We start from the raw sequence: 227,120 nt of genomic DNA, 5'->3' as shown, positions 1-227,120 counted from the left end.
TCGTGAACGCCGTCAATGCGCAGAACCTGATCCTGCCCAGCGGCACTGCGAAAATCGGCACGCGCGAATACAACGTGGAGATGAACGGCAGCACGCAGACCGTGGCCGCGCTCAACGACCTGCCCATCAAGATCGTGAACGGCAGCATGGTCTACGTGCGCGATGTCGCGCATGTGATCGACGGCTATGCGCCGCAGACCAACATCGTGCGCGCGGACGGCAAGCGCGCCGCGCTGCTCACCGTGCAGAAAACCGGCAGCGCCTCCACGCTCTCGATCATTCAGCAGGTCAAAGCAATGCTGCCGAAGATTGCAGCGGGCCTGCCCAGCGCGCTCAAGATCACGCCGCTCTCGGACCAGTCGCTCTTCGTGAAGTCCGCCATTTCCGGCGTGGTGCGCGAGGCGCTGATCGCTGCGTGCCTCACGGCCGCGATGATCCTGCTATTTCTCGGCAGTTGGCGCGCCACGCTCATCATCGCGGTGACGATTCCGCTTTCCGTGCTCACCTCGCTGATCGCACTTTCGGCGCTCGGCCAAACCATCAACATCATGACACTGGGCGGGCTCGCGCTCGCAGTGGGCATTCTCGTGGACGATGCCACCGTCGCGATCGAGAACATCACGCACCATCTCGAACGCGGCGCGGCGCTGCACGACGCGATCCTCGACGGCTCAGGCGAGATTGCCGTGCCGACCTTTGTTTCGACGCTTTCCATCTGCATCGTCTTCGTGCCGATGTTTCTGCTCACGGGCGTCGCGCACTATCTGTTCGTGCCGATGGCCGAAGCCGTGGTGTTCGCGATGTGCGGCTCGTACTTCTTCTCACGCACGCTGATTCCCACGCTGGCGATGTATCTGTTGCGCACGCAATCGAAAAATTCAACGCCCGCGCGGGGTTTTGCTGGCAAGCTGAGCCGCTTCCAGAGCGGATTCGAAAAGCGTTTCGGGGCGGTGCGCAACCGCTACCACGCCGTGCTTGTGGGCGCCGTCGCTCGCCGCCGCCGTTTTGTCGCGATCTGGCTCGCGATCTGTCTGGGCTCGCTCGCGCTCGTGCCGTTCACGGGGCGCGACTTCTTCCCCGCAATCGACTCCGGTGAAATCCGTCTGCATCTGCGCGCGCCCACCGGCACGCGCATCGAGGAAACCGCGCGCATCACCGACGAAGTGGAAGCGAAAATACGCACCGTGATTCCCGCCACCGAACAGGCTTCGGTGCTCGACAACATCGGCCTGCCGGTGAGCGGCATCAATCTCACCTACGACTCGTCCGACCCGATCGGCCCCGAGGACGCCGACATTCTCGTCACGCTCGCGCCGAAGCACCGGCCCACCGCGCAATACGTCGCGAAGCTGCGCAATGTGCTCGACGCGTCGTTTCCCGGCGTGACCTTCTCGTTCCTGCCCGCGGACATCGTGAGCCAGATCCTCAACTTCGGTCTGCCCGCGCCTATCGATGTGCAGATCGTGGGCAACAAGCTGGCCCAGAACCGCATCGTGGCGAACCGCCTGCTCGATCAGATGCGCGGCGTGCGCGGGCTCGTGGACGCGCGCATCCAGCAGCCCGGCGACGAACCCACGCTAAACGTGAACGTCGACCGCACCAAGGCCATGCAGGCCGGCCTCACGCAGCGCGACGTCGCGCAGAATCTGCTGATCGCGCTCTCGGGCAGCTCGCAGACCACGCCTAACTTCTGGCTCGATCCGAAGAACGGCGTGAGCTATCCGCTTACGACGATGGTGCCGCAATACGACATCCATTCGCTGCAAACGCTCGCCAATGTGCCGATCACCACGCAGTCGGTCACGGCGAATCCGCAGAACCAGCTCGGTACGCTCGGCACGGTCTCGCGCAGCGAGCAGGAGGCGGTGGTCTCGCACTACAACGTGCAGCCCGTGCTCGACATTTTCGCCTCCACGCAGGGACGCGATCTCGGCGGCGTGGCCTCCGACGTGGCGAAGCTCGTCGACGCCGCACGCGCCCAACTGCCGCCGGGCTCGTCGATCGTGGTGCGCGGCCAGGTGCAGTCGATGAACGCCTCGTTCAGCGGGCTTGCGCTCGGCCTCGTGTTCGCGATCGCGCTGGTCTATTTGCTGATGGTCGTGAACTTCCAGTCGTGGCTCGATCCGCTCATCATCATCAGCGGCCTGCCCTCGTCGATCGCGGGCATTGCATGGATGCTGTTCGTCACGCAAACGACGCTCTCTGTTCCCGCGCTCACGGGCACGATCCTGTGCATTGGCATTGCCACGGCCAACAGTATCCTCGTGATAAACGCCGCGCGCGAATCGCTCGCAGGCGGCATGGCGCCGCTTGCGGCCGCGCTGGACGCGGGCTTCAACCGCTTTCGCCCTGTGGTGATGACTGCGCTTGCCATGCTGATCGGCATGCTGCCGATGGCGCTAGGCCTCGGCGACGGCGGCGAGCAGAATGCGCCGCTCGGGCGGGCCGTGATCGGCGGACTCGCGATCGGCACGCTGTCGACGCTGGTGTTCGTGCCGGTCGTGTTCGGCATGGTGCACGGGTGGCTTGCAAAGCGCCGCGCCGTGTGCACGGCTGGCGTCGAGACCGACGAGACTACTCACGCTCAATAAGGAATCCATATGACCATGCCAACTCCATCGGAGGATCGTGTCGCCGCTCAGGAACCGGCGGAGCGCGCCGAGGCCGCACAGCCGCGCTCGCCTTCATCTGCCTCACCGTCCGCCTCGGGCGCTCGCAGGCGCCATGCGCTCGTGCTTGGCTTAGGCTGCCTCGCCGTTGCGTTGCTCGCGGCCGGCATCGTCCCCAGGCTCGACGCACGCAAGGCGCAGGCCGCACAGGTGGTCGTGCAGCGCGACCTGGTCGTTGCCACGGTCATGCCCAAGCCCGCGCCAGCGACCCAGGACCTGCTGCTGCCCGGTTCGGTCATGCCGTGGGCCGACGCGTCGATCTATGCGCGCACGAGCGGCTACGTGCAGCAGTGGTACGCGGATATCGGCGCGCACGTGAAAGCAGGCCAGACGCTCGCACGAATCGATACGCCCGAACTCGACGCGCAACTGAAGCAGGCGCGTGCCGACGAAGCCAGCGCGCAGGCGAACTACCGCTTTGCGAGCAGCACCGCGCAGCGCTGGCAGACGATGTTGCAAACGCAATCGGTCGCCCAGCAGGACGCCGACGCCAAAACGAGCGATGCCGCGGCGAAGCTCGCCGCGCTCCAGGGCGCGCAGGCCAATGTCGCGCGCCTCGACGAGCTGGTCGCTTACCAGAGCGTGACGGCGCCGTTCGACGGCGTCATTACCGTGCGCAACGTTCAGGTGGGCGCGCTCGTGACGGCGGGCGGCACGCCCGGCCTGGCGGCAATGCCGGGCGAACTCTTCCATATCGAGCAGACGAACCGGCTGCGCGTCTACGTGGACGTGCCGCAGGACGACGCCAGCAGCGTCACGCCCGGCACTTCCGTCTGGCTCGCGACGCAGCAGTATCCAGGGCGGCGCTTCCCGGCGACGGTCGCGCGCAGCGCCAACGCAATCGATCCGGTGAGCCGCACGCTGCACGTTGAAGTCGACGTCGACAACGCCGACGGCGCGCTGATCCCCGGCGCCTACGCGCAAGTCCATCTTGCGCTCTCGACGGCCACGCCATCGCTCGAAGTGCCGGTGAGCGCCCTGCTGTTCCGCCCCGATGGCGTGACCATCGCGGTGGTGGATGCTCACGACAAGGTGCGGTTGCGCCAGGTGAGCATTGGCCGCGACTTCGGCACCTACATCGAAATTGCCACCGGCCTCGCGCCCACCGATCGCGTCATCAACAATCCCGGCGACGCCATCGCCAATGGCCAAAGCGTGCGCGTGGCCACGGCAGCGCATGGCGGCAAGGCATAGGCGAGGTCCATCATGTTCGACATTTGCATTGCTCCGTTGCGCCGAATCGTCGTGGCCTGCACCGCCGCTTCGCTCGCGGCATGCACGACGCTGCCTCATTACAGCGTGCCAGAAATGGCAGTGTCAGCGCATTACGCGGGCACGCCACAGCCTTCAGCCGGATGGGCCGTAGCGGCGCCCGCCGACGGTCAATCTCGTGGTCCATGGTGGGCAGTCTTTCAGGATGACGAACTGAATCGCCTTGAAGCCCGAGTGGACGTATCGAACCAGACCGTGAAGCAAGCCGTTGCGCAGCTTCAGGCCGCCCGCGCGATGGTCGACTATCAGCACGCGGGCTACTCGCCTACGATTACCGCGGGCACAGCGGTGCAGCGCTACCGCACCTCGCAGAACCTCGCGAACCACTCGCTGGCGGGCAAGACGGTCCCCGACTACTCGGTGGGCATTGGCGCGAGCTGGGAGCCCGACCTGTTCGGGCGCGTAAAAGACGCCACGGTAGAGGCGCGCGACACCGCCCAGGCGAGCCAGGCCGATCTCGAATCAGTGCGCCTCTCGGTGGCAAGCGATCTCGCAGCCGACTACTTCGACCTGCGCTCGCTCGATCGCCAGAAGAAGCTGCTTGACGACACCGTGACTGCTTACGCCGCCGCGCTGCGCATCGTCCAGCAGCAGCTCGCAGACGGCGCCATCGACGCTTCGGCGGTCGCGCAGGCGCAAACGCAGTTCGAAAGCGCGCACACGGCGGATCAGGACATCGATGTGCAGCGCGCTCAGCTAGAGCACGCGATCGCGACGCTGGTCGGCGAACCGGCCTCGACGTTCTCGCTGCCGCCCGTGGTTGAGCCAGCCATGGTGCCTGCGATTCCCGCGAGCGTACCCGCCGCGCTGCTCCAACGGCGGCCCGATATCGCCGCCGCCGAGCGGCGTGTGGCTGCTGCCAACGCGCGCATCGGCGAGGCGCACGCGGCCTTCTATCCCGACCTCACGCTGTCGGCATCGGCGGGGCTCGAAAGCACGTTTTTCGCGCCGTGGCTCACCGCGCCCAGCTTGTTCTGGTCGCTCGGTGCGCAGCTCGCGGGCACGCTGTTCGACGGCGGCCGGCGCGAAGCGACGCTCAAGGGTGCGGATGCGCAATACGACGCTGCGGTTGCCGCCTATCGGCAAACCGTGCTTACGGCGTTCCAGCAGGTCGAGGACAACCTGAGCGCGCTCGACACGCTCGCGAGTGAAGCGGACAGCCAGCAGCGCGCGACAAGCGCTGCCGAACTATCGCTGAAGCTCACGACGGATCGCTATCAAGCGGGTGCCGTGAACTATCTCGACGTGGTCACGGCGCAGACCATCGCATTGCAGAACGAGCGCAACGAGGAGCAGATCGCACAGCGCCGGCTCGATGCGAGCGTGCATCTGCTCGAAGCGCTCGGTGGAGGGTGGGATCGGGGGGTGTTGAAGGGGGCATCCGAGAAAGCGGAAAAATCACAGGTTTGCGACAAGCCATGCGATACGAATGGCACGACATGAAAACGAAGTTCCTGGAGTTCTCGAAAACGGTTCTTTAAACTCTATTCTAGATTGCTCAATATCCCCATGAGTTTCGATAAGGATGGACGCACATCAAGAAGCTACGGGCCAGCGGCGTGCCGCCCAAGGACGTCGCCAGGAACCTCGGTGTATCCATTCCTGCGCTTTACCGTTGGTTGCCCGCCGCAGCGCAAGCTTGATTAATGAGTGTTAACGCCTCAAAGCGGTCAGGCCGACCGCATCCCCTTTAGCTCATCGATACGAAGACGATAGCTTCGTAGCAGACAAGCTTTATCGCCGCACACATTGCGGGAATTTTGAAGCCATGCTCGTTGGTCAGCTCGCAATCGCGCCTTGTTGGACGATGCCTTTAGCTTTTGATTATAGGTTTCAGCCAATGTGCTATCGAGACGGGTCAGCTCCGCATCCCCGCAAATAAGACGCGCTTGAACGGATATCAGCTTGCTGCAATCACGACTTTGCGCTAGTGCCGTCTTCGCCGCGGATTGCGTCTCCAGCAGTCCCGGCCTGCAGAGCCCCTGCAGCAATTTGCAGGCGACATCGCGTCCGACCCACGCCATGTCTTGTGCGCCGTATTGCTTGACGAAACGATTGATCGCGACCTGGCTGACTCCCCTTTGCATGGCGTTTGCCGCGATTATCTCGTTGCAAAGCGAGTCCTTGGCGTAGTTTTTCTTATCGCGCCGGTAGCAACTGTGAAAGCCCAGCCTGCCCATACCTACGACACTTCGGCGTTCCCCTGAAGCAAACAGGATGGAAGCGCAAGCCGATGCGCATTTGGCATTGTCTGGAACCAGCGTATAAACGCGGATCTTGTCCATCGCGTCGACGACCCGGAAAGCAGCCTCGACGTTTCCTCCCGGACTATTTAAAACGAGAACAACGAGCCCTTCGGCATCACGGTCAGCCAATTTGGCGGCCGCCAGAAATTTCTCCGCATCGCCATCCTGAATCTTCCCCTCGCCGATCACCATTTTTAGCTTGCGTTGTGGCTCGGAGGAAATCCTGAAGTCCATCGCCGACGCGACATGTGGAAACATTAGCATAGCGAAACAAAACCAGCATATCAACCGCTGAATCCAGCTTTGCGCCGTCGCGTCTCGGGCTGGTGAATGCTCGGTGTCGTTCATGCGCTTTTCCCCGAAAAGCAGTGGCAAACCATCAGCGCCGCGTAAACGAAAGAATGAAACGCGTGGCGGCGGCGTCGCTCTCGGCGCGCGCCGTGCCGCCATGCAGCGTCATGATCGTGCGCACGATCGCGAGTCCCAGGCCGGCCGAGCCTTCCGCTTGCGGGCCGCTGTGGCGCGAAGCGTCCACACGATAGAAGCGGTCGAAAATGCGCTCCAGCAACGCGGCGTCGATGGGTGGCCCAGGATTGGCCACGATGACGTCGAACGCGGAGGCCTTCGGCTCCGCGCTCAGCGTGATTTCGCCGCCGCGCGGCGTATAGCGCAGCGCATTGGCGAGCAGGTTGCTCACAGCGCGCCGGAACAGTTCGCGATCGGCGCGCAAGCGCCCCTCGCCCGTCACGCGGATGCGCACGCCGGCCTCGTCGGCAAGCCCTTCGAAGTAGTCGGCGATCTGCGTGAGCGTCTCGACGGCGTCGAATTCGGCAAGCGTGGTCATGAACTGCGGATGCTCCGCACGCGCGAGGAAGATCACGCTCTCGATCATACGCGAGAGCCGCGCGCATTCCTCCAGATTCGATTCGAGCAGCGCCTCGTATTCGGGCACCGTGCGCTCGCGCGCGAGCGCTACTTCGGTGGCGCCGCGCAGGTTGCCCAGCGGCGTGCGCATGTCGTGCGCGAGATCGGCCGTGTATTGCGACATGCGCTCGAAGCCGCCATGCAGCCGCACAAGCATCGCATTGAGCGACTTCACGAGGGTTTCGAGTTCGAGCGGCGCGCCATCGACTTCTATCGCGGTATCGAGCCGGTCCACCGTGACTGTTTCCGCGCGCGCGGCCATGGCGCGCAGCGGACGCAGCGCCTCGTGCACGAGCAGCCAGCTCATCGCGAACGCGAGCAGCATGCCGGCAAAGCCGTATGCATAGAGCCGCTCGCGATAATGGTCGAGCACGCGCCAGCGGTCGGTCATGTCGCGCGCGATCACTACGGTCACGGGCGTGCCGTCGGCGAGCGTCGCATCGGCGGCGAGCCCGCGCACCGGCACGTCGCGCAGATTGTGCCATTCGTGCACGTCGCTTTCGGTGATCCGCTGCGCCGCGCCAAGACGCGAGGCCAGTGGCGTGGCGGGAAATTCGCCATCGGCGATGCCCTGCGTGTTGTGCTCGACGAGCAGTGCGCCATCGGCGCCGAGCACTTCCATCGCCAGCGCCGAATTGCCCAGCACCTGGCTCGTGAGGCGCGGGGCGTGCTCGCGCACGTCCGCGGCGCTGTGCAGCTCGGCAGCGAGCCGGCGCATATGGCGCGCGATCAGCACGATGTCGAGGTCGTCCTGCTGGCGGATCTCGCGGCCGAGCGTGAAATAGAGCGTGCTGCCCACCAGCGCGAACACAGCGAGCGTGGTGCCCGCGAAACAGAGCGCGAGGGTGGCGGTAAGCGAGCGCGCGGCCATCAGGCGGGCTCTTTGATTTCGGCCACGTAGCCCACGCCGCGCACGGTATGAATGAGCTTGACGGGAAAGTCGTCGTCGACCTTGGCGCGCAGGCGGCGGATGGCGACCTCGACCACATTGGTGTCGCTATCGAAGTTCATGTCCCACACATACGAAGCGATCTGCGTGCGCGTGAGCACTTCGCCCTGGCGGCGCACGAGCAGTTGCAGCAGCGAGAATTCGCGCGGCGTGAGGTCGATGCGCGCCGCCCCACGGCGCACGCGCCGCCGTGTGACGTCGATCTCCAGATCGCCCAGCGTCATCACGTCGGTTTCGCGCGGGGGACCGCGCCGCGCGAGCGTGCGCACGCGCGCGAGCAGCTCGACGAACGCAAACGGTTTGACGAGATAATCGTCGCCGCCGAGTTCCAGCCCTTTGACGCGGTCGTTCACGTCGTCGCGCGCGGTGAGGAAGAGCACCGGCGTTGTGTGCGTCGTGCGCAGCACCTTGAGCACCGACCAGCCGTCCATGGCCGGCAGCATGACGTCCAGCACGATCACGTCGTACGCTTCTTCGCGCGCGAGGATCAAGCCTTCGGCGCCGTCCGCGGCTACGTCAACCGCGTAACCCGATTCCTCGAAGCCCTTCTTCAGGTATGCGCCGGTTTTGGGTTCGTCTTCGATCACGAGAATGCGCATTGCGGCTGGTCCTTGGGTTGGTCCCTGAGTTTGTTCATCGATGGGGTATGCATGCGCCGCGCGCTGCTCGTCGAGCCGCGTGCGCAGCGCCTCCTTCGATAAGCCCTGCATTTCCTCGACCGCCGCGCGCATGTCCTCCAGCGACAAGCCCAGCCGCTGTGCGAGCCGAATCTGCTTGAGCCGCTCTTCGGCCGCCTCGTCGTAAATGCGGTAGCCGTTCGCGCCACGGTGCGCCGGCGGCAGCAGGCGGCTCTGCTCGCAGAAGCGGATGGCCGAGGCCGCCATGCCCGTGCGCGCCGCCAATTCGCCGATCCGCATGGTGCTTGACCTTCAAGTGAACTTGAAACTTAGCACACGCCCGTCTCCCGTGCTGAAAAGGCCAATCGATGACGACTTCACTGTTCGCTCCGCTCACGCTGCCCAACGGCGGCACCCTGCCCAATCGCATCGCCAAGGCCGCGATGGAAGAAAACCTGGCCGACGCCGGCCAGCTTCCGGGCGCGGCGCTGTGGCGCCTTTACGAGGCCTGGGGTGCGGGCGGGGCGGGCCTGCTGATCACCGGCAACGTGATGATCGACGGCCGCGCGCTGACCGGCCCGGGCGGCGTCGTGCCGGAGCGCGGCACGCCACTGGAGCCTTTCAGGCGCAGCGCGGACGGCCGCACGCTCGCGCGCGAGGCGTATTTCCTGAGCTTCGCACAGGAGATTGCAGCGGTTTCCCGCATGCCGGTCATGACGACAGGCGGCATTCGCCGGCAAGCGGTGGCCGTGGTCGCCATGGCGAGCGCGCTCGCTTGCATGCCTGATCTGCCCAAGCGCTGGCGCGATGGCCAAGCCGTCGATGCGCCGCTGGCCGTTGTCGGATGGCGCGACAAGGCCGTGGCCGGGCTCGCGACCATGGCGCTCGTCAAGCGCCGGCTGCGCGTCATCGCAGCGGGCAGACGGCCAAGGCGCAGCTATTCGCCGCTCTACAGCCTCGTGATCGATCAGCTTCGCACGTGCAAGCTGACCGCGCGATATCGCCAGTGGCGGCAGGCGCGCGGTTGAGTGTCGTTCAGCAAACGCGCAAGGCTCAGGCATGCCCGCGAAAGCTCGCGCACAACCTGAACGCGTCCTCCGAAACGGGAATGGCCTTCGCCTTGCAATAGCGCGTGACGAGCTTCAACAACTCCTTGATATCGCGCCCGCTCGCGTTCGGATACGCATGCGTGAGCGTCTCGATCAAGTCATTGCCGAGCGCCGCTCCGAACTGATCCGAAAGCACTTTCCAGAGGCGGACCGCGTCGGCTTTCGGCGGCGTTTCGTAGTGGATCGTCGCGATGCAGCGCGAGAGAATCGCATCGTCGACATCGTCGATGCGATTGGTGGTCATGAACAGCAGCCCGTTGAAATACTCGAGCGTGCGCAGAAACTCCGCGACGATCGCGTTGTGTTCGAGATCGTTGTCGCGGCGGCGGATATAGACATCGGCTTCGTCGAGCAGCAGGACTGCGTCCCAGCGCATCGCGCGCCGCAAGATGGCCGAGAGCGCCGCGCCCACCGAGGCCGCCGTGGTTCCTAGTTGCCCCGAATGCACGCGATAAAGCGGCTTGCCAACCACTTCCGCATAGACTTCGGCGGTCAGCGTCTTGCCGAGGCCCGGCGCGCCCTGGCAGAGAATCGTCGTGCCGCCCGACTTTCCCGGCACGACGTCCTGCACGAACACGTTCATGTTCGACGTGAGGATGTCGATCAGATCGTGATGATGGGCCGGCAACACCAGCTTGTCGCGCAACTCGGGCTGGTAGCGATACTCTTGCATGTGCTGCACGTGCACCCAGATATCGCGATGCCATTCCAGATGAAACAGGTGCACATAGCCGTGCAGCGGAATTTTTTCGAAGCCTGCTGCGATGCCGGCGCCGCGCCAGAATTCAGGATCGCAAATCATTTCGAAGCGACGCTCGAGCCGCTCCTCGTCGTTCACACACTTGGCGACGACGCCGTCGACGATGCGCGTCAACTCCACCGCACCTTTCTCGCCCATCGTGAACGCGGCCTTCGTCACGACGAACTGCGCGCCAAAGCGGCGCTGAAACTTCAGAAAGCGCTGCGCGTGTTGCTCGTATTCGTTTTTGAACTCCGCGCATTCCTTGAAGAAGCCAAATTCGGCCAGCAACTCGGGAATCGTGCGGTTGACGATATCGTGGCGATTGATCACGAGCGAGGTGGTCATGCCCGAGCGGCGCTTGTGAAAGTCGGTCAGCTCCGAATTGGCCGACAGCATCGTGTTGGCCAGCATGTCGACTGCCACATAAGGCGCGCCCTGCTCCGGCTCCACCGTGCGAATCCGGTGCACGAGCCACGGCAGCAGCGTGCCGTCCTTGTTGCGCTGGTAGAGCCAGCCGTCGATGGCGTCGCGCGACAGGTACGCGACGAGGCCTGGCACCAACTGGTCCAATGCCGGAATGACGCGCGCCTGCGGCGCGTTGTAGATATTGTCGAGCGCCAGCATCTGAAACATCAGCATGCGTTCGTTCTGCGTCTTGCTCAACGCGTAGAGCGTATTGAGCGAGCGCGCGTCGAACAGCTTGCTCGACACGATCATGTTGCCGTGGCACACGCCATGTTCCTTGAGCCGCATGGCGAGCAGCGATTCGGTCTCTATCATTCCGAGCAACGGATGAATCAGCGATTCCGGTATTTCAAAATCCATGGGCAAGACTCCCGTTCGTTGCCGCTGCCATTGCGGCAGCGGACTCGCGCGTCATTTCAGGAAGAATTCGATTGCCATGCTGACAATAGGCGGATGAACCACATGCAAGCCATTGAATTCGATGTACTGAACATCGTATCCGGCTGAGCGCAGTCTCGCCGCATTGGCTCGGCCGCTGGTTTCGATCGGCAACTGCTCGTCGGCGAGACCGTGGGCGATGAACACCTTCGGCGCGCCTTCCTGCATGAAGATCGACATAAAGCCGCCCGAAAATGCGATCACGTGGCTCACGATATCGCCATTCGTCACGCCGATCGAAAGCGCGTAGCTCGCGCCGTCCGAAAACCCCGCGAACGCGAGGTGGCCCGGATCGATGCGGTAGCGCGACGAAACCCGCGTGAGCGCCTCGCGCAGCCGCTCAAGATCAGGGCCGTTGCCGCCAATCACGATGTCCCACGTCGGGTAAATCGAATGTGGCGCGAGCACCAGAAACTTGTGCTGGCACGCATGTTCCTCGATAAAAGGCAGCACCTTCTCCGGAAAGCCGCCCGCGCCATGAAACATCACGAAGAGCGCCACGGGTTCATCGTCGTCGAGGCCCGGCGGCACGAACAACACTGCGTCGCGCTCATCGGCGAGACCGAGGTGATGACGGCCCGGCGGCAACCGGCCCTGGGTAGGCTCAGCGCGGGCAAAGGACAGGCGACCGAACAGCGAGGGATCGAACATGACGGACCTGAAGGTGAAGGCGGATTGCAGCCGATATTGTTGCGGCCACGGTGATATACTATATATCACAACGCGATACGAAAGGAAGGGATTCCACTCGCGCAATCAGTCCTTCTGAGAAACGACCACGGCATACCGGCACATGCGCGCGCTTTCGTTCTTGAAAATGCAATCGCCCGGTGGCCCGAGATCCAGACAATCGCCCGCGCCCAGTTCGTGGCGCTCACCCGCTTCGATAAAAACCAGATTGCCGGCCAGCACCCAGATTAGTTGCCGCGTGTGCAGATAGGCCGAGGCCGGCATCGGAATTTCCGCGCCCGGCGGCAAGTCGATTTCCACGAGATTCAGCGGCGCCGCCGACTTCGGCGACACGTGACGCCGCACATAGCCGCTCTGCGGATCGACCCACAGCGGCTGGTTCGCCGCGCGCAACAGGCGCCCCTCTTCCAGTTCCGCGAGCGCCAGCAGCGCCGACATGCTCATGCCGAACGCCCCGGCCAGCTTCGCGAGCAGCGACGCCGTCGGGCTGCTCTCGCCGCGCTCGATCTTGTGGATCATGGCGCGCGAGACGTCGGACCTGGCCGCGAGTTCGGTGAGCGACCAGCCGCGCCCCTCGCGCTCGCCGCGAATACGCGAGCCGATGCGTTGATCTATGTTGTCTATTATCGTATACACTTTATCCATTATAGTGGATTAAAGGAAGAGGCGGCCATGAACATTCGCGATGCGGGACCTGAGGACATCGACGGTATCACGGCGATCTATAACGACGCCGTGCTGAACACCACCGCAATCTGGAACGACACCGTGGTCGATGCGGCCAACCGCACGGCATGGCTCGCCGACCGGCGCAAGGCCGGCTACCCGGTGCTGGTTGCCGTGGACGAGCAGCAGGCGGTGCTCGGCTATGCATCGTTTGGCGACTGGCGTGCTTTCGACGGCTACCGGCATACGGTCGAGCACTCGGTCTACGTGCGCAACGACCAGCGCGGGCGCGGCATCGGCCTGGCGCTCATGGAAGCGCTAATTGGCCGGGCCCGCGCGATCGGCAAGCATGTGATGGTGGCTGGGATCGAGGCGAATAATGCTGGCTCTATCGCACTGCACGAGAAGCTCGGGTTCGAGCATGTGGGGCATATGAAGGAGGTGGGTACGAAGTTCGGCGCATGGCTCGATCTGGCTTTTATGCAACTCAGGCTCGACTCAGGGAAGGCGCCTGTCGTCGCGTGACAGGTGGTCCTGGCGAGCGGCCAAAAGCAAATCGAGAATGGAGATCATGTCGATGGCGATGAATTCTTTGCGAAGCTCGACAAGCCAGACCATGACGAAAAACCTCGTTGATGCGGGCATTGCTGTTGAAGTGCCGCGCCCCCAGTGGCTCAATTTTCGGTCGGCGTAAACAGCACTGACCAACAAATTGGCGAGGATTGCCTGGGCCATCCTCGCCAAAGGCACGCACTACCAACGCGAACAGGCTGTCATAGCAGCCTGACGCCGCGTCGCTTATATCGTCCGTTGTACCGAGTCACTTCCTGGTTTTGCGACGCGAGATACGTGAAGACATAAACGGCTCAACGGCCGGGCAAGCAACCTGATGCAAACAACAGCGCTTGAACGCTGAGGTTTTTTTGAGGATTGCCCGGCGCGACTCTCATCATGGTGCGGGAACCTGGTCCCATCACGACCCCGGATAGATTTGCGCATGCCCAATTTACGTCAACACCGACTCGCTTGCGAAAGTCAGGCGGACCATAGATTGATTGCCCGCTGCGGGTGCAACGGGCGTAGCTGACTTGATGACGTCTTTGCTGGTCACGCCTTGCGCGGCCGCGACCTGAACCTGTTGAGCGGGACTTTGTTGCGCGTTAGAGTGATTTACTTCGAACTGCGGATCATTGAATCAGGATGCAATCATCGCATCGCGCTGTTTCTCTTCTTCGCTGTCGACGGGTGCATCATGCGGCAGGTCTTCACCGGCGGCAGCCAGTATGCCGAAGTCATCGCCCGTCGTGCCTGCCCGCCAGGGTCGCGGACAAATTGGGGCGAGCGATGCTATTACATAGCATACTTTATAGCGCGTTTGTATGACATCTGATACGGACCGGTCGCGATGTCTTGGCACCCGTGGCGTTCGAACGCCGTTGAGCGCCGATCAGCCTTCGTCCCCCAAAAAATCGGGGAAGAATCAAAAAATTTTGCCCCGATGTCACACACGGTCCAGGCTCGCTCGTCATGTCAGTGGAACCCAACCGAAGGAGATGGAACCATGACTGCCAAGCTCGACCCGTTCGCCACCGCCCCCGCTCAAATGAAGTCCTGGATGGGCGCCTCGCTGGCCATTGCCGGCAGCCTCGACCGCAGCCTCGTCGCGCTCGTGGAGATCCGCGCCTCGCAAATCAACGCCTGCGCCAATTGCATTAACATGCACACGACCCATGCGCGCGAGGCAGGCGAGACCGAGCAACGCATCTACCTGCTCTCGGCCTGGCGCGAAGCGCCGTGCTACAGCGAGCGCGAACGCGCAGCGCTTGCATGGACCGAGGCGCTCACGCGCATCTCCGTAGGCCATGATGCAATCGAGCGCGCCCGCGCCGCGCTCAACGACCACTTTACCCAGGAAGAACAAGTGAAGCTCACGCTGATGATCAACGTGATCAATGGCTGGAACCGCCTCGCGGTTGGCTTCGGCCTGTGGGTCGATCCGGCGGTGGCGAAAGCCATGGCAACGAAGGCCGCCGCATGACGGACGCCGGCATGACCGCCCCTGAAAACGCAGGGGACGCCGGCGACGCTGCAGCGAGCTTCGCCCCGCTGCGGCGCAAGCTGATTCGCGTGGCGTACCGCATGCTCGGCTCCGTGGCCGACGCCGAGGACATCGTGCAGGAGGCGTTCATCCGCTGGATGCAGGTCGATCGCACGGAAGTGCGCGTGCCCGAGGCCTTCCTGCGCCGTATGGTGATGCGCATGTGCCTCGATCAGCTCAAGTCCGCGCGGCATCAGCGCGAAACCTATGTGGGCCCGTGGCTGCCCGAGCCGGTCGTCGAAGACGACGATCAGGAAGACGTCACGCTACCGCTGATGCTCGCGCTGGAGCGGCTCTCGCCGCTCGAGCGCGCGGCGTTCCTGCTGCACGATGTGTTCGGCCTCGACTTCGACGAAGTGGCCACCACGATCCAGCGCGAGGCCGCCGCGTGCCGTCAGCTCGCGGCGCGGGCGCGCACGCATGTGCGCGAGTCGCGCCCGCGTTTTCGCGTGGAGAAAGCGCGCGGCCTGGAATTGGCAGAGGCGTTCTTCGCCGCGTCGCGCAGCGGCGACATGAGCGCGCTGGGCGCCATGCTGGCCACCGACGTGAGCCTGCATGCGGACGGCGGCGGCAAGCGGTCCGCAGCGGGCAAGCCGCTGTTCGGCTTCGAATCGGTGATGAAGGTGCACGCGTATCTGGCGGAGCTGTTCCGCAAGAACGGCTCGACGCTCGTGCGCGCGGGCTTCATCAACGGGCTGCCCGGCTTCGTCACGCTCGAGGCCGATGGGGAGTTGCAGACGACCGCGCTGGAAATCGAAAACGGCAAGATCACCGCCATTTACGTCATGCGCAATCCGGACAAGCTGCGGCACCTGCACTAAAGCCTGGCTAACGGGGTCCGCTCCGAGCCGCCTTAAGCGGACGGCTCCTGCCAATAGCCCTCGCGCGCGTAGAGCCCCGCGAAGAAGTCAAGAAACGCGCGCACCTTCGGCGAGACGGTTTTCCGGGGCGGATAAACGCCCCACACGCCGGGCGTCGCGGTGGAGGTGCGCGCCTCCCAGCCGGGCAGCAGGCGCACGAGCTTGCCCTCGCGCAGCGCCCCTCCCGCGGCCCATTCGGGCAGCAGCGCGACGCCCATGCCGGCTAGCGCGAGCGAGAGCACGGCTTCCGTGTCGTCCACGCGCAAGCGCCCGCCGAGCTTCACCGTGACTTCGCCCGAACTGCTGCGGCCCGAGGGGCTCACGATCACCCACTTGTCCTCGGCGGTCAGCGGAAAGCGGATGGCCTCGTGCGAGGCGAGTTCAGCCGGCGTGGCCGGATGCCCGCGCCGCGACAGGTACTCGGGGCTCGCGCAGACGATGCGCCGGTGCGTGGCGAGTTGCTTCGCCATCAGTTGCGAGTCGGGAAGCACGCCGATGCGCACGGCCACGTCGATGCCGGCCTCGATGATGTTCACGATTTCGTCGGTCAGGATCGCATCGACGCTGATCTTGGGATAACGCGCCATGAACTCGGGCAAATGGCGGATCACGTGCCTGCGCCCGAACGAAGTCGGCATGGTGACGCGCAGCACGCCCTGCGGCGCGCTATTGAGCGACGAAGCGGCCTCGCGCGCCTCGTCGAGGCTTTGCATCACGCGCAGCGCGCGCTCGCGGAAGACGCGTCCGCCCTCGGTCAGCGTGAGGCCGCGCGTCGAGCGATTGAACAGCGAGACGCCAAGATCGGCTTCGAGTTCGGAAATGTAGCGCGAGACCGTGGACGTTTTCACCTCGATCCGCTCGGCCGCCTTGCTGAAGCTGCCCAACTCCGCGGACTGAAGAAATGCCCGAATCGCCAAAAAATAATCGATTACCACCTTGCCGCGCCTCCGCCCTGTTCCTGGCTGTTCCCGCCGTGTTCCCGCCGTGTTCTTTCGACCCGGAGACTAGCCCCGCGCCGTTGATGCGCATTTTACCCGGCGAAGGCCCGTGCCATTGGCGGTGCCGTTGATGCCGGGATTCGGCCGCCATCCATATTTCAGCAAAATATGAAAACTACTGAAATCGGCGCTGGGCCACCGAGCCCGCCCGCGCCGAGAGGGCGCAAGTACTGATGTGAATCAAGCGATGCTCGGGCGACCTGCGCGTGAATGGTGCATGGCGCCACCGTGTTCGCACACGAGGCCCGCATCCCGTCGACAACGACGCGGCCCACGCACGCAGGAGCCGATCGATGGCCATCATCTCTGCATTCATAGCAACTGTCTTTCTGTACAGTCTGTTATCCCGGCGTCTCGAGCGAACGGTCCTCACGGCCCCGATCGTATTTGCCGTTGCTGGCGCGCTCATGCACTTCTCTCGTGAAGCGCTTTACGAGCTCACGATCGACCGCCACGATCTGCTCATGATGGCCGAACTGGGCCTCGTAATGACCTTGTTCACCGACGCTTCGCGGGTTCGTCTTTCGATGCTCAAGGGCGAGGCCAATCTGCCTTCGCGCCTGCTCAGCGTGGGCATGCTGCTCACCATCGCGCTAGGCATGCTTTGCGCCAAGCTCGTCTTTCCGGCGCTGAGCTGGCCGGAGACGGGCATCCTCGCATCGATCCTCGCGCCGACCGATGCAGGCCTCGGTCAGATCATCGTGAACAGTCCGCAGGTTCCCGCGCGAATCCGCCAGGCTTTGAACGTGGAAGCGGGACTCAACGACGGACTCTCCGTGCCATTCCTCATGTTTTTCATCGTGGTGGCCGAGGCGAGCGAAATGGGTCGAAGCGGCACGGTCCTCGCGCGCTTCATGCTCGAGCAGTTGGGTTACGGCGCGTTGATCGGTCTTGGCATCGGGCTCGCCGGCGGCTGGCTGCTCAGTCTCGCGCAGCGCAGGCGCTGGATGGCCGATGCAGCCGCGCAGCTGGGCGTGGTCACCCTGCCCTTCGCATGCGTGGTCGCGGCGGAGAGCACCGGCGCCAGCATGTTCATCGCAGCCTTCGTCGCAGGGCTCGCAACGCAGGTAGCGTTCCGCGAAGTCGGCAAGCATAGCGTCGAATTCACCGAAGAGTGGGGGCAACTATTCAACTACTTCGTCTTTTTCCTGTTCGCCCTGATGGTTACCGGCGTCGTGCCCAAGTTCGGTTTCGCGATCGTGGGCTACGGCGTGCTTAGCCTGACGTTGATTCGCATGGTGCCGGTGGCCATCGCACTGAAAGGCACCCATCTGAGCCGGTCGACCACTTTGTTCATGGGCTGGTTCGGCCCGCGAGGGCTCGCGTCCATCGTTCTCGGGCTCGTCTATCTGGAAGGCGAAACGGGCTTGCCCGGCGAGCCGACGATCAGGCTCACGGTCATGGCCACGGTGCTTCTCAGCATCGTTGCTCACGGGCTCTCGGCGCTTCCATCGATTAGCCGGTATGCGAAATCGGTCGCCACCCTCGGCGATTACGCGCCGGAACACGCAGGCGCCGAAGCAGACCGGGTGAGCGGCAACGGCGAATAACACGGAACACGTCGCTCGCGAACCGTTTTTCGCCATCGGCGAGTCGTTCGTTGACATCGCATGGGGCGTCCAATGCGGCTATTCCCGATGCTTTGCAATCCACTCGCTGAAAATCTTCACGTTCGGCTGCTGCGCGGCGGACTCGGGATAGACGAAATAGTAGCGCGCGCCTGTTTCTATCGCGGCATCGAATGGCAGGACGAGGCGCTTCGTGCTCACATCCTCGCTGACCAGCGTCCGGTCGCCGAGTGCCACGCCAAAGCCCTGCATGGCCGCATTCGTGGCCAGATCGAGCGTTTCGAACTCCGGCCCGGCGTCGGGGCTCACATCGCGCGCGCCGACATGATCGAGCCAGAGCTTCCAGTCGCGATGATCGCGGGTCGGGTGCAGCAGCGTGTGCTGCGCAAGATCTCCCGCGCTCCCGAGCGGCTTGTCTTTCATCAGCGCCGGTGAGCACACGGGTGTCAGCCGTTCCTCGAACAAGGGAACCGCGCAGACTTCGGCGCCGGGCGAGAACCCATAGACGATTGCCGCATCGAATGGCTCGACCAGAAAGTCGACGTCGTGCTGCCAGGTTGTCGTGATCTGCACCTGAAGGTCTGGGTGGTCGACCTGAAAGCGCATGACTCGCGGCAGCATCCAGCGCATGACGCAGGTCGGCACCTTCAGCGCCAGCCCCGTACGCTGCCGGGTCAGGCGCTGCGAAACCTCCTCGATGCGCGCAAAGCTTTCCTTGACGGTGGGCAGCAACCGCTCCCCCTCCGACGTCAGGGTGAGCCCCTTTACGTGGCGGATAAAAAGCGGAAACCCGAAATATTCCTCCAGCGCGAGAATCTGGCGGCTCACCGCCCCTTGCGTGATGCACAGGTTGTCCGCCGCACGCGTAAAACTGCGGCAACGAGCAACCACCTCGAAAATCTGGAGCGCGTTGAGCGGCGGGAGTCGTCGCATGAGAAAGATAGCGGGTGTGACTTGAGGTGATACAAAAACGTTTCGCAAATAAAACGGTCAATGCAGGATCTTCGACAGAAAATCCTTTGCCCGTTCCGATTTCGGATTGGCGAAGAACGCTTCCTTCTGATCGTCCTCGACAATATGGCCGTGGTCCATGAAGATCACCCGATGGGCGACCTTCTTCGCGAAGCCCATCTCGTGCGTAACGCACATCATGGTCATGCCTTCCTGAGCCAGTTCGACCATCACGTCGAGCACCTCGTTGATCATTTCCGGATCGAGCGCCGATGTGGGCTCGTCGAACAACATGGCAACCGGGTCCATCGATAACGCACGCGCAATCGCAACCCGCTGCTGCTGCCCGCCACTCAGTTGCGCGGGATACTTGTCCGCGTGCGCGCGCAGCCCGACACGATGAAGCAGCCGCAAGGCCTTGTCAGTGGCTTCGTCCTTTCGGCGGCCAAGGACTATCGTCTGTGCGAGCGTCAGGTTATCGGCGATCGACATGTGCGGAAAAAGTTCGAAGTGCTGAAAAACCATCCCGACTTTCGAGCGCAGCCTGGGCAGATTCGTTCGCTTGTCGCCGACCGATTCGCCATTGATCGTGATGTCGCCGTTCTGGAACGGCTCGAGTCCATTGACGGTCTTGATCAGCGTCGATTTGCCGGAGCCGGACGGCCCGCAGACGACCACGACTTCGCCCTTCTTCACTTCGGTCGTGCAATCGGTCAGCACCTGAAACTGCCCATACCACTTGGATACATTGCTGATGGAAATCATGTTGAGACCTGCTTCTGAAAATAGGGAACCGAATCAAGCGCCACGCCAGCCGCTTCAGCGGTGCCGGGCGCGCTGATACCGCTGTTCGAGCACACGCGCATACCAGGTGAGCGGAAAGCACATCGCGAAGTAGATCAGCGCCACCATGGCGTAGATCGGGAACGGCCGGAATGCAGCGTTCGTGATCATCGTGCCGGTCTTGGTCAGCTCGGTGAGACCGACGATCGAGGTCAGCGCCGTGCTCTTTACAACCTGCACGAGAAAGCCGACCGTGGGCGGCACGGCGATCTTCCACGCCTGCGGCCAGATCACGTAGCGCAACTGCTGGGTCCAGGTCATGCCGAGACTCGCGGCTGCGCCCCACTGCCCGCGCGGCACGGCCTCGACGCAGCCCCGCCAGATATCGACCAGATAAGCGCTGGTGTACAGCGTGAGCGTCACAGTCGCGGCAAGCCACGGCGACACGTCGATGCCCAGCAGCGGCAAGCCGAAAAAGCCGAGGAACAGTTGCATCAGGAGCGGCGTGCCCTGAAACAGCTCCACATACAAGACCACGACGCGCCGCAGCCACGATACCGGCGATACGCGCATGGCAAGCAGTACGAACCCTGCTACGCCACCCCCGATAAAGGCGATCAGCGAGAGCACGACCGTCCAGCGCGCAGCGAGCAACAGGTTGCGCGCGATATCCCACAGCGAAAATTCGACCATTACGAACGCTCCGTCTGAATGCCGGACACCGCGGCGGCACGGGCCGAAAACCATGCGCGCAGTCCGTTGCGCGATGCGCTGGCGGTGCCCCGCGCCGAGCGTCCCGCGAAAAGTCCTTTGCACAGCCGGTTGATCACGAGGCGCAGCACGATCGACAGCAGCAGATAGATCGCGGTGGCGATGATGTAGCTTTCGAACGACCGGAAGTTGCGCGACTGGATGAAATTGGCAGCGTACGTGAGATCGGGCACCGAGATTTGCGAAACCACGGCCGAGCCCAGCATCACGATCAGGACCTGGCCGAGCAGCGCCGGAAAAACGTTCGCGAGCGCCTGCGGCAACACGATGTGGCGAAATACCTGGCGGCCCTGCAAGCCAAGCGCCATCGCCGCCTGAAGCTGACCGCGCGGAATCGAGTCGATCCCCGCCCTGACGATTTCGAGCGCATAGGCGCCCAGATTGACGGTCATCGCCAGAACGGCAGCCTGCATCTCGTCGATATGCACGCCGAGGCTCGGCAAACCGAAGAACACAAAGAATAGCTGCACCAGAAACGGCGTATTGCGGATCAATTCAACATACGCCGCCACGAGCGCCCGCGCGCCCTTGCCTCCCGCAACGGCAACCATCGCGCCGACAATGCCGACGATGCCGCCCAGCACCGTCGAAATTGCCGTGAGGACGAGCGTCACCGCGACACCGTGCGCGAGCATGCCCACGTACGGGACGAAGTCGCTGAAATCAAACGTGTAAGTCATCGTGACGCCACCCGTTTTTCCGTTAAAGAAAAGCTGCGCTAATCAAAGATCGGCCGGCAGCGGCGCACGCAGCCACTTCTGGGAGATGGCGTTCATCGTGCCGTCCTTCTTCGCCGCCGCAATGGCGTCGTCGACCTTCGCCTTCAGGCGCGCCTCGTTCTTGTTCAGGCCGACGTGGTCCGGCGAGCTGAAAAGCGAGAACTTCTGCTCCGGATTGTTGGCCGGATGGCGTGCCATGATCGTTGCGCCAACATCGTTTCCCACCACCAGCAACTGTGCCTGACCGGACAGGAATGCAGAGATCGCGCCGTTCGGGTCGTCGAAGCGCTTGATGGTCGCCGAGGGCGGCGCGACCTTGCTGACGCTCAGGTCCTCGAGCGTGCCGCGCGCCACCGCAACCGTCTTGCCGGCAAGGTCGTTCGCGTTCTTCACTGCGAGCGACTTTGGCCCGAACACCGCGAGGTAGTACGGCGCATACGGCTGCGAGAAGTCGATCACTTTCGCGCGTTCCGGCGTCTGGCCGACCGAGAGCAGCATGTCCGTCTTGTGGTCCGCGAGGTAGGCCATGCGGTTGTCACCCGTGACCTGAACCAGTTCGACCTTCGCGTTGAGCGTCTTGCCGATCAGATTCGCGACTTCGATGTCGTAGCCTTGCGGCTTCATATCGGGGCCGATCGAGCCGAACGGCGGATAGTCTTCGAACACGCCAATGCGCACCACGCCCGACTTCTGGATGGTGTCCAGCGCGTCCGCATGCGCAAGTGGTGCGAATGCGCAAAGGCCTGCCATGCCAGCGAAGGCAACGGAAGCCGTCACGCGCGCAAAAACGCGCTTCAGGGGATGATAGGTCTGGGTCGCGGTGCTCATGGGGTGTCTCCTGGTACGGCTTTGTGGTGGTAAAAGAATTCAATGTGTCGTGCGCGGTGTCGTGCGCGCCGCAATGAGCTTGCACGCGTGGGCCGGCAATTCGGCCAGCACCGGCATGCCTACCCGAACGTCGGGCGTCTCGCGCGGCGTCGTGGCTGCCGTGAGCGTGAAGCCATCGCATTCGATCGTGGCCTCGATCGACGCCCCAACGTCCCTAACGAATGTCACCTTGCCATGCAAGGCGTTCTGACCTGGCTTCGTGCTCGCAGGCCTGACACACACGTCCTCGGGACGGATCAGCAGCCGGATGTCGTCTGGGGCATCCGCCACGCGCGCGGGAACGTTCATGACGATCGATTGCCCGCCGGGCAGCCCGATCGTCCCGTCATTGAAGGTAATAGGCAGAATGTTTCCCAGTCCTATGAAATCCGCGACGAACTCGTTGACTGGATCGCGATAGATATCGAGCGGTTTGCCGACCTGTGCGATGCGGCCTTTTTCCATCACGACGATCTCGTCGGCCATCGTCATCGCCTCGCGTTGATCGTGTGTGACCATGATCGTCGTGATACCGAGGCGTTGCTGCAGCAAGCGAATTTCGACCTGCATGGCTTCGCGCAGCTTCGCGTCGAGTGCGGAAAGCGGCTCGTCGAGGAGCAGCAGCTTCGGCGAAGACGCGATCGCGCGTGCGATCGCAACGCGCTGCCGCTGCCCGCCGCTCAGTTGCGTAACTTTGCGCTCGGCCATATGCGGCAACTGGATCATCTCGAGCAGTTCGGTGACGCGCTTCGCCTGCGCGCTGCGTTCGACGCGGCGCAGCCGCAGCGGATAGGCGATATTCTCCGCGACCGTCATGTGCGGAAACAGCGCGAGCGACTGGAACACCATGCCAAAGTCGCGGCGGTTGGCCGGCACCTGCGTCAGATCGCGGCCGGCGAACGTCACGCTGCCCGATGTGGGCGTCTCGAGACCTGCAATGATCCGCATCAGCGTGGTCTTGCCGCAACCGGAGGGCCCGAGAAAGCAGACGAGTTTCCCGTCCGGCACGCTCAGGTCGACGTGGTCGACCGCGTACGTGGCGTTGAAGCGCTTGGTGATGGACTGAAGTGTCAGATGGGTCATGAGAGATCCTTGTGCTGTCGAACGCTGTGTCGGCGGCAATTACAGTGCAACACCTTCATCGCCGACCAGCCTTTCGAGCAGCCAGATCAGCGCGAAGTCGATCAGCACGATGAACGCCGCGAACGAGAACACGGTGGGGTCGAGCGACGACACCGTCCGGCTATAGAGCCAGACCGGCAAGGTCATGGTGTCGATGCTGTACAGGAAGAACGTTACGGTGAACTCATTGAACGAGATGATGAACGCGAACAGCATGCCGGCGAGAATGCCTGGCCGCATCAACGGCAGCACGACATCGACCAACGCACGGCGCGGACTCGCGCCCATCAGGCAGGCTGCTTCCTCGAACTCGGGGCCGATCGACGCCACGGAAGCTGCACAGTTCTTCACTGTGAACGGCAGCGCCAGAATCACATGCGCGACGATGAGTCGTACCATGCCGAGCTCCACGGGCAGCACGTTGAATACCAGCAGCAGCGACAGGCCCAGCATCACGAGCGGATAAACGAGCGGCAGCGCAACGAGCTGTTCGACCACGGCCTTGCCCCGGAAGCGGTAGCGCGACAACGCGTAAGCGGCTGGAGCCGACACGGCCGTGGCAATCACCATCGTCGATATCGCGACGACGAGGCTCGTCGTGAGCGCAGTGCCCATCGAAAGCGTGTCGCTGGCATCCGGCGACACGAACGTCTGCCACGCAGCGCGATACCAGTGCAGGCCGAAACTTTGCGGCGGGAATTCGAGCGTGTCCGAATTGCCGAACGACATGGTGATCATGGTCAGAATCGGCAGCGCGGCGATGAACAGCACGATGGTCGCGAGCAGACCCGTCGCGCGGCTCAGGCGGCCCGGCATGGCCGATGGAAGGCGCAGGGTACTCATGGGCGGGACTCCCCGTTGTGTTTTACGCGGCGCACCAGCCGCTGTGAAAGCGCCATCACGGCAAGCGTCGCGACCATCAGCACGACGCCGGATGAAGACGCGGCGGGCCAGTTGAGCAGCGGCGCCACCTGGTCGTGCACCAGCACAGCCAGCATCGGCACGCGCCGGCCACCCAGCAGCAGCGGTACGGCAAATGCGCTCGCGTTGTACGCGAAAACCAGCAGCGCGCCCGACACCAGCCCCGGCATCGCGAGCGGCAACATCACGTGGCGCAGCGTCTGCCAACGGGTTGCGCCGAGCGTCGCCGCCGCTTCTTCATAGGAGCGCGACACTGCGCGCATCGCGCTCGATATCGGCAGGACGGCGAGCGGAAAGGCGGTCTGAATCAGGCCGAGCAGCACCCCGTTCTCGCGATAGAGCCATTGCAGCGGGCGCTGGATCAGGCCGCTGCCCAGCAGAGCGTGATTGAACAGCCCCGCCGGCCCAAGAATCACCAGCCAGCCGTAGCCCTGCAGCAGCAGGTTGACCAGCAGCGGCAAGAGCACGCCTGCGAGCAGCAGCCGGCGCGCGAGCCTCGATTCGGTGCGCGCCATCGCGAGCGCAACAGGAATCGCAAGCAGCACCGCGCAGATCATGCTCTGGAACGCAAGACGCAGCGTCAGCCACAGCGAGTGAAGAAAATACGTATCGAGGAGATCCGCATAGTTCTGGAGCGTGAGCGCACGCCACTCGTTGCCCGAGACGCCGAAGCTCATGCGCAGCACCGCGAGCGACGCCGCCACGAGCACGGCGAGAAAAGCCAGGATGGGCGCGAGGAGCAACAGCGGTGGCACACGCGGCAACGCAGGCGTATCGTTGCGGCCCGCGGCATCGGCTATGCCTGCTGCGGGCTTCTCCCGGCGAAAAGAAAGGGCTGCCATGACCGTCAGGAAGAGAAGATCTCGGTATAGCGCTTGATCCACGCGGCCTGCACGACTGCGAGCGACTTGTCGTCGTGCAGTACGGCCTTTTCCGCGATCTGCTGCGGCGATGGCACGAATGCGCGGCTCTCGGCGGGAATGATCGCTTTCGAGTTCACCGGGCCGTTCAATACGTCGGCGGCCATGCGGCCTTGCACGCCGGCATCGAGCGTATGGTTGATGAACGCGTGGATCAGGTCGATATCGCCGGGATGCGCTTTCGGAATCACCGAGAACATCAGCTGCGTGGCGAAGCCTTCCTTCATGCCGTACGTGACGCCCATCTTGTACTCGGGCTTCCTGATCTGGGCAGGAAAGAAGGCCGGCGAATAGATGCCGCCGATATCGAGAGAACCTGTTCGGAAGAGATCGGCCACCTGATTCGGATTCTCGCCGAGCGTCATCACGCGTTCTTTCAGGATTGCCAATTTCTTGAAACCTGGCTCGATATTCTGTTGCGAACCGCCATTCAACTTCGCGGCGATGATCGCGAGATCGACCGCTTCGGCCCACTCTGGCGGCGGCAGGAACAGACGCCCCGCATACTTCGGATCCCACAGCGCTTCGTATGAAGAAGGCGCCGTCTTCACGGTCGACGTGTTGTAGATCAGGCCGTCCGACCACAGGAGATAACCGATTCCAAATCCGTTCGCGCCAGTGCGATACTGCGGCGCCAAGTCCTTGAGATTTGGCAGCTTGTCCAGATCGGGCTTCGCGAGAAGGCCTGCATCGCCGAGACCTGCCGCACCAACGCCCGCGAGCGTGATTACGTCGTAGGTCGGACGCTCGCCGGCGGCCTTCACCTTTGCCACCATTCCCGACGTGCCGTCCGCGCGGTCGGCGATAACCTGCGCGCCGGTCTTCTGGCTAAACGTATTGGCAATGTTGCGCAGCGCCGCCGCGCCAGTATCGTCGGACCACGTGAGCAGCCGCAGCGTCTTGCCCGCGAAGCTGCGTTGCTGGGCCTTTGCAGTGCTAACGAACGGCATCGGCAATGCCGATGCAGCCAGAGCCGTGCCAATGGTCTTGATTGCCTGCCTCCTGCCCGGCTTGAAGCTTTCCATGGTCTTCTCCTGTGTGTGGTCTATCGATTCGGGTCAATCGGGAACGCCTGTCGACCGGTTCAAAAGTGAATACACTGTATTGGGTTCAATTTCTGCCAACAAACGAAATCTCCGCATGCGGCCCATGACATGAACTCATGGCGTGGGGTTTTCCCGCATCGTTCAGATGTTTCGCGCTGCGCTCAATACCTGTTTGATTTCCTGGAACGCGGCAAGCCCGAATGGCCCCAGTTCGCGGCCGATACTGCTGCGCTTGTAGCCGCCCCACGACGTCTGCGGAAAGATCGCTTGGGGCGCATTGATCCAGACAACGCCCGCTTCCAGCGCCCGCGCAACGCGTTGCGCGCGAGCGGTGTCGCCCGTCACGACCGTTGCAACGAGCCCATACTCGGTATCGTTTGCAACGCCAATCGCCTCATCCTCGGTGTCGAACGCGCGCACGCAGAGCACGGGGCCGAAGATTTCCTCTCGCCACACCGCGCTATGCGCAGGGACATCGACGAAGATCGTCGGCTTGACGAAATATCCTGGACCGGCTGGTACTTCGCCTTCGATCACCTGCGCGGCGTCGGCCTTGCCCTGGGCGATGTAGCGCTGCACGCGCTCGTACTGGGCGCGGTTCGTCAGCGGCCCCATTTGCACGCCAGGCACGAACGGATCGCCAACGGCTAGCTGCCGCGCGCGTTCGGCAAGGCGTGCAATGAGCGCCCGCGCGATGGGGCGTTCGACCAGCACGCGCGAAGTCGCCGAGCACATCTGTCCCGCGTTGAAAAACCCGCCGCCCATCACCAGCTCGACAGCGAAGTCCAGATCCGCATCGGCGAACACGACGATGGACGACTTGCCGCCCAGTTCGAGACTCACGCCCTTGATCGTGGCGGCCGCGGATTTCATCACCTGCTCGCCGACTGCGGTGCTGCCGGTAAACGACACCTTCGCGATCAGCGGATGAGCGGCGAGCGGAGCGCCCACGTCGGCGCCTGTTCCGGTGACGACATTGAAAACGCCGCGCGGCACACCCGCTTCGGCCACGATCGCGGCGAGTTCCAGCTCTGGCAGCGGCGTGACCTCCGACGGTTTCAGAACCACCGTGCACCCTGCCGCGAGCGCCGGCGCAAGCTTCCATGCGGTGGTGACCATCGGGAAGTTCCACGGCACGATCAGGCCTGCCACGCCGGCCGGCTCCCGCCGGATCATCGCGCGATACTCATCGGTGGGCAGCGCCACGGCCGATTCGCCGGTTTCGTCGAGTTGCTCCGCCAGTTGTGCGTAGTAATCGAATGTGGCCGCGACGTCGCTCACGTCGATCAGCGCTTCGGCCAGGGGCTTGCCGTTATTGAGCGACTGGAGTGTTGCTAGACGATCGCGGCGCGTTTCCACACCGCGAGCAATCGCGCGCAACCATGCCGCCCGTTCGGCGCCAGTGGTTTTCTTCCAGGTGCGGAACGCTTCCGCTGCCGCTTTCACGGCAACGTCTACGTCCGCCGCGCTCGCGGCGTCGACCTCGGCGATGAGCGCTTCCGTCGACGGGTTGATGACCGGAAGACGCCGCCCGCCTTCGCCGCTGCACCAGACGCCGTCGATATAAAGCTGTGTGCGCAGCACGCCGTCAACCTGAGAGGAGTGCATCTTCGTCATGCCGGCACCTGTGCAAACCAGTCGGCTTCGAAGATTTCGATCACGGTCGGGACGTCGCGCAAATTCGCCTGCTGCAACTCTGTCGCGAGCGATTCCCGCGTATTGACGCGTCGCGCTTCGCATCCAAAACCGGCCGCGAGCTTCTGGAAATCCGGCGTGTAGATGTCGACGCCGACCGGCGTGATGTCGCGCGACGTCATGTATTTGCGGATCTCGCCATAACCATGGTTGTTCCACAGCAGCACGATCACCGGGACTCTTGCCTCGACCGCGCTCGCAAGTTCCGGCAGCGTGAACTGAATGCCGCCGTCGCCGATCAGGCAGACAACGGGCCGATCGCGCGCGGCGAGCTTTGCGCCCACCGCAGCCGGCAAGCCATAGCCCAGCGTGCCGTAACCTGTAGATGAATTGAACCAGGAGCGCGGCGCCGGAGCATCGTGCACGAAGTTGCCCGAGTAAACCGGGCTCGTCGAGTCGCCGGCGATGATCACGCCGGGCAGCGCGCTGGCGATGGTGTCGATCAGGTGCTTCTGCGACCGTGTAGGCGCGTCGTACGATGCCAGCACGGCGCGCCGCACTTCCGCGACGCGATCCGCACCCCAGTTGGGCTGAGGTGCGGGAACGGGCAGTTCATGCAGCCGCTTCGACAGGCTGCCCAATGCCTGCTGCGCATCGCCGGCAATCGCGACGTCCGCACGGAAGTTGCGCATCAGCTGCTGCGCGTCGATGTCGATGCGGATCAGTTGCCCCTCGATACCAAAACCCCGGTCGAAGACGACGTCATAATCGGTCTCGCCAAGCTCCGTGCCGACCGCGAGCACGACATCGGCCTCGCGCACCATCGCGCGCGTCGGCGGCAATGACTGTGTTGAGCCGATCAGGAGCGGATGACCGCATGGCAACAGTCCTTTTGCGTTGACAGTAAGCGCGACCGGCGCCTGCAGGCGTTCGGCGAGTTCGCGCAATTCCACCGCCGCACGCACCGCCCCGCCGCCTGCGAGAATGAGCGGCCGGCGCGCGGTGGCGAGCAGATCCGCAGCAACGGCGAGCGCGTCCGCGCTGGCCGCCGGCTTAGCCGGCGATACGGAAGGCGCCTTGTTCATGCCACCCGCCGGCGCGACGATCACGTCAAGCGGAATCTCGATGTGCACGGGCCGCGGGCGGGCGCTTTCGAATACGGCAAAGGCCCGGGCCAGCACTCCTGGCAATTCGTCCGCGTCGAGCAGCGTATGCGAAAACGCCGTGAGACCGGCGAAGACATCGCGCTGCGACGGCAATTCGTGCAGACGCCCCTCGCCGCAGCCCAGTTCGCGTCGCGCGTTGACGCTCGAGATCACCAGCATCGGAATCGAATCCGCATAGGCCTGCGCCATTGCCGTCGCAATGTTGGTCATGCCGGGGCCAGTGATGATGAAACACACCCCGGGTCTGCCTGTGACACGGGCATAGCCATCCGCCATGAATCCCGCCCCTTGTTCGTGGCGCGGGGTGACGTGCCCGATCGAGGAGGCGGCCAGCCCCCGGTAGAGCTCGACCGTATGCACGCCCGGAATGCCGAACACGTACTCGACGCCGTAGCTCTCGAGCAAGGACACGAGCGCCTCGCCGCAGGTTGGAATCTGCGTGGCGGGCTGCGTGGTTTTCGTGGCTGGAGCGATGTGGAAGCAGACAGCGGTGTCGGGATGGTTCATGGAGGATCACGTTCCTGGTTGTTTCGAATGCCCTGCTGCGCTGCCGTAAATGCACGGCCGCATTTGGTGAATTCATTCTCGATGTTGGTGAAGAGCCAAACAATCGATATGTTTTCATGCGACCCATGACTTGCTCTCATGACTCGCTGCGGATGCCGGCAGCCGCATTGCTGGATGCTTCGCCGGGATTGCCGCCACCGGCGCCTGGGCGCCTTTTGCATCTGACCCGAAACACGGCGCCGAACCGGTGGATAAAACCGGCAAGGTGGTTTACAAACGCGCTGGAGAGGGACGTTACGACTAGACCGGGCAGACCATTCGCAGTCTGCTGGGAGTTGATGGCAAGCGCGGATGATTCGTCATGCAGAAAGAAAAAAGCACCGTTGACGGTGCCTTTTGTTTTACGTCGCTACGAATAATCTCGGCGGCCCCGCATCACAAATGCGTCACCTGCAAGATGGCTTCGGCGAACGCCTTGGGCGCCTCCTGCGGCAAGTCATGGCCAATGCCGCCGGCAACATCGCGGTGCACATACTTGCCCGTAAACTTCTTCGCATAAGCGGCGGGCTGCGGATGCGGCGCGCCGTTGGCATCGCCTTCCAGGGTAATCGTGGGCACCGAAATCGTCGGCGCGGTGGCCAGCTTCTGCTCGATGCTGTCGTATTTCGATTCGCCCTGTGCAAGGCCGAGACGCCACCGATAATTGTGAATCACGACGGCCACGTGATCCGGATTCTCGAACGCCGCGGCTGAGCGCGCGTAGGTCGCATCGTCGAAATTCCATTTGGGCGACGCCAGTTTCCAGATCAGCTTGTTGAATGCTTCACGGTTTTCCGCGTAACCCTGTGCGCCGCGCTCGGTCGCGAAGTAATACTGATACCACCACTGAAATTCCGCTTCCGGCGGCAGCGGCTTCTTGTTTGCCGCCTGGCTGCCGATCAGGTAGCCGCTCACCGAAACCAGCCCCTTGACCCGTTCGGGCCACAGCGCGGCGATGATGTTGGCCGTGCGCGCCCCCCAGTCGTAGCCGCCAAGCACGGCCTGATCGATCTTCAAGGCATCCATCAGCGCAACGATGTCGACGGCGGTCGCGGCCTGCTGCCCGTTGCGTGGTGTATCCGCCGAGAGAAAGCGCGTCGATCCGTAGCCGCGCAGATACGGCACGATCACGCGATAGCCTGCTCCCGCGAGCAGCGGCGCGACCTCGGCATAGCTATGGATATCGTATGGCCAGCCGTGCAACAGCAGCACCGGAGTGCCGTTAGCCGGCCCCGCCTGCGCGTAGCCCACGTTGAGCACGCCAGCATCGATCTGCTGGATCGGCCCGAATGACGCGCCGCTACCCGTGCGCGCACCCGACGACTGCGCGCGCGCAATGCTGCTCAAACCGAGTTCCGCGAGGCTGACGCTGGCCAGCGCGGTGCCAAGAAGGCGGCGACGGCGGACATTGACGGGATCTGTCATGACTCACTTCTCCTTTTGGGTGGTGATAGAGGGCTACAACGGATTTATAGCCGAGTCATTTGAATGCGTTGTATGCCAATGTATCTGCGTTACCGCTGTACATACAACGAATCAATTACGCCATTTTTAAAGCATGCTGGATTTTATAAATGCGTCGCAGAGGGACGCTCCGACGAAACCGGGCAGACGATGATTTCCGCCGTGGAAGACGGCGCATTCAAGCTGCTTGTCACACGCGCAATCCGGTCTTCGAGTCGAAGAAGTGCAAATACTGCGGCAGCAATGCGACATTGACCCGTTCGCCCGGCTGCGGCCGATGCGCCGCTGGCAGACGCCACACGATTTCCTGATTGCCGAATCGACCGTGCGCGAGGTTGTCGGCGCCCAGCAGCTCGCACGTTTCAACGTCCACGGCGATCGACGGCAGGCCGGCGGCAGGCGTCATGTGCTCGGCGCGTACGCCCAGCGTGTATTCGCCTCCGGGCACGAGCTTCGCGCGCACGGATGCGTCCAGCTGCAACGCGCCTCCATCGGCGCCAATCGGCAGGCGCGGTCCGTTTCCCGCCACTTCGAAGCAACCCAGGTCGTTCGAAAGACGCCCTTTCAGCAGATTCATCGCGGGCGCGCCCATGAAGCCCGCGACGAATTCGCTCGCCGGCGCCTCGTACACTTCACTCGGCACGCCGATCTGCTCGATGTGCCCGCCGTTCATCACCACGATCCGCTGCCCGAGTGTCATTGCCTCGACCTGATCGTGCGTCACGTACAGGCTCGTAGTCTTCAGCCGCTGATGCAGCCGTTGAATCTCGAAACGCATCTGTACGCGCAGCTTCGCGTCGAGGTTCGAGAGCGGCTCGTCGAACAGGAACACCGACGGCTCGCGCACAATCGCCCGCCCCATTGCGACCCGCTGCCGCTGGCCACCGGAAAGGTCACGAGGCCGCCGGTCGAGCAGCTTGTCCAACTCGAGAATCTTCGCGGCGTTTGCAACGCGCGGCTCGATCAGCGCGCGTTCGATACCGCGGATCTTGAGTCCATACGCCATGTTCTGCGCGACACTCATGTGCGGATAGAGCGCGTAATTCTGAAACACCATGGCGATGTCGCGGTCCTTGGGCTCCAGCGTGTTGACGACGCGCTCGCCAATCGAGATCGTGCCGCCAGTCAGGCTCTCAAGCCCGGCGACCATCCGCAGCAGGGTGGACTTGCCGCAACCCGAAGGCCCGACGAGCACCACGAACTCCCCGTCGGCCACATCGAGGCTGACCGAGTGCAGCACCGTATGCTTGCCGTCATAGCTCTTGCGCACGCCGTCGAGTTTCAGGGCCGCCATGCGTCGCCCTCCCGCGTCGATCGAACCACTCGAACCACTCGAACAACCCGAACGCCTGCTGCGAATCCGCTCATGCCCCTCCCTCTTGCACTCATTTTTCTGAATCGACGAGCCCGCGCACGAACCAGCGCTGCATCGTCAGCACGACAACGAGCGGAGGCAGCATCGCGAGCAGCGTTGCTGACATCACGCGATGCCATTCGGTTGCGGCGTCCCCGCTTGCGATCATGCTCTTGATGCCGACGACCGCCGTCGTCATCGACTGCGAATTCGTAATCAGGATGGGCCACAAATACTGGTTCCATCCGTAAATGAAGGTGATGACGAAAAGCGCCGCGATATTCGTCTTCGAGAGCGGCAGCAGCACGTCCCAGAAGAAGCGCATCGGACCTGCGCCGTCGATACGCGCCGCCTCGACCAGTTCGTCGGGCAACGTGAGAAAGAACTGGCGAAACAGGAACGTCGCCGTGGCCGATGCGGTCAGCGGCAGCGTGAGGCCCGCGTAGCCGTTGAACATGTGCAGCGTCGACACGACCTGAACGGTCGGAAAAATCCGCACCTCGACCGGCAGCATGAGCGTCGAAAAGATCACCCAAAACGACACCGCGCGCAACGGAAACCGGAAAAACACGATCGCATACGCGGATATGATCGACACGGTGATCTTGCCAACCGAAATCACGAGCGCCATCACGAGGCTGTTGGCGAGCATCCGGCCAAACGGCGCGGCGGCATTGCCGCTGCCGGACGTCCACACCGAGACGATGTTCTCGACCAGATGCGTGCTCGGCACAAGACGCAGCGGCACGGAGAAGACTTCCGCCTCGTTCATCGTCGCCGCGCAAAAAGCCACGTACACCGGAAACGCAATGACCGCAACGCCGGCGATCAGCATTGCGTGGCAGAACAGATCGAATCCGCGCCGGTTCTCGATCATGAATACTTCACCTTGCGTTCGACGAAGCGGAATTGCACCACCGTCAGCCCGATGACGATCAGCATCATAACCACTGACTGTGCGCCCGAGCTGCCGATATCGAGTCCCTGAAAACCCTCGGTAAAAATCTTGTAGACGAGCGTTTTGGTGGCCTGCCCCGGGCCGCCGCCCGTCGCGGCGTCGATTACCGGAAGCGTGTCGAAGAACGCGTACACCAGATTGACGACCAGCAGAAAGAAGCTGATAGGCGACAACAACGGCAGCGCAATACCGAAGAAGCGCCGCACAGGTCCCGCGCCGTCGATCGCAGCCGCCTCGATCAACGAGCGGGGAATGGCCTGCAGGCCCGCATAGAAGAACAGAAAGTTATAGCTGACCTGTTTCCAGACCGATGCCATCACGACGAGCGCCATCGCCTGGCCGCCGTTGAGCGCGTGATTCCACGTAATGCCTGCTTTTGCAAGCACGAACGTGACGATGCCGATGCTCGGATTGAACAGGAATCCCCATAAAACCGCGGCAATCGCGGGTGCGACCGCATAAGGCCAGATCAGCAGTGTCCGGTAGACGAGCTTGCCGCGCGTGATGCGATCGGCCATCGCCGCGAGAAACAGCGACACCACGAGCCCGATCGCGGTGACGAGCGCACTGAAAACCAGCGTCGTGCGAAACGAAGCGAGGTATAGCGGGTCTGCAAACAGCCCTTTGAAGTTCGCGAGCCCAACGAATACCGTGGAAATGCCGAACGCATCCTGAGACGAAGTGGACTGCCAGAGCGCGACGCCCGCGGGCCACAGGAAAAACACGATCGTAATCGCGAGTTGTGGCGCAATCAGCAGCCAGGGCAGCCACCCCGCCCCGAAATTCGTCCGGCGTTCCATGTATCGAGGTTCCCGCTTACTGGGTTGCCGACTTCTCGAAGCGGCGCAGCAAATCGTTGCCGCGCGAGTTCGCGCTGTCGAGCGCTTCCTGCGGCGTCTTCTTGCCTGCCCAGACCTGCTCCAGTTCCTCGTCGACGACCGTGCGGATCTGCGGCATGTAGCCAAGACGCAGGCCGCGCGTGTACGGCAGCGGCGGCTTGTTCAGCATCTGCCTGGTCGCCGTATCGGCGCCGGGATTCTTCTCGTAGAAGCCCTGCTGGCGCGTGAGGTCGTAGGCCGCCTTCGTGACCGGCAGATAGCCCGTGTCCTGATGCCACTTCGCAGCGACGGGCGCCGACGTCAGGTAGGCCAGAAACTGCGCGACGCCCTTGTAGGTATCGGCATTCTTGCCGCCCAGCACCCACAGGCTTGCGCCGCCGATGATCGCGTTCTGGGGCGCGCCCTTCACGCTCGGGTCGTACGGCATCATGCCGGTGCCGTACTTGAACTTCGCGTACTGCCGGACATTCGCGAGCGCGCCCGACGAGCCCATCATGATGCCGCAGTCGCCGCTATAGAACTTGGCGGTGGCTTCGTCCTTGCGGCCCACGTAGGTGAACGTGCCCTGCTTCGCCATGTTCTGCAGGAAGGCGATGTGCGCGACCTGCAGCGGTTTGTTGATTTCGAGTTCGGCGTCGGTTCCGTCGAAACCGTTGTTGCGCGTTGCGATTGGCGCAGCGTGCCATGTGCTGTAGTTCTCGATCTGGATCCAGCCCTGCCAGCCGGTCGTGAAGCCACAGGCCATGCCCGACGCCTTGAGCTTCGCGGCATCGTCGGCGAGTTCGGCCCAGGTCTTCGGCGGTACGTCCGGATTCAGGCCGGCCTTCTTGAATGCGTCCTTGTTGTAGTAGAGCACCGGCGTCGAGCTGTTGAACGGCATCGACACCAGATGGCCCGTCTTCGCGTCGCTGTAGTAGCTCGCGATGGTCGGCACGAACGCCTTCTCGTCGAACGCTACACCGGCCTTCGTCATCACGTCGTACACCGGCACGACTGCCTTCTTCGCGCTCATCATCGTGGCGGTGCCCACTTCGTACACCTGCAGGATCGCCGGCGCGTCGCCGCTCCGATATGCAGCAATGCCCGCTGCCATTGTCTGGTCGTAGGTGCCCTTGAAGACCGGCACGATCTTGTACTGGCTTTGCGACGCATTGAACTGCTGTGCGATCTCGTTCACACGCTCGCCAAGCTGGCTTTCCATCGCATGCCAAAACTGGATTTCGGTTGCCGCATGAGCGCTCTGCATTAGCCCGGCGAGCATCAGCGCCGCTGACGCTGCTCGCAAACCAACGCCGAACCGGTCATTGCGCTGTTGGGTGGTTTTCATCAGAGTCCTTTTATCCGTTGAGGCTTTATTGAAAAATGACGCGACGCACAACGTAATTCCCCCTGGCGCTCAACGAGCGTTCCGGAGTTCCGGGTACTTCGTTGGCACTTCAAGCACAGGTGTTGCCCCGATCCCACGCATTCGGATAAGTGAACGCGCAGCCTAGCATGAAGCATTATTCCCGGCGCGCTGGCCGCGCGCGCTGCGCCTGCGCGCCGAAGCATACTTCATGCCATTCGAATAATAGGCGGCAGTCATTTCGTATTCGTGACATGCAATGCAGTAGCAATTCACTTGCTGAAGTATTCCAAGGCCAAATGAAGTGATAAGAACAGCATGTGTTCACAATAAAAAATGGCGGCGTGCATTTTCAGCACGCCGCCCTTCTGGAACATTCCGCCCCAATCCTAACTGCCCTTCATTACTTTGCCGCGTTGCAGGACATACTCCACGCGCTCGCCATCGTTGGCCACCACGCCAATATCGGCGAGCGGATTGCCGTCGAGCACGAGCACATCGGCAATCGCCCCCGCTGCGATCACGCCCAACTCGCCCTTCATGTTGACGATATCGGCGGCCACGCTAGTCGCGGAACGCAGCGCTTCCAGATTGCCGAGCACTTCGGCGCGAATCCGGAATTCGCCGCACTGGAACGCATGCATTTCGCCTAGCAGGTCCGAGCCGAAGCCCATCGGCACGCCGGCCTTCGCGTAGATCTCCAGCGATTCGCGGCCCGCGCGCTGTACGCTTGCGACTTTCGCCACGGAATCGGGCGGCAGCCCGAACTGTGCGCCGTGCTGCGCGAGCGCGTCATAGGTGACGAGCGTGGGAACCACGAACGCGCCGTGCTCGTGCATGACGCGTGCCGCCGCCTCATCGACGAGATTGCCGTGCTCGATCGTGCGCACGCCGCACCGCACGGCGCGCGCAATCGCACGTGCCGTGTAGGCGTGCGCCATTACATACGTGTTGGCCGCCTCGGCCTCGGCCACGATCGCACGGATTTCATCTTCGGAGTACTGCGTATTGGAGATCGGATCGACCGGCGAGGCCACGCCGCCCGACGCCATAATCTTGATCTGTGTGGCGCCCTTCTGAATCTCTTCGCGCACCGCCAGACGCACGCCTTCCACGCCGTCCACCACGCGCGCAATCGCACCCGTGCGGAAGCAGCACGAGCAAGGTTCGAGCAGGTCGCCGCGCGGGCGAAAATCGCCGTGGCCGCCCGTTTGCGAAAGCGCCTTGCCGGAGGGAAAAATGCGCGGTCCGGGCACGAGACCCGTCTCCACGGCCTGCATCAACGCCCAGTCGGCGCCGCCGGCGTCGCGCACGCTCGTGAAGCCGCGCGAAAGCATGGCCTGCATGATCGGCAGTGCGCGAATGGCCGCGAGGATATTCGGCTGCCCGGCGTTGGTGCCCAGATTCGCATTGGAGGCCAGCACGTGCACGTGACAGTCGATGAAGCCCGGCATCACAGTCTTGCCGCGCGCGTCAATCACGCGGGCGTTGGGATAATCGACCGGGCGATCCGTGACTTCGACAATGCGCTCGCCTTCGATGACCACATGATGATGTTCGAGCAGCACGCCGCGAACGAGGTCGAGTACATTGCCGCCGTGAATTACCGTTATGGACATATTCGTCATCCTCATTGAATTGCCGATCCCGCACGCCGTTCGCCGTGCCGGGCGTCCTTGATGAAAAACGTGCCGACCAGACTGATCGCCGCAGCGACGATCACGTACAGCGCGGGCGCCATATTGCTGCCCGTGCGGGCGATCAGCCACGTGATCAGGAACGGCGCGAAGCCGCCGAAAATCGTGACCGCGAAATTGTAGGCAACCGAAAGCCCGGTCGAGAGCACCCTGGTGGGAAAGAGTTCGGCGAAGGCTGCGAGAATCGGTCCGGTATAAGCGGCGATAAGCACGCCAAACACGGTCTGGAACACGAGCATCGGCATCAGCCCGGGCGCCTGGTTGATCCACGTGAACATGGGCCACGCGAGCACCAGGATCGCGAACGCAGAACCGCAAAGAAACACGCGGCGGCCCCAGATATCGGCAAGCTTGCCGACCACGGGCGAACAGCACATGATCATGAGGCCGCCCATCATGCCGGCGAAGAAGCCTGTGGATTGCGGCAGGTGCAGCGTGCGCACCGAATAGGTCGGCATATAGAAGAGCAGCACGTAGGTGCACACGGTCCAGAGAATCACCATCGAAAAGCTCGCGAACGTCTCGCGCGGAAAGCGCGCGAGCACTTCCTTGAGCGGCGAATGCTCCTTGCCCTGCTCCTCGATGGCGCTGAACGCGGGCGTTTCGTCCATCTGGCTGCGGATGAAATAGCCCACCGGCCCGACCAGGATGCCAAGCAGGAATGGCACGCGCCAACCCCAGCCATACAGCGCCTGGGTATCGAGGAAGGTGGTGGCGAAGGTGCCCGTGGCCGCGCCCAGTAGCACCGCGAAGCCGATGCTCGACTGGATCCAGCTCGAGTAATACGCGCGCTTTCCGGGCGGCGCGTACTCAGTGAGAAATGCGGTGGCGCCGCCCATTTCGCCGCCGGCGGAAAAGCCCTGCAGCAGCCGCGCAACGACGATCAGCAACGGTGCCGCGATGCCCGCCTGGTCGTACGTGGGCGCGAGGCCGATGATGGCCGTGCCGAGCGCCATCAGCAAGATGGTGAGCGAGAGCGCGGCCTTGCGGCCGACCTTGTCGGCGTAGACGCCCAGCACGATGCCGCCCACCGGGCGCATGACGAAGCCCACGCCGAAGGTCGCCACGGTGAGCAGCACGGAACTCAGCTCGTTGCCAGTGGGGAAGAACAGCTTCGCGATGATGACCGCGAAGAAGCTGTAGACGGTAAAGTCGAACCATTCGAGGCCATTGCCCAGCACGGTCGCAATGATGGCGCGGCGCCGCTGCCGCGCGGCTATGTGGACGGCGGGCACTGCGTTTTGCGAAAGTGTTCCTTGCATCGTCTCCTCCCTTTTCTGATCGGAGCGGGACTTGCCCGCATGAGAGACATGCTAAGGACACTCGCGCTAATTCCTGAAACGAAAGATTCGCATGCATGCATGCGCCAGGCGCATGCGAAGCGCTTTTGGCGTGCTTTTGCGCCGCGCTTTTGGGTTGTGCTTATGCGGATGACTGCGCGAATGACTGCGCCGGCATTTGCGCTTGTGCCTGCTCGAATAGCCAGCGAGTGAACAGGCGCGCCGCCTGGTTCTCCGCGCGATCGTTGGGCGAAAGCACGTAATAGCCGCCGCCGTGGCTGGCCATTGCCGGCAAGACGCGCGTGAGCAAGCCTTCGTTCAGGCATGCGTCGATCATGTAGCGCCACCCGAGCGCGATGCCCTGGCCTAAAATCGCCATCTGCACGATTTGCGGGTAGTGATTGATCGTGATGCTGCGCGGGGCCTTGGGCATGTTCACGCCGTTCAGGCCAAGCCATTCGGGCCACGACATCCACTGGCGCTGCCCGTCTTCGAGCAGCAGCAGCGTCTCGTTCGCAAGGTCGCCCGCATTGAGCGTGCGGCCCGCCAGATACGCGGGCGAGCAGACGGGAAAGACCTCTTCGTGAAAGAGCCGGCGTGCGGTATAGGCTGCGCTCGCCTGCTGGCGCACGTAATAGACGCCCACGTCGAATTCCGCCGGCGACATCGACGCGAGGCTGTCGCGCACGATCAGGCGCAGCTTGACGTTCGGATGGGCTGCAATAAACGCCGGAAGCCGCGGCGTGAGCCAGAGCACCGAGACGCCCGATGAGCACGCAACGGTCAGTTCGAGATCGCCGTAATGCTTCATGACCTCGCGCGTTGCGTCGGCGCATTGTGCGAGCAAGCGCTGGATTTGCGCGGCATATTGCTCGCCCGCGATGGTGAGGCGCAGCGAACGATGCTCGCGCACGAACAGCGAGCGCCCGAGAAATTCCTCGAGCTGCTGAATCTGGCGGCTGATTGCGCTTTGCGTCAGGTGCAATTCGCTGGCCGCCCGCGTAAAGCTTGCGTGCCGCACCGCGGCTTCAAAAGCGACCAGACATGGAAGAGGCGGCAAAGGAGCGATACGCATGGCGGGACACGAGCATGAATGGCAATCCCCGCATGATAGATCGTCGCTTCGGCCGGGAGGCGAAATCGAAGACAATACGCGAATGGACATCGACCGCGCGGCCCGCCCATGAGCCGCTACGAGCTGCTACGGGCCGCTATGTGCCGCGCGCGCAACAGGAGATTGCATCATGTCACCCACACCGGACTACTGGTTTCGGGCCAAACGCTATGGCTGGGGCTGGGGCTTGCCGGCCCGCTGGCAAGGATGGGCGGTCCTGCTCGTCTATTTCGCGCTGATTGGCGCCACCGTGCGCTTTGCACCGCCGGACCAGCATCGCGCGGCCTTCATCTCGCTGGTCGTGCTGTACAGCGTTGTCCTCGTTGTCGTGTGCTGGCTCAAGGGCGAGCCGCCCCGCTGGCGCTGGGGCAAGGACTGAGGCCGCTCGCCGTGACAGCTTCGTTCACATTGATGCGCCAGGCCGTGCTCGTAACAAGCACTGCGCAACAGCGTTGTGTCGATGATGTGAATGCGTCGATTCATGGAGTTTTGCCCCCGTCTCCTCAATCGACCACCGATTGCGCAGGCGCCTTCGCAACAAACTTTCTCAGGCGATGCGCGAGCCGGTGCGACGGCCGCTCGACGGCGCAATAGAACGCGTAGCTCGTTGCAATCGCAACGGCCACAGTTGCAAGCCATGCAAGCGTTTGTCCCTGCGGATAGCCGGTCACGCCAAGAATGGCGAGCGCAAGCTTATGGCACAAATACAGGCTGTACGACCACGCGCCGAGCGCACCCGCGTAGCGCCAGAATGCGCTGCTTCCGTGGGTGGCCGTTTCCGCCGCAATCCAGCCGGCCACGACGAACTGAAACACCGGCAACGTGATATCCGGCCCGATGAACGGCAGAAAAGCCGGTTTGATATGCGAGGTGGACGCAAGCAGGAACGTGAACGATCCAGCGGCCACGATCACCACGCGCGCGGCGGCCAGATGCTTCGCGAGCCATCCCGACACAGCGCCGATGCAGCGCGCAATGCTCGCCGTGAGCGCCGATGCGCGAAAGCTCGCGCGGCCGTCGATGGCAGTGCGGTGCATTTCGGCCACGAGACAGCCAAGCAGCCAGCCTGGCAGATACAGGAACGCAGTGCCGGCCACGCCATAGTTTTCATAGACGCAATGCGCGCACACGAGCTGCGTATGCGTGTGCCGGTACCAGACCATCACCGCAGCGGCAAGCGCCACGCCGACGATCATCTCGCCCACGTAGCGAAAGCGTCTGCGCAGCAACGGGTAGATCGTGTAGTAGACAATCTCGCAGTAAAGGGACCAGAGCACCGATTGCAGCAGATTGGCGGCATTGCCGAGCGGCTGGCAGAGCAGCGCAACGACGGCGAGCGGCAATCCAATGCGCACATAACGCGATGCAAAATAATTAATGGGCCGCAGCGTGGCGTCTCGATGATACGCGTTATGAATGCAATAACCGGAGATGACAAAAAACACGATTACGGCGGCCGGTCCCGCGAATAGCAATACGGAGCCGGACCACAGCGCGCCGCCGACGCCCGCGAGCGAGGCCGGAAAGAACGCCTTGAACGGCGGTGGACCAAAGTGATAGAGCATCACCCAGAGCGCCGCCATGAACCGGATCGCGTCGATTTTCAGCGATTTGGCCGACGGCGCGCGGGACGCAGGCGCTCCGGACATGATTTGCCCCTTTTGCTAGTCAATAGCATGGAGCCTACCTTCGCCGATTGCTAAAAAAAACATAAATAAATCCCCGCAAAAATCACGACATAAATCGCGGCTTAAAAATGCGGCATGAATCGCACAATGCCCAGGCTGATTTTCAATCAGGCGGGAGTCGAACGCGGAAGATCGCGGTGTGCTTCACATGCCGCGCAAAGCGGCAATGGTCAGGCGGGACCGATCCAGCGGTGCGCAGTCGTGGGGCTGGCCGCTTGGATCTGCCGAGCGGCAAGGCGATGCGCTGGCGGCATACCGATCCTGGTCGGGAGCGTCCGTCGAGTAATTTACGGCCGCGACAGTAGCCAGTGCCGCAACGGTAAGCGCGCACACGTTTTTCGTGCGCTTCATGGACCGTCTCCTGGTTCAAACGTGCGGGGCGCCTGTGGCTTCGTGCCCGTAGTGACTCGGCCTCGCATCGAATGCAGACAAGATAGTGGGAGCCCCCTGCCGCGCCATGGTCCATTCGGCCTATGGTCTAACGTGGAGACCAGCAGGGCCGTTAGTTATGAAAATGTAATGTTTCATGCAAAATCCAATGGGAGGAGTCATGCTGAAACTCGACTTCCATCCCACCGGTCGCCATGTACGTTATCTTCGCGCTGAGCGCCGCTTCCACCGGCCGATCGTGATTCCCGGAGTGAAATGAACCCTATCCTGCTCATCAACCCTAATACGTCGCAGGCCACCACGCAGATGATGCTGGAGATCGCGCGCGCGAGTCTCGGTGCGCAAGCGGAAGTCCGTGGCCTGACGATGGCGAGCGGCGTGCCGATGATCGTCGAGGAGCACGACCTGCGCGCGGCCGCGGATGCGGTCGGTGCGCTCGACGTGGGCGATGCCGGCGGTGTCATTGTCGCGGCCTTTGGCGACCCCGGCATCGAGGCGCTGCGGCGCAGATTGACGGTGCCGGTGGTGGGCATAGGCGAAGCGGCCATGCACGAGGCGGCGCAACACGGCCGCTTCGGCATCGCCACCACCACGCCCGCGCTGGCTGCGTCGATCGACAGGAAAGTCCGGCAGCTTGGGCTCGCCGCCGCCTTTACCGGAGCGCACTTCACGCCGGGCGACCCTACGCAGCGCGGGAACGATCCGCAGGCGCTCGAAGCCGCGCTAGCGGAGGCCGTCCGGGCCTGCCTGGAGACCGATGGCGCGCAAGCCGTGGTGATCGGCGGCGGGCCACTAGGCCGTGCGGCGCAGGCGCTCGGGCAACGCTTCGCCATTCCGGTGATCGGCCCCGTGCCCGCGGCGTGCCGAGCGATCGTGCGCGCCCTCGACGAACACTGAACGGCCCATTCCGCCCAATCAACGCACGCCAAGATTATGAATTCAGTCTGCGTCGAGCAGCGCGCCAGCCTTCGCGGTTGGTGAGCGCCTGGATGCGTTATCGACAATCGTTCGGATTACCAGGCTTGTGGCATGGGATCACCGCTCGCGCCACGCGGTTTCCTCATCGAGCGGATAAACGGGGCGCGCGAGCCGCGCGTAATGAAAGAGCCCGTAGTCCGATCCCGTGACGCCACGGCTGTCGCATTCAACGAGCCCGGCCGCGATCGGCACGAACACGGGCCGGCAATACATGCGCGATTTCAGCAGCAGAAATCGCGCGCGGCGCGGATCGATGCCCACGCTCTCGAACACGCCGAGGTCCCACGGTTCGTGCGTGCGCTCGGTCACCACCAGCGTGGCCGCGCCCGTGTCGAGCACCGCCGCGCGTCCCATATAGGCGCGCTGGCCGGTATAAGTCGGGCCGGTGATCACGTAGTCGCCATCGGTGATGGCGCGCACGACGCCGGTGGCCATGAACGGCGCGCGCGGCGCAACGCCCTCGCGCGCGAGCTTGTTGCCGATGCCGAGCGTCACGCGCGCCCCTACGCCTACTTCGATCAGCGCCGCAACGGCCTCGGGATCGCACAGCGGACCGCTCACCATGCCCGTGATCCCCTGTGCGAGCGCTGCTTCGAGCAAATCCATCGTGTCGCACGTTCCGCCCGACATGCAGTTGTCGCCGTGATCGAGCAGGAGCACGGGCTTGCCGGTGCTTTGCGCGTCCTGCGCGAGTTGCGCCGCGCGCGCGACCGACTCGGCGAGCGGCGGGCTGCGATAGACGAACTCGCTGCGCTCGTCCCAGATCTGCCGCGCGATGCGCTCGGCCACCGCCTCTGCCGCTGCGACATCGCCATCGCCCACCACCACCACGCTGATGCACGGCGCGGGAATGTCCGCGAGCGAAAAACCCGCGAGCACCGATACGGCCAGCATGCCCGCGGCCTCGGCGGCGCACGCGGCTTCGATGGCGCGGCGCATCGCGCCATCGGCGCTCGCACTGCGCAGCGTGGAGGTGAGCAGCGGCGGACGCCGCCATGCGAGCACTGGCCGCGCGCGCCCCTTCAAGCGCGCGAACAGCAGGCGCGCGGCGTGCTCGCCCGTCTCGTACATGTCCACATGCGGATAGGTCTTGAAGCTCACGATCACGTCCGCGTTGTCGATCATCTTCTGCGTGACGTTGCCGTGCAGATCGAGCGCGACCGCAATCGGCGCATCGGGCAAGGCCGCGCGCACGCGTTCGAGCAGATCGCCTTCGCCGTCGGGCGTCTGCTCTGCGACCATCGCTCCGTGCAAGTCGAGCAACACCGCGTCGCAACCCGGCGCGGCCGCGACGATCGCCTCGCAGATCGCAGCATAGGCATCGGCGGCCACCGGCCCGCTCGGATTCGCCGATGCCGACACCGGCGTGACGATTTGTGCGCCCTCGCGCTCGGCCGCGTCGATGAACGCCGACATCGCCGTGCGCATGCCCTTGTTCTCGCGATACGCGTCCTCGCCCCATGCGGGGCCGTTGCCGCCGAACGCAGCCAGCGGCGTCGCGACCGGCGAGAATGTGTTGGTCTCGTGATTCATGCGGGCAATGAGGATTTTCATTCGAGCTCCGAAATTATCGGCCGCACATCATTGCGCGGAACATCAATCCCTATCCGGCGCCCCCAGCGGAAACAGCGGACGATAGGGCCTGCCCTCCTCCACCGCGCGCGCAAAGGACGGCCTCGCGAGCAAACGCGCGCGATAGGCGCGCAGTACCGGAAACTTCTCGGCGATGCGATGCGTCCAGTCCGCATAAAACAGCGATGGCGCCGCCGCGCAATCGGCCAGCGTGAAATCCGCGCCCACGGCCCACGCGCTGTCCGCCAACCGCGTTTCGAGCCACGCATAGGCCAACTCAAGCTTTTCCCGTGCAAACGCGAGCCCATCGGCACGCTTCGCGGCGTCGCCCGTCAAGGCGCCTTCCACGGCGCGTTGCACGGGCGTCATCACATGCAGATCGAACAAGCGGTCGAGAAAACGCACTTCGAGCGCGGCCACCGGATCGGCCGGCAGCAGGCGCACCGGGCCCGGATGCGCAAGTTGTAGATACTCGATGATGATGCTCGTCTCCGCCACATTGCGCGCCCCGTCCACCAGCACGGGAAACTTGCGCAGCGGCCAGCGTTGCAGCCAGTCGGCGGTGTGCGGCGAATCGGGCGCGATCACGCGGAATTCGAATGGCGTGCCGTTCTCGTACAACGCAACGAGCACCTTCTGCGTGTATGAAGAAAAAGGATGACCGTAGAGAGCCAGCGACATCGTAGAACCTCCCGAAAGGCTGATGGTGACAAGCCGCCAGACTACCGCAATCACTCTGCCGCAAGACGGCCGCGTGGCGCCATCGCACGCTTGAGGCGCAACGCGGGTGCCTCGATGAGTCGCCAGCTTGCGAACGCTAGCGGAACGCAAATCGCGGTCACGCATGCGAAAGCCAACAGCGGCGCAATCGATGGCAGCCAATGCGCCATCAGTTGCGTGACAGGCCAGCCGTAGAGATACAGGCCATAGGAAAGATCGTCGCGCGTGCGCAGCTTCGCGAGCCACGGAGACTGCAACTGCCCCGCATAGAACAGGAGGTAGGCGCCTGTCGTCGACGTCGCCAGGCGTGTCACGATCTGTGGCGCGAACAGTGCGGCAACGAACACGATGAGCGCGCAGACGGCAAACGGCGCGCACAAGGGGATACGTTCGCGGAACACGTAGAAACACACGCCGGCCAGGTACATCGACGCGAACCAGATCATGAAGCCGGACACGCCGAGCAGAGCCAACCCTTCTTCGCCACGCTGATGCGGTGCGCCGTACATCGCGCCGAAATTGACGACAAGCGCGATCGCCAGCACCGCCCAGCGCCGTTTCATGACGCCGCACAGGCCGAGCACTGTCAGCATCAGATAGCAGCGCAATTCGAACGTGATCGTCCACATCGAGCCATTGACCGATGGAACCGGCGAGCCGGAAAACACCGCAGGCGTGCGCGGCTGGCGCAGCCCGATCAGATCGGCGAAAAACTTGTACGGCGACCATTCGCCGAAGTAATGCAGCGTGCTCGCGCCGAGCGGACCGACGACGAGCACCGACAACGCCGACGCCACCACGAACGCCGGATAAAGGCGCAATGCACGCTTTTTCAGGAACGCGAGCGGACGCGGCTCATGCGACCAGCTCTGCGCCGTGAGATAGCCGCTCAGGATGAAGAAGCCGCAAACGCCAATGGTTCCGGCCGACATGGCCGACGACAGGCGCTCCAGCGGATCCAGAAAGCCGAGCAACTCGAACGAATGAGAAAAAATGACCGCAACTGCGAATAGCAACCGCAGAAGGTTGTAGTGGTTGTTATGCACGCGCTTGTCAATGCCATTTTGGGATAGCGCGGACTATATCACCAACGCTTCAAGCCCCACTTCGCCGCTCTGGCGGCACTAACCCCCCATCTCCACTGTCAACCAAGGGTAAACCCGCATCTCGCCGGATTTTTTTGTTTCCCTATTGCGCAAATTATTTTGCGCATAAATACTCGATGCAAATCCACTTGCTTTTGCAGGTCCATCCACCACCGAAGGGGTTGTCATGAAACTCATAGCAAAGCTCGCCATGGGCGCACTCATCGCCGTGTCCATCATGGGTCAAGCGGCGCGAGCCGAGACCTTGCTGGTCGCCTGCGATACCGCATTCGTGCCGTTCGAATTCAAGCAGGGCGACAAGTACGTCGGCTTCGACATCGACTTGTGGTCAGCCATCGCCAAGGATCTGAAGCTCGACTACAAGCTGCAGCCGATGGATTTCAGCGGCATCCTGCCGGCGCTGCAAACCCATAACGTGGACGTCGCGCTCGCAGGCATCACGATCAAGGACGAGCGCAAGAAGGTCATCGACTTTTCCGACGGCTACTACGACAGCGGCTTCATGCTGATGGTCCCCACGGCCAGCACGATCAAAAGCCCCGACGACCTGAAGGGCAAATCGCTCGCCATCAAGACGGGCACCTCGGCGGCGGACTACGCGAAAGCGCATTTCGGCAGCACCGACCTGCGCCAGTTCCCCAACATCGACAACGCCTATCTGGAACTGCAAACCGGACGCGTCGACGCGGCCATGCACGACACGCCCAACGTCCTCTACTACATTCACACCGCAGGCAACGGACGCGTAAAGGCCGTCGGCCCGCAGATGATGGCGCAGCAATACGGCATCGCATTCCCGAAAGGCAGCGCGCTCGTGCCCAAGGTCAACGCGGCGCTCGCGAAGATCGAGGCCGATGGCCGTTACGCCGCGATCTACAAGAAGTGGTTCGGCGTCGAACCGGCCAAGTCCTGATCCACCGGAACCCGGAGAGCCTCCATGCAGTTCGATCTTTCGGTCGTTGTCGACGCGCTCCCCGCCCTGCTCCAGGGCGCGCGGCTCACGGTGCTGATAGCCGCCGTGGGCCTCGCGGGCGGCCTGCTCGTCGGTTTCCTGTTCGGCCTGATGCGCGCCTACGGCAACGCGCTCACGCAGAAAATCGCCTTCGCCTACGTCGAATTCGTGCGCGGCACGCCGATCGTGGTGCAGGTGATGTTCATTTACTTCGCACTCCCGTTGATGCTGCATGTGCGGGTGGACGCGCTCACTGCCGCGATCGTCTCCATCATCATCAACTCGGGGGCCTACATTGCTGAGATTGTGCGCGGCGCATTTTTGTCCGTGCCGCGCGGCCTCAAGGAAGCGGGACTCGCGCTCGGCATGCCGATGTGGCGCGTGCTCGCATTCGTGGTGGGGCCCGTCGCGGTGCGCCGCATGACGCCGTCGCTCGGCAACCAGTTCATCGTGAGCCTCAAGGACACGTCGCTCTTTATTGTTATCGGCGTGGGTGAACTGACGCGCCAGGGCCAGGAGATCATGGCCTCGAATTTCCGCGCGGTCGAAATCTGGACGGCCGTGGCAATCATCTACCTGTGCATGATCGGCGCGCTGACTTTCTGCCTGCGCACGATGGAAAAGAGGATGCGGATACTATGAGCACCGGCAAAACGATGGTGCAGTTCAAGGGCGTGACCAAGCGCTTCGGCCAGACGACCGTGCTCGACGCGGTAGACCTGACCATTCACGCGGGCGAAGTCGTGGTCCTGATCGGGCCGTCAGGTTCAGGCAAATCCACGCTCCTGCGGTGCATCAACGCGCTCGAGCATATCGACGGCGGCGATCTGGTCGTCGACGGCATCAGCGTGCGCGACGGCTCGCGCCAGGTGCGCGAGATCCGCAAGGAAGCGGGCATGGTGTTCCAGCAGTTCAACCTGTTTCCGCAACTGACGGCGCTCGAGAACGTCGCGTTCGGCCCGCGCCAGGTGCGCGGCATGGGCAAGAACGAGGCCCACGCGCTCGCGCGCGAACTGCTCGCCAAAGTCGGTCTCGCGGAGCGCGTCAACCACTATGCAAGCGAGTTGTCCGGCGGACAGCAGCAACGCGTGGCGATTGCACGCGCGCTCGCCGTGAAGCCCAAGTTGATGCTGTTCGACGAGCCTACCTCCGCGCTCGATCCCGAGTTGCGCCAGGAAGTGCTGCGCGTGATGCAGTCGCTCGCGGAAGAAGGCATGACGATGGTGGTGGTGACGCACGAGATGGCCTTCGCGCGCAAGGTGGGCACGCGGCTGATCTTCATGGAGCACGGCCATATCACCGTCGACGGGCCGCCCACCACGCTGCTCGACGCGCCGCCGAATCAGCGACTGCGCGATTTTCTTCAGCATGTCGAATGAATTTGCAAGCGAATTTTAAAGCGCATTTTTAATGCTATGCCAGTACTCGATTTCATCAAAATTTCTGGCACGCCCTTCGAAGCCGGCCAGGCGCTGGGCCGATTCGGGTCCGGCGCGGTCCATCGCCATTTGCTTCAAACCGATGCGTGGCGCCAGGTAATGCAATGGCGCGGCAGCCAGTTGGCCGCGGCGATGGCGCAGCACATCCAGCAGCGCTTCCCGCGCATCTGGCAGGAATTGCGCGGGCTCGCCGATGGGCTGGGCGTGCCCTTCGAACAGGTCTTGCTGTGGAACTGCCGTGGCGACCTGCGGCTAGATCCGCATGCGGCGGGAACCCACGACGGTTGCACGACTGTACAGCTTGCGCGCGGCGAAAGCCGGCGCATCAGCCACAATGAAGACGGCGACCCCGGCTTTGCAGGACATTGCGCAATTGCAGAGTGCCGCATCGAAGGCAGTCCCAGCTTTGTGTCGTTCGTCTATCCCGGCTCGCTGCCGGGGCACACGTTCGCGGTAACGGAGGCGGGCCTCGCCGTCACCGTCAACAATCTGCGCCCGCTGCACATCGACGCGGGCGTGCCGCGCATGGTGCTCACGCGCGCCGTGCTGGATGCACCCGACCTCGACGCCGCCGTCGCGACGCTGCGCGATACCCCTCGCGCCGGCGCGTTTCACCTCACGCTCGGGCATCGCGCGAGCCCCGAGTTGTTCAGCGTCGAGTTCAACGCGCGCCATTGTTCAGTGCGTGCCGTCATGGAGCCGTCGGTGCACGCCAATCATGCAATCCACCCCGCAATGCGCGACGATCCGCAGGTCGTGACCGATTCCTCGCGCGACCGGCAGCGGCGCGGCGAGCAATTGCTGGCGCAGGCGCGCGGCGCGGTCGACCCGCTCGCGGTGCTCGCCGACACGGACGACACGGACGACTGGAATCCTGCGGCGCTGCCGATCTACCGCACCGACCCCCACGACCCCGATGGCGAGAACACACTCGCTACCGCCGATATCGCGATCAAGACGTCTCACATAGAATGGGACATTTACGAACAGCCCGGGACGCCGCCCCGGTATCGATTGATCGATGGACACAGACAAGCACAAGACGCGCCGCCCGAAGAACAGCCGCGACGCGGCGCCGGCGTCTGACGCCATGCCCGGCGCGCCGCGCACGGTCGACGGCCTGCGCGAACTGATGGTGCGCATCGGGCGCGGGGAGGCGAATCTTTCGCTCGGCGGCAAGGCGCATTCGGTGCTGGCGCACCTGCTCGAACAGCCCGAGGAAGTCGCCGTGCGCACCATCACCGATCTGGCCACGGCGCTGGGCGTCAATGCATCGACGCTCACGCGCCTGACCACGAAGCTCGGCTACACCGGTTTCGCCGATTTTCAGGGCATCTTCCGCGACAGCCTGGCTCAACAGCATCGGCATTTTTATACGCACCAGGCGGAGCGGCTGGTCGCCGGAAAGAAGCCGCGTGCGCAATCGGCGCAAGCCAACCAAACATCGCCCGAGGTCGAGGTGGTCGCCCAGCTTGCGCACGAATCGGTCGCCAACGTAGACGCATTTCTCACGCGGCTCTCGCCCGCCGACCTGCGCGGGGCGGCGGCACTGCTTGCCGGCGCCCCGCGCGTGCGCGTGCACGGTCTGCGCCAGTTCAGCGCGCTCGCGAGCTTTCTCTGCTATGGACTTGGCATGATTCGCGCCGACGTTGCCCTGCTGGATGCGCACGGCCTGGGCGTGGCCGAAGGCCTCGCGCAGTTGCAGCCCGGCGACGTGGTGGTCGTGTCGAGCGTTGCGCCCTACACCCGCAGCGTCGCCGATGCCGCCGTGGCCGCCGCCGCCGCCGGCATGACCGTGATCGCCATCACCGACACACTCGCATCGCCGCTCGTGCCGCCTGCGCGACACACGTTTCTGATTCCGCACGAGAGCAGCTTCTTCAGCAATAGCATGGGCGCGTATCTGATCTTCTGCGAGGGCTTGCTCAACCTCGTCGCGACGCACCTGGGCAAGCAGTCGCTGCAAGCGCTGGCGCGGCGCGAACGGCTCATTACGGCGCTGGGGATCGAAACGGGCTGAGCGGCCGGCGGCTACACCTGCTGCACGCCCGGCCGCTCTGGCTCACTCACGCGCGGCATATCCGGCGCAAGCAGCACGCCCTTGGTAAACACAAAGCAGCCATAGCCGCGCGCTTCGCCCGTGGCGATCACGCAGTACGCCTTGCGCGCGCGCGCGTAGAACGCGTGGCGCTCGATAGGCGCGAACGGCACGGCGCGCCCTTCGGCGGCATCGACTTCGGCCTGCGCTTCGCGCTGCACGGCGGGAATCGTGTCGGGCTCGCCCACCACTTCCATGCGCATCGCGGGCGACTCCACGAACGTATCGAGCGGCAATACAGAGAGGATCGCGCGCACGGCGCGCGGCGAGTCCGCGCCGTCCATGCGCAAGAGTTTGCCCGATACAGTTGCGCGCGCAACCGAATCGGCAGGGAAATTCGCATCGCAGACCACGACCTCGTCGCCGTGGCCCATGGCGCGCAACGCGTGCAGCACGTCGGCGTTCAGCAGCGGGTCCAGATTTTTCAGCATGCGTGTCTCCTCTGTTTACCTTGTCGATGTCGATGAAATGATGGTGCCGGCCACCGTTGCAATCATATCGTGACGGCAGGCAGGAGCCAGATTGCCATGCGCCGTCAGGCGTCGGTTGTGACGAGAACCGGTTGGCTGTTAGTTGCACTTCTACGGCGACTGGTCCTGCAAAAAACTGTGTGCAAGCTGCTTCCACAAATGATCGGCCGCCGGCGACAGACGCCGGCCCACGCGCGTGATCATCTGGCTGGCGAAGCCCGCCGCAATCGGATGATCGATCGGCACCGCCACCAGTTCGCCCAGATCGATGCCGCGCCGCGCGGTGATCGACGACATGAAGGCCACGCCGAGGCCCGCCGCCGCGAGCGTCTGCGCCGTATTGAAGAGGTCAACGCGATACGCGGGCATCACGGTGAGGCGCACGTCGTCGAGCAGCGACTGCACGAAATGCTGCACGCCGAACGCCTCGGTCATGAAGATCAGGCGCTCGTGCACGAGTTCGGCGGGCGGCACCTTGGCCAGGCGCGCGAAGCGGTGCGAAGGCGCGACCACCGCGCATAGCGGCCGCGCCGCGAACGGATGAATGCGCATGACCGGGTCTTCGGCCGAGCGCGCACACAGGCCGATATCGACGACATCGTCGCGCACCAGCGACAACACGGCCGGCGTCGGCCCCGAGCGAATCTCGACGAGGATGTCCGGATAAGTCATCGAAAAGCGCTGCAGCGCCCGCGCGATCAGGTTGCCGATAAAGCCCTCCCCGACGCCGAGCGCCACCCGCCCGCGCTTCAGGTGCCGGTACTCCTCGAGACGCGCGATCAGGTCGCGCTCGCGCCGCTGACCGTCGCGATAGTGATCGATAAGCACCTGGCCGATTTCGGTCACCACCACCTGGCGCCCGCGCCGCTCGATCAACGGGAAGCGCAGCCGCCGCTCCAGCGCCGCCACCTGCCGGCTGATCACCGAGGCATTGACGCCCAGCGCATCGGCCGCCATGCGCACGCCGCCGCTGGCCGCAATCTCGGCCAGGTAGCGCAGCGAGCGCTCCCCGATTTCGTCGATCCATCGGTCCATCGGCCCGCCAGCGCCGTCGCCCGTCTCTTCCATCTCGCCCCCTTTTGCCGCGACAGCCGTCTCGCGGACCACCCAATCGTTGACCTGAAGGCAACATTCTCGATGCGTTTCTGTCATGGGTCGAGTATTTCGTCGGTGCAATACTCGGCGCTGCACGGGTGCACGGCGCCAACCCAGAGCCGGCATGCCCCGAAGCACACACGATTCGACGCCGTGCGCGTCCACGCCAATATCAGGAGCCACCACCCCATGAGCGAAAGCCGTTATTGCGAAGTTGCCGACCTGGCCCAGGCCCGCGAGCAACTGAGCGAGATCCGCCATCACATTCACAAGCACCCCGAACTGTCTTACCAGGAAGCCAATACCGCGGAATTCGTAGCGCAAAAGCTCAAGGCGTGGGGCTATGACGTGACACGCAATGTCGGCGGCCATGGCGTAGTCGGCTCGCTGAAGGTGGGCACGAGCGAGCGCACGGTGGGTGTGCGCGCCGACATGGACGCGCTGCCGATCCACGAGCAGACCGGCCTCGCCTACGCGAGCATTCACGACGGCAAGATGCACGCCTGCGGCCACGACGGCCACACAACGGTCCTGCTCGGCGCGGCGCAGCAGCTCGCGAAGACACGCAATTTCGACGGCACCGTGCACCTGATCTTCCAGCCCGCCGAAGAGGCCGGTTCGGACAGCGGCGCCGTGCGCATGATTGCCGACGGCCTGTTCGAGCGCTTTCCGTGCGAGGCCATCTTCGGGCTGCACAACCACCCGGGCGTGCCCACCGGCACCTTCGGCTTTCGCAGCGGCGCGCTGATGGCCGCCTGCGACACCGTCAAGGTGCGCATCGCCGGGCGCGGCGGCCACGCCGCGCGCCCGCATCTGGCGATCGATCCGGTGCTGGTGGGCAGCAGCATCGTGATGGCGCTGCAATCGATCGTGTCGCGCAACGTCGATCCGAACGAAGCCGCGGTGATCACCGTGGGCTCGTTCCGCTCCGGCTTCGCGCCCAACGTGATTCCCGAGGACGCCGTGCTGGAACTGAGCGTGCGCTCGTTCTCGCCGGCGGTGCGCGAGACGCTCGAAAAACGCATTCGCGCGCTGGTCCAGTCGCAGGCCGAGGCCTATGGCGCGAGCGCGGAAATCGACTACATCAGCGGCTATCCGGTGCTCGTGAACAGCGACGCCGAGACCGAGTTCGCGCGCAAGGTGGCCGAGGAACTGGTCGGGCCGGAGCACATCATCGCGCCGTTCCCGCCCATCGCGGGCAGCGAGGACTTCGCGTACTACCTGCAGGAGCGCCCCGGCTGCTTCGTGCGCCTTGGCAACGGCGAAGGCCGGCCGATGCTGCACAACGCGCGCTACGACTTCAACGACGACAACCTCACCGTGGGCGCGGCGTTCTGGACGCGCCTCGTCGAACGCTTCCTGAGCGAGGCGCGCGCATGAACATCGCCGCCAGACCGCTCGCCCCCGCGCACGCGCAAGCGCCCGAGATGACGCCGGGGCAACAAAGAAAGATCGTGGTTGCGGCCGTGATCGGCAATCTGCTCGAGTTCTTCGACTTCACCGTCTACAGCTACTTCGCGCTCACGATCGGCCAGCAGTTCTTTCCCTCCGACGACCCCGTCACGTCGTCGCTGCTCGCCTTCGCGGTGTTCGCCGTGGGCTTCGTGATGCGCCCGCTCGGCGGCATCGTGCTCGGCCGCTACGCGGACCGCGCCGGCCGCAAGCCCGCGCTCACGCTCACGATTCTGTTGATGGCGCTGGGCTCGGCGGCCATCGGCCTTGCGCCCAACTATGCGCAGATCGGTCTCGCGGCGCCGGTGCTGATCGTGGCCGCGCGGCTCTTGCAGGGCTTCGCGCAGGGCGGCGAATTCGGCGCGGCCACGGCCACGCTGCTGGAGATGGGCACCACGGCGAACCGCGGCTTTCGCGCGAGCTGGCAGCTTGCGAGCCAGGGCGCGGCGGCGCTGCTCGGCTCGGGCCTTGCGGCGAGCCTCGGCTTCCTGCTCTCCGCCGAGACGATGCACAGCTGGGGCTGGCGCATTCCGTTTCTGGTGGGCACGCTGATCGCGCCGGTGGGCATCTATCTGCGCCGGCATATTCGTGAAGAACCGCCCGCCGCAAAAGCCGTGGCCACCCGCGACGACCCGAAGCGCGGCCTCTACGTGCGCAACTGGTTTCTCACGATCTTCGCGATCATGGGCATGTCGGTTTCGACCTACGTGATGATGTATTACATGCCCACCTTCTGCATCCAGTACCTGGGCCTGCCGCCGAAGATGTCGATGCTCGCGGGCGTGGCGTCGAGCACGATCTCGCTCGTGATGTGCCCGATCTACGGCGCGTGGTCCGACCGCATGGGCCGGCGCAAGCCGCTCACGATCGTCGGCCGCATCGCGCTGATCCTGCTGCTATATCCGGCGTTCTGGATCATGACGCACTTTCCGTCGCTGCCGGTGGTGCTCGTCACGCTGATCGTGCTGATGCTCTGCTACACGATGGGCTCCGCGCCCGCCTACGCGCTGATGCCCGAGAACTTCCCCAAGCATCTGCGCGCGGGCTATATGTCGAGCGCGTATGCGATCGCCGTGTCGGTGTTCGGCGGCACCTCGCAACTCGTCGCCGGGTGGCTGATCCGCGAGACGGGCAGCAAGATGGCGCCCGCGTGGTACATGATCGTCTGCGTGCTGATTTCGCTGATTGCGGTGTCGATGTTCGAGGAGACAGGGAACAAGGCGCTCGATTGAGCGCGGCTTGAACGTGGCTGGCGCGCCGGTTCTCCATCGCGCGCCCGCCTTCACTGCCTCTAGTTCGCCCCTTCGCCCTTCGAGCCGGCCGGCTCGCTCGGATATTTCGTCCGGCCGTAGCGAATCAGCAAGACGCCCAGCGCAATCAGCACGATTGCGCCCGCCGACGCCAGCAGATGCAACTCCGTATTCGATCCCGAGCGCAGGATCAGATCCCGGGCGATCGACACCATCGCGATGTAAAGCGGAAAGCGCACCGGCAATTGCCCCGCCTTCAGGTACTGCCCGACCATCGCGAAGACTTCCAGATAGAGGAACATCAGCAGCAAGTCGGTCAGCGTGACGCCATCGGAATTCACCATCCTCCAGATCAGATGGATCATCGCCGCAACCGTACCGATGCCGATAATCCCGAGGCCGAACAGTTCGGCAAGCTCCATCGCGCGCTCGAGCCGTCCCTTGATCGCCTTTTGCAAGGCGTTCTCGTATTTCATGTTCCCTCAATCCATTGAATAACCTGTCGGAACGCGCAATCGTAACGCGAGACCGTGAAATTCAAAAAATCGGGCCAGAAAAGTACGAGCGTGCGATGTCTCGAGCCGCATCCGTCCTTGCTTTCTCAAGGGATATACCTATAATAGGGTTTACCCCTAGGGTATTACCCTGGGCAACCATCTTAAGCACGAGGACATCATGGCCGCACTCATCGGCATCGTTTCGTCTACCGCAGCTCACGCTTTCGAGGCAATCGGCCGCTTCAGTGTCAAGGCGCTCAATCGCCACCTGGAATACTGCGAGCTGCTCGCAGAAGCGCAACGCCGTTACTAAACGCGAAACACCACAGACGCTACCCCCTCGCTGAGACGCTGGCTCCTGCGGCATACACGCGCCCGGAACGGGTCCAGGCGATGAGCGCGCCCACGCCGAGCACGGTGAGGCAAACAATCGGCACGATCATCGGACCGAACGCGGTTCCGGTGGCCTTACCGGCAATCGGCATCAGGTTCTGGCCGAAGAAACCGCCGAGATTGCCGATGGAATTGATGGCCGCGACGCTGGCCGCGGCACGCGCGCCGGTGAAGTAGCGCGGCGGCATCGACCAGAAACACGGGTACAGCAACGGAATGCACGCGCCGCCGAACACGAGTGCGATAAAGCGCAACGGCGTGGTGGGCAGCAGCAGGCTCAGCAGAAAACCCAGCGCGCCCAGTGCGGCAACGATGGAGATCGCGCGCAGGATGCTTTTCGCACGGCGCAGCTTCCCCGGCAAATACAGCAGCAGCAACACCGAGAGCGCCCACGGCAGCATGCTCAGCATGCCGTTGGTGCTGCTCGACACGCCGAACGACTTCACGAGCGTCGGTAGCCAATAAGTCACGCCGTAGAGCGACGTCGACATCAGCATATAGGTCGCGGCAAACAACATCACACGCGGATCGAGCAGCGCCTTCCAGGGCTGCGAATGCTCCGCATGCTCGGGCTTCTCGCGCTCGAGCGCGGCGGCAACGATGTCCTTCTCGTGCGCGCTCAGAAAACCCGCCTCGCGATACGAAGCCGGCAACAGCTTGAACACCGTGACGGCCACCAGCACGGCGGGCAGGCCCGTGGCGATGAACACCCATTGCCAGCCCGCGAGCCCCCACACGCCGTTCAGGCTCAGCAGCCAGCCGCCGACGAGCGAGCCCAGCATGTTCGCAAGCGCGCTGCCGAGCGTGAACACGCCGAGCACGCGGGCGCGATAGCTTTGCGGAAACCACAGCGTGAGGTAATAGATCACGCCCGGATAAAAGCCGGCCTCGGCGATGCCGAGTGCGAGGCGCAACCCGCAGAACACGTTCATCGAAGTCGTGAAGCCCATCAGCACAGTAATGACGCCCCACGTGAACATGATGCGCGCGAGCCACACGCGCGCGCCGAAGCGGTGCAGCGCGAGCGTGCTGGGCACTTCGAACAGCAGATAGCCGATGAAGAACAATGACGACGCAAGGCCGAACGCCGTCTCCGTCATATGCAGGCTGTGCACCATCTGCAGCTTCGCGAAGCCGACGTTCTGCCGGTCGATGAAGGAAATCAGGAACATCACGACGAGGATCGGCAGCAGGCGCCGCGCGATCTTCGACATGACGAGCCGTTCCTCCGCGGGCTGAAGTTCAAGGGTTGATGCAGCGTTCACTATGGGCTCCTTATGGTTTTGTCAGGACGGGCGAAATTCGCCCAGCGCGGGTGCGAACATCTCGTTCCATGCGCGCGGTCTGGACTTGATCGTGCCGACCATGTAAAGAAAATCGACGTACTGCATCAGCTGTTCGGGCCACACGGAAAAGCGCGTTTCGGGCGCGGCGAGCATCTGCATCACGCCGTCGTGCGAAACATCGAGCCCCGAAGCAGCGACATAGATGGCTGCCGCCGCTTGCCGATCCTGCGCGATCAGCCGGTTCGCTTCGTCGAGTGCGCCAAGGAAGGCGCGCACGAGCGCAGGCTCTGCGTCGACGAGACGCTTGGGCGCGTACACCACGTCGAGCGTCAGCGAGCCCAGCACGTCGATAGAATTGACGACGCGATGAATGCCTGGATGCTTCAATTCGAGCGCGGAGAACGGCGGCGACGCGAAATGCGCGGTAATGCCGTTTTCATGCCGGACCAGTGACTGCACCGCCTGCGGATGCGGCACGCTCACGGTGATCGAATCGAGCTGCGCGAAGTGCTTCGGCCCGAGCAGCCTGCTCGCCACCATCTGCAGCACCACCGCCGAGAGCGAAGTGCGAATGCCCGGCACCGCAATGCGGTCGGCGCTCGTGAAGTCGCCCAGCGTGGCGATGCGCGGCTGGTTCGTATTCAGCGAGAGCGACGTGGTGGACAGCCCGCTCACGCCGATCACCTCGACGTTCGGAATGCCGCGCGCCCTTGCCCACAACTCGATGAACCCGGGCGCGCCCACCGCCGCGAAATCGAGCGTGCCGGCCATCATGGCGTCGTCCACCGAGTTGCCGCCGTCGAGCAGCGTCCAGTCCACGCTCACGTCGCCGAAGCCCTGGCGCGCCGCGTACCGCTCGAACAGACGCTGCTTCTCCATCACGAGCAGCGGCAGATAGAGCAGACCGTAGCCCTTCGAAATGCGCACCTTGCGCGGACTCGATAGCACGGAAGCGGACACCAGCGCCGGCGCGAGCGCCGCGCTCAGGCCCGCCGTGACGAGCGCGCGCCGACGCAGCGAAGGCGCCGTGCTTTCGGGCGCCGCGCGCGGGTGCTGCCCCATCTTGTCGTCTCCTCGCGTTTTGTTGATCATCGGGTCGCGGCCTCTTTCATGGAGCGTGAGATTACCGGGCGAGTCTGAGAAAATGCTGAGACAGCCCCCCCGGGAAAACCCGCAAACTCCACCATGAACAAGACGGCAGGAACCGCATCATGCGCATTCTGGTAGTCGAAGACGACGCGCAAATCGGCGCGGCGATGCGCAGCCGGCTAACGAAGCTTGGGCACGCCGTGGATCTCGAAGCGGATGGTGCAATGGCCAACAGCCTGCTCGGCGTCGAGCGTTTCGATCTGGTCGTGCTCGACGTGATGCTGCCTTCGATGGACGGCTTCGCGATCCTGCGCAATCTGCGCGCGGCCGGCTCCGCCACACCGGTGCTTCTCGTGACCGCGCGCTCCGCCATCGACGACCGCGTGAGCGGCCTCGGACTCGGCGCCGACGATTACCTCGTCAAGCCCTTCGACTACCGCGAACTCGAAGCGCGCGTCCAGGCGCTGTTGCGCCGCCATAGCGGCCATGCGAACGACCTCGTCAAGGTCGGCGGACTCACCATCGACCGCAGCAGCCGGCTCGCGGAACTCGACGGCAAACCCCTCTCGCTCTCGCGCCAGGAGTTCGCGCTGCTCGAAATTCTCGCGAGCCGCCCGCAGCGCATTTACTCGAAGGAAGATCTGCTGAACCAGTTGTTCAGCTTCGGCCACGAACCGAGCGCGAACGCCGTCGAGCAATACGTCACGCGCGTGCGCAAGAAACTGCAGGGCAGCTCGGTCGAAATCCGCACGGCGCGCGGCATGGGATATCAAATTGCTGCGCTTTGACTGGTTCCGCAAGACGCTGCTCGGGCGCACGCTGCTCTTCATCGCGCTGGTGGTGGCCTCGGGCGCGCTCGCGCTCGCCGTCATCGCGCGCTACTACGCGGGCGTGGCTTCGGAGCGCGCCTACGACCAGTTGCTCGCCGGCGCCGCCATTCAGGTGGCCGAGAATCTCTATGTGCAGGGCGGCGTGCTCGCGCTCAATCCGCCGGTGGCGGCGCTGTCCTCGCTCTCGCGCTATGACCTCGTCTACTACAAGGTGGTCGATTCGCGCGGCGTCGTGGTGGCGGGCTACGGCAACCTCCCCAGTCCGTCCAGCACGACGACCGGGCGGCAAGGCCCCGAATTCGCGAACGGCACCTACCAGCGCCAGCCCATCCGCACGGCCACCATCGCGCGCTACATGCCCGAGGAACGCGTACCCGGCTGGGCCATCGTGACCGTTGCGCAGACAACGAACGCGCGCGAACAACTGACGAACGACATGAGCTTCAAGGTATGGACGCTCATTCTGATGATGAGCGTGCTCGCGATCGGCGCAAGCTGGCTGGCGATCCGGCGCGGCCTGCGGCCGCTCGCGCGCATCGAGACGATCATCGCCGCGCGCGACCCGGCCGACCTGCGGCCCGTGGAGCACGATACGCCTGGCGAAATCAACGCGATCATCGGCGCCATCAACGGACTCATTGGCCGCCTCGCCGAACGCATGACGGCGATGCAGCGCTTCATTGCCGATGCCGCGCATCAGATGCGCACGCCGATCGCACGGCTCGATGCGCAGATCGAGCTGCTCAGCGGCGAGACCGATCCCGCCCGCTACGCGCAGGGACTCGACGCGTTGCGCACGACCTGCTCCGATGTCGGCCGGCTCACGGGGCAATTTCTCAATCACGCGATGGTGATTCATCGCACCGAAGCGGTGCCGTTGCAGCCCGTGGATCTGGTCGCGCTCGCGCGCGAGGCGATCGGGCGCACGATCCCGCTGGCGGGCGAGCGCGACGTGCAGGTGGCGTTCGAAAGCGATGCGCCGCACGCGTGCATCGACGGCGACCCGATCAGCCTTCAGGAGGCGCTCTCGAACGTGCTGCACAACGCATTGCTACACGGCAATGCAGACGAAATCGTCGTGCGCGTGGCCACCGTCGCCCCCGCGGGCGACACGCTCACGCTGACGGTGACCGACAACGGCCGCGGCATCCCGCGCGAACATTGGGAGGCCGCGCTGCGGCCGTTCGAGCGCTTCGAACCCGATGGCGCACCGCGCCGCAGCGGTTCGGGCCTCGGGCTCGCGATCGTTCAGGAAGTCATGAATGCACACCACGGGCGCGTCGACTTTGCGTTTCCTGAAAACGGCGGATTTGCCGTCACGCTGGTGTTTCCGGCCAGCCACCGGGAATAGCGCGCGGCACCCCGTCGCACACCAGCCGAACGGAGTGTGGCCGCTGCTCATTGCGACCCTGAATCCCCAACCCAAAGACAGCGCTATCTCAAGCTGCCTGCATCAATCCCGCTGGCATCGGCGCGCTCGTGCACCACGCCACCGCGTCAGTGACGATGCTGGCTAGCGAGCGCGTGCCGTCGACGGTCAAGGTCAGAGGCTCGGTCACCGGCGGCTCCAGCGCGGCGAACTGGCTTTCGACTAGCGACGCCGGCATGAAATGGTCTTCGCGCTGCGCCACGCGCTGGAGCGCCTCCGCCTGCGGCAGATCGAGAAACACAAAACCCAGCGAAGCCGTGGCCGCGCGCAGCCGGTCGCGGTAGCGCTCCTTGAGCGCGGAGCACGCCAGCACGGCGCGCTCGCCCCGGCTGGCGGCGCGCTCGAGTTCGGCACCGAGCCGGTCGAGCCAGCCGGCGCGGTCCTCGTCCGTGAGCGGGATGCCGCGCGCCATCTTGTCGACGTTCTCCGGCGGATGGAACGCATCGCCCTCGATCAGCACGCCGCCCACACGTTCGGCCACGGCCCGCGCCACGCTGCTCTTGCCGCAGCCCGCCACGCCCATGACAACGACCGATGAAATTTGCCGGGTCATTCGAATCTCCCTGAATGCTGAGATAGCGCTATCTCTTGACATCGAAAAAATTGCACCGTCGCTTTAGAGCCAAATTCCCGTTCAATAAGGGACATTACCGTTGCGCGAGATGCGAGACAGCGCTATCCTAAATCGATCAAGGCAACCTCGACACTCAGGAAAACCCGCAGCACCCGGTCGGCCCACGCTCGAACGAAGTGCCGTCGCGCGTGGCCATTGGCGGCTTCAACGATCTGGCGGGCGGCTCCGATTGCGTGCCGCGCCTGACCACGGTTCGTACGCCAAGAGTGGAAATGGGACGCGTGGCGGCCAATCTGCTGCTCGCCATGATCGATCGCGAACCGATTGCCAGGCGCGCTGTCGATCTCGGTTTCGAGCTGCTGGTACGGAAAAGCGCGTGGGCAAGATACGGCGAGGTTTGATTCGGGGAGCAAAACCAGGCAAGAAAGCACTTGACTTGGCACCGCGTACCGCGTACTGTCATGCTCCAAAATGTCCAAAATGCTTGATTGCTCATCATTTGCCGCTTATCGGCGGCTCTCGTTGACCTCTCCTTTTTGATTTTTTTATTCGCCCCTTCTTTTTTTGGGGCGGGCAACTTTATTCGTCTGTTTAAGGAATATCTAGTGGAAACTGGTACCGTCAAGTGGTTTAACGACACCAAGGGCTTTGGCTTCATCACCCCGGACAAGGGCGGCGACGACCTGTTCGCACACTTCTCGGAAGTGCGCAGCACGGGCTTCAAGACCCTGGCTGAAGGCCAGAAGGTCAGCTACGAAACCAAGCGCGGCCCGAAGGGTCTCCAGGCTTCGAACATCACCCCGCAGTAACGCTTTCGGGTCGCGTCCGCCCGTTGGGGTGGACGCGATTCTCCCGTCTTGCAGCGGCATTCGCATGCCGCTGCATGTCACTGTTGTCCGTTGTAGTCAGCTGCATTTCTTGCATTTCCGCTTCCGCCGCGCCCGCAAGTCAAAGGTGCGGATGATGTCCATGGCGAGCCCGGTCTTCGCGCACGCTACTCGATATCAGCCAGCTGGCACTCCGTTTCCGACGCATTCGCAACACGCGCCGGACAACGCTCAACATCACCCCGCGTGCAAACGCTGCAATTGCAATGATCGGCGCCCTTCGCCCGTGTTTTGCATCGAAGCGGCATCACGCTTTCTGGAGGCATTGATTTGGCAAAAGAAGAACTGCTGGAACTGGACGGGATCGTCGACGAAGTGCTGCCGGACAGCAAATACCGCGTCACGCTCGAGAACGGCGTGGTGGTGAACGCATATGCATCGGGTCGCATGCGCAAGAACCACATTCGCATTCTTGCCGGTGACCGGGTCACGCTCGAGTTGTCGGTCTACGATCTCACGAAAGGACGGATCAACTTCCGTCACAAGGACGAGCGCGCACCTTCTGGAGCGCAATACGCAGGTATGCGCCGCCGCTAAGCGCGCGAGGGCCCCAAACGCACGCCCGGCTGGCATACGGCGTGGCGCTGCGTTTGAACAGCGGCCCATTCAATGAAATTCACGGAAACGCCCGGATATCAATTGGCCTCGCGCGGCGGCGTTTCATTACGGGCGTGGTTACGTGCATGGCGCGCGAGGAACCGGTCGAGTTCGCCCGCGAACGCCTTGCTGTCGCGCGTGCTGAACGGCGCCGGACCGCCGGTATCGATACCTGCATTGCGCAGCTGGTCCATTACATCGCGCATCGTCAAGCGCTCCTGAATATTTTCGCGCGTGAACCAGTTTCCACGCGGATCGAGCGCATGGCCGCCCCGCTCCAGTACCGCGGCGGCAAGCGGAATGTCCGCGGTAATCACCAGATCCCCCGATGCGACGAGTTCGACAATGCGGGCATCGGCTGCGTCGAAACCCGCCGGCACCTGAATCGATTTGATAAAGGGCGATGGCGGCGTGCGCAAATATTGATTGGCAACCAGCGTCACCACGACTTCGGCGCGGCGCGCGGCCCGAAACAACATGTCCTTGATCACGGCAGGACACGCATCAGCGTCGACCAGCACTTGCATGCGGATAATCCCCTTTCAGAATACGGCGATTATATGTTCAGCGATGTCTTGCATGAACGGCACGCAATTGCCGATGACGCGCTTCGCACCTCATTGTGCAATCAATCGTCTAGCGGCCGCCGGTAGTAATCGGGCCATCGGCTTCCACGCGCCCTGCCGCACTCGCCGGACCACCAACGTTGATCGGGCCCCGCGCCTCGAGATCGCCATGCACGATCAGCGGACCATGCACAGTAAGCGGACCATAAAACGTGTTGGCGCCCTGGCGTCTGTCCACGGCTGGATCGCCGGGCGCGATCCGCTCGACCCGGGCTGCATTGATGGGCCCGACGGCGTGGATGTCGCCAGCCACCGTGAGCGGGCCGTCGACGGTCAATGGCCCTCGCACGACGAGCGACCCGGTGATGCTGAGCGGCCCCGTGGCCACAGGCTCGGCATACGCCGCCGAAGCGATGCACATGGAAGACGCGAGCAGCATCGCGCGTGCCGCTGCGCGCCGCGTGGATCTCGATGCAGTACCCATTTCCCACCTCGCGATGAAGCGTTTCACGTTACCGGTGCGTTGGAGCAACTCGCGCGCCCGACGACGGGCCGGTTACCGGTAAAGAAGAACGCCATCAGTCCCGCCTGCGATAGCTGAGATAATGAGCCCCCTTCTGCCATCCCAGGGAGCCATTGTGAGCCAAACCACAACCTCGACCCCGCCCAACCCAGTGCGCCGCGTCGCGTTTCTGGGCCTCGGCGTGATGGGCTATCCGATGGCCGGTCATCTCGCGAAGGCCGGGCTCGACGTCACCGTCTACAACCGCACCGCGGCAAAGGCCGAGCAATGGGTCGCGGAACATGGCGGGCGCGCGGCCGCGACGCCGCGCGAAGCAGCCCAGGGCGCCGAACTCGTGTTCGCATGCGTCGGCAACGACGACGACCTGCGCAGCATCGTGCTCGGTCCGGACGGCGCATTCGCGGGCATGGCGCGCGACACCGTGTTCGTCGACCATACGACCGCCTCGGCCAACGTGGCGCGCGAACTGTCGGCCAGCGCCGCGCAGTTCGGCCTGCATTTCATCGACGCGCCGGTGTCGGGCGGCCAGTCGGGCGCGCAAAACGGCAAGCTCACGATCATGTGCGGCGGCGATGCCGCGAGCTTTGCGCGCGTGGAGCCCACGCTTGCCCATTACGCGGTGGCCGTCACGCTGATCGGCGCGGCGGGCGCGGGGCAGCTCGCTAAGATGGTCAATCAGATCGCGGTGGCCGGCCTCGTTCAGGCGCTCTCCGAGGCGATCAACTTCGGCGAGCGCGCGGGCCTCGACATGGCGCTCGTGCTCGACGTGATCGGCAAGGGCGCGGCGGCGAGCTGGCAGATGAACAACCGCGGCCAGACGATGATGGCGGGCAAGTTCGACCATGGCTTTGCCGTCGACTGGATGCGCAAGGATCTCGGCGTGTGCCTGGACGAAGCGAAGCGCAACGGCGCGGCGCTGCCGGTCACCGCGCTCGTCGACCAGTTCTACGGCGATGTGCAGCGCCTCGGCGGCAGCCGCTTCGATACGTCCAGCCTGATCTGGCGCCTGCGCAAGCTCGACGGCGGCGCATGATGCACAGGCGCGCGGCTGCTTGCACCGCCGCGCTGACCGCGAAGCTTCGACTTCCGATTGTTTCCTGACGCGAACAATCCCCGTCGATGACAATAAAAAGTGCGCACGCTCGGTGCTATCATCGGCGGCATTTCCCGATCTGGAAGGCAGGATCCGCTTTCATGGATACGCAGAAGGTCGAAGCGCTCTGGATGCATCTGCACTGGCTGAATGTGCTTGCGGCGCAGGGCAGCTACACGGCGGCCGCCGCGCGCCTCGGCGTGAGCAAGGCCGCGATGAGCCAGCGCATTGCCGAACTCGAGCGCGTAGCCGGCGTGGCGCTCGTGCAGCGCACCACGCGCAGCGTGCGCTTCACCGAAGCGGGGCAGCGTCTCGTGGAAGAGACGCGTGAGGAATTCGAGCGCATTGCCACCAGCTTCGCGAGCGTGCGCGAAATGGCCGAGGTGCCGCGCGGCACTGTGCGCGTCACTGCGCCGGTCGCTTTCTCGCGCCAGCAACTCGTCCCGCGCCTCGCGCACTTTTCGCGGGAGAACCCCGAGGTGCGCGTGCAACTGGAACTCTCCGACCGGCTCACTTCGATTGCGAGCGAAGGCTTCGACCTCGCGATCCGCCATAGCGCGCAGGTTCCGGAAACGCATGTGGCGTGGAAGCTGTGCGACATCCGCTCGGTGATTGCCGCAACGCCCACCTATCTGAAGAAGCACGGCATTCCGAAAACGCCCGCAGATCTCGCGACGCACGACTGCCTCTATTACCCGCGCACCGTAGGTTCGGGCGTGTGGTCGTTCGAAAAAACGGGACGCCGCGCCGTGCAGTCGCGCGTGAGCGTGACCGTGAACGGCCCACTCGCGGCCAATAACAGCGAGGCCTTGCGCGATGCCGCGCTGGAGCATCTCGGCATCGTGCTGTTGCCGGATTTCAGCGCGCAATCCGCGTTGCAGGCGCGCAAGCTCGTGGTGCTGCTCCCCGACTGGCGGCCGGTGGGATTCGCCGCGCAGTTGTATGTGGTGCGCCCTTACGGCGTGCACGTGCCGAGAGCCGTCACGCGCTTTATCGAATTTCTTCGGCAATCGTTCGAGGGCGGCTTCCCGCTCGAATGAGCGGGTCGTGCGCGGTCGTACGATATGCGTCGCACGACCGCGTTACCTCGAAACCGCGCTCACTACTTTGCCGATACGCGGCGCGCCGCGCGTTGCGGGATCAGCATGATGCAAACCGTCATGAACGCAAACAGAATGCCCGAGGCGTAGAACCGGCTTACCTCGAAACCACCCTGCGCAATCGGCTTGTCGAGCAAGTCGCCGAGCGTCGCGCCGAGCGGGCGCGTCAGCGCGAATGCCGCCCAGAACAGCGTCGTGCGCGAAACGCGGCGGGACAGCCAGAGCAGTCCAACCACAACGAGCCCCGCACCGAAGATAGCGGCGCCCGTTTCGTAGCCCAGCCCGAGGCCGCCCCGGTCCTCGCCGGCCACCCAATCGCCGAGCGCGGTGCCCAGTGTTTGCGAGAACAGGATCGTGGTCCAGTAGAACCACTCCACGCGCACCGTTGCCACGCTCTCGATCGAGACTGTCCCTTCCACGCGGTACCAGATTGCCAGGCTCGCGGCGAGCAGAATAACGATGATGGTCACGCCGCCGGGGTAGCCGAGACCGAGCGAGCGGTCGCAGAAGTCGGCTAGCGTCGTGCCCAACGTGGTGGTGGCCACGATCGTGGCCCAATACAGTGACGCATGGAATTGTTTCGCGCGCACCTGCGCCGAAACCAGCACCACGAAGGCCGCGAAAAAGATCAGCGTGCCGACGAGATAACCGAGGTTCAGCGACATCGTGACCCAATCACCCCCGGTCTCGCCGAGCGTGGTTGCGGCAATCTTGACAGTCCAGAACCCGAGCGTGAGTTCGGGAACCTTGCTAAGCGCGTGCTCTGCCACGCCCTTGGCGGTGGAATTCATAGGCAGCTCTCCTGAGTGAATAGTGCCCGATTCTATTCAGCCCAGGCTTAACTCCGCCTTAACGACCAGCGGATGCATGCCATCGGCCGTGCAAACGGCGCCATGCTACGCTGCGCACAATGAGGGCTCGACCGAAGCATGGTTGCATCGGGCGAGCGAAGCAATGACATCGCACCGGGCGTGCGATCGCATGTGATCATTGGAGAGCTGAATAGTGACCGGCACAAAAAGCAAGTCGAAAAGCACGTCGAAAAACGTACAATCGCGCACGAAGCATGCCGCGCCCGCATCGCCGCGCATCGAAAACATACTCGCCATCGACATAGGCGGCACCGGCCTGAAGGCGGCGATCGTCGATGCGGACGGCCAGATGCGCACCGAACGCGTGCGCGTGGCGACGCCGCATCCTTGCCCGCCAGCGCTGCTCGTCGACACGCTCGATGCGCTCGTCAAGCCGTTGGTCGAGCAGTATCCGCCCACGCACGTGTCGATAGGCTTTCCCGGTTTCGTGCGCGACAATCGCGTATTCACGGCGCCGCATCTCGGCGTGCAAGGCTGGAGCGACGTGCCGCTCGCGCAAATGCTTGGCGAGCGCCTGGGCAATCCCTCGGTGCGCATGATCAACGATGCGGAAATGCAGGGCCTCGCCGCCATCGAAGGCAACGGCCTCGAATTCGTCCTCACGCTCGGCACGGGCGTGGGCACCGCGATGTTCCGCGACGGTGAATTGATGCCGCATCTCGAACTCGCGCATCATCCGGTCAGCAAAAAACACGCATACGACGAATATATCGGCGATACCGCGCGCCGCAAGGTCGGCAACAAGCGGTGGAACGAGCGCATCGAGAAAGTTATCGGCATTCTCGAATCGCTCGTGCATTACGACAAGCTGTGGATTGGCGGCGGCAATGCGGCGCGGCTCACTTTCGATCTGCCGCCGAACGTGGCAACCGTTCCGAACGAACGCGGCATTGAAGGCGGCGCGCGGTTGTGGCATCCACGCTCCATACGAGAAGCGCGTTGACAAAGCGCATTTGCAATCGGTCGCGATGCTCCTTACAAAGGATGACTGATTATTTTTACATGCGCCCAAAGACAGCGCGAAGAAAAATTTACTGACTATCCAGGCTAGGATCGAATTCCCGTTCGCCCTTTGCGCTTTGCTCGGCCATCGCGCGCGAGAGCAAGCCCCTCGCCTCGCTGCTCGACGCGTCGACGGTCAATGCACGGCCGGCGTTGCGCCAGGCGCATACCCAGTCGGCCTGGCGCGCGCACAGCCGGGCGCTGCCCAGCAGCAAGTCACGATCTTGCTCGCGGGCACGCAGCTCGGATTGCAATTGCAGCGCCTCGCCGTTGCCGGGCTGCTCGGCTAGCACGCTCATGATGGATCTGCGAGCGGGGCCGAGATTGCTCTTATCGAGGCTCGCCCGCGCGCCGGCAAGATTGCGCGAGACGTCGGCGCGCAAGCTCGCATCGCGCTTCATGGCGACGGCGCGCTCGTCGCGAAGACTCCTGAGCGATGCCGCGCCCCGAGGCGCGGGTTCCGTACGTTCGGTATGTGAAGGGACTTCGTGACGAGGCGGCGACACCGGCGCGGCTGGGGGCGGCGGCGGCGCGGTCTGCGCGGACGGCATGGGCACGGCCACTGGAGACGGCATGGGCGCGGGCGATGTGGCAACACTGGGAGATACGTTCGCGGATACATTTGCCGATACGTTCGCGGGCTCATTGGTGGCCACAGTCGCGGATTCCTGCGGCATGCCCGCCACGGTCCCCTGGGCCACCTGAGTCTCGGCGGACCCTTCCCCTCCATTGCGATGCGAGAGTATGTAGCCTGCGAAAACGGACACGAACACAGCCACCGTGGCGAACGCATAGAGATACGATCGCCTGTGGTGGCCCTCGTGGTCCTCATAGGGGCGCTGATCGGCCCGCATCGGCTCGCGAGGCGACGCGCCCTGCTGGCTCGCGCCGCAATGAGGGCAAAAATTTAGCGGCCCGGCAAGCCTGGCCCCACAACTGGAACACTGCCGCGGGCCAGCGTTGCCGGAGCCTGGCTCTTTACGCATAGGAAAGTTGCGCCGTGAATCGGCGCATAGCGGTCGAAAAATTCATATTGAATATGAACTACTTCGCCGCGAAGATCAACCAGCGGTCTGGCGCTAACATCGATGTGTAATGTCCCCCTTTAGATACAGGGGACAGAAATATTCGCCAGCGCCAGGCGCTACCGGCGTCATTCATCATGTTGCGCCAGCAACATTAGGATTCCTTTTAATGAACGACGCCCCGGCTGCTCCCGTTCAGGACGAATGCGTCAATTCTGCGCCATCTTCTCGAACACCTCCGGGTAGCGTCCGCCAGAGATATGCTCGGGTGAGAAGATGGCTTCGAGCCGCGCGCATTCGTCCGCGCTCAATCGAATATCGGCGGCGCTGGCATTCTGCTCCAGATGCGCAATGCGCTTGGCTCCCGGGATTGGCACGATGTCGTCGCCTTGCGCCAGTACCCAGGCAAGCGCAAGCTGGGCCGCCGTCACCCCTTTCTCGAGCGCGATGGCCTCGACAGCCGCAACGAGCTTGCGATTCGCCTCGATATGGCCGGGCTGGAAACGCGGCAGGCTGCGGCGAAAGTCCTGCTCGCCCAGCGCCGCGAGCGACGCTACCGTGCCCGTCAGGAAGCCGCGCCCGAGCGGGCTGAACGGCACAAAGCCAACCTCGAGCTCGCGGCAAGCCGCCAGCACGCCATTGCGCTCGACATCGCGTGTCCAGAGCGAATATTCGCTTTGGAGCGCCGTGATCGGGTGGACCGCATGCGCCCGCCGCAAGGTCTCGGCGGAAACTTCGGACAAGCCGATTGCGCGCACCTTGCCTTGTGCGACCAGGTCCGCCATCGCGCCCACGGTTTCTTCGATGGGCACGGCCGGATCGACACGATGCAGGTAATACAGGTCGATCACATCTGCTTGCAAACGCTTGAGCGATGCCTCCGCCACCGCCCTGGCATTTTCCGGGCGGCCATCGGTACCGGTTATCTCGCCAAAATCGTCACGATCGTGACGATACGTAAAGCCGAATTTCGTCGCGATCACCACTTTGTCGCGATACGGCTTGAGTGCGCGCCCCAGCAGGATTTCGTTGCGATGCGGACCGTACACCTCGGCGGTGTCGAAAAAGCTCACCCCGAGATCGATCGCCCGGTGCAACGTATCGGTCGATGCTGCTTCGTCCTGCACCCCGTAGGCCTGACTGAGCCCCATGCAACCGAGGCCAATGGCGGAAATATCGAATTGTCCAAGTCTGCGCTTCTGCATCTTTCTCTCCTTTCGCGAATGTCCCGGGATGCAGCTATCGTAGTCGCCGATCGATCATTCGATAATATGTGCGGATTCGATTGCCCCAATCTATTTAATAGAACAATGGACCGGACACAGCTTTCGCAACTCACCGTATTCGTGACCGTTTCGCAGCTTGGAAGCTTTCGCGCGGCGGCCGATCACCTTGGCATTGCGCCTTCGGCAGTCAGTCATGCAGTCTCGACGCTGGAAGCCAGCCTGGGCGTCAGGCTGCTGGCGCGCACGACCCGCTCGACGCGCCCCACCGAGGAAGGCCAACGATTGCTCGACCGGGTTGGCGCGCCGCTTTCGGACATCGCAGCGGGATTGGCCGAGGCCGCCGAGCAGCGCGCAACCCCTACCGGGCCACTGCGAATCACGATGCCGCTGCTGGCCGCGGAAGAATTGATCGTGCCCCGCCTGCGCGCCTTCAGCACGCGCTATCCGCAGATCGAACTAGACATTCGCGCCTCCGACCTGTTCGAGGACATCGTGGAAAGCGGTTGTGATGCGGGGTTGAGATTGGGCGAAAGCCTCCAGGCGGACATGATCGCGGTGCGCGCGAGTGGCCCTCGCCGGAGTCTGATCGTTGCGACGCCTTTCTATTTTGAAAGCCATCCGAAACCGACACACCCTCGCGATCTGGCCGATCACCAATGCATCCGCCGACGCTTCGAAAGCGGGCGCATTTACCGCTGGGAACTGGAAAAAGACGGACGCCCGATCAGCGTGGAGGTGAAGGGCAATTTGATCCTGCCTCAACAGACCCTGATGCGGCAGGCCGCGCTCGACGGTTTGGGACTCGCGTTTCTCTTCGAGGAAGCGATTGCCGAGGACCTTCGTGCCGGACGTCTGATTCCGGTCATGCAGGAATGGTGTCCGCAATTCGACGGCTTCTATATCTATTACCCCTCGCGCCGGCAAATGCGCCCGGCGCTGCGAGCCTTCATCGAGTTCTTCCGGTATCGGGAGTGACAGCGCGATTCAAGGAAGCCCGATCTCGAACAGTCACAGAAAATAAAATCGCCCACGCCAGGAAACCATCCTGCCGTGGGCGATTTTATGTTGCTGCTCCGGCTTTATTGGGTCGGCACGCCGTTGCGTGCTGCCGCAACCTTTTCGTCGCGAACCTTGGCGGCCGCCGCCTTCTTCGATTCAAAGACCTTCTTCGCGGCACCGACCTTCTTGTCGTATTCCCTGTTGGCGGCGGCAATCTGCGCACGCATCTGGACAATCGCGTCGGTATTCGCGGGTTGTGCGGCGTTGGCCGCCGGTTGCGCAGTGTTGGCTGCGGGCTCGGTCGTCGTCTGTGCGTAAGCCGTCGACGCGATGGCTGCGGTACCCACCAGCATTGCTGCAATGAATCGTTTCATGCGCTTCTCCAGATTTCCGTTACGGTGAATGTTTCGGCTTTCGGTTCAATAAGTGCGCGTGTTTCGTTTTTCGCAACCCATCATCCGCTGACCTCAACGATTCAAGCATACCGGGATTGAAGCGCCACAGCCCGCTATGTGGACAGACGCCGGAGCCGCCTGGATAAACGCTTGTTCGTGCTCAATTCTCGCCCTCGTACTAATTAATCGTCGTCTTCGACGTCGGGCTCATTCAGATCGATTTCCAGAACCCGGCAGACATCGCGTACGAACTCATTCATGGCAGCGAGGCATTCGGGACTATGCGGCGGAAAGTCCTCGGGATTCTTCTTGCCCTGAGCCCGCCGGATCACGCGAATGCTGGCCTCCAGTGCCCGTGCTTCGGCCCAGATCGAATAATTCTCGGGAGGTTCAGGTGGTTCGCATGCCATGTCTGGATTGTCGGCAACGGCCGCACGAACTTTAGTGCCCAATCCATTAAGGACCGGAATTTAATTCAATTTACTTTCTGAATGCTTTAATAAACCATTCGTCGGCTGATTCAACCCCGGTCTTTACGCCCTGATGTTCAGGATGCAGGGCGGCGGCACGGGTTCGTAACCGGCCCGACCCGCCCCACATTCATTGCGCACACCGTTACTCCAGCGCGCCCACCCCGGCATTGGCGCGCGCGCCCGCTCCGCCCATCGCCGCAAAGTACGCCACGCCCGCCGCCACGAATCCAATCGGCCATGCAAACGCCGCAATCGCGGAGAGTGCGGGCAGCAGCGCAACCGCAACCGCCGCGCACGCCGTCGGCACGAACACGGCCATTGCCTTCGGATTGAAACCGTTGCGATAGAAGTACTCGCCATTTTCGTCCGAGCGATACAGGTCCTCGAGCTTGACCACGCCGCGACGAATCAGGAAATAGTCGGCGGCCATGATGCCGAACAGCGGCCCGAGGAACGCGCCGAGTCCGCCGAGGAAGTAATTCACGACCACCGGGTTCGAATACAGATTCCAGGGCATGACCACGAGCGCCAGCACCGCGCTGATGATGCCGCCGCGACGGAACGTGATGCGCTTGGGCCACACGTTGGCGAGGTCATAGGCGGGCGACACGAAGTTGAGCACGACGTTCACGCCGATAGTCGCCACGATGAACATCAGCGCGCCCACCACCAGCACGAACGTGTTCGGCACGCGGGCGAGTATCAATGCGGGGTCGGTGATGGCTTTGCCGAACACCACCACGGTGCCCACCGTCATGGTGATGCTGATGGCGGCGAACGCCGCGAAATTGATCGGGATTCCCCAGAAATTCCCGACGATCACGGCGCGCTCGGATTTCGCGAAGCGCGTGAAGTCGCAATAGTTGAGCAGCATGGTCGCGTAGGTGGAGACCAGCAGGAACGCGCCGGTCAGAATGCCCTGCACCACGCCGCTGCCCGACAAGGGCTTGACCGAGAGATTCATCGGCAGGTGCCAGTCGGCCATCGCGAAGAGCCACACGGCCATCGTCAGCATCACGACCCACACGATCGGCCCAGCCCAGTCCTGGAAGCGGCGCACCGCTTCCATGCCGCGCGTGATGACGAGCAGTTGCATGACCCAGAGCGACACGAAGCAGATCCAGCCCAGATACGAGAGGCCGAGCAGGCTCTGATCCTCAAGGTGCTGCAAGCCGGGATTGATGCGCAACAGCAGCACGACCACCGCTGTCGAAGCTAGATAGGTCTGAATGCCGTACCAGCAAATGGCAATGATTGCACGAATCAACGCGGGCACGTTGGCGCCCCAGATGCCGAAGCTGAGTCGCGCCATCACAGGAAACGGCACCCCGGTCTGCTGCCCCATGCGTCCTGCCCAGTTCATGCCAAAAAACAGAATGCCAGTGCCGATCAAAATAGAAGCGAGCACTTGCCACCCCGTCATGCCGAGCACAAATAAACCCGCCACGAACGTATAGGTCCCGATGTTGTGAATCGCCGACATCCAGACCGCGAAGAAGCTATAGGACGTCCACTTACGCTCGGTGGCGGGCGCGAGGTCGTCGTTATATAGCCGGCCCGTCGGGTCCAGCGTGGCTAGTTTACTGTTCTGTCCTTCCACAATGTTCTCTCCTCGCATAATTCCGCCGTTCACATTAGTTCAACGAATTGTTTGTGGGTTTTTAGTGAAACGGCGGGCACTCCATGAATGGAATCACCACAACCACAACGCTTTAGTCGCGCACGCCTTGAGGCCCGATCGTAGGCTTCCCGCAACGCAGGAAGCGGCCCCGCCCGCGGCGCGGATGGAACTCGCCATCCCACACCACCGCCCCGCCAATCAGCGTTACGTCGGGCCAGGCGAGCAGCGTCTGCCCTTCATAAGGCGTGTAGTCGACGGCGTGATGCAGGTCCGCATTGCGCAGCACGAATTCGCGCTCGCCCCAAATCACGAGATCGGCGTCGCTGCCTATTGCGATCGTGCCTTTGCGCGGGTGCAGGCCGTAGGTCTTGGCCGGATTGGTAGACGTTAGTTCCACGAAGCGGTTCAGCGTCATGCGTCCCGCCAGCACGCCCTCGGAATAGAGCAGTGGCATGCGCGTCTCCACGCCGGGAATGCCGTTCGGAATGTGGCTGAACGAGACTTCGTCCCCACCGGGCTTTTTGCCTTCGGGCGCGTCGTAGTTGAACGGCGCGTGGTCCGAACTGAAAAGCGTAAAGAGCCCATCGTTCAGGCCATCCCAGATCACTTCCTGGTTGGCCTTGTCGCGCGGCGGCGGGCTGCAGACGCATTTCGCGCCCTGATAGTTGTCGTCGATGCCGAGATCGGCGGCGGTCAGAAACAGGTATTGCGGGCAGGTTTCGGCATAGACCTTGAGGCCGCGCGAGCGCGCCCAGCGAATCTGCTCGACCGCTTCGCGCCCCGAGACGTGCACGATCAGCACCGGCACGTCCACCAGTTCGGCAAGCGAAATGGCCCGATGCGTGGCCTCGCGTTCCACCAGCAGCGGGCGCGCATGAGCATGAAAGCGCGGCGCTTTGCGGCCCGCGGCTTCGAGCCGCTTCGTCAGCCATTCGATGCAATCGGCGTTCTCCGCGTGAACCATGGCCATCGCGCCGTATTCGCGGGCAACGTCCAGCACGTCGAGGATCTGGCCATCGTCGAGCTTCAGATCCTCATAGGTCATGTAGATCTTGAACGAAGTGTAGCCCTCGGCGATCAGCGCCGGCAGCTCTTCTTCCAGCACCTTTGGCGTGGGATCGCTCACGATCAGGTGGAACGCATAGTCGACGTGCGCCTTGCCTTCGGCGCGGCCGTGATAGTCGTCCACGGCGGCGCGCAACGACTGCCCTTTCTCCTGCGCGGCGAACGGAATCACGGTGGTGGTGCCGCCGCACGCCGCTGCGCGTGTGCCGGTGTCGAAGTCGTCGGCCATGCGAAGCGGCGGCGCCATCGGCTGATCGAAATGGCAGTGCGCGTCCACACCGCCCGGCGTCACCACGCGCCCCGCCGCATCGATCTCGCGCGCGCCCGCCGGCAAACCCATGCCCAGCTGAACGATGCGTCCGCCCGCAATGCCGATGTCGGCCATGAAGGTGTCGCTGGCCGTTGCGACACGCGCATTGCGGATAACCAGATCTAGCGCCGAATCTGTCACCTGAAATCTCCCGACTTAAAAATTGTCTTATGAATCAATGACAAGCAGGACGTCTACGTTGTCGACATAATAGTCAACAATCGTGTTTACAAAACTAGTGTTTACATGAATGTCGACAATCCGCCAGTCGGCCGGTATGCTGATTCCGGGCGCTGTGCAGCGTTGCTGGCGCGCCCGCAACACCGCATATGAGAGGCCATTGCCGTGCCTGCAATCGACGAACTTGCCACGCCCCCTGCCGGGAAAGCCGCCCCACGCAAACGCAAATCCGCTGCGCCGGCGCGCGCGCCACTGGAGCTCAGCCAGGACGAGATCTACGAGCGCATTTACGCCGCGATCCTCGAACACCGGCTGCACCCGGGCACCAAACTCGCGGAAGAGCGCCTGGCCGAAATCTTCAACGCAAGCCGCGGACGCATTCGCGAAGTGCTGGCGAGGCTCGCGCATGAGCAGGTGGTCGAACTGATTCCGCAGAAAGGGGCGTTTGTCGCGCGCCCCTCCATCGAGCAGGCGCTGGACGTTTTCGAGGCGCGCCGCCTGATCGAGCCCGCGATCATGCGGCGGCTCGTTGAGACCTTGACGGCCGAAAAGCTCAAGCGCCTGCGCGAGCACGAAGCACTCGAAGCCGATGCGCGCAAGCGCGAGGACAAGCGCGCCGTGATCCGGCTCTCAGGCGAGTTTCATTCCCTCGCGGCGGATCTCGCCGGCAATTCGGCGCTTGCCCGCACCATGCGCGAGCTCTCGGTTCTCACCGTCCTCATGATCTTTCTCTACGACGCGCCCACGGCAACCTGCTGCCGCGCCGACGAGCACTCGCATATCGTCGACGCCATCGCAAAGCGCGACACAGCGCGCGCCGAGCGTTTGATGCTCGAGCACCTGGACCACATTCAGGGCAGCATGAAGCTCGAATCGGCGAGCGAGCAGGTCGATCTCGAAGAGATCTTCAGAAGCTGACGAGCGGGCCGCAAGTCACCGCGCCTGCGGCGGGCCGCGCAACTGGTTGCGTCCGCATCTTGTTTGCGTCGATCGACGCCGCGCTCATGAAGTATCAATAACGCGCACACATTCCGCGCGAACGCGTGCATTTTCTCGCCTGCAACCCCTCCGATTACAACGACCTTAACGCAACCTGCATGCTGTCATGCATGCAGATGGCGCGCATGCTCGTGCCGACCCCGCATTGAAGTGAGCATTTCATACTGCATTTCCAGCGGGTTTACGCTAGTTCGCGAGAACACAAGCGATTGGGGCGCATCGCCCTAGGTCGCGGGAATCTGAAATACCTAATATCAAGTCACCGCGAGACATCAAGTCAAACGGCAAGGCACCGAGCGATTCCCACGAGTCATGGATGGCCACGATCAATGAAGTGGCTGTTCATCAGCATTGCACCTGGCCTTACACCGCTTCACACACGACCGTTCAGCCATGCACGGTCGTTGGACGCGGCTACCCATAAATCAAGGAGACAACCATGCTGCATGATCTGCCCGCCCGTCCCGAGACCGTTCACTGGGGCTATTTCGACGCCTGCAAAGCACCGGCCCTGACCGTGAAAAGCGGCGACATCATTCGCGCCGAAGCGATCACCCACCACGCCGGCGATGCACCGAACCTGATGATGGACGACGCCGTGCGTGAGATCTTTACGAAGATTCCGCACGAAGACCGCAATCCGGGCGTACACATCATGACGGGCCCGATTTACATCGAGGACGCCAAACCCGGAGACGTGCTCGAAGTGCGCTACCTGCAAATGATTCCGCGCTTTCGCTATGGCGCGAATGCCGCCGCGCACTGGGGCCAGTTGTACCGCGAATTCAACAAAGAACGCATCACCATCTACGAACTCGACACCGCGTCGAACACCGCGCACGCCCTGTACGCTTACGACTATCCGGACAAAATGACGGTCCCCGGCAAGATCGTCGATGAACGCGAATGCTGCCGCCAGCCGGCGCTTGCGGGCGTGCGCGTTCCGGTGCGCCCCCATCTGGGCACTGCGGGTGTGGCGCCCGACAAGGCAGGCCGCGTCTCGACTGTGGAGCCGGGCCTGCACGGCGGCAACATCGACAACTGGCGCATTGGCGCGGGCGCAACCATGTATTACCCGGTTGCGGTGGACGGCGCGCTGTTCTCGATCGGCGACCCGCACATCTCGCAGGGCGACGGCGAAATCAGCGGCACCGCGATCGAGGCTTCATTAAATGTGCTTTTCCAGGTAGTCCTGAGAAAAGATTTCCACTTCCCCTCGCCGCTGCTCGAAACGCCGGACTGCTGGGTCGTGCATGGTTTCCATGAAGATCTCGACGAGGCCGGCAAGAACGCGGCGCGCGACATGATCCATCTGCTGACCGAGCAACAAGGCCTCTCGCGCGACGACGCCTATTCGCTCATGAGCGTTACTGCCGACTTCGGCGTCACGCAGGTGGTCGACGGCACCCAGGGCATTCACTGCACGATGCCCCGCGCGATCTTCCCGCCGAAGACCAAGGGCTAATAACCCAAAGCCAAGGTCGGACGCCCAGACAACGCAAGCGAACCGAAGCAAACTAGCGAGAGGAATTCACATGCACTATGTCTACGTGGGGCGCAATGAACTGGTTGCGCTCGTAGTTGGTCTCGTCACCGGCACGCTGTATTCGTGGCTCGATCTGCCCATTCCAGCACCCAACGTCACCGGGGGCATTTGCGCCATTCTCTTCACCTACCTCGGCTACCTGATCGTGAATGCGTGGCGCAAAAGTGTCAGTTTCGGTCGTCCGCCAGCAAGCGGATCGATCGCGGCCGATTCATGATCAAGGGGAATGACATGGTTGAAATCATGCTCGGTCAAACTGAAATTCAGGCCGCAGCCGTTGGCCTGGTGACGGGGGTTGTTTACACTGCGGTACGGGCTCCGATACCTGCGCCCAATGTGCTCGGCGGCATCTTCGCGATCGTCGGCACATTCGCGGGCTTCGTCCTGGTGGCGGCCATGCGAGGGCAGCTGCATTTCGGCTAGCCGCCACAGCGGCTCAACGCATGTGCTGAATCGAAGTCAGGCGGGCCCGGCCGGCGGGTCCGCCGTCACACTGCCGCATGCCAATGCCAGGGAGACAGGCCTTGCGTCAATCGCACTTTTCCACGGAAGCCTGGCCGCAGCCCGGCCGTGCCGCCGCGTGGCGAGCCGAGCTTATGATCGCGCGGCTCTCCTGCCAGAATCTGTGCGCCGACCACACACTGCATGGCACGGTTCAATCGAGAACCACCAGCGCCGGCATCGAACTCGCGTGCATCTCTTCAGTGCCGCAATCGGTTGCCGTGGCCGCGGCCAAGGACCGGGGCCTCGTGCTGCTGATGCTGCTCGAAGGCGAGGCAGGACTCGCCACCACGGGCGCGAGCGACAGCCTGCGCGCGAATGAAATTGTCTGCGTGCCCGCGGGCGCGCACGCAGAGTTGTCGCTCGCCACTGCGTTTCGCCTGCTTACCGTTCACATCGGCCCCGCGCTGCTCGCCGCGCGCGTAGCCGCGCCGCTGCCCACCGAAGCGATCAAGCTCACGGGCGATGCGGGGCTGCTCTTCGCGAGAATGCTGTGCGCTGCCGCCGATACATTCGAAACCGTCGTGTCCGCCGACCCCAAGGCCTTGCAGCCCATCGACAGCACGATCACCGAATTTCTCGCGACCGCCCTGAACGCGAGCCAGCCACCCGATCTCGCGGGGCTCACGCAGTCGCGCACGGCCATCTTCGCACGCATCTGCGAACGCGTGGATGCGCGGCTGGCCGAACCCGGCTTGAGCGTGGCCTCCATCGCGGCGGACGAGCACGTTTCCGCGCGCTACCTGCAAAAACTGTTCGAAAAGTCGGGCACGAATTTTTCGGTCTATCTGCGCACGCGGCGGCTCGAACGTTGCCGGACCGATCTCGCGAATCCGCTCTACAGCAAGCTCACGGTTTCGGACATCTGTTATCGGTGGGGCTTTAACGATCCCTCGTATTTCAGCCACGCGTTCCGGCAGCAGTTCGGCATCTCGCCCAGCTCTTATCGCGACCAGATGATGCCCGCGCCGGCCAAGGTCGTCGCGCAGCGCATCTCGCGCGGCCGGCCTGAACACGTGCGGATCCAGCCCATTGCGCGCGACCAGTTGCCGGCCAACGACGGCACCGCTCCGACGAGCGCGCCGGGCCACCCCGGGCATGTTTCGCGCTGGGGCCATGCCACCGACAGCTTCGGACGCCGCCATCACCGGCTCAACGCCACCGACAAGACGGTCCATTGGGGCTATCTGAGCCGCGACTTGCCGGCGGTGCTCGAAGTCGAGTCGGGCGACAAGGTGACGATCGAAACACTCACACAGCACGCATCGGACGACTGGGAGCGCATGATCGAAGGCGATGCCGGCGCGCAAAGCGTGTTCCATTGGACCGCGGAGAAAAAGAACGTCGACCGCCGCGGCGCAGGCCCGCTCGATGCATCGATCTATGGACGCGGCGCGGGCGAAGGATTCGGCGTCCATATCTGCACGGGGCCGGTGGCCGTGCGCAACGCCATGCCTGGCGACGTGCTCGAAGTGAAGATTCTCGACATCCGCCCGCGCATGAGCGCGAACCCGTGCTTTCACGGCAAGGCCTTCGGCAGCAACGCCGCAACGTGGTGGGGTTTTCATTACCGCGACCTGCTCACGGAACCGCGCGAGCGCGAAGTCGTGACCATCTTCGAGATCGACTGCGAACGCTCCGACGGCAAGGCGCGCGCGCTCTACAACTTCCGCTGGACGCCGCAACGCGACCCGTCTGGCGTGCTGCATCCGACCATCGACTATCCCGGCGTGCCAGTCGACCATTCCACGATCGAGAAAAATTACGATGTCCTGAGCAATATAGAAATCCCGGTGCGCCCGCATTTCGGCGTGATTGCGGTGGCGCCCGCGCAGGACGGATTGATCGACTCGATTCCGCCATCGAGCTTCGCGGGCAATCTGGACAACTGGCGCGTGACGCGCGGCGCCAGCGTGTTTCTGCGCGTGGCCGTGCCGGGTGCGTTGTTCTCGATTGGCGACCCGCACGCGTCCCAGGGCGACTCCGAGCTGTGCGGCACCGCCATCGAATGCTCGCTGACCGGCGACTTTCAACTGGTGCTGCACAAGAACGGCGAGATCGACCCGAACGCGCCCTTCGCCGATTTGACCTACCCGCTCGTTGAAACCGCAAACGAGTGGATCCTTCACGGCTTCAGTTCTCCGAATCATTTAACGGAGTTCGGGCAAAAGGCGCAGAGCCACATCTACATGAAGTCCACGCTCGACGAAGCCATGCGCGACGCGTTTCGCAAAGCGCGCCGCTTTCTCATGTCCGTCAAGAAACTCGGCGAGGACGAGGCCGTCACGCTCATTTCGGTTGCCGTCGACTTTGGCATCACGCAGGTGGTCAACGGCAACTGGGGCGTGCACGCGATTATCAGGAAGTCGTTGTTTGCGGGTGCGTGATTTGTTGCGTTGCCCTGGAACGCAACAAACCGCGCCTTCCGGTACCATTCCGGTTTCCGTCCTGTCCCGCCCCGGAGATAAACCGTGATTACACTTTTTCATGCTCCGCATTCGCGCTCGTCGCGCATGATTTTCCTGCTTGAAGAACTGGGCGCGCCGTATCAAATCAAGTCCGTCGATATTCGACGGGGCAACGGTACAGGCGCCGTTGACGCGGCCAATCCGCATCCTCACGGCAAGGTGCCGGTCATCGAGGACGAGGGCTCGGTGGTGTTCGAAAGCGCCGCTATTGCCTGCTATCTCACGGACAAATTCCCGCACGCGGGCATCGGCCCGGTGGTGGGCTCGCCGTTGCGCGGCGCTTATCTGACCTGGCTGGCCTATTACGCAGGCGTGATGGAACCCGCGTGGGTGGGCAAGTTCATGGGCATCACGCCGCCGCGCGGCACTGCGGGCTGGGTCGAGCCCGACGAAGTCATGGTGCATGTCAATCGCACGCTGCAAAACGGCCCGTATTTGCTGGGCGAATCTTTTTCCGCCGCCGATATTCTGGTCGCCACCACCTTCGCGCTATTCATGGGCAGCCCGCTACTCGAACGCACCGGGCTGCTGGAAAATTACGTCCAGCGCGTCACCAGCCGCCCTGCTTTCGCGCGTGCACAGGCCCGCGAGAATGCGCTGACTTAAACACACAAGCACATGAGCGCTCAAGACAAGGGATCGCCTTGCCTCGAGCGCATTCCCACTACGCCTGCATTCGCAAATCGAACGGCGTCTCGCGCAGGCGCTTGCCCGTCAAACTGAACACCGCATTGGCAATGGCCGGCGCAACCGACGGGCCCGCCAGTTCGCCCACGCCGCCCGGCTTGCTCACGTCGCCCTGCACGATATGAATGTCGATGTCGGGCATATCGCTCATTCTCATCACGCGATACGTGTCGAAGTTGCTTTGCTGCACGCGGCCGTTGCGAATGTCGATGCGATCGCCCGTGGCATGGCCGAGCCCCCACATCAGGCCGCCATAAAGCTGCTCTTCCACGCCGCCCGGTGACACCGCAATCCCGCAATCGGTGACGCAGGTCAGCTTCTCGACCACCACGGCTTCGCCCTTGCGCTTCACGCGCGCGATCACGGCGATGTAACTGCTATAGGCCTCGTTGGTCGAGATGCCGAGGGCCGTCCCGGCCGGCAAGGCCTGTCCCCAACCCGCGCGCTTTGCCGCTTCGCGCAGCACCGCCACGTGCCGCGGCCGCTCGCGCATATGCGCGATGCGAAACTCCAGCGGGTCGCGGCGCGCGGCGTGCGCGGCCTCGTCCATGATCGACTCCACGGCGAACACGTTCGGGATATAGCTCACCGCGCGGTACCAGCCCGTGGGCACGCCCGTCTCATGACGCACCCAGCCGATGTCGCGATGCGGCGCGCTATAGGCAAACTCCCACTTGTTAATGGCCTCGGTCGTGCTGTAGTCCATGCGGTCCGCGCGGTCGAGATAGCCCGGCTCCCACTGTTCAGGCGAAGCCGGTGAGACCGCGCGCAATTCCAGCGAAGCAAGCTGCCCCTTCGAATCGACCACGGCCCGCGCGCGATGATGAGTGGCCGCATGATAGTAGAGCGCGCGCATCTCGTCCTCGCGGCTGTTCATCAGCTTGACGGGCTTGCCGGTCTTGATCGCGAGCCATGTCACTTCAAAGAGCCAGTACTTCGATTCGCGCGCGCCGAAGCTGCCGCCCGAAACCAGTTCATGCAGCGTCACGCAATTCTCAGGAATGCTACCGATAGCCTCGGCTGCCTCCCGCGCCGACGACGGCACCTGCAATCCACCCCAGTATTCGATGCCGCCGTTTCTGGCCCACGCGGTCACGTTGACCGGTTCGAGCGGATTCGCGGCCTTGTACGGCATCGAGTACGACGCTTCGATCATTTTCCCGCCCGCCGCTTTGGCGTCGCCGTTCTGTACGGTCGGCACCACGCGCGCGGCGGGGTCGCTCAGCCAGGCGGCCTGGCGCGCCGCCAGCGTGCTGCTGTCGAACGACTCGAACGGGCTGTCGTCCCATTCGATCTGCAGCGCCGCCTGGCCGCGATGCGCGGCCCAGTAGTCGTCCGCGAGCACGGCCACGCCGGCCTGATTGCCGCCGAGAACATCGGGCCGCGCGGGAATCCGCAGCACGTCGCGCACGCCCGGAATCGCGAGCGCGGCCTTCGCGTCGACACTGCGCACGCGGCCGTCGATCATGGGCGCGCGCGTGAGCACGGCCACGAGCATGCCGGGCAGCGACACGTCGATGCTGTACCCGAAGCTGCCGGTGGTCTTTTGCGCGGCATCGCGCTTCTTGCGCAGCTTGCCCACGTACTTGAACTCACCGGGCGGCTTGAGCGCGACGTCTTTCGGCGCGGGCAGCTTCGCTGCGCGCGCGGCAAGCGAGCCGTAGGTCGCGCGGCGGCCGCTTGCGGCTTCCACCACATTGCCGTTATCGGTCGTGCATGCCGAGGCCGGCACGCGCCACTGCTGCGCCGCAGCCTCGATCAACATCGCGCGCGCCGTCGCGCCCGCGCGGCGCAAGCGCTCGTATTCGAGCGAGACGCTGGTGCTGCCGCCCGTCGAAAACACCTTCCAAAGCGGATGAATGTATTGCGGAAAGAACGGATCCTCGGGCGTGATGACCTCCACGCGGAATGGATCGACGTCGAGTTCCTCGGCCACCACCGCCGCGAGCGCCGTGCGCGTGCCGGTGCCGGAATCGTGCTTGTGGACGACAAGCTTGATCGTGTCGTCGGGCAGCACGCGCACCCATGCGTTGGGCTCGAATTCGCCGTGCTGCGGATGCGGGTCGCCGCTGCTTGCCGACTCCGCTGCCGTAGCGGCATTCGCCTCGGGCAGCACGAAGCCCACCGCGAGGCCGGCGGCCAGCAACGCGGAACCCTGCTTCAGGAAGCGTCGGCGCGAGGCGCCGTGTTGATCGTCGAGGCGCATTCAGGCCTCCTTGCCGGCGTGTTCCGGCACGGGCGTCGCAATCGTGTTCAAGGTGGGATCCCCCGAAGCGGCCCGCTTGATCGCGCGATGAATGCGTCCATACGTGCCGCAGCGGCACACGTTGCCCGACATCGTCGAAACGATGGCGGCGTCGTCGGGCTTGCCGTCTTGCGCGAGCAGCGCCGCCGCCTGCATCAGTTGGCCCGACTGGCAATAGCCGCATTGCGGCACGTCTTCGGCAATCCACGCGAGTTGCAGCGGATGGCGTCCGTCGTGAGACAAGCCTTCGATAGTCGTGATGCGCCGCCCGTCCGCCGCCACCGCGGGCAACATGCACGAGCGCACCGCCGCGCCTTCCAGGTGCACCGTGCAAGCGCCGCATTGGCCCTTGCCGCAACCGAACTTCGTGCCGGTGAGCCTGAGGCGGTCGCGCAGCACCCAAAGCAAAGGCATGTCGTCCGGCACATCATCGATCGTATGCCGGGTATCGTTCACCACTATCGAAATCACGCGCTGCCTCCTACGTTATCCATGTTATTTCCGGGTTTTTTCCTGCTGGATTTTTTCCGCCGGATTTTTCCCGTATCGTTGCGGCTTCGGGACGCTCTCAAATCACTTCACGTTTTCCAGCGCGTGCCCGCAAACACGGCTGCATTATTGAAAGCCGCCGCGCGCGAAGCCAGCGATCATTTCGTCGATCCTCTGTTAGCCGGACTAACACATGCTCAAGCGCTACCCCTCGATCCAGTCGATGCAGGCCTTTCTGCAAGCGGCAAAAGTCGGCAGTTTTTCGAGCGCTGCGCGCCAGCTCTCGCTCACGCACAGCGCGATCAGCCAACAGATTCGCTCGCTCGAAGATTTCATCGGCCAGCCGCTGTTCGCGCGCGTGGGCGGGCGCATCGCGCTCACCGACGCGGGCACGCTGTTCGCCAATCAGCTTTCGGCGGGGCTCGAGCAAATCGACCGCGCGATCTCGACCGTCAAGGGCCGGCCCGCCGGGCCGTCCATCACGCTCGACGTCGACCCCGAGCTGATGCAGGGATGGTTTCCCTCGCGCTTGCCCGCGATCGTGGATGCGCTAGACGGCGTTTCGCTGACCGTGCTGTCCGCATCGCGCTACGACCGCTTCGCGTTCGAGCATGTCGATCTCGCGCTGCGCTACGGGTATGGGGAATGGGAAGGCGTGGACAGCACGCTGGTGTGCCACGACCGGCTCGCGGCCATGGCCTCGCCCGCGCTGCTCGAGCGCCACGGCCTCACGCTGCCGCTCACGCCCGAGCAGGTGCTGACGCTGCCGCTGCTCGGCTACACCAAGCGTTCGTGGATTCCATGGCTGGAAGAGTCCGGCCTGCCGGGCGTGGAACCCGACAGCATCGCGGTGCTGGACAACGCGGCGGGGCTGGTGGCCGCGTTGGGCTCGGGCATGGGCGCGGGGCTCGCGCGCGGCCTGCTCGCCGCCGATGCGCGCCGCGAAGGGCGCATTGTGGCGCTCAACGAGGTGGAGCTGCCCACCCACTACAACCTCTACGCGCTCTGGCCGCGCGAGCGCGCGGCACTCGTGGCGCCGCTGGTGAAGGTGATCGGCGAGCTGGTGGCGCGCACGCTCGCGTGAGTTTCGTCCATCCGCAAGGTTTGCGGATCGCCCCTCAACGCTCCATCGCGGCGGCCACTTCGCGCACCGTGTCGAGAAATGCGTGCAGCACGGGCGAGGTGTCGTCGGCGCGGTAGCGCGCGTGCAGCGAAACGTCGAGATCGCTCTGGGCGAGCTTCACGAACACCACGCCGCCCGTTGAGATCTGCTGGGCCGAGGTCGGCAGCAGCGCCACGCCCAACCCTTCCCTCACGAGCGAAAGCAGCGTATGCACCTCCACCACCTCGTGCACGATCTGGGGCGTGAAACGCGCCTTCACGCAAGCGTCCTGGAGCGCGCGCGCAAGCTGCGACTGGCGCAAGCCAAACGAAATGAAGCGCTCGTGCGCGAGCTCGCCAAGGGCGATCTGCTTGCGCGCGGCCAGCGGATGATCGGCCGGCAGCACGGCCATGGCCGTATCGCGGCCAATCGCTTCGCAGCGAATCGCGGGATCGTCCTGGTACAGACGAAAAAAGCACACGTCGAGCCGCTTCTCCTTGAGCGCCCCAATCTGCTCCACGGGCGTCATTTCGTTGAGCGTCCAGCGCACCTGCGGATGGCGGCTCGCGAACACGCCAAGCGCGCGCGGAATGGGCGCGACCATGGCCGAGCTGATGATGCCCACCGCGAGATTGCCCATTTCGCCGCGGCCCGCGCAGCGCGTGAGATCGATCGCGCGCTCGAACTGCGCGAAGATCAGCGGCACCTGCTTGCTCAGTGTTTTCCCTGCCTCGGTCAGTTCGACGCGATGTTGCGAGCGGATGAACAGCGCCGTGCCCAACTCCTCCTCAAGCAGCCGGATCTGCTGGCTCAGCGGCGGCTGGGAAATGTGCAGGCGCGCGGCCGCGCGGCCGAAATGGAGTTCGTCGGCAAGCGCCGCGAAGTAACGCAAGAGACGCAAATCCATGGGGGTCCATATCGCAAACGTATCAAGGTCGAAGGGAAAAAATATTGTACAGAGCGATTTCGTCTTGTGAAACTTGGTCGCAAGCTGCACCCGTTTCTCTCCTGGAGAAACCGCGGCCCGATCAGTTTATTGCAATCGCAGCATGACTAGAAGTCCGAATTAACTGGCCGGCACGGAATCGGCCGGAAACGAAAATCAGGAGACACGTCATGAACACCGCCGCACATCCCGTCGATAGAATTCTCCCCTGGCGCCAGATGCTCACACTCGGCATGCAGCATATGCTGGTGGCCTATATCGGCGCGATCGCCGTGCCGTTGATCGTCGCTTCGGCGCTCAAAATGTCGCCCGCCGACACCACGGTGCTCATCAGCACCGCGCTGTTCTGTTCCGGCATCTCGACGATCTTTCAAACCGTCGGCGCCTGGAAGCTCGGCGTGAAGCTGCCGATCCTGCAAGGCGTGGCGTTCAGCAGCGTCGGCCCCGTGATCGCGATTGGCCTCACGCCCGGCATCGGCTTCACGGGCGTGTGCGGCGCGGTGATCGGCGCGGGCCTGTTCACGGCGTTCGCCGCGCCGCTGGTCGGCCGGCTGCGGCGCTTCTTCCCGCCTGTGGTGACGGGCTGCATCGTCACCGTGATCGGCTTGCAGCTCTTTCCGGTTGCGTATCAATGGGTGGGCGGCGGCGGCAACGTCGACAAAGACGCATTCGGCTCGCTCCCGTTTCTCGGCGTCACGCTGCTGGTCGCCACGGTGATCCTTCTGATCAACCGCTTCGGCTCGCCGTTCGTGCGCAATCTTTCGGTGCTGATCGGGCTCGTCGTGGGCACCGGGCTCGCCGTCGCGCTCGGCATGGGCCATTACGCCAACGTTGCCGCCACGCCGTGGTTCACGCTGCCCATGCCGTTCTACTTCGGCACGCCCCAATTTTCGATTGTGCCCATCGCCACCATGGCTGTCGTGATGATCGTGCAGATGGTCGAATCGATGGGCCTGTTCGTGGCGATCGGCGACATCGTCGACAAGGAAGTGAGCGAGGAAGACGTCGTGCGCGGCCTGCGCGCCAATGGCGTGGCCAGCGCGATTGCCGGCATGTTCGCCGCGTTCCCGTTCATCGCCTTCATGGAAAACGTGGGCCTTGTGATTCTGACCGGCGTGCGCAGCCGCTGGATCGTGGCGACGAGCGGCGTGCTGATGTGCGCAGTCGCGCTCGTGCCCAAGGTTGGCGCCATCGTGGCGGCCACGCCCTCGGCGGCGCTCGGCGGTGCAGGCATCGCCATGTTCGGCGTGGTGGTGGCCGCGGGCGTGCAAACGCTCGCGAAGGTGGACTTCGAGAACAATCGCTACAACGTGCTGATCGTGGGCTTCACGATTGCCACGGCGCTGATCCCGGTGATGACTCCGCAGGTGTTCGCCCATATGCCCGCATGGACGCAGCCCTTCCTGCACAGCGGCGTCGTGCTTGCCTGCCTCGTTTCTGTCGTGCTCAACGCCGTGCTGAACGGCGTGCGCCCCGCCGAACGCATTCAGGACGAGCACGCCAATGCCGCTTGCGCAACCATGGTGCGTGACTGATTTCGACTAACACTCACCGGCTCGCGCGAGCGCTACCCATGCTCGCGCAGCGCTTCCCAATACACATAATAAGGATGCCTGATCGTGAACCCAACAACGCCGCCGAACCAGTCGATTCTGATCCGCAACCCCGCCGCCGTCATGAGCGGCCGCCCCGGTGAGCAGGCCCGTCTCGGCCAGGTCGATCTGCGGATCGCCAACGGCCGGATCGAATCGATCGCGTCCAATCTCACGCCGCTTGCCGGCGAACGCGTAATCGATGCGCGCGACTGCGTCGTCTACCCGGGCTGGGTCAACACCCATCATCACCTGTTCCAGAACCTGCTCAAGGCCGTGCCTTCGGGCATCAACGCCGATCTTCAGGACTGGCTCGCCGCCGTGCCGTATCCGCGTCTAGCGCGCTTCACGCCCGAACTCGCGCGCACGGCGGCGCGGCTCGGCATGGCCGAGATGCTGCTGTCGGGCGTGACCACCTGCGCCGATCATCACTACCTGTATCACGCGCACGGCACCACGGAAACGGGCGACCTGCTATTCGAGGAAGCCGCCGCATTCGGCCTGCGCTTCGTGCTGTGCCGGGGCGGCGCGCTGCAATCGGCGGGCGATCACCCGGGCTTTTCGAAGACCGTGCTGCACCCGGAAACGCTCGACCAGATGCTCGCCGATATCGAGCGCCTCAAAGCGCGCTATCACGATGGCAGCGCGGCCTCGATGCGCCGTGTGGTGGTCGCGCCCACCACGCCCACTTTCTCGTTGCCGCCCGAACTGCTTCCGGAGCTTGCGCGCGCCGCGCGCGGGCTGGGTCTGCGCATGCATACGCACCTTTCGGAAACCACGCGCTATGTGGACTTCTGCCGCGAGCGCTTCGGCAAGCTGCCGGTCGAGTTCGTGGCCGAACACGACTGGCTCGGTCCCGACGTGTGGTTCGCGCACCTCGTGCATCTCGAAGCCAGCGAGATTGCGATGCTGGCCGAATCCGGCTCGGGGGTCTCGCATTGCCCGGTCAGCAACGCGCGCCTCGGCAGCGGCATCGCCCCAGCGCCGCGCATGGCCGCTGCGGGCATGCCGGTGTCGCTGGCCGTCGACGGCGTGGCGTCCAACGAATCGGGCAGCATGACTCACGAGGCGAACTTCGCGTGGCTCGTGCACCGCGCCGCGCATGGTGCGGCGGCAACCACGGTGGAAGAAGTCGTCCATTGGGGCACAGCCGGCGGCGCGCGCGTGCTCGGGCTCGACGCGGTGGGCACGCTCGCGCCGGGCCAGGCCGCCGACCTCGTGCTCTACGACCTCAACGCGCTGCGCTTCGACGGATTCCACGACCTCGCGGTCGCCCCCGTTGCGGCGGGCGAACCGGTGCGCGTGCATCACAGCATCGTCAATGGCCGCGTGGTGGTGGAGAACGGCGAGATTCCGGGCCTGGATCTCGAGGCGCTGCGCCGCGATGCTGCACAGGGCGTGCGGGAACTGCTGGATTGAGCTGGGGATGGGGCGGGTGCAAGCGTCAGGCGCTTGCGCTCGCCTGTTTCATGGATTCAGGATCCAGGCCGGTAAACGCCTTCCTCGTCCACCACGACCCGCCCATCGGCCACCATCTCGACCAGATGCTGCGAAATCGTCCGCGTCTCGGCGGACACCACCCAGGGCCCCTCATAGCCCAGCGGATAGAGCAGCCGCTGCTCGACCAGTTGCTCCAGCGTCTTCGGCGATTCCTTGAGCCACGCCAGCAGGCGCTGTTCGCGCTCGTCGAGCTTGGCGCCGAACGCCGCGAGATCGCGCAAGAAGTGTTCGCGGTCGGTGTACACGCCACGATGATGCGACGTGACCCACACCTTCGCCGGAATATCGGCGAGCCGCGCAATGCTGCGGCGAAAATCGCGCAGGCTCGAACTGCCGTCTCCGTAGTAAGGCCCAAAACCCGTCAGGTCGATGTCGCCTGTAAAGGCCACGCCCTCGGGTTCGACCAGCAGGACGCAGTGGCCAGCGGTATGGCCAGGCAGATGAAATGCGCGAATGCGCGACTGACCGAGATCCCAGCACGCGCCATCCACATAGCCCTGCGCGTCCGGACGCGGCGCATAGAAGAAGTCGCGCTGGAGCATGGCCAGCAACGCCGGTGCGTCCTTCGCATCAGTGCCATACGCGGCGAACATGCCAGCCGAACTGCGAATCGCCGGCAAATCGGCTTCGTGCACGTGGACAGCGGCGCGGGGAATGCGATGCAGGCCAGCCATGTGGTCTTCGTGAACGTGCCCCATGACCACCAGTTCGGTCGCCTCGAATTCGGCGCCTATGTGGTTGGAGACGAGCGGCGTGTCAAAAGCCGCGCGCGTGTCCGAGCCGCGAATGAGCACCTGATTGCCATCGGGGTACTTGCCGCTCTTCGCGCCAAACAGCACGGAAACGCGGCCGAAGTCGGCGCGCGCGACGGATGCGTGATGAGCTGCGGGTGAAGCGAAACTGCCGGGAGTCTGGTCCATGTCGATCCGCCTCTTGCCCGCCTCTCTTTCAATCAAGCCTTCTTGACGAATTCCGATTTCAGGCTCATTGCGCCAAAACCGTCCACCTTGCAGTCGATGTCGTGATCGCTATCGACGAGGCGAATGTTCTTCACCTTGGTGCCCATCTTGATCACGCCGCCACCGCCCTTCAGTTTCAGGTCCTTGATGACGGTGACGGTATCGCCGTCCTGCAGGATATTGCCCGCCGAATCGCGATACACCTTGCCCGCGGGCTCGGCCGCGGCGGCCTCGGCATGCGCGGCCCATTCGTGGCCGCATTCCGGGCAGATATAGACGGCGCCGTCTTCATAGGTGAATTCGGAATTGCATTGCGGGCACGGCGGTAATGCGGTCATGTTCAACTCTCAAGCCTGTTTAAAGCGGGTTATTACGTAGTCGGCAGGCGACGCCGGCATTCACCGGCGCACGCGTGTGCCGACGGTACTCTGCGTCTTGTAGGTCACGCCATGCTGCGCGAGGTATTCGCGAATCAATTGGCGGACCACTTGCGAGGGCGTCAAATCCTGTGCCGAGCACAGCTCTTCAAATGCCGCCTTCTTTGCGGGGTCGATCAGAATCGTCAGTCGGGCGCTCTTGGTTTCCATCACGCGGGTCTTGGGAGTCCAGATATGTTAATCAAATTATAATCGAATCCGGACACCGTTAGTGGATTGTGGCAGGCTCGGGGGCCTGCTCCCGGGTTGACCGGATCGTAGCGCTCGGGATTTCCGGCCCGGGTTTGCCCCCAGCGCTCACGCGCTATCCGCCAGTACGCCAGCCAGAAACTCACCGAGCCGCGAGTCCCAGTCCGTTTCCCGCGCGTCGATCTCCAGCGTTTCGACGCAGGCCATATGCCGGTCGAAGCGCATGACGCTGTGCCGCTGAGGCGGCAGCGTGTCGCCGAAGAACAGGCCCGCCTCGTCCAACAATAGGCAAGGCTTGTTCCGGTAGCGGGCTGCCATTACCGAAAGCGCGTCCTGGACATGCCGCGCCGATTGCGCCGGATACACGAACACGAGATTCACGCCGGCTGCGTCGAGCCGCTCGCTCAATGCCGCAAAACGATGCAGCAACTGGAACCCGCGACCGCCAGCCCGGCCCACGCCCACGGCAACGAGCCCGTGTTCGCCGCCCGCGTCGCGCAAGCGTACCCGTTTGCTTTCATGGGTCAGCAATGAAACATCCACTTCAAACATGCGCCTGCTCTCCTGCAACGCCCCACCCGATCCATCCGGGTGTAATAGCATGTTAATCATCTTAACATCTCATTTAAACGTGCGTCAGGTCGCACCAAGGGCATCCCGGCACCCTCTGGAAACGCAAAATCGATTCTGATAGCATGTTAATGTTGTTAACATGCGGTGTTAACAACATGCATTCCAGCGTGCGATTGAAGCTGCGACTCAGCCCGGCGCTTCGCCCCGAGAGCCGCATGACGCCCAGCGCCCACCCAAGACTCGCCCAGCCCAGTGGAGACCCGGCTAGATGGAATCTCGTATCGTGATCCAGCTCGCGCTCTGCATCGTGGCGGGCTGGCTGGCGATCGGGTGCGCGGGGCTCGCGTATGCGCGCCGCACGCGCGTGGTCGCGCATGGCCTCTTTCCCGCCGGCGCGCTGCTTGGCGTGCTGCTGTTCGGGCTGGGCGTCTACGCCATGCACGGGCCGGCGCAAACGTTCGTGCTGCCTATTGGACTAGCGGGTTTGCCGTTCCACGAGCGCATCGACGCGCTTTCGGCCTACTTTCTCGCCGTACTCGGCCTCGTGAGCGCTGGCGTGAGCGCGTTCTCGTCGGGTTATTTCCGCAAGGGCGAAGGCACGCCGCCGGGCCTGCTGTGCTTCGAGTACCACGTGTGCCTCGCGAGCCTCGCGCTCGTGCTGCTCGCCAACGACGCGTACGGCTTCCTTGTCGCGTGGGAAATGCTGACGATCTCCGCCACCTTCCTCGTCATGAGCAATCACCGCATCGCCGAGATTCGCGGCGCGGCGTTTCTCTACTTCCTGATCTCGCACGCCGGTGCGCTGGCGTTGCTGATTTCGTTCGGATTGCTACAGGCTGGCACGGGCGACTATACCTTCGACGCCATGCGCGCGCAGCACCTCACGCCGCTGCTGGCGTCGGTGGCCTTCCTGCTCGCGCTGGCCGGATTCGGCGCGAAAGCCGGCATTTTTCCGCTCCACGTCTGGCTACCCGAGGCGCATCCCGCCGCGCCCTCGCCGGTTTCGGCACTCATGAGCGGCTTCGTGCTGAAGGCCGGCCTCTACGGCATGCTGCGCACGGTTTTCGACCTGCTGCATATGCAAATCGCCTGGTGGGGCGTGCTGATGCTCGCGCTCGGCCTCTTCACTGCGCTTTTGGGCGTGGTGTTCAGCGCGATCCAGTCGGACATGAAGCGGCTGCTCGCCTGGTCGTCGATCGAGAATATCGGCCTGATGTTCGTGAGCCTCGGGCTCGCGGTGCTGTTTCGCGCGTTCGGCATGAACGGGCTTGCGGCGCTGGCCATGACGGCGCTGCTCTATCAGATCGCAAGCCATGCGGCGTTCAAGAGCCTCTTGTTCGTCGGCACCGGCGCGGTGCTGCACGCTACGGGCGAGCGCAATCTCGGCCGTCTCGGCGGCCTGATTCACCGCATGCCCTGGACCGCCTGGGCCGCGCTCGTCGGCGCACTCGCGAGCGCCGGCTTGCCGCCGCTTTCCGGCTTCGTATCCGAGTGGCTGCTGCTGCAAAGCTTTCTGTTCACGCCCGGGCTGCCGAACGCGTTCCTCAACATGGCGATACCGCTCATAGCCGCGCTGATCGCGCTGGTCGCCGCGCTCGCGGGCTACACCATGGTCAAGTTCTTCGGCATCGTATTTCTCGGGCAGCCGCGCGAAGCGTCGTTGGCCCGCGCGCGCGACGCCGGCCGCTGGGAGCGCGTGGGCTTCGGCTGGTTCGTCGCGGCCTGCGTACTGCTCGGCCTCATGCCGGTGCAGATGGTGCGCGCGCTCACGCCTGTCGTGCGGCAGCTCGCAGGCGCCGATCTCGGCGCGGCAATGCAGGCGGGCGGCTGGCTGCTGCTCGCGCCCACGGGCGTCGAGCGCGCGAGCTACATGCCCGCCGTTTTCCTCGCGTTTTTCGTGGGCTGTTGCGCGCTCGCTTATCTGCTTGTGCGCCGCTTCTATCACGGGCGACTGCGCCGCGCGGCGCCATGGGCGTGCGGCAACCCGTTCGTGACCGCGCGCATGCAGGACTCGGCCGAAGGCTTCGGCCAGCCGATCCGCGAGATCTTCGCGCCGCTGTTGCGCATCGAGCGCAGCGTGCCGTCTCCGTTCGATGCGCAGCCAACTTACCGCGTCACGGCCTCGGACCGCACGTGGGCCTGGATCTATGCGCCGCTCGCGCGCGGCCTGCACTGGATGGGCGCGCTCGCGGGACGATTGCAGGCGGGCCGCATCGCGGTCTATCTCACGTGCAGCTTTCTCGCGCTCATTACCTTGCTGATTCTGGTGCGCCGATGATCACGCTATCCGGAGCGCTCTCGCAAGGGCTCGAAATTCTCGTGGCGCTGGCCGCCGCGCCGCTGCTCTCGGGCTGGATCGGCATCTGCCGGGCGCGGCTCCAGGGCAAACGCGGGCCGAGCCTGTGGCAGCCGTACCGCACGCTGCACAAACTCTTCAACAAAGAGTCGGTGGTGGCGCTGCACGCGAGCCCGATCACGCGCCTCGCGCCTTATGTCGTGCTTGGCTGCATGACGCTGGCGTGCGCGATCGTGCCCACGCTCTCGACCGATCTGCCGCTTTCGCCGGCGGCCGACGCCATCGCGCTCGTAGGCCTGTTCGCCCTCGCGCGCGTGACGATCTCGCTCGCCGCCATGGACACCGGCACGGCATTCGGCACGCTCGGCGCGCGGCGCGAGATGCTGGTGGGTTTTCTCGCCGAGCCCGCGCTGCTCATGGTGCTGTTTTCCGCCTCGCTGATCACGCAGTCGACCGGCCTCACGCGCATCGTCGCCACGCTGAGCCACGGCCAGCTCGCGATCTATCCGAGCCTCGCGTTCGCGGGCATCGCGTTTGCCATGGTTTCGCTCGCGGAAAATGCGCGCCTGCCCGTCGACAATCCTGCCACGCACCTCGAACTCACGATGATCCACGAGGCGCTGATCCTCGAATACTCGGGCCGCCATCTTGCGCTGATCGAATGGGCCGCGAGCCTGAAGCTGTTCGCCTATTCGTGCATCGGCCTCGCGCTATTCGTGCCGTGGGGCATCGCCGAAACGGGCAACCCGCTCGCGCTGCTGCTGGCCGTGCCCGCGCTGTTCGTCAAGCTGCTGGTAGGCGGCGCGCTGCTCGCGCTCGTGGAAACGCTCAACGCGAAAATGCGGCTCTTTCGCGTGCCCGAGTTTCTCGCCACGGCTTACCTGCTCGCCGTGATCGGCATGCTGGTCCACTTCCTGCTGGGGGCCTGAATGCACGCGCTCGCCACGCAGATCATCAACTTTCTCGCCGCGATCCTGCTGCTCATCTCGTTCGCGATGCTGAGCCAGCGGCGCATTCTCGCGCTGATCCATCTCTACACGCTGCAGGGCGTCACGCTAGTGCTGGCCAATCTCGTGCTCGGCTATGTAACCGCAGACACGCACCTCTATATCTCCGCGGCGCTCACGCTCGTGCTCAAGGTGGGGCTGATTCCATGGCTCCTCTATCGCATGGTGCGGCGCCTGAACATCACGAGCGACGTGGAGCCGCTCATCAACATTCCCGCCACGCTGCTCACGGGCATCGTGCTCGTGGTGGTGGCCTTCAACGTGGCGCTGCCGGTCACGCAGTTCGCCGCGTCGGTGGCGCGCGGCACGCTCGGCATCGCGCTCGCGTGCGTGCTGCTCTCGTTCATGATGATGATCACGCGCGCGAAGGCCGTGCCGCAGGTGATTGCGTTTCTCTCGATGGAGAACGGGCTCTTTTTCGCGGCGGCGGCCGCCACCAACGGCATGCCGATGATCGTCGAACTCGGCGTCGGGCTCGACGTGCTCGTGGGCATGCTGATCCTCGGCGTGTTCATGTTCCAGATTCGCGAGCAGTTCGATAGCCTCGACATTCACCGCCTGGAAGAACGCAAAGATGAGTAGTGCCTGGATCCTCGCGGCGGTGCTCGGCCTGCCGCTCCTCGCCGCTGCGAGCCTCGCGCTCGTGGGCGCGCGCCGTCTCGCGCCGGACCTGAACGCGGCCTTCAGCCTGCTCACGCTCGCCGCCGCCCTCTGGCTCGCGCAGCGCACCCTGACGCAAGGCGCGTCGTTCGCGTTCGGCCATGCGTTTCATGTCGATTCGCTCAACGCGTTTCTCGTCGCGCTCACCGCGCTGGTCGGCTGGACCACGGCGCTCTTTTCGAAGCCGTATATGCGCGTCGAGCGCGACCGCGGCCGCATGAGCGCGAACCGCACGCGGCTTTATCACGCCATGTACCAGCTGTTCGTCTTCGCGATGCTGCTCGCGCTCCTGACCAACAACATGGGCGTCCTGTGGGTCGCGATGGAAGCGGCGACGCTCGCAGCCGTGCTGCTGGTGGCGGTCTATCGCACGGCGGCCAGTCTCGACGCCGCATGGAAGTACTTCATCCTCTGCGGCGTGGGCATTGCGCAGGCGCTGTTCGGCACGATCCTGCTGTACCTCGCTGCGAGCCGCGTGCTGGGCGGCGACGACGCACTGCTGCTCACGAGCCTGAACGCCGCGAAGGCGAGCCTCGACCCCGCCATCGTGTCGCTCGCGTTCGTATTCTTGCTGATCGGCTATGGCACCAAGGTCGGCCTCGTGCCGATGCACAACTGGCTGCCCGACGCGCACGCCGAAGGCCCGACGCCGATCTCCGCCGTGCTCTCGGGCCTGCTGCTCAACGTGGCGCTTTACGCGGTGCTCCGCTGCAAGGTGCTCGCCGACGGCGCGCTCCAGAACGGTTTGCCCGGACACCTGCTCGTGGGCTTCGGCCTCGTTTCCGTGCTGCTCGCCACGTTCTCGCTGTTCAGGCAGACCGACGCCAAGCGCCTGTACTCGTTCTCGTCGATCGAACACATGGGCATGATGACGTTCGCGTTCGGCCTGGGCGGCCCCGTGGCGACGTTCGCGGGCCTGCTGCACATGAGCGCGCACGCGCTGATCAAATCGGCGATTTTTTTCAGCGTCGGCCATGCCGCGCAGAAGACCGGCACCCAGGCCATCGTTGGCATTCGCGGCCTCGTGCGCACGAGCCCCGTGATCGGCTGGGGCATGGTGCTGGGCACGATGGCGATTCTCGGCATGCCGCCGTTCGGCGTATTCGCGAGCGAATTCCTGATTCTCACCACGGCGCTGCAAGCGCTGCCGTGGACCGTGCCCTTGCTGATGCTCGCGCTCGTCGTGGCCTTCGCAGTCATTTTCCGGCGCATGCAGGGCATGGCATTCGGCGAATCGACGGCGCGGCGGCTCGAATACCGCCCGGCGCTGCTGCCGGTGTTCGTTCATCTGGGCATCGGGCTCATGCTCGGGCTCTACATTCCGCCCTGGCTCGCGGCGTGGTATCGCGCAGCGGGGGCAGTACTCGCAGGTTGATCGATGCGCATCGATACACTCCACTCGCGCGGGCTCATGCGCCTCGCCACTTTCGCTGATGCGCCGGCCGCGCTCGTCGCGCAAGTCGATGCCGCCGCATGGCTAAGCATTGCCGCCGAAGTCGCCGCAAGCGGCGCTCGCCTGATCTCGATCTGGGGCGACGAGAGCCGCGACGGCACGCTCTCCGTCAACGCCGCCTATGCCGTCGAAGACGGCCTGTTATGGGTCCGGCTGACCGTCGGCAATGCGTCGTCGGAGGCCGCCGTGTACCCCGACATTTCGGCGCTGTTTCCGTGCGCGGTGCGCATGCAGCGCGCCGTCCACGACCTGACCGGCCTGCGCGCCCACGGCGCCAGCGACGTGCGCCCGTGGCTCAATCACGGCAACTGGCCCGCCGACTATTTCCCGCTGAGCCAATCGGCATCGGGCACGGAGCGCTTCGAATCGAACGAGGCCGACTACGCCTTCACGCGCGTCGAGGGCGAAGGCGTGCACGAGATCGCGGTGGGGCCGATCCACGCGGGCACCATCGAGCCCGGGCACTTCCGCTTCTCCGTGGTCGGCGAAAAAGTGCTGCGGCTCGAAGAGCGGCTCGGCTACGCGCATCGCGGCATCGAGCGCCTGTTCGAGCGCACGCCCGCGCTTGCAGGCCATCGCGTGGCGGCCCGCATTGCCGGTGACAGCAGCGTCGCGTTTGCATGGGCGTATTGCATGGCGCTCGAGCGCGCGCTCGGCACGATGATTCCGGCACGCGCGCAATGGCTGCGCGCGCTGCTGCAGGAGCGCGAGCGCGTCGCCAATCATCTCGGCGACCTGGGCGCGCTCGGCAACGACGCCGGATTCGCACTCGGACTCGCGCAGTTCTCGCGCATGAAAGAGGACTGGCTGCGCCTGAACGAGCGCGCATTCGGCCACCGTTATCTATTCGATGCGATCGCGCCCGGCGGCGTGGCGCGCGATCTCGACGCGCAACAGGCCAGCGCGATCGTCGCGCAGTGCGAGCAGATCGAACGCGAAGTTCACGCGATGCGGCGCATCTATGACGATCACGCCGGATTGCAGGACCGTTTCGCGAGAACCGGCACGCTCACGGCCGCCGTAGCGGCGCGGCTCGGCGTATGCGGCCTCGCCGCGCGGGCGAGCGGATCGACGATGGACTTGCGCGTGGACCACGGCCCCACGCCGTACCGCGAAATCGGCGCCCGCCACGCCAGCGACGAGCGCGGCGACGTGGCCGCCCGCGTGGCGCTGCGCTTTCGCGAGGTGGACGAATCGCTAGGGCAGATTCGCGCGATCGTCGCGGGCCTGCCGTCCGGCGGCGTTGCCGTCCAGCCCCGCGCCAGCCGCACGCCCTCGTTCGGCGCGGGCTGGATCGAAGGCTGGCGCGGCGAGGTGTTCGTCGCGCTGGAAACCGCCGAAGACGGCATGCTGGCCCGCTGCCACTGTCATGACCCGTCGTGGCAGAACTGGCCCGCTATCGAAGTGGCGATCATCGGCAATATCGTGGCCGACTTCCCGCTGATCAACAAATCGTTCAACCTCTGTTACGCGGGGCACGACCTGTGACGTGGCAACTTCTCAAGCGGATCGCCAGCACCCGCGCGCCCGCACTATCGCTGCCGGAAGGCGGCGACGACTGGCGCACGGAGGCCCAGCAACTGCATCAGCAGATTCTCGACGTGCTCGGCCGCGCGCTGTGCATCCGGCAAATCGATGCGGGCTCGTGCAACGGCTGCGAGCTGGAGATTCACGCGCTCGGCAACCCGTACTACAACATCGAGGGGTTGGGGATTCGCTTCGTGGCGAGCCCGCGCCACGCCGACATGCTGCTGGTGACGGGCCCGCTCGCGCTGAACATGCGCGAGGCGGTGCGGCTCGCGTATGAGGCCACGCCCGCGCCCAAGCTGGTTGTGGCAGCCGGCGAGTGCGCCTGCACTGGCGGCATCTTTAAGGATAGCTATGCAGTTTGCGGCGCGCTTTCGCAGCTCATTCCCGTGGATGTGAGCATTCCAGGGTGCCCGCCTTCCCCACTCGATCTCATGAGAGGCATTCTCGCGGCGCTGCGGGCGGCGGGAAAGTGACGATACCGGCAAGACCGAAGGGCGGCGTGGACGCCGCGCACCGCGAACCACCCATGAAGCAACCGATCAGGCCGGCGTCTGGCGAATGGCCCTCGCCACGTCCTGCAACTGCCTGAACGCCGCATATCGGGCGTCATGCAGCGCGGCAATCTCGCCGCTAGCGGGCGCGTGGATCGTGCCGATCCGCGACATGCGCGACATCGCCTGTTGCAGGTCGTCGAACCGGCCGGCCGCCACCGCGCCCAGCATGGCGGCGCCCAGCAGCACGGGCTCCTCCGCCTCGGTCACGAGCACCGGCGTGGCGGTCGCGTCGGCCAGCAACTGGCGCACCAGCCCCAGGCGCCCCGCGCCGCCGCTAATCACGATGCGCTCGACCGGCGCGCCCGCCGCCGCCTGCACGTCGATGATCTGGCGCAGGCCATAACCGATGCTGCAGACGCCCGCCACATAAAGCGCGACGAGACTCTCCAGGTCCGTCTCCATGCCCAGGCCCGCGATGACCGCCCTTGCGTGCGGGTCGGCGAACGGCGCGCGATTGCCGAGGAATTCGGGCACCACATGGAGTTCGCGGGCGAGCTTCACCGCCTCCGAAAGCGAGTCGGACGCCTGCACCGCCAGCCCCGCGAGCATGGCTGGCAGCGACTGGCCGGCCTGCACCGCGCGATCTTGCATCTCATGCGCCAACGGATGCATGCCGATGAGCCGCTCGATGGCCGCGCCGCTGACCGATTGCCCGCCTTCGTTCAGCCACGTCTGCGGCACCATCGCCGAAAAATACGGCCCCCACACGCCGGGCACGAAGACCGGCTCGCGCGTGGTGGTCATCGTGCACGACGAGGTGCCGAACACGTAGCCAAGACAGGCCTCTGGCGCGCCATCGGCGCCCACCGTGCCGATACCGCCCGCGTGCGCGTCGATCACGCCGGCGGCCACCGGCGTCCCCGCCAGCAGACCGAGTTCGGCGGCGGCTTGCGGCGTCAGCCCGCTCCCGAGCGAGGTCCCCGGTTCGACCACACGCTGGCCGATGCGCGCGAATCCCTCGTCGGCGAGCACGCCCAGCCCCACCGTGCGGAAGTAGCTCTCGTCCCAGCGCTGCTCGTGCGCGAGATAGGTCCACTTGCAGGTAACGGTGCAGGTAGAGCGCGCCAGATCGCCGCTCGCGCACCACGTGAGGAAATCGGTCAGGTCGAAGAACTGCCACGCGGCATCGAACACATGCGGGCGATGCTCGAGCAGCCACAGCAGCTTCGGGGTCTCCATTTCCGGCGAGATCGTGCCGCCGACGAAGCGCAGCACCTCATGGCGCGTCGCGTTGATGCGCTGCGCCTGATCGACGGCCCGATGGTCCATCCACACGATGATGTCGCGCTCGGCGTCTTCCGTGGGCCCGACGGGCAACGGCCGCCCGCCCTCGCCCAGCACGACCAGCGAGCAGGTTGCATCGAAGCCGATGCCGGCGATAGCGTCCGGCGCGAGCGCAGCCGCCGCCAGCGCATCACGCACGGCGCGGCAGACGGCGCGCCAGATCTCCGTGCTCGACTGCTCGACGATCGAGCCGCTCGAATGAAACACGGTGATGTCGTGCTTCGCTGACGCGGCCATGACGCCGTTCGCATCGAAAACGCCGGCGCGCGCGCTGCCCGTGCCCACGTCCACGCCGATCACATAGCGCGCGCCACGCGCCGCGCCTGATGCCGCACTCTCGAGGTTCGCTGAGGTCATTGCAGTGAGTCTGTCCGATGAGGTGAGATAGCGCTGAAGCGAGCGAGGCCGCTCAGAGATCCACGCTGTTGGGCAGGATCACGAGATCGCGGATGGTCACATTGCGCGGCCGGGTCAGCATGAAGACGACCGCATCGGCGACTTCCTTCGGCTGCATCAGGCTGCCTGAGGCCAGCGCTTCCTCCATCTTGGCCTTCGGCCAGTCGTCGAGCAGCGCCGTGACGACCGGGCCTGGCGCGACCGCCCCCACCCGCACGCCATATTTGGCGACCTGGCGGCGCGTGGTATGCACGAAGGCCTGCACGGCGAATTTGGACGCCGTATAGATGGGCTCCCACACGACCGGCACGATGCCCGCGATCGAACTCGTGAACAGGATGTCGCCCGAGCGCTGGGCGACCAGGTGCGGCAGCACCGCATGAACGCTGCGAAACGCCGCGTTGATGTTCAGGTTCAGCATACGGTCCCATTCGTCGGGGTTGCCGCTCACCACCTCGCCGCCGATATAGGCGCCCGCGTTCGCGTGAAAGATGTCGAGTCCGCCGCCCAACTGGAGGATCTTCGGCAGCATGCCCGACACCTCGGCACCCTGCAGCAGATCCACCTGCAGCGGCAGCGCGTTCGGCCCCAATTCCGCACAGCAGGCATCGAGCCGGTCCTTCGCGCGGTCGATCAGCACGACCTTCGCGCCCTCCCCGACCAGTGCGCGGGCGCACTCGAAGCCGATACCCGAAGCCGCGCCCGTGATGGCGGCCACTTTCCCCTTCATGGATTCAGACATGAACGACTCTCCAGTTAGGCGTGCGATTACGCGCGGCCGTGCGTGACACGCGAGCGGCGCGCCAGCGAGTCGACGATCACCGCGATGGCGAGCACCGCGCCGGTAATCATGAAACGCAGCGACGAAGACAGATTGAGGAGCGTGAGACCGCTGGCGATCGACTGGATCACGATGATCCCGAGCACCGCGGACCACGCGCTGCCGCGCCCGCCGAACAGGCTCGTGCCGCCGATCACGGCCGCCGCGATGGCGTTGAGGTTGACGTCGCCGGTGCCGGCCTGCTGGCTCGCCGAAGCGAGGCGCGCCGCCGTGAGCACGCCGCCGAGCGCCGCCAGCGACGCGCACAGCACGAAGGCGCTCGTATAGATGCGCCGTACGTTGATGCCGGCGCGCCGCGCGGCCTCGCGATTGCCACCCACGGCGTTCATCGAGCGCCCCCAGCGCGTGCGCGTGAGCGCGTAGTTCATCGCGATGGTGAGCCCGAGAAACACGCCGAACATCAGCGGCACGCCGCGTCCCTGGTCGAGATAGGACACCACGAGTTCGAGAAACAGCGTCATGAGCGCCGCGCGCATGAGCAGGCCGCTCACCGAAGGAGCCGACAGACGGGCCGCGCGGCGGCGTTCGCGCGTGCGCAGTCCGAGCACCACCATCGCGAGCCCCGGCAACAGCGCCAGCGCATGCGAGACAACGGCTGGAATAATCATCAGTTGCCCGAAATTCACCATGGTCGAACCATAGGGCAAGTTGATCGAGCCATCCGAGCCGAGCACGTAGAGTTGCATGCCGAGTATCGCCAGCAGCCCGGCAAGCGTCGAGACGAAGCTTGGCATACCCAGGCGATTCAGCAGCAGCGCGTAGAGCGCGCCGATCACGCCGCCAATGACGATCGCCGCGGCAATGGCCAGCCACACCGGCCAGCCCCCATTGACCCACAGCAGCCCCAGCAGCGCCGAAGCGAAACCGCTCATCGACCCCACCGAAAGGTCGATCTCGCCCACCAGCAGCACACAGACGATGCCAAGCGAAATGACGCCAACCGTCGAGCAATCGAACAGCAGATTCACGAGGTTGTTGGCGGACAGGAAAACCGGGTTCAGGCTCGTGAACACCGTCCAGATGATGATGAGGCCAACGATGACCGGCAGCGACCCGAGGTCGCCCGAGCGGATCCGGTCGACGAAAGCCGAGAGGCTTTCGCCCACGCCGCTCGCGTGCTTCACGCGCACATCGCTGCGGTCGAGCAGCGGGGGAGGCGGCGTAGCGCCCTGCGTTTCCTTGCTCATGATCGTTCCTTTCATTGAGCGTTCTGCTCGGGGTTCTGCTTTGCGTCGTGCCTGGCGTCCTGCTGCGCGGCCCGCCGTCCGGCGCGGCGCGACACCGCGTTTTCGGTTGCGCCCGTAATGGCAGCGACCAGTTCCGCATTCGAGGAGTCAGGATAGAAGACGCCGTTGTTGCGGCCGAGGCGCAACACGACAATGCGATCCGCCACGGCGCGCACATCCTCCATGTTGTGGCTGATCATGATGACCGCGTGGCCGCGCTCGCGTACGCGCTCGATCAGGTTCAGCACCTCGGCCGTCTGGGCCACGCCGAGCGCGGCAGTGGGCTCGTCGAGCATGATCAGCTTCGGATCGAGCAACAGCGAACGCGCGATCGCCACCGTCTGGCGCTGGCCGCCGGAGAGCGAGGCCACCACGTCGCGCACATCGGGAATGCGCGCCGACAGTTCGTTGAGCAGCGTCCACGCGCGCACTTCCATCTGCACTTCATCGAGCCGCATCGGGTTCAACTCGCGGCCCAGAAAAATATTGGCGACGACATCGAGGTTCTCGCACAGCGCGAGGTCCTGAAACACCGTCGCAATGCCGAGGTCGAGCGCCGTGGCCGGGTCGGTCAGCGTGACCGGCTGGCCGCGGAACGTGATCGTGCCCGCGCTCGGTTGATGAACGCCGGCCAGCACCTTCACGAGCGTCGATTTGCCGGCGCCGTTGTCGCCCACGAGGGCCACCACTTCGCCTGCGTGGACGTCGAGTTCGATGTCGGTGAGCGCGGAAACCGCGCCGAAGTGCTTCGAGATGCCGCGCAGACTCAGCACGAGTTCGCCCTGCGCCGCACGGGATGCGGAATTCTCGATCATGGTCTCAGTCATGAACTTGCCTGCTCTCTGTAAATCCCGGGGGCGCGGCGGCCGCCGCGCCCCCATATCGCTAATCAATTCGCGATGCCAAGCTTCCTGCAGCCGTCCGCGTAGCGCCCGGCACACAGGTCCTTCGCGGTCGTGAAGCCCTTGTCGACCACCTCGGCCTTGAGGTTCTTCGCGGTGATGACGGCCGGCTTGAAAAGCTGCGACGGCGTGTTGAAGAGCGTCGTTTCGCCCTTGGGCTTCTCGCCCGAGAGGAAGCCCACGGCAATCTTGGCCGCGGCGGCCGCGACGATCTCGCTCGGCTTGAGAATCGTGTTGTACTGGTCGCCCGCCACGATCAGCTGCAGGCCCGCGAGCGTTGCGTCATTGCCGGTCACGGGCGGCACGGGATTGACGCCGGCCGCCTTGAACGCGGCGATGGTGCCGCCCGCCGTGCCGTCGTTGGCGGCGACAACGCCGACTATTTGCGAGCCAAAGCGCGTGATCTGCCCGCTCACCCACTGCTGGGCCTTGGGCGGCGCCCATTCCGGCGTGTCGTATTCGGACAGCGTCTTGTAGCCGCTGCCTTCCAGCCCTTCGTGAATGCCCTTCTTGATCAGGCCCGCCGCCGCGTCGGTGGGCGAGCCGTTGACTTCGAGCACGCCGCCCTTGCCGCCCGCCACGCCCGCGCCCTTCAGGTGCTGCACGAGCGATTGCGCAATCGACTTGCCGATCTCCTCGTTGTCGAACGAGACGTAATAGTCGGCGGACGTGGACGGCACCGGACGATCGTAGGCAATCACCTTGATGCCCTGGCTTTGCGCCATATGCACCAGCGAAGCCGCCGCCGTCGAGTCGACCGGATCGAGCACGATCACCTTCGCGCCCTGCGCGATCACCGAATTGAACTGTTGCTGCTGGGTCGAGGCATCGGCATTCGCGTTCTGGTACAGCACCTTGCAGCCGGCGCAGAGCTTCGCCATTTCCGCCTTGAAGCCGGGGAAATCGTGCTGCTCATAGCGCGTCGACGCGTGGTCGGGCATCAGGAACGCCACCGTGCCGCTGGGCGCGGCGAAGGACACGGTCGCACTGGCCAGCGCCAGGCCAGACAGTGCGGCGCCAATCAGATGGGTCGAGAGTCGGGTCATTGCTTGTCTCCATGATTTTTGACATAGGCCGGTGCAGCGCCGGTGGACCACCGGTAAAGCTTCCTCACGCCGGGCAGGCCGGCTCGGCGCGACGGTACGGACGAGGCGCGAAAAGTGCGCGAGGACGGCAAAGCGCACGTCCGGTCGGTCATCAGGCGGCGCTGGCAACGTTCAGCCGCTGCCACGAGCGCCAGCGCGACGGCGACATCCCCTTGATCAGCAGGAACTGCCGGTTGAAATTCGAGAGGTTGTTGAAGCCGACCCGATAGCAGATATCGGTGATGCTCAACTCGTCGGACAGCAGCAGCTGGCACGCGAGATCGATACGCAGCTGGTTCACGTACTGCACGAACGGCACGCCCGTGTGCCGGCGGAAATAGCGCGAGAATGCGCTGACACTCTGCCCCGCGAGCGCGGCCAGATCGGTTTCGCGCAGTTCCTGCGAGAGGTTCTTGCCGATGAACGTCAGCACGTGATTGATGCGCGAACCGGCATAGCGCGCCGGGTCGGCGCGATACGCGGCGCTCGCGAGCTTTTGCGGCTCGGCGCTGCGCAGCAGCTGATCGAACAGCGCGATGAACAGCATGACGCGGCGCAGCCCTTGCGCGCCCACCATCTCGCGCAGGATCGGCTCGACTGCCGCGCCGGTCTCCGGTGAAAACAGCAGGCCGCCGCGCGATGCGTCGAGCAGCGGCTCCACGCGCCGGAGTTCCGGAAATGCATCGAAGGTGCGCGCCATGAACGCGGTATCGAACTGCAGGACGAGGCAACGTTCGTCGACGCGCTCGCCTTGCGGCACGCTGCTGACCCAGTTATGCGGCAGGTTCGGACCCACCATCACGAGATTGCCCGGCGCGAAGTTGCCGATGTGATCGCCGACGAAGTACTTGCCCGTCGTGGCCGTGATGAGGTGGATCTCGTACTCGGGATGGAAATGCCAGCGCACCGTGCGATAAGGATAGCCATGGGCCCAAACCTTGAACGACTCGGCGGCCGGAACCGCGACCAGTTCCAGATCGGGCTGGCCCATCCCGGGCTGGCTCATCGCTGGCTGGCCCGCATCCCGGTGTGTCATCGCATCCTGCCTGGATAGCATGTGTCTTCCTCCTGCGACGGTCCGTTCTTTGTTGTTTGGCTAAGGGAATCGATGAACGCCCGCCATGCCTGAAAATTACCCGTCCCCATACCGATCGGCTACTAAAAATAAGACGCCGGACTGATACTTTTTTGCGTAAGGGAAACCCCGTACCGGAGCCGATGTCAATTTTTGTGCAACGCAGCGATATGGGGTCGGGGCCGGGACAGCCGGTTAGAGGACTCTCCGAGGACTCTTTAGCGGACTCTCAAATGAGAGTACCTTGACCTCCGTTCAAGAGAATTCTAAAATGATAGCAATGGCATTCCCATCTGGGAGAATCGCATCATGACTCTGAATCAATCCTCTGGCCGTCCGGCGGCTGCGCGCCCGGCCGCCACGCATGCCCGCAAGTCGCTGGTCGCCTCGGGCCGCTCCAGCGCCCGCCATGACGACATCGAAACGTTCCTCGTCAGATTCGATCCGCTCGAACAGCGCCGGCAGATCCGCGAAGGAATGGAAGCAGCCATCATCGAGCGCGTGGCGAAGAACCTGCTGCACATACCCGTCCAGACGCTGCTCGCGCATCTCAATCTGCCGAGTTCGACCATCTTGCGCAAGATGGCGCGCGAGGAGCGTCTGTCGCCGGCCGAGTCGGATCGCGTCGCACGCGTGCTGTACGTGCGTCAACTCGCTATGGAAGTGTTCGAGGATGCGGCGCTGGCCGCCGAGTGGATGCAGCGATCGAACGCCGAACTGGGCGGGCTCTGCCCGCTAGAAGTGCTCGATTCGCAGCCGGGTTACGACCGCGTGCGCGAAATTCTGCTGCGCGTCATCCACGGCGTATCTGCATGAGGCTTTACCGCCTCGCAAAAGAAAGGCGTGGGTACTACCGCGCCGACGACCTGAGCGGCAATGGCGCGGCGCTCGCCGGCGGCCGCTGGAACCCGCGCGGCATGCGGGTGCTCTACACCTGCTGCCACGCATCGACCGCGCTGCTCGAAGCGCTCGTGCACATGGCGGGCTTGTTGCCGGCCAGCGGCTATTTCCTGGTGACGCTGGAGGTGCCGGACCCGGTCTACGCCAACGCGTTCGTGCCTGAGCTGCCGCAAGGCTGGGCGGACCTGACGCAGGACCCCGCGCAAACAAGAGCGCTCGGCCGGCAATGGCTCGAAGCGGGCGAGCAGCTTGCGATGCGGGTGCCGTCGGTCGTCTGTCCAAGCGATTTCAATCTGCTGCTGAACCCGATGCATCCGGAAATGGAAAGCGTCAAGGTCATCAGCACCGAACCCTTTACGCTGGATCCACGCCTGTTCGGCCGGACGACGCGATGAAGCCGGTGTCGATGGCCGGATCGCCCGATCGCCCGATCGCCGGCTCATCGACGCGCCCGTTCGCTCAAAGCGCCAGCAGCCTGCGCTCCGTCTTCCCGTACTTCACCGACTTTTCATCCGGAATCATCAGCCCGGTACGCTCGTCGCGGCCCTGCAGCAGGAAGCGTGCATCGGGATTGCCGATCTGCTCGGCCGCGAGCTTGCTGTCCGCGCCAATCTCGCCCTTCTTCATCCGGTTCACGATCACGCCAACCGCGGTGTCCTTGAAGTCGCGCAGCATCCACGCGTCGCCGTCGCTGTCGCCGAACACGAGCAGCGGGCCGTAGCCTTTCTTCGACTCCAGCTCGCCACGAATGCCGGCGGTCTTGCCCGGACCGTAGTTGAAGTACCAGCCGCGCCTGTAATCGCTCGTGTACTTGCCGTCCTGCATCTCCAGACGCATGCCGATCACATTTTCCGGCTGCACGCCATAGCCGTAGTTCGGATGGCCGGCGAACACGCGCACGATGTCGTCGAGCGACGCGGTGCTCACATACACGTCGATCCCGTTCGCGCGCAATGTATGCATCACCGCACGAATTTCCTCATGAATACGCAGGCCGTGGAAATGCGTATCCGACACGACACCGGCCTTGCCGGGCAGTGTCTTCGGGCTTTCGTACGCGACCTTGCGCAGCGCGTCGCCAATCCCGTGATCGTTCGACGCAGCCGCCATCGCCTGCACCTCGACAGGCGTCATGTTCCGGTAAAAGTAGATGATCCACTTGTAGCCGACTTCGAGCGGATGCGTATCGCAGATCGCGTCGTACATGAAATACAGCTTCGCGCGGAAATCCTTGAACTGGTCGGTTTCCTGGATCGCTTCGAGGGTCTTGTCGCCGGCAAGCCCCTTGTAGTTCGCATATAGCCAGCGGTAGTCGGATTCGACGTCGGCGGCGAGGTCCTCCATCGTCACCGGCTTGCCGTCCACTGTCGTGTAGTCCTTCGTGAACGGGCCTTTCGGCACGTCCTTCCACATCACCTGAACGAATTCATCCGGCGTCAATTTGTACTGCAGATGATTGATCTGATACATCATCAACGCTTCTTCGCAGTCGTTCATGATGCACGTATTGTCCCAATCGAACACCGCGTATGGGCGACGATTCGGGTTGTATTGCCTGCTTTTCACGCCGTGCTGGTCGAGCACCGACTGCAGCCGCGCCGCGTTCAGCGGCGACCAGCGGGCCGGGTCGATCGCGTCGGCCGTCGGCTTTCCGGCAACGGCTGCGCCCGCCCGCGTGACAAACGCGCCGGCCGCGGTGGCGGCAGCAATCGAGTTCAGAAACTTGCGGCGTTGCATGGTCTCTCTCCGTGAATGTGACGCCCCGCTCGCTGGCAAGGGCGCGTGCACACGAAAATATGACAGCAATATGACAACGCCTTACCGCCGTGCGACGGCAAGCTGTCCCCAAACGACATTATGCGAAAGCGATAAAAGCCGCTATGACGGCCTTCCTGCTGTCACCACCGCTTCATAAGCCCGCTTCATTCGACGCACGCCTTCCCTGATGGCCTCCGCATCGGGCGCGGCAAATGAAAGCCGCAACGAGGCGCTATCCGCTGCATTGGCGAAGAATGCTTTTCCAGGCACGAAAATAACCTTCTGCGCGATCGCCTGCTCCAGCAGGTCCGATGCGTTAATGCCAGGCAATCGGGCCCATACGAACATGCCGCCTTCGGGTTGCGCAAACTCGATGGCGTCGCCGAGTTCCTCGCGCAACGCCGAGCACAATTCGCGGCATTTCACGCCGTATGCGGCCGTTATTTTCGGCAGATGAGATTCGAGCGCCCCAGCCGCGAGGTATTCGGCCGCCACCGCCTGGGTCCAGGGCGAGCTGCAAAGATCGACCGTCTGTTTGGCAATCACGCACCGTCGCACGATTTCGCGCGGACCCACCATCCAGCCCACGCGCAAGCCCGGTGCAACGATCTTGGAGAGGCTCGCGAAATGCACAACCCAGTCGCGCGCGCCGTCGATGTGCTCCGCTTCGGCGAGCAGCGAACGCAGCGGCGCACCGGCAAAGCGTAGATCGCCGTAAGGATCGTCCTCGACCACCACGAAACGATATTTGACCGCCAGCGCGAGCAGCGCGCGCCGCCGTTCGGCGGACAGCGTCGCGCCTGTGGGGTTCGCAAAGGTCGGCACCGTGTAGAGCAGCTTCGGCTTGGCGCATGCGCCCGACTCCAGCAGCGACGCGAGTTTCTCCACCTGAATCCCGTGCGCATCGATTGGAACCGTCACGATCTTCGCGCGCTGCAACCGGAACGCCTGCAAAGTTGCGGGATACGCAGGCTCTTCGGTGAGCACGACGTCGCCGGGTTCGACCAGCACGCGCAGCAGCAAATCGAGCCCCTGTTGCGAGCCCGTGGTCGCCATCAGTTCGTCGGCTTCGCAAGTTGCGCCGCGCCGCTCCATCAGCGCCACGATTTCGCGCTTGAGCGCGGGCAGCCCATCGGTGGGTCCATATTGAAGGCACTGAACAGCCGGGTCATAGGCGCGCTGCGCCGCGAGCCGCAAGCCTTCCACGTCGAACAAATCGCTGGCCGGGTAGCCGCCCGCGAACGAAATCATGCCGGGCTCGCCGAGGTATTTGAATAGCTCGCGAATAGGAGAGCCCGAAGGCTGCTGGAACGGAGAAGTGAACGCGTACATGGTGTCTATGGATCGTGGTTCCGGCGATTAAACGATTTCCTCGGCGCACTCGTGCGCACGCGAGGTCTGGTTCGACTGCCCTTGTTCGAGCGAGCGCAACGCAAGTTCCGCGATATGCAGCGTGTGCCGTCCCGCGCCCTGCTCGATCTGCTCGCGGCAACTAAAACCATTCGTCACGATCAGCGTTTCGCGCGGCGCCTTGCGCACGAGCGGCAAGAGCGTGTCTTCGCCAATCTTCATCGAGAGTTCGTAATGGTTGGCGTTAAAGCCGAACGATCCCGCCATGCCGCAGCAGCCGGTGTCGAGCAGCGTCCAGCGCACGCCGAGCTGGTTGAGCAACGCGGTTTCGCCGTTCATGCCGAACAGCGATTTCTGATGGCAATGCCCATGCACCATCACGTCCGCATCGAGCGCCGGCCAGGCGAACCGCGCTTGCGCGACGAAATCCGAAAAGAGAAAACTCTGCTGCGAAAGCCGCTGCGCGATATCGTTGCCGGGAAGCTGCTTTAACAACTCGTCCTTAAACACCGAAAGGCAGCCGGGCTCAAGGCCAACTACGGGCACGCCGCTGCGCACTTCGTCCGCGAGTTCCTCGACAATGCCCGAGAGCAGCGCGCGCGCCTCATCGAGCAAACCGTAGTCGTAAAGCGGCCGACCGCAGCAGAGCCGCTTGCGCGGCAGCACGACCTGATAGCCGATGCGCTCCAGCACCTCCATTGCCGCCATTGCCACGCGTGGCGAAAAATGGTCGTTGAACGTGTCGACCCAGAGAATCACTTTGGGGCGTGCCGCATTCGCACTCGCTGAGCGCTTTTTGTTACTCAACATCCTGAACGACTTCGGCGCGAACGCAGGGAGATTGCGCTCCGCAGCCACGCCCGCGACCCATTTTCCGATGCGCGCCAGCGGCGGCGTGGACATCGCGAAGTTCGTCAACCGGGGAAACCGGCTCGCCCAGGGCGCCCATTGCCCGATTCGCCCCATGAACAGCGCCTGCCTCGGGCGACGATGCTTTTCATGGTAGTGCGAAAGAAACTCGGCCTTATACGACGCCATGTCGGTATGCGTGGGGCAATCGGACTTGCATCCCTTGCAGGCAAGGCACGCGTCCAGCGCTTCCTTGACTTCCTTGCTGTTCCACCCGTCCGTGATGACCTCGCCTTGCAGCATCTCCCAGAACAGATGCGCGCGGCCCCGCGTGGAGAAGCGTTCTTCCCGCGTCGCGCGAAAGCTCGGGCACATCGTGCCGCCTTCGAGCGAGCGGCACTTGCCCATGCCGATGCAGCGCTCGATCGCGCGCTGCATGCCGTCGCCCTCGGGGCTTGCGAAAGTCAGCCTGGTCGTGAGTTTTACCGGTTTGTACGATGGCCCCATGCGCAGATTCTCGTCGGCGCGATAAGCGTTGACGACCTTGCCCGGGTTCAGGCGATTCGCGGGGTCCCAGATGGCCTTGAATGCTTCCATCGCCTCGATGATCTCGGGGCCGTACATGATCGGCAGGAACTCGGCCTTCGCTTGCCCGTCGCCATGTTCGCCCGAGAGCGAGCCGCCGAAATCCACCACAAGCTGTGCGGCTTCGCGAAGGAATCCTTTCCATTTGAGCACGCCTTCGGCCGTGCGGATGTCGAAGGTGATGCGCGCGTGGACGCAGCCGTCGCCGAAATGGCCGTACAGGCAAGTTTCGTAGCCATAGCGGTCCACCAGCGCCTGGAAGTTGCGCAGATAGTCGCCGAGGCGCTCGGGGTCCACGGCGGCGTCTTCCCAGCCCACCATCGGGTCGGGCCTGGCCGGGTCGATCGAAAGCGAGACCGCCGATGCGCCCGTTTCGCGAATCGACCAGATTTTCTGCTGCTGCGCCTTTTCCGTGACGACATAGCCAGTCACGTCGGGGCCCGCCTCGCCCGCGAGGAAATAGCGCTCCGCCGCCTGGGCCTGGCGCGTTGCGTCTTCCATCGAATCGGCCCCGAACTCGAGCACGACCCACGCGTCGCCTGGCGGCAGCAGCGCGATTTCCTCGCGCTTGAGGCCGCGCGCCTGCAAGCCGCGCACGATGCCGCGATCGAGGCCTTCGATGGCGATGGGATTGAAGCGGGTGAAATGCCGGACCGCGTCCGCCGCAATGTAGATGTCCTTGAAGCCCAGCAAGAGCAGCACGCGGCACGACGGGCTGCGCACGAGCCGCACTTTTGCCTGCAGCGTGATCGCGCAGGTGCCCTCCGTGCCCACGAGCGCGCGGGCCACGTTAAAGCCGTTTTCGGGCAGCAACTGGTCGAGATTGAAGCCGGATACGCGCCGCTTGATTTGCGGAAACTCGCGGCGAATGTGCTCTGCGTAGCGGTCGCGCAATTCGCGCAGGCTGGCGTAAATTTCGCCGCGGCGACCACCTTCGGCAATGATCGCGTCAAGCTCCGTGTCGCTGGTCGGACCGACCCAGAAGCGCGCGCCGTCGTAGGTCAGCACCTCCAGCGCCTCGACGTTCTCGGCGGTCTTGCCCGCCATGACCGAATGCGCGCCGCAAGAGTTATTCGCGATCATGCCGCCAAGCGTGCAGCGGCTGTGCGTGGCCGGATCGGGCGCGAACGTCAAGCCGTGCTGCTCGGCGGCATCGCGAAGCGTGTCGCAGATCACGCCGGGCTCGACTATCGCCGTCTTGCCGTGCGGCTCCACGGATACCACACGGTTCACATATTTGCTGGCGTCCGCCACCACCGCCACATTCACGCACTGGCCGTTTTGCGAGGTGCCGCCACCGCGCGTGAGGAACGGCACATCGTGGCGCCTGCAAGCGGCCAAGGCGGCAACGAGATCGTCCACGTCAGCCGGCACGACCACGCCGAGCGGAATTTGTCGGTAGTTCGAAGCATCCGATGCGTAGAGCGCCTTCGATCCCGCATCGAACCGGACTTCGCCGCGCAGCGAGCGGCGCAGGTCGGCTTGAACGTCCTGCAGCAAGCGCTCGCTGGCCTGAAACGGGGTGGCGGCTCTCACTTCATTTCCCGGCGAGAGCGGTGGCTGCGGCGTCGGCGCCGTGCGCGGCATTGGCCGTCATCTTGAAGATGCCCGTGGCATTGCCTGCGTCGAAACGCAGATCGGTTTCCCACTGGCGCGTGGCCTGATTGAAAATGCGCTTGCGCGTGATGAATTCGTAGAACGAGCCCGGCACTTCTCGCGTCACCTTCGAGCCATCATGCTGGCGCAGCTCGCGCAGCACAATATCGGCGCGATAGGCGGTCTGGAACACGCGGCCCGAACGGGAGCGCTCGACCTCGGGCTTCATCGGGCGGCCCTTGGCCTTTTCGTCGTCGGAGAGCTTGAATACGTCGCTCACGCGATCGGTCGCGTGATTGAACGCATTGCCTTCGGTCGAAATCCAGGCCATCTCGGCGGACTCGCGCAGCAGGGTCTCGTAGTCGTCGATGCTCGGCGCGTCGTGCTGGCGCGCAAACGCTCCGACGATCACGGGCAAGAGTTCATGCGCGGTTTCGAGCGGCAAATGACCGTCGCGCGCGAGTTCGGCAAGCTGCGAGCAGACGAGCGGCGTGAGCGGATCGCGCGAAGTGTGCAGCACGTTGGTCACGGCCTGCTGGAATTCGGCCGAGAAACGCTCGGGGTGCAATTCGCTGACGAAGAACTGCGCAATCTCGTCGGGCGCGTCTTCATGCGCATAGGCCCGCCCCGTCATGCCGAGCTTGTCCAGCGGGTAGCGGCCATTGAGCTTGAAACCGAGCGGCAGCAGAATGCGCGTGAATGCGGCCTCGCCCGGCGGCAGCGCGCCGCAATGCGGCCAGCGCACCGTGCGCAGCGCGCCGTGGTCGAAGTACACCGATCCGCCCTGGGCAATCGCGTCGTTCGTGTAGCTGCGGCCATTGGGCGAGCGTTCGAGCAGATCCTCGAACAGCGCCATATTCATGGCTTGCGCGAGTTCCGCGCGCGTGACCACGCCCTCCTCCCATTCATCCAGCAGCGCCGGAATATTCAGCGTCGCGAAGAGTCGCGCGGTTTTTTCCGCGCCAAGCAATCCGTTCAGCAGGCTTTCAACGTTCGAATTCTTCATTACCGTCGCATCTCTCTCATGGCACGGGGAAATTATTCAAAACGCCAGGCGCGCCGTAAAGTGACTTAAAATTGCCAGTCGATGAGTTTTTGGAACTACCATGCGCAAATTCCGCATCCCCAACATGAGCGCGCTGATCGCCTTCGAAGCCGCCGCGCGGCATGAAAGTTTCACCCAGGCGGCCAAGGAACTGTTCCTCACGGAAAGTGCGGTGTCACGGCAAATCGCCACGCTCGAATCGGGTCTCGGCGTGCGCCTGTTCGTGCGCGCGCGGCAGCGCGTGGTGCTCACGCGCGCGGGCAAGCTTTACGGCATGCAGGTGCGCCGTTCACTCGAGCATCTCGACAAGGACACCCTCTCGATCATCGCGCACGGCGGCGGCGGCGGTTATCTGGAACTTGCGGTCTTGCCGACCTTCGCTTCCGAGTGGTTGATTCCTCGCATGAAGGACTTCAACGACCGCCATGCCGATGTGCGGATCAATATGGGCGTGCGAACCGATACGTTTTCCTTCGACGAATCGCATTTCGAAGCCGCCATTCACTACGGCAAACCCACATGGCCCGGCACGACGTCCGACTATTTATTTGGTGAAGAAGTGGTGCCGATCTGCTCGCCGGCGCTATTGAAGAAGCCGGTGAAGAAAGCGCATGAACTGCTCGCGTACCCGCTGCTGCATTCGACTACGCGGCCGCATGGCTGGTCGCAATGGTTTGCGTCGTTAGGTGTAGAGGACAACGCCACCATGCAAGGCGTTCGATACGAGCTTCACACGATGCTCACCGCGGGCGCGGCCGCGGGGCTGGGCATCGCGCTCGTGCCCCGCTTCCTCGTCGAAGGACAGCTCAAGCACCTGGGCCTCGTGATTCCCTTCGAAGCGCCGGCCGCGCGCGATACGGATTCGGACGCCGCTTACTATCTCGTCTATCCAACGGAATTCAGCCACGGCAAGCCGCTCGAGGCATTTCGCGCGTGGCTGCTGGAACAGGCGGGTGCTTATGCGGGGACTGAGGAATAATGCCGCTCAGTAGCGCTCAGTTACGATACGAAGCGAGCGCATCGCGCGCCTGAAATGCGGTGTACGTAAGCTGCGCAGCCGCCAGCCCCGCAAGGCCGAACGTGCGCGTCAGGCCGAATGCCGCGAAACCGTCCGGCACTGGCTGGCCGAACGCCAACGCGTCGGCAAGCGTTTCGCCGGCCACCGTGGTGGGCGCCATGCCATGTCCGCCGAAGGCGATCGCGTGCCAGACACCGTCGCCGTCGCGGCCGATTTGCGGCATCTTGTGCCGCGCATAACTCATCAACCCACCCCACGCATACTCGACCTTCGCGTCCGCCAGTTGCGGATACACACGCACGAGATCGCGCCTGAGCAGCCGCGCAATGGCCTCCGGGCCCCGATCGAGCACCGAAATGCGGCCGCCCCACAGAATGCGCGTGTCTTTTAGCGGCCGGTAATAGTCGAACGCAAAACGCGTGTCGTAAACCGCATAAGGCGCGTCGATAGCATCGGCCAGACGCGCGCCGAGCGGCTCGGTGGCAATCACATAGGTCGCAATCGGCAGAACGGCGCGCTCGATGCGCGGCGAAACCCCGCGCGCATAGCCGCCGCACGCGAATACCACGTCCTTCGCGCGCACCGCGCCATTGGGCGTGCGCACGACGAAACCCGCGCCCTCGCGCTCGATCGAGCGGGCCGGCGATTGCTCGTGAATGCGCGCGCCGCCTTGCGCCGCCGCATGCGCGACGGCCAGCACGTATTTCAGCGGATGAAAATGAAATGCGTTGGGTTCGAACAGCCCACCGTGATAGCGCCCGGTCTTCAGCCGCGCGCGCAGCGCGTCCTTCTCCACCGGTTCCCACTCGACGCCGAAATCGCGCTTCATCAGCGTGCGCAGTGCGTCGAGTTTGGCGGCATCGTCGAACCAGTTCGCCAGCATCACCCCACGGTCGACGAGGTCGCAATCGATGCCGTAGCGCGCGACGCGCGTGCGAATCAGGTCCACGGCGTCGATGGTGAGCCGGTACAGGTGACGCGCGCTCGCAGCCCCCAACGTGCCGAGCAGGTCGTCATTGTCGAGGCTGTAGCCGCCGAACACGAAGCCGCCGTTGCGGCCCGATGCGCCAAAGCCCACGCGCTCGCCATCGAGCACCACCACGTCGCGCACACCGCGCTCGACGAGCCCGAGCGCAGTATTCAGTCCCGCGAGGCCCCCGCCGATGATACAGACCTGCGTGTCGACCTTACCGCTCAGCGGCGCATAAGGCTGACGAGTGACGGTGGCTTCGTAGTAGTTCTGCATGCAATCGGGCTTCTAAAGAATCAGAACCGTGTCTGAATGCCGGCGCCCGCGGTATACCCGCTCGACAGCTTCGAAACATGGTCGTACATATAGCCGACGTAAACATCGGTCCGTTTGGAGAACGGGTAATCATAGCTCAGCGTTGCGGTTTGCCGCGCCTGATTCAAAGTGCTGTTATCGCGCGACCACGCATATGAGGCCAGTATGCTGCCCACGCCCACTGGCACCGAAAGCCCGCCTTGCAGCATGTTCACGTGAAAGCTGCTGGTGACCAACGCGTTGTTGGCATAGGTGTATTCGCCATACAGTTTCACGAAGTTGAAGTTATACGTCATACCCAGTTGCATCGCCGTCTGGCTCTGGAAGCCGCGCACAAGGTTATTGAGGTCGCCCGGCGTGGTGCCGAAATTCAGGTACTGCCATGTCGCGCCCATCGCGAACGAGCCGCGCGTCCAGGTGGCCTGCGCGGAGACTTTCTTGGCGCTGTCGTCTCCAGCCTGATTGCCGAGCGCGTACATCACATGGGCGCTCAAGCCGCTGAAGTCCGGCGCCGCATACTGAATCGCATTGCTCCACGACGTCCCACCCGGAATGCCCTGATTGATGCGATAAGCCGGGTAAGTGCCCAAAGCGGAATAAAGCTGATTGATGGTGGGCGAAAAAGTGAACGAGGCATAAAACGGATTGAATTGCGCGGACTGCAAATAGAGCAAGCTGCTTTGCCGGCCGAGCGTCAATGCCCCGTATGGCGATCCAATGCCCACGTAGGCATTGCGGGAGAACATCGGGTCGCCATTGAACGAACCGGACTGGCCCGTTTGCGGACGGAAGAAGTCTTCGATCACAAGCATGGCCTTGTAGCCGCCGCCCAGGTCTTCCTGGCCGCGAAAGCCCCAGAACGACCGGCAGATCCGCGATCGCGCCTTCAGCCGGAACGTGCTCTCGCTCGTGCGCCGCGAAAAGCACGGGCGCGGCCTCGCGAACCTGCTGCTCGCCGAGGAAATCATGAACGTGCTGGGCGCGATGAGCGGCTGAAGCGTTGCTGAAATGCCGCCGGCCGATTGAAGAACAGACCCTAGCGCTTGTGTATCACCGAATCGAGCACGAAACAGGTCGTCATGTTCTGCACGCCGTCCATGGCGCTAATTGTCGCCCAGATTTCGGTGACGCGGTCGTGGCTGGTCGCCTCGATTTGCACGAGCAAATCGACCTCGCCGCTGAGCACGGCGCAATCCCGTACCTCGGGAATGCGCTCGAGCGCCGCGAGCACATTCGCGCCGCGCATCCGGTCTTTTCGATAGACGAGCATCACGGCGCGCACCGGCGCCACATCGTCGGGCAACGCAAGCCGCACCGTATATCCCGCGATGATTTTCAAAGCTTCCAGCCGATCGACGCGGTGTCGAACAGCCTGTCTCGACAGGCCTATCCTGTCGGCGAGCACAGCGAGTGGAATCCTGGCATCGGCGCACAACGCATCGATGATCTTCTGGTCGATGCCGTCAATTTTCATCGCCCGCCCCGATGTCTCCGGCTTCGCGCGCCTCTACTGCATCATGCAGCGCCCTGATATGGCTCGGCCCGATCCCGCAACATCCGCCAACGATCTGCGCACCGAGCGCAATCCACTGCTCCGCCCATTTTAGATAGCCGGGAGGGTCGAGATCGCCGCGCAATTCGTCAAGCTCGGCGTTGGCCTCGGCATCGTCGCGCTGCGGCGGAAACGCGTTTGCGTAGATTCCGATCGGCAATCGCGCGCCCGCGCGTTCGACTAGCGAATGGACCGCCGCCACGGCTGCACCCATCACTTCGGGCTGGCTGCAGTTGAACAGCACCGCAGCCGCGCGCGCCGACAACGCAGCATCGACCGCCTCGCCCAACGTTTGTCCGGATCGCAGCACAGGCTGCCCGCTTTCATCGATCTGATCGCGCAACGTGAACGACACCCACAGCGGCTTCGACTGCTCGCCGAGCGCACGCCGCACCGCCTCAATCTCGTTGGTCAGGCTTTGGGTCTCGGCAAGCCACATGTCGACGTAGGGTTCGAGTCCGCGAACCAGTGTCGCGAGGATCGTATCGGCGTGCCGAGCGTCGAACAGGTCCGGCCTGTACGAGCCGCCCGTCGGCGGCAGCGAGCCGGCCACGCGCACGGGCCGCGAGGCTCGCCCTGCCGACTGTCGCGCGAGTTGCCCGGCGAGCGCCGCAAGCGCGGCGCCGTCGCGGCGAAACCGGTCTGCGCCAATATGAAACGGAACGATCGCATAGCTGTTCGCGGTGATGACGTCGGCGCCCGCCGCGATAAATGCGTCATGGGCGAGTCCAACGTAGTGCGGCGCTTCCATCAATGCGAGCGCCGACCATTCCGGCTGCCTGAAGGGGGCACCCATCCGTGCGAGTTCGCGCCCCATGCCGCCGTCAAGTATCGTGATACGGTTCATTGTCCAAGTCCCCTTTTCCCCAGCGCTTGCGCGGGCTGGAAGTTCAGATGCGTTCGAGGGCTTGCGCGACGTCCGCCTTCAGGTCGTCGATGTGCTCGATGCCTACCGCGTAGCGAATGAAGTTCATCGGTATATCCGCAGCGCGCATCTGCTCTGCGGACATCGTGCCGGCCCACATCGCCGCCGTATGGATCGCGAGTGAATCGACGCCGCCGAGATTGCCCGCGTTCAGTGGCACGCGCAGCGCCTCGATAAAGCGTTGCGCGTCGTCGTAACCTCCCCGCACGCCGAACGCGACTACGCCGCCAAAGCCGCGCATCTGCCGGCGTGCGAGCGCATGTTGCGGATGGCTGGGCAAGCCGGGGTAGAACACGCGTTCGATCTTCGGATGGGCCTCGAGGAATTCGGCAAGCGCCAGTGCATTCGCGTTGATCCGCTCGATGCGCAACGGCAATGTGCGCAGGCCGCGCAGCAGCAGCCACGCGTCCATTGGCGACAGGACCGAACCTAGCGTGATGTGCGTATGCCAGATCTGCTCGGCAAGCACGCGGCTTGTGCAGATTACCCCGCCGGTAAGATCGTGATGTCCGCCCAGATACTTGGTGGCGCTGTGCACGACGATGTCGACGCCGAGCCGGTGCGGCTGCTGGTTGACCGGCGATGCGAACGTGTTGTCCGCGAGCGTGAGAATGCCGCGCGCGCGCGCAATCTCGGTCACCGCGCAGATGTCGGTCACGAGCAGCAACGGATTGACCGGGGTCTCGATAACGATCAGCCGGGTGTTCGGACGGATAGCCCGGTCGAACGCAGCCACATCCGTCTGGTCGACAAACGTCACCTCGACGCCGAATTTGCGCAACATGTCGTCGAGCATCTTGGTTGTGCTCATGTAGTGACGGGTCTGACCGATAACGTGGTCGCCCGCCTTCACGACGCTGAGGATCGCCGTCGCAATCGCGCCCATGCCAGAGGCCGTGACAAGCGCGGTCTCGGTGCCCTCGAGTTCGGCCATGACTGCCTTGACGCGCTCGTGAACGGGATTGCCGTAGCGGGTGTAATTGCGCGGATGCTGAGGAATGCTCGACATCTCGGTGAATTCCTCCCCACCTGCCGCTTTGAATACCGCGGAATAGTGGATGGCCGGCGCAACGGTTTTCTCGTCGGTCACGTCGCGGTCAGCCGCGAGCGCCAACGTTTCGAGCTTGTATCCCATGTCTTCCTCGGAATGGTCGATTTGCTTTGTCAATTCGTCGCTGCGCTAGACGCGCACGTTCGTCAGATGCCGGTTCAAGATGCCTTCCGCCCGCTTCAATACGCTCGATAGAATCGCCGTGATGCCGACGTACACGACGCCCGCGAGCATCAGTGCATCGGTCGTGTAGGTTTCCACCGAGATGCGCCGCGCCACACCGGTGAGATCGAGCACCGTAATCGTGCTCGCGAGCGCGGTGGACTTCAGTTGCAGCACGATCTCGTTGCCGAGCGTCGGCGCGACAATGCCGATCGCGCGTGGCACGACAACGAACCAGGTCAACATGAAGCGGCTCATCCCGAACGCAAGCGCCGCCTCCTTCTCGCCGGCCGGGACGCCCGCGATCCCGCCACGGATGTCTTCTGCCATGTAGGCGGAAAGATTCAGCGTCAGCGCGCACAATGCACACGAAAACGAGCCGCCAAAAAACAGCCACAGCGGCGACGCGCGGACAAACGCAAATTGCGCGAGGCCGTAATACATCACGAAGATTTGCACGAGCAGCGGCGTGCCCCGAAACACCGACATGAAGAGCCGGCTGGGCGTGGACAGCCAGCGGCTCTCAGACGTGCGCGCGACCGCAAGCGGCACAGCAAGCGCAAACGCAAGTGCGCACGACAGGACCAGTAGCTGAACCGTAATCCACACACCGCGCACGATGTCCGGGCCCGACTGTGTCATCAGGGAAAGAACTTCATTCATGGCTGAGCCTGTTCAGGTGCGTTTCGCATAGCCCCGGCCCGCGATGCGTTCGAGCCACGCAAATGCGGGATTGGAGACGGCGAGAAAGCCGAAATAGACAACGCCCACCGTCAAGTAAAAGATAAACGGCTGTTTGGTGAACTGGGCCGCGATGTTGGCCTTTCTAAGCATGTCTTCGAGTCCAACGATGGAGACGAGCGACGTGTCCTTGAGAAGGTTCTGCCACATGTTGTTAAGGCTCGGCAAACAGATCCGCCACGCCTGTGGCAACCGTACGAACCACAGCGTCTGCAGCGGCGTCATCCCATACGCGCGCGCCGCCTCGATCTGCCCGGCCGGCACCGCGAGGAAAGCACCACGGAACATCTCCGACGAATACGCGCCAAAGACCACTGCGAGCGCGAGCACGCCCGCGGAGAACGGGCTTATGACAATCGCGCCGTCGAACTGCGTATTGAGAAAATGCGACAACCCGAAATAGCAGATCAGCAGAATCAGAAACTCAGGAATGCCACGCAGGAAGTTTGCGACTGCGTAGCTCGCGCTGCGCAGCCAGCGCACGCTCGACAGCTTCGCCGATGCGCCGGCGATGCCAAGGAGCATGCCGAGCCCCAACGCGGCGAGCGCGAGTTCCAGCGTGACGAGCGCGCCCGCCGCAATCTGGGCGCCGTAATTGAGCAACATGTCCATCGTGGTGGGTTCCGTGAAATGCGCGCTTTTTGCGCGCGCCGCTACTCAGCGGCCGCGCGCCGGATGCGAGCTTATTGCGGTGCGATGCTGAATGGGAAATAGCGTTTGCTTACTGTCGAAAATGTCCCGTCCGCCTGTACCTGCGCGATGCCCTTGTCGAACTGGGCCTTCAGCGGCGCGTCACCCTTGCGCACGGCGATAGCCGTACCATCGCCGAAAATTTCCGCATCGGCTACCGGCTTGCCTACAAAATCGAAGCCCTCTTTTTTGCCGGCTTTCGTGAGCCAGTCATAAGCCACGGTGTTGTCCGCGAGCACCGCGTCAATGCGGCCGGCTTCCAGATCGAGCCAGGCTTCGTCAAGCGTCTGATAGACCTTGGCGTTGATGCCGGACTGACCCGGAGGCAAACGGCGGCGCAGATATGATTCGTGCGTCGAGGCAGTCTGCACGCCGACCGTCTTTCCCTTGAGCGTGGCCGGACTGTCCGTGATGCCCGAACCTTGCTTCGCGACGAACTGCACAGGCGCCGTCGTGAAGATACGGGTGAAGTCGACCGACTGCTCGCGCTCCGGAGTCTTCGACATCTGCGCAAGCACCGCGTCGATCTGCTTCGCCTTGAGTGCCGGTATCAGCGCATCGAAGTCCATCGTTATCCACTGGCATTTGACCTTCATGTCTTCGCACATCTTCTTGCCGATGTCGATCTCCATGCCCTGCAACTTGCCGGACGCGTCCTTGTATTCAAACGGCGCGTAGTCAGCGAGCGTGCCAACGCGCACCACCTGCTCGGCATGCGCGACGGACCCCAGCAATGCCGCGCCCACGCACAGCGATTGAAGCAGCTTCTTCATGATTTCCCCTCCGGTTGGCGATGGTTTTGCATCAGATGATGCTGGACAGAAACTTCTGGAATCGCGGCGATTTCTGCATTGCAAAGACTTCGTCGGGACTTCCGTCCTCTTCGATTCGTCCCTGATGGACGAATACGACGCGATTGGCCACTTCGCGCGCAAAGCCCATCTCGTGCGTGACGACCAGCATGGTGCGGCCCTCATCAGCAAGCGAGCGCATGACCTTCAGCACTTCACCGACAAGTTCTGGATCGAGCGCAGACGTAGGCTCGTCGAAGAGCATGACCTCCGGGTCGGTCGCGAGCGCGCGCGCAATCGCGACACGTTGTTGCTGGCCGCCTGACAACTGGTTAGGGTAATGCTCGCACTTGCCCGCGAGGCCAACGCGTTCGAGCATCGCTATGGCTTTGTCACGCGCTTCACGCTTTGGCACACCCAGCACGCGCACCGGCACGAACATCACGTTTTGCAAAACCGTCATGTGCGCCCACAAGTTGAACTGCTGGAAGACCATCGCGAGCTTGCGGCGTACACGCATTACCTGCCTGGGATCGGTAGCGGCAAGCGCGCCGCTCTTGCCTGCCGGTTTCAGGGCGAGCGTCTCCCCATTCACTGAGATCCGGCCGCGGTCGGGCGTCTCCAGCAGGTTGATGCACCGGAGGAACGTGCTTTTGCCTGATCCGCTGCTGCCAAGGATCGACACGACCTCGTGGTTTCGGGCAGTCAACGAGATGCCCTTCAACACCTCGACGCCACCAAACGACTTATGAATATCCTCGACAACCAGCACGTCGGCCGCTGGTTTGCATGCAGGCATGGCTGCTGGCATTCCCGACTCCCTCTTTGATACGTTGCACATTGCCCAGGGCGTGCGGCGCCGGCGCATGAAGCGCCGGCACCTCGCGTCAACTCGACAGCGCCCGGTTACGCCTGAAGCAGACCACCTTGGGCTGCGTCATTTCCGTCATTGCAAAACGCACACCCTCGCGTCCCAGCGACCCGTACTTGAACCCGCCAAACGGCATGCCGTCGAAGCGGTAATCCGAGGAATCGTTGATCATCACGCCGCCCGCCTGCAGCCGCTCGGCCGCGCCAAGCGCAATCTCGAGCCGGCTTGTGAAGACGCCCGCGTGGAGACTGTTTTCAGGCGCGTTCGCCGCATCGAGCGCTTGCTGCAAGTCGGAGAACTTCGTGATCGACACAACGGGTGCAAATACTTCGTCGGCCCACACGCGGACATCGCACGGGACGTCCACCAGCACAGTGGGCTCGTACATCGCGCCGCGCCGTCGATGGCCAGTCAATACCTTCGCGCCGCTGGAGATCGCGTCGTCGACCCAGCGTTCGATCCTGGCCGCCTGGTCCTCGGCGATCATCGGGCCCATATCCGTCGCTTCGTCGAGCGGATCGCCGACCACCATCTTGCGGGTCAATTCAACGACGTAACGAACGAAAGGCTCATACGCCGCCTCAGCCACGAAGATGCGCTGGGTGCCGACGCAATTCTGGCCGGCGGCCCAGAACGCACCGGACACACACGACTCGGCGGCGTGCTTCAGGTCGCAGTCGGCCATAACGATCACCGGAGCATTACCGCCGAGGTCCATCGCGATTTTCTTGAGGCCAGCCTCACGCGTGATTGCCTCACCGGTCGCCGGGCCACCCGTGAACGTCACCATGCGGATCCGCTTGTCCCGCACCAATGCAGACGCGATTTCTGCGCCGCCGTGCACGATCTGTAGCGCATCCCGCGACGCCCCCGCCTCCCACAGAATCTCGACGAGCGCCTGCGCAGACAGCGGCGCCAGCAACGACGGTTTCAGGATCACGCTATTGCCGGTAGCGATGGCTGGCCCGAGCTTGTGCGCGACAAGGTTCAGCGGGTCGTTGAATGGCGTAATAGCCAGAATCACGCCGAGCGGCTCTAGCGTGTAATAGCCGGTGCGATTCTCCGAGCCCGGATACGAGTCGAACGGAATCGTTTCGCCAACCAGGCGCTTCGCTTCTTCACCTGAAAGTCGCAGCGTATTCACACAACGCGCGACCTCCTTGCGGGCCTGCCGAAGCGGTTTGCCCGCTTCAAGCGAAATCGTGCGGGCAAGCCCTTCTGCACGCGCAACGACCAGCGCGGCCGCGCGGGACAAGATCTCGAACCGTTGGCTTCTCGCAAGCGCACCCGCCACGCTCGCACCCAGCACGGCGCGCTCCACAATGGCCGCTGCCGACTCGACCGGTGAAAGATGGACTGTTCCGACGACGCTTCCGTCGTAGGGCGACCTAACGTTGCTCACGCCACCCGGCTCCAGATCCGTGGTCACTGCGTCGCGCGCGCTCATGCAATCACCTCTTGCGCGGTTGCGTCGATGTGGTCTCGCAGTTCGATAAGGTCCGAGAGGATCGCGAACGCGGTCTCCTCGCGGCCGGCTCCGGGACCGCTGATCGTCACACTGCCGAGCACGTCGGTGTCGAAAGTGATGGCGTTCGTCACACCACTTGCAGCCCGCAGCGGGTGGCCCGCTGGCAGCTTGCACGGCTCGACGGTTGCGGTCACCGTGCCGTCCGGCTGACGAGTCGCCGAACCGATCAACCGCCAGGACAGCCCTTCAGCCGCTGCGGCACGCACCTCATCCCCGGTCAATTCAACGATGCCGCGACAAGTCACGTCGGCGCGCGTCAAGCCCGCGTTCCACAGCGTGTTCGCGAGAATCACGACCTTCAACTGCACGTCCGAGCCGCTCACGTCTGCGGCCGGATTCGCCTCCGCATAACCGCGCTGCTGTGCCTCCTTGATCGCTGTATCGAAGCTCGCCCCGGCCTCGACCTCGCCGAGCACGAAGTTCGACGTGCCGTTCAGAATGCCCGTAAAACCACGCACATCGCAGCCGCGAAGCGTTGTCGAGAGTTGACGCAACACCGGAGTGCCGCTCATTACCGTACCTTCGTATTTAAGGCACGCGCCCGACTTTGCGGCGATCCGTGCCAGATCCCGTTGCGCGAGTGCGATTGGCCCCTTGTTGGTCGTGATGACGTGCTTGCCGCATTCGAGCGCGGTGCGGCAGTGGGTCAGCGCGGGCTCGCCCGTATTCGGGTCCGTGCAGGTTGCCTCGATGACGACATCGACGTGCTCTGACGCAATGGCTTTGAGAACTGCATCGAGATTGATCTCGCGCGACACCAGCGTGCCGGGATCGCGGCGCAACGCTTCGGCGTCGACGCCGCGCCGGGCCGTTTCGTCGAGCACGTCCAGCGCGATGCCTCGCGGATTCGTTGCAATGCCGAACCGCAGGTCCGCGACCATCGTCACGGAAAGATCGAGCCCCTCGGCCAACAACATCGCGCGCTTTTTCTTCAGCAAATCGACGAGTCCTTGACTGACTCCGCCGAAGCCCACCAGTGCCAATTTGAGTTCCATTTCTTTCATCTCCTGTCGGTGAAATCAGGAACTAGTTTAGTTATACGAAGTGTTATTCAAATTAGGCGTTTTGGCCTGGATCGAACATGCTCGTTTGCGGTTCGTTATGGGCGGCGGCCGGTTCGGCCGTCTCTCATGACACGCCGTCGTTAGCTCGCGGGTGGGTCCTCGTCGGACTCCCTCTCAACCGGGACAAACAGCCCGACTTTGAGCGAACTCAGCACGACATTGGTATTGATACGGCGGATCATTGGATTGCCTTGCATGATCCTCGCAGTCAGTCGGTCGTATGCCTCGACGTCGGACGCCGTGATAATTGCGATCAAATCGACGGCGCCTGTCACGTAGTAAATCTGCTGGACTTCATCCTGCGACTTTGCCCATTCGCGGAACTTCGCAACCGTCTCGTAGTTTTCCCGTTCGATTTCCATCGCCGCGATGAAGGTCATCGGGCGACCGACGGCCGCTCGATCGACTACCGCGATTTCCGCGGAAATGATCCGTTCATTGCGCAGCCGCTTCAGACGCTTTTGCACAGCGGAGGTGGATAAGCCGATTCGGTCTGCGATGGCGTCAGCTGTCGCGGTACAGTCCCGCTGGACGATGTTCAGGATCTTGCGGTCAAAGGCGTCGAGTGCGTCGGTCATGGCGTAGCGCGGCAGGCGTGATGCGTAAAATTCAGAGGTAGAACGGGCGGGTCGACTTGAGTCCGACAAGTTGCCGGATGCGGTCGAACGCGGTGATGAGCGCCGTGCGCCACAGCACCGCCGGCCCGCCAATCCGGACCGGGGCGAAATGGATCGTATCCACGCCCGCTGGAATGCGAAATGGGCGTTCGATGCCGTCGTCCGATTCGGTCACGAGTGCAGTGCCGTCGATCGCGGTGAGGCTCATCAGCAGATGCGCCGATCGAGTCTTGTCGTCCAGCCCGAGCAGCGGCGCCACAATCGTGGGGAGTTGCTCGAGCAGCGGCAGTTCGTATGCGCCGGGCCACCATGTGTCGCGCTCGTCCAGCCAAGGGCCCACGCCCGGCATCCCCACCATCTCGAGCGTCCGGTCCACCCCGAGATGAGCGTAGGCCCGGCACCGGCCTGACTCATCGTACGGTGAGGCGGCAAGCCAGCTGCCTTCGTACTCCACGCAATTCGTCAAACAGACGTTCGCGGGCTTCAGCGTGCCGAACGCTGCCTCTACCCGCGTAGACGATATTTCCCCGACATCTTTCTGCGCCTCGCTGGGCACGATCTGACACACCCACTTCGGTCCATCCTGCAACAAGGCTGGCGCATTGCCAAACCGGACCTGTGCGGCCCGCCAGCGGGCGCGTTCAACGATAACGAATGGCGTATCCGGCATTCAACTCTCTCAATGCTTGCGCAATCGCGCTGCAGCAGGCTAGCGCGCTTCGCGGTTCTACCAGAAGGGTGGCGGATGAGAGAAATCATATCGCCCCGCAGCGTCGAAAAAAATCTCAGTTCGGCGAATTCGATATTAAAAACGGACATAATTCATGCCATCGCGACGAATTTCGTCGACATGCGGAGAATCTTAAATCGCTACCAAAATGGTGGTATTGCTAACTCATTACAGTAGCGGTTTAAATCGGACATACCGATTTACACCCCTTACCGAGTTACAGCACCGGAATTTCCCCTATGCAAGCCGTAGCACTCGAACAAGCGCTCAAGCGGCACTACGTGCGCAATCAGCGCTGGGGATTCATCTGGGCCATCTGGATGGCTGTGCTATGGGGCGCGTGGTACGTGCCCGGCACGGCGCTCTGGTTCGAGCACCCGTATGTCGACATTCCGGCCGACGCCACCGCATTGCGCCTGACGGCTACCGCCGTCATGACCTGGGTGCACGCAATCGGCGTATTCGTGTGGTTGCTGCTCTGGAATGGCATGCTCGGCAAGATCAAGGATTACGGGCGCACCATGGTCCGTTTCCGGCGCATTTCAAAATGGTATGCACTCGCTTCGCTGTGCGGCGGGCCGATGGCCATTTTCGGTTCGTACATGGCGATGACTTATGCAGGCCCTGTCTTCGCGGCCATCAGTTCGCTGCTTTTTCCGGTCGTCGGGACCGTGATCGCGGCGCTCTGGTTCAAGGAGCGCATCACGAGGCGAGCCGCGCTCGGCATGGGCATCATCATTCTCGGCGGTCTGGCCGTGTACGGTCCCGGCTTGTTCGGGCAATTGCAATCGACGCAATCGGATGCATGGCTTGGCTACGTCGGCGGCATCATGTCGGCGCTCGGCTGGGGCGCGGAGGGGGCGGTAGCCGCGCGCGCCATGGACGTGAGCGACCCGGATGTCGGCATTCAGTGCCGGTTCTCGTTCGAGGTCTTTTTCTGGGGCCTGCTGATTCTCCCGGCGATCACGCTCTTCACCGATATTCCCGTCGGTAAACTGCTGATCGACACGCTCGCGAACGGCCGCGCGCTGCTCTGGATTTTTCTCGCGGCTTCGACCCATGCCTATTGCTACACGAGCTGGTACAAGGCCACCTCGTTGATCGGGGTGAGCCGCACGGGCGGGATCGGCAATCTCTATGCGGTGCTCGCACTCATTTTCATTGCGTGCTTCACATTGCAGTTGCCGGCCTGGTATTTCCTGATCGGTCTGGCTTTGTCGATTACCGGCAGCTTCGTGATGTTCGGCGAATCCGCCGAATCGGTTGCCTCGTTGCGCGACGTGACGAGCGGCAATCAGGCGATGGTCGAAGCGGAGTGATGCGCATGAAACTTCATCAAAAGGGCTTCCTGCTCGATCAGATCAGCCGCATGGCGCACGCCTGGGACTATGAACTCGTCGAGAAGGCGCTGAGCGAATACGGCGCGTCGGAGCGCTACGCAATCAACACGGTTCGGGTCGCGCTCGACGAACTGGCGGCGGGCGGCCTGCTCCAGCGTCTCGAACAGAAGCTCGACGACGGCACGCACCTGGGTGCCGGCAAGGTACTGTTCCGCTATCGGCTCACCGATTTCGGCCGCGCGCGCATGCGCGATACAGGCTTATTGACGCAATGAGGGCGCCAGACGATGAATGAGTTTTGGGGTTATGCGCACGCGGATACCTTGGCCGTGGTGGTGATCGCCAGCCTCAGCCTGCTGAGCCTCATTTGCGCGATTCGCTTCGTGAAGCATTATTGAGCGATCCATGCTCAGAAGTCTGAACCGCCTGTGTGCCCGTACATGATGATCGTAATGAAACGAATCGGCAGCTTGATCAGGCGCTCGGGTCCATGCGGCACCGATCCGCGAAACGTGAAGGCGTCGCCCGGCTGCAGCAGGTAGCTGCGATTGCCGTGCCGATACTCCATCTTGCCCTGCAGCATGTAGATGAATTCCGTGCCCGGATGCTCGAACGTCGGGAAGATCTCGGACTCGTCGTCCATCGTAATGAGGAACGGCTCGAACAGCTTGGCCGGCCCCTGGTCGTAGGCCAGCAGATGATAGGTGTGCCCTTTGGTCGTGCCGCGCCGGACCACCTCCATGCCCTTGCCCGCCTTCACGTGCTGCGCGGTGCCCTCCTGGCCTTCGAAATTGCGGAACAACGTGGACATCGAGATACCCAGCGCGCGTGCGATGCTCACCATCGACTCGAGGCTCGTCGATACCTGGCCGTTCTCGATCTTCGACACCATGCTGCGTGAGAGCCCGCTCTGCTCCGCAAGCTCGGCAATCGTGAGCCCCTGATTCGTGCGGTTTTCGCGCACGACCTTGCCAATGAAATGTTCGATCGACATCGAGTGATCGGGCGCCTCCCCTGCGGCCGGTGGCGCTTCTCCTTCGGCCCGCTCAACCTGCTCAACCCGCTTCGTCATTTGCCTGTCCCTGTTGGTTTGGCGTGCCCGGCGCACCTGGCGTGTAACCGTTGCCCGTGACCTCGCCCGCCGCGAGCGCCGCATCGATCATGTCGAGCGCATTCGGGAATTCGCTCTGCGCAAGCGCCCAGCCCACCTGCGCCATGACACGGAATTCGTGCCCCTCGACACGCAGCGGCCGGCCCACCAGCGCGCGCAAGCTTTCGGCGACAAGCTCCATGGCCGCCGTGCTGTTTTCCGGCGCGAGCGCCGCCACCTGCCCCGCGCACTCGCACCAGTCGAGCGCGGGCGCCGAGAAGTCGGTGAGCATGATCGCAAAATCCTGCTTGTCGAGCAATGTCGCGCCATTGAGGTCGCTCTGGATCGCCTGCAGGCGCCGGCCCAGTTGCACCAGCACACGGTCCGCGTACTCCGGGCCGAAACGTCCGGTTACCTCGTCGAAGTCGATCACGTGGATGGCAAACACCGCGCACGGCTGCGCGTTGCGGCGCGCACAAGCGAGGGCGAAACTCAGCCGGTCCATGAACATGGCCGAATTTGTGAGGCCCGTCGACCGGTCGAACACCAGGCGGCGGCGCGCGCTCTCTTCGGCAAGCTGGCGCCGCGTCACTTCGATGATGAAGCCTTCGAGACCGAGCAGCTCGTTGCGCGCGGAGAAAATACCGCGCCCCTGGTCCCATACCCACTTGGTCTGGCCCGAACGGTCGATGATACGGTACGTCACCTCATAGGGCTCACCCACCGCCACGCGCGCCTGAATTTCATTCCAGACGAACTCGCGGTCCTCGGGATGAATGAGCGACACGAACTTCATGAGCGATTCGTCGAGCAGCTCGTTGGCTTCATAGCCGGTCAGCTCGAAGCAGCCCTCGCTCACGAACTCCATCGACCACAAGCGATTGTTCTGTCCGCGATAGATCATCGCGCGCACATTCGCGAGCAGCATGCGCAGGCTGCGGCGGCTCGCGTGCAGCGCTTCCTCGTTGCGCCGGCTGTTCGACACGTCGAGCGCGAGACCCACCGCGCCGATCAGCTGTCCTTCCTGATCCGCCACCGCCTGGCAGCGCAGTTCGACATGAAACATGGTTTCGTCGGCGCGGATCATGCGCACGACCGTGATGAGCTCGCTGAGATGGCCGTCGAGCAGCGCGGTGAGCCGCGCGGTCAGCGTCGCGCGGTCTTCGGGATGCACGAAGCCGGCCAGCGGCGGAACATCGCCACCGCCGCCGACGATACGCAGCATGCTGCGCCATGCGGGATTCACGAAGATGAGGTTCTGCTCGCGGTCGATGCGAAAGAGCGCCTGCGGCAGTTGCGCGACCACGTCCTGGCAGTGCTGCTGGATCTGCGCTTCGCTGCGCTGCGCCTCGGCGCTCGCGTAAGGCGCGGGGAACTGCAGGAGCGTCAGGCGCGAACCGCGGCCGCGCAGCACGGTCACGGGATGGCGCCGGAACGTGCCGTCGCCATACGCGAGGCGTAACGAACCCGAGGTGCGCTCGTCATCGACGCCGGTTTGCGTGAGCAGCTTCGTCAACTCGAGCAGCGACTGCGGATGCACCAGATTGCCGAACGGCATGCCGACGATCTCGTCGACATGATGTTCCCAGCGCGCGTGCTTCAGAAAAGCGCCGTTGACGAACACCAGCGCGTCATTGTCGAGCAGTACCGCCGGCGTGGAGAGATTTTCCGCGAAGGCAGTGAGTTCGGGGGCAGCTGAGCTGCGCATGCCGCGCTTGACGGCCCGCTTCGCGCCAAATGTGAAGGCAAGCCCGAGCAGCCCGCTTGCCAGCGCGAGCGCGAAGACGATGGCGATATAAAGCAGCACGTCGACGCCCTGGCCCGGACCGAGCCTCGGCAGCACCAGCCCCACGACAAGCACCAGCAGCGTGGTGGAAAACAGATACACTGTCATCATGCATTGGCCTCGCGAATCCGCAATCCGGGCGCCGCAAAAAACGACGACCGTCAGTTCCTTCTTCGCTACTTGTCTCCAGATGAATGCAGCCGACCGCGCCTGGTTACGCCGTTACCCGCTCTACGCGAAAACCTGCATTGTCCTTGCGTGCCTCGTCGCGCTCATCGCGCTGTTGTTCGTCTGCACGCGCGTCCAGCTCGACAACAAGGCCCTCTACGAACAGGCCGCCGTTTCGCTCGGCGATGCCGCCAGGCTGCGCCGCATCGCCACGAGCATCGCGGCCACCGCACCCGACGCCGCGCTCAAGCTCGATGCACACGCCACGTCGCTCGTACGCAACGATACTTTGTTGACGCACTGGCGGCAACGGGGCGCGCCCACGCCGCTCATCGCCACGCAATTGCAAACGCTCGCGGGCGAGCACGCGGCCCCGGACATGCTCGATGCGCTGCGTATCGAGATCGATCGCCAGGGCGATGCGCTCGAAGCCGTCATCACGCTGCTCGAAGCCTGCACCGCCGCGCTGCTGTTCGCGGGCATCTTCTCGCTGGCATGGGGCGCGCGGCGCGCGCTCGTGCTGCGCCCGGCGCTGCCCCTGCACATGCTCAGCCAGGTCGGCCACGAAGTGCCCGCGGGGCGTGACGAGATCGATCGCCTGATTACGGTGCTCAACGGGCTCGTCGCGCGGCTGCGTAGCGAGCAGGATGAATCGGCCCGGCTCAAGCGCATCGTCGAAGACCATATTGCCTTTGCGGACCAGTCGCTCGATCTGCTGCATTATATCTGCGCCCAGCTCGCCGAAGACGCCCCCACGGGGGGTACGCTCGAAGCGCTGCTGCAGCGTCTGGTCGGCGTCCTGCGCGTGCAACGCATCGCGCTCGTGCTCTCCGAGCCTTCCGCACAACTGCTTGGCACCGATACGATCGTGGCGCCAGCCGACCTCGCACCGCACATCGTGCGCGAGCGCGTCGTGAACGAGCTGATGTCGCTTTCCGGCGTGCGCTCGCTGCCGCACAGCCAGTCGGACGAACTGATGACGATCCTCGCGGCGCCGGTGCGCGTGCCCTCGGGCACGTACGGCGTGCTGATCTGCGAAAGCGACACCGACACGCGCAGCGAGCAGCGCCATTTGCATCTGCTGGAGACCATCGCGAGCGTGCTTGCGCAGGCCATCTCCAACCTGAGCCGCGACGTGCGCGACCGGCGCATGACGCTGCTCGAAGAGCGCAACGCCATCGCGCGCGAACTCCACGACTCGCTCGCGCAATCGCTCTCGTACATGAAAATCCAGCTTGCGCGGCTGCAGGCCGTGCTGCCCGAGGAGCTGTCGCATAGCGACGTCGGCCAGATCGCACGGGCGATCCGCGAAGGGATCGATAGCGCCTATCGGCAGTTGCGCGAGTTGCTCACCACTTTCCGCACCTCGGTGCACGCGCGCGGACTCGCGGCGACGCTCGAGGAAGTCGCGGAGGAACTGTCCTCGCGCAGCGAAGTGCAGATCTCGGTCGACAACCGCATCCGCCGCGTACGCCTCACGGTCAACGAGGAACTGCATATCGGGCAGATCGTGCGCGAAGCGCTCACCAACGTCGTGCGCCACGCGCGTGCATCGAGCGCGCTCGTGACGCTCTCGTCCAACGAGCGCGAAGTCACCGTGACCATCGAGGACGATGGCCGCGGCATCGTCACGGAGTCGGGCGGCGAGCACCATTACGGGCTTTCGATCATGCGCGAGCGCTCGCGCAGCCTGGGCGGGCGGCTGGAGATCCGCTCGAACGAGCCGGGCTCGCGCATCGTGGTGACCTTCGTGCCAGCCTCCTTCGCCCAGCAAACGCGCATCGGCACGGGCAGCACCAGACGCTAGCGCCGCTCGCGGGGCTCAGTTGCCCATTCAGCCGCCCGAAGCGAAGCGCCGCGCGACGTGTTCGCGGTGCCACACGACCGCCTCGAGCCGCGAATGCAGATCGAGCTTGTGCAGCAGATGCTTGACGTGCACCTTGACCGTGCCGACGCTGATGTCGAGCTTGCGCGCAATCGCCTTGTTGCAGAGCCCCTCGACGAGGTAGTCGAGCACTTCCTGCTCGCGCGCCGAGAGCAACGTCTCGCTCGCGCGGAACGACTGGCTGCCCGAGAGCGCCTGGACCAGGTTGCCGGTTGCGGCCTCGCTGAGCACGGCGGTGCCTTTCAACACCTTCTCCAGATTCGCGCACAGCTCCTCGGGCTCCATGTCCTTGAGCAGATAGCCGTGCGCCCCGGCGCGCAATGCGGCCACCACGTCCCGTTCGTTATCGGAGACGGTCAGCATGACCAGGCGTGCCTTCACACCCTGGTCGCGCAGCAAGGCGATGGTCTCGATGCCGCTCATCTCCGGCATGTTCAGATCGACCAGCATCACATCGGGCTGGAGTTCCAGCGCCATCGCCACGCCTTCGCGCCCCGAACCCGCCTCGCCAACGACCCGAAAGGCCGGGTTCATCTCGATGAGCTGCGCCACGCCGCGCCGGAATAGCGCGTGATCGTCGACGAGAAGAACCGTGGTAAGAGGTTCCATACTCTTTCCTCCTGCATGACGGCACAAGGCCGAACGCCTCCAGTATGGCGCGCGCCTGCCATACGGCAATCAGCAAGAGGGGATTCCACTTTGGGGGTAGCGCGGGGAAAGGGATGGAGTACGAACAATGCGAAATAAAAAAGGCTCATGCGGCAGAGCGCATGAGCCTGGGCAAAACGCAATGTCGATGCAGCTACAAATAGGCGTGCTCGATGGCAGGAAGCTCTCCAGGCACCTCGGCGTCGGCCTGCACGCCCATGAACGCCGCCAGCCGCCGCGAGAAGTGATCGCGCACGAACAGCTTGCGGCCGCATCCGCCGCACGGCGTCACGTTGGTTGTCACACCTTCGTTCATCGAGCGGCAGTGAATGCAGTACACGCGTCGCCGGAGGCTGCCGCTGTGCTCCACCCTCACCGCCTCGGGCGCGATACCGGCGTGCTCGGCGATCTGCCGCACCGACCCGATGAAAGGCTCGGTGCCGAGCGCATAGAGCCGGATTCCCACCCGCGCGCCGCGCAGCGCCTCACCCAGCGCGCCCAGCAGCTCGCCCTCTCCATCGAAGCGCCGCGCCACCGCATGAGGCAACTCGCAAACACCACCGGCGCCCGCGTGCGCCAGGTCCTCGTCGACGGACCATACTTCGAGCGGCGCCGTGCCCAGCGTGCTCAAGGCCTTCAGCACGCGCACGCGATCGGCCGCGGCGGCGCCCGCGGTCAGGAGCCAGTGCTGCGTGCCCTGCGGATCGGCTTCGAGCGCCGCGTACACCGGGCGGCTCGTGATCGGCGAAGTCATCATCGAAAGCTCCCTCCGTTGGTATGAGTGTGTGAGTATCAGTAGACCGCGAGCGCATGGGTGATCCAGATCACCGCGATGCCGGCTACGACGGTCACGTAAGGCAGAATCCCGGCGCGCTTTGCGACCTTGCCGTTGCCGAGCAGCTCCATGTCCTCTTTCATCGTGTCCGGGAAATGCCCCTTGTCGGTCACGTAGTGGCGGAACATGAACACCGGCAGGATCAGCGCGGCGAAGACCAGGCCCGACACCAGCGTGCCCGCGCCCCACGTGTCCGCGCCCATGCCGAGCAGCGCGAGATTGACGAACGAGAACAGCGTACCCAGCACGATCAGCCAGTTGGGGGCGCGGAACGGCCGTACCCAGTCCTTGCGGTCGAGCCGGTGAATCCACGCGGAATTCAGGTTCAGGAAGTTGAAGATGATGTAGCCGACGTTGGCAATCGCGAGCACGAACACATAATCCGACATCAGCAGCAGGATCAGGTTGAAGCACAGGTCGGTCCACATGGCGCGCGTGGGTGCGCCGTGTTCGTTCACGTGCGAGAGGTACTTCGGCAGCCAGCCATCCACCGAGGCCTGATACAGCGTGCGCGAGGAGCCTGCCATCGACGTCATGATCGCGAGCACGAGGGCGAGCACCAGCATCACCACGAGCACGCGCTCGACCAGCAAGCCGCCGTGGATCATCGGCGCCATGGCCTTGGCCACGCCCATGCCGCTGTAGATGTCCGGCGAGAGGATGCCGCTATAGACCGCGGGCGTCACCACGTGGCCGGCCGCGTCCTTGATGTCCGGCGTGACCATATGGCCGAGGCCGAGCACGCCCTGGAACGAGAGCGGCACCACGGTGAAAACGAAAATGCACAGGAGACCGGAATACAGGATGGCCTTGAAGGTGTCGCGCTTCGGATCGCGGAATTCACGCGTGTAGCAGACGGCAGTCTCGAACCCGTAGGTCGACCACGCGGCCACGAAGAGCCCGCCTGCCATCAGCGTGATGCCCGCGCGGTCCCACGTGCCGTCGATGATCTGCCCCGCGCTGTCCTTCGCGAGCGGCACGAGCGGAAACAGGTTATGCACGGACACGTCACCGGTAAAGAGCGGCACCATGCCGACAAGAATCAGCGGAATCAGCGCCGCCACGCCCAGGATGGTCTGGATGCGCGCCGCATTCATGATGCCGCGGTGCTGGATCGCGAACGTTACAAGCAGGATCGCCGCGCCCAGTATGAAGGTCGCGTTGATGCGCAGGCTCAGGCCGGAGCGCAGCCAGTCGAGGCTCACGAGCGTGATCTGCCAGGTGTTGATGGCGGAGTCCGCGGGAAAGAGAATCGAGAGCACGTAGCCCGCTGCGAGCCCCGAGCCAATCGCCAGCACCGGCGACCACGCGAACCAGTTGCACCAGACCGAAAGCGGCGCAAACAGCTTCGAGTAGCGCACCCATGCGATGGCGCCGTAGACCGACGCACCGCCCGACTTGTGCGGAAAGAGCCCGGCAATCTCCGCATACGAAAACGACTGGATGAAGCCAAGGCCGATCGAGATGATCCAGACAGCCCATGAAAGCTTGCCCACGGTTGCCGCGATCGAGCCAATCGAGAACAGCACCAGCGCGGGCACTCCGCTAGCCACCCAGAACGCGCCGGTCCAACTGATCTTTCGTTGTAACGAACCTTCCGATTCGACAACAAGGTCTTCGGAAATCGTATTCATGTGTCTCTTCCTTTCGCTGATGAGGGACCGCTGGGTGGCGGCCGGAATACGGGTATGTGGAGATGCGACCGCCGCCGCGCCGCGCATCGCAATCCGGCGCCGCTTGAAGCTCGGCGCCAGCCACGGCACGCGGAACGACCACGAAGGACTCAGGAGCCGGCGAAACTCGGCCGGGTGTGGGATTCGTCAAGAGGCGGGCTCAAGCGCTCGACCTCGGCCAGGGTGCCGGGCGTGGTCGGCGCGCCATCGTCGAACTGCGCGAGCCATTGCCGCGCCGTGTCGCGATAGCGCACGAGCCCCTTGTATTCGGCGAGCTCCTGCGGCAGTGTGGTCAGCACGCGATGCAGGCGCTTGCCCCATTTGGGCACGCGTGCGAGCTCGTCGAGGCTGATCAGATAACAGCGCACGCAGAACAGAATCGCATTGCTGCGCGGCAGCCTGAACAGCGTCTGCAGCTCCACGCGCAAATGCAGCTTGCCGCCGACGTTCTCGGGCGTGATGCTCGCCCGGTCCGGGCCCCACTCGGGGTAATGCTCGGGCGACGTGTCCAGACGCGGATTGACGGTCATCGTCCAGTTCAGGCGGCGCACCGGCGCCCCCGATTGCAGGCGCAACAGGAATTTCAGCGCGCGCTCGAAAATACCGGCCTGATGCGCGAGCGGCACGGGACCATGCCACTCCATAAAGCTCATGCCGAGGTCGAAATCGAGCGACCAGTCGGCCTGGGTCGTCACCATGCCGCCGTCCATGAACAGGTTGTCGTCGCGATGATCGAGCAGGACGAAATCGCCCTGCGCCTGGCGCGTGATGTACTCGAGCGGCGCACACGGCAGCGTGTCGGCGTCGCCGAACACGAACGATTGCGTGAGCCCGAGCGGACGGTTCGTCCACGTCCACTGCGTACCCTCCGCACCATCGCGTTCGAGCTGGAAGTACTCGGGGTAATCGCGCGCCATGCTTTCCATGACGAGTTCGAGCGTGTCCCACTGAGCGGTGTCCATGTGGTCCAGCACCTGGCAGCGCAACGGGTCGGTTTCGAGCGTGAGCGCGCGGTCGCGGCATTCGGCAACGTAGTGCTCGTCGATATCGAACGCGGCCCGAAACACCGTGCCGGGCTCGCCGCTCGTATGCGGCTCGATGTTCACCGAATACATGTAGCGGTCTTCCGGGAACGGAAACGGAAAACGCAGGATCGCTGCTTCGCTGTTGCGATACTGGTAGACGTCGCGAAACGACTCGTCGGGCTTGAAGGCAATGGACATGGCGTTGGGCTCCCTCGTATTCGTCAGATGTTCAGCACGAGACGCGCGCTGCGCGCACGCGACACGCAAGGCAGCACGTTGCAGTTCGTTGCGCGTTCGGCGGCGCTCTGGAAGAAGTCGCGATGCTCGGGCTCGCCTTCCATGACTTCGAGCGAGCAGGTGCCGCACGCGCCGCCCCGGCACATATAGGGGGCGTCGACGCCCGCCGCTTCGAGTGCTTCGAGCAGGCTCTGGTCGGCGCCTACCGACACCTCGCGGCCGCTCTTCGCGAGCACCGCGACGAACGGCTCGCCATGCGACGCGCTGCCAAAGCTCTCCTGGTGGAAGTGGCTTTCGGGCCAGCCGCGTGCGCGCGCCACCTGAGCGAGCCCTTCCATCAAACCAACTGGCCCGCACGTATATAGATGCGTGCCGGGCGGCTGTGCGGCCAGCAAGGAACCAAAGCGCGTTTCGACATCCTGCAAGTCGGTGTAGATGGCAACACCGCCCGCGATGCGCTCGGCGATCAGCGCTTCGAGCGCTTCAGCGTCTTCCGGGCGGCAGCACAGATGCATCTCCACGCGCGCGCCGATTGCGGCCAGCTCCGGCAGCATCGAAAGAAACGGCGTGATGCCGATCCCGCCCGCAACGATCACATGCTTCGTCGCGAGCCGCGCGAGCGGAAAGAAGTTCGACGGCATCGAAATTTCGAGCTCGCTGCCCTCCTTCACCTGCGCATGCATGAACGCCGAGCCGCCGCGCGAGGCGGGCACGCGGCGCACCATGATCTGATACGCGTCGCGCGCACCAGCCGCTCTAGTCAGCGAGTAAGCGTTGCGCCAGGTACGCGCCTCGCCCCGCATGGTCACGACGACATGACTGCCGGCGGAATACGCCGGCAGTGAGCCGCCTTGCGCCGGCACCAGCGTGAAGCGCCGGATGTCGGCCGTGATGTTCTCCACACGTTCGACGCGTACTGGTATCGCCCTGGGTGCGTTTAGTCCGTTCATGCCCGTTGATCCCTCATCGTGGCTGCGAATCTGTACGAACAGAATCGGCGAGCCAAAAAGGGAGAGCAATGATTCATTGGGGGTAGCCCCCGCGCTACGCCCAGGAGGGTGCATCCGGGCCGGCGCAATGTAGCCGAATGTCCGTCTGGCGGGCTTCACAGCCCCATGCGTCTATATGCGCGCTTACACGACAAGGCATGTTGCGGCGCATTTGAAAGCTTCGCGCAGCTGAGCGAAGTAGCGCGCCTACCCACTCGGAGGTAGCGCCACGGGGCGATTGTGACGCCGATTTTAACGAAGGAGACTGATTGCCATCCAGCGGCCCTCGTCAAGGCCTACCGGCCCAGATTCGTCGGCCTTTATTCACGCAAGGTTCAACCTCGGGAAAACGCTATGACAAGGCAATCAATTCTGAATATCCGCCATCGCGAACTGGGCTCCAAGCTGGACGGCGATATGTGGAACGACATGCCGCTGCCCTGGTACTACAACAGCGACCCGAACGACGAAGTGGTCGCCGTGCGCTCGACAGCGGGCCTCTACGATATCAGCGCGCTGAACATTCTGCGCGTGAGCGGCCCCGATGCCTGCGCCGTGATCGACAGCATCTGCGCCATCGATGTCACGAAAATGAAACCCGGCACCGCGCGTCTCGCAGCGGAAGTCGACGAACGCGGCGTCGTGTGCGACGACCTGATGGTGATCTACGACGCGCCGAATCAATACCGCATCTCGCACGGCGGCGGCACGACCCAGGAGCATCTGCGCCGCGCCGCGCAGGGCCGCGACGTTCAATGGCATCAGGACTTCGACGTGCACATGCTTTCGCTGCAAGGCCCGCGCGCCGCAGCCATCCTGCAGCCGCACATCGGCATCGATCTCGCGAAGCTGCCGTATTTCGCGCACGTCGAAACCCAGCTGTTCGACCGCAAGATCATCATCTCGCGCGGCGGCTACTCCGGCGAGCAGGGCTTCGAAGTCTCGTGCAGCGCGAGCGACGCCATTGCGCTGTGGGACGCCATTCTCGAAGCGGGCAAGCCGCTTGGCATCGTGCCGGCCTCGTGGACCTCGCTCGAACTCGCCCGCATCGAAGCCGCGCTGCTCTTCTATCCCTTCGACATGCCCGAGGGCGACGTCACGCCGTGGGAGTTGAACCTCGACTGGATGGTCGACGTCGAGAAGCCCGGCGACTACATCGGCAAGGCGGCGCTGCTCAACGCGCGCGGCAAGGAGCGCTTCAAGCAGGCCGGCGTGCTCGTGAAGCACGACGGTGCGGTGAGCGCGGGCGCGAAGATTTTCATCGGCAAGGAACAGGTTGGCGTCGTCACGAGCGCGACGTTCAGCCGGTATCTGATGCAGTCGCTCGCGATGGTCCATCTGAAGCCCTCGCATACGGCGCTCGGCACCAAGGTGGAGATTCACGACGCCGCAGGCACTTTCAGCGGCACCGTCACCCGCACGCCGTTCTATGACCCGCAACGCGTGCGCACGCGCGTAGCGGCCTGATTTTCGACTCATGTCGACGACGCAAGCAGCCCCACAAGCACACCAAACACATCAGGAGATACGTCCCCATGTCCCGCGATCCCCGCTATGACGTGCTGTTCGAGCCCATCAAAATCGGCCCGAAGACGTTGCGCAACCGCTTCTATCAAGTCCCGCACTGCATTGGCGCGGGCAGCAACCTGCCCGGCTTCCAGGCCGCGCACCGCTCGATGAAAGCCGAAGGCGGCTGGGCGGCCATGAACACCGAATATTGCTCGATCCATCCGGAGTCGGACGACACGCACCGTCTCTCGGCACGCATCTGGGACGAAGGCGATGTGCGCAACCTGCGCGCGATGACCGAGGAAGTCCATAAGTACGGCGCGCTCGCCGGCATCGAAATGTGGTACGGCGGCGCCCACGCGCCCTGCATGGAAAGCCGCGCCACGCCGCGCGGCCCCAGCCAGTACGCTTCGGAGTTCGAAACGCTCACGTACTGCAAGGAGATGGATCTCGACGACATCCGCGACGTGCAGCAATACTATGTCGAAGCGGCCCTGCGCGCACGCGACGCCGGTTTCGACATCGTCTATGTGTACGGCGCGCACTCGTATCTGCCGCTGCAGTTCCTCTCGCCCTACTACAACAAGCGCACCGACGGCTACGGCGGCTCGCTCGAAAACCGCGCGCGTTTCTGGCTCGAAACGCTCGAGAAAGTGCGCCGCGCCGTCGGTAGCGACTGCGCCATCGCCACGCGCTTTGCCGTGGATTCGCTCTATGGCGCGGGCGGCGTGGAAGTCGAGAAGGACGGCATGAAGTTCGTCGAAATGGCCGATTCGCTGGTCGACCTCTGGGACGTGGACGTGGGCGACATCGCCGAATGGGGTGAAGACGCGGGTCCGTCGCGCTTCTATCTGCAGGGCCACCAGGTCCCGTGGACCAAGTTCATCAAGCAGGTTTCCAAGAAGCCGGTGCTCGGCGTGGGCCGCTTCACCGATCCGGAGAAGATGACCGAGATCGTCACGAAGGGCTATGCGGACATCATCGGCGCGGCGCGTCCTTCGATTGCCGACCCGTTCCTGCCGAAGAAGATCGAGGAAGGCCGCGTCGACGATATTCGCGTGTGCATCGGCTGCAACGTCTGCATCTCGCGCTGGGAAATCGGCGGCCCGCCGATGATCTGCACGCAGAACGCCACGGCCGGCGAAGAGTATCGCCGCGGCTGGCACCCGGAAAAGTTCGAAGAGTGCAAGTCGGGGGACTCGGTGCTCGTGGTGGGCGCGGGTCCGTCGGGCTCGGAGTGCGCGCGCGTGCTGATGCAGCGCGGCTACACGGTCCACCTCGTGGATAGCGCGGAGAAGATCGGCGGCCATCTGAACAGCGTGGTCACGCTGCCTGGCCTCGGCGAATGGGGCTATCACCGCGACTATCGCGAAACGCAAATCACCAAGCTGCTGAAGAAGAACAAGCAGAGCCAGCTCGCGCTCGGCGTGAAGCCGCTCACCGCCGACGACGTGCTCGACTACGGCGCGGAGAAAGTGGTGATCGCAACGGGCGCGCATTGGGTCGGCGACGGCACCAACTGCCTCACGCACGATCCGATCCCCGGCGCCGATGCTTCGCAGCCCGATCAATTGACGCCCGAGCAGGTGATGGGCGGCAAGAAGCCGATCGGCAAGCGCGTCGTGATCCTCAATGCGGACACCTACTTCATGGCGCCGAGCCTCGCCGAAAAGCTCGCGTCGGCTGGCCACGAAGTGACGATCGTGAGCGGCGTGCATCTGGCGAACTACATGCACTTCACGCTCGAGTATCCGAACATGATGCGCCGGCTCCATGAGCTGCACGTGACCGAACTGGGCGACCATTTCGCGAGCCGCATCGAGAAAGGCCGCATCGAGATCTACAACATCTGGGGCGACGGCTCGAAGCGCACCTACCGGGGCGCGGGCCAGCTGCCGCGCGATGCGAACAAGACGCACCGCTGGCTCGAGTTCGACTCGCTCGTGCTCGTCACGGGCCGCCGCTCGAACGACACGCTGTATCGCGAGATCAAGGCGAAGCAGGACCAGTGGGAGAGCAAGGGCATCAAGGGCGTGTACCTGATCGGCGACGCCGAAGCCCCGCGCCTGATCGCCGATGCGACCTTCACAGGCCACCGCGTCGCACGCGAGATCGAGGAGTCCAACCCGCAGTTCCCGCTGCCGTACAAGCGCGAAGTGGCGGTCTGGGGCACGCCGCACCTGCCCGAAGGCACTTACCAGATCCACTACAAGAAGTAAGGCGGCACGGTCCCGGCGCACGCTGTGTGAGACCGGGACCCACCCTGCCACCGTGGCCGCCCGCATTGCCGGGCGCCACGGTGCACAGATCCTGGTCAGGCGCGCTCGACGGCCTGACACGGGCGCGCTTTGCCTGAAAAAAGCGCCCCTCCCCATTCAATAAACGGACGAAACGGACGAGCCATGCAGACCCCAGCGACTTTCGACCCCGCGACCGTCACGCGCATCCTGTTCGAGGGCTTCCCGTCGTTTGCGATCGCGCTGTTTTATCTCATCGGCATCACGGCGATAGGCGTATTCGCGTGGGGTGTCTACGTCCAGATCCGCAAATACCGGCGCGGGCAGCGCTTGTCGAAATCGTTCGGCAAGATCGACCTGCAGGCGCGCTTCAAGGACATGGTGCGCGTCGTGCTGAGCCACCGCACCGTCGCGCGCCGCGACCCCGCGGCGGGCCGCGCGCACCGGATGATTTTCTACGGCTTCGCGGTGCTGTTTCTCGGCACCGCCACCGTCACCGTCGATTACGACATCACCGCGCGCTTTCTCGGCTTTCACTTCTGGAACGGCGACTTCTATCTGCTGTTCAAGCTCGCGATGAACGTCGCGGGTGTCTCCATGATCGCCGGGCTCATCTACATGATGGCGCGCCGCGGCTGGATCAAGCCGCCCAAGCTCGACTACAAGCGTCCCGACCGCCAGCCCGGCGACCCGGACTACGACCGCAGCGGCTACCGTCGCGAAGACTGGGCATTCCTCTGGACGCTCGTGCTGATCGGCATCACCGGCTTCGTGCTGAGCGGGCTGCGCCTCGTCTGGCTGCAAGACCGCGCCGTGGTGTGGGACACGCGCTGGTGGTCGCCGGTGGCGGCCCTCTTCGCCGAGATCTTCAAGGGCGTGGGCGTGAGCGCCTCGGCTGCCTACGTGATGCGCACCGGCCTCTGGTGGTTCCACGGCCTGCTCGCACTCACCTTCATCGCGCTGATTCCTTACACGAAGGTCAAGCACATCTTCACGGCCTCGGCCTCGCTGATGATGCGCGATCCGCTCGCCGCGCAGCGCCTGCCGCGCATCGAGGTCGCCGAGGTTGTGGAAGGCGTAGAAGGCGATAAAGGCGGCGCTCAGCCCGGCGGCGAGCGCGTGGGCTACAAGACCATCACCGACTTCACCTGGAAGCACCTGCTCAATCTCGACGCCTGCACGAAGTGCGGCCGCTGCCACGAGGCCTGCCCCGCCAACGCCGTGGGCGCGCCGCTTTCGCCCCGCGACGTGATCCTCTCGCTGCGCGAGTTCGCCAACGAGGCGCTGCAAAAGAACACGCTGCCCGACGAGGTGAAGCTCGACGTGCACGGCAAGGGCATCGGCCAGGTGTTCATGGAAACCGTCTGGTCGTGCCGCACCTGCATGGCCTGCGTGGAGATCTGCCCGGTGGCGGTCGAGCACGTGCCCATCATCGTGCAGATGCGCCGCAAGCTCGTCGAGGAAGGCGAGATGGAACCGCAAGTGCAAAAGACGCTCCAGGCGATCCACAAGAATGGCAACTCGTTTAACGAATCGAAGCGCAAGCGCGCCGCCTGGACCAAGCCGCTGCCCTTCCAGATCAAGGACGCGCGCAAGGAGAGCGTCGATCTGCTGTGGTTCGTAGGCGACTACGCCTCGTTCGATCCGCGCAACCAGCGCGTGACCCAGGCCTTCGCCACGCTGATGCACAACGCGGGAGTGGATTTCGGCCTGCTCTACGAGGGCGAGTCGAACGCGGGCAACGACGTGCGCCGCGTGGGCGAGGAAGGGCTCTACGAACTGCTCGCCGAGAACAACATCGCGCTGCTCGGGCAGTCGAATTTCCGCCGCATCGTCACGACCGACCCGCACTCGTACAACACGATCCGCAACGAGTACCCCGACTTCGGCGGCAAGTTCGAGATCGAGCATTACACGAGCCTCGTCGCGCGCATGTTCAGCGAAGGCGTGCTCAAGCCCAAACGCAAGCTCGGCTATCGCGTGACCTTCCACGACCCGTGCCACCTCGGGCGCTTCAACAAGGGCTATGACGCGCCCCGCCAGATTCTCGCGGCGCTCGGCTGCGATCTCGTGGACATGCCCCGCTCGCGCGACAACTCATTTTGCTGCGGCGCCGGCGGCGGCCGGATCTGGATGAGCGATCCGGTCGGCAAGGAAAAGCCGTCGCAGAACCGCATGCACGAGGCTGCGCGCATCGAAGGACTGGAGGTGTTCGTGGTTTGTTGTCCGAAGGATTTGACGATGTTCGAGGACGCGCTGAAGACGAGCGGCTACGAAGGCAAGTTCGTCGTGCGCGAGCTGATCGAGCTGATCGCCGAAAGCCTCGCGGAACCGGCCAGCGACGATGCGGATCCTGCTGGCAATGTAACCGCCATCGCCGCAGCATGAACGCGGCCTGAACCTAACCGAGCCCTGACTGAGCCCCGGCAAGGATTGCCCGAGATGACGCCCAGCTCCGCCACTTCGCAAGACCGCGCGCACGCAATGCACGGCAGGCACGCGCGGCACGGCACGCACGCGATGCCCGAAAAGCACGAGGTGCCCGAACAGCGCGCCATGCCCGCCATGGCCGAAAAGCGCGCGAGGCAGCGGCGAGCCCGCACGCCGACGATGCGCCGGCACTGGCGCGAGCTGGTCGAGCTCGCGCTGGCCGCCGACGACATCTACGCTGCCGCCGCGCTCTACCCGCACGCGGATGACGCGGACCGCGAGCGCCTCGGCGCGCGGCTCTTCGTGGCGCGGCGCGACTGCCTCGCCCTTGCGGCCTGCGCGTTCGCCCACGGCGCGGTGCTCGCCGAGCTTGCGCGGCTCGCGGCGGCGAACCACGACGAGACGCTGAAAATGCGCCTCGCGAGAAACCCCGCCACACCCGGCGACGCACTCGCGCTTTTCGTCGACGAACACGAAGCGCCGGCCCGGCGCCTCGCCTGCCTGCTCGCCCGGCACGCGAAAGCGCCGCATGCGTTGCTTGCCACGCTCGCCGCGCAAAGCGAGGACATCGAGGTGCTGCGCGCGCTGTGCGAGAACGTCGGCGTGCCCTCGGAACTGCTCACGCTCGTCGAGCAGCGCGGCATCGCCGTGCTGCAGCGCCTGCTCGCGATCCATCTCGCGACCGATCCGCAAACGCTGCTGCAACTCTGGAGGAGCACGCACACGGGCGCGGTGCGCGCCCAGGTGCTGCGCCATCCGTGCTGCCCCGATTCGCTGCTTCACACGCTGCCCTCATCGTCGGCCGAGCGGCGCAGCCTCGCGCTCCAGACCCGCGCGCCCGCCGCGATCCTCGCGCAGCTCGCCCGCGACGAAGATCCCGGCGTGCGCCGCGCCGCTGCGCTCAATGCGAACACGCCCGCTGGCGCGCTGATCGGCCTGTGCTTCGACGCGCAAGCCATCGTGCGCCGCGTGGTGGCCACGCGCCGCGATCTGCCGCTCAAGGTCGTCGAGTGGCTGATCGGCAACGACGATCCCTGGGTGCGCCGCACGCTCGCGCGCAACCCGGCCTGCCCGGCCGAGTGGCTCGAGCGGCTCGTGAACGACGGCGAGCCGGAAGTGCGCCGCGCGGTGGCGCGCCACCCGGACTGCCCCGCGCGCCTCGTCGCGCAGCTTGCCGCCGATCCGGTGGCGTGGGTCCGCGCGGGCGTCGCGCTGCGCGAGGACCTGCCGGGCGCGCTGCTGCGGCGCCTCGCTGCCGACGAAGACGTCGACGTGCTCTCCGGCATCGCACGCCACCACGCGACCCCGCAGGCGCAGCTCGCACGGCTCGCCGCCCATCCGGTGGCGGACGTGCGCCGCGGCGTGATCCTGAATCGCGAGGCCTCGCGGCGCGTGTTGCTGCAACTGCGCCACGAGCCCTACCCGCTGCACCGCGTGCTGGTGTTCGAGCATCCGAACCTCACGGACGCCGACCGCTGGCGCATGCGGTTCGACCCCGACCGCGAGGTCCGGGCGCGCCTGTTCGGCCATTTCGGGCGCGCGCTCGGTCCGCTCGCGTCTAGCGCCGCCGCGCCGCAGCCCGCTGCCGTTTCCCCCCATCCGCTGGATGACGATGCAATGCAACACGAGCAACACGAAAGCGACGTGCAACACGTTTCGCCCTGTCCGACGAACACCATGGAGTCAAGATGAAAATACTAGTCACAATCAAGCAGGTCGCTTCGCTCGATGAAGACTTCGAGCTGAACGACGACGGCCGCGACGTCAGCGCCGATTTTCACGTCTTCGACCTGAACGAGTGGGACCACTACGCACTGGAAGAAGCGATGCGCCTGAAGGAAGGCGCAAACGGCGACATCGAGATCGTGGTGGCCACGGTCGGCCCCGATAGCGCCGATGAAGAACTGCGCAAGTGCCTCGCAAAAGGCGCGGACCGCGCGGTGCGCATCTGGAGCGACGAACTCGAAGACGCCGACCCGGTCGCCATCGCCCGGGTGCTGGCCGCGCTCGCGCGCAAGGAAGCGCCGGACATGATCTTCGCGGGCGTGCAGGCTTCCGATCACGCCTATGGCGTGACCGGCATGGCGCTCGCGGGCCTGATCGACTGGCCTCACGCGGCGGTCGTGGCGGGGCTCGATTACGCGCCCGGCGCGAAGACGGCCACCGCGCGCCGCGAACTCGAAGGCGGCGCATACGCCACCGTCGAAGTGCAGTGCCCCGCCGTGCTGACCATCCAGCTCGGCATCAACACGCCGCGCTATGCCTCGCTGCGCGGCATCAAACAGGCCGCGCAACGGCCCATCGAAACGCTCACGCCGGACGAACTCGGCCTTGCCGCCGGTGAAACCGGCGCGGCGGGCTCGCTCTCGCGGATCCGGCGCGTCTACGTGCCGGCCACGGGCCGCGCGCAAATGATCGAGGGCACGCCCGCCGAGCAGGCAGCGCGCCTTGCGGGTCTGATCAAGGAATTCAGGGGAGAAGCGAAATGAGCGGCATTCTGGTTCTGGTGGAACACCGTCAAGGGCAACTGCGCCCGGTCAGTCTTGAAGTGCTGGGCGCGGCCGCGCAGGCGAAGGAAGCGAGCGGCGAAACCGTCACGGTCGCCGTGCTGGGCGCGCAACCCGATGCCTGGGTGGAAAGCCTCAAGCTCGCGGGCGTCGACGAAATCGTCACCGTGCAGACGAGCAGCGACGCCTTCGATCCGGAGGTCTACGAAAACGTTGCCCGCGCAATCATCGAGGCGCGCAAACCCTCGCTCGTTCTGCTTCCTCATACGATCGACACGCTAGGCTACGCGGCCCCGCTCGCGGCCAAGGGCAACTACGGATTCACGACCGACGCGTTCGGGCTCGCGCGCGACGGCTCGGACTGGCTCGCGACGCGCTCGGGCTACGGGCAGAAGGTCAACATGGAGATCGAGTTTCCGGGCAAGGAAACGGCGCTCGTGACCCTGCGCCCCGGCGCGTTCAAAGCGCCCGACGCCGCCGGCAGCCCGACCGTGAGCACGTTCGCGGCGCCGGCGCTCGCGCCGCGCAGCACGCACCTGGCGTTCGAGGAACCGGCGGCGAGCGGCGACGTCGACATTCCGGGCGCGGAATTCATCCTCTCGGTCGGCCGGGGCATTGGCGAGGAAACCCACGTCGAGCAATTCCGCGAGCTTGCGGAGACCGTGGGCGCCACGCTCGGCTGCTCGCGCCCGATCGCCGACTCGGGCTGGCTGCCCAAAGCGCACCAGGTGGGCCAGTCCGGCAAGACCGCAGCGGCCTGCAAGATGTACATCGCGATGGGCATCTCGGGCTCGGTGCAGCACATGGCCGGCATGAAGCACGTGGACAACATCATTGCCGTGAACACCGATCCCGAAGCCTCGATCTTCACGATCGCGCGCTACGGCATCGTGGGCGACATCTTCGACATCGCTGAGGAATTACGCAGTCACTTTTAGGCGTTACTGAGTTTTGCGGGGTAGTGAGAAGAGATTTGGGCCGGTTCGCCATGACCGGCCCGTTTTTTTTCTTATGGTGAATATTGTCCATCGGGATTCCACGCGTAGACTTGAACCTCTAATCAAGAAAAAATCCGGTTGCTGCGCCCGCTGTGCCTATGCAATGACACAAGCATGCGTGGCAAAACGCGGATCACGCCGTTCCAGTAGAGACAGGCAGTCTGGTTAACGCGCCAAGGAAATGTCATGCCCCCCCATTCCGTTTTGCTGATCGACGACCATGCACTCTTTCGCAAAGGCGTCGCGCAGCTCATCCAGATGAATCCGCTGTTCTCGATCGCAGGCGAAGCCGCCTCGGGCCGCGAAGGCGTAGAGATGGCCGCGCGCCTGAAGCCCGAGATCGTGCTGATCGACCTGAACATGCCGGAAGTGAGCGGCATCGAGACCCTTCAATTGATGCGTGATGCCGGCGTGAACGCGCGCTTCATCATGCTGACCGTCTCGGATCACGAACGCGACGTGGTTGCCGCGCTGCGCGCGGGCGCTCACGGCTATCTGCTCAAGGACATGGACCCCGAGGATCTCTGTGCAACGTTGCAGAAAGCATTGGCGGGCGCGGCCGTGCTCAGCGATGCGGTCACGGGCAGTCTCGTGCAGGCCCTCTCGGGCGGCCAGCGCATGGCGCCCGTGCAGTCGGACCTCACCGCGCGCGAAGTCGAGGTGCTCGACTACCTCGTCGAAGGTATGTGCAACAAGGTCATCGCGCGCAAGCTCGGCATCAGCGTGGGTACCGTGAAGGTCCATGTGAAGCACGTGCTGCGCAAGCTCGACCTGCATTCGCGGCTCGAAGCCGTGGTGTGGCGCCACGAGCAGGGCTCGCGCGAGCGCTGAGACCGCAGCGGAGTCCGTCGCGCGACGGACTCCGGTTCGGCCGGGTGACATGCCCCTACCCACAAGGGGGTAGCCCCATAAGGCGAATTGTCACCGGAAATTTGAGTGCAAATAATTGGACTCAGGCTGGCAGCAGCACCGCCGTTCACGAGCGATGCGCCAGCCGATGCGCCCACTATTGGCAGTCGGAGACTCCGGAGACACGTGTCATGCAGTCAACCCAATATGCCGAGGAATGCATTGAGCGGCCGGCCCGCGCGAGCGGCGTCGACGGCGTATTGCGCCAGCGGCTCGGACACTACGAGCCGGGCGCGGCCATCGTACGCTCGTGGACGCGCTGCCTGAACGACTACGGCCTCGACCCCGACGCGTGCCGCCCGCCGCCCGTGCTCACGAGCGCCGAACTCGCGCAGCGCCGCGAGCGCCTCGCCGATCTGATCGGCTGCGCGAAGCTCGAAATGACAACGCTCTATCAGCAACTGGGCGACGCCGATCTCGCGGTCGTGCTGAGCGACGCGGACGGCGTGATCCTGCATCTGGTGTCCTCGGCGAGCTTCGCGGAGCAAGTGGAAGACTGGGGCTTTTGCGTGGGCGCGGTCTGGAACGAGCGCGAGGCGGGCACCAACGGCATGGGCACCTGCCTTGCCGAAGGCGAAGCGCTCGCCGTGCGCCAGCACGAGCATTTTTTCTCACGCTATGCCGCCCTCACCTGCTCGGCCGCACCGGTATTCGACGAGCGCGGCGCGCTCGCGGGCGTGCTCGACGTGACGAGCCGCTCCCAGTTGCAACAACAACATTCACTCGTGCTCGTGGGCATGTCGCGGCAGATGATCGAAAACCGTTTACTCGACGCGCGCCACACCCAGGCGCACATGGTGCATTTTCATAGCCGCCCGGAATTCGTGAATACGCTGCATGCCGGCAAACTCACGATCGACGAGAGCGGCCTCGTGCTCGGCGCGAACCGCAGCGCGCTGTTCCAGCTTGGCTTCGGCACGCTGGCCGAGATTGCCGGCAAACGCATCACCGATCTCTTCAACGCCACGCTCGCCGACCTCGTCGCGCGCAGTGTGCAGAGCTCGTTTCACCCCGTTGCGCTGTATCGCGCCCATGCGCCGAACCGCTTCTTCGCGGTCGCGCAAGCGCCGCTCAAGCAAACCGCGGCGAACATCGGCCGGACCACAGCGCAGCCCGTCGCCGCACAAGATTCCCAAAAGCCGCACGAGAGCGAAGCGGCGGTGCCGCGACGCGCCCCCGCACGCCACCCCGGTCGCGCATCGTGCGGCCCGCGCGTGGAGTTTGGCGACGCGCATCTCGCGAGCCAGTTGCGCCTTGGCGAACGCGTGATCGATCGCGGCATCGCCGTGCTCGTGCGCGGCGAGACGGGCTCCGGCAAGGACGTCTTCGCCAACGCGCTGCACGCGGCCAGCGCACGCCGCGATGGGCCGTTCGTCGCGATCAACTGTGCATCGTTGCCCGAGCATCTGATCGAGAGCGAATTGTTTGGCTATCGCGCGGGCGCGTTCACGGGCGCGCAGCGCGAGGGACGGCGCGGCAAGGTCCTGCAGGCCAACGGCGGCACGCTCTTTCTCGACGAGATCGGCGACATGCCGCTCGCCCTGCAGGCGCGGCTGCTGCGCGTGCTCGAAGAGCGCGAAGTGACGCCGCTGGGCTCCGAGTCCGCCATCAAGGTCGATTTCCAGCTCATCAGCGCGAGCCATCGCGACCTTGCCGCGCTTGTTGCCAGCGGGCAGTTTCGCGAAGACCTCTATTACCGGCTGAACGGCGTGGCGGTGAGCGTGCCGCCGCTGCGCGATCGCGAAGACAAGCTCGAATTGATCCTTCATCTGCTTGAGCAGGATAACGAAGTACCGCCGATGCTGGGCCGGGACGCCCGGCGGATCCTGCTTGCGAGCGCGTGGCCCGGCAACGTGCGCCAACTGCGCAATGTGCTTCGCACCGCCGCCGCGCTGTGCGAGGGGCCGGAGCTGACCGCCGCGCATCTGCCCGCGGAGCTGGTGAGGGGGGCGTCGCTGCCCGCCATGCAGAGGGGCGATGCAAGCGGGTATGCAAGCGGTTACGCGCCGCTTGCCACGGCATCGGATTGCGACGGGAACATCGACCAGAGCGACGACGGCGATGAAGGCTGCGAGCCGCTCAACGCCATCTTGCAGGCGGAGCGCGATGCGCTCATGGGGTTGCTGGACACGCATCGCTGGAATGTCAGCGAAGTCGCCAATGCGCTGGGTGTCACGCGCAACACCTTGTACCGGAAAATGCGGCGCGTCCGCATCAAGCGATGATGTGGCGTTTCCTTGTATTCGTATCGGACTACAAGGAAACGCGACAAAACTCAGATATACAACCCGGCCCAATCATCATGCCGATAGCCGGCCTGCACCACGCGCCTGGTGCGTTTGGCCTGCTGCGGACTCCCAATCAACTCCAGCAACTCGCCAAGCGAATCGATCACTCGCAGGCAAGGCAAATCTGCCTGCTCGCCGCCACCAGAACGAGCCGCCCCCTCCGCATAGCTCACCCGGATCATCTGCATCCCGGCGGCCTGCGCGGCCAGCGCATCGTTTGTGGAATCGCCCACATATAGCGCATGAGCAGGCTGTACCGCCAGCGCCTCGCAGGCATGCAACAGCGGCGCCGGATGCGGTTTGCGCTGCGTGACGGCGCAGCCATCCACGACAATATCGAACCACATCGACAAACCAAATTGCTGCAACATGGGCTCGACCGCCTCCATCGCCTTGTCGGTCACGACGCCTAGCTTCAGTCCCATCCGCCGCAAGCCATCCAGCGCGACCTCGACATCGGGAAAAAGCTCGGCGAAATGGCCGCCGATGCGCTTGCCGTGCAAGGTGCTGGCAAGATCGAAAAGGACAGCGTCGATGGGCAGTTTGCGCGACATGACTTGCATGAAAGTCTCCTGTTGTTAGGCGCGCCGTCAGTCCCTTAGGCCCTCAGGCCGCGCGTTGTTGCCGATCGATCATCTTGAGGATCATCGGCGTAAAGATCAGTTGCATCGCGAGCCCCATCTTGCCGCCCGGCACCACAATCACGTTGGGCCGGCTCATGAACGAGTCCTGCAGCATCGTCAGCAGATAGGGAAAATCGATCCCCCGCGGATTGGCGAAGCGGATCACCACAAAGCTTTCGTCGGCGCTCGGAATATCGCGCGCCGTGAACGGATTGGACGTATCCACGGTCGGCACACGCTGAAAATTCACATGCGTGCGGCTGAACTGCGGACAGATGTAATGCGCGTAGTCGGGCATGCGGCGCAGGATGGTGTCCATCACCGCTTCCTGCGAGTAGCCGCGCAACGTCTTGTCGCGATGCAGCTTCTGGATCCACTCGAGATTGATGATGGGCACCACGCCCACGAGCAGATCCGTGTGCTGCGCAACGTCGATGCCGTGGCCCACGAAGCCGCCATGCAGCCCTTCGTAAAAGAGCAAGTCGGTGTCCGGCTCGACGTCGGTCCACGCGGTGAACTTGCCCGGCTCCACGTCGTATTCCAGCGCTTCGGCTTCGTCGTGGATGTATTTACGCACGCGCCCCCGGCCGGTTGCGCCGTATTGTCTGAACAGTTCCTCCAGCCGGTCCAGCACGTTCGCGTCGGGACCGAAGTGGCTGAATTGCTTGCGCTGCTCCTCCGCCTCCTTCATCGCGATGTGCATACCCTCGCGATCGTGACGGTGGAACGCATCGCCCTCCACGATCTGCGCTTTGAGCTTCTCGCGCCGGAAAATGTGCTGAAAGCTGTTCATCACCGTGGTCGTGCCCGCGCCGCTCGAACCAGTGACCGCCACGATCGGATGTTTGATCGACATGATTTCTCGCTCAGGCGCAGGCTTCGGGCCGGAACAGCGAACGCTCGTTAAAGAGCGGCGAATCGAACGGCCGGTCCACGCCGCGCTCGTACTCGCCGTAGTAGCGCTCTATCCGCGCGACTTCGCGCGTCGTTCCAAGCACGACGCCCGTGCGCGCGTCGAGTGCGCGGGGCTGCAGATCGAGCACGCGCTCGCGGCCGGTGCTGGCCGCGCCGCCCGCCTGCTCGATCAGCCACGCGAGCGGCTGTGCCGCGTGCACGAGGTCCAGACCGCTCGCATCCTGCACGTCGCGCAACTCGCGCGGCACGATGCTCACCCCCCCGCGCATCAGGACGCGATGCAGATCGGCAACCGCGCAGCCGCCATTGCGCAGGCTGAAGTCGCGCTCGCGCACACCCGCGCTGCCCGCCCGGCATTCGCGCACATAGCGCAGCACCGGCGGCTCCCAGGCATGCTCGCGCGCGCCGTCGATCGCGACTTCGACGCCCTCGTCCGGCACGCGCATCGCGTGATGCGTGAGCACGAACGTGCCGCTCGCGCGATCGAGCGTGAAGCCGTGGGTGCCGCGTCCGAGTGTCAGGACGAGCAGCGTCGAAGGACCGTAGAGCGCGTGGGCCGCCGCGCGCATGGCATCGCCGCCGCGCCGCCAGCCGGACTCGCGCGCGTCCTTGTCCATCGCTTCGCATGCGCTCTCGCGCACCGAAAAAATGCTGCCCGCCACGCCGTTTTCGGCGATTTGCGCGGCCCCGTCGAGCGCTTCGAAGGTCAGCAGATACCCACTGCGCGCGCTTGCCGCCGGTGCCGACGTGGACCATGAGCCGTTCGATCCCGCCGCTGAATAGCCCGCGACGCACACGCTGCGCTCGCACAGCGCCATCATCAATTCGCGCGCCCCCGCCTGGACACCAGCGCCTGCGCCCGCACTGCCATCGAGCATGACCCGCTCGATCATCGCCGCGATGGCTCGTACCGCAAGCGCGATCTCGCCGATTACGCCACGCAGGCGGTATGCGCGGGCTGCGTCGTGTTCGCCGTCCAGTGCGCGTGCAAGGAAGTCGTCGAGCGTCATGTATCGGGATGGCATGGTCGCCTCATTGCAGGAGTTCAGAAAGCTTCGCGCCACGCGAAGTACGCGGCGCGCACAAATACAGGCAGCACGAGCAAGATGCCTGCCAACCGCCGCGACTCTTTCCGGAACACGGCTCAACGATAAAGCGCTGATCGAATCAGCGAAATTCAGATATTCTTAGTCATCCTATAAGGGATCCCTTACCTGTTTGTGCGCGCCATTCGGCATCCTGTTCCGGCGCTTCTTCGTATGGTCTCCGTCATGCTCAACTTCGTTCGCACGCTCACGCTGCGCCAGTTGCAGATCTTTGCCGCCGCTGCGAAGCACGTGAGCTTCGTGCGCGCGGCGCAGGAGCTTCATCTCACGCAGCCGGCCGTCTCCATGCAGATCAAGCAGCTCGAAGAAGCCGTTGGCCTGCCGCTTTTCGAGCGCATCGCGCGCCGCATCGTGCTGACCGAAGCCGGTGCCACGCTCGCGCATTACGCGCAGCGAATCCTCGGCGAGGTGAAGGACGCTCAGGATGCGCTGCAGTCGCTCTCGCTCGCGGACAGCGGCGCGATCTCGGTGGGTCTCGTGAGCACCGCGCGCTATTTCGTGCCGCAACTGATCGCGCGCTACTGCGCCCAGTTTCCGAAGGTGGAAGTGCGCTTCACGATCGCCCCGCGCGAGCCGCTGTTGCGCATGCTGCAGGACAACGCCATCGACCTCGCGGTGATGGGCCGCCCGCCGCGCGATCTCGACGCCATCGCCGAGCCGCTCGCCTATAACCCGCAGGTGATCGTCGCGGCGCGCGATCACGCGTTCGCGGCGGTGCGGCGCATCGACGTGCAGGAACTGCGCCACGAGACCTTCCTCATGCGCGAGCCGGGCTCGGGCACGCGCACCGTCGTCGAGCAAATGTTCAAGCATCATCTCTTCACGCCCGCGAAGGTCGTCACGCTCGACAGCAACGAGACCATCAAACAGGCCGTCATGGCGGGCATGGGCATCAGCCTGCTTTCGCTGCACACGCTGCGGCTCGAATTGCGCACGCGCGAGATCGCGCTGCTCGACGTGTGCGGCACGCCGATCGACCGCGCCTGGCAAATCGTGCATCTGAACGCGCGGCAACTCTCGCCAACCTGTCAATCGTTCCGCCGCTTCGTACTGGAAAACACCGAGACGTATCTCGCCGGCGAATACGTGGATCTGCCCACTCACCCCGTGCGTATCCGCCAGGGCGAGTGACACACTGTCACCGATACGGCGCACGCGCGTGTTCGCGCAGCGCGCCGCTTCCAGTGCTTGTGCGTCAGGGCGCGCTCGATACACTTGGTCTGCGCAGGCGCTTGAGCCGATCCGCGCGCACAGGCGGCCCATACGTGGCCCCGCGGTCGGACCACACCAAGCCCACATCGGGCACACACCAGGCCCACACCAGGCCCGTATGGCACGACGCTTGCATGAGTCGGCGGACCAGGCCGTCCGCTCACCGATGCGAGGAAGCGCTCATGACGCAATACGCCACGACGCAATACCCCACGAAAGCCGCAAGTGCCGTCACCGTGAATGCACCCGGTCGACTGCATCTCGGCTTTCTCGATCCGGGCGCGTCGCTCGGCCGTCGCTTCGGCAGTCTCGGCCTCGTGATCGACGGCATCAGCACGACGCTCGAGATGCGGCTCGCCAGCGGCCACCACCCTGTCAATGGCAACGACAGCAACGAAAGCAATGGCGATCATTACGCCGCTCCGCCCTATGCGAGCGAGGAGCTGCCGCGCCTGCGCGCGCATATGGAGGCGCTCAAGCGCCTGAGCGGCCGGCGCGAGCCGCTAGACGTGCGCTTGCGTCACGTACTGCCCGTTCATGCGGGGCTCGGCTCCGGCACGCAGCTCGCGCTGTGCGCCGGTCACGCGTTCGCGCGGCTGCATCGGCTCGAACTCGACGCCACGCAACTTGCGCTCGCACTCGCGCGCGGCGCGCGCTCGGGCGTTGGCGTGGCGGGCTTCGAGCAAGGCGGGCTGATTCTCGACGGCGGCCCGCGCTCGGCGACGGAGCTACCGCCCGTGCTTTCGCGCCTGCCGTTTCCCGACGAATGGCGCGTGCTGCTCGTGCTGGACGACGCGCGCAGCGGCTTGTCCGGCCCTGCCGAACGCAAGGCGATGGCCGCGTTGCCGCCGTTTCCGCAGGAGCTGGCCGCGCACGCGTGCCACCTCGCGCTGATGCAGATCCTGCCGGCCGCCGCGGAGCACGACTTCGCGCCGTTCGCGCGCGGCGTGAGCGAGCTGCAGGAGCGCATCGGCCGCTATTTCGCGCCGTCGCAAGGCGGCATCTATACGAGTGCGGCGGTCGCGCGCGTGCTCGACTGGATTGGCGCGCGACATCGCGCCGGCATCGGGCAAAGCTCGTGGGGGCCCACGGGCTTCGCGATCATGGCCTCGCACGACGAAGCCGCGAACGCCGTGGCAGCGGCGCGCGCGGCCGGCGTGGTCGGTCCCACGCTGCGGCTCGAAATCGTCAAGGGGCGCAACGCGGGCGCGACCATCATTCATGCGCCTGGCAATGCCTGACGCCCTCCCTCAACCTCTCTTGCACATCCGACAAACGATGGAACGTCCCTTCATTCTCCATATGTTCACGCCGACCCGGCAGATGAGCCCATTCGACGTGAACATGGCCGTCGATGCGGGATACCAGGTCGTCGTGCCTTACGCCGACGTCGGCATCGATAACGTCGCGGCCCTCACCCAGGACGCAATCTTTTCGCGTGGCCCCAAGGGCGTGGCGCGCACCGGCCTCTTCATTGGCGGACGCGACGTCGTGCTGGCCGCCGACATGCTCAAGCGCGCGCGCGAAGCGATGGTGCCTCCTTTCGAGGTCTCGGTATTCGCCGACCCGAGCGGCGCCTATACGACAGCGGCCGCGCTGGTCGCAAGCGTCGAATGGCATCTGCGGCGCGCGCACGGTGAAGCGCTCGAAGGCAAGCGCGTGGTCGTGCTGGGCGGCACGGGCCCCGTAGGCGTGATCGCGGGCGTGCTGGCCGCGCGCGCGGGCGCGCACGTCTCGATTGCCAGCAGCCGAGGTCTCGAAGCCGCACAGGCCGCCAGCGGCCGCATCAATACGCGCTTCGACGTGCAGACGCGCGGCGCCGATGCCCAGATCACCGAAGCGCTCGACACCACGCTCGCGCGCGCCGAGCTGGTGTTCGCAACCGCAGCCGCCGGCGTGCAGGTGATGAACACGCGCCAGGTCGATCAGGCATCCCAACTACTCGTGGCCGCCGACGTGAATGCGGTGCCGCCAGCCGGCATCGACGGCGTGGGCGTGGCCGACGACGGCAAGCCGTTCGGGATGCACCGTGCGCTCGGCATTGGCGCGCTGGCGATCGGCAACGTCAAATACCAGGTGCAGCGGCGTCTGTTCGAACGCATGCTCGCGACCGCAAAGCCGGTCTATCTCGGCTTCGAGGAGGCCTTCTCGCTCGCGCGTGAGGTTGTGGCCGAGGGTGAAGCCAAGAGCGAAGTTCAGGCAGCGTGAGCCAGTCAAAAACCGCGATGCGCTACGCGAAGCCCACCCATTACCGCAGCTGCCGACCCAACGAGGCACGATCATGACCCAGCCAGCCATCGTCGTGGCCGGCCTCTCCGCGCGCATGCTCGCGGAGTCGGCGCATCGCGCGGGCTGGCGCGTCATCGCGCTCGACCTGTTCGGCGACAGCGACACGCGTCGCGCAGCGCAACGCTGGCATCCGGTCGGTCATGCTGCGAGCCTCTCGCTCGATCCGGCGCGCACGCGCGCGGCGCTCGAGCGCGCGCGCGTCGAGCGCGGCGTGATGGGCTGGATCGCGGGCAGCGGCTTCGAGGCCTGCCCGGCACTGCTGCGTACGCCCATTGCGGGTTTGCCGCTCATCGGCAACGCGGCGCCGGCCTATGACGCCGTGCGTACGCCAACGCGTTTTTTTGCCATGTTGAGCGAGCATGGCATTGCCTTCCCCGAAACGCGGATGGAGCCTCCGCCCGACGCGAGCGGCTGGTTACGCAAAGAAGCCTCGGGTACGGGCGGCCAGCATATTCGCCTTGCGGATTCAGTCGACGGCTCTGGCCATGACATGCGCGGCGGCGTCTATTACCAGCGGCTTTGCGAAGGCCGCCCGATGTCGTCGCTCTTTCTCGCCGATGGACGTCGCGCGACAGTGCTCGGCATCAACGAGCAACTCGTCGCGCGGCATGGGGAACATCCGTTCGCCTGGCGCGGCGCGATCGGCCCCGTGCAGGTGGGCACCCGCCTCGCGGACGCGGTGCGCCACGCCGTGCAGACGATCGTCGCGGCGAGCGGGCTCGTCGGCCTCAACAGCCTCGATTTCCTGAGCGACGGCGAACGTTGCATCGTCCTCGAAGTCAACGCGCGCCCGTCGGCCACGATGGCGCTCTACGACTGCGATCCTCATACTCCGCATACCTCGCTGCTCGCGCGTCACCTGCGTGCCTGCCAGGGCGAAGCCCTCACAGCAATCGAAGCCGAAGAGGAACAAGGCGCAACCACGCGTGCGCCGCCCGTGCGCGGCCAACTGGTCGTGTTTGCGCAGGACGCTCACATCGTCGCCCCCGCATTCGAAGATCAGGCGCGGCGGCTCGGCTGGTGTCACGACATTCCCGTCGCCGGCAGCGCGATTGCCGCCGGCACGCCGCTTTGCACCGTCTCGGCGACCTGCGCGCCGGGCACATCCGCGGATGCGGTGCGCGCCGCGCTCGCCGCCCGCGCCGCCGCCATCGAACCCTTGCTGAAGGTGTCCCATGAATGCTCATTCGCCTATCGCTGAATCGGTTGCGTCAGCAACTACATCCGCATTGCTCAGCGTCAACGCACTCGCGCAGCCCCTGCTCGCCGCGCTCCTTGAACAGCAGGCGGAGCTAGGCATCGCCGCGCGACGCGACCCGCGCGGCGTGCTGATCGTCGATGCCGGCATCGAAGCGCCCGGCAGCGTGGCCGCCGGCGCTGCAATCGCCGCGATCTGCATGGGCGGGCTTGGCACCGTGCGCGTGCGCGCGAACGGCGGCGCCGGCGCGCGCGAAGAATGGCCCACCGTGGTCGAGATTGCGAGCGCGCAGCCCGTGCTCGCCTGCCTCGCGAGCCAGTACGCGGGCTGGAGCCTTTCCGCCTCGAAAGAGGAGACCGGCGGCAAGAAGTTCTTCGCGCTCGGCTCGGGACCGGCGCGCTCGCTCGCCTGCAAGGAGCCGCTTTACGAGGAACTCGGTTATCGCGACGTCTCGAAGCGCGGTTGCCTCGTGCTGGAGGTGGACCGCGCCCCGCCCGAAGTGGTCATCGACAAGATCCTGCGCGATTGCGCGCTGGAGGCGCACGAGCTCACGCTGATCCTCACACCCACCGCCAGCCGCGCGGGCACCACGCAAGTGGTCGCCCGCGCGCTCGAAGTGGCGCTGCACAAGGCGCATGTGCTGGGCTTCGCGCTCGGGGACATCGTGGAGGGCAGCGCGAGCGCCCCGCTGCCGCCCCCCGCGCGCGAAGCGATCGAGGCGATGGGCCGTACCAACGATGCGATTCTTTACGGCGGACGCGTTCACCTTACCGTCAACGGCAACGACGACGCTGCGCGAGATCTCGCGCAGCGCCTGCCGTCGTCGGCCTCGCGCGACTTTGGCCGCTCGTTCGCCGAGATCTTCACCGAGTACGACTACGACTTCTACAAGATCGACCCGGCCCTCTTCGCGCCTGCCGAGGTCTGGGTCAGCAGTCTCGCGACTGGCCGCACCTGGCACGCTGGCGCGACGCGCTTCGACCTGCTTCATCCGCTGTGGCTCGGCGAGGCCTGACATGAGCGCGAACGCGATCGCAAGCGCGAACACTAGCGCGAGCCCCAGCGGACCGCGCGTCGCCATCATGACCGACGAGACCGGCTGGCACACCTCGCGCCTGAAGCGCGCGCTTCGCGAGCGCGGCGCCCAGGGCCGCTGCGTGGACCTCGCCGACTGCCGCATCGACACCACCTGGGCCGCGCACGGCCTCGTGATTCCGGGCTACGGCCGCGGCCTGCCCGATGCCGTGATCGTGCGCGGCATCGCGGGCGGCACCTTCGAGCAGGTGACCGTGCGCCTTGGCATCCTCCATGCGCTGCGCGAACTGGGCGTACCGGTCTACAACGACGCCCGCGCGATCGAGCGCAGCGTCGACAAGTCGATGACGTCGTTCCTGCTCCATCGCGCCGGCATCCCCACGCCGCCCGCGTGGGCCGGGGAGTCGGTGCCGCACGCGCGCCGCATCGTGATGCGCGAGGCGGCGGCGGGCCGCGAGGTCGTGCTCAAGCCGCTGTTCGGCTCGCAAGGCAAGGGGCTCGTGCGCCTTGGCGGAGGCGAAAGCGGCTGCGCGGCGCTGCCTGCGTTGCGGGCCTATGGCGGGCTCGCGTATATGCAGCGCTTCGTTGCGCCAGTCTCCACGCCCGGCTTCGACTGGCGCGTGCTGGTGGTGGGCGGCAAGGCGGTCACGGCCATGCGTCGCGTGAGCGAGCACTGGGTCCACAACGTCGCGCAAGGCGGACGCTGCGAAACCCAGCCGCTTACGCCCGAACTCGCGCAGCTCGCCGAGCGCGCGAGCGCCGCGCTCGGGCTCGACTATGCCGGCATCGATCTGGTGCCTTGCGGCGCCACCGACGGCGGTGCCCAGGTCATCGAAGTCAATGGCGTGGCCGCATGGCGCGGTTTGCAGTCCGTAACATCGTTCGACATCGCGGGCTGTATCGTCGACGACTTGCTCACGCGCAGGCTCGGGTACGTGTACACGCCGCGCGAGGCGGTTGCATGAACGCGCGGCCGGATCATCAGTTCATGCCCACAGCTACGACAGCTACGACAGCCACGACAGCGGCGGCGATTAAAGCCGCGTTTCTGTGGGCCTGCGAGCAGGACGTCGTGTGCGCGAAGCCCGGCAATGTCAGCATCGCCTCCGCCGGGCACGGCATGAACGCGGAACATTTTCTCGCCAGCGCGCGAGCGGCCTGCGCGCCGCTCACGCGCGATGGCGCTTCGGTGGGCGCGCGCATCGAGGCGGCCATTGCCGGCACGCGTGCCGTGGCCGGGTGCAACACCAATCTCGGCATCGTGCTGCTTTGCGCGCCGCTTGCTGCCGCATTCGAACGTGCATTCGAACGCGCATTCGAAGACGCATTCGAAGCCGATCCGCCGTCGGCCTCGTTGTCCGCCTGCGCCGCATCATTGCAACAGGTCCTGCATGCGTTGAGCGTGGAGGACGCCTGTGCCGCCTATCGCGCGATCGCACTCGCAAATCCGGGCGGCCTCGGCGAGGCGGACAGCCAGAGCGTCGGCACGACACCGACGGTCGATCTGCGCGCCGCGATGACGCTTGCCGCCGATCGCGACAGCATCGCGCGCCAGTACGCCGAAGACTTCCGCGACGTGCTGGGCTTCGGCCTCGCCACGTTTCGCGCGGCCTGCGCTGCGCGGGCCGCTTCGCCCACGCCGCTCGCCGATGCGGTGCTGCTTACCTGGTTCGGCTTCCTCGCGCGCTGGCCCGATTCGCACATCGCACGCAAGCACGGCAACGCCTGCGCACAGCGCATTTCGGACGAAGCGGCGGCGTGGCTCGCGCAGGGCGAGGCACGCCTTTGCGCACCGGGCGCGCTCGACAACTGGGACGCCGCGCTCAAGGCCGGCGGGATCAATCCGGGCACGAGCGCGGACCTCACGGTCGCCACGCTCTTCGCGGCCGCCTGCCTCGATACCGCTTTGGTTGCACACACACCGATATTTTCACTGGACTAACCGGAGACAAACCCCATGGCAAAGATAGATCGCGTGCTTGTTGGCGAATCGCTTGTTGGCGAAGGCAACGAAGTCGCGCACATCGACCTGATCGTCGGCCCGCGCGGCTCGGCGGCGGAAAGCGCCTTCTGCAATGCGCTCACCAACAACAAGGACGGCTTCACCTCGCTGCTCGCCGTGGTCGCGCCCAACCTGCTCGCCAAGCCCAACACGGTGCTGTTCAACAAGGTGACGATCAAGGGCGCGAAGCAGGCCGTGCAGATGTTCGGCCCGGCCCAGCGCGCGGTGGCGCTCGCGGTCGCGGACAGCGTGGAAGACGGCACGATTCCCGCCGATGAAGCCGACGACGTCTTTATCAGCGTGGGCGTGTTCATTCACTGGCAGGCCGAGGACGACCAGAAGATCCAGGACTACAACTATCGCGCCACACGCGAGGCGCTCAAGCGCGCAGTGGAGCGCGAACCGCGCGCGGCCGAGGTGGTGCGCCGCAAGGGCGAAGCGAAGCATCCGTTTGCCGCCAGCTGAGCGGCACGCGAACAACTAAAGCGCACAACCAAGGCGCTCAACCAAGGCGCTCAACGCACCGGCCGCACCCGGCATATCACGCACGCGGCGCCGGACGGGTCTCAGCAAGCCCGTCCGGCCGCCCGTTCAAAACGTCCCTTCCGGCGGAAACATGCCGGCGCCGAGCAACGCCAGCGCCACGCCCTCGCGCTTGTGCACGGGCGCCACGCTCGCGCGGCGCCGCTCGATCGTCACGCCCACCGCCTTCACGTTCGCGAATTTGTTCGGCTTCACGAGCGCGACCCGCACCCAGTGCGCGCCGAAGTCGACCAGCAGCATCTGCGCAATCACTTCTGCCAGCGCCTCGAGCAGTTGCACGCCATGATTCGACAACAAAGCCTGCAACGCACCGTGGACTTTTCCATAGTCGATGGTGTCGTGAATCGCGTCGGTATCGCACGCGCGGCTGCGCGGTAGACCGGCCCAAAGATCGATCTGCACCGGTTGCGGGTCGTGCAGTTCCTCCGGGTCGATGCCTATCACCGTCTCGCCGGTAAAACCCTCGATAAAGATGAGGTCCATCGGTTGCGCGCCCTCGCCTTCAATCTGGCGCGCCGTGCTGACTGCCTGCCTCGCGGGCCGGTCGAACATGCTGGTGTCGATTGCGTTCATGCTTGCTCCTCTCGCTTGTCCTGGATGGGTCGGCCCGATCTCATGCAAGAACCGTCCCAGGCACGAATGTCGCAAGTAGAACCCGCGTAATGCTCGACGGCAGGTCCATGGCAGCGCGACAGTGCAGCAAAAACGCGGTTCCGGCGTGGCAAAGCGCATCTGGCGGGCCGCGCGCCCGGTGACACTGTGTATCGCAAACTGCGCAGGCTGCCTGTGCATCCAACAGCACATGTGGATACGGCGCACGAGCATGGCATCACCCCGACAACAACCCGATAGCAACAGCAGGCAAACAATGACCCGAGCGCACCCATCGAACCAGGCGCACCCAAGCCACGAAGGCCAGGACGACACGGCGCTAGCGCGGCCGCGCCTTGCGTGGGCCATCACCGGATCGGGGCATTGCCTCGAAGAATCGCTCGCGCTTGCCGCCGAGATGCCGAACGTCGACCTGTTTCTCTCACGCGCCGCCGAGGAAGTGCTGCCGCTCTACAAGATCGGCATCGCGCAGTTGAAGGCGCGCTTTCGCGTGTTCCGCGACAACAGTGCGAGCGCCGTGCCGGTGGGCATGTTCTACGAAGCCGGTCTCTATCACACGCTCGTGATCGCCCCGGCCACCAGCAACACGGTGGCGAAATGCGCGTTCGGCATCTCGGACACACTGCCGACCAACCTGTTCGCGCAGGCCGGCAAGCTCGGCATTCCCGGCATCATCTTTGCATGCGACACGGAACCGGTCGTGGTCACGAAAAGCCCGCTGGACTGGGTCGAACTAAGGCCACGCAACATCGAGCTGCAGAACGTCGAGCGTCTGCGCCAGATCGATCACTGCGTGGTGGCCGATTCGATCGACGCGCTACGCGCGGCGCTGGACACGCGTTACCGAACGCTCGGCCTGCTTGCGGCCGAGCCTGATCAAGCCGGTCGATAGACGATCAAGAGCGACGAACCCAAGCGACGACTCACACACCATGGAACACATCGTCTTTCTAACCGGACGCCTCGCCCAGCCCGGGCTCGAACGGGTGCTGCGCAGCCTCGAGCCCGCGCCGTTCACCTGGGAGATCCGCGAGATCGGCCTGCAAGTCGCCGCGCTCATGACGGCCGACATGATCCGCCGCCGCGTGAGCGCTCCCATCGCGGCCGACCGCGTGATCGTGCCAGGCCGTTGCCGGGGCGACCTCGATGCGCTCTCGACTCACTACGGCATTCCCTTCGCGCGCGGCCCCGAGGAGCTCAAGGATCTGCCGGCCTACTTCAACCGTGCGGCGCGGCCGGTCGACCTCTCGAAGTACGACATCGCCATCTTCGCGGAGATCGTGGACGCGCCCAGGCTCGATGTCGAGGCCATCTGCCAGCGCGCCGCACAGCTTCAGGCCGACGGCGCCAACGTGATCGATCTCGGCTGCCTGCCCTCCACGCCATTCCCGCATCTGGCCGACGCGGTGCGCGCGCTCAAGGAGCGCGGCTTCACGGTCAGCGTCGACTCGATGGACGCGAAGGAGCTCGTGCGCGGCGGCCGCGCCGGCGCCGACTATCTGCTCAGTCTCTCGACCGAGACGCTGTGGATTCTCAACGAGGTCGAATCGACGCCCATCCTGGTGGCGCGCGAGCCCGCCGACGAAGCGTCGCTCTTCACCGCCATCGAAACCGTGAGCGCGATGGGGCGGCCGTTTCTCGCCGATCCGATACTCGACCCGATTCCATTCGGCCTCCTGAAGTCGCTGGTGCGCTACCAGCGCGTTCGCGACGCGTTCCCCGACGCGCCCATCATGATGGGCGTGGGCAACGTCACCGAGCTCACCGAGGCCGATACGTGCGGCATGAACGCCGTGCTGCTCGGCATGGGCGCGGAGCTGGGCATAGCAGCCATCCTGACGACCCAGGTCAGCCAGCACGCGCGCCGCGCGATCCGCGAAGCGGACGTCGCGCGGCGCGTCATGTACGCCGCGCGCGAGCAGCGCACGTTGCCCAAGGGCATGTCGGACGCGTTGATGACCATTCATGCGAAGCGGCCCTTCCCAGATTCGCCCGAGGAGATTGCCGACACCGCACGCGCGATCCGCGATCCGAACTTTCGTGTGCAGGTGTCGAGCGCAGGCGTGCACGTGTACAACCGCGACGGCCACCATGTCGCTGTCGACCCGTTCGCGCTCTGGCCGCGCTTGAAGCTCGAAAGCGACGGCGCGCATGCGTTTTACATGGGCGTGGAACTGGCGCGCGCCGAAGTGGCGTGGCGCCTCGGCAAGCGTTACGCGCAGGATCAGTCGCTCGATTGGGGCTGCGCCGCCGAGCGCGATGCGGAAAACCTGCTCGAACAATGCGCGCCAGGCACGACGCTGCGCAAGGAGGCCTGAATGATCCACGAGACCGTAGTCACCACCTGCTCCATCGACGGCACGCCGCATATCGCGCCGATGGGCGCGCGCCTCGAACGCGACAGTGTCGTGCTGATGCCGTTCACCCCGTCCACCACCTACGACAACATCATGGCGAGCGGCTGCGCGGTGATGAATTTCACCACCGACGTGCGCGTGTTCGCCGGCTGCGTGACGGGCCGCCGAAGCTGGCCGACGCTGCCCGCCGGCACAGTGCCGGGCGTGCGTCTCGCGGGGGCGCTCGCGCATACCGAGTTGCGCCTCGTCGACGCGAGCGGCGACCCTGCCCGCCCGGTGCTGACGCTGCGCCGCGTGGCCGAAGCAACGCACGCGCCCTTCACAGGCTTTAACCGCGCGCAGGCCGCCGTGATCGAGGCCGCCGTGCTGGTGAGCCGCCTGCACCTGCTGCCGCGCGAAAAGATCGAAACGGAAATGGCGTGGCTCACGATCGCCATCGAGAAAACGGCGGGCCCCGCCGAGCGCGAAGCCTGGCGATGGCTGACCGAAGCCACGGCCGCCTTCTATTCAAACCGTGAATCGCTCCACGATTCGCACAACGAGCGCGCCTGCATGCGCGAACCGACATGATCCGACTCCTCACCAGTGTGCGCGACCTCGCCGAGGCGCGTGAAGCAGCCGCCGCAGGGGCGGATTTCATCGACCTCAAGGAACCGCGCGCGGGCGCTCTGGGCGCGTTGCCGGCAACGCGCGTCGCGAGCATCGTCAACGCGTTGCGCGAAAGCTATCCGGGCCTGCCCGTGAGCGCGACAATTGGCGACCTGCGCCCCGGCGACCACGCGGCCGTGGCGCATCATGCGAACCGTATCGGCCGCTGCGGTGTGGATTACGTGAAAGCGGGCGTGGCCCCGGGGCCCTCGGCGCGAGAGACGCTCGAACGCATGCGCGCGCTGCGCTGGAGCATGGTGCCGGTGCTGCTGTGCGACGACGGGCTCGATCTCAGGCTTGTTGAATATGCGTGCGAGCTGGGGTTCGCCGGGGTGATGGCCGATACGCAGCGCAAGGAAGCCGGCAGCCTCTTTCACTGCGTGCCGCTCGCCGTGCTCGATAGCATGGTGCAGATTGCGCGTGCGCATGAAGTGATGGTGGGGCTTGCGGGCGCGCTGCGTGTCGAGCATGTGCCACGCGTGCGGGCGCTGTTGCCGGACTTTGCCGGGTTTCGGAGTGCGTTGTGCGATGGGGCGCGGACGGGAAGGCTTGAGGGAGAGCGGGTGCGGATGCTGCGCTCAGCGTTAAAGGGGGAGAGGCAGGCGGTGTCGTATGAGCCGCTTCAGGCTGCCCAGGCCGCATAAATCGTTCAAGACACAACCGCATTGAGCAGCAATTCCCGAACGCATGGCCAATCGTTTTTATTCAGGATATCCAACGGATAAGAAGCCTCCCTGGTAAGCTCGGCAAAGCGCTTGTCGAGCACGCCTTTCTCCGCAAGTTGCGCGACGCTGCATTCCGAATCGACCGCGCACGACTTCACAATCATCAAACGCTCGGCGTTGAGCCGATTGGCAAGCCACGCCGCCAGCGAATCCGAGGTCACGTCCCAGCTCGTGAGCGTATCGGCCTCCTGCCGCAGCAAACCAAACGGCGCCCACACGGCGGTCCGGCCTGCATGCAGCGCTTGCCGGATCTGCGGCTCGGTGGCCGCGACTACGAGGCGGCGGCACAAGCCCTGCATCATCAACGCGTGCTGCGCCATCGCGAGCACCGCCATGTTGTGCGCGGCAAGATCGTCGAATCGCCAGACCGCCTGATGCTCGCGCACCTGGTCCGCGAAGCCGCCGCCGCCCGGCACGATAACCACGCGCCCGCCGCCCAGCTCGTTCAATTCACGCAGCCACGTCTGCAATAACGGGTCGCGGCTCAAGCTCCCGCCGATCTTCACCACCCACATAGGCGCTCCCCCAACGACATCGGCCATCCCGCCGCGTCACGCGAGCGCTGCATCGGCAGTCTCCGCGAACAGCAGCGCAACCGCCGCGCTGGGCGCGCAGACCTGCGCCCATCCCGCCGTGCCGCCGCGCGCCTCGACGAGCGTGCCGAAGCGCACCGTCTCATACCCGCACGATTGCGCGAGCGCCTCGACCAGAAATGCGCCGCAGCCCGCCGCCACCAGCCGCACGGCGCCAGGCACCGGCCCGACCTTGCCCAGTACGCGCGTGAGATTCGCGGCCAGATACCCGAGCTGCAGATCGCGCCATTGGCAGGCGAAGGCAATCCATTCGGTTTCCGAAGCATCTCTGGCGTCATGGCCGATCATGCGCGCGAGCCGCCGGTGCGTGGCCACGGTGTCCTTGCCTGCGCCGTCCGCGGCGGGATGCTGATCGTGCATGGGTGCAAGCTCGCCGGTGAGACGGTACACGTCGGCTGTGGTAGCGAACAGTTCGTTCATGACGTTCCAGGTCTCGCCGCGAAAGCCGATGCGCTGTGCGAGCGCGCACAGCGGTGTGCGCACGACGCCCTGATAGACGAGCTCCCCCGTGCGCAAACGCGCCGCGTCGTCGGCGCCGAGCGCGGCAACCCGGCCGCCGCGCACCGGGATCAGGTCCGTCGTCGTGCTGCCGATGTCCACCAGCACCGCATCGGGCACGCGCCGCGCGATCACCTGAGCCGTGGCGAGCCAGTTGGCCGAGGCGATGTGCGTCCAGTGCGCCGCCACCTCGTCCAGCGCGCACCAGCGCCCCTCGCCTGCGTAGAAGGCCATGCGCTCGCCCAACCGCGCGGCGAGCCGCTGCGCGAGCGCGGTCACGCCGGCCTCGCGATGCTCGAAGAGATCAGCCATCTCGCCCGTCATCGTCACCGCATGGCCGGCCTCGCGGTAATCAGGCCAACGTGCGGCAGCCTGGGCCAGCACGGCGTCCAGTTGCGCGAGGCCTTGCCAGAGCGGGCAAGGCCATTGCACGACATCGAGCACGCAGCCATGCTCCACGCGCGCCGCCTTCACGTGCGCGCCCCCGATGTCCCAGCCGATCACAAGGTCATGCAACATGGCAGACCTGTTCGGCGCTGTCGTGTGCCGTGTCGTGAACCCTGTCGTTCGCGTTGGGCTGAGATTCGTGCTGAACTTCGAGGTGCGCCGCAAGCACGCGCGCCGCCAGATTCATTTCAAGCCGCGCTGCCAGCCCCGCATAGGCGCATGTCACGCGCGGATTGATTTCGACGATCACCGGCCCGCGCTCGCGATGCCAGACCACATCGACGCCAACGAAGCCCGCCAATCCCGGCAGCGCGTGCGCGACGCGCGCCGCCAGCTCCGAGCAGGCGCGGCCAACGAGGCTGTCGAGCGCAATCGCGCCCACCGTGACGCCCTCGTAGGCGAGGCGCCCCTGCGTGACGTTCACATGCTGCCAGTTGACGCTCAGCAGTTCCGCGCGGCCCCGCGTGCACAGCAGCGAGAGGCTCAGCGCGTCGCCCTCCACCCATTCCTCGAAAGTCACGTCCTCCTGCGCCGCGAGGCGCGCGAGGAACGCCGACTGGGCCGCGTGAAAGTCGTGATAGACATGAGTGTCGATTGCGCCTGCACCGTCGTCGGGCTTCACGACCCACGCGCTCGCGCCGGGCTCGAGCGGCGCTTCGGCCGACCAGGCGCGCGTGGTCGCAATGCCGGCTTGCGCGAGATGCCGCGCCGTCCTGCGCTTGCTGCCCGCCACCTGGAGCGCGGCGGCATTGCAACCGATCCAGCGCGACGCGTCCACGGCGCCGCACAGCGCGGCCAGCACGCCGTCCGTCTCGGGGGCAATGACCCAGACCGCGTCGTGACGCTGCGCCTCTGCCCCCACGAACGCAACGGCGTCGTGCCCGCGCGGCGGGACACGCCACGTCAGAGAGGGCGCGCGCGGCGCAGCGGCGGTATCGCCCGCGGCACAGATGCAGGTCACCTCCACGCCGGGGATGCGCGCGAGGTCGCTCGCCACCGGATTGCGCATAGCGCGCCCCATCGCGAGCAGTTCGGGCCTGGCAGCCGCTGCCTCATCGCCGCCAGCACTGATATATTCGTAGACCAGCACCTTCGTCATCGCTCGCTCCCCCATGCAAATCATTCCCGTTATCGACGTGCTCGGCGGCACCGCAGTGCGTGCCGTACGCGGCGAACGCAGCCGCTATCGCCCGCTCGAATCGCAACTCTGCAGCGGCAGCGATCCTGTGGACGCCGCCCGCGCCCTCCTCGACTACTGCGGCGCCGCCGTGCTCTATGTCGCCGATCTCGACGGCATCGTGCACGGCGCACCGCAACGCGGCCTGCTCGCGCGGCTCGCCGGCGCGCTGCCCGGAATCGAGTTGTGGCTCGATGCGGGCTTTGCCGATCCTCATGCGGCCAGCGCAATGCTTGCTTCACTGCGCGAATGCGGCACCAGCAGCGACGCAACCAGCGCCTCCCGCAGTGCGCCCGGCGTTGCCGCGATCACGCCCGTCTTCGGCAGCGAATCGCTGCGGCCCGGCGCAATGGCGCATCTGCCCGCCGATGCGCTGCTCTCGCTCGACCGCCGTCACGACACGCCGCTCGGCGATCCGCACTGCTGGACCGACACCTCGCACTGGCCCGCACGCCTGATCGTCATGACGCTGGAGCGCGTGGGCTCATTCGACGGCCCCGCGCTCGACACGATCGCCGAGGTCCGCGAACGCGCGGGGCAGCGGCAAATCATCGGCGCGGGCGGCATTCGCAACGCGGACGATCTGCAAGCCGCGGCCGCCTCGGGCGCGAATGCGTGGCTTGTGGCCTCCGCCTTGCACGAGCGGCGTATTCCCGCTGCGTCCTGAATGCGCGGCCCATGCGCGGCGCCAGTCACATCGCGACAATCACGTTTCGTGCCAGCGGCGGGCGAGAATGATCGCGCCACTGTTTTGCGGCGCGTGAGCGTAGTCGGTAGTGCCTCAAGGGAGTGCGCTACGTCATGCGGATGGTGGCGAGTTCGAGCGCGCCTCGCAAGCGGGCTAGCGTTCAGAGCGGACGCAGCGCAGATCGGATTCCCGCGTGACAGTGTGTGACGCACTCGCGAATCCCCGTGCGCATTGTGTACCGGGCACGGCGCGCACGGTGGCTCACACGGCGGGCGCTGCAATACGCCGATCCGTCCTCCAGACCGCCAGCAAGTCGCGTTGCCGGAGCGCGTGCCGCCGCAACATCGTGCATGGCATAGCCCTTGCAGATCGGCAGGCATGGATGCGACTCTTGACACCCCACCCTGGACCTGCCCGTTCTGCGCGCTGCTGTGCGACCGCTTCGGCGTCGCCCAAGGCGAAACGCTGACACCGGCGGGCACGAGCTGCCCGCGCGCTGCGCGCGCACTCGCCCAATTCGGCGGCGCGCCGTCCTCGGCCACACCCGCCGTGAACGGCCAGCCGGTCGACGCGCAGACCGCGCTCGATACCGCCGCGCAGTGGCTCGCCCGCGCGCGCCAGCCGCTCTTCGGCGGCATGGCCACCGACGTGGCCGGCGCGCGCGCGCTCTATCGCGTCGCCAACGCGTGCGGCGCGATTGTCGACCATGCGCATGGCCGCGCGCTAATGCACGGCTTGACGGCCATGCAGGACCGCGGCGCGTTCACGACGACCCTCGCGGAGATCCGCAACCGCGCCGATCTGATCGTCTGCATCGGTTCCTCGCCATCGACGCGCTATCCCGAGTTTTTTTCGCGTTGCGCCGTGGGTGGCGAAACGGGTGGCGTCGGACCGGCACAGCGCACCGTCGTCTTCCTCGGTTGCGAGATCGAGGCGGCGCTCGCGCAGCGCGCCGGAGTCGAAACGCTCGCCGTGCCCCTGCAGGGCGACCTCTACGACACGGTGGCCACGCTCAACGCGCTGCTCGCCGGCAAGTCCCTGCGTGCCCCCGCCGATCCCGCATTGACCGCGCTCGTGGAGCGCATGCTCGCGGCGGACTATACGGCAATGGTCTGGATTCCTGCCGATCTGCCTGGCACGCATGCCGCGCTGCTCGTGGAGGGATTCGACCGGCTGTTGAAGACCCTCAACCGCATGCGTCGCGCGGGCGGCCTCGCGCTCGGCGGCGACGACGGCGCTGCGAGCGTGAACCAGACGCTCACGTGGCTCTCCGGCTTGCCGTTGCGCACGGGCGTGCATCGCAGCGGGCTCGAACACGCGCCGCAGCGTTACGACACGGCGCGCCTGCTCGCCGATCACGACATCGACACGCTCGTCTGGGTCGCGAGCTTCGGCGCGGACCTGCCGCCGCCGCGCACCGCCCTTCCGACGATCGTGCTCGGCCATCCGGGCCTTGCTGCAACCTGCGCCGACCGCGAAGGTCCCACTGTGTTCGTGCCCGTCTCCACGCCGGGCATTGGCTCCGCGGGACATCTGTTTCGCGCCGATGGCGGCGTCGTGCTGCCGCTCACACCGGTCTACGCAGACACGCTGCCCACGGTGGCCGCATTCGCGGCACAGCTGGGCACAAAGCTCGCATCGTGCAAGGAGAACGCAGCATGAGCACGTTTCGTCTGCGCGGCGGCCGCGTCTTCGACCCGGCAAGCCGCATCGACGGCCAGATTGCCGACCTCTGCGTACTCGACGGCCGCATTGTCCAACTGGGCGACGAGGAAGCCGTGGACCGCGAATACGACGTCACCGGCATGACGGTGATGGCGGGCGGCATCGACATGCATTCGCATATCGGCGGCGGCAAAGTGAACCTCGCGCGGATGCTGATGCCCGAGGATCACCGCATCCGGATGCAGCGCGAGCAAGCCGAAAACGAACTGGAGCTGGCGTCGTGCGGCGTCTGCACGCCCGGCACGCTCGCGACCGGCTACCGCTACGCCGAAATGGGCTACACGGCGGCGTTCGAGCCCGCGATGATCGCCTCGAACGCGCGCCATACGCACCTGGAAATGGGCGATACGCCGATCATCGATCACGGCGCCTACGTGATGCTCGGCAACGACGAACTGTTCCTGAGCATGCTTGCGCGAGGCGAAGATTTCGAGCGCCTGCGCGATTACGTCGGCTGGTCCATCAACGCCACTAAGGCGCTGGGCGTGAAGGTCGTGAACCCAGGCGGAATTTCGGCCTTCAAGTTCAATCAGCGCAGCCTGAACGTGGACGAGACGCACGCACACTACGCGATCTCGCCGCGCCAGGTGCTGCATACGCTCGCTCGCGCGCTCACCGAACTGGGCGTCCCGCATCCGCTGCATATCCACGCGAGCAACCTGGGTGTGCCAGGCAATGTCGATTCCACTCTAGCGACGATCGACGCGCTCGAAGGACTGCCGGGCCACCTCACGCACATCCAGTTCCATAGCTACGGCACCGAAGGACCGCGCAAGTTCTCCTCAGCCGCTGAACGCATTGCCGAGGCCGTCAACGCGCATCCGAACATCTCGATCGACGTGGGCCAGATCATGTTCGGACAGACCGTCACCGCTTCCGGCGACATCATGAAACAGGTCAAGCAGGCCGACTTCGCCTCGCCGCGCAAATGGATCGCCGGCGACATCGAATGCGACGCGGGCTGCGGGGTCGTGCCGTTCCGCTATCGCGAGCAAAGCTACGTCAACGCGCTGCAATGGACGATCGGCCTCGAACTGTTCCTGATGGTGAAGAACCCCTGGCAGATCACGCTCACGACCGATCACCCGAACGGCGGGCCGTTCACGAGCTACCCTCACCTGATCCGGCTTCTGATGGACAAATCGTTCCGCGACGAGCAGCTTGCGAAGCTGCACCCCGAGGTCGCGCAGCAATCGGCGCTCGCGAGCATGACGCGCGAACTGAGCTTCGAGGAAATCGCGATCCTAACGCGCGCCGCGCCCGCTCGCCTGCTCGGGCTGCGCGACCGCGGCCGCCTGAGCGTGGGCGCCGCCGCCGACATCGCCGTGTACCGCGACAACGCGAACCGCGAAGCCATGTTCAGCACGCCGGAATATGTATTCAAGGACGGCGAACTGGTCGCGCGCAACGGGCGCATCGTGGCAACTCCAGTGGGCGGCACGCATTTCGTCGCTCCGGAGTTCGACCGCTCGATCGAGCGCACGCTGGACGAATACGGCGAACGCCACCTGGCGTACAACTTCCGCCACGCGGCCATCAGCCGCGACGAGCTCTGCTCGTGCTGCAACGGCGGGCGGCTCCTGCCCGCAGCCTGCGTCGCACACGGCAACAGCACAGGAGAACAGCTGTCATGAGCGCAAGCGCGAGCATTACGGAGAATCCGCCGCTCACCATCAACGGCGTCACCATCGACGACACCTTCGCCGAAGCCTTTCCGATGAAGGCCACCCGGCTCGTGATCACCGCGCGCAACCGCACGTGGGCGCGCCACGCGGCCGTGGCCGCGACCGGCTTTGCGACTTCGGTGATCGCTTGCGGCTGCGAGGCGGCCATCGAACGCGAAATCGAGCCAGGCGCATCGCCAGACGGCAGGCCAGGCGTCGCGGTCCTGCTCTTCTCGATGTCGGGCAAGGAACTCGCCAAGCAGGTCGAGCGACGCGTGGGCCAGTGCGTGCTGACCTGCCCGACCACGGCTGTCTATGCGGGCATTGCCGAGGGCGAAGCCATCGCGCTCGGCAAGAACTTGCGCTTTTTCGGCGACGGCTGGCAAATCTCGAAGCTGATCGACGGCGTGCGCTACTGGCGCGTGCCCGTGATGGATGGCGAATTCGTTGCGCAGGAAACGACATGCGTGATCAAAGGCGTAGGCGGCGGCAACCTGCTGCTGCTCGCGCGCGACCCCGACGCCGCGCTCGCGGGCGCCGAAGCGGCCGTGGAAGCGATGCGGCGCGTGCCCGGCGTCATCATGCCGTTTCCCGGCGGCGTGGTGCGCTCGGGCTCGAAGGTCGGCTCGAAGTACGCCGCACTGCCCGCCTCGACCAACGACGCGTTTTGTCCCACGCTAGCGGGCCTCGCCCCGCGCACGGCATTGACCGATGAGACGCGCTGCGTGCTGGAGATCGTCGTCGACGGACTCAGCGAAGCGGACGTCGCCAATGCGATGCGCGCCGGTATCGAAGCCGTGACCGCGCGCGGCGCACAAGCCGGCGTCACGCGCATTAGCGCGGGAAACTATGGCGGCAAGCTCGGCCCGTTCCACTTTCATCTGCATCATCTGTGCGGTAACGGAGAAACCCCATGAAGCGCATCACGCTGCGCGTGAAGACAGCGCCCGCGCTGCGCATCGACGCGCGCTCGCTCCTGCCCGCCGCGCTCGCCCCACTGAGCGACAGCGAAGTCGCGCGCCTGCCGCTCTGGCACGGCATTGAGCGCATCGCACTCGCGGATCTTTTCGATGTGCGTATGAATGCGACGCCAGATGCCCAACCTTGCATCGCATTTGAAGGCGATTTGGGCCGCTTCGATCGCGTGGGCTGCGCGATGGATGGCGGCGCGATCGTCGTGGACGGCGGCGTGGGCGATCTCGCAGGCGCGCAGATGAGTGGCGGCACGCTCACCGTGCGCGGCAGCAGCGGCGCTTTCGCGGCCTGCGAGATGGCGGGCGGGCGCATCGAGATCGGCGGCGATACCGGCGATTTCGCGGGGGCGGCGTTGCCCGGCAGCATGGATGGGATGCGCGGCGGCACGCTTATCGTGCGTGGCCACGCTGGCGAGCGCTTTGGCGACCGCATGCGGCGCGGCACTGCGCTAGTGTTTGGAGACGCCGGCGCGTTTGCTGCCTCGCGGATGGTGGCGGGTACGATCGGCATCGCGGGCAACGTGGGCGAGCACCTCGCTTATGGTATGCGGCGCGGTTCGCTGATCCTGCCCAACTTGCGGAATATCGAGGCAACGAACCGGTTCGTGGAAATTCGCGCCGAGGTAAGCGTGTTCTGGCGTCTCGTCACACGCAGCCTCGCGAAAGAAGGCGGTGCGTTCGCAGATCTCGCGAGATGGACGCCGCGACGTCTCGCAGGCGATGTTTCCGTCGACGGCAGGGGCGAGGTGTTCGTTGCGGAGTGAGTTCAGGTCGCGGTGCGTGCGCCACTAACCGCACGCAACCCGCAACATAAGCCACATCCTCTCCCTACACTTCGTCCATCACCTTCTGCGCCTCCCCCAGCAGGGTCCGCTTGAACGCCTCCACTGCCGCGGAGAGATGCTTGCTCTCGCGATGCACGATATACAGATACCGAACGATCGGAAAGCGCTCCACATCCAGCACTTTCAGCCGCAGGGTCTCCAGTTCCGGCAGCACCGTCTGCAACGGCACGACGGCGAGCCCCATTCCCACGTGCACGCAGCACTTCACGGCCTCGTTGCTGCTCACCTCGAGCCCTGGCCGAAACCGGATGCGATGTTCAGCAAAGAAGCGCTCCATCGCGCGCCGCGTGCCTGAGCCCGGTTCGCGCACCACGAAAACCTCGTCCTCGAGCGCAGCAAGCGGAATCGCACGTTGCCGCGCAAGCGGATGATCGGGCGGCGCAATCGCCACCAGCGGGTTCTTCATGAACGGTTGCGCCACGAGCCCCAGCCCTTCGGGCGGCTGCCCCATGATCGCCAGATCGGCTTCATTACCGGCCAGCGCACCAAGCACATTCTCGCGATTACCGAACTTCAGCCGCACGCGCACACCCGGAAACGCCTTCGTATAGCGCGAAATGCACGCCAGCGAGAGATGACCGGCCGTACCCGTGACAGCCGAAACGCGAATTTTGCCCTGCGTGGTGTCGCGCAACTGATCGAGCGACTCCTCGAGTATCGACAGCTGCTCCTGAATCGAGCGCGAATGACTATAGACCTCGCGGCCCGCCTCGGTGAGAAAGATGCGCCGCCCGATCTGCTCGAACACCTTCATGCCGATGGTCTCTTCGAGATGCTTGAGCTGTGCGGACACGCCCGGCTGCGTCAGATGCAGCTCTTCGGCCGCGCGCGAAAAACTCAGGTGGCGCGCCGCCGCCTCGAAAACGCGCAGTTGCCGCAATGTCAGGTTAAGCATCGCTTCCTCTTCAGACCATCAGCCTCCGTTGGACCCCCGAAAAAGGCGTCCATCCCATGCCCTCACTCTACCAGCGCGGGCCAGTGCGGCAATGCCCACGACGGGGTACTCCCGCGTGCCGGAGCCCCGCCGGCATTGGCTTCCAGGCCGGGTTATGGGTTGGATAACAAACCGGAATGAGTGTTTTCGGCGCGGCGCCACTACCATCGATCTCAAGTTTCCAACACCGACCATCGACACCAGGGCGACCCACATGTTCAGCTTCCAGCAGACCATCGCAGCAACCGATCCGGAATTGCGTCAGGCCATCGTTGCGGAATCCACACGACAGCAGGATCACATCGAGCTGATTGCATCGGAAAACTATACGTCTCCGGCCGTGATGGAAGCGCAAGGATCGCTCCTCACCAACAAGTATGCCGAGGGCTATCCGGGCAAGCGTTACTACGGCGGCTGCGAACACGTGGATGTGGCCGAGCAGCTCGCCATCGACCGCGCCAAAAAGCTCTTTAATGCCGAATATGCGAACGTGCAGCCGCATTCGGGCTCGCAGGCAAACCAGGCCGTCTATCTCTCCGTGCTCAAGCCAGGCGACACGATCCTTGGCATGTCGCTCGCGCACGGCGGCCACCTCACCCACGGCGCGTCGGTGAACGTGAGCGGCAAGCTCTTCAATGCGGTGGCGTACGGACTCCATCCGGACACCGAAGTGATCGACTACGACGAGGTCGAGCGCCTCGCGCACGAGCACAAGCCGCGCATGATCGTCGCGGGCGCCTCGGCTTATGCGCTCACGATCGACTGGCAACGCTTTCGCAAGATTGCCGACAGCGTGGGCGCGTGGCTCTTCGTCGATATGGCGCACTATGCGGGGCTGATTGCGGCGGGCCTCTACCCGAGCCCGGTGGGCATTGCCGACTTCGTCACCTCGACCACTCACAAGACGCTGCGCGGCCCGCGCGGCGGCCTGATCCTCTCGAGCGCCGAGCACGAGAAGGCGCTCAACTCCACGATCTTCCCCGGCATCCAGGGCGGCCCTCTCATGCACGTGATCGCGGCCAAGGCGGTTGCGTTCCGCGAGGCGATGAGCGACGAGTTCAAGCAGTACCAGCGCCAGGTCATGATCAACGCGCGCGCTATGGCCGAGACGCTTCAGGAGCGCGGGCTGCGCATCGTTTCTGGGCGCACCGAATCGCATCTCTTTCTCGTCGACCTGCGCGCCAAGAACATCACTGGCAAGGATGCCGAAGCCGCGCTCGGCAAGGCGGGCATCACCGTCAACAAGAACGCCATTCCGAACGACCCGCAAAAGCCTTTCGTCACGAGCGGCATCCGCGTGGGCTCGCCCGCGATGACCACGCGCGGTTTCGGCGAAGCCGAAGCGCGTCAGCTCTCGAATTTGATCGCCGACGTGCTCGAAGCGCCCGCGAACGATCTCGTGATCCGCCGCGTGGCCGACGCCGTGCACGCGCTCACGACGCGCTTCCCGGTATACGGCGACGCGCCCGCGCATCTGCACAGCGCCACGGCCCACCGGCCCGCAGTCTGATTCAACCGCCCGAGCGGACGTTTCATAGCTTCGTACCTCCATACCGCCCTTATCCCATCACTCAGGAGTGCAGACATGTCGAATACCACTGGAACGCGTATCCCGGGTCGCAACATTCTCGCCGTGCCCGGCCCCACCAACATTCCCGACGCCGTGCTGCGCGCGATGGTCGTGTCGATGGAGGACCACCGCTCCACGCGCTTTCCCGAGCTCGCCAACGGCGTGCTGAGCGACCTCAAGCGCCTCTACAAAACCACGAGCGGCCAGCCGTTCATCTTTCCGTCCTCGGGCACCGGTGCCTGGGAGGCCGCGCTGACCAACACGCTCTCGCCCGGCGACCGTGTGCTCGTTGCGCGCTTCGGGCAGTTCAGCCATCTGTGGGCCGACATGGCTCAGCGGCTCGGCTTCGAAGTCGAGATCCTCGACGTCGATTGGGGCGAGGGCGTGCCCGTCGAGCGTATCGAAGAAGTGCTCAAGGCCGACAAGAAGCATCAGATCAAGGGCATTCTCGCCTGCCACAACGAGACCGCCACCGGCGTCACGAGCGACATTGGCGCACTGCGCCACGCGATGGACAACGCTCACCACCCGGCGCTGCTGTTCGTCGACGGCGTGAGCTCGATCGGCTGCATCGACTTCCGCATGGACGACTGGCGCGTCGACCTGGCCGTGACCGGCTCGCAAAAGGGGCTCATGCTGCCTGCGGGCCTGGGCATTCTGTGCGTGAGCCCGAAGGCGCTCAAGGCGATCGAGACCGCGAAGTCCAAGCGCTGCTACTTCGATCTCGGCGACATGATCAAGGCCAACGCAACCGGCTACTTCCCGTACACGCCCGCGCTGTCGCTGCTCTACGGCCTGCGCACGGCGCTCGACCTGATCTTCCAGGAAGGGCTCGATAACGTGTTCGCGCGCCATCATCACCTCGCCCAGGGCGTCCGCGCCGCCGTGACCGAAGGCTGGGGGCTCGAATTGTGCGCCAAGGGGCCGAAGTGGTATTCGGATACGGTCAGCGCCATCGTCGTGCCGCAAGGCTTCAATGCGGCCAACGTGATCGACAGGGCCTTCCGGCGCTACAACCTCGCGCTCGGCGCGGGCCTTTCGAAGGTCGCGGGCAAGGTGTTCCGCATCGGCCACCTCGGCGACCTGAACGAGCTGATGCTCACGAGCGCCATTGCGGGCGCGGAGATGGCAATGCTCGATGTGGGCATCGACGTGCGCCCTGGCAGCGGCACCGGCGCGGCCACGCAGTACTGGCGCACGCACGACCCGCTCAAGGCACAGACCCAGCACGCGGATCAAGTCGAGCCGCTGCGCCGCGTCGCCGCGGCCTGAGCCACAGTCGCCACGTTCGCCGCAGGCCATAAACGCACTTCGTACTCTCAACGTCTCACGAAAAAAAGGCAGGATACCGAAATCATGCGTCATGAAATCGTCTTTCTCGACCGCTCCACGTTGAAGGCCGATGTACGGCGTCCCGCCTTCGATCACTGCTGGGCGGAGTACGACGTGAGCGCGCCGCACGAGGTGGCCCAGCGTCTCGAAGGGGCCACTATTGCGATCACCAACAAGGTGCCGCTGCGCGCCGAGACGCTGGCGAAGCTGCCGCGTCTCGCCCTGATCGCGGTGGCGGCCACGGGCTACGACGTGATCGACACGGCGTACTGCCGCGCGCACGGCATTGCCGTGGCCAACATCCGCAATTACGCTACGCATACGGTTCCCGAGCATACCTTCGCGTTGATCCTCGCGCTGCGCCGCAATCTGCTCGCGTATCGCGAGGACGTGCGGCGCGGCCGCTGGCAGGCGTCGAATCAGTTCTGCTTCTTCGACCATCCGATTCGCGACCTGCACGGGGCGACGCTCGGCATCATCGGCGACGGCTCGCTCGGCCGCGGCACCGCGGCCATCGCGCGCGGCTTCGGCATGCGCGTGGTGTTCGCCGAGCATGCGTCGACGAAGGAGAAGCCGCGCGACGTCGCTTTCATGCCGCTCGAGCAGTTGCTGCGCGAATCGGACATCGTCTCGCTGCATACGCCGCTGCGTCCCGAAACACGCAACATGATCGCGCTCGAACAGTTGCGGACGATGAAACGCAGCGCGCTGCTCATCAATACGGCGCGCGGCGGGCTCGTCTGCGAGCAATCGCTCGCGACGGCCCTGCGCGAAGGGCTGATCGCGGGCGCGGGCTTCGACGTCCTGACCAGCGAGCCGCCCAAAGCTGGCAATCCCCTCCTCGAACTCGATCTGCCGAATTTCATTCTCACGCCGCATGTAGCGTGGGCATCGGACGGCGCAATGCAGTTTCTCGCCGACCAGCTGATCGACAACATCGAGGCTTACGTGGGCGGCGAACCGCAACATCTGGTCGCCTGAGCATCGGGCGGCGTTTTTAATTTCATACCGCTTTTCTCATTCGCACGGAACACCATCATGGACATCCACGAATATCAGGCGAAAGAACTGCTGTCCGGCTTCGGCGTGCCGATTCAGCGCGGGCTCGTCGCCTATACGCCGGATCAGGCCGTCTATTGCGCCACCGAACTCGGCGGCTGGCACTGGGCCGTCAAGGCGCAGATCCACTCGGGTGCGCGCGGCAAGGCCGGCGGCATCAAGCTTTGCGAGACCTATCACGACGTGCACTCGGCGGCCACCGCGCTGTTTGGCAAGCGTCTGGCCACCACGCAAACCGGCCCCGAAGGCAAGGTCGTCGAGCGCGTTTATATCGAAGTGGCCGAGAAGTTCGAGCGCGAGATCTATCTGGGCATCGTGCTCGACCGCAAGGCCGAGCGCGTGCGCGTGATCGTCTCCGCCCAGGGCGGCATGGACATCGAAGAAGTCGCGCGCACGAACCCCGAGGCCATTTTGCAGGTGATCGCAGAGCCGGCCGTGGGCCTGCAGCCGTTCCAGGCGCGCGAGCTGGCCTTCGGCCTCGGCCTGAACATCAAACAGGTGAGCCGCGCCGTGGCTGCGATCATGGGCGCCTACCGCGCGTTTCGCGACCTCGATGCGACGATGGTGGAGATCAACCCGCTCGTCGTGACCGCCGACGACCGCGTGCTCGCGCTCGACGCCAAGGTCAGCTTCGACGACAACGGCCTGTTCCGGCACCCGCATGTCTCGGAGATGCGCGATGCCTCGCAGGAAGACCCGCGCGAATCCGAGGCGGCGCAGTTCGGGCTGAACTACGTGGGCCTCGACGGCGACATCGGCTGCATCATCAACGGCGCCGGTCTCGCGATGGCCACCATGGACACCATCAAGTATGCCGGCGGCGAGCCTGCGAACTTTCTCGACGTGGGCGGCGGCGCATCGCCCGAGCGCGTCGCCGCGGCCTTCCGGCTCGTGCTCTCGGACGCCAACGTGTCGGCCATTCTCGTCAACATCTTCGCGGGCATCAACCGCTGCGACTGGGTGGCGGAGGGCGTCGTACAAGCCGCGAAAAACCTGCGCGTGCCGCTCGTGGTGCGGCTCGCGGGCACGAATGTCGAAGAGGGGCGCCGCATCATCCGCGAGAGCGGGCTGCCGATCATCGCAGCCGACACGCTGCTCGAAGCGGCCCAGAAAGCCGTAGAAGCGTCCAAGGCGCACCGCGCCAGAAAGAGCAAATAGGAGCGTACCCATGAGCATCCTGATCGACGAAAATACCCGCGTGATCGTGCAGGGCTTCACCGGCGACAAAGCGACCTTCCACGCGAAGGAAATGATCGCGTACGGCACCAATGTGGTGGGCGGCGTCACGCCTGGCAAGGGCGGCCAGCGCCATCTCGACCGCCCCGTGTTCAACACCGTGAAAGAAGCCGTGCAGGCAACCGGCGCCACGGCGAGTCTCGTGTTCGTGCCGCCGCCCTTTTGCGGCGACTCCATCATGGAAGCCGCCGACGCGGGCCTGCGGCTCGTATGCTCGATCACCGACGGCATTCCGGCGCAGGACATGATGCGCGTGAAGCGCTACCTGCTTCGTTATCCGAAGGAAACCCGCACGATGCTGGTCGGGCCGAACTGCGCGGGCATCATCAGCGCGGGCAGAGCCATGCTCGGCATCATGCCGGGCAATATCTACCGGCGCGGTTCGGTCGGCATCGTCTCGCGCTCGGGCACGCTCGGCTACGAGGCGGCCGCGCAACTCAATGCGCTGGGTCTCGGCGTGACCACGAGCGTGGGCATCGGCGGCGATCCGATCAACGGCAGCTCGTTCCTCGACCATCTGCGGCTCTTCGAGGCCGACCCCGAGACCGAAGTCGTGATCATGATCGGCGAGATCGGCGGGCCGCAGGAAGCCGAGGCGGCGCGCTGGGTCCAGGAGAACATGACCAAGCCCGTGGTGGGCTACGTCGCCGGCCTCACGGCTCCCAAGGGCCGCCGCATGGGCCACGCGGGCGCGATTATCTCGGCCGCTGGCGACAGCGCCGCCGAGAAGGCGGAGATCATGCGTGCCCACGGGCTTTTCGTTGCACCCAGCGCCTCCGAGCTGGGCTCCACCGTCGCTGCGGCGCTCGCGCAAAATGATGCCCGCCGCGTCGCTTGATGCCATCGAGGCCCTTGGAGGCAATGCGGCCGAGGCTCGCGCCTTGACGTTGCGTGGCGTGGAGGCGCCGCACCGTCAACCGGCTGCATCGCCGCCTTCGCCCACGCTGCCTTCCACTGCCCCGCCCTCGCTGCTCGACCGTCTCGCCACGGCTTCGGCGGCGTTGCCCACGCTCGATGCTCAGGCTTACGAACCGTGCGTGGTCGACCTGCTGTTCGGCCTGCTGTGCGACGTCGCACGCCGCCGCCAGCCCCAGGTCGAACTCGCGCTGCGCGGCGAGCAACTGCCGCCCGACGTGCCGCGCGCGGTGTGGCGGCGCGCCCTGCAGGCCCAAGGCATCTGGTTCCAGCTGCTGAGCGTGGCCGAGCAGAGCACCGCCATGCGCCGCCGCCGCGAGATCGAAATCGAGAGCGGCTATGCGCGGCTCACGGCCTCGTTCTCGCGCGTGGTGGCCGATGCGGCCGCCGCCGGCGTGCCCGCCGACGAAGTCCGCGCCGTGCTCCAGCATCTGAAGATCCGCCCAGTCATTACCGCGCACCCGACCGAGGCCAAGCGCGTCACGGTGCTCGAAATCCACCGGCGCATCTATCGCAAGCTGATGGATCTGGAGTCGCCGCGCTGGACGCCGCGCGAGCGTCGCAAGCTCGTCGGGCAGCTTGGCAACGAGATCGAGTTGCTCTGGATGAGCGGAGAGCTGCGTCGCGAGAAGCCCACTGTTGCGCAGGAAGTGGCGTGGGGGCTGCACTTCTTCGGCGAAACGCTGTTCGAAGCCGTACCGCTGCTGTTCGAGCGGCTCGAAGAGGCACTGCACCAGTTCTACCCCGGCGAGCACTTCGAGATGCCGCGCTTCTTCCAGTTCGGTTCGTGGATCGGCGGCGACCGCGACGGCAATCCGTTCGTCAACAACGACGTCACGCGCGCGACGCTCCACGACAACCGGCTCGCGTGTCTCAAGCGCTACCGGCAGCAACTGCTGGACCTCGCGCAGACGCTCAGCATCACCGCCGAGGCACTGCCCGTGCCCGAGGCGTTCGGTGCCGAGCTCGCGCGCATGCTCGAGCAAAGCGGCGACGGCACGGCCATTGCCACGCGCAATCCGGGCGAGGTGTTCCGCCAGTACCTGACCTGCATGCTGCGCAAGCTCGACACCACGCTCGCCGACGCGCAACGGCGCGGCGACAGCAGCGCCGCTGTCACCGCTGTTCCCGGCGGCTACGCAAGCGCCGACGAACTGGCCGCCGAGCTGCGCGCGATGGAACTCGCCCTGCTCGCAACCGGCAGCGACACGCTTGCCGATTCGTACGTCCGCCCATTGCGCCACGAAGTCGAAACGTTCCGCTTCAGCACGGTGCAACTCGATCTGCGCGAGAACTCCACCGTCATCAACAAGACCCTGCTCGCGCTTTGGCGTACTCGCGCCAAGCCAGGCTCGGAGCCGCCCGATCTGGACTCCGAAGCATGGAAGGCGTGGCTGATCGCGGAACTCGCGCGCCCGCTGGCGCCTGGCGAAACCACGGACGCGCTGCCCGAGTCGCTCGCCGAGGTCGAAGCGGAAACCGTCCAGATCTTCCGCATGGTCCGCACGATGCGCCAACAGGTGGACCGCAATGCCTTTGGCGCGTTCATTCTGAGCATGACGCACCATGCGACCGACGTGCTCGGCGTCTATCTGCTCGCGAAACAGGCGGGGCTGTTTAGCGATGCCGCCGGCGTGGAAAGCTGCACGCTGCCAGTCGTGCCGCTGCTCGAAACCATCGACGACTTGCGGCGCGCGCCCGAAATCCTGCGCGAGCTGCTGGCCGTGCCGATGGTCAAGCGCAGCATTCGCGCACAAGGCGGCGTGCTGGAGGTCATGATCGGGTACTCCGATTCGAACAAGGACGGCGGGTTCTTCGCGAGCAACTGGGAGCTTTCGAAGGCGCAGACCAAGATCACGCGCGTAGGACGCGAACTGGGCATCACGATTTCGTTCTTCCACGGCCGTGGCGGTTCGGTGAGCCGTGGCGGCGTGCCGGCGGGCCGCGCGATCGCCGCGCTGCCCGCGGGCTCCGTGAACGGACGCTTTCGCGTGACCGAACAAGGCGAGGTGGTTTCGTACAAGTACGCGAATCGTGGCACGGCGCAGTATCACGTCGAGTTGCTCGCGTCGAGCGTGCTTGAGCATACGTTCAAGTCGGAACGCGAACACGAACTGCAGCCGCGCGGCGAGTTCGACGACGCGATGGAAGCGCTCGCGGGCGCTTCGCGCGCGGCCTATGTGAAGCTCGTCGAGCAGCCCGAGCTGATCGCGTATTTTCAGGCGGCCAGCCCGCTCGAAGAGCTTTCGATGCTGAACATGGGCTCGCGCCCTGCCCGGCGCTTCGGCGCACGCAGCCTCGAGGACCTGCGCGCGATTCCGTGGGTGTTCGCGTGGTCGCAGAACCGCCACGCGCTCACGGGCTGGTATGGCGTGGGCAGCGCGATCTCGTCGTTCCTCGCGGTGCGCCAGGAACGCGGCCTCGATCTGCTGCACAGGATGTTCAATGAATCGCGACTGTTCCGACTGATCGTCGACGAGGTGGAGAAAACGCTCGCCCAGGTCGATCTCGACATCGCGCGCGGCTATGCTGACCTCGTGCCCGACGCGCGCGTGCGCGAAACGATCTTCGCGCAAATCGAGGCCGAGTATCGCCTCACCACGGAAATGGTGCTGAAAGTGAGCGGCGGCAGCGCCGTCGCGGACCGCTTCCCGCAGTTTTGCGAGCGGCTCGCGCGCCGGCTGCCGGCCATCAACCTCGTGAGCCGCCAGCAGATCGAGTTGCTGCGTCTGTACCGCTCGGCCAGCGCCGATCAGGAACGGCGCGGCTATCTGGTGCCGCTTCTGCTCTCCATTAACTGCATCGCATCGGGATTCGGCGCGACGGGCTAGGCTGCGTGCCTCGCTGCTTGCGCCCCCACTATCGAGGAGATTACCCATGAGCTTTACCGCAATCGAACCGGCCACGCCACGGCTGCACCGCTCGGAGCTTGCCGTACCGGGCTCCAACCCCGCCATGTTCGAAAAGGCCGCACGCTCGGCCGCCGACATCGTCTTTCTCGACTGCGAAGACGCGGTCGCGCCCGACGACAAGGAGCAGGCCCGCAAGAACATCATCGAAGGCCTGAACGACATCGACTGGGGTGCGAAGACGGTGATGGTCCGCATTAACGGGCTCGATACGCACTACATGTATCGCGACGTCGTGGATATCGTGGAGGCCTGCCCCCGGCTCGACATGATCCTGATTCCCAAAGTTGGCGTGGCTGCCGATGTCTATGCGATCGACATGCTCGTCACGCAGATCGAAACGGCGAAGAAGCGCACGCGCCGCATTGGCTTCGAAGTCCTGATCGAAACCGCGCTGGGCATGGCGAACGTCGAGGCAATCGCTCAATCGAGCCGTCGGCTCGAGGCGATGTCCTTTGGCGTCGCCGACTATGCGGCCTCCACGCGTGCGCGCACGACCGTGATCGGCGGCGTGAACCGCGACTACGGCGTGCTGAGCGACAAGGACGCCAATGGCGAGCGCGAATACTTCTGGAGCGACCAGTGGCACGCCGCGCAAACGCGCATGATGGTGGCCTGCCGCGCGTATGGCTTGCGGCCGATCGATGGGCCGTTTGGCGATTTCAGCGATCCTGACGGTTATGACGCGGCTGCGAAGCGCGCCGCGGTGCTCGGCTATGACGGCAAGTGGGCGATTCATCCGTCGCAGATCGAGCTGGCAAACCGCGTGTTCACGCCAAGCGATGCCGAAGTCTCGCGTGCGCAACGCATCATGGATGCGATGGCTCAAGCGGCCAGGGATGGCAAGGGGGCAGTGTCGCTGGATGGCCGGTTGATCGACGCGGCCAGCATCCGGATGGCGGAGGCGCTGCTTTCCACTGCGCGGGCGATCGCGGGTTCGGAGGGCAAGCGCTAAAAGCGCGATAGTCCGCGACAAAAGCCAACGGAAATTCAATGGCCCCCTACGCGTGCGCCGCGACGCTCTCCGCATCAAAGCGCACGCGCCCCACCGCGCGCCACGACTCGATCATCGACTCGGCGGCGCGGTCGATATCATCCTCGGTGGTGGGCCATGCAATGACCGAAACGCGCATCACGCGGCGCTCGCGCCACTGCGCGCCGACCGCGAAACAGATGCCGGCTTTCTGAATGCACTCTATCGTGGCGTCCGTGAGCACGTCGCCAAGCGATTCCGATTCATCCGCACCAAAACGCACGACCACCTGATTCAACTCGACTTCGTTGAGCACCGCAATACCAGGCTCCTCAGCCAGACGACGCGCCAACCGCTGCGCAAGCGCACAATGCCGCTCGATCATCTGCGCAATGCCACGCCGGCCAAAGGTGCGCAACAGGGTCCACAAAACGAAACCGCGCGCGCGCCGCGACAGTTCCGGGGCGTAATGCACAGGGTCGCGCACCCCCTCGTCTTCGGCGGGCGGGAGATAGCCCGCGCCAATCGTCATCGCCCGCCGGTGCGCATCGGCATCGCGCACGAAAGCGCAGCCGCATTCGTAGGGCGCCTGCAGCCATTTGTGCGCGTCGGTCGCCCACGAGTCCGCGCGCTCGATGCCGTGCGCCAGCGCCTCGCGCGCCGGACATGCCCTCGCCCACAGGCCGAAGGCGCCGTCCACGTGCAGCCAGCCCCCGCGCTCGTGCCGCTCGTGCATCAGTGCCGCAATCTCCCCGATCGGATCGAAAGCTCCGGTCATGATGTGCCCCGCCTGCGCGATCACGAGATGCGGCCCATGGCAATGCGCGAGCGCGGTGCGCAACGCGTCGATACGCATGCGCCCCGCGTCATCAGTAGCAATCCTCACGAGCGAGCGCTCGCCAAAGCCCAGATATCGCAGCGCGGCAAACACGCTCGCGTGCGCATCGCCGCCGATAAAAACGGTAATGCGCGGCGCGCCGAACAGGCCGTCGGCCTCGACATCCCAGCCCACACGGCGCAGCAGCGCGCCACGCGCCGCCGCGAGGCAGACGAAGTTGCTCATGGTCGCACCGGTCGTGATGCCCACCGAGCATTCGGGCGGGAGCCGCAGCAGATCGAGCAGCCATTGCCCGGCCACCTGCTCGGCCACGGCGGCCGCGGGAGCGCCCTCGTAGCAGCCGGCATTTTGCCCCCAGACGCTCGTGAGCCAGTCGGCCGCGACCCCGGCTGGATGCGAGCCGCCCACGACCCAGCCAAAGAAGCGCGGGCCTGCGGTACCCATCAAGCCTGGACCGGCCGCTGCCGCCAGTTGCTCGATCACCTCGCTCGCGGGCATGCCCGCCTCGGGCGCAGGTCCGCCAAACGCGTCGAGCAACGCCGCAAAGCCCGCCGTTGCTGCGGGCGGGCGCGTCGCGCGGGTGTGATGAAACGCCAGCGCGTGCCGGTGCGCGGCGTCCAGCGCGGCGCACGCATGATCTTCCGGCATCCTGATCAACTCGGTCACAGCGGCTCCTTTCCCCCGAGATAGCCCTTGAACGAGATTGATGCATCGGCCGACGGCAGAATGGCGGTGCTGTTTTTCTTCATGCAATATTCTACCCGCCGACCTCGCAACAACGTGACAGTACCCATGCGCCCTATCTCGCTGACAAAACAACGCGCCCTTCGGAACGCACACAGGGAGGCTACACGGACGCAAGGACGCGCACCGCGCTAACGAACGATTGTCACTGGACAGTGCGCCTGTGAGACAACGTCCGTCGCTACGGAGCCCAGAAAGATCCGTTCAAGCTGACTTGTCACGCCGGTCCCCATGACTATGTGATCGAAACCCTTGTCCTTCGCATAGTTCACGATCGCCGCGGCAACTTTACTGCCGGTAACTACCACAAACTCGTAGTTCAATAGTTCCTGGCGGCCCGCCGCGTCCTTAGCTTGTACAAATTGGCTATTAACCTGCCCATTTGCCGCCGATATCAACGTCTCATCCCAAAAGTATGCGTTGGCCATACGGTCAGCAGGTACCGTGTTGACGTGCACGAAGGTCAGTTTTGCGCCAATCTGCTTCGCCAACTCAGCTGCACAAGTTGCGGCATGCTCTCCCGCGTGTGAGCCATCGACAGCGCACATAATATTTCGTGGCATATTGCACTCCTTTCTACAGTGGAAACAGTCGTCGTGGATTGCTCATTTCTCGTGCACATCAACGCGTGCCAAATCGATCCGGCGGCACAGCTGAAGCAATCTCCCTTGAGCGGGGCTAGCGCGCCGGCACCTGCCAGAAAGGCTGTGCCGGATGAAACGCTTCACCCTGCGCGAAACGCTCCGCCGAGCGCAGCGTGTTCTCGATCAGCATGGTGACGGTCATCGGCCCCACGCCGCCAGGCACCGGCGTGATCCACGAGGCGCGCTCGCGCACCGCTTCAAAATCGACGTCGCCCACGATGCGTCCATCGGCGAGCCGGTTGATCCCCACATCGATCACGATCGCGCCTTCCTTCACCATCTCCGCCTTGATGAGCCCCGGCTTGCCCGCCGCCACCACGAGAATGTCGGCGTGGATCGTGTGATGCGCGAGGTCGCGGGTTTTCGCGTGGCAAATGGTGACCGTGGCTTCCTTTTGCAGCAGCATCAGCGCCATGGGCTTGCCGACGATATTGCTCGCGCCCACCACCACCACGTTCTTGCCCGCGACATCGATACCCGTGGTTTCCAGCAGCAGCTGGACGCCATATGGCGTGCAAGGCGGAAAGATCGAATTGCCGACCACGAGCGCGCCAACGTTGTAGAGATGAAAGCCGTCCACATCCTTGTCGACGACGATGCTCTCCAGCACGCGCCGCACGCTGACCTGCGGCGGCAGCGGCAATTGCACGAGAATGCCGTGCGTGGCCGGGTCCAGATTCAGCTCGCCGATGCGCTCGAGCAGCTCCGTTTCCGTGCAACTGGCGGGGAACCGGTGCATGAACGAACGCACGCGGCTCTCCTCGCACGCCTTCACCTTGTTCGCGACATAGACCTGCGAGGCCGGATTGTCGCCCACCAGCACCACGGCGAGACCCGGCACGACGCCGCGCATGGAAAGCGCGGCGACGCGTTCGCGAAAGCGTGTTCGCAAGCGCCGCGCCAGGTGTTTCCCATCGATGATCTGTGCCGTCATGGCGCGTCAGACCACACCCGGGATCCAGTTGGTGCCCGCCAGCGGCACACGCGCCATCGCCGCTGCCTCGACCGTGAGCGCGACGAGATCTTCGGGCTCCAGGTGATGCACGTTCTGCTTGCCACAGGCGCGCGCGATCGTGGTGAGTTCCATGTTCAGCGTCTTCAGGTAATTGCGCAGGCGCTTCGCGCCAACGTCGGGCTGCAGCCGCTCCTGCAACACGGCATCCTGCGTGGTGATGCCCACAGGACACTTGCCCGTGTGGCAGTGGTGGCAATAGCCCGGCGCCGTGCCCAGGTTGGCGTAATCGTCGAGCGCCTGCACGTGCTGCCCGTTCTCGATATACGACGCGCTGTTGCAGCCCAGCGAGACCAGCACGCCCTGGCCGATCGCCACGGCGTCGGCACCCATCGCCAGCGCCTTGGCAACGTCGGCGCCGCTGCGGATGCCGCCCGAGACGATGAGTTGCACCGTGCCCTTCATGTTGAGGTCTTCGAGCGCATCCACGGCCTGGCGCAACGCGGCAAGCGTAGGAATCCCGACGTTTTCGATAAAGCACGTTTGCGTGGCCGCAGTGCCGCCCTGCATGCCGTCCACCACGATCACGTCCGCGCCCGCATGCACGGCGAGCTTCACGTCGTTGAAGGTGCGCGTTGCGCCCACCTTCACGTAAATCGGTTTTTCCCAGTCGGTGATCTCGCGCAGCTCCTGGATCTTGATGAGCAGATCGTCGGGACCGGTCCAGTCGGGATGGCGGCAGGCCGAGCGCTGGTCGACGCCTTCGGGCAGCACGCGCATCTTCGCGACGCGCGGCGAGATCTTTTGGCCGAGCAGCATTCCGCCGCCGCCCGGCTTCGCGCCTTGGCCGATCACCACTTCGATCGCATCGGCCCGGCGCACGTCGTCGGGATTGAAGCCGTAGCGCGACGGCAGGCATTGATACACGAGCGTCTTCGACGAGCGCCGCTCTTCCGGGGTCATGCCGCCGTCGCCCGTGGTGGTGGAGGTGCCCATCTCGGTGGCCGCGCGGCCCAGCGCCTCTTTCACGTTCGCGGAGAGCGCACCGAAGCTCATGCCCGCGACGGTGATCGGGATCGCAAGTTCGATGGGCTTCTTTGCGAAGCGCGTGCCCAGCACCGTCTTCGTGGTGCACTTCTCGCGATAGCCTTCGAGCGGATAGCGCGAGAGCGAGGCGCCGAGGAACAGCAGATCGTCGAAGTGCGGCACGTGGCGCTTCGCGCCGAGACCACGGATTTCATACAGCCCGTGCGCCGCGGCGTTCTGGATATAGTTGATCGTCTTGCGGTCGAAGCCCCAGGATTCTTCGGTGGCCAGTTGCTTCATGTGAATGGGCTTGATTTCCATGGTCGGGATCCTTGGGTCAATATTCCTGGTTCGCGTCGGCGTTCCAGTGATAGAGCGAGCGTGCCGAGGCGATGCGCTTGAAGTCCCTCGGTTCGAAGCCGGAGAAGGCGGGGCCCGCCGCGCGCAGCAACTGCGCCACCGCTTCGATATCGGCGGCGGTCATCGGCTCTTCGCGCGCGTCCGCGCCCAGCGACTTGATGTTGCCGCGCACGTACAGCACCGCCTCGTATAGCGAATCGCCCAGTGCGTCGCCGGCGTCGCCGCAAACCACCAGCCGCCCCGCCTGCGCCATGAACGCGGAGAAGCTTCCCACCGATCCCTTCACGACGATGTCGGCGCCCTTGAGGGAGATACCGCAGCGCAGGCCCGCATCGCCTTCGATCACGAGCAGGCCGCCTTGCGCCGACGCGCCCGCCGCATTCGACGCGAAGCCCTTTACGTGCACGCGCCCGCTCATCATGTTTTCGGCGACGCCGGTGCTCGCGCTGCCCGCGATGGTCACCTTCGCCTCCTTGTTCATGCCGGCCGCGTAGTAGCCGGCGTGGCCGTCGATCTCGACCTCGATAGGCAGATCGAGCCCGACCGCGATGTTGTGCGCGCCATCGGGGTTCGCGATGCGCACGGCCTGCACGCCCTTGCCGGCGGCGTCCTTGTGCAGGAACCGGTTGAGTTCGGTCACCGACGTGCTTGCCAGGTCAAAGTTCAGACTTTCCATACGTACATCTCCTCGGGAGCCGGTTCGAACACGGTTGCATGCTTGATGTCGGGAAGATGCGCCAGCGAGCGGAATTCGGAGGCGATCGCCACGTAATCATCGGTTTCGGCCACCACCGCGGGCTTGCACGCGAACGGATCGCGAATCAGCGCGAGCTTGTCGGGCGTGCCCATGAGGAACGTGTAGAAGCCGTCGAGCTGCTCGAATCCCTGTTGCAGCGCCACTTCGAGATCGTCGCCTTCGCGCAGCCGGTATTCGAGGAAGCGGCAGGCCGCCTCCGTATCGTTGTCCGTATCGAAGTGAATGCCGTGCGGTTCGAGCATGCGGCGCACGCCAAAGGGATTCGAGAGCGAGCCGTTATGCACGAGGCAGAAGTCCTCGCCTGCCGTGAACGGGTGGGCACGGTCGGGCGTGACCGCCGACTCGGTGGCCATGCGCGTGTGGCCGACCAGGTGCGTGCCGGAAAGGCTCTGGAACGCGTAGCGGTCGGACACTTCCTTTGGCGTGCCGATGTCCTTGTACAGATCGATGGCGCGGCCCGTCGAGAGGATATGCAGCTTCGGATGCTGCTCCGCGATCCAGCGCTTCGCGGTGTCCGGCGCGATGTTCACGCTCAGCACCGCATGATTGCCCTTCGCGTGAACCGAGGCGCCGGCGCCCAGGTGCGCGTTCATCTCGTGCGCGAGCCCTTGCCAGTTGAAATCCTCGGCCTCTTCCGTGAGGCCGGAATACAGGCTGATCTTGCGGGTTTCCTCGCCCACCGGCTCCGTGAACACGGCCAGCCCCGCCGAATCGGGCCCCCGCTCGGTCATGCCGAGCAGCATGGGCACCATCAGCTCGCCCAGCCGCTCACGCAACGATGGCTGCTTTATCAGTAATCCTACGATTCCACACATGAGTCATCTCCTGCACGTATTTTCTGCGTTTCATGGGACGGCTGGCGCAGCGACGCCAGCTCAGAAAAATTCGAGGTAGGTCTTCTGTTCCCAGTCCGACACATGGCGCATGTACTCGATCCACTCCATGTGCTTGAGGCGGAGGAACTCGTTGCCCGCCGGGCCGAGCGCCTCCATCATGACTTCGTCGCGTTCGAGTTCGCGAAGCGCGTCCTGGAGGTTCTGCGGCAAGATGCTGATTTCACGCTGGCGCAGCTCCTGCGGCGACATCTCGTAGAGGTTCAGATTGCACGGCTCGCCGGGTTCGAGCTTGTTGTTCACGCCGTCCAGACCGGCGGCGATCACGGCGGCCGTCGCGAGATAGGCGTTGCACGCGGCATCGGGCAGGCGCAACTCGATGCGGCCACCGGGAATGCGGACCATCGATGAGCGGTTGTTGTCGCCGTAGCTCACGTAGGCCGGCGCCCACGTGGCGCCCGTCAGCGAGCGGCCCACCACGAGACGCTTGTACGAGTTGACGGTGGGCGCGCAAATGGCCGTGAGTGCCGCCGCGTGCTTGAGCAGACCGGCCGTCCAGTGATAGGCGAGCTTCGAAAGCCCGAGCCCGCGCTCGTCGTGCTTGTCGGCGAAGAGATTGCGCTCGCCGTCCGAGATCGACATGTGCATATGCATGCCGTTGCCTGGCCGGTTCGAGAACGGCTTGGGCATGAACGAGCAAATCAGGCCGAGGTCGTTGGCGATCTCCGCAGCGGCCATCTTGAAGAATACGTATGAATCGGCCGATTTCAGACAGTCGGAGTACGTATAGTTGATTTCGAACTGACCGTTGGCGTCCTCATGGTCGATCTGATAGACGTCGATGCCAGCCTTGATCAGCGACTCGGTCAGGCGCTCGAGGAATACGCGCGAACGCGAGAGCCCCTTGTAGTCGTAGCACGGCTTGGGCAGCGCATCGGAGTCGTCGCACGGCACGATGCGACCGTCGTCGGTGCGCCGCAGCAGCGAGAACTCGGGTTCGAGTCCGGTGTTCAGGATCCAGCCGTGCTCCTGCAGTCGGGCGACCTGCTTTTTCAGCGTCACGCGGCTCTCGAACTGCCACGGCTCCTTTTTCACGTAGCCATCGCAGGCAATGCGCGCGTAGCCCGGCTGCCACGGCATGAGCGCGAGCGTGTCGAGATCGCCCACCGCCATGAAGTCCGGTCCTTGCGGATCGATGCCGAGGCCCCATACCGCGAAGCCGGCGAAACCCGCGCCATCGGTCAGGATGAGGTCGAGGTGGGCTGCGGGCACGGACTTCGTCTTCGCGACGCCGTGAATGTCGACGAATTGCGCGAGTATGTACTTGACGTCGTTCTCTGCAAGGAACTGCTTGGCTTCTGCGGGTGTCATGTCGATTGTCCTCAAGCGTCGTGATGCGGTGTCGAGAAAACGCCCGGCGCCTCTTTGCGCCAGATGCTTTCGCCCGGGGTGCCAGTTGAGCCTGATGCGGGCCTGATGCGAGTCAGTTGCTGGCCTGGTGCGATGGTGCCTGGTCGATTTCGTCGATCACGGCGAGACCGACCGGCCCGCCGCCCAATTCGGCAGCGATGCCGGCAAGGGTTTCCCACAAGTACACACCGTATGTACCGTCGGCCCACAGACGGTAGTACGGACGGCCCAGCCGCTCGCCCGGCAGGACGGTGACGGCAACCCCCGCCATCGAAGTCAGCACGACGGGTCGGGTTGCGAGGTCCAGCGCGCGAAAGTTGACGTTGCAGGTCTGCAGCAGCAACTCGTCGATCGCCTCGCCGCACAGCACCAGCGCCAGGTCCTGGCGCAGCACCGGATAAACCCGCAGCGCCGGCTCGCGATGGGCCAGCTTCGCCGAGGCGCGGCCGCTAAGGCCGTCCTCGATCAGATACTCGGTGAGGCCCAGGCGCGCGATCAGCCCGCCGCTCGCGAGCGGCGCCCACGTGTTGGGCTGGGGCAGCGCGGGCAGGCCCTGCTCCGCAAGCCAGGCGGCCACGCCCTGGCCCTTGAAGCCCATGCGGGACAGGTGCGAGACATCCGCAATGCCCGCATTGCGTGCGCGCGCTTCGTCGTTCGCGCCGTGGCGCTCGACGATCTGCATGTTCTCGATCGTGCTCCACCGCGCTTCGGCGGCGTGACGTGCGTCGCGTGTGGGGCTCGTGCGCAGCGCGACATTCGCTGCGCCTGCCAGGTTCGATGCGCTCATGCGGTCTCCTCCCTCGGTGCGGCGGCGTGTGCGGGTGCGGCGTCTTTCTGGCGCAGGTTTTCAGGATCGTAGAACGGCGTGGGCACCACCGTGGCGGACACCAGGGTGCCGTCGCTCACGCGAAAGCGCAGACGCGTGCCCGGTTTCGCCATCGCGGGCCGCACGAACGCAAGGCCGATCGTCTTCTTCAGCGTCTCGCTCCACGACACGCTCGTCACGCGGCCCGCGATCTCCTTGCCTTCGATGGCGAGATGGCACTCGCGCAAGGCGTCGTTCTTCACCCCGTCGTCCAGCGCGAAGCCCACGAGGCGCTGCTGCTGCGCGTGGCTGTCGATGGCCTGCAAGCTGCGCTGGCCGACAAAGAACGGCTTGTCCATCTTGACCGCCCACTCCATGGCGGCGTCGCGCGGCGTCGTCAGGCCGTCGGTGTCCTGGCTCACGATCACGTGACCCTTTTCCAGCCGCAAGAGCCGCTGCGCCTCCACGCCAAACGGACGGATGCCGAATTCCTTGCCCGCTTCGGAAAGCGCGCTCCACAGCGCCGGACCATATTCGGCGGGAACGTGAATCTCGTAGCCCCATTCGCCGACGAAGCCCACCCGCATCAGCCTGGCCGGCACGCGGTTGGCGCCCAGCGCGATGCCCGTCACGCGAATGCCCAGATAGGGAAATGCTTCGGACGACAAATCAATGTCGACCAGCTTCGCAAGCACGGCGCGTGAGTATGGACCCGCGAGGTTGATGGCCGCGTAGGCGCCCGTCACGTTGACGATGCCGCAATCGAGCCCCCAGATCGTGTTCAGGCGCGAGAGTTCGCGGTAGATCGCCGCCGCTCCCGAGGTTGTGGTCGTGAAGTAGAAGTGATCGTCGGAGAGGCGCGCGATCACGCCGTCGTCGATCACAACGCCGGCTTCGTCGCACATGAGCGCATAGCGCGTCATGCCGGACTTGAGCCCCGCGTATTTCGACACGTAGACGCGCTCGAGGAACTGCGCGGCTTGCGGCCCGCGCGCTTCGAGCTTGCCGAGCGTCCCCACGTCGATCATGCCCACGCCGGTACGCACCGCCTGCACCTCTTCCTGGATGCAGCGCGCGCGGTCCTTGCCCGCCACCGCGTAATACTCGGGCCGCTGCCAGACACCCGCCGGCATCCACTTCGCACCCAGACGCTCGTGCTGCGCGTGCATCGGCGTGCGGCGCTCGGGATTGAAGCCGCGCCCGGCGAGCAGCGCCATCGGCACCGGATGAAAGAACGGCCGCGCCGTAGTCGTGCCCACTTCCTGCGGCGCCTTGCCGGTTAGCCGCGCGAGAACGCGCAGGCCATTCATGTTCGAGTGCTTGCCCTGGCTCGGGCCCATGCCGTTGGTCGAAAAGCGCTTGAGCAGCTCGATGTTGTCGAAGCCTTCCTGCACGGCGTTTTCGAAATCCTTCAGTTGCAGGTCTTCGTCGAAGTCGATGAAGTTCTTGCCCGCCGGATGCGGGACGATCGGCCATGCGTGCGAAGGCGATTCGGGCTCGCGCGCGATCGGTGTGCTGCGCGAGTCGGGCGCGCCGCCCAGCAAGCCGACATGCGCGGCTGCAAGCGCGCCGGCGCGGCGACCGTCCTGCAGCTTGCTTTCGAACGTGTACACGCCATTCACGCGGCCGCACGCGTACACGCCTTCGGGCAGCCGATCGGGCACGAACTGCTCGACAGCGGTGTCGTAGCGCATTGCCGTGCCTGCCTGGTACAGCAGGTTCGCGGCCGGCGCCCAGCCAACGCTCATCAGCAGCGTGTCGCATTCGATCTGCCGGGTGTGCTCGTGCGAAACGCTCATACCCTCAGGCGGCGTAGGGCCCACGCGCACCGCCGCAAGCCGGTTGCCGTCTGTGTTCGGCACGGCCTCGATCACGCAGCTCGCCCCCAGCACTTCGACACCGCGCGCCTCCAGCTCGCGGGCGAGCACGCCAAAGCGATGCGTCTCGCGCAGGTCGATCAGCGCCTTCACCTTGATGCCGCGCTCCAGCATGTCGAGCGCCGCGCGATAGGCGTCGGCGTTCGCGCCCAGCACCACCGCGCGCTGCCCCGGCGCCACGCCATAGCGCCACGCGAGCCGCTGGGCCGCCGAGGCGAGCATCACGCCCGGCAAGTCGTTATTGCGGAACACGGCGGGCTGCTCGAACGCGCCGCTGGCCACCACGACCGCCTTCGCGCGCATCTTGGTGATGCGATCGGGCTCGACGAGCGGGACCCAGTGGTCCGCATAGTAAGCCGCGGCCAGCGTGCGATTGAACATGCGTACGCGCGGATGCGCACGAACCTTGGCTTCGAGCGCACGCACGGCTTCCAGACGTTCCATGTCGCCGCCCGCCTGATACGTGCCGCTGCCGCCCGAACGCGCATTCTCGTCGACGATCACCACGTCCGCGCCCTGCTGCGCCGCCTCCAGCGCCGCCGAGAGACCCGACGGCCCCGCGCCGATCACGAGCACGTCGCAGAACCCGTAGCGCTTGGGCGTGCGCACATGCTGCGCGTTGAGATCGACCACGCCAAGCCCGGCCATCTTGCGGAACATGCGCTCCCAGCGCGGAAACCAGCGCTTGCTGTAGAACGCCTTGTAATAGAAACCAACCGGCAGGAACGGCGCGAGCTTGCCCATCCAGCGGCCACGGTCGGCGGCCACGCCACCCGCAGTGTTGACCGCGTGCCAGTTCGCACCGGCGATCAACTCGGTCACGTCGGCGCGCACGTTCAGGCGCGCGCCGTCCTGAAACATCGCGTTCACATCGTGGTTCGCGAGCGAGAGCACGCCGCGCGGGCGGTGATACTTGAAGCTGCGCCCGAGCACCGAGACCTCCGACGCCCACAGGGCGCTCGTGATCGTGTCGCCTGCAAAGCCCGTGTAACGCTGCCCTTCGAAGCCGAATTCGATCTGCTGGCTGCGATCGATCCATTCGCCTGCATGCGGTGCCAGACGCATTTACGCCTCCTCGTCGTTCAGATACGTGCGGATGACACGATCCTTCGCGGTGTCACGCTCGGCGATAAACCAGGTGTTGCTCGGGGTATGGCACCACCACTCCTTCTTCACGCCTGCGGCGCCGTTGCGGCAGTACACGTAGTCGGCCCATTCGTCGTCGCTGGCTTTCGCGGGGTCCGGCATCGGGCGCAATTCGCCCCAGTAGACGAACTCCGAAACGGGCCGCGCACCGTTCACAGGACAGGTCATGATCTTCATCGTCGTGTTCTCCGCTCAGTGTCCGACCGAGGCCGCGCCCTTCTCGCCCGTGAGCGCATAGCGGCGGAAGCGATCGAGCGTGAAACCGTTGATCAGCTCATGGTTCGTATCGTTCGCAACGGTGTACGACATGGTCTTGCCGCACACCGGCGTGGCCTTGAAGCCCCACGTGCCCCAGCCGGAGTCCAGATAGAAGCCCTCCACCGGCGTCTTGCCCATGATGGGCGCGAAGTCCGGCGTCATGTCCGCCATGCCTGCCCACTGGCGCATGACCTTCGCGGTCGAGAGGAACGGGAACATCTCGAGCATGTGCGCCGTGAGCCCCTCCACGAAATCGAGGGTCGAGCGCGTGGCATGCAGCTCGTACGGGTCGAGCGATGCACCCATCACGAGCTCGCCACGCGCCGACTGGCTGATATAGACGTGCAGGCTCCCCGAAACCAGGATCGGATTGAGCCAGGGCTTGAGCGGTTCGCTCACCATCGCCTGCAGCGGATGGATGAAGATGGGCGTGCGCAGCCCGACCATGTCGGTGATGCGCGGCGTGGAGCCCGCCACCGCGCACAGCACCTTGTTGGTCGAGATATAGCCGCGCGAGGTTTTCACGCCCTTCACCTTGCCGCCCACCACGTCGATGCCAAGCACTTCGGTTTGCTGATGAATCTCGACGCCGCGCTGGTCGGCGCCGCGCCCGTAGCCCCATGCCACGGCGTCGTGGCGCGCGACCGATCCCGGCGCGTGATACAGCGCGCCCAGAATGGGCGCCACGCCGCCGCACGAGAGATCGATCATCGGCGCGGCCTGCTTGACTTCCTTCGGGCCGACCACCTCCGAGTCCACGCCGAAGTGCTTGTTCACCTCCGCGCGCCAGCGCATCGTGCGCATGGCCGAATCGGTATGGGCGAGCGTGTAGTGGCCGCGCGTCGAATAAAACAGGTTCAGGTCGAAGTCCTGCGAGAGGTCCTCCCACAGCTTGACCGACTGATCGTAGAACTTCACGCCCTCGGGCGTCAGGTAGTTCGAGCGGATGATCGTGGTGTTGCGGCCCGTGTTGCCGCCGCCGATATAGCCCTTCTCCAGCACCGCCACGTTCTTGATGCCGTGCTCGCGGGCGAGGTAGTAGGCGCTCGCGAGCCCGTGACCACCCGCACCGATGATCACAACGTCATAAGAACTGCGCAAAGTGTCATGCCGGGTGAACATCCGCGGCTCAGGGTGCTTCTTCGACATGGCAAAACGCACGAGACGCCACGGCATGGCTCACTCCTTGTTCTCGTCCGCGCGCACAGCGGCGCGCGGGCAAACCGGGTTGGACAGCAGGGCTGCTTTTAGCGCAGAACGATCGTCTTGTTGCCGTGTATCAGCACGCGGTCTTCGAGGTGGTAACGCAAGCCTCGGGCCAGCACCGCTTTTTCGATGTCGCGGCCAAGACGCACGAGGTCGTCGGGCCGGTCCGAATGGCGCACGCGAATCACGTCCTGCTCGATGATCGGGCCTTCGTCGAGGTCTTCCGTCACGTAATGGCAGGTTGCGCCAGTGAGCTTCACGCCGCGCGCATACGCCTGGTGATACGGCTTCGCGCCAACGAAGCTCGGCAGGAAAGAATGATGGATATTGATGATGCGGCCCGGGTACGCCGCGCACAGCTTGGGCGAAAGCACCTGCATGTAGCGGGCGAGCACCATGGTGTCGGCGCGCGCGTCCTCGAAGAGGCGCTGCACCTGGTCGTAGGCCTGCTGCTTGGTCTCCGGCGTGACCGGCACGTAATGAAACGGAATGCCATGCCATTCGACGAAGCTGCGCCACGTTTCGTGGTTCGAGATCACACACGGAATCTCGATGTCGAGCTCGCCGGCCTTCCAGCGCGCAAGCAAGTCGTAAAGGCAGTGCTCGAGCTTCGAAACGAGGATCACCACGCGCTTTTTCTGCGAATGATCGGTCACCTTCCAGTCCATCGAGAACTCGCGGCCGATGCGGGCGAAGCGCTCGCGAAACGTCTCCAGGCTGACCGGCAGCGAGTCGGTCGCGATCTCGTGGCGCATGTAAAAGCGCTTTTCCAATTCGTCGGCGTGGTGAGTCGCCTCGATGATCAAACCGTGATGCTCGGCAATGAACGCGCTGACGGCAGCGACAATGCCGATCCGGTCGGGACATGACAACGTCAGGGTAAAGCGGCGCGTTTCTGACATGAGGGGCACCCGATTCTCGACAGGATTGAACGTGGGTTAAAAGTAATCAGCGGAATTTCGCTTGTCAACGCCAATAAACTTTTTTTCTTGCCACGAACCCAATCAGGGGTATCGCTCGCTGAGAAAGCACTCCCCTCGGACTACCTCCTTGGGGGTAGCAAAACGCGACCGGTCCGCTTCGCGCTGCTTACATGCCGCCTGCGCGTTGACGCTGCATGAAGTATTCCCGGCGATATCGCGAGACCGCGTAGGCGTCTAGCACCGCGATCGCATAGACGAAGATGCCGCCCGCATGACGGCCGACGAACGATCGCCCGGGCGCGGCGAGTTGCAGCGTCAGAAAGCCCAGCAACAGCATGAAGAACACCATGATGAGCGCACGCCTTGGCATGCGGTTGAGAACCTGCCCTGCGCCCGGCAATATCGCCGCGGCGGCCAGCACGACCCACGGGTGCAGGGGGCGGCGCACGATCTGCTCCGGGGGCCGCTTTGAGGCTTTCTCGACGGCTTCGCCAGTCGCTTCATCAATACGTTTCTGCGCTGCTTCGATTTCGTGCGCTTGCATGCTCCTCTCCTTGCATCGGATCTCCTTGCATCAGATCGGCGCATACGGCCGTCGCGCGCTCGAGCAGCGACTCGAGCAGCGCAACGCTCACGTGCGCGCCATGAAACGTCGCGCGGCGCAGCACCAGGTATTCGCTGCGGTCCGCCGCCTGAACCTGATAGACGATGCGCACGCCGCGCGGCATCACGACCAGCTCTTTCGAGCGCGGGTCGGAGAATAGCGTCCTCACGTGCGGATCGAGTATGCGCAGCGGCAATTCGGATGCCTTACGATCCGACTTGAGCGAGGTATGATCCGGCCAGTCGCGCGGTAGCGGGACGCACAACGGCAATGCACCGGCGTGGGACCAGAATTCGACGTTCGCCCTGCGCGCCAGCAGATCGAACGTTCCGGCGACGGGCAAGTTCTGTCTCACCGATACGGTCAGCCAGAGCGACGGCACCTGCCGGAACACGACTTGATCCACGATCGGTTCGATCCGGACGCTGTGCCCGCGATACGAGCCCGTGAGCACAGGAAAGGCGACGTCGTCCTGCGTCAGCGTGACGTGGTCGAAAAGCGCGAAACACCCATCGAACAGCTTGCGGCGTTGGATCCTGATCGATTCGCGCGCACGTCGATGGTGGATGGCGAGCGTCACCACAAATAACGCGGCAAATACCGCAGCAAACGCCGTGAAAGGAGCGCTGCCTGTGATCGACATGACGGAACCCTCCCTATACGAATGCGGCGCGGGCGGTATGACCGCCCGCGCCGCCGCCATGGCTAGCGTCGAATTCAATGCGCGCGCATCAATAGTCCCTGGGTCGTGGCCAGTTCATCGTGAACTGGTCGCCGCGCTTGACGTATTTGTAGCGATGCAGCGCGAACCAGATCGACGCGACGATATAGAACGCCATGATCGAGAGCAGCGAGGCGCCATAGCCGAGATAGGTAGCGAAATAAGTCGCGGAGCACAGGCAGGCCAGCACGATTGCCGGTATCGGGTGAAACGGATGGACGTAGCCTCGATTGATGCTGCCAAGCGGCCATTTGCGGCGAAACTTCACGATGTTGATCGACATGAACGTATAGCCGAGCAGCCCGGACAAGATGGAAAACGTAATGACCTGATCGAGCAAGCCGGTGAACGCAAACGAAATCGCAATCGGCACCAGAAAGATGATCGCGCGGTACGGCGTGCGATAGCGCGGATGCACCGCGCCGAACCACATCGGCATATAGCGGTCGCGCGACATTGAAAACCAGGCGCGCGAAGCGTCGTTGATACAGCCGTTGGCCGACGCGATGGCCGAGAACAGTGTGCCCACGAACAGCAGCGTTTGCAGCCCCTTGTTGCCGGTGAGGCGCGCGGCGTCGTAGAGCGGCGTCACCGCCTGGCCGAGGTACTCCCAAGGCATGAGCCCGGTGGCCACATACCAGGTCAGTGCGGCGGCAATCAGCAGCGTGATCATGCCGCACATCGTTCCGAGCGGAATCGAGCGTCCCGCCGAGCGCACCTCTTCGGCGGCCTGGCAGGTGCCTTCGATGCCCAGGTAGTACCACATGCCGAACTGCAGCGTGGCGACCACGCCGAGCCAGCCATACGGCAACTGCGTCAGCAACTGATGATGAAGCAGGACCTGGCCCGGATTCCACGGCTGCACGCCGAAGAACAGCACGACGATGGCAAGAAAGGCAATCGCCGTGATCACGAAATTGACCGTGAGCGTGACGAACACGCCGCGGTAATTGAGCCACGCGAGAAAGGCGATCGTCAGGAGCGCGAATGGACGCGAGTCGATGGCATAACCCGAATCCGCCGCCACGGCCTTGATGAGGTCGCCAACCACGAGCGCGTCGGCCGCTTCCAGCATCGTATAGGCCATCACCAGATAGAGGCCCACGTTGAACGCCATCAGCGGCCCGATGATGTGTTTCGCCTGCGTATACTGGCCGCCTGCCGCCGCGACCGTGGAGGTCACTTCCGAGTCGATCATGGCGACGCAGGTGTAGAGCAGCCCGATGATCCAGCAGGCGATCAGCGACCCGTATGCACCGCCTTTGGCCACCGAGAAGTTCCACCCCATGAACTCGCCCACGAGCACGATGCCCACGCCGAGCGCCCACACGTGAATCGGTCCCAGCACTTTCAGGAGGGCGATGCGCTCTCCAGACTGCCCTGCCGTTGCTGCGTCGCTCATGCGCCGCTCCTGTATTGGCTATCCAGACGGGTTGAGGCGGATCCGTCGCGAGGGTTATCGTGAGGTTATCGCGAGGGCTATTCGCTGCCTTCGGTTGAACTCATCAGGAAATCGTCGTCGTATTCGCGGGAGACCCGCAGCGCATCGACCAGAATCCACGCAAACAGCAGGATTGCGAGCGCCCATGCGGCCTGACTCAGCAATGACCAGAAGTTCATGGCGTCACTCTCCAAATTTTTCCGCGATCACCTGCCGATACTGCTTCTCGGACACGCGCAGCACGAATACGAAATAGCCGACGATCACGAGCGCCGTGACGATCAGCGAGCCCGGTTCCACTACGTAGTCGAACCGCGTGGTGATGATGGGCTTCGCCTGCTCTGCGCTGTAGCCGAGTTTCTGCCACTGCGCCTGCATGGTGGGATTCTGGCCCAGCGTCTGCCACGACACCTGGCTGGTCGCGGCCTGCGCCTGGTCGGGCTGCTTGTCCGGCGCCTTGAGCATCAGCGGCCCGAGCAGGCTGCAATACACGAGCACGAGCAGAAACAGGCTATCCACCAGCTGCCCGAAGCCCTTCTGCACAGGGGGAACATATACGGATGCCATGTCGAGTTTCCTCTTCAGTCGGCATTGCGTTGAATGGTTCAGCGGCAGGAAGGTCAGGCAAGCACTTCTTCTTCCTCGCTGTCGCGAAGCGCCGCCTTGCGCAGACGGTTCTCGTCGAGATGGTGAATGTCCAGACCGTAGATATGGTCCTTGTCTTCCTTGTAGTGGCGCACCATCGCCGTCACCGATGCGGTATTGAACACGACCACGCCTGTGGCCCCAACCGTCAGCGCAATCCGGACCGCAGGATCAGCCGCAGACAAGCTCACCGCAAAGTAGACGAAGCCCAGCGCAACCCACAACGCAAGCAATGCGATGCCGGCCATCAAACGGTCCCGGCCAAACATGCTGTCGATACGCTTTCTCAAGCGGTCACTCATGCTCAATCCCTCCATCGGTCATGGCGAAACAATTGGGGAATCCTGGACCGTTTCGGCCGTGTTTCCCAATCAGCAAAAAAGTTTCACCGTGGTATTTATTGTGGATGGAGGCCCGAGTGTCAATACTGTTTTTGTAGGTAGATAGAGACCCTGGGTGACGGCACGCCAGTGCCTTGTCAAGAGGTGCGGGCTACGCTGTATTGCGCAGCGCTTGCGCGGATCGCGTGAAATGCCGCATCAATGTAGCCGCAACGTCAGCGTCATAGCCGAGTTGCCCAATGGCTTTGCGCATGCACGCCAGCCACGCCTCGACCTCCGCCGGCCCGATCTCGATGTGCGCATGTATGGTGCGCAGATTCGCGTGCCCCATGCGTTCGAGGTAGTAGTGCGGGCCACCGAAAAAACCCGAGAGAAATTCGAACTGCGCCTGCCTGACGTGGGCGAGACCGAAGCCCTTCAAATGCAGCGCGTGAATGCTCGCGCCTTCGGGATCGGTTTCGATGATGTCGTAGAACGTCTCGACAAGGCGCGCGAGCGCGGTTTCGCCGCCTATCATCTCGTGCACTGTCTGCACGCGTTGGTCCGCCGCTCGATGTCCTGTCTCCACAATTTCCTCGGATTCGTATTGTCCCGATACCGGGTGATGCCTGCGCAAAGCATAGGGAACATAGCGCGGCTGCCGCGCCTCCCATAGGGGGTATAAACGCTCTACCCCATTGCCGCCATGCCGGCGTTCGCTCCTTGCGCTCCGGCGTATTCGAGCCCATCGCCCCTACCCCCTGGGGGATACCTACTACGAATCATTGATGACGCACTTTTGGTCGTCGATGCTCGCCGCATTGATTCGTGGTTCAACTTCCCATCGTCCATGGATACTTGCCGATTCGACGATTTCGTTGCTGGACGTGCGCTCGTCATGCGCGGCCCGCACTCGCGGATCACGGCTCGGAATCGCCGCGAGTTCGCGGATGCGATGCAGGAAATCGACACGGCTCGCGCGAGCGGACACTGGATTGCCTTGATCGCCGACTACGAGGTGGGCTATTGGCTCGAGCCATCACTGCATGAACGCGACGACGAGGAATACACACAGCGAGCGCCTCTGACCGCGCTCGTTTTCGACAATGCGCATGAAGAGCCATCGTGCGAAGCCCTCGCAAACGATGCGCAAAGCGAGATCATCTCGATCACGCCGCGCATTGGTAAGCAGCGCTATATGGAGCAGGTGTCCGAGATCCGCAGCCTGATCGCCGCGGGCGAGGTTTATCAGATCAACTATACGTTTGCGCTCGACGTGAGTATGCGCGGCGACGCGGGGGCGCTTTACCGGCGTCTGGCCAGCGCGAATCCGTCTGCGCATGCGGCGTATATCGAAGACGGCGATCGCCGGATTCTTTCGTTTTCTCCGGAACTGTTCCTGCAGCACAGCGGCGGCAAGCTCACGACGCGGCCGATGAAGGGCACCGCGCCGCGCGACGCCGATCCCGAGCGAGACGACCGCCTTGCTGCGCAATTGCAGGCAAGCACGAAGGACAAGGCCGAGAACATCATGATCGTCGATCTCCTGCGCAACGACCTCGGGCGCATTGCGCGCACCGGTTCGGTCGCGGTGGAGAACCTCTTCGCGCTGGAACGGTACGCAACGGTCTGGACACTCACCTCGACGATCACCGCCGATATCGGCGAGCCGAATCTCGAACACATCCTGCGCGCGCTCTTTCCGTGCGGCTCGGTCACGGGCGCACCGAAGATCGCCGCGATGCGCCACATCCGCCGCCTCGAAAACGCGCCGCGAGGCGTCTATTGCGGAAGCATCGGATGGCTCGCGCCAGATGGCCGGTTCTCGATGAACGTCGCCATACGCACCCTCGTTCTCGATCGCGGCGGCGAGGGCGTGTACTGCGTGGGCGGCGGCATCGTCATGGATTCCGACCCGGCGCGCGAGTGGGAAGAATGCAAGTGGAAGTCCCGCATCATCGGTTCATGGTGAATGTTTCGCCGCCGTCGTACGCATCACCGGCGAGCAATCAATGCAGTTCTGTACGGGTTCCGGGCGCCCGACGAAACTCCAGCACCAGTACGAACTTTCCTGTCTCGTCCGTCAAATCAGGAGCCAACGCTAGCTCATGAACAAGCACCTTCCTTGCGCCGCAATCGCGGCACTTTTCGTAGCCGGCCATGCGCATGCGCAGAGCAGCGTCACGCTGTACGGCGTGATCGACGACGGTTTGAACTACACGTCGAACGCACGCGGCCATAGCGCTTTCGCAATGGTCAGCGGCGACGCCAATGCGTCGAATTTCGGGCTCAAGGGCGCCGAGGATCTCGGCGGCGGCCTTTCCGCCATCTTCACCCTCGAAAGCGGCTTCAATGCCAGCAACGGCGCATTGAGCATGAACGGTACGCTTTTTAGCCGCCAGGCGTTCGTCGGGCTCAGCTCCGCGAACTATGGCGCGCTCACGTTCGGGCGCCAGTACGACGCGATCGTCGATATGTGGAGCCCATTCACAGCGGCGGGCAACACCATCGGCGACCTCGCATCGCATCCGTTCGACAACGACAACGCGGATCAGGACTTCCGCTTCAACAACGCGGTCAAATATGTGAGCCCCACATTCGCGGGGTTTCAGGCCGAGGGCGTTTATGGCTTCAGCAACGCCACCAACTTCGCCAACAACCGCGCTTATAGCGCGGGGATCACCTATGGCGCCGGGCCCTTCTCGGCCGCGGTGGCCTACACGCGTCAGAACAACGGCAATCTGAACAGCACCGGCGCGGTGGGCGGCGACGGCGTATTTGCCGCCGCGCGCCAGCAGAATATCGGCGCGGGCGTGAAATGGACCTTCGGCGACGGCTCGAATGTCGGCCTTGCTTACTCGCACGTCGACGTCTATGACCCAACCGGCAATGCCTATGCTCCAGACATCGGCACGCAAGCGTGGTCGTCGTGGAAGTTCGACAACGTCGAAATCAACGGCCAGTACTTCATCGATCCCGCGCTCTCCGTCGCCGCCGCCTACACCTTCACGCACGGCAACTTCAAGGAGACGACAGGCTCATCGAGCCCGAACTGGCACCAGGTCGCACTGGCGCTGAACTATTCGCTCAGCAAGCGGACCTCGGTCTACGCGCAAGGCGCATATCAGCACACGAACGGCAAGACGGGCACCGACCTCGATGGGGCACACATTATCGGCGCGGCAGACCTCTCGTCGAGCGAGAATCAGACCGTGGTCCGCATCGGCTTTCTGCATCGTTTCTAATGCATTCCTGAAGGATATGTAAAGCATTACCAGGCACTGTGCGTGTGATGCCAGCCGCTACCACGTTGGGCATACCCCCTCTTCTGGATAGCGGCGCTAACTGCATTCGTCAAAAATGCAGGTTAAGGAAACTGCGTGCGCCGGCAGTATCGAGGAGCGCCGGCGCTGCGCGGTTCGCCAATTCCTCATCGCCACTTTACGGAGCGTTATCCATGGCAAATTCATGGCGTATTTCGGCACTCGCGGACCGTCATCGCGCGCTGGGTTCCAACCTGGAAGACTGGAACGGCATGGGCATGGCATGGAGCTATGCGGCGGATCTCGCAGACCATCACGAAGCTATCCGCACCAAGGCGGGCCTCATGGATGTCTCGGGCCTGAAGAAAGTGCATTACGTCGGCCCGCACGCCGAGAGTTTGCTGAACTGGGCGACCACGCGCGATATCAGCAAGCTCTACCCGGGAAAATCGGCCTACGCGTCCATCCTCAACGAAGACGGCAAGTTCATCGACGACTGTATCGTCTACCGCACCGGCCCGAACGCCTTCATGGTCGTGCATGGCGCGGGCACCGGCTACGAGCGGCTCGTGCGCTCCGCCCTGGGCCGTCAGGTTGCTGTGCTGTTCGACGACGATCTGCACGACCTTTCGCTGCAAGGGCCGGCCGCTGTGGACTTCCTTGCCGAGCACGTTCCCGGCATACGGGAGCTGCCCTACTTCCACCACATACAGACGCGCCTTTTCGGCCGCCCTGTCACGATCTCGCGCACTGGCTACACGGGCGAGCGCGGCTACGAAATTTTCTGCAAGGCCGTGGATGCGCCGCTGATCTGGGACACGATCCTCTCGAAAGGCAAGGGCTTCGGCATCATTCCCTGCGCGTTTGCGGCGCTCGACTGGCTGCGCGTGGAAAGCTATCTGCTGTTCTATCCCTACGATAATTCGGAAACGTGGGCGTTCAGCGACGAGAAAGCCGGCGACACGCTGTGGGAGCTGGGCCTCGACTTCACGGTGTCGCCGGGCAAGACGGAATTTTGCGGCGCCAGCGAGCATTTCCGTCTCGCGAATAAAGAGCGCTTCAAGATCTACGGCGTCGATGTCAGCGCATCGCGCGCCACCGCTGCAGGCGACACGTTGTGGCAGAACGGCCGCCAGGTTGGCGTCATTACCTGCGGGATGTACTCGCGGCTCACGAAGCGCTCGCTCGCCATCGCGCGCGTGGACGTGGACCAGGCACGCGACGGTATTGCGCTGGAAGTCAGGGGCAGCATCGAGGCGCGCGGCGTGACGGCCGCTCTACCCTTCGACGACCCCGAGAAGAAGAAGCGCACTGCGTTGGGATGATTGCCGGCCGCCAGGCCGGCATTGCCAACGCGTATACGGTGAACAATGAACCGCACCGAAACGAGAGTCCTCGTCAAGCGGGTCGCGCAGGGCCGCGACCCGCAGGCCGCCCTGTCACTGTACGAGCACAGCATTGCCGCCGGGCACAAGCGGATCGCTTTGCTGCGCTATATGGATGCGCGTGATTTGTGCGTGCCCATGACGCAGCAGCATCATGCCTACGCGTGCGCCATCGCGAGCACCCTCAGCGACGGCGAAATGGCGGCCATTGCGCAGCAGGCGCTGAAGCGCAGCCGCGAACGCAGGGTGCGATGAGCGGCTGAAAACGCGCGGACGAGAGCCGATCTCAGGCGTCAGGCGCAATCTTCCTGCGTAACGCGATGAAGCGCGCCAGCACATTGGCGCCGAAGAGCAAGTCGGGACCGGCCTGCCCTGCCGCGGCGACCGCTGCATGGTCAATCAGAATTTTCGTGCAAGTACGTCTCGATTACGTCGTCCACAGAGACCCGTCGGCTAATATCGCCAACGAGTTCCTCCAGCCCTTCGGCGCGCAACATATCGCGCGCGCTGCCATGAGCGGCCACGATACGCAAGCGCCTGCCTGCGCCAACAAGATCCGTGTGCAAAGTCGCCAGCATCCTGGCGCCCGCGATGTCCACCGCGGGAGAATTCGAGAGGTCCAGTATCACCAGTTTCACGGGGCAAGTCGCGGCCAGGATGCTCGCCGTAATCGCAGCGCGCACGTGGTCGGCGTTGAAGTAAAGCAGCGACGCCTCCACGCGAAACATCAGCACGCCGGGAATTTGTTCGTTGTCGGCATGGCGCTCGATATCCGAATAGCGGTGCGTGCCGGGAATGCGGCCAAGGACCGCCACATGCGGATGTGCGGCGCGCCGGATCAACAAAAGCATCGACGCCAGCACCGCAAAGATCACCCCTTTGAGAATTCCCAGCAACAGGACTGCAACGAACGCGACCATCGACACCATGAACTCATGGCGGCTGACTCGCCAAACGTGACGCAACTCGCGAATGTCAATGAGACCCTTGACCGCCACCAGCACGATGGCTGCCAGTACGACGTTGGGCAGGTTGGTCAGCAGGCCTGTGAGGAACATCAGGCATAGACCGATGGCGATCGAAGCGAATACCAGCGCGAGCGGAGTCTTGGCGCCAGCCTTGTCGTTGACCGACGACTGGGACAAGCCACCCGCAACGGGATACCCCTGGAAGAGACCGGCGGCGAGGTTTGCAGCGCCGAGTCCCAGCAGTTCCTGGCGCGGATCGATTTCGTAGCCGTTTTTCTGGGCAATGGCGCGAGCCGCCGACACGCTTTCCACATACGACAACAGCAGGCAGGCAAACGCCAACGGAACAATGCCGTCCACGTCCCGAATGCGCAGCGAGGGCAGGTGAAAAACCGGCAGACCGCGCGGCAATGCGCCGACGACCTTGAATCCCATCGCGCCCAACGGCGTCACTGAAAGCAGAACAATGGATAGCGCGACCACGAATAGCGCGACTGGACGTCCCGGCAAAAACTTTTCGCCGAGAATCAACAGGGCAAGCGCGCCGATCCCGAAGGCGAGCACAACGAGCTGGGTGTCTGGAAGCTGTCCGATCAAAATCGAAACGCGTTCGAAGAACTGCTCCCCGCCCCCCTTGACCCCGAAAAGCTTCGGCAACTGGGTTAGCGCAATGGTCAGCGCAGCGCCCGCCTTGAAGCCCAGCAATATGGTCTCGCTGATGAAGTTGACGAGCGCGCTTAGCCGCAGAATCCAGCCGATCAGGCACATGATCGCGATAAGGACTGCTGTCAATGCGGCAATGGAGGCGAACCGTCCAGGGTCGCCGCCTGCCATGTCCACGACCGTCACGCCAACGAGCATCGAAATTGCCGAAGTCGGTCCAATAGCCAGTTGGCGGGAGGTGCCGAACAAGGCGTAGAAGATGCCGCCGACCAGGTAGCAGTAAATGCCGTATTGGGGCGGCAAACCGGCGAGCGTCGCATAGGCAAGCGACACGGGTATTCCATACGCAGCTAGTGTGACCCCGGCGACGAGATCGGATGAAAGCCACGCCAACCGATAACCGGGCAACCATTGCGCCGGCACGAGTATCGCGCGCCAGCCTCTGGCAGGGGAAGTCGCGTCAGCACTCCCGGCGGGAACATACTCTTTATTCATCGCGTTCTCCTCCCAGGCCGTTCAACCGGAATTCGCCGATCGTGTCGTCGAAGGTTTGCCCCGCTCCCATGTAACCGGCCATCATTGATCCACGATAATCATGCGCCGAACCTCAAGATTGATGCAGGTCAGTTGCCTGCCGCAAGGCAGCCTGCTCTTTATCGCCTCGCATGCGTGGTGGCTCCCGATTCTGACTTGTGGTCAGGGTGCATGTTGACAATGAGTCGAGGCCGGTTCCTTGCGCTGGACGCGACGGATGAGCCGCCCAGCCCCTGCGTGTCGCCGATACGCGCCAGGATCGCGTCCTCCGCCAGAATTTGCTCCCGTTCAATCGCTGCATCAAGGAGGTCCCGTTCGCAGCGCAAAGCGGCGTGATGTGATGCAGGCAACGTCATCGTCAAGTTATCGATCATGGCCCGAAGGCGTCGGCCGATCTGGATGCTTCCGGCTCCCGCCATCCGGATTTCCCTGAAGCACATATGAACATAGTCTTCCCAATCAGGCGTGTAAAAGGCCACACGGGGTTGCCCGCTTTCGTCGTAGATTTCCCGGTTGGCCAGCGAGCGCTTTCCGACCATTCCAAGCAGCCTGTGCAATTGATCGATTGCCAGGACTGCTGTCGTCGGATCGTTGATGGCCGGTGAAAGCGCTTTCAGCGCGATATCCACTTCGATGCGGAACGCGAACATGGGATCCTGCTCCATCGTCCGTTCAGAGCCGAATGCGACGAGGTTTTCCAGCCGACGGCCGTCCAGCTTCCAGGAATTGCCATACAGATAGAAAAGCGGTTCATCGGTTGCAACGAAATCGCCCACCTGAACCGCGAATTCAATAAAACAATCCGCGCGCTGCGCCTCGCGCACAAGGCCCGGCAGATTGACGGCCAGCACGACGCCGGACCTGCCGTGCAGGCAATCGACGCGGTTCGCTGGCTCACGTCTCATTCGTGCACTGTCCACTTCCGCCGCCGCGGCATCGTCCGACAGGGCGGCGTCTCCCTGCTCAGACAACTTATCGGGGTACACATTGCGGATGACGGTGAATCCCAGCTCGGCGACACGGCCCACAAGACTCACCGGCCTCAGGAGTCGCGCCGAATAGTCGATCAGCAGAATGAACGCCACGAGCGATGCGAGCCCGATCGCGGTGGCAAGGGCGACCTGCAATTGCGGTATCAGCGTGCCCTGCCCGAGCTCGGTCATCGTCCTGTGGGTCCAGAGCATTGAGAAGACGAACAGCCCCACCACCCAGCGGATGACGTTGTTCCGGAGCAGGGTTGTCGCGATGATGCGCGGCGTGTATTGCCCCCCAGCGATCTGGATCGCGACGAGCAATGAGCTAAACGTAAATACGAGGCACGACAGGTTGAGCGTGAAGATGCGGTCGAGTATGGCGTGTGCCTCATCCGCGCTCACGGAGAGGAACCCGTTCTCAATGTCATAGCCATGCGTGTTGATGAGCCAGTCGCCGACGGCAACAGCGACTCGTTTGAGAATCATGGCGGACATCACCGCGAAGAGCGGTACGATCCACAGCGACGAGCGCACATGGCTGATCAGGCTGTATCGGCGATTCCAGGCCATTTCATCCCCCTTCGTCCAGGTACGGCCGCTATCTGGAACTAGACTCGCCCATGCCCGTTCGCCGATTGATGCATGTCAACGCCGCCGCGACCGCCTGAGCATGCGGAGATTTCGCGGCCGCTGATCGTTCCAACCATTCACGTATGAGGAATCCCCCCTTTTTCCAATGCATCGCAGACGCATAACCGGACTTGTCAATCGCTCGCACAGCATTGACATACGTCAAACGAACGCTGCGCTCGAGGCATAGCCTGTTGTTCGGCGATACATCGGAACCCCCAGCACCGCGACACGGAAGCGACCCATACTTGCCACAAACAACCGGGCGGCACGGGAAACGCGAAGTCGATGACTTGATGTCTTCTCAAAGGTGAACTCAATGAACGAGCCAACCATCTGGTTTACGGCGCCCGTACTCTCTCACGGAACCGAATTGTGGTTTTCCGCGTACGGGTTCGCGTGGGGGTACCGTGCATTTGCCATTCCGTATGAAGTCGTCTGCGAAACGCTGGGCGCAGCCGACAGCACCGACGAGCAGATCCGGCTCGCCTTTCAGCTTGGAAGACAGACGGTTCTGCGGGCAATCCGGCAGCATGACGACCAACCCTACGAGGGTGAGCGCATCCGTCTTTTGCTTGGGCACGTTCATTCAACGGCGATCACCCACAGCGACACAGCAGCCCTCGCGATGAGCGGCTGAAAGTGTTGCTGAAATGCCGCCGACCGATTGAAACAGACTGAAATATATGGAATGATATCGATTCTCATTTCCCAGCAGTATTCGGGACGTTTAAACCAGGACCAGCCAGCCTAGCGTCGTTTCCCCGTGCATCTTGGGGCGGCTCAGCCAGCCACCCCGCCCGCGCTGTTGTGCCCTCTGTTGCGCCGCCACTCGTGCGCAGCCGATCGCGCGGATTTTTCCTTGCACAGGGCCCCCATGTCGAACAGGACGCCGCTCGCGAGTGCGCTCGCGCTGGTCTTTGCCGTACCTTTTGCTTCTTCCGCGCTCGCCCAGAGCGCGCCGGTTGCCGCGCAGCGGAGCGAGGCGGCTTCGCAAACGCCGCCTGCGCCGGCCACTCCTGCCACTCCGGCAACGGACAACGCCACGCTGCCCGCCATCTCCATCTCTGCCCAGGCCCCGGGACAGAGCAATCAGGACTTCCAGGCAGAAACCTCGACCGTGGGGGCGAAAACGCCCACGGCGCTGCGCGACATCCCGCAAAGCGTCACGGTCATCAACAAGGCCGTAATGCAATCGCAAGGCGCCACCTCGTTCCAGGACGCCTTGCGCAACGCGCCGGGCATTACGATCGGCGGCGCGGAAGGCGGGCAGATCGGCAACAACATCAATCTGCGTGGCTTCACGGCGCAAAACGACATCTATCTGGACGGCTTTCGCGACCGCAACCAGTACTACCGCGATACCTTCAACCTCGATTCGATCGAGGTGCTGTACGGCCCCTCTTCGATGCTGTTCGGGCGCGGCTCGACAGGCGGCGTGATCAATCAGGTGACCAAGCACGCGACGCTCAAGCCGCTCACCGAAGTCTCGGCCACGCTCGGCACCGACGACCGCTATCGCACCACGCTCGACATAAACCGCCCGCTCGGCGACCATGCCGCGTTCCGCCTGAACGCGTTTGGCCAGTCGATGGGTTCGACGCGCGACGAGATGAAAAACAAGGATTACGGCTTCGCTCCCGAGTTGCGCTTTGGCATTGGCACGCCCACCGAGATCACGCTCTCGGCGCTCATTCAGCATAACTACGATATGCCCGATTACGGCGTCCAATCGATCAACGGGCATCCGTTCGCGCCGTCGAAGAGCACCTACTACGGCCTCACCGACGACCGCACGATCCAGGACGTTCAAACGGTGCAAGCGCGCATCGATCACACCTTCAACGAGCAGTTCAAGATCAGCAACCGGACACAGTTCTCGCACTCGCTCACCGACGCGCGCGAGACCGCCCCAGGCGCCGTGCTGACCGGCCCGCTCGCGACGAGCCCCGCGCTAAAGAACGGCAACTACACGACGCTGCCGCTTTCATCGCTGTACGTGAAGCTCGCGAGCCACGACCGCGTGATCGAGAACCACTCGATCTATAACGATACGATGGCGCAATACAAGTTCTCCACGGGCGCCGTGAAGCACGAGATGATTGCGGGCGTCGAAATCGGCCACGACAGCTATACGAACCAGGCGTATACACGCAATAACCTGCCGATAGTCTCGCTGCTCGACCCCGTCTACATTCCGACGCCCTCGAACGTCACGCAGACCGTGGGCAATCACGCGGAATCGGGCGCGACCTCACTGGCCGCGTACCTCAATGAAACCATGTCGATTGGCGAGCACTGGAAACTCATCGGCGGCGTACGCTGGGATCGTTTCCAGGCGCATATAACGAACAGCGTGAACGCGCCCGCCTACGCCGACCAGACCAACACCTTCACGAGCGTGCGCGCGGGCGCGATCTACCAGCCCACCGACTGGCAGTCGTATTACTTCTCGTATGGCACCTCGTTCAATCCGTCGCTCGAAGCGCTCACGGTCACGAACAACACGCAGAACCTCGCGCCCGAGAGCACGAAGTCGTATGAAGTGGGCGGCAAGTGGGATTTGCTGGGCGGCAATCTATCGGTAACGTCGGCGTTGTTCCAGCAGGAGAAAGACAACGCGCGCACGCAAACATCGAGCGGCGAATACCTGCTCGAAGGCGACATTCGCGTGCGCGGCTTCCAGGCGGGCGCGACGGGCCACATCACGAACAAGTGGCAAGTGTTCGCGGGCTACACGTATATGGACGGCGTGATCCTCAAGGCGCTCGACGGCACCCAGGGCCACACGCCGGCCAATACGCCGCGCAATACCTTCACGTTCTGGACCACCTATGCACTCACGCCGCACTGGGAAATCGGCGGCGGCCCGACCTATATGTCGTCGCGCTATGCGTCGAACACGAATTATGTGGAAACGGGCGGCTATACGCGCTGGGATGCGATGGCCGCGTATCACGCGAAAAAGTGGGACGTGCAGTTCAATCTGCTGAACATCACCAACAAGTTCTACTACGACGCACTCGTTCCCTCCGATGGCGGTCGTTCGGTGCCGGGCGTCGGCCGCACGTTCCTCGCCACGGCGAACTATCGTTTCTAATCCAGAAAGGAAGGGAGCAAGAGATGCTGATCCACGTCCCCAACGTATTGACGCCCGAGCAGGTGCGCGCGCTGCGCGAGCGGCTCGACCACGCGGGCGACGCATGGGTCGATGGCCGCGCCACGGCCGGATGGTCGGGCGCGCCCGTCAAGCACAACCGGCAGATTGCCGAGCACACGCCGCTCGCGCGCGAACTGGGCGACGTGGTGCTCGCGGCTATCGAGCGCAATCCGCTTTTTATCAGCGCGGCGCTGCCCAACCAGGTGTATCCGCCGCTATTCAATCGCTATGAAGGGGGCATGACGTTCGGCAGCCATGTCGACGGCGCAGTGCGCGTGCTGCCCAATGGCATGAAGCTGCGCACCGACGTTTCGGTCACGCTGTTTCTCTCGTCGCCCGACGAATACGAGGGCGGCGAACTCGTGGTGGAGGACACCTATGGCGTGCAGGAGGTGAAGCTGCCTGCCGGCGACATGATTGTTTATCCAGCCACGAGCCTGCACCAGGTCAGGCCGGTTACGCGCGGCGCGCGCGTTGCGAGCTTCTTCTGGGTGCAAAGCCTCGTGCGCGACGACACAAAACGCGCGCTGCTGTTCGATATGGACACCGCCATCCAGCGGTTGAACGCCAGCGATGCGGACGCCAGCGCGCGCCGTAGTCTCGTGGGCTGCTATCACAATCTTTTGCGGCTTTGGAGCGAGACGTAGTGCGTCGATGATCAGTGAAGAATCTTCCCATTCATGTATGCGCCGCCGTGCCATCAACGCACGGCTTTGCGAAATCTCCGCTCGATACGTGACTGCACCAGTTCGAGCACGAGCGACATCACCCAATAGACAAGCGCGGCGCTGACCAGCATCTCCATGTGCCGGAATTCCTTCTGGCCTTCCGTGGTGGCGACATAGGTCAGTTCCCACACGCCCACGACCGAGACCAGCGAGCTGTCCTTGAGCATGGCGATGAACTGGTTGCCGGTGGGCGGGATGATCACGCGCATCGCTTGCGGCAGAATGATCAGCCGCATCATCTGATAAGGCGTGAAGCCGAGCGCGCGCGCCGCATTCCATTGGCCGTGCGGAATGCTCTGAATGCCCGCGCGGAAGATTTCCGTCATGTAGGCGCCATAGCACAGCGAGAGCGCCGTTACGCCAGCGGGAATGGGATCGACGACATAACCCAACTGGGGCAGGCCGAGATACAGAATGAAAATCTGCATGAGCAGCGGCAGGCCGCGAAACAGCGACGTATAAAACGTGGCAATGCCCACCGCGATACCGTTGGATGAAAGCTTGGCGAGCGCGCCAATCAGCGCGAGCATGAAGGCAATCGCGATGGAGATGGCCGAGACCAGCAGCGTGGTCGTCGCGCCCTGCATGATCAGATAGCCGATCTTGCGGTGAATGAATTCGAGGCTCAGGTCGAACGTCGAAAGAAACGCGACGAGCAGCACCAACAACTCGCACCAGACGATGCCGATCTGCGCACGCGACGGCAAGCGCGTGAGCAAATAGCCATTCGCCACAAGCGCGACGGCGACGCCGGCGAACACCAGCGCCTTATGGAACCCGCCCGGCATCGCGCCGAGCTTTGTGAGCCATGGCAGGTTCAAAGCCGGCAGCCATTGCGGCGCGCCCTGCGCAAGCATCATGAAAGCCGCCACGGCAACGATCACCGCCGACAATGCGGTCGCCCACCAGCCCCTCTGGGCGTCCTGTGCTTGCTCGACAAACATGTTCTCCCTCCGTGAAGCAGGTCGTGGTTTGCTCACCTGGCACTCAAGCGGCGCGCTCGCGCATGAAGTCCATCATCTGGTAGCTCCAGTACGTGAGCTGCGCGACCGCGAGCCCGACATAGCTGCCGTTCCAGGGCAGCCCGAGCGCCGCGAACGACTGATATCGATTCGATGTGCCCGTAATGCCTTCGGCAATCACGCGGCCGCCGATGGCTGTCGTGTTCATGCCGTGGCCGCCGAATCCCATGCAATACCAGATGCCGTCTTCGAGACGGCCGATCAGCGGCATCAGGTGCCGCGCATAAGCCATCTTCCCGGACCATGCAACCTGAACCGCGAGGTCTTTCAGTTGCGGGTAGGTGTCCACCATGCGATTGCGCAGGGCGTCGGCAAGCCGGTGCGGATCGGAGCGACGTGTCGTGATCATGCCGCCCCAGAGCACACGCTCGCCATCGTCGACGAGACGGTAATAGTCGCTCGAGCGGCGACTGTCGCCAATCGAGGCGCGCGTTCGAATGGCCGAAGCAATCGCGCTTTTAGCCGGCTCCGTGAGCATCATGTAAGTCGAGATCGGCAGATAGCTGCGCGCGAGTCTCGGCACCAGGCTACCCGTGTAGCCACCGCACGTGAGCACCACGTCGCGCGCCGTCACGCTGCCGCGCGCCGTCGTTACCCGCTTGCTTGCGCCTTGATCCTTGATCGACACAACTTCCGAATGCTCGAAGACTCGGCCGCCCAGACGCTCGACTTCGCTCACAAGAGCGCGCGCATAATTCAACGGATGGAAATGAAAGGCGTTTTCGTCGAGCAAGCCCTGGCGGTACTTGTCCGAAACCACCCGCTGCCTGACCTCCGAAGTCGAAAGATAATTGACCTCGTAGCCAAACTCGCGCGACAGCCATTGCTGATGCGCCGTCATTTCGCTGGCATTCTCGTGACGGGACAAGCGCAGCACGCCGCTCACCGGCCCCGCTTCATCAATATCGAGCCGGCGAATGTTTTCACGAACGATATCGACGCCCTCTATCGACATCCGGTAAAGCGCTTTCGCCTCGTCCATGCCGACGTGTTGCGCGATATTGCTCACGCCCGTCGAATAGCCCGGGCTCACGACGCCGCCGTTGCGCCCCGAAGCGCCCCACGACACGCGCTTCGCTTCCAGCAAGGCAACGGTGCGGCCCCGGCCCAGCAATTCGAGCGCGGCCGTGATTCCCGCCATGCCCGCCCCCACAATGCAAACATCCACGTTGATGTCCGTATCGATGGGCGCTCTCGCGTTATCGTTGCGGAGGGTGCGCGAATAATAGCTATCCACGTAGTCCGCAAGCGTTGATTTCCCGGCGTTTTGCATGTCGCGGCGTTTGGGTTTAAATGAGTCGAATTAAGTTGGGTTGGGTACAGATGAGCAGACGCCGCATTTGCCCGGGCAAATGCGGCATGCAAAATCAGGAATTACTTGGTGTAGTCCTTGCCGAACCACTGCTCGCTGAGCTTCGTCAGCGTGCCGTCCTGCTTCATCTGCGCCACGGCGCCGCCCACCGCTTTGTCCCAATCTGGGTCGCCCTTGTCGGTCACGACCGCAAGCGGCTCGCGAAACGCGTAATCGCCCGGCAAGATCTTGATCGGATAGCCGTTCTTGATGGCCTCACGCGCCGTTTGCTCGGGCGTGATGATCGCGTCGAGCCGCTTGCCGTCGCCCAGGCGCAGGTCCTCGTAGGGCAGCAGCGTCGAGCCGTAGGTCTTCACCTGCTTCGGATCGCCCGCGAGGTACTTGAACTCGGGCACATCGGGGCCGCCGATGTTCAGATGCTTATTGATGTAGTCCTCCGACGTCGTGCCGCCCTCGACGCCGATAACCTTGCCGCCCAGGTCGCTACGCGAAGCGATTTTGGAATCCTTATAAACGGCAAAAACATAGGGGCTGTAGTAATACACGGCCGGGAAATCGAGGAGCTTCTCGCGCTCCTTCGTCGGCGTGACGGACAGAACGCAAAGGTCCCATCTGCCGTGCCAATGACCTCCGGTCATCAAGCTGAACTGCGGCGTCTCGAACTGGACCTTAACGCCGAGCCGCCGGCCAATCTCCTTCGCAACGTCGACATCGAAACCCTCGAATTCGTGCTTGTCGTTCAGATAGGCCTGCGGAGGCCATTTCGCGCTCGTGACGACGACGACGGTACCGCGCGACTTGACGCGGTCCATGGTTTCGCCAGCAAAAGCCGCACCGGCCACGCACGCCATGGCCGCCACGCAGATCGCATGTTTGACAAGCTTGCCCATTCTCATTGACTGTCTCCTGTGTTCCGAACCGGTTGACTGTATTTATTCTGGGTTTGCTGCTCCGCTGAAAATCTACCCCTCGCCGATTGGGCACGCTATTGAGAAAAAGTCACTACTTAGTTAAATAAACTCATCAACGTAGCCGCGCTCGCTGAACGAAACGAAGCGCGCCGCTCTCGGCCGGCGCACGAATGCTGATCGAGGCATTGCACGACGGCCCCGGCGGCGAAGGCTAGCGCGTTTGCATACGTGCAGCGAGCGCCTGCAACCCATCGCGATAAATGCCTTCGAACAGGCGCGAAGCTTCCTCGTCGCTCACGCCGCTGGGCGTGAACTCGCCCGACCAGTCGACCTGCGCTGCATGGCCGCCGTCGATCTCGCGCACCTGCAACGTCGAGCGGTATTCCGTGACGGGAAACGGCGCTTCGAGAATCGAATAGGTGTAGCTGCGCGCGCGGTTATCGAACGCTTCCAGCCGTTCGACGATGGTCTCGCCATCCGGATTGGCGAGGTGCCGCACGCGGCCGCCCTCGCTCAATTCGCTGGACGGGATGTAGGGTAGCCAGTCCGGCAGCGAGTTGAAGCCACCGATCAGTTGCCACACGGAATCGGCCGAATCAGGAATCCTGATGGATGCGCTTGCTTGTGCCATGTCGTTCTCCTTCAGGCGTTGTCGCGGTTATCGATCGGCAGCGGCGCATTCGCGGCCACCAGCCCCTGCTCGCGCAGATCGCGCCAGAAACCGGCAGGAATCGCTTCCTTCACAGCGGCGTGGTCTTCCGCGATGCGTTGCGGCTTGCTCGCGCCCGGGATCACCGCGGCAACGGCGGGGTTCGCCAGCGAGAACTGCAATGCGGCAGCCTTCACGCTCACGTTGTGGCGCGCGGCAACGGCCTTGATGCGCTCGACTCTCGCGAGAATCTCCGGCGAAGCCTTCTGGTACTCGAAATTCTGGCCGCCTGCGAGCACGCCCGAGCTATACGGACCGCCAACCACGATCTCCGCACCGTGCGCTAGCGTGCAAGGCATCACGCGCTGCAAGGCGCGTTCGTGATCGAGCAGCGTGTAGCGGCCCGCCAGCAGGAAACCGTCCGCCTTCGTTTCGCTGAGGTCGAGCAGCAGCTCGACCGGTTCGACGCGGTTGACGCCAAGACCCCACGCCTTGATCACGCCTTCATCGCGCAAACGGCTCAGCGCGCGGAACGCACCCTTGCGCGCCGTTTCGAACACCGAGAGCCATTCGTCGCCGTAGAAGTCCTGAGCAACATCATGCACCCAGACGATGTCGATGCGGTCGGTCTTCAGGCGCTTGAGGCTGTCCTCGACCGAGCGCAGCGTGGCATCGGCGGAGTAGTCGTTGACGATCTTGTTAGGACGGCCAAATGCGAACACGCCGCCTTTCTCGCCCAGATCGCGTGCGCTCACGTCCTCGATTTCGTCGAGAATCACGCGGCCCACTTTCGTGCTCAGCACGTAGTCGTCACGCTTGTAGCCCGCGAGTGCATCGCCCAGACGGATTTCCGAGAGACCCGCGCCGTACAGCGGGGCCGTATCGAAGTAACGCACGCCCTGGTCCCAGGCGGCCTTTACGGTCGCCAGCGCTTCGTCTTCGGGGATGTTGCGGAACATGTTGCCCAGCGGCGCCGCACCAAAGCCCAGCTGCGTGCCAGCGGGCAATTTGTCTTTGATACTCATCGACTTGCTCCTTTGTACTCACGCGAAGCGCCTGGAGTCGCTCGCGCGGCGGCTCGGGCGCGGCGACGAAGGGGGCCTGTGCATCGGCTATCTGGAGAACGCCATGCACTCGGGCGTGCTGCCCAATGCGCTGCGGCGGCTGCGCGAGGACAAGTCCGACGTGCACATCGCGCTCTACAACTATCGCTCGGCGGAACAGCTTACGGGCCTGCGCCAGCGCAGCCTCGACATCGCGCTCGTGTGCGACCCGCCGCCGGCCGACGACCCCGATCTGGAAGCCGCGCAAGTGCTCGACGACCCCATGTTGCTTGCGATTCCGGAGGGCCATCCGCTCGCGGTGGCAAAGCACCTGACGCCCGAGGACCTCGCGGCGCAGAAGTGGATTGGCGTGATGCACGAGGAAGGCGCGCTGCGCCACGACAACTTCATTGCGGCCTGCGCGAAGGCCGGCTTCACCCCCGACATCGCGATGGAGGCCACGGAGCCGCTCGCGGCGCTCGGCCTCGTCGCCGCTGGCCTCGGGCTCACGATGATCCAGCAGAGCCTGCGCCACCAGGCGCCGGCGGGCGTGGTGCTGCGCGAGCTGGCGTGGTTCAGCTACCGCACCGCGCTGTGGGCCGCGTGGCACAAGGTCAATCTGCGGCCACTGGTGGGCAACTTCCGCGCGACGCTGCTGCATTCGAGCAGCGAGATGGCGGGGGCGAGTGCCGTCTAACCTCGCGCGCTCAGAACGAATGCCGCATGCCGATACGCACGTCGGCCTGGGTCGTCGTGGTCGACGGCGTGAAGCTATAGCCGAATAGATAAAGCGCCCCGAGCGAACCCTGATGCCAGTGATGCCCTTCGAAGTTCGTGTACTGGGAAGCAGCGCGCAGTTCATTGCAGAACTGCGCGCCCTTCATTTCAATACCGATAACGCCGCCTGCGCCGTGGTATTCAGTGAATACCGAGTTGCGCCTGCACCGCCTGCAATCCATCCGCACCGCTCGTGGTCGTCACACCCTTTAGCCATGCATTTAACAAACCCGGATTGCCCTTCAACGCATTGCGCGCTGCGGCATTCACATCGACCTTGTTTTGCAGCACGTCCGCAATGATCTGATTTTCCAGATCGACATTGAACGTCATTTGCTGGAAAAGCCGCGCAAGGTTCCCGCACTGGCCGGCAAAGCCCGCCCGTGTCACCGTATTCACTGTCGCGCCGCCATAGTTCGGGCCGAAAAACGCGTCGCCGCCCGATAAATAGGTCAAGTGGAATTTCGTGTTCATCAAATGCGGCTCCCACGCGAGGAATACGATCCACCGTCTGTCGCGCACGGCGCGCTCCACTTGCGTAAGCATGGCTGTTTCACTCGATTCGACGATCTTCCAGTCGCCCAGCCCGAATGCCTTTTCCGCAATCATCTTCTTGATGTTCTGATTGGCGGGCGCGCCCGGTTCGATACCGTAGATCTTCCCGTCGAACTGGTCCGCATGCTTGACGAGATCCGCAAACGAGTGCACGCCCGCCGCCGCCACATAGTCCGGTACGGCCAGCGTGAATTTCGCATTGGTCAGGTTCGCGTGCAGTACGTCGATTGAACGTTCGTCCACGAACGGTTTCACGAGAGGGCCTTGCGCAGGCATCCAGTTGCCGAGGAATACGTCGATTTGCCCTTTTTTCATGCCCTGATAGGTGATCGGCACCGAAAGATTCGACACGTTTTGCTGATAGCCGAGCGCTTTCAGCAATACGCCCGCCACGGCATTGGTCGCGTCGATATCCGACCACCCGGGATCGGCCATGCGGACCTGCGTGCAGCTTTGCGGTTCGGCAGCATGCAACGGCCCCGTCAAGGCCGCGCCAAACATGGCGACCGTCATCACCGCTTTCGCAAGCGAACTTCTCCAGCGTTTGTTCATCGTGGACTCCCGTATTGATGCGATTCAGCGCGCAACGCGTGGATAGCGCGCCATGGCCTCCAGCGTGTCGAGTTCGATGTGATTGCGCATATAGCGCTGGCTAGCGTCATTGAACGGTTGCCAGTCCCACGAGCGGATCACACCCTGCGTCGTCGCTTCGAAATGAAAGCGTCTGCGGCGCTGGCTCGCAAGCACCGCCTGATGCAATGCAGGGATATCCCAGCGCCGCGCGACTTCCCTGCGAAACGCATCCACGAGGTTCGCGGCTTGCGGATCCGGCGCGAGGTTCACGCATTCGTCGGGATCGTTCGCGAGGTCATAGAGCTGATCGGGATCGACGGGCGTATGGATGAATTTGTACGTGCCGCGGCGAATCATCACCATCGGCGCAACTGCGCCCTCCGCAAAGTACTCGACGATCGCTTCGTCGTGGCCGCCGTCGCCCTGGAGGTGCGGCAACAGGCTGCGTCCATCGACCGGGTCGGGCCATTGCGCGCGGCGCGCGCCTGTCGCCATCTCGACCAGCGTCGGCAGCAGATCGACGTGCGAGACCGCCGCCGCCACCCGCCGCGCACCGTAGTGCCTCGGCGCATGCACGATCAGCGGCACGCGCACGCCGCCTTCGAGGCAAGTCATCTTGTACCAGAGCCCGCGTTCACCGAGCATTTCGCCGTGATCCGACGTGACGATCACGATCGTATCGTCGCCAAGACCGGTCGCCTTCAGCGTATCGAGTATTGCGCCGAACTGGGCGTCGACATACGACAGTGCTCCGTAATACGCGTGCCGCGCGTTGCGAATCTGCTGCTCGGTCGGCGGCGTCAGGTCCGCCTCGTAGAGATCGCGCAGGCGTCTAGAATGGGGATCGCTCTCGTCGCGCGTCAGCGCGATGCGCGGCATGTCGATGTCCTCATCGCGGTACAGATCCCAGTACTGCCGGGTAATCGCATACGGGTCGTGCGGATGCGTGAGCGACACGACCATGCAGAACGGACGCTCGTCCCTTTGCGCAGCACGCTCGCGCGCGATGTCATAGAGCTTCTGACTCGCGGTGTACGTGACCTCATCGTCGAAATCGAGCTGGTTCGTGCGCACGCATGGGCCTGCATCCAACACCGAACTCATGTTGTGATACCAGCTCGGACGCACATCGGGGCGGTCCCAGTCGGGCACCCAGCCGAAATCAGCAGGATAGATGTCGGTCGTGAGCCGCTCTTCGAAACCGTGCAATTGATCGGGGCCGCAAAAGTGCATCTTTCCCGAAAGAATCGTCCGGTAACCCGCCGCGCGCAGATAGTGCGCGAACGTTAGCGTTTGTGCAGGCAATTCGGCGGCGTTATCGTATGCATCGGTGGCGGCCGGCAGTTTGCCGGTCATCATCGAAATGCGGGCCGGCGCGCACAGCGGGCTCGCGCAGTACGCGGAATCGAACACGACGCCTTCTTTCGCAAGCGCATCGATGCGCGGCGTCAGCGAAACCTGATTGCCATACGCGCGCAGTGCAAACGGCGTCATCTGGTCGGCCATCAGGACAAGGATATTCTGCTTTGTGACAGGGCTCATTGGCGGGGCGGATTAGAATCGTACGGTTATGTGTCGTTACGCGGCGATGAAGGCATCGCTGTGACTCGCCGCATGGACTTCACTATTGCCGCCGACTCGACCTTTGTGAAGGCGGCGTACGCTTATCGGCCCATAAGGGGATGTTATGTCCGGTCCAGACCGTCTTCCGCCCATGCAGACGCTGTCGGCTTTCGAATCGGCCGCGCGCCTCGCGAGCTTCACGGCCGCCGCGCGCGAGCTCGGCTCGACCCAGCCTGCGGTCAGCCAGCGCATCGTGCAACTGGAGGAAGACCTCGGCGCGCCGCTGTTCGAGCGCGGCCATCGTGGCGTGACGCTCACGGCCGAAGGCGCGCTGCTTTACGAAGCCGTGCGCAGCGGTCTGGACACGATTCGCGAGGCGACCACCTGCATTCGTGCGCGCCGCGCGACGGGCGCATTGACGATCCTCACCGACGCGGGCTTTGCCACCTATTGGCTGATGCCGCGCCTCGCGCGCCTGAAAGCATCGATGCCGGGTGTCAACGTAAAGATCGTCACGTCGCAGCTTGGCTACGATCCTCACCGCGATCACGCCGACATCGCGATTGCATTCGGCGACGGCCACTGGCCGCCCTGCACCTCGACGCGGCTCTTCGCCGAAGCCGTCACGCCGGTCTGCTCACCTGCGTTTCGCGACGCGCACCGCGCCGTGAGCCACGCCGCCGATCTCGCCGCGTTGCCGCTGCTGCACGTGCAACCGACCCAGCCCGAGCGCTGGCTCGCGTGGGACACCTGGTTTGCCGCCCATGGCCTTGCCGCGCCGGAAGAAAGCCAGGGCCTCATGTTCAACAGTTATTCGCTTGTCGTGCAGGCCGCGTTGATGGGCCAGGGCGTCGCGCTGGGCTGGACGCCGCTGACCGACGAACTGATCGCATCCGGGCTTTTGGTACGGCTGCTCGACACACCGGTGACGAGCGAGCGCGGCTATTACCTCGTTTGTCCGCCCGCGCGTCCCGCACCCGCCGCGGTGCCGCTTTTCCGGCGATGGCTGTTCAATGAACTGAGCGACGTCGGCACGCGCGAGCACACCTGATGTTCGGCACGATGGTTGCGCGCGCAATAAACTCACGATGAATCAGAGCTGTTGCGCCCCCGCCCCAGAACTCCCCGGACTCCTGTCCCGCCGGGGACTCATGCCAAACCTCGCGCGATAGGTCCGTGAAAAATGCGACGGCGATTCGAACCCGCACGCCACGCATATCGCCGTAATCGACATATCGGTCTGGCGCAAAAGCTCCCGTGCACGATCGAGCCGCAATTGCAGATAGAAATGCGTCGGGGTGTCCTTGAGCAGCGAACAAAAGAGCCGCTCGAGCTGCCGGCGCGTGACGCCAATGGCCTGCGCGAGATCGGCCGGCGCAAGCGGCTCTTCCATGTTCTGCTCCATCACGCCAATCACCTGGATCAGCCTAGGATTGTGCACGCCATAGCGCGCGGCGATTTCCATACGCTGATGATCGGAGCGCTGCCGGATGCGGCTCAGCACGAACTGTTCGGAGATCGCCGAGGCAAGCGCCGCCCCGTGGCTAAGCGCGATCAGGTCGAGCATCATGTCGATAGAAGCCGTGCCGCCCGCGCACGTAATGCGCCCTTCGCCGATTTCGAATAGATCTCCGCTCGCCTCCACGGACGGGTAACGCTCGCGAAACGCAGACAGCGCTTCCCAATGCAAGGTCACGCTATCCGTTGGCCGAAGCAGTCCCGCTTCGGCCAGGATGAATGCGCCCGTATCGATGCCGCCAAGCGTGACGTTCGCGCGGTCGAGGCGCTTGAGCCAGTCGCCGAGCGCGCGGCTGTAGCATGCAAGCGGTTCGAAACCTGCGACCACAAACACGGTCTGCACGTCATCGGCGTCGGCGAACGCCGCTTCGGCGTTCAGCGAAATGCCATTGCTCGCGGCCACGGGCGCGCCGTCGACGCTCAAGATGTGCCAGCGGTACAGGTTCTCGCGAAAGCGGTTCGCGACACGCAACGGCTCGATGGCCGACATGAAGCCAAGGGCCGAAAAGCCCGGCAGCAACAGGAATGAGATGTCTTGGGGCATCACTCGATGCTCGGGAGGTCACGTGAAGCGGATGCGTCGAATCTAGCGAGCGTAGCAAGCGCCATGCGAGGCGGCAAGCGACGCAAAAAAACCGGCTCGATTGCGCAGTGCACAAGCCGCGCCCGTCGAACGCCGCTCGTCGCGCACTGTGGTTTTCCCTCATGGTCGCTCGCAAGCAAGAACGGGTCGCTGGCGGTCGATTTGAACGCAATATGGGCCTGTACCTTTATCGCACACCGGATCGGTTCAAGTCGTCTGAATCGCCGCCCGCCATGCAGGCTCGCCCTATAACGCGTCAAGGGGATCGTCATGAAGTTACGCTTCAAAGCCATTACCGCAGGTCTCGCCGGGCTTATCGCGGCCATGTCATTGCCCGCCTTCGCACAGGATCCGGCGAGCTGCCGCGCCGTCCATTTCGCGGACATCGGCTGGACCGATATCACGTCGACCACGGCGCTCGCGTCGACCGTGTTCGAAGGGCTCGGCTATCAGCCCGTGACGACGGTCGCCTCCGTGCCGATTTCGTTCGCGGGATTGAAGAGCAAGCAGCTCGACGTATCGCTCGGTTACTGGTGGCCCGTGCAGGAAAAAGCGATTGCGCCGTTCGTCGAGTCCAAATCGATCAACGTCTTGCAGCCGCCCAACCTTACCGGCGCGAAAGCCACGTTTGCGGTGCCGACCTATGAATACGATGCGGGCCTGACGACTTTCGCCGATATCGCCAAGCATCGCGCCGAACTCGACGGAAAGATCTACGGCATCGAGCCGGGCAGCAGCGC

213 protein-coding genes and 2 pseudogenes (2 of these 215 running past the window's edge) are annotated in these 227,120 nt (G+C 64.2%); 91 read left to right on the top strand and 124 right to left on the bottom strand.

Translation table 11 applies throughout. The features are described from left to right. From NH14_RS17390 to NH14_RS17375, 4 genes and pseudogenes are all read left to right on the top strand, one after another. Positions 1–2,591, top strand: the 3' portion of a protein-coding gene (locus NH14_RS17390; protein WP_035525170.1) for an efflux RND transporter permease subunit. Its footprint begins 610 nt before the window's first position; only the last 2,591 of its 3,201 coding nucleotides appear in the window; the start codon falls outside the window, past its left edge; the stop codon is at positions 2,589–2,591. A 9-nt stretch (positions 2,592–2,600) separates the two neighbouring features. Next, positions 2,601–3,863, top strand: a complete 1,263-nt coding sequence (locus tag NH14_RS17385; protein WP_084225314.1) for an efflux RND transporter periplasmic adaptor subunit — start codon at positions 2,601–2,603, stop codon at positions 3,861–3,863. Between the two features lie 12 nt (positions 3,864–3,875). Continuing rightward, on the top strand, positions 3,876–5,384 hold the full coding sequence (locus NH14_RS17380; RefSeq protein WP_052147959.1) for an efflux transporter outer membrane subunit: 1,509 nt from the start codon (positions 3,876–3,878) through the stop codon (positions 5,382–5,384). Between the two features lie 95 nt (positions 5,385–5,479). Continuing rightward, positions 5,480–5,584 (top strand): annotated as a pseudogene (locus NH14_RS17375) (helix-turn-helix domain-containing protein); the annotation flags it as partial. Between the two features lie 27 nt (positions 5,585–5,611). On the opposite strand, the gene NH14_RS17370 reads toward NH14_RS17375, so the two are convergent. The 4 genes and pseudogenes from NH14_RS17370 to NH14_RS33535 all read right to left on the bottom strand — a co-directional run. Next, complete coding sequence (locus tag NH14_RS17370; protein WP_035525647.1) at positions 5,612–6,535, bottom strand: lysozyme inhibitor LprI family protein; 924 nt, start codon at positions 6,533–6,535, stop codon at positions 5,612–5,614. A gap of 31 nt (positions 6,536–6,566) precedes the next feature. Beyond that, complete coding sequence (locus NH14_RS17365; protein WP_035525172.1) at positions 6,567–7,982, bottom strand: heavy metal sensor histidine kinase; 1,416 nt, start codon at positions 7,980–7,982, stop codon at positions 6,567–6,569. Further along, positions 7,982–8,659 carry a heavy metal response regulator transcription factor gene (locus NH14_RS17360; protein ID WP_035525649.1) on the bottom strand — a complete coding sequence of 226 codons (678 nt, stop codon included), beginning with the start codon at positions 8,657–8,659 and terminating at the stop codon, positions 7,982–7,984. Before NH14_RS17360 ends, NH14_RS17365 begins: the two co-directional genes overlap by 1 nt. 69 nt (positions 8,660–8,728) lie before the next feature. Beyond that, positions 8,729–8,977, bottom strand: a pseudogene (locus NH14_RS33535) (MerR family transcriptional regulator); the annotation flags it as partial. 68 nt (positions 8,978–9,045) lie between these two features. On the opposite strand from NH14_RS33535, the gene NH14_RS17350 reads away from it, so the two are divergent. Further along, complete coding sequence (locus NH14_RS17350) at positions 9,046–9,705, top strand: beta/alpha barrel domain-containing protein (RefSeq protein ID WP_035525174.1); 660 nt, start codon at positions 9,046–9,048, stop codon at positions 9,703–9,705. 25 nt (positions 9,706–9,730) lie between these two features. Here the strand turns inward: NH14_RS17350 and NH14_RS17345 are convergent, their stop codons facing one another. From NH14_RS17345 to NH14_RS17335, 3 genes are all read right to left on the bottom strand, one after another. Continuing rightward, positions 9,731–11,353, bottom strand: coding sequence for an ATP-binding protein (locus tag NH14_RS17345; RefSeq protein ID WP_035525175.1), 1,623 nt, complete (start codon positions 11,351–11,353; stop codon positions 9,731–9,733). A gap of 51 nt (positions 11,354–11,404) precedes the next feature. After that, complete coding sequence (locus NH14_RS17340; RefSeq protein WP_035525176.1) at positions 11,405–12,082, bottom strand: alpha/beta hydrolase; 678 nt, start codon at positions 12,080–12,082, stop codon at positions 11,405–11,407. A 105-nt stretch (positions 12,083–12,187) separates the two neighbouring features. After that, positions 12,188–12,766, bottom strand: a complete 579-nt coding sequence (locus NH14_RS17335; RefSeq protein WP_035525181.1) for a helix-turn-helix domain-containing protein — start codon at positions 12,764–12,766, stop codon at positions 12,188–12,190. Between the two features lie 27 nt (positions 12,767–12,793). Here NH14_RS17335 and NH14_RS17330 point away from each other — a divergent pair, with 27 nt between their 5' ends. Then, positions 12,794–13,312: a GNAT family N-acetyltransferase gene (locus NH14_RS17330; protein WP_035525184.1), complete on the top strand. Its 519-nt coding sequence runs from the start codon at positions 12,794–12,796 to the stop codon at positions 13,310–13,312. Here the strand turns inward: NH14_RS17330 and NH14_RS17325 are convergent. Continuing rightward, the gene (locus tag NH14_RS17325; protein WP_161790838.1) at positions 13,286–13,522 is read right to left on the bottom strand and encodes a hypothetical protein; all 237 of its coding nucleotides are present in this window, start codon (positions 13,520–13,522) and stop codon (positions 13,286–13,288) included. The two genes, NH14_RS17330 and NH14_RS17325, sit on opposite strands and share 27 nt — an antisense overlap. Positions 13,523–14,348: 826 nt before the next feature. On the opposite strand from NH14_RS17325, the gene NH14_RS17320 reads away from it, so the two are divergent. Then, a complete protein-coding gene (locus NH14_RS17320) occupies positions 14,349–14,825 on the top strand; it encodes a carboxymuconolactone decarboxylase family protein (RefSeq protein ID WP_035525189.1) in 477 nt (158 codons plus the stop codon). Positions 14,826–14,836: 11 nt separating this feature from the next. Further along, positions 14,837–15,706 (top strand): sigma-70 family RNA polymerase sigma factor, encoded by an 870-nt coding sequence (locus NH14_RS17315; protein ID WP_237179660.1) that lies wholly within the window; start codon positions 14,837–14,839, stop codon positions 15,704–15,706. A 32-nt stretch (positions 15,707–15,738) separates the two neighbouring features. On the opposite strand, the gene NH14_RS17310 is transcribed toward NH14_RS17315, so the two are convergent. Continuing rightward, the gene (locus tag NH14_RS17310) at positions 15,739–16,674 is read right to left on the bottom strand and encodes a LysR family transcriptional regulator (RefSeq protein ID WP_035525651.1); all 936 of its coding nucleotides are present in this window, start codon (positions 16,672–16,674) and stop codon (positions 15,739–15,741) included. Between the two features lie 362 nt (positions 16,675–17,036). Here NH14_RS17310 and NH14_RS17305 point away from each other — a divergent pair, with 362 nt between their 5' ends. Further along, a complete protein-coding gene (locus NH14_RS17305; RefSeq protein ID WP_052147960.1) occupies positions 17,037–18,293 on the top strand; it encodes a cation:proton antiporter in 1,257 nt (418 codons plus the stop codon). 78 nt (positions 18,294–18,371) lie between these two features. Here the strand turns inward: NH14_RS17305 and NH14_RS17300 are convergent, their stop codons facing one another. From NH14_RS17300 to NH14_RS17210, 19 genes are all read right to left on the bottom strand, one after another. Further along, a complete protein-coding gene (locus tag NH14_RS17300) occupies positions 18,372–19,244 on the bottom strand; it encodes a LysR substrate-binding domain-containing protein (protein ID WP_035525194.1) in 873 nt (290 codons plus the stop codon). A 57-nt stretch (positions 19,245–19,301) separates the two neighbouring features. After that, a complete protein-coding gene (locus NH14_RS17295) occupies positions 19,302–20,027 on the bottom strand; it encodes an amino acid ABC transporter ATP-binding protein (protein ID WP_035525197.1) in 726 nt (241 codons plus the stop codon). A gap of 54 nt (positions 20,028–20,081) precedes the next feature. Next, the gene (locus NH14_RS17290; RefSeq protein WP_035525200.1) at positions 20,082–20,738 is read right to left on the bottom strand and encodes an amino acid ABC transporter permease; all 657 of its coding nucleotides are present in this window, start codon (positions 20,736–20,738) and stop codon (positions 20,082–20,084) included. Further along, positions 20,738–21,496 carry an amino acid ABC transporter permease gene (locus tag NH14_RS17285; RefSeq protein WP_035525203.1) on the bottom strand — a complete coding sequence of 253 codons (759 nt, stop codon included), beginning with the start codon at positions 21,494–21,496 and terminating at the stop codon, positions 20,738–20,740. Before NH14_RS17285 ends, NH14_RS17290 begins: the two co-directional genes overlap by 1 nt. A gap of 42 nt (positions 21,497–21,538) precedes the next feature. Next, on the bottom strand, positions 21,539–22,363 hold the full coding sequence (locus NH14_RS17280) for a transporter substrate-binding domain-containing protein (RefSeq protein ID WP_035525205.1): 825 nt from the start codon (positions 22,361–22,363) through the stop codon (positions 21,539–21,541). Between the two features lie 39 nt (positions 22,364–22,402). Then, positions 22,403–23,485: an ABC transporter ATP-binding protein gene (locus tag NH14_RS17275; protein WP_035525208.1), complete on the bottom strand. Its 1,083-nt coding sequence runs from the start codon at positions 23,483–23,485 to the stop codon at positions 22,403–22,405. 39 nt (positions 23,486–23,524) lie between these two features. Then, positions 23,525–24,367 carry an ABC transporter permease gene (locus tag NH14_RS17270; protein ID WP_035525210.1) on the bottom strand — a complete coding sequence of 281 codons (843 nt, stop codon included), beginning with the start codon at positions 24,365–24,367 and terminating at the stop codon, positions 23,525–23,527. Next, positions 24,364–25,287, bottom strand: coding sequence for an ABC transporter permease (locus tag NH14_RS17265; protein ID WP_035525213.1), 924 nt, complete (start codon positions 25,285–25,287; stop codon positions 24,364–24,366). Before NH14_RS17265 ends, NH14_RS17270 begins: the two co-directional genes overlap by 4 nt. Positions 25,288–25,292: 5 nt before the next feature. After that, on the bottom strand, positions 25,293–26,390 hold the full coding sequence (locus NH14_RS17260) for an ABC transporter substrate-binding protein (protein ID WP_035525216.1): 1,098 nt from the start codon (positions 26,388–26,390) through the stop codon (positions 25,293–25,295). Positions 26,391–26,552: 162 nt separating this feature from the next. Continuing rightward, positions 26,553–28,028: an aldehyde dehydrogenase family protein gene (locus tag NH14_RS17255; RefSeq protein WP_052147961.1), complete on the bottom strand. Its 1,476-nt coding sequence runs from the start codon at positions 28,026–28,028 to the stop codon at positions 26,553–26,555. Next, positions 28,025–29,719: a 5-guanidino-2-oxopentanoate decarboxylase gene (locus NH14_RS17250; protein ID WP_084225318.1), complete on the bottom strand. Its 1,695-nt coding sequence runs from the start codon at positions 29,717–29,719 to the stop codon at positions 28,025–28,027. The genes NH14_RS17255 and NH14_RS17250 overlap by 4 nt, the downstream gene beginning before the upstream one ends. 435 nt (positions 29,720–30,154) lie before the next feature. After that, positions 30,155–31,183 (bottom strand): alpha/beta fold hydrolase, encoded by a 1,029-nt coding sequence (locus NH14_RS17245; protein WP_035525219.1) that lies wholly within the window; start codon positions 31,181–31,183, stop codon positions 30,155–30,157. Positions 31,184–31,412: 229 nt separating this feature from the next. Continuing rightward, positions 31,413–32,516, bottom strand: a complete 1,104-nt coding sequence (locus NH14_RS17240; protein ID WP_035525222.1) for a sn-glycerol-3-phosphate import ATP-binding protein UgpC — start codon at positions 32,514–32,516, stop codon at positions 31,413–31,415. Positions 32,517–32,607: 91 nt separating this feature from the next. Further along, positions 32,608–33,453, bottom strand: coding sequence for a sn-glycerol-3-phosphate ABC transporter permease UgpE (gene ugpE, locus NH14_RS17235; RefSeq protein ID WP_035525225.1), 846 nt, complete (start codon positions 33,451–33,453; stop codon positions 32,608–32,610). Continuing rightward, positions 33,450–34,334, bottom strand: a complete 885-nt coding sequence (ugpA, locus tag NH14_RS17230) for a sn-glycerol-3-phosphate ABC transporter permease UgpA (RefSeq protein ID WP_035525228.1) — start codon at positions 34,332–34,334, stop codon at positions 33,450–33,452. Before ugpA ends, ugpE begins: the two co-directional genes overlap by 4 nt. Positions 34,335–34,350: 16 nt before the next feature. Continuing rightward, a complete protein-coding gene (gene ugpB, locus NH14_RS17225) occupies positions 34,351–35,634 on the bottom strand; it encodes a sn-glycerol-3-phosphate ABC transporter substrate-binding protein UgpB (RefSeq protein WP_407947158.1) in 1,284 nt (427 codons plus the stop codon). A 473-nt stretch (positions 35,635–36,107) separates the two neighbouring features. Then, positions 36,108–37,337, bottom strand: a complete 1,230-nt coding sequence (locus NH14_RS17220; RefSeq protein WP_035525660.1) for a metal-dependent hydrolase family protein — start codon at positions 37,335–37,337, stop codon at positions 36,108–36,110. 11 nt (positions 37,338–37,348) lie between these two features. Beyond that, positions 37,349–38,677 (bottom strand): MFS transporter, encoded by a 1,329-nt coding sequence (locus tag NH14_RS17215; RefSeq protein ID WP_035525231.1) that lies wholly within the window; start codon positions 38,675–38,677, stop codon positions 37,349–37,351. Between the two features lie 160 nt (positions 38,678–38,837). Then, complete coding sequence (locus tag NH14_RS17210; RefSeq protein WP_035525235.1) at positions 38,838–39,770, bottom strand: LysR substrate-binding domain-containing protein; 933 nt, start codon at positions 39,768–39,770, stop codon at positions 38,838–38,840. Positions 39,771–39,939: 169 nt separating this feature from the next. Here NH14_RS17210 and NH14_RS17205 point away from each other — a divergent pair, with 169 nt between their 5' ends. After that, the gene (locus NH14_RS17205) at positions 39,940–40,188 is read left to right on the top strand and encodes a hypothetical protein (protein ID WP_035525238.1); all 249 of its coding nucleotides are present in this window, start codon (positions 39,940–39,942) and stop codon (positions 40,186–40,188) included. Between the two features lie 124 nt (positions 40,189–40,312). Here the strand turns inward: NH14_RS17205 and NH14_RS17200 are convergent, their stop codons facing one another. Both NH14_RS17200 and NH14_RS17195 read right to left on the bottom strand, forming a co-directional pair. Then, the gene (locus NH14_RS17200; RefSeq protein ID WP_052147963.1) at positions 40,313–41,458 is read right to left on the bottom strand and encodes an acyltransferase family protein; all 1,146 of its coding nucleotides are present in this window, start codon (positions 41,456–41,458) and stop codon (positions 40,313–40,315) included. A 183-nt stretch (positions 41,459–41,641) separates the two neighbouring features. Further along, entirely contained in the window at positions 41,642–41,848 is a 207-nt protein-coding gene (locus NH14_RS17195; protein ID WP_152617118.1) for a hypothetical protein, read from the bottom strand. A 294-nt stretch (positions 41,849–42,142) separates the two neighbouring features. Between NH14_RS17195 and NH14_RS17190 the strand changes: the two genes are divergently transcribed. After that, positions 42,143–42,784: an aspartate/glutamate racemase family protein gene (locus NH14_RS17190; RefSeq protein WP_035525239.1), complete on the top strand. Its 642-nt coding sequence runs from the start codon at positions 42,143–42,145 to the stop codon at positions 42,782–42,784. A 138-nt stretch (positions 42,785–42,922) separates the two neighbouring features. On the opposite strand, the gene NH14_RS17185 is transcribed toward NH14_RS17190, so the two are convergent. Genes NH14_RS17185 through NH14_RS17175 form a run of 3 tightly spaced genes read right to left on the bottom strand, consistent with a single transcriptional unit; the run spans position 42,923 to position 46,203 of the window. After that, positions 42,923–44,419, bottom strand: coding sequence for a M81 family metallopeptidase (locus NH14_RS17185; protein ID WP_035525241.1), 1,497 nt, complete (start codon positions 44,417–44,419; stop codon positions 42,923–42,925). A 42-nt stretch (positions 44,420–44,461) separates the two neighbouring features. Beyond that, positions 44,462–45,118 (bottom strand): glutathione S-transferase family protein, encoded by a 657-nt coding sequence (locus NH14_RS17180; protein ID WP_035525245.1) that lies wholly within the window; start codon positions 45,116–45,118, stop codon positions 44,462–44,464. A gap of 50 nt (positions 45,119–45,168) precedes the next feature. Next, on the bottom strand, positions 45,169–46,203 hold the full coding sequence (locus NH14_RS17175; protein WP_035525247.1) for an acyltransferase family protein: 1,035 nt from the start codon (positions 46,201–46,203) through the stop codon (positions 45,169–45,171). Between the two features lie 226 nt (positions 46,204–46,429). On the opposite strand from NH14_RS17175, the gene glnH reads away from it, so the two are divergent. Genes glnH through NH14_RS17150 form a run of 5 tightly spaced genes read left to right on the top strand, consistent with a single transcriptional unit; the run spans position 46,430 to position 50,674 of the window. Next, a complete protein-coding gene (gene glnH, locus NH14_RS17170) occupies positions 46,430–47,176 on the top strand; it encodes a glutamine ABC transporter substrate-binding protein GlnH (protein ID WP_035525250.1) in 747 nt (248 codons plus the stop codon). Positions 47,177–47,200: 24 nt separating this feature from the next. Continuing rightward, positions 47,201–47,857: a glutamine ABC transporter permease GlnP gene (gene glnP / locus NH14_RS17165; protein ID WP_035525253.1), complete on the top strand. Its 657-nt coding sequence runs from the start codon at positions 47,201–47,203 to the stop codon at positions 47,855–47,857. After that, a complete protein-coding gene (gene glnQ, locus NH14_RS17160) occupies positions 47,854–48,594 on the top strand; it encodes a glutamine ABC transporter ATP-binding protein GlnQ (protein ID WP_035525256.1) in 741 nt (246 codons plus the stop codon). Before glnP ends, glnQ begins: the two co-directional genes overlap by 4 nt. Positions 48,595–48,630: 36 nt before the next feature. Further along, positions 48,631–49,740: a C45 family autoproteolytic acyltransferase/hydrolase gene (locus NH14_RS17155; RefSeq protein ID WP_035525259.1), complete on the top strand. Its 1,110-nt coding sequence runs from the start codon at positions 48,631–48,633 to the stop codon at positions 49,738–49,740. After that, positions 49,676–50,674 carry a MurR/RpiR family transcriptional regulator gene (locus tag NH14_RS17150; protein ID WP_035525262.1) on the top strand — a complete coding sequence of 333 codons (999 nt, stop codon included), beginning with the start codon at positions 49,676–49,678 and terminating at the stop codon, positions 50,672–50,674. The genes NH14_RS17155 and NH14_RS17150 overlap by 65 nt, the downstream gene beginning before the upstream one ends. 11 nt (positions 50,675–50,685) lie before the next feature. Here the strand turns inward: NH14_RS17150 and NH14_RS17145 are convergent, their stop codons facing one another. Together NH14_RS17145 and NH14_RS17140 are read right to left on the bottom strand one after the other, a co-directional pair. Next, on the bottom strand, positions 50,686–51,183 hold the full coding sequence (locus tag NH14_RS17145; protein WP_035525265.1) for an RbsD/FucU family protein: 498 nt from the start codon (positions 51,181–51,183) through the stop codon (positions 50,686–50,688). 150 nt (positions 51,184–51,333) lie between these two features. Beyond that, the gene (locus NH14_RS17140; protein WP_237179659.1) at positions 51,334–52,290 is read right to left on the bottom strand and encodes a LysR family transcriptional regulator; all 957 of its coding nucleotides are present in this window, start codon (positions 52,288–52,290) and stop codon (positions 51,334–51,336) included. Positions 52,291–52,506: 216 nt separating this feature from the next. On the opposite strand from NH14_RS17140, the gene NH14_RS17135 reads away from it, so the two are divergent. Together NH14_RS17135 and NH14_RS17130 are read left to right on the top strand one after the other, a co-directional pair. Continuing rightward, positions 52,507–53,697: a M20 aminoacylase family protein gene (locus NH14_RS17135; protein WP_035525271.1), complete on the top strand. Its 1,191-nt coding sequence runs from the start codon at positions 52,507–52,509 to the stop codon at positions 53,695–53,697. Then, positions 53,694–55,001, top strand: a complete 1,308-nt coding sequence (locus tag NH14_RS17130; RefSeq protein WP_035525274.1) for an MFS transporter — start codon at positions 53,694–53,696, stop codon at positions 54,999–55,001. Before NH14_RS17135 ends, NH14_RS17130 begins: the two co-directional genes overlap by 4 nt. 59 nt (positions 55,002–55,060) lie before the next feature. Here NH14_RS17130 and NH14_RS17125 read toward each other — a convergent pair whose 3' ends face one another. Further along, positions 55,061–55,495 (bottom strand): phosphate-starvation-inducible protein PsiE, encoded by a 435-nt coding sequence (locus tag NH14_RS17125; RefSeq protein WP_035525277.1) that lies wholly within the window; start codon positions 55,493–55,495, stop codon positions 55,061–55,063. Between the two features lie 199 nt (positions 55,496–55,694). On the opposite strand from NH14_RS17125, the gene NH14_RS33880 reads away from it, so the two are divergent. Continuing rightward, positions 55,695–55,829, top strand: coding sequence for a hypothetical protein (locus NH14_RS33880; RefSeq protein ID WP_269151841.1), 135 nt, complete (start codon positions 55,695–55,697; stop codon positions 55,827–55,829). A 19-nt stretch (positions 55,830–55,848) separates the two neighbouring features. Here NH14_RS33880 and NH14_RS17120 read toward each other — a convergent pair whose 3' ends face one another. Next, on the bottom strand, positions 55,849–57,123 hold the full coding sequence (locus tag NH14_RS17120; protein ID WP_152617119.1) for an MFS transporter: 1,275 nt from the start codon (positions 57,121–57,123) through the stop codon (positions 55,849–55,851). Between the two features lie 72 nt (positions 57,124–57,195). Next, on the bottom strand, positions 57,196–58,257 hold the full coding sequence (locus tag NH14_RS17115) for an ABC transporter substrate-binding protein (RefSeq protein WP_052147996.1): 1,062 nt from the start codon (positions 58,255–58,257) through the stop codon (positions 57,196–57,198). A gap of 149 nt (positions 58,258–58,406) precedes the next feature. Between NH14_RS17115 and NH14_RS17110 the strand changes: the two genes are divergently transcribed. Further along, on the top strand, positions 58,407–59,072 hold the full coding sequence (locus NH14_RS17110; RefSeq protein WP_035525282.1) for a response regulator transcription factor: 666 nt from the start codon (positions 58,407–58,409) through the stop codon (positions 59,070–59,072). Then, complete coding sequence (locus NH14_RS17105) at positions 59,059–60,465, top strand: sensor histidine kinase (protein WP_035525285.1); 1,407 nt, start codon at positions 59,059–59,061, stop codon at positions 60,463–60,465. The genes NH14_RS17110 and NH14_RS17105 overlap by 14 nt, the downstream gene beginning before the upstream one ends. Before the next feature lie 88 nt (positions 60,466–60,553). Here the strand turns inward: NH14_RS17105 and NH14_RS17100 are convergent, their stop codons facing one another. Continuing rightward, complete coding sequence (locus NH14_RS17100) at positions 60,554–61,096, bottom strand: gluconokinase (RefSeq protein ID WP_035525288.1); 543 nt, start codon at positions 61,094–61,096, stop codon at positions 60,554–60,556. A gap of 197 nt (positions 61,097–61,293) precedes the next feature. Between NH14_RS17100 and NH14_RS33200 the strand changes: the two genes are divergently transcribed. The 3 genes from NH14_RS33200 to infA all read left to right on the top strand — a co-directional run bounded on the left by NH14_RS33200 (position 61,294) and on the right by infA (position 62,541). Further along, on the top strand, positions 61,294–61,518 hold the full coding sequence (locus NH14_RS33200; RefSeq protein ID WP_035525291.1) for a substrate-binding domain-containing protein: 225 nt from the start codon (positions 61,294–61,296) through the stop codon (positions 61,516–61,518). A gap of 204 nt (positions 61,519–61,722) precedes the next feature. After that, positions 61,723–61,926, top strand: coding sequence for a cold-shock protein (locus tag NH14_RS17090; protein ID WP_035525294.1), 204 nt, complete (start codon positions 61,723–61,725; stop codon positions 61,924–61,926). A gap of 348 nt (positions 61,927–62,274) precedes the next feature. Then, on the top strand, positions 62,275–62,541 hold the full coding sequence (infA, locus tag NH14_RS17085; protein WP_035525296.1) for a translation initiation factor IF-1: 267 nt from the start codon (positions 62,275–62,277) through the stop codon (positions 62,539–62,541). Positions 62,542–62,639: 98 nt separating this feature from the next. Here the strand turns inward: infA and NH14_RS17080 are convergent, their stop codons facing one another. Beyond that, a complete protein-coding gene (locus tag NH14_RS17080; RefSeq protein WP_052147965.1) occupies positions 62,640–63,128 on the bottom strand; it encodes a YaiI/YqxD family protein in 489 nt (162 codons plus the stop codon). A gap of 109 nt (positions 63,129–63,237) precedes the next feature. Beyond that, on the bottom strand, positions 63,238–63,651 hold the full coding sequence (locus NH14_RS17075) for a hypothetical protein (RefSeq protein WP_176329279.1): 414 nt from the start codon (positions 63,649–63,651) through the stop codon (positions 63,238–63,240). A 154-nt stretch (positions 63,652–63,805) separates the two neighbouring features. Between NH14_RS17075 and NH14_RS17070 the strand changes: the two genes are divergently transcribed. Together NH14_RS17070 and NH14_RS17065 are read left to right on the top strand one after the other, a co-directional pair. Next, the gene (locus NH14_RS17070) at positions 63,806–64,723 is read left to right on the top strand and encodes an NAD(P)-dependent oxidoreductase (RefSeq protein WP_035525301.1); all 918 of its coding nucleotides are present in this window, start codon (positions 63,806–63,808) and stop codon (positions 64,721–64,723) included. Between the two features lie 161 nt (positions 64,724–64,884). Continuing rightward, positions 64,885–65,823, top strand: coding sequence for a LysR family transcriptional regulator (locus NH14_RS17065; RefSeq protein ID WP_035525304.1), 939 nt, complete (start codon positions 64,885–64,887; stop codon positions 65,821–65,823). Positions 65,824–65,885: 62 nt separating this feature from the next. Here the strand turns inward: NH14_RS17065 and NH14_RS17060 are convergent, their stop codons facing one another. Continuing rightward, on the bottom strand, positions 65,886–66,674 hold the full coding sequence (locus tag NH14_RS17060) for a COG4705 family protein (RefSeq protein WP_035525307.1): 789 nt from the start codon (positions 66,672–66,674) through the stop codon (positions 65,886–65,888). A 298-nt stretch (positions 66,675–66,972) separates the two neighbouring features. On the opposite strand from NH14_RS17060, the gene NH14_RS17055 reads away from it, so the two are divergent. After that, positions 66,973–67,698 carry an ROK family protein gene (locus tag NH14_RS17055; RefSeq protein ID WP_052147997.1) on the top strand — a complete coding sequence of 242 codons (726 nt, stop codon included), beginning with the start codon at positions 66,973–66,975 and terminating at the stop codon, positions 67,696–67,698. Positions 67,699–67,786: 88 nt separating this feature from the next. On the opposite strand, the gene NH14_RS17050 is transcribed toward NH14_RS17055, so the two are convergent. Both NH14_RS17050 and NH14_RS17045 read right to left on the bottom strand, forming a co-directional pair. Beyond that, positions 67,787–68,611: a hypothetical protein gene (locus tag NH14_RS17050; RefSeq protein ID WP_152617120.1), complete on the bottom strand. Its 825-nt coding sequence runs from the start codon at positions 68,609–68,611 to the stop codon at positions 67,787–67,789. Between the two features lie 380 nt (positions 68,612–68,991). After that, positions 68,992–69,987, bottom strand: coding sequence for an aldo/keto reductase (locus NH14_RS17045; protein WP_035525313.1), 996 nt, complete (start codon positions 69,985–69,987; stop codon positions 68,992–68,994). Positions 69,988–70,005: 18 nt separating this feature from the next. On the opposite strand from NH14_RS17045, the gene NH14_RS17040 reads away from it, so the two are divergent. Further along, positions 70,006–70,983, top strand: a complete 978-nt coding sequence (locus NH14_RS17040) for a LysR family transcriptional regulator (RefSeq protein WP_331253460.1) — start codon at positions 70,006–70,008, stop codon at positions 70,981–70,983. Between the two features lie 104 nt (positions 70,984–71,087). Here the strand turns inward: NH14_RS17040 and NH14_RS17035 are convergent, their stop codons facing one another. The 4 genes from NH14_RS17035 to hydA form a co-directional block, all read right to left on the bottom strand. Continuing rightward, entirely contained in the window at positions 71,088–71,381 is a 294-nt protein-coding gene (locus NH14_RS17035) for a hypothetical protein (RefSeq protein WP_035525316.1), read from the bottom strand. A gap of 203 nt (positions 71,382–71,584) precedes the next feature. Next, the gene (locus NH14_RS17030; RefSeq protein ID WP_035525319.1) at positions 71,585–71,812 is read right to left on the bottom strand and encodes a hypothetical protein; all 228 of its coding nucleotides are present in this window, start codon (positions 71,810–71,812) and stop codon (positions 71,585–71,587) included. A gap of 205 nt (positions 71,813–72,017) precedes the next feature. After that, positions 72,018–73,475 (bottom strand): NCS1 family nucleobase:cation symporter-1, encoded by a 1,458-nt coding sequence (locus NH14_RS17025; RefSeq protein WP_202031681.1) that lies wholly within the window; start codon positions 73,473–73,475, stop codon positions 72,018–72,020. A 112-nt stretch (positions 73,476–73,587) separates the two neighbouring features. Then, positions 73,588–75,012, bottom strand: a complete 1,425-nt coding sequence (gene hydA, locus NH14_RS17020; RefSeq protein WP_035525322.1) for a dihydropyrimidinase — start codon at positions 75,010–75,012, stop codon at positions 73,588–73,590. A gap of 213 nt (positions 75,013–75,225) precedes the next feature. On the opposite strand from hydA, the gene NH14_RS17015 reads away from it, so the two are divergent. From NH14_RS17015 to NH14_RS16990, 6 genes are all read left to right on the top strand, one after another. Continuing rightward, positions 75,226–75,969, top strand: a complete 744-nt coding sequence (locus NH14_RS17015; RefSeq protein WP_084225350.1) for a GntR family transcriptional regulator — start codon at positions 75,226–75,228, stop codon at positions 75,967–75,969. Positions 75,970–76,489: 520 nt separating this feature from the next. Then, positions 76,490–77,515 (top strand): acetamidase/formamidase family protein, encoded by a 1,026-nt coding sequence (locus NH14_RS17010; protein ID WP_035525325.1) that lies wholly within the window; start codon positions 76,490–76,492, stop codon positions 77,513–77,515. A 70-nt stretch (positions 77,516–77,585) separates the two neighbouring features. Further along, positions 77,586–77,813, top strand: coding sequence for a XapX domain-containing protein (locus NH14_RS17005; RefSeq protein ID WP_035525327.1), 228 nt, complete (start codon positions 77,586–77,588; stop codon positions 77,811–77,813). Positions 77,814–77,827: 14 nt separating this feature from the next. Next, a complete protein-coding gene (locus NH14_RS17000) occupies positions 77,828–78,019 on the top strand; it encodes a XapX domain-containing protein (protein ID WP_035525667.1) in 192 nt (63 codons plus the stop codon). Between the two features lie 173 nt (positions 78,020–78,192). Beyond that, positions 78,193–80,484, top strand: coding sequence for an acetamidase/formamidase family protein (locus tag NH14_RS16995; RefSeq protein ID WP_407947157.1), 2,292 nt, complete (start codon positions 78,193–78,195; stop codon positions 80,482–80,484). Between the two features lie 84 nt (positions 80,485–80,568). Continuing rightward, positions 80,569–81,171 (top strand): glutathione S-transferase family protein, encoded by a 603-nt coding sequence (locus NH14_RS16990; RefSeq protein WP_035525329.1) that lies wholly within the window; start codon positions 80,569–80,571, stop codon positions 81,169–81,171. Positions 81,172–81,229: 58 nt separating this feature from the next. Here the strand turns inward: NH14_RS16990 and NH14_RS16985 are convergent, their stop codons facing one another. Both NH14_RS16985 and NH14_RS16980 read right to left on the bottom strand, forming a co-directional pair. Then, positions 81,230–83,458 (bottom strand): xanthine dehydrogenase family protein molybdopterin-binding subunit, encoded by a 2,229-nt coding sequence (locus NH14_RS16985; RefSeq protein ID WP_035525332.1) that lies wholly within the window; start codon positions 83,456–83,458, stop codon positions 81,230–81,232. After that, positions 83,459–83,968: a (2Fe-2S)-binding protein gene (locus NH14_RS16980; protein ID WP_035525334.1), complete on the bottom strand. Its 510-nt coding sequence runs from the start codon at positions 83,966–83,968 to the stop codon at positions 83,459–83,461. A gap of 211 nt (positions 83,969–84,179) precedes the next feature. On the opposite strand from NH14_RS16980, the gene NH14_RS16975 reads away from it, so the two are divergent. Then, the gene (locus NH14_RS16975) at positions 84,180–85,070 is read left to right on the top strand and encodes a LysR substrate-binding domain-containing protein (protein ID WP_035525338.1); all 891 of its coding nucleotides are present in this window, start codon (positions 84,180–84,182) and stop codon (positions 85,068–85,070) included. A 34-nt stretch (positions 85,071–85,104) separates the two neighbouring features. On the opposite strand, the gene NH14_RS16970 is transcribed toward NH14_RS16975, so the two are convergent. Beyond that, the gene (locus NH14_RS16970; protein WP_035525340.1) at positions 85,105–85,995 is read right to left on the bottom strand and encodes a LysR substrate-binding domain-containing protein; all 891 of its coding nucleotides are present in this window, start codon (positions 85,993–85,995) and stop codon (positions 85,105–85,107) included. Between the two features lie 209 nt (positions 85,996–86,204). Here NH14_RS16970 and NH14_RS16965 point away from each other — a divergent pair, with 209 nt between their 5' ends. Continuing rightward, positions 86,205–87,569: a nucleobase:cation symporter-2 family protein gene (locus tag NH14_RS16965; RefSeq protein WP_035525343.1), complete on the top strand. Its 1,365-nt coding sequence runs from the start codon at positions 86,205–86,207 to the stop codon at positions 87,567–87,569. Positions 87,570–87,650: 81 nt separating this feature from the next. After that, positions 87,651–89,045 carry an amidohydrolase family protein gene (locus tag NH14_RS16960; RefSeq protein ID WP_407947156.1) on the top strand — a complete coding sequence of 465 codons (1,395 nt, stop codon included), beginning with the start codon at positions 87,651–87,653 and terminating at the stop codon, positions 89,043–89,045. A 56-nt stretch (positions 89,046–89,101) separates the two neighbouring features. Here the strand turns inward: NH14_RS16960 and NH14_RS16955 are convergent, their stop codons facing one another. The 4 genes from NH14_RS16955 to NH14_RS16940 form a co-directional block, all read right to left on the bottom strand. Beyond that, complete coding sequence (locus NH14_RS16955; protein WP_052147969.1) at positions 89,102–90,046, bottom strand: MBL fold metallo-hydrolase; 945 nt, start codon at positions 90,044–90,046, stop codon at positions 89,102–89,104. Positions 90,047–90,078: 32 nt separating this feature from the next. Next, complete coding sequence (locus tag NH14_RS16950) at positions 90,079–90,423, bottom strand: zinc ribbon domain-containing protein YjdM (RefSeq protein ID WP_035525349.1); 345 nt, start codon at positions 90,421–90,423, stop codon at positions 90,079–90,081. A gap of 60 nt (positions 90,424–90,483) precedes the next feature. Further along, entirely contained in the window at positions 90,484–90,672 is a 189-nt protein-coding gene (locus NH14_RS16945; protein WP_035525351.1) for a ribbon-helix-helix protein, read from the bottom strand. A 147-nt stretch (positions 90,673–90,819) separates the two neighbouring features. After that, positions 90,820–91,323 carry a hypothetical protein gene (locus tag NH14_RS16940; RefSeq protein WP_161790839.1) on the bottom strand — a complete coding sequence of 168 codons (504 nt, stop codon included), beginning with the start codon at positions 91,321–91,323 and terminating at the stop codon, positions 90,820–90,822. Positions 91,324–91,552: 229 nt separating this feature from the next. Between NH14_RS16940 and hyfB the strand changes: the two genes are divergently transcribed. Genes hyfB through NH14_RS16910 form a run of 6 tightly spaced genes read left to right on the top strand, consistent with a single transcriptional unit; the run spans position 91,553 to position 98,703 of the window. Further along, positions 91,553–93,562: a hydrogenase 4 subunit B gene (gene hyfB, locus NH14_RS16935; RefSeq protein WP_035525354.1), complete on the top strand. Its 2,010-nt coding sequence runs from the start codon at positions 91,553–91,555 to the stop codon at positions 93,560–93,562. Then, positions 93,559–94,509, top strand: a complete 951-nt coding sequence (locus NH14_RS16930) for a respiratory chain complex I subunit 1 family protein (RefSeq protein ID WP_035525357.1) — start codon at positions 93,559–93,561, stop codon at positions 94,507–94,509. The genes hyfB and NH14_RS16930 overlap by 4 nt, the downstream gene beginning before the upstream one ends. After that, positions 94,510–95,169: a formate hydrogenlyase gene (locus tag NH14_RS16925; protein ID WP_035525360.1), complete on the top strand. Its 660-nt coding sequence runs from the start codon at positions 94,510–94,512 to the stop codon at positions 95,167–95,169. Next, positions 95,162–96,622, top strand: coding sequence for a hydrogenase 4 subunit F (locus NH14_RS16920; protein ID WP_035525363.1), 1,461 nt, complete (start codon positions 95,162–95,164; stop codon positions 96,620–96,622). Before NH14_RS16925 ends, NH14_RS16920 begins: the two co-directional genes overlap by 8 nt. A gap of 3 nt (positions 96,623–96,625) precedes the next feature. Beyond that, positions 96,626–98,188, top strand: a complete 1,563-nt coding sequence (locus tag NH14_RS16915; RefSeq protein WP_035525364.1) for a hydrogenase large subunit — start codon at positions 96,626–96,628, stop codon at positions 98,186–98,188. After that, positions 98,185–98,703 (top strand): NADH-quinone oxidoreductase subunit B family protein, encoded by a 519-nt coding sequence (locus NH14_RS16910; RefSeq protein WP_035525366.1) that lies wholly within the window; start codon positions 98,185–98,187, stop codon positions 98,701–98,703. Before NH14_RS16915 ends, NH14_RS16910 begins: the two co-directional genes overlap by 4 nt. Before the next feature lie 66 nt (positions 98,704–98,769). Here the strand turns inward: NH14_RS16910 and NH14_RS16905 are convergent, their stop codons facing one another. The 6 genes from NH14_RS16905 to NH14_RS16880 all read right to left on the bottom strand — a co-directional run bounded on the left by NH14_RS16905 (position 98,770) and on the right by NH14_RS16880 (position 105,509). Continuing rightward, positions 98,770–100,425, bottom strand: a complete 1,656-nt coding sequence (locus NH14_RS16905; protein ID WP_035525369.1) for an FGGY-family carbohydrate kinase — start codon at positions 100,423–100,425, stop codon at positions 98,770–98,772. A gap of 52 nt (positions 100,426–100,477) precedes the next feature. After that, complete coding sequence (locus NH14_RS16900; RefSeq protein ID WP_035525372.1) at positions 100,478–101,206, bottom strand: SDR family oxidoreductase; 729 nt, start codon at positions 101,204–101,206, stop codon at positions 100,478–100,480. Positions 101,207–101,232: 26 nt separating this feature from the next. Beyond that, positions 101,233–102,507 carry a sugar ABC transporter permease gene (locus tag NH14_RS16895; protein WP_237179657.1) on the bottom strand — a complete coding sequence of 425 codons (1,275 nt, stop codon included), beginning with the start codon at positions 102,505–102,507 and terminating at the stop codon, positions 101,233–101,235. Then, positions 102,504–103,358 (bottom strand): ATP-binding cassette domain-containing protein, encoded by an 855-nt coding sequence (locus tag NH14_RS16890; protein ID WP_052147970.1) that lies wholly within the window; start codon positions 103,356–103,358, stop codon positions 102,504–102,506. Before NH14_RS16890 ends, NH14_RS16895 begins: the two co-directional genes overlap by 4 nt. Before the next feature lie 62 nt (positions 103,359–103,420). Next, entirely contained in the window at positions 103,421–104,479 is a 1,059-nt protein-coding gene (locus NH14_RS16885; protein ID WP_035525377.1) for an ABC transporter substrate-binding protein, read from the bottom strand. Between the two features lie 151 nt (positions 104,480–104,630). Then, entirely contained in the window at positions 104,631–105,509 is an 879-nt protein-coding gene (locus tag NH14_RS16880; protein WP_035525677.1) for an AraC family transcriptional regulator, read from the bottom strand. Between the two features lie 393 nt (positions 105,510–105,902). On the opposite strand from NH14_RS16880, the gene NH14_RS16875 reads away from it, so the two are divergent. Together NH14_RS16875 and NH14_RS16870 are read left to right on the top strand one after the other, a co-directional pair. Further along, positions 105,903–106,409 (top strand): Xre family toxin-antitoxin system antitoxin, encoded by a 507-nt coding sequence (locus tag NH14_RS16875; RefSeq protein ID WP_084225324.1) that lies wholly within the window; start codon positions 105,903–105,905, stop codon positions 106,407–106,409. Next, positions 106,406–106,888: an RES family NAD+ phosphorylase gene (locus NH14_RS16870; RefSeq protein WP_035525379.1), complete on the top strand. Its 483-nt coding sequence runs from the start codon at positions 106,406–106,408 to the stop codon at positions 106,886–106,888. Before NH14_RS16875 ends, NH14_RS16870 begins: the two co-directional genes overlap by 4 nt. A 64-nt stretch (positions 106,889–106,952) precedes the next feature. On the opposite strand, the gene NH14_RS16865 is transcribed toward NH14_RS16870, so the two are convergent. From NH14_RS16865 to NH14_RS16850, 4 genes are all read right to left on the bottom strand, one after another. Beyond that, positions 106,953–108,230, bottom strand: a complete 1,278-nt coding sequence (locus NH14_RS16865; protein ID WP_035525381.1) for a haloacid dehalogenase-like hydrolase — start codon at positions 108,228–108,230, stop codon at positions 106,953–106,955. Between the two features lie 141 nt (positions 108,231–108,371). Continuing rightward, the gene (locus NH14_RS16860; RefSeq protein ID WP_035525383.1) at positions 108,372–109,583 is read right to left on the bottom strand and encodes an aminotransferase-like domain-containing protein; all 1,212 of its coding nucleotides are present in this window, start codon (positions 109,581–109,583) and stop codon (positions 108,372–108,374) included. 27 nt (positions 109,584–109,610) lie between these two features. Beyond that, positions 109,611–112,622, bottom strand: a complete 3,012-nt coding sequence (locus NH14_RS16855) for an FAD-binding and (Fe-S)-binding domain-containing protein (RefSeq protein WP_052147971.1) — start codon at positions 112,620–112,622, stop codon at positions 109,611–109,613. Further along, positions 112,573–113,637, bottom strand: coding sequence for a DUF1338 domain-containing protein (locus tag NH14_RS16850; RefSeq protein ID WP_052147972.1), 1,065 nt, complete (start codon positions 113,635–113,637; stop codon positions 112,573–112,575). The genes NH14_RS16855 and NH14_RS16850 overlap by 50 nt, the downstream gene beginning before the upstream one ends. Before the next feature lie 100 nt (positions 113,638–113,737). On the opposite strand from NH14_RS16850, the gene NH14_RS16845 reads away from it, so the two are divergent. Next, positions 113,738–114,655: a LysR family transcriptional regulator gene (locus tag NH14_RS16845; RefSeq protein ID WP_035525385.1), complete on the top strand. Its 918-nt coding sequence runs from the start codon at positions 113,738–113,740 to the stop codon at positions 114,653–114,655. A 16-nt stretch (positions 114,656–114,671) separates the two neighbouring features. On the opposite strand, the gene NH14_RS16840 is transcribed toward NH14_RS16845, so the two are convergent. From NH14_RS16840 to NH14_RS16780, 13 genes are all read right to left on the bottom strand, one after another. Further along, a complete protein-coding gene (locus tag NH14_RS16840) occupies positions 114,672–115,940 on the bottom strand; it encodes an NAD(P)/FAD-dependent oxidoreductase (RefSeq protein ID WP_035525388.1) in 1,269 nt (422 codons plus the stop codon). 20 nt (positions 115,941–115,960) lie between these two features. Next, the gene (locus tag NH14_RS16835) at positions 115,961–116,812 is read right to left on the bottom strand and encodes a porin (RefSeq protein WP_244143479.1); all 852 of its coding nucleotides are present in this window, start codon (positions 116,810–116,812) and stop codon (positions 115,961–115,963) included. A 203-nt stretch (positions 116,813–117,015) separates the two neighbouring features. Beyond that, complete coding sequence (locus NH14_RS16830; RefSeq protein ID WP_035525390.1) at positions 117,016–117,453, bottom strand: Lrp/AsnC family transcriptional regulator; 438 nt, start codon at positions 117,451–117,453, stop codon at positions 117,016–117,018. Then, positions 117,443–118,378: a homocysteine S-methyltransferase family protein gene (locus NH14_RS16825; RefSeq protein ID WP_035525393.1), complete on the bottom strand. Its 936-nt coding sequence runs from the start codon at positions 118,376–118,378 to the stop codon at positions 117,443–117,445. The genes NH14_RS16830 and NH14_RS16825 overlap by 11 nt, the downstream gene beginning before the upstream one ends. Positions 118,379–118,421: 43 nt before the next feature. Continuing rightward, positions 118,422–119,624 (bottom strand): trans-sulfuration enzyme family protein, encoded by a 1,203-nt coding sequence (locus tag NH14_RS16820; RefSeq protein ID WP_237179656.1) that lies wholly within the window; start codon positions 119,622–119,624, stop codon positions 118,422–118,424. 12 nt (positions 119,625–119,636) lie between these two features. After that, the gene (locus tag NH14_RS16815) at positions 119,637–120,332 is read right to left on the bottom strand and encodes an ABC transporter permease (RefSeq protein WP_035525396.1); all 696 of its coding nucleotides are present in this window, start codon (positions 120,330–120,332) and stop codon (positions 119,637–119,639) included. 12 nt (positions 120,333–120,344) lie between these two features. Next, the gene (locus NH14_RS16810; protein ID WP_035525399.1) at positions 120,345–121,022 is read right to left on the bottom strand and encodes an ABC transporter permease; all 678 of its coding nucleotides are present in this window, start codon (positions 121,020–121,022) and stop codon (positions 120,345–120,347) included. A 71-nt stretch (positions 121,023–121,093) separates the two neighbouring features. Further along, positions 121,094–121,873 (bottom strand): ABC transporter substrate-binding protein, encoded by a 780-nt coding sequence (locus NH14_RS16805; protein ID WP_035525402.1) that lies wholly within the window; start codon positions 121,871–121,873, stop codon positions 121,094–121,096. Between the two features lie 31 nt (positions 121,874–121,904). Further along, a complete protein-coding gene (locus tag NH14_RS16800) occupies positions 121,905–122,690 on the bottom strand; it encodes an ABC transporter ATP-binding protein (RefSeq protein ID WP_035525405.1) in 786 nt (261 codons plus the stop codon). A gap of 88 nt (positions 122,691–122,778) precedes the next feature. Continuing rightward, positions 122,779–124,209: an aldehyde dehydrogenase family protein gene (locus NH14_RS16795; RefSeq protein WP_035525408.1), complete on the bottom strand. Its 1,431-nt coding sequence runs from the start codon at positions 124,207–124,209 to the stop codon at positions 122,779–122,781. After that, positions 124,206–125,285, bottom strand: a complete 1,080-nt coding sequence (locus tag NH14_RS16790) for a homoserine dehydrogenase (protein WP_035525410.1) — start codon at positions 125,283–125,285, stop codon at positions 124,206–124,208. Before NH14_RS16790 ends, NH14_RS16795 begins: the two co-directional genes overlap by 4 nt. 149 nt (positions 125,286–125,434) lie before the next feature. Continuing rightward, positions 125,435–125,932, bottom strand: a complete 498-nt coding sequence (locus NH14_RS16785) for an Lrp/AsnC family transcriptional regulator (protein ID WP_035525412.1) — start codon at positions 125,930–125,932, stop codon at positions 125,435–125,437. Between the two features lie 31 nt (positions 125,933–125,963). Next, positions 125,964–126,641: a hypothetical protein gene (locus tag NH14_RS16780; RefSeq protein WP_035525415.1), complete on the bottom strand. Its 678-nt coding sequence runs from the start codon at positions 126,639–126,641 to the stop codon at positions 125,964–125,966. A 299-nt stretch (positions 126,642–126,940) separates the two neighbouring features. Here NH14_RS16780 and NH14_RS16775 point away from each other — a divergent pair, with 299 nt between their 5' ends. Continuing rightward, positions 126,941–128,020, top strand: a complete 1,080-nt coding sequence (locus NH14_RS16775) for a DMT family transporter (RefSeq protein WP_035525418.1) — start codon at positions 126,941–126,943, stop codon at positions 128,018–128,020. A 5-nt stretch (positions 128,021–128,025) separates the two neighbouring features. Next, positions 128,026–128,316 carry a hypothetical protein gene (locus tag NH14_RS16770; protein WP_035525687.1) on the top strand — a complete coding sequence of 97 codons (291 nt, stop codon included), beginning with the start codon at positions 128,026–128,028 and terminating at the stop codon, positions 128,314–128,316. Positions 128,317–128,450: 134 nt separating this feature from the next. Here NH14_RS16770 and NH14_RS16765 read toward each other — a convergent pair whose 3' ends face one another. Then, positions 128,451–129,035: a helix-turn-helix domain-containing protein gene (locus NH14_RS16765; protein ID WP_052147974.1), complete on the bottom strand. Its 585-nt coding sequence runs from the start codon at positions 129,033–129,035 to the stop codon at positions 128,451–128,453. Positions 129,036–129,096: 61 nt separating this feature from the next. Further along, positions 129,097–131,028: a PAS domain-containing protein gene (locus NH14_RS16760; RefSeq protein ID WP_237179655.1), complete on the bottom strand. Its 1,932-nt coding sequence runs from the start codon at positions 131,026–131,028 to the stop codon at positions 129,097–129,099. A gap of 79 nt (positions 131,029–131,107) precedes the next feature. On the opposite strand from NH14_RS16760, the gene NH14_RS16755 reads away from it, so the two are divergent. Next, positions 131,108–132,892: a histidine kinase gene (locus NH14_RS16755; RefSeq protein ID WP_035525423.1), complete on the top strand. Its 1,785-nt coding sequence runs from the start codon at positions 131,108–131,110 to the stop codon at positions 132,890–132,892. Between the two features lie 27 nt (positions 132,893–132,919). Here the strand turns inward: NH14_RS16755 and narL (NH14_RS16750) are convergent, their stop codons facing one another. From narL (NH14_RS16750) to NH14_RS16730, 5 genes are all read right to left on the bottom strand, one after another. Beyond that, the gene (gene narL, locus NH14_RS16750; protein ID WP_035525425.1) at positions 132,920–133,579 is read right to left on the bottom strand and encodes a two-component system response regulator NarL; all 660 of its coding nucleotides are present in this window, start codon (positions 133,577–133,579) and stop codon (positions 132,920–132,922) included. Between the two features lie 193 nt (positions 133,580–133,772). After that, entirely contained in the window at positions 133,773–134,375 is a 603-nt protein-coding gene (locus NH14_RS16745; protein WP_237179654.1) for a dimethylamine monooxygenase subunit DmmA family protein, read from the bottom strand. Positions 134,376–134,410: 35 nt separating this feature from the next. Further along, positions 134,411–136,087 (bottom strand): APC family permease, encoded by a 1,677-nt coding sequence (locus NH14_RS16740; protein ID WP_035525427.1) that lies wholly within the window; start codon positions 136,085–136,087, stop codon positions 134,411–134,413. 149 nt (positions 136,088–136,236) lie between these two features. Next, the gene (locus tag NH14_RS16735; RefSeq protein ID WP_052147975.1) at positions 136,237–137,349 is read right to left on the bottom strand and encodes a heme-dependent oxidative N-demethylase family protein; all 1,113 of its coding nucleotides are present in this window, start codon (positions 137,347–137,349) and stop codon (positions 136,237–136,239) included. Positions 137,350–137,372: 23 nt separating this feature from the next. Beyond that, entirely contained in the window at positions 137,373–138,338 is a 966-nt protein-coding gene (locus NH14_RS16730) for a PDR/VanB family oxidoreductase (protein ID WP_035525691.1), read from the bottom strand. Between the two features lie 393 nt (positions 138,339–138,731). On the opposite strand from NH14_RS16730, the gene NH14_RS16725 reads away from it, so the two are divergent. The 8 genes from NH14_RS16725 (at position 138,732) to NH14_RS16690 (ending at position 151,192) form a co-directional block, all read left to right on the top strand. Then, on the top strand, positions 138,732–139,844 hold the full coding sequence (locus tag NH14_RS16725) for an aminomethyl transferase family protein (RefSeq protein ID WP_035525428.1): 1,113 nt from the start codon (positions 138,732–138,734) through the stop codon (positions 139,842–139,844). A 68-nt stretch (positions 139,845–139,912) separates the two neighbouring features. Further along, entirely contained in the window at positions 139,913–142,105 is a 2,193-nt protein-coding gene (locus NH14_RS16720) for an oxidoreductase (RefSeq protein ID WP_035525431.1), read from the top strand. Positions 142,106–142,288: 183 nt separating this feature from the next. Beyond that, entirely contained in the window at positions 142,289–144,511 is a 2,223-nt protein-coding gene (locus tag NH14_RS16715) for a heterodisulfide reductase-related iron-sulfur binding cluster (protein WP_035525433.1), read from the top strand. 54 nt (positions 144,512–144,565) lie between these two features. Continuing rightward, positions 144,566–146,245, top strand: a complete 1,680-nt coding sequence (locus NH14_RS16710) for a hypothetical protein (RefSeq protein ID WP_052147976.1) — start codon at positions 144,566–144,568, stop codon at positions 146,243–146,245. Beyond that, entirely contained in the window at positions 146,242–147,042 is an 801-nt protein-coding gene (locus NH14_RS16705) for an electron transfer flavoprotein subunit beta/FixA family protein (RefSeq protein ID WP_035525435.1), read from the top strand. Before NH14_RS16710 ends, NH14_RS16705 begins: the two co-directional genes overlap by 4 nt. Then, entirely contained in the window at positions 147,039–147,998 is a 960-nt protein-coding gene (locus NH14_RS16700) for an electron transfer flavoprotein subunit alpha/FixB family protein (protein WP_035525437.1), read from the top strand. The genes NH14_RS16705 and NH14_RS16700 overlap by 4 nt, the downstream gene beginning before the upstream one ends. A gap of 246 nt (positions 147,999–148,244) precedes the next feature. Beyond that, on the top strand, positions 148,245–148,889 hold the full coding sequence (gene narL, locus NH14_RS16695; protein ID WP_035525440.1) for a two-component system response regulator NarL: 645 nt from the start codon (positions 148,245–148,247) through the stop codon (positions 148,887–148,889). 209 nt (positions 148,890–149,098) lie between these two features. Beyond that, positions 149,099–151,192, top strand: a complete 2,094-nt coding sequence (locus NH14_RS16690) for a sigma-54-dependent Fis family transcriptional regulator (protein WP_052147977.1) — start codon at positions 149,099–149,101, stop codon at positions 151,190–151,192. Between the two features lie 50 nt (positions 151,193–151,242). Here the strand turns inward: NH14_RS16690 and NH14_RS16685 are convergent, their stop codons facing one another. The 3 genes from NH14_RS16685 to NH14_RS16675 are packed head-to-tail and all read right to left on the bottom strand — an operon-like array spanning position 151,243 to position 153,818. Continuing rightward, positions 151,243–151,818 carry an HAD-IA family hydrolase gene (locus NH14_RS16685; protein ID WP_052147978.1) on the bottom strand — a complete coding sequence of 192 codons (576 nt, stop codon included), beginning with the start codon at positions 151,816–151,818 and terminating at the stop codon, positions 151,243–151,245. Between the two features lie 43 nt (positions 151,819–151,861). Beyond that, the gene (locus NH14_RS16680) at positions 151,862–152,734 is read right to left on the bottom strand and encodes a phosphoribulokinase (protein WP_035525442.1); all 873 of its coding nucleotides are present in this window, start codon (positions 152,732–152,734) and stop codon (positions 151,862–151,864) included. A 10-nt stretch (positions 152,735–152,744) separates the two neighbouring features. Beyond that, positions 152,745–153,818: an FIG domain-containing protein gene (locus tag NH14_RS16675; RefSeq protein WP_035525445.1), complete on the bottom strand. Its 1,074-nt coding sequence runs from the start codon at positions 153,816–153,818 to the stop codon at positions 152,745–152,747. Between the two features lie 246 nt (positions 153,819–154,064). Between NH14_RS16675 and NH14_RS16670 the strand changes: the two genes are divergently transcribed. The 8 genes from NH14_RS16670 (at position 154,065) to fae (ending at position 162,100) form a co-directional block, all read left to right on the top strand. Next, positions 154,065–155,030: a LysR family transcriptional regulator gene (locus NH14_RS16670; protein WP_035525699.1), complete on the top strand. Its 966-nt coding sequence runs from the start codon at positions 154,065–154,067 to the stop codon at positions 155,028–155,030. 263 nt (positions 155,031–155,293) lie between these two features. Beyond that, complete coding sequence (locus tag NH14_RS16665; protein WP_035525447.1) at positions 155,294–156,352, top strand: beta-ribofuranosylaminobenzene 5'-phosphate synthase family protein; 1,059 nt, start codon at positions 155,294–155,296, stop codon at positions 156,350–156,352. 37 nt (positions 156,353–156,389) lie between these two features. Next, positions 156,390–157,319, top strand: a complete 930-nt coding sequence (locus NH14_RS16660) for an NAD(P)-dependent methylenetetrahydromethanopterin dehydrogenase (protein WP_035525449.1) — start codon at positions 156,390–156,392, stop codon at positions 157,317–157,319. Between the two features lie 73 nt (positions 157,320–157,392). Further along, complete coding sequence (locus NH14_RS16655; RefSeq protein ID WP_035525451.1) at positions 157,393–158,601, top strand: ATP-grasp domain-containing protein; 1,209 nt, start codon at positions 157,393–157,395, stop codon at positions 158,599–158,601. Beyond that, positions 158,576–159,613 (top strand): methenyltetrahydromethanopterin cyclohydrolase, encoded by a 1,038-nt coding sequence (gene mch, locus NH14_RS16650; protein ID WP_052147980.1) that lies wholly within the window; start codon positions 158,576–158,578, stop codon positions 159,611–159,613. Before NH14_RS16655 ends, mch begins: the two co-directional genes overlap by 26 nt. Before the next feature lies 1 nt (position 159,614). Next, positions 159,615–160,598, top strand: coding sequence for an ATP-grasp domain-containing protein (locus NH14_RS16645; RefSeq protein ID WP_052147981.1), 984 nt, complete (start codon positions 159,615–159,617; stop codon positions 160,596–160,598). A 23-nt stretch (positions 160,599–160,621) separates the two neighbouring features. Next, positions 160,622–161,575: a triphosphoribosyl-dephospho-CoA synthase gene (locus NH14_RS16640; RefSeq protein ID WP_052148001.1), complete on the top strand. Its 954-nt coding sequence runs from the start codon at positions 160,622–160,624 to the stop codon at positions 161,573–161,575. Between the two features lie 15 nt (positions 161,576–161,590). Further along, positions 161,591–162,100, top strand: a complete 510-nt coding sequence (gene fae, locus NH14_RS16635; protein ID WP_035525453.1) for a formaldehyde-activating enzyme — start codon at positions 161,591–161,593, stop codon at positions 162,098–162,100. A gap of 126 nt (positions 162,101–162,226) precedes the next feature. Here fae and NH14_RS16630 read toward each other — a convergent pair whose 3' ends face one another. Next, positions 162,227–162,751 carry a dihydroneopterin aldolase gene (locus NH14_RS16630; protein WP_035525455.1) on the bottom strand — a complete coding sequence of 175 codons (525 nt, stop codon included), beginning with the start codon at positions 162,749–162,751 and terminating at the stop codon, positions 162,227–162,229. Positions 162,752–163,046: 295 nt separating this feature from the next. Between NH14_RS16630 and NH14_RS16625 the strand changes: the two genes are divergently transcribed. Genes NH14_RS16625 through NH14_RS16610 form a run of 4 tightly spaced genes read left to right on the top strand, consistent with a single transcriptional unit; the run spans position 163,047 to position 166,439 of the window. Beyond that, positions 163,047–163,682 carry a flavoprotein gene (locus NH14_RS16625; protein WP_035525457.1) on the top strand — a complete coding sequence of 212 codons (636 nt, stop codon included), beginning with the start codon at positions 163,047–163,049 and terminating at the stop codon, positions 163,680–163,682. Positions 163,683–163,722: 40 nt separating this feature from the next. Beyond that, on the top strand, positions 163,723–165,108 hold the full coding sequence (locus NH14_RS16620; protein ID WP_035525459.1) for a DUF6513 domain-containing protein: 1,386 nt from the start codon (positions 163,723–163,725) through the stop codon (positions 165,106–165,108). Further along, entirely contained in the window at positions 165,109–165,717 is a 609-nt protein-coding gene (locus tag NH14_RS16615; RefSeq protein WP_052147982.1) for a DUF447 domain-containing protein, read from the top strand. Next, entirely contained in the window at positions 165,714–166,439 is a 726-nt protein-coding gene (locus NH14_RS16610; RefSeq protein WP_035525461.1) for a (5-formylfuran-3-yl)methyl phosphate synthase, read from the top strand. The genes NH14_RS16615 and NH14_RS16610 overlap by 4 nt, the downstream gene beginning before the upstream one ends. Before the next feature lie 5 nt (positions 166,440–166,444). On the opposite strand, the gene NH14_RS16605 is transcribed toward NH14_RS16610, so the two are convergent. From NH14_RS16605 to NH14_RS16595, 3 genes are read right to left on the bottom strand one after another with little or no spacing between them, the layout of a single operon-like run. Next, positions 166,445–167,035, bottom strand: a complete 591-nt coding sequence (locus tag NH14_RS16605) for an amino acid kinase family protein (protein ID WP_035525462.1) — start codon at positions 167,033–167,035, stop codon at positions 166,445–166,447. Between the two features lie 36 nt (positions 167,036–167,071). Next, a complete protein-coding gene (locus NH14_RS16600) occupies positions 167,072–168,130 on the bottom strand; it encodes a hydantoinase/oxoprolinase family protein (RefSeq protein WP_035525464.1) in 1,059 nt (352 codons plus the stop codon). Beyond that, the gene (locus NH14_RS16595; RefSeq protein ID WP_084225328.1) at positions 168,120–169,157 is read right to left on the bottom strand and encodes an ATP-grasp domain-containing protein; all 1,038 of its coding nucleotides are present in this window, start codon (positions 169,155–169,157) and stop codon (positions 168,120–168,122) included. Before NH14_RS16595 ends, NH14_RS16600 begins: the two co-directional genes overlap by 11 nt. 13 nt (positions 169,158–169,170) lie before the next feature. On the opposite strand from NH14_RS16595, the gene NH14_RS16590 reads away from it, so the two are divergent. The 5 genes from NH14_RS16590 (at position 169,171) to NH14_RS16570 (ending at position 175,050) form a co-directional block, all read left to right on the top strand. Continuing rightward, the gene (locus NH14_RS16590; protein WP_035525466.1) at positions 169,171–169,902 is read left to right on the top strand and encodes a HisA/HisF-related TIM barrel protein; all 732 of its coding nucleotides are present in this window, start codon (positions 169,171–169,173) and stop codon (positions 169,900–169,902) included. Positions 169,903–170,301: 399 nt separating this feature from the next. After that, on the top strand, positions 170,302–171,585 hold the full coding sequence (locus tag NH14_RS16585; protein WP_035525468.1) for a molybdopterin-binding domain-containing protein: 1,284 nt from the start codon (positions 170,302–170,304) through the stop codon (positions 171,583–171,585). After that, entirely contained in the window at positions 171,582–173,282 is a 1,701-nt protein-coding gene (locus NH14_RS16580) for a formylmethanofuran dehydrogenase subunit A (RefSeq protein ID WP_035525470.1), read from the top strand. The genes NH14_RS16585 and NH14_RS16580 overlap by 4 nt, the downstream gene beginning before the upstream one ends. Further along, positions 173,279–174,229: a formylmethanofuran--tetrahydromethanopterin N-formyltransferase gene (fhcD, locus tag NH14_RS16575; protein WP_035525472.1), complete on the top strand. Its 951-nt coding sequence runs from the start codon at positions 173,279–173,281 to the stop codon at positions 174,227–174,229. Before NH14_RS16580 ends, fhcD begins: the two co-directional genes overlap by 4 nt. Then, the gene (locus tag NH14_RS16570; protein WP_035525474.1) at positions 174,226–175,050 is read left to right on the top strand and encodes a formylmethanofuran dehydrogenase subunit C; all 825 of its coding nucleotides are present in this window, start codon (positions 174,226–174,228) and stop codon (positions 175,048–175,050) included. The genes fhcD and NH14_RS16570 overlap by 4 nt, the downstream gene beginning before the upstream one ends. A gap of 64 nt (positions 175,051–175,114) precedes the next feature. Here the strand turns inward: NH14_RS16570 and NH14_RS16565 are convergent, their stop codons facing one another. Beyond that, positions 175,115–176,026: a LysR family transcriptional regulator gene (locus NH14_RS16565; protein WP_035525476.1), complete on the bottom strand. Its 912-nt coding sequence runs from the start codon at positions 176,024–176,026 to the stop codon at positions 175,115–175,117. Between the two features lie 253 nt (positions 176,027–176,279). Here NH14_RS16565 and glyA point away from each other — a divergent pair, with 253 nt between their 5' ends. The 7 genes from glyA to NH14_RS16530 all read left to right on the top strand — a co-directional run bounded on the left by glyA (position 176,280) and on the right by NH14_RS16530 (position 186,041). Beyond that, positions 176,280–177,575: a serine hydroxymethyltransferase gene (gene glyA / locus NH14_RS16560; RefSeq protein WP_035525478.1), complete on the top strand. Its 1,296-nt coding sequence runs from the start codon at positions 176,280–176,282 to the stop codon at positions 177,573–177,575. Positions 177,576–177,650: 75 nt separating this feature from the next. After that, a complete protein-coding gene (locus tag NH14_RS16555) occupies positions 177,651–178,907 on the top strand; it encodes an aminotransferase class V-fold PLP-dependent enzyme (protein ID WP_035525480.1) in 1,257 nt (418 codons plus the stop codon). A gap of 84 nt (positions 178,908–178,991) precedes the next feature. Continuing rightward, the gene (locus NH14_RS16550) at positions 178,992–179,948 is read left to right on the top strand and encodes a D-2-hydroxyacid dehydrogenase (RefSeq protein WP_035525482.1); all 957 of its coding nucleotides are present in this window, start codon (positions 178,992–178,994) and stop codon (positions 179,946–179,948) included. Between the two features lie 57 nt (positions 179,949–180,005). After that, the gene (locus NH14_RS16545) at positions 180,006–181,184 is read left to right on the top strand and encodes a malate--CoA ligase subunit beta (RefSeq protein WP_035525484.1); all 1,179 of its coding nucleotides are present in this window, start codon (positions 180,006–180,008) and stop codon (positions 181,182–181,184) included. A gap of 10 nt (positions 181,185–181,194) precedes the next feature. After that, positions 181,195–182,100, top strand: coding sequence for a succinate--CoA ligase subunit alpha (gene sucD / locus NH14_RS16540; RefSeq protein ID WP_035525486.1), 906 nt, complete (start codon positions 181,195–181,197; stop codon positions 182,098–182,100). Next, entirely contained in the window at positions 182,078–185,008 is a 2,931-nt protein-coding gene (locus tag NH14_RS16535) for a phosphoenolpyruvate carboxylase (protein WP_237179653.1), read from the top strand. Before sucD ends, NH14_RS16535 begins: the two co-directional genes overlap by 23 nt. A 46-nt stretch (positions 185,009–185,054) precedes the next feature. Continuing rightward, on the top strand, positions 185,055–186,041 hold the full coding sequence (locus tag NH14_RS16530; protein ID WP_035525488.1) for an HpcH/HpaI aldolase/citrate lyase family protein: 987 nt from the start codon (positions 185,055–185,057) through the stop codon (positions 186,039–186,041). A gap of 46 nt (positions 186,042–186,087) precedes the next feature. Here NH14_RS16530 and NH14_RS16525 read toward each other — a convergent pair whose 3' ends face one another. The 20 genes from NH14_RS16525 to NH14_RS16435 form a co-directional block, all read right to left on the bottom strand. Further along, positions 186,088–187,563, bottom strand: a complete 1,476-nt coding sequence (locus NH14_RS16525; RefSeq protein ID WP_244143477.1) for a pyridoxal phosphate-dependent decarboxylase family protein — start codon at positions 187,561–187,563, stop codon at positions 186,088–186,090. After that, entirely contained in the window at positions 187,560–187,691 is a 132-nt protein-coding gene (locus NH14_RS33875; protein ID WP_269151839.1) for a hypothetical protein, read from the bottom strand. The genes NH14_RS16525 and NH14_RS33875 overlap by 4 nt, the downstream gene beginning before the upstream one ends. A gap of 81 nt (positions 187,692–187,772) precedes the next feature. Next, positions 187,773–188,204, bottom strand: coding sequence for a universal stress protein (locus tag NH14_RS16520; protein ID WP_084225332.1), 432 nt, complete (start codon positions 188,202–188,204; stop codon positions 187,773–187,775). A gap of 115 nt (positions 188,205–188,319) precedes the next feature. Then, positions 188,320–189,219: a bifunctional methylenetetrahydrofolate dehydrogenase/methenyltetrahydrofolate cyclohydrolase FolD gene (folD, locus tag NH14_RS16515; protein ID WP_035525490.1), complete on the bottom strand. Its 900-nt coding sequence runs from the start codon at positions 189,217–189,219 to the stop codon at positions 188,320–188,322. A gap of 6 nt (positions 189,220–189,225) precedes the next feature. Continuing rightward, a complete protein-coding gene (locus NH14_RS16510; RefSeq protein ID WP_035525492.1) occupies positions 189,226–190,584 on the bottom strand; it encodes an FMN-binding glutamate synthase family protein in 1,359 nt (452 codons plus the stop codon). A gap of 16 nt (positions 190,585–190,600) precedes the next feature. Then, positions 190,601–191,299, bottom strand: coding sequence for a GltB/FmdC/FwdC-like GXGXG domain-containing protein (locus NH14_RS16505; RefSeq protein WP_035525493.1), 699 nt, complete (start codon positions 191,297–191,299; stop codon positions 190,601–190,603). Continuing rightward, positions 191,287–192,195: a class II glutamine amidotransferase domain-containing protein gene (locus NH14_RS16500; protein WP_035525494.1), complete on the bottom strand. Its 909-nt coding sequence runs from the start codon at positions 192,193–192,195 to the stop codon at positions 191,287–191,289. Before NH14_RS16500 ends, NH14_RS16505 begins: the two co-directional genes overlap by 13 nt. Positions 192,196–192,255: 60 nt before the next feature. After that, positions 192,256–193,584 (bottom strand): type III glutamate--ammonia ligase, encoded by a 1,329-nt coding sequence (glnT, locus tag NH14_RS16495; RefSeq protein WP_035525495.1) that lies wholly within the window; start codon positions 193,582–193,584, stop codon positions 192,256–192,258. Between the two features lie 112 nt (positions 193,585–193,696). Next, a complete protein-coding gene (locus tag NH14_RS16490; protein ID WP_052147985.1) occupies positions 193,697–194,410 on the bottom strand; it encodes a hypothetical protein in 714 nt (237 codons plus the stop codon). After that, positions 194,407–197,370, bottom strand: a complete 2,964-nt coding sequence (locus tag NH14_RS16485; RefSeq protein ID WP_035525496.1) for a glycine cleavage T C-terminal barrel domain-containing protein — start codon at positions 197,368–197,370, stop codon at positions 194,407–194,409. The genes NH14_RS16490 and NH14_RS16485 overlap by 4 nt, the downstream gene beginning before the upstream one ends. Beyond that, positions 197,371–197,628 (bottom strand): sarcosine oxidase subunit delta, encoded by a 258-nt coding sequence (locus NH14_RS16480; protein WP_035525499.1) that lies wholly within the window; start codon positions 197,626–197,628, stop codon positions 197,371–197,373. It lies immediately after the preceding gene. A gap of 15 nt (positions 197,629–197,643) precedes the next feature. Beyond that, entirely contained in the window at positions 197,644–198,885 is a 1,242-nt protein-coding gene (locus tag NH14_RS16475) for an FAD-dependent oxidoreductase (protein ID WP_035525500.1), read from the bottom strand. Positions 198,886–198,956: 71 nt separating this feature from the next. After that, positions 198,957–199,817, bottom strand: coding sequence for a formyltetrahydrofolate deformylase (purU, locus tag NH14_RS16470; protein ID WP_035525502.1), 861 nt, complete (start codon positions 199,815–199,817; stop codon positions 198,957–198,959). A 187-nt stretch (positions 199,818–200,004) separates the two neighbouring features. Then, positions 200,005–200,382, bottom strand: a complete 378-nt coding sequence (locus NH14_RS16465) for a hypothetical protein (protein WP_237179652.1) — start codon at positions 200,380–200,382, stop codon at positions 200,005–200,007. After that, entirely contained in the window at positions 200,342–201,085 is a 744-nt protein-coding gene (locus tag NH14_RS16460; protein WP_052148003.1) for a hypothetical protein, read from the bottom strand. The genes NH14_RS16465 and NH14_RS16460 overlap by 41 nt, the downstream gene beginning before the upstream one ends. Before the next feature lie 88 nt (positions 201,086–201,173). Then, positions 201,174–202,565: an APC family permease gene (locus tag NH14_RS16455; RefSeq protein ID WP_035525504.1), complete on the bottom strand. Its 1,392-nt coding sequence runs from the start codon at positions 202,563–202,565 to the stop codon at positions 201,174–201,176. A gap of 77 nt (positions 202,566–202,642) precedes the next feature. After that, a complete protein-coding gene (locus tag NH14_RS16450; RefSeq protein WP_035525506.1) occupies positions 202,643–202,783 on the bottom strand; it encodes a hypothetical protein in 141 nt (46 codons plus the stop codon). 4 nt (positions 202,784–202,787) lie between these two features. Beyond that, the gene (locus tag NH14_RS16445) at positions 202,788–203,171 is read right to left on the bottom strand and encodes a hypothetical protein (RefSeq protein WP_035525508.1); all 384 of its coding nucleotides are present in this window, start codon (positions 203,169–203,171) and stop codon (positions 202,788–202,790) included. A 53-nt stretch (positions 203,172–203,224) separates the two neighbouring features. Then, positions 203,225–203,551: a hypothetical protein gene (locus tag NH14_RS16440; protein ID WP_035525510.1), complete on the bottom strand. Its 327-nt coding sequence runs from the start codon at positions 203,549–203,551 to the stop codon at positions 203,225–203,227. A 190-nt stretch (positions 203,552–203,741) separates the two neighbouring features. Continuing rightward, a complete protein-coding gene (locus NH14_RS16435) occupies positions 203,742–204,125 on the bottom strand; it encodes a group II truncated hemoglobin (RefSeq protein ID WP_035525512.1) in 384 nt (127 codons plus the stop codon). A gap of 294 nt (positions 204,126–204,419) precedes the next feature. Between NH14_RS16435 and NH14_RS16430 the strand changes: the two genes are divergently transcribed. From NH14_RS16430 to NH14_RS16415, 4 genes are all read left to right on the top strand, one after another. Beyond that, the gene (locus NH14_RS16430) at positions 204,420–205,541 is read left to right on the top strand and encodes an aminodeoxychorismate synthase component I (protein ID WP_035525515.1); all 1,122 of its coding nucleotides are present in this window, start codon (positions 204,420–204,422) and stop codon (positions 205,539–205,541) included. A gap of 136 nt (positions 205,542–205,677) precedes the next feature. Next, positions 205,678–206,814, top strand: coding sequence for a porin (locus NH14_RS16425; protein WP_035525517.1), 1,137 nt, complete (start codon positions 205,678–205,680; stop codon positions 206,812–206,814). 212 nt (positions 206,815–207,026) lie between these two features. After that, complete coding sequence (locus tag NH14_RS16420; RefSeq protein WP_035525519.1) at positions 207,027–208,157, top strand: aminomethyl transferase family protein; 1,131 nt, start codon at positions 207,027–207,029, stop codon at positions 208,155–208,157. A gap of 45 nt (positions 208,158–208,202) precedes the next feature. Further along, a complete protein-coding gene (locus NH14_RS16415; RefSeq protein WP_035525520.1) occupies positions 208,203–208,472 on the top strand; it encodes a hypothetical protein in 270 nt (89 codons plus the stop codon). 140 nt (positions 208,473–208,612) lie between these two features. Here NH14_RS16415 and NH14_RS16410 read toward each other — a convergent pair whose 3' ends face one another. Both NH14_RS16410 and NH14_RS16405 read right to left on the bottom strand, forming a co-directional pair. Beyond that, positions 208,613–210,343 (bottom strand): SulP family inorganic anion transporter, encoded by a 1,731-nt coding sequence (locus tag NH14_RS16410; protein ID WP_035525522.1) that lies wholly within the window; start codon positions 210,341–210,343, stop codon positions 208,613–208,615. Positions 210,344–210,501: 158 nt separating this feature from the next. Further along, positions 210,502–211,926 (bottom strand): DUF2254 domain-containing protein, encoded by a 1,425-nt coding sequence (locus NH14_RS16405; protein ID WP_084225334.1) that lies wholly within the window; start codon positions 211,924–211,926, stop codon positions 210,502–210,504. 379 nt (positions 211,927–212,305) lie between these two features. Between NH14_RS16405 and NH14_RS16400 the strand changes: the two genes are divergently transcribed. From NH14_RS16400 to NH14_RS16390, 3 genes are all read left to right on the top strand, one after another. Then, positions 212,306–212,626: a hypothetical protein gene (locus NH14_RS16400; protein ID WP_176329278.1), complete on the top strand. Its 321-nt coding sequence runs from the start codon at positions 212,306–212,308 to the stop codon at positions 212,624–212,626. A gap of 237 nt (positions 212,627–212,863) precedes the next feature. Further along, positions 212,864–215,086, top strand: a complete 2,223-nt coding sequence (locus NH14_RS16395) for a TonB-dependent receptor (RefSeq protein ID WP_035525524.1) — start codon at positions 212,864–212,866, stop codon at positions 215,084–215,086. A 23-nt stretch (positions 215,087–215,109) separates the two neighbouring features. Continuing rightward, positions 215,110–215,793: a Fe2+-dependent dioxygenase gene (locus NH14_RS16390; RefSeq protein WP_035525526.1), complete on the top strand. Its 684-nt coding sequence runs from the start codon at positions 215,110–215,112 to the stop codon at positions 215,791–215,793. A gap of 53 nt (positions 215,794–215,846) precedes the next feature. On the opposite strand, the gene NH14_RS16385 is transcribed toward NH14_RS16390, so the two are convergent. The 5 genes from NH14_RS16385 to NH14_RS16365 all read right to left on the bottom strand — a co-directional run bounded on the left by NH14_RS16385 (position 215,847) and on the right by NH14_RS16365 (position 220,793). Beyond that, positions 215,847–216,818 (bottom strand): amino acid ABC transporter permease, encoded by a 972-nt coding sequence (locus NH14_RS16385; RefSeq protein ID WP_035525533.1) that lies wholly within the window; start codon positions 216,816–216,818, stop codon positions 215,847–215,849. Between the two features lie 43 nt (positions 216,819–216,861). Beyond that, the gene (locus NH14_RS16380; RefSeq protein ID WP_035525534.1) at positions 216,862–218,169 is read right to left on the bottom strand and encodes an NAD(P)/FAD-dependent oxidoreductase; all 1,308 of its coding nucleotides are present in this window, start codon (positions 218,167–218,169) and stop codon (positions 216,862–216,864) included. A 101-nt stretch (positions 218,170–218,270) separates the two neighbouring features. Beyond that, positions 218,271–219,104 carry a transporter substrate-binding domain-containing protein gene (locus tag NH14_RS16375; protein ID WP_202031680.1) on the bottom strand — a complete coding sequence of 278 codons (834 nt, stop codon included), beginning with the start codon at positions 219,102–219,104 and terminating at the stop codon, positions 218,271–218,273. Between the two features lie 226 nt (positions 219,105–219,330). Beyond that, on the bottom strand, positions 219,331–219,750 hold the full coding sequence (locus tag NH14_RS16370) for an SRPBCC family protein (protein ID WP_035525538.1): 420 nt from the start codon (positions 219,748–219,750) through the stop codon (positions 219,331–219,333). An 11-nt stretch (positions 219,751–219,761) separates the two neighbouring features. Then, a complete protein-coding gene (locus NH14_RS16365; protein ID WP_035525544.1) occupies positions 219,762–220,793 on the bottom strand; it encodes an aldo/keto reductase in 1,032 nt (343 codons plus the stop codon). A gap of 4 nt (positions 220,794–220,797) precedes the next feature. Here NH14_RS16365 and NH14_RS16360 point away from each other — a divergent pair, with 4 nt between their 5' ends. Next, positions 220,798–221,508: a LysR family substrate-binding domain-containing protein gene (locus NH14_RS16360; protein WP_407947148.1), complete on the top strand. Its 711-nt coding sequence runs from the start codon at positions 220,798–220,800 to the stop codon at positions 221,506–221,508. A gap of 10 nt (positions 221,509–221,518) precedes the next feature. Here the strand turns inward: NH14_RS16360 and NH14_RS16355 are convergent, their stop codons facing one another. From NH14_RS16355 to betC, 3 genes are all read right to left on the bottom strand, one after another. Then, positions 221,519–221,695 (bottom strand): hypothetical protein, encoded by a 177-nt coding sequence (locus NH14_RS16355; protein WP_407947163.1) that lies wholly within the window; start codon positions 221,693–221,695, stop codon positions 221,519–221,521. Between the two features lie 34 nt (positions 221,696–221,729). After that, complete coding sequence (locus NH14_RS16350; RefSeq protein WP_237179673.1) at positions 221,730–222,656, bottom strand: choline ABC transporter substrate-binding protein; 927 nt, start codon at positions 222,654–222,656, stop codon at positions 221,730–221,732. A gap of 63 nt (positions 222,657–222,719) precedes the next feature. Then, positions 222,720–224,258, bottom strand: coding sequence for a choline-sulfatase (gene betC, locus NH14_RS16345; RefSeq protein WP_035525549.1), 1,539 nt, complete (start codon positions 224,256–224,258; stop codon positions 222,720–222,722). Positions 224,259–224,403: 145 nt separating this feature from the next. Here betC and NH14_RS16340 point away from each other — a divergent pair, with 145 nt between their 5' ends. Further along, positions 224,404–225,330, top strand: coding sequence for a choline sulfate utilization transcriptional regulator (locus NH14_RS16340; protein WP_035525556.1), 927 nt, complete (start codon positions 224,404–224,406; stop codon positions 225,328–225,330). 42 nt (positions 225,331–225,372) lie between these two features. Here NH14_RS16340 and NH14_RS16335 read toward each other — a convergent pair whose 3' ends face one another. After that, on the bottom strand, positions 225,373–226,341 hold the full coding sequence (locus NH14_RS16335) for a GlxA family transcriptional regulator (protein WP_035525558.1): 969 nt from the start codon (positions 226,339–226,341) through the stop codon (positions 225,373–225,375). 309 nt (positions 226,342–226,650) lie between these two features. On the opposite strand from NH14_RS16335, the gene NH14_RS16330 reads away from it, so the two are divergent. Next, positions 226,651–227,120, top strand: the 5' end (the start) of a protein-coding gene (locus tag NH14_RS16330; RefSeq protein WP_035525560.1) for a choline ABC transporter substrate-binding protein. It continues 481 nt past the right edge of the window; only the first 470 of its 951 coding nucleotides appear in the window; its start codon is at positions 226,651–226,653; its stop codon lies off the right edge, out of view.

Source organism: Paraburkholderia sacchari (assembly GCF_000785435.2).
GTDB lineage: Bacteria > Pseudomonadota > Gammaproteobacteria > Burkholderiales > Burkholderiaceae > Paraburkholderia > Paraburkholderia sacchari.
Note: the sequence above shows the minus strand (reverse complement) of the source record. Positions and strands in the feature narration are given on the sequence as shown.

Bases quoted from the DNA above. Each gene is read 5' to 3' on its own strand.
- NH14_RS16810 (WP_035525399.1), bottom strand. From the start codon at position 121,022: ATGGACATGTTGCTCAATTACGGCGCCCAGATTGCGGCGGGCGCGCTC.
- NH14_RS17045 (WP_035525313.1), bottom strand. From the start codon at position 69,987: ATGCAGAAGCGCAGACTTGGACAATTCGATATTTCCGCCATTGGCCTC.
- NH14_RS16865 (WP_035525381.1), bottom strand. From the start codon at position 108,230: ATGCAACGCCGCAAGTTTCTGAACTCGATTGCTGCCGCCACCGCGGCC.
- NH14_RS16955 (WP_052147969.1), bottom strand. From the start codon at position 90,046: ATGGACCAGACTCCCGGCAGTTTCGCTTCACCCGCAGCTCATCACGCA.
- NH14_RS17155 (WP_035525259.1), top strand. From the start codon at position 48,631: ATGCCAGTACTCGATTTCATCAAAATTTCTGGCACGCCCTTCGAAGCC.
- NH14_RS16790 (WP_035525410.1), bottom strand. From the start codon at position 125,285: ATGGAACTCAAATTGGCACTGGTGGGCTTCGGCGGAGTCAGTCAAGGA.
- NH14_RS16505 (WP_035525493.1), bottom strand. From the start codon at position 191,299: ATGGAAAGTCTGAACTTTGACCTGGCAAGCACGTCGGTGACCGAACTC.
- folD (WP_035525490.1), bottom strand. From the start codon at position 189,219: ATGACGGCACAGATCATCGATGGGAAACACCTGGCGCGGCGCTTGCGA.
- NH14_RS16395 (WP_035525524.1), top strand. From the start codon at position 212,864: ATGTCGAACAGGACGCCGCTCGCGAGTGCGCTCGCGCTGGTCTTTGCC.
- NH14_RS16740 (WP_035525427.1), bottom strand. From the start codon at position 136,087: ATGAATACGATTTCCGAAGACCTTGTTGTCGAATCGGAAGGTTCGTTA.
- NH14_RS17050 (WP_152617120.1), bottom strand. From the start codon at position 68,611: ATGCGGGCCGATCAGCGCCCCTATGAGGACCACGAGGGCCACCACAGG.
- NH14_RS16795 (WP_035525408.1), bottom strand. From the start codon at position 124,209: ATGAGCGCGCGCGACGCAGTGACCACGGATCTGGAGCCGGGTGGCGTG.
- mch (WP_052147980.1), top strand. From the start codon at position 158,576: ATGAATGCTCATTCGCCTATCGCTGAATCGGTTGCGTCAGCAACTACA.
- NH14_RS16340 (WP_035525556.1), top strand. From the start codon at position 224,404: ATGTCCGGTCCAGACCGTCTTCCGCCCATGCAGACGCTGTCGGCTTTC.
- NH14_RS16545 (WP_035525484.1), top strand. From the start codon at position 180,006: ATGGACATCCACGAATATCAGGCGAAAGAACTGCTGTCCGGCTTCGGC.
- NH14_RS16940 (WP_161790839.1), bottom strand. From the start codon at position 91,323: ATGATTAACATGCTATTACACCCGGATGGATCGGGTGGGGCGTTGCAG.
- NH14_RS17345 (WP_035525175.1), bottom strand. From the start codon at position 11,353: ATGGATTTTGAAATACCGGAATCGCTGATTCATCCGTTGCTCGGAATG.
- NH14_RS16585 (WP_035525468.1), top strand. From the start codon at position 170,302: ATGGATGCGACTCTTGACACCCCACCCTGGACCTGCCCGTTCTGCGCG.
- NH14_RS16735 (WP_052147975.1), bottom strand. From the start codon at position 137,349: ATGTCCATTGCCTTCAAGCCCGACGAGTCGTTTCGCGACGTCTACCAG.
- NH14_RS16535 (WP_237179653.1), top strand. From the start codon at position 182,078: ATGATGCCCGCCGCGTCGCTTGATGCCATCGAGGCCCTTGGAGGCAAT.
- NH14_RS16950 (WP_035525349.1), bottom strand. From the start codon at position 90,423: ATGACCGCATTACCGCCGTGCCCGCAATGCAATTCCGAATTCACCTAT.
- NH14_RS16945 (WP_035525351.1), bottom strand. From the start codon at position 90,672: ATGGAAACCAAGAGCGCCCGACTGACGATTCTGATCGACCCCGCAAAG.
- NH14_RS16930 (WP_035525357.1), top strand. From the start codon at position 93,559: ATGATCACGCTATCCGGAGCGCTCTCGCAAGGGCTCGAAATTCTCGTG.
- NH14_RS17195 (WP_152617118.1), bottom strand. From the start codon at position 41,848: ATGAAGCGCACGAAAAACGTGTGCGCGCTTACCGTTGCGGCACTGGCT.
- NH14_RS16730 (WP_035525691.1), bottom strand. From the start codon at position 138,338: ATGAACGGACTAAACGCACCCAGGGCGATACCAGTACGCGTCGAACGT.
- glnQ (WP_035525256.1), top strand. From the start codon at position 47,854: ATGAGCACCGGCAAAACGATGGTGCAGTTCAAGGGCGTGACCAAGCGC.
- NH14_RS16825 (WP_035525393.1), bottom strand. From the start codon at position 118,378: ATGAACCGTATCACGATACTTGACGGCGGCATGGGGCGCGAACTCGCA.
- NH14_RS16710 (WP_052147976.1), top strand. From the start codon at position 144,566: ATGACGCCCAGCTCCGCCACTTCGCAAGACCGCGCGCACGCAATGCAC.
- NH14_RS17240 (WP_035525222.1), bottom strand. From the start codon at position 32,516: ATGGCGGCCCTGAAACTCGACGGCGTGCGCAAGAGCTATGACGGCAAG.
- NH14_RS17120 (WP_152617119.1), bottom strand. From the start codon at position 57,123: ATGTCGAAGATCGCGCGGCGCCTGCTGCCGATCCTCGTCGTGATGTTC.
- NH14_RS16605 (WP_035525462.1), bottom strand. From the start codon at position 167,035: ATGTGGGTGGTGAAGATCGGCGGGAGCTTGAGCCGCGACCCGTTATTG.
- NH14_RS17190 (WP_035525239.1), top strand. From the start codon at position 42,143: ATGAACCCTATCCTGCTCATCAACCCTAATACGTCGCAGGCCACCACG.
- NH14_RS17245 (WP_035525219.1), bottom strand. From the start codon at position 31,183: ATGACAGATCCCGTCAATGTCCGCCGTCGCCGCCTTCTTGGCACCGCG.
- NH14_RS17005 (WP_035525327.1), top strand. From the start codon at position 77,586: ATGCACTATGTCTACGTGGGGCGCAATGAACTGGTTGCGCTCGTAGTT.
- NH14_RS16415 (WP_035525520.1), top strand. From the start codon at position 208,203: ATGAACCGCACCGAAACGAGAGTCCTCGTCAAGCGGGTCGCGCAGGGC.
- NH14_RS16780 (WP_035525415.1), bottom strand. From the start codon at position 126,641: ATGCCGGATACGCCATTCGTTATCGTTGAACGCGCCCGCTGGCGGGCC.
- ugpA (WP_035525228.1), bottom strand. From the start codon at position 34,334: ATGGAACGCCGGACGAATTTCGGGGCGGGGTGGCTGCCCTGGCTGCTG.
- NH14_RS16570 (WP_035525474.1), top strand. From the start codon at position 174,226: ATGAAGCGCATCACGCTGCGCGTGAAGACAGCGCCCGCGCTGCGCATC.
- NH14_RS16660 (WP_035525449.1), top strand. From the start codon at position 156,390: ATGGAACGTCCCTTCATTCTCCATATGTTCACGCCGACCCGGCAGATG.
- NH14_RS17130 (WP_035525274.1), top strand. From the start codon at position 53,694: ATGAACATCGCCGCCAGACCGCTCGCCCCCGCGCACGCGCAAGCGCCC.
- NH14_RS16355 (WP_407947163.1), bottom strand. From the start codon at position 221,695: ATGAAGGGCGCGCAGTTCTGCAATGAACTGCGCGCTGCTTCCCAGTAC.
- NH14_RS17150 (WP_035525262.1), top strand. From the start codon at position 49,676: ATGGACACAGACAAGCACAAGACGCGCCGCCCGAAGAACAGCCGCGAC.
- NH14_RS16770 (WP_035525687.1), top strand. From the start codon at position 128,026: ATGAAACTTCATCAAAAGGGCTTCCTGCTCGATCAGATCAGCCGCATG.
- NH14_RS16830 (WP_035525390.1), bottom strand. From the start codon at position 117,453: ATGAAAATTGACGGCATCGACCAGAAGATCATCGATGCGTTGTGCGCC.
- NH14_RS16700 (WP_035525437.1), top strand. From the start codon at position 147,039: ATGAGCGGCATTCTGGTTCTGGTGGAACACCGTCAAGGGCAACTGCGC.
- NH14_RS16645 (WP_052147981.1), top strand. From the start codon at position 159,615: ATGAGCGCGAACGCGATCGCAAGCGCGAACACTAGCGCGAGCCCCAGC.
- NH14_RS16405 (WP_084225334.1), bottom strand. From the start codon at position 211,926: ATGGCCTGGAATCGCCGATACAGCCTGATCAGCCATGTGCGCTCGTCG.
- NH14_RS16905 (WP_035525369.1), bottom strand. From the start codon at position 100,425: ATGACCTCAGCGAACCTCGAGAGTGCGGCATCAGGCGCGGCGCGTGGC.
- glnH (WP_035525250.1), top strand. From the start codon at position 46,430: ATGAAACTCATAGCAAAGCTCGCCATGGGCGCACTCATCGCCGTGTCC.
- NH14_RS17065 (WP_035525304.1), top strand. From the start codon at position 64,885: ATGGATACGCAGAAGGTCGAAGCGCTCTGGATGCATCTGCACTGGCTG.
- NH14_RS16425 (WP_035525517.1), top strand. From the start codon at position 205,678: ATGAACAAGCACCTTCCTTGCGCCGCAATCGCGGCACTTTTCGTAGCC.
- NH14_RS16480 (WP_035525499.1), bottom strand. From the start codon at position 197,628: ATGAAGATCATGACCTGTCCTGTGAACGGTGCGCGGCCCGTTTCGGAG.
- NH14_RS16565 (WP_035525476.1), bottom strand. From the start codon at position 176,026: ATGCTTAACCTGACATTGCGGCAACTGCGCGTTTTCGAGGCGGCGGCG.
- ugpB (WP_407947158.1), bottom strand. From the start codon at position 35,634: ATGCTCGCCGGGCTAATGCAGAGCGCTCATGCGGCAACCGAAATCCAG.
- NH14_RS16870 (WP_035525379.1), top strand. From the start codon at position 106,406: ATGAGGCTTTACCGCCTCGCAAAAGAAAGGCGTGGGTACTACCGCGCC.
- NH14_RS17335 (WP_035525181.1), bottom strand. From the start codon at position 12,766: ATGGATAAAGTGTATACGATAATAGACAACATAGATCAACGCATCGGC.
- NH14_RS16670 (WP_035525699.1), top strand. From the start codon at position 154,065: ATGCTCAACTTCGTTCGCACGCTCACGCTGCGCCAGTTGCAGATCTTT.
- NH14_RS16445 (WP_035525508.1), bottom strand. From the start codon at position 203,171: ATGGCATCCGTATATGTTCCCCCTGTGCAGAAGGGCTTCGGGCAGCTG.
- NH14_RS16920 (WP_035525363.1), top strand. From the start codon at position 95,162: ATGAGTAGTGCCTGGATCCTCGCGGCGGTGCTCGGCCTGCCGCTCCTC.
- NH14_RS17380 (WP_052147959.1), top strand. From the start codon at position 3,876: ATGTTCGACATTTGCATTGCTCCGTTGCGCCGAATCGTCGTGGCCTGC.
- NH14_RS17255 (WP_052147961.1), bottom strand. From the start codon at position 28,028: ATGACGAAGATGCACTCCTCTCAGGTTGACGGCGTGCTGCGCACACAG.
- NH14_RS17125 (WP_035525277.1), bottom strand. From the start codon at position 55,495: ATGAAATACGAGAACGCCTTGCAAAAGGCGATCAAGGGACGGCTCGAG.
- hyfB (WP_035525354.1), top strand. From the start codon at position 91,553: ATGGAATCTCGTATCGTGATCCAGCTCGCGCTCTGCATCGTGGCGGGC.
- NH14_RS16370 (WP_035525538.1), bottom strand. From the start codon at position 219,750: ATGGCACAAGCAAGCGCATCCATCAGGATTCCTGATTCGGCCGATTCC.
- NH14_RS17370 (WP_035525647.1), bottom strand. From the start codon at position 6,535: ATGAACGACACCGAGCATTCACCAGCCCGAGACGCGACGGCGCAAAGC.
- NH14_RS16580 (WP_035525470.1), top strand. From the start codon at position 171,582: ATGAGCACGTTTCGTCTGCGCGGCGGCCGCGTCTTCGACCCGGCAAGC.
- NH14_RS17365 (WP_035525172.1), bottom strand. From the start codon at position 7,982: ATGGCCGCGCGCTCGCTTACCGCCACCCTCGCGCTCTGTTTCGCGGGC.
- NH14_RS16365 (WP_035525544.1), bottom strand. From the start codon at position 220,793: ATGAGTATCAAAGACAAATTGCCCGCTGGCACGCAGCTGGGCTTTGGT.
- NH14_RS16500 (WP_035525494.1), bottom strand. From the start codon at position 192,195: ATGTGTGGAATCGTAGGATTACTGATAAAGCAGCCATCGTTGCGTGAG.
- NH14_RS33880 (WP_269151841.1), top strand. From the start codon at position 55,695: ATGGCCGCACTCATCGGCATCGTTTCGTCTACCGCAGCTCACGCTTTC.
- NH14_RS17110 (WP_035525282.1), top strand. From the start codon at position 58,407: ATGCGCATTCTGGTAGTCGAAGACGACGCGCAAATCGGCGCGGCGATG.
- NH14_RS17185 (WP_035525241.1), bottom strand. From the start codon at position 44,419: ATGAAAATCCTCATTGCCCGCATGAATCACGAGACCAACACATTCTCG.
- NH14_RS16335 (WP_035525558.1), bottom strand. From the start codon at position 226,341: ATGCCCCAAGACATCTCATTCCTGTTGCTGCCGGGCTTTTCGGCCCTT.
- ugpE (WP_035525225.1), bottom strand. From the start codon at position 33,453: ATGATCGAGAACCGGCGCGGATTCGATCTGTTCTGCCACGCAATGCTG.
- NH14_RS16590 (WP_035525466.1), top strand. From the start codon at position 169,171: ATGCAAATCATTCCCGTTATCGACGTGCTCGGCGGCACCGCAGTGCGT.
- NH14_RS17100 (WP_035525288.1), bottom strand. From the start codon at position 61,096: ATGACCCGGCAAATTTCATCGGTCGTTGTCATGGGCGTGGCGGGCTGC.
- NH14_RS16490 (WP_052147985.1), bottom strand. From the start codon at position 194,410: ATGAGCGCATCGAACCTGGCAGGCGCAGCGAATGTCGCGCTGCGCACG.
- NH14_RS16595 (WP_084225328.1), bottom strand. From the start codon at position 169,157: ATGACGAAGGTGCTGGTCTACGAATATATCAGTGCTGGCGGCGATGAG.
- NH14_RS16775 (WP_035525418.1), top strand. From the start codon at position 126,941: ATGCAAGCCGTAGCACTCGAACAAGCGCTCAAGCGGCACTACGTGCGC.
- NH14_RS16485 (WP_035525496.1), bottom strand. From the start codon at position 197,370: ATGCGTCTGGCACCGCATGCAGGCGAATGGATCGATCGCAGCCAGCAG.
- NH14_RS17250 (WP_084225318.1), bottom strand. From the start codon at position 29,719: ATGAACCATCCCGACACCGCTGTCTGCTTCCACATCGCTCCAGCCACG.
- NH14_RS16755 (WP_035525423.1), top strand. From the start codon at position 131,108: ATGAATGCAGCCGACCGCGCCTGGTTACGCCGTTACCCGCTCTACGCG.
- NH14_RS17315 (WP_237179660.1), top strand. From the start codon at position 14,837: ATGACCGCCCCTGAAAACGCAGGGGACGCCGGCGACGCTGCAGCGAGC.
- NH14_RS17115 (WP_052147996.1), bottom strand. From the start codon at position 58,257: ATGGGGCAGCACCCGCGCGCGGCGCCCGAAAGCACGGCGCCTTCGCTG.
- NH14_RS16465 (WP_237179652.1), bottom strand. From the start codon at position 200,382: ATGCAAGCGCACGAAATCGAAGCAGCGCAGAAACGTATTGATGAAGCG.
- NH14_RS16455 (WP_035525504.1), bottom strand. From the start codon at position 202,565: ATGAGCGACGCAGCAACGGCAGGGCAGTCTGGAGAGCGCATCGCCCTC.
- NH14_RS17060 (WP_035525307.1), bottom strand. From the start codon at position 66,674: ATGAATTCCACCGCCAAGGGCGTGGCAGAGCACGCGCTTAGCAAGGTT.
- NH14_RS17030 (WP_035525319.1), bottom strand. From the start codon at position 71,812: ATGGCATGCGAACCACCTGAACCTCCCGAGAATTATTCGATCTGGGCC.
- NH14_RS16630 (WP_035525455.1), bottom strand. From the start codon at position 162,751: ATGAACGCAATCGACACCAGCATGTTCGACCGGCCCGCGAGGCAGGCA.
- NH14_RS17325 (WP_161790838.1), bottom strand. From the start codon at position 13,522: ATGGCCCAGGCAATCCTCGCCAATTTGTTGGTCAGTGCTGTTTACGCC.
- NH14_RS17305 (WP_052147960.1), top strand. From the start codon at position 17,037: ATGGCCATCATCTCTGCATTCATAGCAACTGTCTTTCTGTACAGTCTG.
- NH14_RS16600 (WP_035525464.1), bottom strand. From the start codon at position 168,130: ATGTTGCATGACCTTGTGATCGGCTGGGACATCGGGGGCGCGCACGTG.
- NH14_RS16620 (WP_035525459.1), top strand. From the start codon at position 163,723: ATGGAACACATCGTCTTTCTAACCGGACGCCTCGCCCAGCCCGGGCTC.
- NH14_RS33875 (WP_269151839.1), bottom strand. From the start codon at position 187,691: ATGGGTACTGTCACGTTGTTGCGAGGTCGGCGGGTAGAATATTGCATG.
- NH14_RS17385 (WP_084225314.1), top strand. From the start codon at position 2,601: ATGACCATGCCAACTCCATCGGAGGATCGTGTCGCCGCTCAGGAACCG.
- NH14_RS16550 (WP_035525482.1), top strand. From the start codon at position 178,992: ATGCGTCATGAAATCGTCTTTCTCGACCGCTCCACGTTGAAGGCCGAT.
- NH14_RS17035 (WP_035525316.1), bottom strand. From the start codon at position 71,381: ATGAAACGATTCATTGCAGCAATGCTGGTGGGTACCGCAGCCATCGCG.
- NH14_RS16805 (WP_035525402.1), bottom strand. From the start codon at position 121,873: ATGAAGAAGCTGCTTCAATCGCTGTGCGTGGGCGCGGCATTGCTGGGG.
- NH14_RS17210 (WP_035525235.1), bottom strand. From the start codon at position 39,770: ATGCGTATCGCTCCTTTGCCGCCTCTTCCATGTCTGGTCGCTTTTGAA.
- NH14_RS16900 (WP_035525372.1), bottom strand. From the start codon at position 101,206: ATGTCTGAATCCATGAAGGGGAAAGTGGCCGCCATCACGGGCGCGGCT.
- NH14_RS16840 (WP_035525388.1), bottom strand. From the start codon at position 115,940: ATGCAGAACTACTACGAAGCCACCGTCACTCGTCAGCCTTATGCGCCG.
- NH14_RS16720 (WP_035525431.1), top strand. From the start codon at position 139,913: ATGTCCCGCGATCCCCGCTATGACGTGCTGTTCGAGCCCATCAAAATC.
- NH14_RS16860 (WP_035525383.1), bottom strand. From the start codon at position 109,583: ATGTACGCGTTCACTTCTCCGTTCCAGCAGCCTTCGGGCTCTCCTATT.
- NH14_RS17215 (WP_035525231.1), bottom strand. From the start codon at position 38,677: ATGCAAGGAACACTTTCGCAAAACGCAGTGCCCGCCGTCCACATAGCC.
- NH14_RS16350 (WP_237179673.1), bottom strand. From the start codon at position 222,656: ATGACGGTCGCCATGTTTGGCGCGGCCTTGACGGGGCCGTTGCATGCT.
- NH14_RS17280 (WP_035525205.1), bottom strand. From the start codon at position 22,363: ATGAGCACCGCGACCCAGACCTATCATCCCCTGAAGCGCGTTTTTGCG.
- NH14_RS17040 (WP_331253460.1), top strand. From the start codon at position 70,006: ATGTCCCGGGATGCAGCTATCGTAGTCGCCGATCGATCATTCGATAAT.
- NH14_RS16745 (WP_237179654.1), bottom strand. From the start codon at position 134,375: ATGATGACTTCGCCGATCACGAGCCGCCCGGTGTACGCGGCGCTCGAA.
- NH14_RS16890 (WP_052147970.1), bottom strand. From the start codon at position 103,358: ATGACTGAGACCATGATCGAGAATTCCGCATCCCGTGCGGCGCAGGGC.
- fae (WP_035525453.1), top strand. From the start codon at position 161,591: ATGGCAAAGATAGATCGCGTGCTTGTTGGCGAATCGCTTGTTGGCGAA.
- NH14_RS17180 (WP_035525245.1), bottom strand. From the start codon at position 45,118: ATGTCGCTGGCTCTCTACGGTCATCCTTTTTCTTCATACACGCAGAAG.
- NH14_RS16420 (WP_035525519.1), top strand. From the start codon at position 207,027: ATGGCAAATTCATGGCGTATTTCGGCACTCGCGGACCGTCATCGCGCG.
- narL (WP_035525425.1), bottom strand. From the start codon at position 133,579: ATGGAACCTCTTACCACGGTTCTTCTCGTCGACGATCACGCGCTATTC.
- NH14_RS16610 (WP_035525461.1), top strand. From the start codon at position 165,714: ATGATCCGACTCCTCACCAGTGTGCGCGACCTCGCCGAGGCGCGTGAA.
- NH14_RS17275 (WP_035525208.1), bottom strand. From the start codon at position 23,485: ATGACCCATCTGACACTTCAGTCCATCACCAAGCGCTTCAACGCCACG.
- NH14_RS16400 (WP_176329278.1), top strand. From the start codon at position 212,306: ATGAACGAGCCAACCATCTGGTTTACGGCGCCCGTACTCTCTCACGGA.
- NH14_RS17220 (WP_035525660.1), bottom strand. From the start codon at position 37,337: ATGTCCATAACGGTAATTCACGGCGGCAATGTACTCGACCTCGTTCGC.
- betC (WP_035525549.1), bottom strand. From the start codon at position 224,258: ATGAGCCCTGTCACAAAGCAGAATATCCTTGTCCTGATGGCCGACCAG.
- NH14_RS16640 (WP_052148001.1), top strand. From the start codon at position 160,622: ATGCCCACAGCTACGACAGCTACGACAGCCACGACAGCGGCGGCGATT.
- NH14_RS16690 (WP_052147977.1), top strand. From the start codon at position 149,099: ATGCAGTCAACCCAATATGCCGAGGAATGCATTGAGCGGCCGGCCCGC.
- NH14_RS17135 (WP_035525271.1), top strand. From the start codon at position 52,507: ATGAGCGAAAGCCGTTATTGCGAAGTTGCCGACCTGGCCCAGGCCCGC.
- NH14_RS16915 (WP_035525364.1), top strand. From the start codon at position 96,626: ATGCGCATCGATACACTCCACTCGCGCGGGCTCATGCGCCTCGCCACT.
- purU (WP_035525502.1), bottom strand. From the start codon at position 199,817: ATGTCAGAAACGCGCCGCTTTACCCTGACGTTGTCATGTCCCGACCGG.
- NH14_RS17205 (WP_035525238.1), top strand. From the start codon at position 39,940: ATGTCACCCACACCGGACTACTGGTTTCGGGCCAAACGCTATGGCTGG.
- NH14_RS16975 (WP_035525338.1), top strand. From the start codon at position 84,180: ATGCTCAAGCGCTACCCCTCGATCCAGTCGATGCAGGCCTTTCTGCAA.
- NH14_RS16895 (WP_237179657.1), bottom strand. From the start codon at position 102,507: ATGAAAGGAACGATCATGAGCAAGGAAACGCAGGGCGCTACGCCGCCT.
- NH14_RS16450 (WP_035525506.1), bottom strand. From the start codon at position 202,783: ATGAACTTCTGGTCATTGCTGAGTCAGGCCGCATGGGCGCTCGCAATC.
- NH14_RS17075 (WP_176329279.1), bottom strand. From the start codon at position 63,651: ATGGGTACTGCATCGAGATCCACGCGGCGCGCAGCGGCACGCGCGATG.
- NH14_RS16375 (WP_202031680.1), bottom strand. From the start codon at position 219,104: ATGAGAATGGGCAAGCTTGTCAAACATGCGATCTGCGTGGCGGCCATG.
- NH14_RS17290 (WP_035525200.1), bottom strand. From the start codon at position 20,738: ATGGTCGAATTTTCGCTGTGGGATATCGCGCGCAACCTGTTGCTCGCT.
- narL (WP_035525440.1), top strand. From the start codon at position 148,245: ATGCCCCCCCATTCCGTTTTGCTGATCGACGACCATGCACTCTTTCGC.
- NH14_RS16685 (WP_052147978.1), bottom strand. From the start codon at position 151,818: ATGCAAGTCATGTCGCGCAAACTGCCCATCGACGCTGTCCTTTTCGAT.
- NH14_RS17285 (WP_035525203.1), bottom strand. From the start codon at position 21,496: ATGACTTACACGTTTGATTTCAGCGACTTCGTCCCGTACGTGGGCATG.
- NH14_RS16855 (WP_052147971.1), bottom strand. From the start codon at position 112,622: ATGCCGCGCACGGCGCCGACGCCGCAGCCACCGCTCTCGCCGGGAAAT.
- NH14_RS17140 (WP_237179659.1), bottom strand. From the start codon at position 52,290: ATGGAAGAGACGGGCGACGGCGCTGGCGGGCCGATGGACCGATGGATC.
- NH14_RS16970 (WP_035525340.1), bottom strand. From the start codon at position 85,995: ATGGATTTGCGTCTCTTGCGTTACTTCGCGGCGCTTGCCGACGAACTC.
- NH14_RS17300 (WP_035525194.1), bottom strand. From the start codon at position 19,244: ATGCGACGACTCCCGCCGCTCAACGCGCTCCAGATTTTCGAGGTGGTT.
- NH14_RS16385 (WP_035525533.1), bottom strand. From the start codon at position 216,818: ATGTTTGTCGAGCAAGCACAGGACGCCCAGAGGGGCTGGTGGGCGACC.
- NH14_RS16995 (WP_407947157.1), top strand. From the start codon at position 78,193: ATGATCGCGCGGCTCTCCTGCCAGAATCTGTGCGCCGACCACACACTG.
- NH14_RS17010 (WP_035525325.1), top strand. From the start codon at position 76,490: ATGCTGCATGATCTGCCCGCCCGTCCCGAGACCGTTCACTGGGGCTAT.
- NH14_RS17330 (WP_035525184.1), top strand. From the start codon at position 12,794: ATGAACATTCGCGATGCGGGACCTGAGGACATCGACGGTATCACGGCG.
- NH14_RS17295 (WP_035525197.1), bottom strand. From the start codon at position 20,027: ATGATTTCCATCAGCAATGTATCCAAGTGGTATGGGCAGTTTCAGGTG.
- NH14_RS16815 (WP_035525396.1), bottom strand. From the start codon at position 120,332: ATGAATGAAGTTCTTTCCCTGATGACACAGTCGGGCCCGGACATCGTG.
- NH14_RS16390 (WP_035525526.1), top strand. From the start codon at position 215,110: ATGCTGATCCACGTCCCCAACGTATTGACGCCCGAGCAGGTGCGCGCG.
- glyA (WP_035525478.1), top strand. From the start codon at position 176,280: ATGTTCAGCTTCCAGCAGACCATCGCAGCAACCGATCCGGAATTGCGT.
- NH14_RS16875 (WP_084225324.1), top strand. From the start codon at position 105,903: ATGACTCTGAATCAATCCTCTGGCCGTCCGGCGGCTGCGCGCCCGGCC.
- fhcD (WP_035525472.1), top strand. From the start codon at position 173,279: ATGAGCGCAAGCGCGAGCATTACGGAGAATCCGCCGCTCACCATCAAC.
- NH14_RS17080 (WP_052147965.1), bottom strand. From the start codon at position 63,128: ATGCAAGTGCTGGTCGACGCTGATGCGTGTCCTGCCGTGATCAAGGAC.
- NH14_RS16430 (WP_035525515.1), top strand. From the start codon at position 204,420: ATGGATACTTGCCGATTCGACGATTTCGTTGCTGGACGTGCGCTCGTC.
- NH14_RS16520 (WP_084225332.1), bottom strand. From the start codon at position 188,204: ATGCCACGAAATATTATGTGCGCTGTCGATGGCTCACACGCGGGAGAG.
- NH14_RS16725 (WP_035525428.1), top strand. From the start codon at position 138,732: ATGACAAGGCAATCAATTCTGAATATCCGCCATCGCGAACTGGGCTCC.
- NH14_RS16380 (WP_035525534.1), bottom strand. From the start codon at position 218,169: ATGCAAAACGCCGGGAAATCAACGCTTGCGGACTACGTGGATAGCTAT.
- sucD (WP_035525486.1), top strand. From the start codon at position 181,195: ATGAGCATCCTGATCGACGAAAATACCCGCGTGATCGTGCAGGGCTTC.
- NH14_RS16615 (WP_052147982.1), top strand. From the start codon at position 165,109: ATGATCCACGAGACCGTAGTCACCACCTGCTCCATCGACGGCACGCCG.
- NH14_RS16440 (WP_035525510.1), bottom strand. From the start codon at position 203,551: ATGAGTGACCGCTTGAGAAAGCGTATCGACAGCATGTTTGGCCGGGAC.
- NH14_RS16675 (WP_035525445.1), bottom strand. From the start codon at position 153,818: ATGCCATCCCGATACATGACGCTCGACGACTTCCTTGCACGCGCACTG.
- NH14_RS16705 (WP_035525435.1), top strand. From the start codon at position 146,242: ATGAAAATACTAGTCACAATCAAGCAGGTCGCTTCGCTCGATGAAGAC.
- NH14_RS17270 (WP_035525210.1), bottom strand. From the start codon at position 24,367: ATGAGTACCCTGCGCCTTCCATCGGCCATGCCGGGCCGCCTGAGCCGC.
- NH14_RS17200 (WP_052147963.1), bottom strand. From the start codon at position 41,458: ATGTCCGGAGCGCCTGCGTCCCGCGCGCCGTCGGCCAAATCGCTGAAA.
- NH14_RS16510 (WP_035525492.1), bottom strand. From the start codon at position 190,584: ATGGAAATCAAGCCCATTCACATGAAGCAACTGGCCACCGAAGAATCC.
- NH14_RS17340 (WP_035525176.1), bottom strand. From the start codon at position 12,082: ATGTTCGATCCCTCGCTGTTCGGTCGCCTGTCCTTTGCCCGCGCTGAG.
- NH14_RS16965 (WP_035525343.1), top strand. From the start codon at position 86,205: ATGAACACCGCCGCACATCCCGTCGATAGAATTCTCCCCTGGCGCCAG.
- NH14_RS16530 (WP_035525488.1), top strand. From the start codon at position 185,055: ATGAGCTTTACCGCAATCGAACCGGCCACGCCACGGCTGCACCGCTCG.
- NH14_RS16665 (WP_035525447.1), top strand. From the start codon at position 155,294: ATGACGCAATACGCCACGACGCAATACCCCACGAAAGCCGCAAGTGCC.
- NH14_RS17145 (WP_035525265.1), bottom strand. From the start codon at position 51,183: ATGCTGAAAAATCTGGACCCGCTGCTGAACGCCGACGTGCTGCACGCG.
- glnT (WP_035525495.1), bottom strand. From the start codon at position 193,584: ATGACACCCGCAGAAGCCAAGCAGTTCCTTGCAGAGAACGACGTCAAG.
- NH14_RS17000 (WP_035525667.1), top strand. From the start codon at position 77,828: ATGGTTGAAATCATGCTCGGTCAAACTGAAATTCAGGCCGCAGCCGTT.
- NH14_RS16800 (WP_035525405.1), bottom strand. From the start codon at position 122,690: ATGCCTGCATGCAAACCAGCGGCCGACGTGCTGGTTGTCGAGGATATT.
- NH14_RS17350 (WP_035525174.1), top strand. From the start codon at position 9,046: ATGACGACTTCACTGTTCGCTCCGCTCACGCTGCCCAACGGCGGCACC.
- NH14_RS17265 (WP_035525213.1), bottom strand. From the start codon at position 25,287: ATGGCAGCCCTTTCTTTTCGCCGGGAGAAGCCCGCAGCAGGCATAGCC.
- NH14_RS16880 (WP_035525677.1), bottom strand. From the start codon at position 105,509: ATGGGCCAGCCCGATCTGGAACTGGTCGCGGTTCCGGCCGCCGAGTCG.
- NH14_RS16460 (WP_052148003.1), bottom strand. From the start codon at position 201,085: ATGTCGATCACAGGCAGCGCTCCTTTCACGGCGTTTGCTGCGGTATTT.
- NH14_RS16760 (WP_237179655.1), bottom strand. From the start codon at position 131,028: ATGATGACAGTGTATCTGTTTTCCACCACGCTGCTGGTGCTTGTCGTG.
- NH14_RS16985 (WP_035525332.1), bottom strand. From the start codon at position 83,458: ATGCGCCTCGACGATCAACACGGCGCCTCGCGCCGACGCTTCCTGAAG.
- NH14_RS17320 (WP_035525189.1), top strand. From the start codon at position 14,349: ATGACTGCCAAGCTCGACCCGTTCGCCACCGCCCCCGCTCAAATGAAG.
- NH14_RS16845 (WP_035525385.1), top strand. From the start codon at position 113,738: ATGCGCAAATTCCGCATCCCCAACATGAGCGCGCTGATCGCCTTCGAA.
- NH14_RS16925 (WP_035525360.1), top strand. From the start codon at position 94,510: ATGCACGCGCTCGCCACGCAGATCATCAACTTTCTCGCCGCGATCCTG.
- NH14_RS16715 (WP_035525433.1), top strand. From the start codon at position 142,289: ATGCAGACCCCAGCGACTTTCGACCCCGCGACCGTCACGCGCATCCTG.
- NH14_RS16850 (WP_052147972.1), bottom strand. From the start codon at position 113,637: ATGAAGAATTCGAACGTTGAAAGCCTGCTGAACGGATTGCTTGGCGCG.
- NH14_RS16655 (WP_035525451.1), top strand. From the start codon at position 157,393: ATGACCCAGCCAGCCATCGTCGTGGCCGGCCTCTCCGCGCGCATGCTC.
- NH14_RS16555 (WP_035525480.1), top strand. From the start codon at position 177,651: ATGTCGAATACCACTGGAACGCGTATCCCGGGTCGCAACATTCTCGCC.
- NH14_RS16475 (WP_035525500.1), bottom strand. From the start codon at position 198,885: ATGCCGTGGCGTCTCGTGCGTTTTGCCATGTCGAAGAAGCACCCTGAG.
- NH14_RS16785 (WP_035525412.1), bottom strand. From the start codon at position 125,932: ATGACCGACGCACTCGACGCCTTTGACCGCAAGATCCTGAACATCGTC.
- NH14_RS17360 (WP_035525649.1), bottom strand. From the start codon at position 8,659: ATGCGCATTCTCGTGATCGAAGACGAACCCAAAACCGGCGCATACCTG.
- NH14_RS16680 (WP_035525442.1), bottom strand. From the start codon at position 152,734: ATGTCGATCAAACATCCGATCGTGGCGGTCACTGGTTCGAGCGGCGCG.
- NH14_RS16410 (WP_035525522.1), bottom strand. From the start codon at position 210,343: ATGAATAAAGAGTATGTTCCCGCCGGGAGTGCTGACGCGACTTCCCCT.
- NH14_RS16625 (WP_035525457.1), top strand. From the start codon at position 163,047: ATGACCCGAGCGCACCCATCGAACCAGGCGCACCCAAGCCACGAAGGC.
- NH14_RS16885 (WP_035525377.1), bottom strand. From the start codon at position 104,479: ATGACCCGACTCTCGACCCATCTGATTGGCGCCGCACTGTCTGGCCTG.
- NH14_RS16765 (WP_052147974.1), bottom strand. From the start codon at position 129,035: ATGTCGATCGAACATTTCATTGGCAAGGTCGTGCGCGAAAACCGCACG.
- glnP (WP_035525253.1), top strand. From the start codon at position 47,201: ATGCAGTTCGATCTTTCGGTCGTTGTCGACGCGCTCCCCGCCCTGCTC.
- NH14_RS17260 (WP_035525216.1), bottom strand. From the start codon at position 26,390: ATGGAAAGCTTCAAGCCGGGCAGGAGGCAGGCAATCAAGACCATTGGC.